218 protein-coding genes, 2 tRNA genes and 1 riboswitch (1 of these 221 only partly in view) are annotated in these 224,215 nt (G+C 67.2%); of the genes, 140 read left to right on the plus strand and 80 right to left on the minus strand.

Translation table 11 applies throughout. The features are described 5' to 3' along the window. The 6 genes from F3H87_RS03050 to F3H87_RS03075 all read right to left on the minus strand — a co-directional run. Positions 1-79, minus strand: partial view of a phage holin family protein gene (locus F3H87_RS03050; protein WP_149786507.1) — the 5' end (the start) only. 335 nt of this gene lie to the left of the window's left edge; only the first 79 of its 414 coding nucleotides appear in the window; its start codon is at positions 77-79; its stop codon lies beyond the left edge, outside the window. Then, positions 76-372 (minus strand): DUF883 family protein, encoded by a 297-nt coding sequence (locus F3H87_RS03055; protein ID WP_149786506.1) that lies wholly within the window; start codon positions 370-372, stop codon positions 76-78. The genes F3H87_RS03050 and F3H87_RS03055 overlap by 4 nt, the downstream gene beginning before the upstream one ends. Positions 373-418: 46 nt before the next feature. Continuing rightward, positions 419-592: a DUF1328 domain-containing protein gene (locus tag F3H87_RS03060; protein ID WP_149786505.1), complete on the minus strand. Its 174-nt coding sequence runs from the start codon at positions 590-592 to the stop codon at positions 419-421. Between the two features lie 110 nt (positions 593-702). Next, positions 703-2,877 (minus strand): RNA degradosome polyphosphate kinase, encoded by a 2,175-nt coding sequence (locus F3H87_RS03065; RefSeq protein WP_149786504.1) that lies wholly within the window; start codon positions 2,875-2,877, stop codon positions 703-705. An 86-nt stretch (positions 2,878-2,963) separates the two neighbouring features. Next, positions 2,964-3,641 carry a P-loop NTPase family protein gene (locus tag F3H87_RS03070; RefSeq protein ID WP_149786503.1) on the minus strand — a complete coding sequence of 226 codons (678 nt, stop codon included), beginning with the start codon at positions 3,639-3,641 and terminating at the stop codon, positions 2,964-2,966. Next, positions 3,641-4,699 (minus strand): AI-2E family transporter, encoded by a 1,059-nt coding sequence (locus F3H87_RS03075; protein WP_149786502.1) that lies wholly within the window; start codon positions 4,697-4,699, stop codon positions 3,641-3,643. The genes F3H87_RS03070 and F3H87_RS03075 overlap by 1 nt, the downstream gene beginning before the upstream one ends. Positions 4,700-4,962: 263 nt before the next feature. Here F3H87_RS03075 and proS point away from each other — a divergent pair, with 263 nt between their 5' ends. The 5 genes from proS to F3H87_RS03100 all read left to right on the plus strand — a co-directional run bounded on the left by proS (position 4,963) and on the right by F3H87_RS03100 (position 9,628). Then, positions 4,963-6,315 (plus strand): proline--tRNA ligase, encoded by a 1,353-nt coding sequence (proS, locus tag F3H87_RS03080; RefSeq protein ID WP_149786501.1) that lies wholly within the window; start codon positions 4,963-4,965, stop codon positions 6,313-6,315. Positions 6,316-6,606: 291 nt separating this feature from the next. Next, on the plus strand, positions 6,607-7,110 hold the full coding sequence (locus F3H87_RS03085; RefSeq protein WP_149786500.1) for a DUF2937 family protein: 504 nt from the start codon (positions 6,607-6,609) through the stop codon (positions 7,108-7,110). A gap of 160 nt (positions 7,111-7,270) precedes the next feature. Next, positions 7,271-7,543 carry a hypothetical protein gene (locus F3H87_RS03090; protein ID WP_149786499.1) on the plus strand — a complete coding sequence of 91 codons (273 nt, stop codon included), beginning with the start codon at positions 7,271-7,273 and terminating at the stop codon, positions 7,541-7,543. 158 nt (positions 7,544-7,701) lie between these two features. Further along, entirely contained in the window at positions 7,702-8,952 is a 1,251-nt protein-coding gene (locus F3H87_RS03095; protein ID WP_149787112.1) for a lipoprotein-releasing ABC transporter permease subunit, read from the plus strand. Continuing rightward, entirely contained in the window at positions 8,945-9,628 is a 684-nt protein-coding gene (locus F3H87_RS03100; protein WP_149786498.1) for an ABC transporter ATP-binding protein, read from the plus strand. Before F3H87_RS03095 ends, F3H87_RS03100 begins: the two co-directional genes overlap by 8 nt. Before the next feature lie 4 nt (positions 9,629-9,632). Here F3H87_RS03100 and F3H87_RS03105 read toward each other — a convergent pair whose 3' ends face one another. Further along, positions 9,633-10,076 carry a DMT family transporter gene (locus F3H87_RS03105; RefSeq protein ID WP_149786497.1) on the minus strand — a complete coding sequence of 148 codons (444 nt, stop codon included), beginning with the start codon at positions 10,074-10,076 and terminating at the stop codon, positions 9,633-9,635. Positions 10,077-10,088: 12 nt separating this feature from the next. Continuing rightward, positions 10,089-10,502 (minus strand): PaaI family thioesterase, encoded by a 414-nt coding sequence (locus F3H87_RS03110; protein ID WP_149786496.1) that lies wholly within the window; start codon positions 10,500-10,502, stop codon positions 10,089-10,091. A 61-nt stretch (positions 10,503-10,563) separates the two neighbouring features. On the opposite strand from F3H87_RS03110, the gene F3H87_RS03115 reads away from it, so the two are divergent. The 3 genes from F3H87_RS03115 to F3H87_RS03125 are packed head-to-tail and all read left to right on the plus strand — an operon-like array spanning position 10,564 to position 11,872. Then, positions 10,564-11,058 (plus strand): c-type cytochrome, encoded by a 495-nt coding sequence (locus F3H87_RS03115; protein WP_149786495.1) that lies wholly within the window; start codon positions 10,564-10,566, stop codon positions 11,056-11,058. Continuing rightward, complete coding sequence (locus tag F3H87_RS03120; protein WP_149786494.1) at positions 11,055-11,447, plus strand: c-type cytochrome; 393 nt, start codon at positions 11,055-11,057, stop codon at positions 11,445-11,447. The genes F3H87_RS03115 and F3H87_RS03120 overlap by 4 nt, the downstream gene beginning before the upstream one ends. Before the next feature lie 23 nt (positions 11,448-11,470). Then, a complete protein-coding gene (locus F3H87_RS03125; protein WP_149786493.1) occupies positions 11,471-11,872 on the plus strand; it encodes a c-type cytochrome in 402 nt (133 codons plus the stop codon). Here the strand turns inward: F3H87_RS03125 and F3H87_RS03130 are convergent. The 4 genes from F3H87_RS03130 to F3H87_RS03145 form a co-directional block, all read right to left on the minus strand. Beyond that, complete coding sequence (locus F3H87_RS03130) at positions 11,869-12,498, minus strand: hypothetical protein (protein WP_317511020.1); 630 nt, start codon at positions 12,496-12,498, stop codon at positions 11,869-11,871. The genes F3H87_RS03125 and F3H87_RS03130 overlap by 4 nt on opposite strands. A 119-nt stretch (positions 12,499-12,617) precedes the next feature. Further along, positions 12,618-13,439 carry a hypothetical protein gene (locus tag F3H87_RS03135; protein ID WP_149786491.1) on the minus strand — a complete coding sequence of 274 codons (822 nt, stop codon included), beginning with the start codon at positions 13,437-13,439 and terminating at the stop codon, positions 12,618-12,620. A 79-nt stretch (positions 13,440-13,518) separates the two neighbouring features. Next, positions 13,519-15,474, minus strand: coding sequence for a DNA topoisomerase IV subunit B (parE, locus tag F3H87_RS03140; protein WP_149786490.1), 1,956 nt, complete (start codon positions 15,472-15,474; stop codon positions 13,519-13,521). Between the two features lie 80 nt (positions 15,475-15,554). Further along, complete coding sequence (locus F3H87_RS03145) at positions 15,555-16,430, minus strand: alpha/beta fold hydrolase (protein WP_149786489.1); 876 nt, start codon at positions 16,428-16,430, stop codon at positions 15,555-15,557. 174 nt (positions 16,431-16,604) lie between these two features. On the opposite strand from F3H87_RS03145, the gene ppk2 reads away from it, so the two are divergent. The 10 genes from ppk2 (at position 16,605) to F3H87_RS03195 (ending at position 28,200) form a co-directional block, all read left to right on the plus strand. After that, positions 16,605-17,606: a polyphosphate kinase 2 gene (gene ppk2 / locus F3H87_RS03150; protein WP_149786488.1), complete on the plus strand. Its 1,002-nt coding sequence runs from the start codon at positions 16,605-16,607 to the stop codon at positions 17,604-17,606. An 89-nt stretch (positions 17,607-17,695) separates the two neighbouring features. After that, complete coding sequence (locus F3H87_RS03155) at positions 17,696-18,322, plus strand: DUF1007 family protein (protein ID WP_223227947.1); 627 nt, start codon at positions 17,696-17,698, stop codon at positions 18,320-18,322. After that, positions 18,313-19,224, plus strand: coding sequence for a nickel/cobalt transporter (locus F3H87_RS03160; protein WP_149786487.1), 912 nt, complete (start codon positions 18,313-18,315; stop codon positions 19,222-19,224). Before F3H87_RS03155 ends, F3H87_RS03160 begins: the two co-directional genes overlap by 10 nt. A gap of 67 nt (positions 19,225-19,291) precedes the next feature. Continuing rightward, positions 19,292-20,875: a gamma-glutamyltransferase gene (locus tag F3H87_RS03165; protein WP_149786486.1), complete on the plus strand. Its 1,584-nt coding sequence runs from the start codon at positions 19,292-19,294 to the stop codon at positions 20,873-20,875. Continuing rightward, positions 20,872-22,263 (plus strand): M20 family metallopeptidase, encoded by a 1,392-nt coding sequence (locus F3H87_RS03170; protein ID WP_149786485.1) that lies wholly within the window; start codon positions 20,872-20,874, stop codon positions 22,261-22,263. Before F3H87_RS03165 ends, F3H87_RS03170 begins: the two co-directional genes overlap by 4 nt. Positions 22,264-22,435: 172 nt before the next feature. Continuing rightward, positions 22,436-23,413: a response regulator gene (locus F3H87_RS03175; RefSeq protein WP_149786484.1), complete on the plus strand. Its 978-nt coding sequence runs from the start codon at positions 22,436-22,438 to the stop codon at positions 23,411-23,413. Continuing rightward, positions 23,400-23,783 (plus strand): Hpt domain-containing protein, encoded by a 384-nt coding sequence (locus tag F3H87_RS03180; RefSeq protein ID WP_149786483.1) that lies wholly within the window; start codon positions 23,400-23,402, stop codon positions 23,781-23,783. The genes F3H87_RS03175 and F3H87_RS03180 overlap by 14 nt, the downstream gene beginning before the upstream one ends. 88 nt (positions 23,784-23,871) lie before the next feature. Continuing rightward, the gene (locus F3H87_RS03185) at positions 23,872-25,902 is read left to right on the plus strand and encodes an ATP-binding protein (protein WP_188129128.1); all 2,031 of its coding nucleotides are present in this window, start codon (positions 23,872-23,874) and stop codon (positions 25,900-25,902) included. Between the two features lie 157 nt (positions 25,903-26,059). After that, positions 26,060-27,799, plus strand: coding sequence for an ATP-binding protein (locus F3H87_RS03190; protein ID WP_149786481.1), 1,740 nt, complete (start codon positions 26,060-26,062; stop codon positions 27,797-27,799). A 20-nt stretch (positions 27,800-27,819) separates the two neighbouring features. After that, entirely contained in the window at positions 27,820-28,200 is a 381-nt protein-coding gene (locus F3H87_RS03195; protein WP_149786480.1) for a response regulator, read from the plus strand. Positions 28,201-28,442: 242 nt separating this feature from the next. Here the strand turns inward: F3H87_RS03195 and F3H87_RS03200 are convergent, their stop codons facing one another. Together F3H87_RS03200 and F3H87_RS03205 are read right to left on the minus strand one after the other, a co-directional pair. Then, complete coding sequence (locus F3H87_RS03200) at positions 28,443-29,849, minus strand: sensor histidine kinase (protein ID WP_149786479.1); 1,407 nt, start codon at positions 29,847-29,849, stop codon at positions 28,443-28,445. 297 nt (positions 29,850-30,146) lie between these two features. Next, complete coding sequence (locus F3H87_RS03205; RefSeq protein WP_188129127.1) at positions 30,147-31,175, minus strand: LytTR family DNA-binding domain-containing protein; 1,029 nt, start codon at positions 31,173-31,175, stop codon at positions 30,147-30,149. Positions 31,176-31,741: 566 nt separating this feature from the next. On the opposite strand from F3H87_RS03205, the gene F3H87_RS22065 reads away from it, so the two are divergent. From F3H87_RS22065 to F3H87_RS03220, 3 genes are all read left to right on the plus strand, one after another. Continuing rightward, a complete protein-coding gene (locus tag F3H87_RS22065; protein WP_149786477.1) occupies positions 31,742-37,510 on the plus strand; it encodes a Hint domain-containing protein in 5,769 nt (1,922 codons plus the stop codon). Positions 37,511-37,569: 59 nt separating this feature from the next. Beyond that, positions 37,570-38,019, plus strand: coding sequence for a Hint domain-containing protein (locus F3H87_RS03215; protein ID WP_149786476.1), 450 nt, complete (start codon positions 37,570-37,572; stop codon positions 38,017-38,019). A 189-nt stretch (positions 38,020-38,208) separates the two neighbouring features. Then, entirely contained in the window at positions 38,209-38,652 is a 444-nt protein-coding gene (locus tag F3H87_RS03220; protein WP_149786475.1) for a hypothetical protein, read from the plus strand. Between the two features lie 230 nt (positions 38,653-38,882). Here the strand turns inward: F3H87_RS03220 and F3H87_RS03225 are convergent. Then, positions 38,883-38,956 (minus strand) — tRNA-Cys (locus F3H87_RS03225). 155 nt (positions 38,957-39,111) lie between these two features. Here F3H87_RS03225 and F3H87_RS03230 point away from each other — a divergent pair. The 3 genes from F3H87_RS03230 to F3H87_RS03240 all read left to right on the plus strand — a co-directional run bounded on the left by F3H87_RS03230 (position 39,112) and on the right by F3H87_RS03240 (position 42,224). Next, a complete protein-coding gene (locus F3H87_RS03230) occupies positions 39,112-39,765 on the plus strand; it encodes a protein-L-isoaspartate O-methyltransferase family protein (RefSeq protein WP_149786474.1) in 654 nt (217 codons plus the stop codon). A gap of 30 nt (positions 39,766-39,795) precedes the next feature. Continuing rightward, on the plus strand, positions 39,796-41,214 hold the full coding sequence (locus tag F3H87_RS03235; RefSeq protein ID WP_149786473.1) for a TolC family outer membrane protein: 1,419 nt from the start codon (positions 39,796-39,798) through the stop codon (positions 41,212-41,214). Between the two features lie 74 nt (positions 41,215-41,288). Continuing rightward, complete coding sequence (locus F3H87_RS03240) at positions 41,289-42,224, plus strand: prolipoprotein diacylglyceryl transferase (RefSeq protein ID WP_149786472.1); 936 nt, start codon at positions 41,289-41,291, stop codon at positions 42,222-42,224. Positions 42,225-42,227: 3 nt separating this feature from the next. Here F3H87_RS03240 and F3H87_RS03245 read toward each other — a convergent pair whose 3' ends face one another. Next, positions 42,228-43,676, minus strand: a complete 1,449-nt coding sequence (locus tag F3H87_RS03245) for a cobyric acid synthase (RefSeq protein WP_149786471.1) — start codon at positions 43,674-43,676, stop codon at positions 42,228-42,230. 79 nt (positions 43,677-43,755) lie between these two features. Beyond that, positions 43,756-44,079, minus strand: coding sequence for a DUF6280 family protein (locus F3H87_RS03250; protein WP_149786470.1), 324 nt, complete (start codon positions 44,077-44,079; stop codon positions 43,756-43,758). A gap of 216 nt (positions 44,080-44,295) precedes the next feature. Here F3H87_RS03250 and efp point away from each other — a divergent pair, with 216 nt between their 5' ends. Together efp and F3H87_RS03260 are read left to right on the plus strand one after the other, a co-directional pair. Then, complete coding sequence (gene efp, locus F3H87_RS03255) at positions 44,296-44,859, plus strand: elongation factor P (RefSeq protein ID WP_149786469.1); 564 nt, start codon at positions 44,296-44,298, stop codon at positions 44,857-44,859. Between the two features lie 95 nt (positions 44,860-44,954). Next, entirely contained in the window at positions 44,955-45,461 is a 507-nt protein-coding gene (locus tag F3H87_RS03260; protein WP_149786468.1) for a GNAT family N-acetyltransferase, read from the plus strand. Here F3H87_RS03260 and F3H87_RS03265 read toward each other — a convergent pair. Then, the gene (locus F3H87_RS03265; RefSeq protein WP_149786467.1) at positions 45,416-46,216 is read right to left on the minus strand and encodes a fructosamine kinase family protein; all 801 of its coding nucleotides are present in this window, start codon (positions 46,214-46,216) and stop codon (positions 45,416-45,418) included. The two genes, F3H87_RS03260 and F3H87_RS03265, sit on opposite strands and share 46 nt — an antisense overlap. Continuing rightward, positions 46,213-46,941 (minus strand): CAF17-like 4Fe-4S cluster assembly/insertion protein YgfZ, encoded by a 729-nt coding sequence (gene ygfZ, locus F3H87_RS03270; RefSeq protein ID WP_149786466.1) that lies wholly within the window; start codon positions 46,939-46,941, stop codon positions 46,213-46,215. The genes F3H87_RS03265 and ygfZ overlap by 4 nt, the downstream gene beginning before the upstream one ends. Positions 46,942-47,073: 132 nt before the next feature. Here ygfZ and F3H87_RS03275 point away from each other — a divergent pair, with 132 nt between their 5' ends. Continuing rightward, a complete protein-coding gene (locus tag F3H87_RS03275; RefSeq protein WP_149786465.1) occupies positions 47,074-48,276 on the plus strand; it encodes a pyridoxal-phosphate-dependent aminotransferase family protein in 1,203 nt (400 codons plus the stop codon). Between the two features lie 14 nt (positions 48,277-48,290). On the opposite strand, the gene F3H87_RS03280 is transcribed toward F3H87_RS03275, so the two are convergent. Further along, a complete protein-coding gene (locus tag F3H87_RS03280; RefSeq protein ID WP_149786464.1) occupies positions 48,291-48,485 on the minus strand; it encodes a hypothetical protein in 195 nt (64 codons plus the stop codon). 72 nt (positions 48,486-48,557) lie between these two features. After that, a complete protein-coding gene (locus tag F3H87_RS03285) occupies positions 48,558-49,670 on the minus strand; it encodes a pyridoxal phosphate-dependent aminotransferase (protein WP_149786463.1) in 1,113 nt (370 codons plus the stop codon). 117 nt (positions 49,671-49,787) lie between these two features. Here F3H87_RS03285 and F3H87_RS03290 point away from each other — a divergent pair, with 117 nt between their 5' ends. Next, positions 49,788-50,573, plus strand: a complete 786-nt coding sequence (locus tag F3H87_RS03290) for a crotonase/enoyl-CoA hydratase family protein (RefSeq protein WP_149786462.1) — start codon at positions 49,788-49,790, stop codon at positions 50,571-50,573. A 171-nt stretch (positions 50,574-50,744) separates the two neighbouring features. On the opposite strand, the gene F3H87_RS03295 is transcribed toward F3H87_RS03290, so the two are convergent. Together F3H87_RS03295 and F3H87_RS03300 are read right to left on the minus strand one after the other, a co-directional pair. Further along, entirely contained in the window at positions 50,745-53,834 is a 3,090-nt protein-coding gene (locus F3H87_RS03295) for a valine--tRNA ligase (RefSeq protein WP_149786461.1), read from the minus strand. A gap of 78 nt (positions 53,835-53,912) precedes the next feature. Continuing rightward, positions 53,913-55,289 (minus strand): FAD-binding oxidoreductase, encoded by a 1,377-nt coding sequence (locus F3H87_RS03300; protein ID WP_149786460.1) that lies wholly within the window; start codon positions 55,287-55,289, stop codon positions 53,913-53,915. A gap of 72 nt (positions 55,290-55,361) precedes the next feature. On the opposite strand from F3H87_RS03300, the gene F3H87_RS03305 reads away from it, so the two are divergent. After that, positions 55,362-57,032 (plus strand): chloride channel protein, encoded by a 1,671-nt coding sequence (locus F3H87_RS03305; RefSeq protein WP_149786459.1) that lies wholly within the window; start codon positions 55,362-55,364, stop codon positions 57,030-57,032. Positions 57,033-57,064: 32 nt separating this feature from the next. Here F3H87_RS03305 and F3H87_RS03310 read toward each other — a convergent pair whose 3' ends face one another. From F3H87_RS03310 to cobS, 5 genes are all read right to left on the minus strand, one after another. Beyond that, entirely contained in the window at positions 57,065-57,409 is a 345-nt protein-coding gene (locus tag F3H87_RS03310) for a DUF427 domain-containing protein (protein ID WP_149786458.1), read from the minus strand. 69 nt (positions 57,410-57,478) lie between these two features. Beyond that, positions 57,479-59,278 (minus strand): aminopeptidase P family protein, encoded by a 1,800-nt coding sequence (locus F3H87_RS03315; protein WP_149786457.1) that lies wholly within the window; start codon positions 59,276-59,278, stop codon positions 57,479-57,481. Positions 59,279-59,428: 150 nt separating this feature from the next. Beyond that, positions 59,429-61,303, minus strand: a complete 1,875-nt coding sequence (gene cobT, locus F3H87_RS03320; RefSeq protein ID WP_149787110.1) for a cobaltochelatase subunit CobT — start codon at positions 61,301-61,303, stop codon at positions 59,429-59,431. A 66-nt stretch (positions 61,304-61,369) separates the two neighbouring features. Further along, entirely contained in the window at positions 61,370-61,684 is a 315-nt protein-coding gene (locus F3H87_RS03325; RefSeq protein ID WP_149786456.1) for a hypothetical protein, read from the minus strand. 59 nt (positions 61,685-61,743) lie between these two features. Next, a complete protein-coding gene (cobS, locus tag F3H87_RS03330) occupies positions 61,744-62,730 on the minus strand; it encodes a cobaltochelatase subunit CobS (RefSeq protein WP_149786455.1) in 987 nt (328 codons plus the stop codon). Positions 62,731-62,877: 147 nt separating this feature from the next. Between cobS and F3H87_RS03335 the strand changes: the two genes are divergently transcribed. The 4 genes from F3H87_RS03335 (at position 62,878) to msrB (ending at position 65,374) form a co-directional block, all read left to right on the plus strand. Beyond that, on the plus strand, positions 62,878-63,417 hold the full coding sequence (locus F3H87_RS03335; protein ID WP_149786454.1) for a sigma-70 family RNA polymerase sigma factor: 540 nt from the start codon (positions 62,878-62,880) through the stop codon (positions 63,415-63,417). Further along, complete coding sequence (locus F3H87_RS03340; RefSeq protein ID WP_149786453.1) at positions 63,414-64,094, plus strand: anti-sigma factor; 681 nt, start codon at positions 63,414-63,416, stop codon at positions 64,092-64,094. The genes F3H87_RS03335 and F3H87_RS03340 overlap by 4 nt, the downstream gene beginning before the upstream one ends. Before the next feature lie 96 nt (positions 64,095-64,190). After that, positions 64,191-64,742, plus strand: a complete 552-nt coding sequence (locus tag F3H87_RS03345; protein WP_149786452.1) for a fasciclin domain-containing protein — start codon at positions 64,191-64,193, stop codon at positions 64,740-64,742. A gap of 170 nt (positions 64,743-64,912) precedes the next feature. After that, positions 64,913-65,374 (plus strand): peptide-methionine (R)-S-oxide reductase MsrB, encoded by a 462-nt coding sequence (gene msrB, locus F3H87_RS03350; RefSeq protein ID WP_149786451.1) that lies wholly within the window; start codon positions 64,913-64,915, stop codon positions 65,372-65,374. Positions 65,375-65,652: 278 nt separating this feature from the next. Here msrB and F3H87_RS03355 read toward each other — a convergent pair whose 3' ends face one another. The 5 genes from F3H87_RS03355 to F3H87_RS03375 form a co-directional block, all read right to left on the minus strand. Continuing rightward, on the minus strand, positions 65,653-66,282 hold the full coding sequence (locus F3H87_RS03355; RefSeq protein WP_149786450.1) for a J domain-containing protein: 630 nt from the start codon (positions 66,280-66,282) through the stop codon (positions 65,653-65,655). 81 nt (positions 66,283-66,363) lie between these two features. Further along, positions 66,364-66,744 carry a DUF4177 domain-containing protein gene (locus tag F3H87_RS21925; protein WP_223227948.1) on the minus strand — a complete coding sequence of 127 codons (381 nt, stop codon included), beginning with the start codon at positions 66,742-66,744 and terminating at the stop codon, positions 66,364-66,366. A gap of 91 nt (positions 66,745-66,835) precedes the next feature. Beyond that, a complete protein-coding gene (locus F3H87_RS03365; protein ID WP_223227949.1) occupies positions 66,836-67,306 on the minus strand; it encodes a thioesterase family protein in 471 nt (156 codons plus the stop codon). 22 nt (positions 67,307-67,328) lie between these two features. Continuing rightward, complete coding sequence (locus F3H87_RS03370) at positions 67,329-68,351, minus strand: alkane 1-monooxygenase (protein ID WP_149786449.1); 1,023 nt, start codon at positions 68,349-68,351, stop codon at positions 67,329-67,331. Between the two features lie 120 nt (positions 68,352-68,471). Continuing rightward, on the minus strand, positions 68,472-68,864 hold the full coding sequence (locus tag F3H87_RS03375; RefSeq protein ID WP_149786448.1) for a hypothetical protein: 393 nt from the start codon (positions 68,862-68,864) through the stop codon (positions 68,472-68,474). Between the two features lie 128 nt (positions 68,865-68,992). Between F3H87_RS03375 and F3H87_RS03380 the strand changes: the two genes are divergently transcribed. The 5 genes from F3H87_RS03380 to F3H87_RS03400 all read left to right on the plus strand — a co-directional run bounded on the left by F3H87_RS03380 (position 68,993) and on the right by F3H87_RS03400 (position 73,143). Further along, complete coding sequence (locus F3H87_RS03380; RefSeq protein ID WP_149786447.1) at positions 68,993-69,607, plus strand: lysoplasmalogenase; 615 nt, start codon at positions 68,993-68,995, stop codon at positions 69,605-69,607. Positions 69,608-69,669: 62 nt separating this feature from the next. Continuing rightward, entirely contained in the window at positions 69,670-71,097 is a 1,428-nt protein-coding gene (ftsY, locus tag F3H87_RS03385; RefSeq protein WP_149786446.1) for a signal recognition particle-docking protein FtsY, read from the plus strand. A gap of 92 nt (positions 71,098-71,189) precedes the next feature. Beyond that, positions 71,190-71,621: a hypothetical protein gene (locus F3H87_RS03390; protein ID WP_149786445.1), complete on the plus strand. Its 432-nt coding sequence runs from the start codon at positions 71,190-71,192 to the stop codon at positions 71,619-71,621. Next, positions 71,618-72,520: an EamA family transporter gene (locus F3H87_RS03395; protein ID WP_149786444.1), complete on the plus strand. Its 903-nt coding sequence runs from the start codon at positions 71,618-71,620 to the stop codon at positions 72,518-72,520. Before F3H87_RS03390 ends, F3H87_RS03395 begins: the two co-directional genes overlap by 4 nt. A 17-nt stretch (positions 72,521-72,537) precedes the next feature. Further along, the gene (locus tag F3H87_RS03400) at positions 72,538-73,143 is read left to right on the plus strand and encodes an inner membrane-spanning protein YciB (protein WP_149786443.1); all 606 of its coding nucleotides are present in this window, start codon (positions 72,538-72,540) and stop codon (positions 73,141-73,143) included. Positions 73,144-73,208: 65 nt separating this feature from the next. Here the strand turns inward: F3H87_RS03400 and F3H87_RS03405 are convergent, their stop codons facing one another. Further along, positions 73,209-74,063 carry a LysR family transcriptional regulator gene (locus tag F3H87_RS03405; protein WP_149786442.1) on the minus strand — a complete coding sequence of 285 codons (855 nt, stop codon included), beginning with the start codon at positions 74,061-74,063 and terminating at the stop codon, positions 73,209-73,211. Between the two features lie 124 nt (positions 74,064-74,187). Between F3H87_RS03405 and F3H87_RS03410 the strand changes: the two genes are divergently transcribed. After that, a complete protein-coding gene (locus F3H87_RS03410) occupies positions 74,188-75,177 on the plus strand; it encodes a permease (protein WP_223227950.1) in 990 nt (329 codons plus the stop codon). Between the two features lie 124 nt (positions 75,178-75,301). Here the strand turns inward: F3H87_RS03410 and F3H87_RS03415 are convergent, their stop codons facing one another. Both F3H87_RS03415 and F3H87_RS03420 read right to left on the minus strand, forming a co-directional pair. After that, entirely contained in the window at positions 75,302-76,003 is a 702-nt protein-coding gene (locus F3H87_RS03415; RefSeq protein ID WP_149786440.1) for a glutathione S-transferase N-terminal domain-containing protein, read from the minus strand. Between the two features lie 22 nt (positions 76,004-76,025). Further along, positions 76,026-76,934 (minus strand): alpha/beta hydrolase, encoded by a 909-nt coding sequence (locus tag F3H87_RS03420; RefSeq protein WP_149786439.1) that lies wholly within the window; start codon positions 76,932-76,934, stop codon positions 76,026-76,028. Between the two features lie 109 nt (positions 76,935-77,043). After that, positions 77,044-77,121: riboswitch (SAM riboswitch) on the plus strand. 62 nt (positions 77,122-77,183) lie between these two features. Here F3H87_RS03420 and metZ point away from each other — a divergent pair. The 5 genes from metZ to F3H87_RS03445 all read left to right on the plus strand — a co-directional run bounded on the left by metZ (position 77,184) and on the right by F3H87_RS03445 (position 82,127). After that, positions 77,184-78,365: an O-succinylhomoserine sulfhydrylase gene (gene metZ / locus F3H87_RS03425; RefSeq protein ID WP_149786438.1), complete on the plus strand. Its 1,182-nt coding sequence runs from the start codon at positions 77,184-77,186 to the stop codon at positions 78,363-78,365. 116 nt (positions 78,366-78,481) lie between these two features. Then, positions 78,482-79,585 (plus strand): GTP cyclohydrolase FolE2, encoded by a 1,104-nt coding sequence (gene folE2, locus F3H87_RS03430; protein WP_149786437.1) that lies wholly within the window; start codon positions 78,482-78,484, stop codon positions 79,583-79,585. 188 nt (positions 79,586-79,773) lie between these two features. After that, positions 79,774-80,244 (plus strand): hypothetical protein, encoded by a 471-nt coding sequence (locus F3H87_RS03435; RefSeq protein WP_149786436.1) that lies wholly within the window; start codon positions 79,774-79,776, stop codon positions 80,242-80,244. A 118-nt stretch (positions 80,245-80,362) separates the two neighbouring features. Then, positions 80,363-80,578: a hypothetical protein gene (locus tag F3H87_RS03440; protein ID WP_149786435.1), complete on the plus strand. Its 216-nt coding sequence runs from the start codon at positions 80,363-80,365 to the stop codon at positions 80,576-80,578. 100 nt (positions 80,579-80,678) lie between these two features. After that, positions 80,679-82,127, plus strand: a complete 1,449-nt coding sequence (locus F3H87_RS03445; protein WP_149786434.1) for a TrkH family potassium uptake protein — start codon at positions 80,679-80,681, stop codon at positions 82,125-82,127. A 9-nt stretch (positions 82,128-82,136) separates the two neighbouring features. Here F3H87_RS03445 and metG read toward each other — a convergent pair whose 3' ends face one another. The 3 genes from metG to F3H87_RS03460 form a co-directional block, all read right to left on the minus strand. Continuing rightward, positions 82,137-83,846, minus strand: coding sequence for a methionine--tRNA ligase (gene metG / locus F3H87_RS03450; protein WP_149786433.1), 1,710 nt, complete (start codon positions 83,844-83,846; stop codon positions 82,137-82,139). Between the two features lie 95 nt (positions 83,847-83,941). After that, the gene (locus F3H87_RS03455) at positions 83,942-85,165 is read right to left on the minus strand and encodes an MFS transporter (RefSeq protein WP_149786432.1); all 1,224 of its coding nucleotides are present in this window, start codon (positions 85,163-85,165) and stop codon (positions 83,942-83,944) included. Between the two features lie 338 nt (positions 85,166-85,503). Continuing rightward, positions 85,504-86,100 carry an ImuA family protein gene (locus F3H87_RS03460; protein ID WP_223227951.1) on the minus strand — a complete coding sequence of 199 codons (597 nt, stop codon included), beginning with the start codon at positions 86,098-86,100 and terminating at the stop codon, positions 85,504-85,506. A 112-nt stretch (positions 86,101-86,212) separates the two neighbouring features. Between F3H87_RS03460 and F3H87_RS03465 the strand changes: the two genes are divergently transcribed. The 4 genes from F3H87_RS03465 to F3H87_RS03480 all read left to right on the plus strand — a co-directional run bounded on the left by F3H87_RS03465 (position 86,213) and on the right by F3H87_RS03480 (position 90,243). Continuing rightward, on the plus strand, positions 86,213-87,262 hold the full coding sequence (locus F3H87_RS03465; protein ID WP_149786431.1) for an aldo/keto reductase: 1,050 nt from the start codon (positions 86,213-86,215) through the stop codon (positions 87,260-87,262). A 73-nt stretch (positions 87,263-87,335) separates the two neighbouring features. Then, positions 87,336-88,250 (plus strand): BKACE family enzyme, encoded by a 915-nt coding sequence (locus tag F3H87_RS03470; RefSeq protein ID WP_149786430.1) that lies wholly within the window; start codon positions 87,336-87,338, stop codon positions 88,248-88,250. Beyond that, a complete protein-coding gene (locus F3H87_RS03475) occupies positions 88,247-88,771 on the plus strand; it encodes a lipocalin family protein (RefSeq protein ID WP_149786429.1) in 525 nt (174 codons plus the stop codon). The genes F3H87_RS03470 and F3H87_RS03475 overlap by 4 nt, the downstream gene beginning before the upstream one ends. Beyond that, complete coding sequence (locus tag F3H87_RS03480) at positions 88,768-90,243, plus strand: carnitine 3-dehydrogenase (RefSeq protein WP_149786428.1); 1,476 nt, start codon at positions 88,768-88,770, stop codon at positions 90,241-90,243. Before F3H87_RS03475 ends, F3H87_RS03480 begins: the two co-directional genes overlap by 4 nt. Before the next feature lie 9 nt (positions 90,244-90,252). On the opposite strand, the gene F3H87_RS03485 is transcribed toward F3H87_RS03480, so the two are convergent. After that, complete coding sequence (locus tag F3H87_RS03485; protein ID WP_149786427.1) at positions 90,253-91,113, minus strand: helix-turn-helix domain-containing protein; 861 nt, start codon at positions 91,111-91,113, stop codon at positions 90,253-90,255. A gap of 109 nt (positions 91,114-91,222) precedes the next feature. Here F3H87_RS03485 and F3H87_RS03490 point away from each other — a divergent pair, with 109 nt between their 5' ends. Genes F3H87_RS03490 through F3H87_RS03500 form a run of 3 tightly spaced genes read left to right on the plus strand, consistent with a single transcriptional unit; the run spans position 91,223 to position 93,250 of the window. Beyond that, positions 91,223-91,429: a DUF2061 domain-containing protein gene (locus F3H87_RS03490; protein WP_149786426.1), complete on the plus strand. Its 207-nt coding sequence runs from the start codon at positions 91,223-91,225 to the stop codon at positions 91,427-91,429. Further along, entirely contained in the window at positions 91,422-92,327 is a 906-nt protein-coding gene (locus F3H87_RS03495) for a fatty acid desaturase (RefSeq protein ID WP_149786425.1), read from the plus strand. The genes F3H87_RS03490 and F3H87_RS03495 overlap by 8 nt, the downstream gene beginning before the upstream one ends. Before the next feature lie 20 nt (positions 92,328-92,347). Next, positions 92,348-93,250, plus strand: coding sequence for a DMT family transporter (locus F3H87_RS03500; RefSeq protein ID WP_149786424.1), 903 nt, complete (start codon positions 92,348-92,350; stop codon positions 93,248-93,250). A 57-nt stretch (positions 93,251-93,307) separates the two neighbouring features. On the opposite strand, the gene F3H87_RS03505 is transcribed toward F3H87_RS03500, so the two are convergent. Further along, positions 93,308-94,018: an NUDIX hydrolase gene (locus F3H87_RS03505; protein WP_149786423.1), complete on the minus strand. Its 711-nt coding sequence runs from the start codon at positions 94,016-94,018 to the stop codon at positions 93,308-93,310. Between the two features lie 25 nt (positions 94,019-94,043). Next, positions 94,044-94,436 (minus strand): DUF983 domain-containing protein, encoded by a 393-nt coding sequence (locus tag F3H87_RS03510; RefSeq protein ID WP_149786422.1) that lies wholly within the window; start codon positions 94,434-94,436, stop codon positions 94,044-94,046. A 220-nt stretch (positions 94,437-94,656) separates the two neighbouring features. On the opposite strand from F3H87_RS03510, the gene F3H87_RS03515 reads away from it, so the two are divergent. From F3H87_RS03515 to F3H87_RS03530, 4 genes are all read left to right on the plus strand, one after another. After that, positions 94,657-95,169: an EF-hand domain-containing protein gene (locus tag F3H87_RS03515; protein WP_188129125.1), complete on the plus strand. Its 513-nt coding sequence runs from the start codon at positions 94,657-94,659 to the stop codon at positions 95,167-95,169. A gap of 75 nt (positions 95,170-95,244) precedes the next feature. Continuing rightward, positions 95,245-95,835, plus strand: a complete 591-nt coding sequence (locus F3H87_RS03520; protein ID WP_149786420.1) for an RNA polymerase sigma factor — start codon at positions 95,245-95,247, stop codon at positions 95,833-95,835. After that, positions 95,822-96,193: a hypothetical protein gene (locus F3H87_RS03525; RefSeq protein WP_149786419.1), complete on the plus strand. Its 372-nt coding sequence runs from the start codon at positions 95,822-95,824 to the stop codon at positions 96,191-96,193. Before F3H87_RS03520 ends, F3H87_RS03525 begins: the two co-directional genes overlap by 14 nt. Positions 96,194-96,196: 3 nt before the next feature. Next, positions 96,197-96,727, plus strand: a complete 531-nt coding sequence (locus tag F3H87_RS03530) for a periplasmic heavy metal sensor (protein ID WP_149786418.1) — start codon at positions 96,197-96,199, stop codon at positions 96,725-96,727. A gap of 4 nt (positions 96,728-96,731) precedes the next feature. Here F3H87_RS03530 and F3H87_RS03535 read toward each other — a convergent pair whose 3' ends face one another. Continuing rightward, on the minus strand, positions 96,732-98,117 hold the full coding sequence (locus F3H87_RS03535) for a diguanylate cyclase (protein ID WP_149786417.1): 1,386 nt from the start codon (positions 98,115-98,117) through the stop codon (positions 96,732-96,734). Between the two features lie 83 nt (positions 98,118-98,200). Here F3H87_RS03535 and F3H87_RS03540 point away from each other — a divergent pair, with 83 nt between their 5' ends. After that, positions 98,201-98,485 carry a DUF3572 domain-containing protein gene (locus F3H87_RS03540; RefSeq protein ID WP_149786416.1) on the plus strand — a complete coding sequence of 95 codons (285 nt, stop codon included), beginning with the start codon at positions 98,201-98,203 and terminating at the stop codon, positions 98,483-98,485. Here the strand turns inward: F3H87_RS03540 and F3H87_RS03545 are convergent, their stop codons facing one another. Continuing rightward, complete coding sequence (locus F3H87_RS03545; protein WP_149786415.1) at positions 98,486-98,941, minus strand: MarR family winged helix-turn-helix transcriptional regulator; 456 nt, start codon at positions 98,939-98,941, stop codon at positions 98,486-98,488. 102 nt (positions 98,942-99,043) lie between these two features. Between F3H87_RS03545 and F3H87_RS03550 the strand changes: the two genes are divergently transcribed. The 4 genes from F3H87_RS03550 to F3H87_RS03565 all read left to right on the plus strand — a co-directional run bounded on the left by F3H87_RS03550 (position 99,044) and on the right by F3H87_RS03565 (position 103,056). Then, the gene (locus F3H87_RS03550; RefSeq protein ID WP_149786414.1) at positions 99,044-99,733 is read left to right on the plus strand and encodes an HAD family hydrolase; all 690 of its coding nucleotides are present in this window, start codon (positions 99,044-99,046) and stop codon (positions 99,731-99,733) included. A gap of 106 nt (positions 99,734-99,839) precedes the next feature. Next, complete coding sequence (locus F3H87_RS03555) at positions 99,840-101,405, plus strand: trimethylamine methyltransferase family protein (RefSeq protein ID WP_149786413.1); 1,566 nt, start codon at positions 99,840-99,842, stop codon at positions 101,403-101,405. A 92-nt stretch (positions 101,406-101,497) separates the two neighbouring features. Further along, positions 101,498-102,085: a heme NO-binding domain-containing protein gene (locus F3H87_RS03560; RefSeq protein WP_149786412.1), complete on the plus strand. Its 588-nt coding sequence runs from the start codon at positions 101,498-101,500 to the stop codon at positions 102,083-102,085. Further along, positions 102,082-103,056, plus strand: a complete 975-nt coding sequence (locus tag F3H87_RS03565) for a GGDEF domain-containing protein (protein ID WP_149786411.1) — start codon at positions 102,082-102,084, stop codon at positions 103,054-103,056. Before F3H87_RS03560 ends, F3H87_RS03565 begins: the two co-directional genes overlap by 4 nt. 120 nt (positions 103,057-103,176) lie before the next feature. Here F3H87_RS03565 and F3H87_RS03570 read toward each other — a convergent pair. From F3H87_RS03570 to F3H87_RS03590, 5 genes are all read right to left on the minus strand, one after another. Further along, positions 103,177-103,251: transfer RNA gene (locus tag F3H87_RS03570), tRNA-Glu, on the minus strand. Between the two features lie 97 nt (positions 103,252-103,348). Beyond that, the gene (gene recJ, locus F3H87_RS03575) at positions 103,349-105,094 is read right to left on the minus strand and encodes a single-stranded-DNA-specific exonuclease RecJ (RefSeq protein WP_149786410.1); all 1,746 of its coding nucleotides are present in this window, start codon (positions 105,092-105,094) and stop codon (positions 103,349-103,351) included. Between the two features lie 7 nt (positions 105,095-105,101). Further along, the gene (glpX, locus tag F3H87_RS03580) at positions 105,102-106,067 is read right to left on the minus strand and encodes a class II fructose-bisphosphatase (protein ID WP_149786409.1); all 966 of its coding nucleotides are present in this window, start codon (positions 106,065-106,067) and stop codon (positions 105,102-105,104) included. A gap of 25 nt (positions 106,068-106,092) precedes the next feature. After that, on the minus strand, positions 106,093-107,379 hold the full coding sequence (locus F3H87_RS03585; RefSeq protein ID WP_149786408.1) for a homoserine dehydrogenase: 1,287 nt from the start codon (positions 107,377-107,379) through the stop codon (positions 106,093-106,095). Positions 107,380-107,489: 110 nt separating this feature from the next. Beyond that, positions 107,490-107,789, minus strand: a complete 300-nt coding sequence (locus tag F3H87_RS03590) for a hypothetical protein (RefSeq protein ID WP_223227952.1) — start codon at positions 107,787-107,789, stop codon at positions 107,490-107,492. Positions 107,790-107,890: 101 nt separating this feature from the next. Between F3H87_RS03590 and F3H87_RS03595 the strand changes: the two genes are divergently transcribed. After that, positions 107,891-108,478, plus strand: a complete 588-nt coding sequence (locus F3H87_RS03595; protein WP_149786407.1) for a TetR/AcrR family transcriptional regulator — start codon at positions 107,891-107,893, stop codon at positions 108,476-108,478. 285 nt (positions 108,479-108,763) lie between these two features. Continuing rightward, positions 108,764-109,237, plus strand: a complete 474-nt coding sequence (locus tag F3H87_RS03600; protein ID WP_149786406.1) for a hypothetical protein — start codon at positions 108,764-108,766, stop codon at positions 109,235-109,237. Here F3H87_RS03600 and F3H87_RS03605 read toward each other — a convergent pair. Genes F3H87_RS03605 through F3H87_RS03615 form a run of 3 tightly spaced genes read right to left on the minus strand, consistent with a single transcriptional unit; the run spans position 109,234 to position 111,766 of the window. Then, on the minus strand, positions 109,234-109,791 hold the full coding sequence (locus F3H87_RS03605) for a TadE/TadG family type IV pilus assembly protein (protein ID WP_149786405.1): 558 nt from the start codon (positions 109,789-109,791) through the stop codon (positions 109,234-109,236). The genes F3H87_RS03600 and F3H87_RS03605 overlap by 4 nt on opposite strands. A gap of 5 nt (positions 109,792-109,796) precedes the next feature. After that, on the minus strand, positions 109,797-110,333 hold the full coding sequence (locus F3H87_RS03610; RefSeq protein WP_149786404.1) for a TadE/TadG family type IV pilus assembly protein: 537 nt from the start codon (positions 110,331-110,333) through the stop codon (positions 109,797-109,799). After that, complete coding sequence (locus F3H87_RS03615; protein ID WP_149786403.1) at positions 110,330-111,766, minus strand: TadE/TadG family type IV pilus assembly protein; 1,437 nt, start codon at positions 111,764-111,766, stop codon at positions 110,330-110,332. The genes F3H87_RS03610 and F3H87_RS03615 overlap by 4 nt, the downstream gene beginning before the upstream one ends. Positions 111,767-112,091: 325 nt before the next feature. On the opposite strand from F3H87_RS03615, the gene F3H87_RS03620 reads away from it, so the two are divergent. The 8 genes from F3H87_RS03620 to rpoD all read left to right on the plus strand — a co-directional run bounded on the left by F3H87_RS03620 (position 112,092) and on the right by rpoD (position 123,258). After that, positions 112,092-113,519, plus strand: coding sequence for a Glu/Leu/Phe/Val family dehydrogenase (locus F3H87_RS03620; RefSeq protein ID WP_149786402.1), 1,428 nt, complete (start codon positions 112,092-112,094; stop codon positions 113,517-113,519). 178 nt (positions 113,520-113,697) lie between these two features. After that, on the plus strand, positions 113,698-114,951 hold the full coding sequence (locus F3H87_RS03625) for a sarcosine oxidase subunit beta family protein (protein ID WP_149786401.1): 1,254 nt from the start codon (positions 113,698-113,700) through the stop codon (positions 114,949-114,951). A gap of 82 nt (positions 114,952-115,033) precedes the next feature. Then, the gene (locus F3H87_RS03630; protein WP_149786400.1) at positions 115,034-115,306 is read left to right on the plus strand and encodes a sarcosine oxidase subunit delta; all 273 of its coding nucleotides are present in this window, start codon (positions 115,034-115,036) and stop codon (positions 115,304-115,306) included. Next, complete coding sequence (locus F3H87_RS03635) at positions 115,303-118,233, plus strand: sarcosine oxidase subunit alpha family protein (RefSeq protein WP_149786399.1); 2,931 nt, start codon at positions 115,303-115,305, stop codon at positions 118,231-118,233. Before F3H87_RS03630 ends, F3H87_RS03635 begins: the two co-directional genes overlap by 4 nt. Next, entirely contained in the window at positions 118,226-118,771 is a 546-nt protein-coding gene (locus F3H87_RS03640; protein WP_149786398.1) for a sarcosine oxidase subunit gamma, read from the plus strand. Before F3H87_RS03635 ends, F3H87_RS03640 begins: the two co-directional genes overlap by 8 nt. A gap of 70 nt (positions 118,772-118,841) precedes the next feature. After that, positions 118,842-119,156 carry a hypothetical protein gene (locus F3H87_RS03645; protein ID WP_149786397.1) on the plus strand — a complete coding sequence of 105 codons (315 nt, stop codon included), beginning with the start codon at positions 118,842-118,844 and terminating at the stop codon, positions 119,154-119,156. A gap of 55 nt (positions 119,157-119,211) precedes the next feature. Beyond that, positions 119,212-121,152 (plus strand): DNA primase, encoded by a 1,941-nt coding sequence (dnaG, locus tag F3H87_RS03650; RefSeq protein ID WP_149786396.1) that lies wholly within the window; start codon positions 119,212-119,214, stop codon positions 121,150-121,152. A 123-nt stretch (positions 121,153-121,275) separates the two neighbouring features. Continuing rightward, entirely contained in the window at positions 121,276-123,258 is a 1,983-nt protein-coding gene (rpoD, locus tag F3H87_RS03655; protein ID WP_149786395.1) for an RNA polymerase sigma factor RpoD, read from the plus strand. Positions 123,259-123,544: 286 nt separating this feature from the next. Here the strand turns inward: rpoD and F3H87_RS03660 are convergent, their stop codons facing one another. After that, a complete protein-coding gene (locus F3H87_RS03660; protein WP_149786394.1) occupies positions 123,545-123,811 on the minus strand; it encodes a PepSY domain-containing protein in 267 nt (88 codons plus the stop codon). 142 nt (positions 123,812-123,953) lie between these two features. Here F3H87_RS03660 and F3H87_RS03665 point away from each other — a divergent pair, with 142 nt between their 5' ends. From F3H87_RS03665 to ribD, 5 genes are all read left to right on the plus strand, one after another. After that, positions 123,954-124,553, plus strand: coding sequence for a hypothetical protein (locus F3H87_RS03665; RefSeq protein WP_149786393.1), 600 nt, complete (start codon positions 123,954-123,956; stop codon positions 124,551-124,553). Positions 124,554-124,605: 52 nt separating this feature from the next. Further along, the gene (locus F3H87_RS03670; protein WP_149786392.1) at positions 124,606-125,019 is read left to right on the plus strand and encodes a hypothetical protein; all 414 of its coding nucleotides are present in this window, start codon (positions 124,606-124,608) and stop codon (positions 125,017-125,019) included. Positions 125,020-125,046: 27 nt separating this feature from the next. Then, positions 125,047-125,451: a secondary thiamine-phosphate synthase enzyme YjbQ gene (locus tag F3H87_RS03675; RefSeq protein WP_149786391.1), complete on the plus strand. Its 405-nt coding sequence runs from the start codon at positions 125,047-125,049 to the stop codon at positions 125,449-125,451. A gap of 135 nt (positions 125,452-125,586) precedes the next feature. Then, the gene (nrdR, locus tag F3H87_RS03680; RefSeq protein WP_149786390.1) at positions 125,587-126,054 is read left to right on the plus strand and encodes a transcriptional regulator NrdR; all 468 of its coding nucleotides are present in this window, start codon (positions 125,587-125,589) and stop codon (positions 126,052-126,054) included. Positions 126,055-126,077: 23 nt separating this feature from the next. Beyond that, a complete protein-coding gene (gene ribD, locus F3H87_RS03685) occupies positions 126,078-127,157 on the plus strand; it encodes a bifunctional diaminohydroxyphosphoribosylaminopyrimidine deaminase/5-amino-6-(5-phosphoribosylamino)uracil reductase RibD (protein WP_149787106.1) in 1,080 nt (359 codons plus the stop codon). Between the two features lie 6 nt (positions 127,158-127,163). On the opposite strand, the gene F3H87_RS03690 is transcribed toward ribD, so the two are convergent. The 4 genes from F3H87_RS03690 to F3H87_RS03705 form a co-directional block, all read right to left on the minus strand. Further along, complete coding sequence (locus tag F3H87_RS03690) at positions 127,164-127,715, minus strand: HdeD family acid-resistance protein (RefSeq protein ID WP_149786389.1); 552 nt, start codon at positions 127,713-127,715, stop codon at positions 127,164-127,166. A gap of 363 nt (positions 127,716-128,078) precedes the next feature. Next, entirely contained in the window at positions 128,079-130,154 is a 2,076-nt protein-coding gene (locus F3H87_RS03695; RefSeq protein ID WP_394852147.1) for a capsular polysaccharide biosynthesis protein, read from the minus strand. Continuing rightward, on the minus strand, positions 130,123-131,262 hold the full coding sequence (locus F3H87_RS03700; RefSeq protein WP_149786388.1) for a polysaccharide biosynthesis/export family protein: 1,140 nt from the start codon (positions 131,260-131,262) through the stop codon (positions 130,123-130,125). The genes F3H87_RS03695 and F3H87_RS03700 overlap by 32 nt, the downstream gene beginning before the upstream one ends. A gap of 169 nt (positions 131,263-131,431) precedes the next feature. After that, positions 131,432-132,724: a capsule biosynthesis protein gene (locus tag F3H87_RS03705; RefSeq protein ID WP_149786387.1), complete on the minus strand. Its 1,293-nt coding sequence runs from the start codon at positions 132,722-132,724 to the stop codon at positions 131,432-131,434. Positions 132,725-132,863: 139 nt separating this feature from the next. Between F3H87_RS03705 and F3H87_RS03710 the strand changes: the two genes are divergently transcribed. Further along, on the plus strand, positions 132,864-133,451 hold the full coding sequence (locus F3H87_RS03710) for a riboflavin synthase (protein ID WP_149786386.1): 588 nt from the start codon (positions 132,864-132,866) through the stop codon (positions 133,449-133,451). 95 nt (positions 133,452-133,546) lie between these two features. Here the strand turns inward: F3H87_RS03710 and F3H87_RS03715 are convergent, their stop codons facing one another. Continuing rightward, positions 133,547-134,920 carry an L-serine ammonia-lyase gene (locus F3H87_RS03715; RefSeq protein WP_149786385.1) on the minus strand — a complete coding sequence of 458 codons (1,374 nt, stop codon included), beginning with the start codon at positions 134,918-134,920 and terminating at the stop codon, positions 133,547-133,549. A 378-nt stretch (positions 134,921-135,298) separates the two neighbouring features. On the opposite strand from F3H87_RS03715, the gene rpiA reads away from it, so the two are divergent. From rpiA to F3H87_RS03765, 10 genes are all read left to right on the plus strand, one after another. Beyond that, complete coding sequence (gene rpiA / locus F3H87_RS03720) at positions 135,299-136,087, plus strand: ribose-5-phosphate isomerase RpiA (RefSeq protein WP_149786384.1); 789 nt, start codon at positions 135,299-135,301, stop codon at positions 136,085-136,087. A gap of 85 nt (positions 136,088-136,172) precedes the next feature. Further along, positions 136,173-137,408 (plus strand): sulfite oxidase, encoded by a 1,236-nt coding sequence (locus F3H87_RS03725; RefSeq protein WP_149786383.1) that lies wholly within the window; start codon positions 136,173-136,175, stop codon positions 137,406-137,408. Between the two features lie 5 nt (positions 137,409-137,413). Continuing rightward, positions 137,414-137,758, plus strand: coding sequence for an aldehyde dehydrogenase (locus F3H87_RS03730; RefSeq protein WP_149786382.1), 345 nt, complete (start codon positions 137,414-137,416; stop codon positions 137,756-137,758). Positions 137,759-137,876: 118 nt separating this feature from the next. Continuing rightward, entirely contained in the window at positions 137,877-139,232 is a 1,356-nt protein-coding gene (gene gor, locus F3H87_RS03735; RefSeq protein WP_149786381.1) for a glutathione-disulfide reductase, read from the plus strand. Between the two features lie 69 nt (positions 139,233-139,301). Next, on the plus strand, positions 139,302-140,450 hold the full coding sequence (hflK, locus tag F3H87_RS03740) for an FtsH protease activity modulator HflK (protein ID WP_149786380.1): 1,149 nt from the start codon (positions 139,302-139,304) through the stop codon (positions 140,448-140,450). Beyond that, positions 140,450-141,490 carry a protease modulator HflC gene (gene hflC, locus F3H87_RS03745; protein ID WP_149786379.1) on the plus strand — a complete coding sequence of 347 codons (1,041 nt, stop codon included), beginning with the start codon at positions 140,450-140,452 and terminating at the stop codon, positions 141,488-141,490. Before hflK ends, hflC begins: the two co-directional genes overlap by 1 nt. After that, complete coding sequence (locus tag F3H87_RS03750) at positions 141,487-141,684, plus strand: DUF2065 domain-containing protein (RefSeq protein WP_149786378.1); 198 nt, start codon at positions 141,487-141,489, stop codon at positions 141,682-141,684. Before hflC ends, F3H87_RS03750 begins: the two co-directional genes overlap by 4 nt. A gap of 188 nt (positions 141,685-141,872) precedes the next feature. Next, positions 141,873-143,300 (plus strand): Do family serine endopeptidase, encoded by a 1,428-nt coding sequence (locus F3H87_RS03755; RefSeq protein ID WP_149787104.1) that lies wholly within the window; start codon positions 141,873-141,875, stop codon positions 143,298-143,300. A gap of 117 nt (positions 143,301-143,417) precedes the next feature. Continuing rightward, positions 143,418-144,629, plus strand: coding sequence for a GTP-binding protein (locus F3H87_RS03760; RefSeq protein ID WP_149786377.1), 1,212 nt, complete (start codon positions 143,418-143,420; stop codon positions 144,627-144,629). Continuing rightward, positions 144,626-144,922 carry a DUF6525 family protein gene (locus F3H87_RS03765; RefSeq protein ID WP_223227953.1) on the plus strand — a complete coding sequence of 99 codons (297 nt, stop codon included), beginning with the start codon at positions 144,626-144,628 and terminating at the stop codon, positions 144,920-144,922. Before F3H87_RS03760 ends, F3H87_RS03765 begins: the two co-directional genes overlap by 4 nt. On the opposite strand, the gene F3H87_RS03770 is transcribed toward F3H87_RS03765, so the two are convergent. Then, on the minus strand, positions 144,874-145,512 hold the full coding sequence (locus F3H87_RS03770) for a transglycosylase SLT domain-containing protein (RefSeq protein ID WP_149786376.1): 639 nt from the start codon (positions 145,510-145,512) through the stop codon (positions 144,874-144,876). The genes F3H87_RS03765 and F3H87_RS03770 overlap by 49 nt on opposite strands. Here F3H87_RS03770 and F3H87_RS21755 point away from each other — a divergent pair. From F3H87_RS21755 to gatB, 3 genes are all read left to right on the plus strand, one after another. Then, on the plus strand, positions 145,511-145,663 hold the full coding sequence (locus F3H87_RS21755) for a hypothetical protein (RefSeq protein ID WP_188129124.1): 153 nt from the start codon (positions 145,511-145,513) through the stop codon (positions 145,661-145,663). The genes F3H87_RS03770 and F3H87_RS21755 overlap by 2 nt on opposite strands. Continuing rightward, positions 145,660-146,940 carry a hypothetical protein gene (locus F3H87_RS03775; protein WP_149786375.1) on the plus strand — a complete coding sequence of 427 codons (1,281 nt, stop codon included), beginning with the start codon at positions 145,660-145,662 and terminating at the stop codon, positions 146,938-146,940. Before F3H87_RS21755 ends, F3H87_RS03775 begins: the two co-directional genes overlap by 4 nt. Positions 146,941-147,012: 72 nt before the next feature. After that, entirely contained in the window at positions 147,013-148,524 is a 1,512-nt protein-coding gene (gatB, locus tag F3H87_RS03780; protein ID WP_149786374.1) for an Asp-tRNA(Asn)/Glu-tRNA(Gln) amidotransferase subunit GatB, read from the plus strand. A gap of 13 nt (positions 148,525-148,537) precedes the next feature. Here gatB and xseA read toward each other — a convergent pair whose 3' ends face one another. Then, on the minus strand, positions 148,538-150,091 hold the full coding sequence (gene xseA, locus F3H87_RS03785) for an exodeoxyribonuclease VII large subunit (protein WP_149786373.1): 1,554 nt from the start codon (positions 150,089-150,091) through the stop codon (positions 148,538-148,540). 71 nt (positions 150,092-150,162) lie between these two features. On the opposite strand from xseA, the gene purD reads away from it, so the two are divergent. Next, on the plus strand, positions 150,163-151,428 hold the full coding sequence (purD, locus tag F3H87_RS03790) for a phosphoribosylamine--glycine ligase (protein ID WP_149786372.1): 1,266 nt from the start codon (positions 150,163-150,165) through the stop codon (positions 151,426-151,428). A gap of 118 nt (positions 151,429-151,546) precedes the next feature. Beyond that, on the plus strand, positions 151,547-152,092 hold the full coding sequence (locus F3H87_RS03795; protein ID WP_149786371.1) for a hypothetical protein: 546 nt from the start codon (positions 151,547-151,549) through the stop codon (positions 152,090-152,092). Positions 152,093-152,098: 6 nt separating this feature from the next. Here F3H87_RS03795 and F3H87_RS03800 read toward each other — a convergent pair whose 3' ends face one another. Next, positions 152,099-152,818: an FG-GAP repeat domain-containing protein gene (locus F3H87_RS03800; protein WP_149786370.1), complete on the minus strand. Its 720-nt coding sequence runs from the start codon at positions 152,816-152,818 to the stop codon at positions 152,099-152,101. A 4-nt stretch (positions 152,819-152,822) separates the two neighbouring features. Continuing rightward, the gene (locus F3H87_RS03805) at positions 152,823-153,146 is read right to left on the minus strand and encodes a 2Fe-2S iron-sulfur cluster-binding protein (protein WP_149786369.1); all 324 of its coding nucleotides are present in this window, start codon (positions 153,144-153,146) and stop codon (positions 152,823-152,825) included. Positions 153,147-153,265: 119 nt separating this feature from the next. On the opposite strand from F3H87_RS03805, the gene F3H87_RS03810 reads away from it, so the two are divergent. Together F3H87_RS03810 and F3H87_RS03815 are read left to right on the plus strand one after the other, a co-directional pair. After that, positions 153,266-153,673 (plus strand): OB-fold nucleic acid binding domain-containing protein, encoded by a 408-nt coding sequence (locus F3H87_RS03810; protein ID WP_149786368.1) that lies wholly within the window; start codon positions 153,266-153,268, stop codon positions 153,671-153,673. A 45-nt stretch (positions 153,674-153,718) separates the two neighbouring features. After that, positions 153,719-154,246 carry a peptidoglycan-binding domain-containing protein gene (locus F3H87_RS03815; protein ID WP_149786367.1) on the plus strand — a complete coding sequence of 176 codons (528 nt, stop codon included), beginning with the start codon at positions 153,719-153,721 and terminating at the stop codon, positions 154,244-154,246. 241 nt (positions 154,247-154,487) lie between these two features. Here the strand turns inward: F3H87_RS03815 and F3H87_RS03820 are convergent, their stop codons facing one another. Together F3H87_RS03820 and pepN are read right to left on the minus strand one after the other, a co-directional pair. Then, positions 154,488-154,916 (minus strand): hypothetical protein, encoded by a 429-nt coding sequence (locus tag F3H87_RS03820; protein ID WP_149786366.1) that lies wholly within the window; start codon positions 154,914-154,916, stop codon positions 154,488-154,490. Positions 154,917-154,987: 71 nt separating this feature from the next. Beyond that, positions 154,988-157,537 carry an aminopeptidase N gene (pepN, locus tag F3H87_RS03825; protein WP_149786365.1) on the minus strand — a complete coding sequence of 850 codons (2,550 nt, stop codon included), beginning with the start codon at positions 157,535-157,537 and terminating at the stop codon, positions 154,988-154,990. Positions 157,538-157,776: 239 nt separating this feature from the next. On the opposite strand from pepN, the gene F3H87_RS03830 reads away from it, so the two are divergent. The 4 genes from F3H87_RS03830 (at position 157,777) to F3H87_RS03845 (ending at position 161,936) form a co-directional block, all read left to right on the plus strand. Beyond that, on the plus strand, positions 157,777-159,921 hold the full coding sequence (locus F3H87_RS03830) for a malate synthase G (RefSeq protein WP_149786364.1): 2,145 nt from the start codon (positions 157,777-157,779) through the stop codon (positions 159,919-159,921). Positions 159,922-159,991: 70 nt separating this feature from the next. Beyond that, positions 159,992-160,423: a GlcG/HbpS family heme-binding protein gene (locus F3H87_RS03835; RefSeq protein WP_149786363.1), complete on the plus strand. Its 432-nt coding sequence runs from the start codon at positions 159,992-159,994 to the stop codon at positions 160,421-160,423. 115 nt (positions 160,424-160,538) lie between these two features. After that, the gene (locus tag F3H87_RS03840; RefSeq protein ID WP_149786362.1) at positions 160,539-161,315 is read left to right on the plus strand and encodes a gamma-glutamyl-gamma-aminobutyrate hydrolase family protein; all 777 of its coding nucleotides are present in this window, start codon (positions 160,539-160,541) and stop codon (positions 161,313-161,315) included. A 90-nt stretch (positions 161,316-161,405) separates the two neighbouring features. Further along, positions 161,406-161,936, plus strand: a complete 531-nt coding sequence (locus F3H87_RS03845; RefSeq protein WP_149786361.1) for a flavodoxin domain-containing protein — start codon at positions 161,406-161,408, stop codon at positions 161,934-161,936. Here the strand turns inward: F3H87_RS03845 and F3H87_RS22070 are convergent. From F3H87_RS22070 to F3H87_RS03860, 3 genes are all read right to left on the minus strand, one after another. Continuing rightward, positions 161,924-165,127, minus strand: a complete 3,204-nt coding sequence (locus F3H87_RS22070) for a Hint domain-containing protein (protein WP_149786360.1) — start codon at positions 165,125-165,127, stop codon at positions 161,924-161,926. The genes F3H87_RS03845 and F3H87_RS22070 overlap by 13 nt on opposite strands. A 201-nt stretch (positions 165,128-165,328) precedes the next feature. Continuing rightward, positions 165,329-167,566, minus strand: coding sequence for a xanthine dehydrogenase family protein molybdopterin-binding subunit (locus F3H87_RS03855; RefSeq protein WP_149786359.1), 2,238 nt, complete (start codon positions 167,564-167,566; stop codon positions 165,329-165,331). Positions 167,567-167,570: 4 nt separating this feature from the next. After that, complete coding sequence (locus F3H87_RS03860) at positions 167,571-168,032, minus strand: (2Fe-2S)-binding protein (protein WP_149786358.1); 462 nt, start codon at positions 168,030-168,032, stop codon at positions 167,571-167,573. 95 nt (positions 168,033-168,127) lie between these two features. Here F3H87_RS03860 and F3H87_RS03865 point away from each other — a divergent pair, with 95 nt between their 5' ends. Continuing rightward, entirely contained in the window at positions 168,128-168,736 is a 609-nt protein-coding gene (locus F3H87_RS03865; protein ID WP_149786357.1) for a TetR/AcrR family transcriptional regulator, read from the plus strand. 78 nt (positions 168,737-168,814) lie between these two features. Here the strand turns inward: F3H87_RS03865 and kynA are convergent, their stop codons facing one another. From kynA to F3H87_RS03880, 3 genes are all read right to left on the minus strand, one after another. After that, positions 168,815-169,648, minus strand: coding sequence for a tryptophan 2,3-dioxygenase (gene kynA / locus F3H87_RS03870; protein ID WP_149786356.1), 834 nt, complete (start codon positions 169,646-169,648; stop codon positions 168,815-168,817). Between the two features lie 146 nt (positions 169,649-169,794). Then, on the minus strand, positions 169,795-170,988 hold the full coding sequence (gene kynU / locus F3H87_RS03875; protein ID WP_149786355.1) for a kynureninase: 1,194 nt from the start codon (positions 170,986-170,988) through the stop codon (positions 169,795-169,797). 317 nt (positions 170,989-171,305) lie between these two features. Continuing rightward, on the minus strand, positions 171,306-172,067 hold the full coding sequence (locus F3H87_RS03880; RefSeq protein ID WP_149786354.1) for an SDR family NAD(P)-dependent oxidoreductase: 762 nt from the start codon (positions 172,065-172,067) through the stop codon (positions 171,306-171,308). Between the two features lie 156 nt (positions 172,068-172,223). On the opposite strand from F3H87_RS03880, the gene F3H87_RS03885 reads away from it, so the two are divergent. The 6 genes from F3H87_RS03885 (at position 172,224) to F3H87_RS03910 (ending at position 178,772) form a co-directional block, all read left to right on the plus strand. Continuing rightward, entirely contained in the window at positions 172,224-173,177 is a 954-nt protein-coding gene (locus F3H87_RS03885) for an MBL fold metallo-hydrolase (protein WP_223227954.1), read from the plus strand. Between the two features lie 25 nt (positions 173,178-173,202). Next, the gene (locus F3H87_RS03890; protein WP_149786353.1) at positions 173,203-173,661 is read left to right on the plus strand and encodes a methyltransferase family protein; all 459 of its coding nucleotides are present in this window, start codon (positions 173,203-173,205) and stop codon (positions 173,659-173,661) included. Between the two features lie 126 nt (positions 173,662-173,787). Next, positions 173,788-175,359 (plus strand): Re/Si-specific NAD(P)(+) transhydrogenase subunit alpha, encoded by a 1,572-nt coding sequence (locus tag F3H87_RS03895; RefSeq protein WP_149786352.1) that lies wholly within the window; start codon positions 173,788-173,790, stop codon positions 175,357-175,359. A gap of 18 nt (positions 175,360-175,377) precedes the next feature. After that, positions 175,378-176,853 (plus strand): NAD(P)(+) transhydrogenase (Re/Si-specific) subunit beta, encoded by a 1,476-nt coding sequence (locus F3H87_RS03900; RefSeq protein WP_149786351.1) that lies wholly within the window; start codon positions 175,378-175,380, stop codon positions 176,851-176,853. Between the two features lie 113 nt (positions 176,854-176,966). Further along, positions 176,967-177,380 carry a PaaI family thioesterase gene (locus tag F3H87_RS03905; RefSeq protein ID WP_149786350.1) on the plus strand — a complete coding sequence of 138 codons (414 nt, stop codon included), beginning with the start codon at positions 176,967-176,969 and terminating at the stop codon, positions 177,378-177,380. A gap of 111 nt (positions 177,381-177,491) precedes the next feature. Further along, positions 177,492-178,772, plus strand: coding sequence for a DUF3422 family protein (locus F3H87_RS03910; protein ID WP_149786349.1), 1,281 nt, complete (start codon positions 177,492-177,494; stop codon positions 178,770-178,772). Here F3H87_RS03910 and F3H87_RS03915 read toward each other — a convergent pair. From F3H87_RS03915 to F3H87_RS03930, 4 genes are all read right to left on the minus strand, one after another. Then, positions 178,708-179,766 carry a YeeE/YedE family protein gene (locus F3H87_RS03915; RefSeq protein WP_149786348.1) on the minus strand — a complete coding sequence of 353 codons (1,059 nt, stop codon included), beginning with the start codon at positions 179,764-179,766 and terminating at the stop codon, positions 178,708-178,710. The two genes, F3H87_RS03910 and F3H87_RS03915, sit on opposite strands and share 65 nt — an antisense overlap. Positions 179,767-179,977: 211 nt before the next feature. Continuing rightward, positions 179,978-180,958, minus strand: coding sequence for an ABC transporter permease (locus tag F3H87_RS03920; RefSeq protein WP_149786347.1), 981 nt, complete (start codon positions 180,956-180,958; stop codon positions 179,978-179,980). Next, positions 180,951-181,988: an ABC transporter permease gene (locus F3H87_RS03925; RefSeq protein ID WP_149786346.1), complete on the minus strand. Its 1,038-nt coding sequence runs from the start codon at positions 181,986-181,988 to the stop codon at positions 180,951-180,953. Before F3H87_RS03925 ends, F3H87_RS03920 begins: the two co-directional genes overlap by 8 nt. A gap of 83 nt (positions 181,989-182,071) precedes the next feature. Then, positions 182,072-183,775 carry a peptide ABC transporter substrate-binding protein gene (locus F3H87_RS03930; RefSeq protein WP_149786345.1) on the minus strand — a complete coding sequence of 568 codons (1,704 nt, stop codon included), beginning with the start codon at positions 183,773-183,775 and terminating at the stop codon, positions 182,072-182,074. Positions 183,776-184,069: 294 nt separating this feature from the next. On the opposite strand from F3H87_RS03930, the gene F3H87_RS03935 reads away from it, so the two are divergent. The 5 genes from F3H87_RS03935 (at position 184,070) to F3H87_RS03955 (ending at position 190,882) form a co-directional block, all read left to right on the plus strand. Further along, a complete protein-coding gene (locus F3H87_RS03935; RefSeq protein ID WP_149786344.1) occupies positions 184,070-185,890 on the plus strand; it encodes an ABC transporter ATP-binding protein in 1,821 nt (606 codons plus the stop codon). A gap of 1 nt (position 185,891) precedes the next feature. Then, on the plus strand, positions 185,892-187,049 hold the full coding sequence (gene argE / locus F3H87_RS03940) for an acetylornithine deacetylase (RefSeq protein WP_149786343.1): 1,158 nt from the start codon (positions 185,892-185,894) through the stop codon (positions 187,047-187,049). Continuing rightward, the gene (locus F3H87_RS03945) at positions 187,046-188,395 is read left to right on the plus strand and encodes an NAD(P)/FAD-dependent oxidoreductase (protein WP_149786342.1); all 1,350 of its coding nucleotides are present in this window, start codon (positions 187,046-187,048) and stop codon (positions 188,393-188,395) included. The genes argE and F3H87_RS03945 overlap by 4 nt, the downstream gene beginning before the upstream one ends. A gap of 75 nt (positions 188,396-188,470) precedes the next feature. Then, positions 188,471-189,643, plus strand: coding sequence for a M20 aminoacylase family protein (locus F3H87_RS03950; protein WP_149786341.1), 1,173 nt, complete (start codon positions 188,471-188,473; stop codon positions 189,641-189,643). Between the two features lie 75 nt (positions 189,644-189,718). Further along, positions 189,719-190,882, plus strand: a complete 1,164-nt coding sequence (locus F3H87_RS03955) for a M20 aminoacylase family protein (RefSeq protein ID WP_149786340.1) — start codon at positions 189,719-189,721, stop codon at positions 190,880-190,882. A gap of 3 nt (positions 190,883-190,885) precedes the next feature. Here F3H87_RS03955 and F3H87_RS03960 read toward each other — a convergent pair whose 3' ends face one another. From F3H87_RS03960 to moaA, 3 genes are read right to left on the minus strand one after another with little or no spacing between them, the layout of a single operon-like run. Beyond that, positions 190,886-191,944 carry a glycosyltransferase family 4 protein gene (locus F3H87_RS03960; RefSeq protein WP_149786339.1) on the minus strand — a complete coding sequence of 353 codons (1,059 nt, stop codon included), beginning with the start codon at positions 191,942-191,944 and terminating at the stop codon, positions 190,886-190,888. Between the two features lie 13 nt (positions 191,945-191,957). Beyond that, positions 191,958-193,232, minus strand: a complete 1,275-nt coding sequence (locus F3H87_RS03965; protein WP_149786338.1) for a 3-deoxy-D-manno-octulosonic acid transferase — start codon at positions 193,230-193,232, stop codon at positions 191,958-191,960. Further along, complete coding sequence (moaA, locus tag F3H87_RS03970) at positions 193,229-194,239, minus strand: GTP 3',8-cyclase MoaA (protein ID WP_149786337.1); 1,011 nt, start codon at positions 194,237-194,239, stop codon at positions 193,229-193,231. The genes F3H87_RS03965 and moaA overlap by 4 nt, the downstream gene beginning before the upstream one ends. Positions 194,240-194,321: 82 nt before the next feature. Here moaA and F3H87_RS03975 point away from each other — a divergent pair, with 82 nt between their 5' ends. Next, a complete protein-coding gene (locus F3H87_RS03975; RefSeq protein WP_317511038.1) occupies positions 194,322-194,807 on the plus strand; it encodes a hypothetical protein in 486 nt (161 codons plus the stop codon). A 7-nt stretch (positions 194,808-194,814) separates the two neighbouring features. Here the strand turns inward: F3H87_RS03975 and F3H87_RS03980 are convergent, their stop codons facing one another. From F3H87_RS03980 to glmU, 3 genes are read right to left on the minus strand one after another with little or no spacing between them, the layout of a single operon-like run. Beyond that, the gene (locus F3H87_RS03980) at positions 194,815-195,492 is read right to left on the minus strand and encodes a DNA alkylation repair protein (protein WP_149786336.1); all 678 of its coding nucleotides are present in this window, start codon (positions 195,490-195,492) and stop codon (positions 194,815-194,817) included. After that, a complete protein-coding gene (gene glmS, locus F3H87_RS03985; RefSeq protein ID WP_149786335.1) occupies positions 195,489-197,312 on the minus strand; it encodes a glutamine--fructose-6-phosphate transaminase (isomerizing) in 1,824 nt (607 codons plus the stop codon). Before glmS ends, F3H87_RS03980 begins: the two co-directional genes overlap by 4 nt. Next, positions 197,312-198,667, minus strand: a complete 1,356-nt coding sequence (glmU, locus tag F3H87_RS03990) for a bifunctional UDP-N-acetylglucosamine diphosphorylase/glucosamine-1-phosphate N-acetyltransferase GlmU (protein ID WP_149786334.1) — start codon at positions 198,665-198,667, stop codon at positions 197,312-197,314. Before glmU ends, glmS begins: the two co-directional genes overlap by 1 nt. Positions 198,668-198,799: 132 nt before the next feature. Between glmU and F3H87_RS03995 the strand changes: the two genes are divergently transcribed. From F3H87_RS03995 to F3H87_RS04140, 30 genes are all read left to right on the plus strand, one after another. Beyond that, positions 198,800-199,465: an HAD-IA family hydrolase gene (locus tag F3H87_RS03995; protein WP_149786333.1), complete on the plus strand. Its 666-nt coding sequence runs from the start codon at positions 198,800-198,802 to the stop codon at positions 199,463-199,465. A gap of 137 nt (positions 199,466-199,602) precedes the next feature. Further along, entirely contained in the window at positions 199,603-200,796 is a 1,194-nt protein-coding gene (locus F3H87_RS04000; RefSeq protein ID WP_149787101.1) for a DegT/DnrJ/EryC1/StrS family aminotransferase, read from the plus strand. A gap of 180 nt (positions 200,797-200,976) precedes the next feature. Beyond that, positions 200,977-202,140, plus strand: a complete 1,164-nt coding sequence (locus tag F3H87_RS04005) for an isovaleryl-CoA dehydrogenase (protein WP_149786332.1) — start codon at positions 200,977-200,979, stop codon at positions 202,138-202,140. Between the two features lie 25 nt (positions 202,141-202,165). Beyond that, complete coding sequence (locus F3H87_RS04010) at positions 202,166-202,468, plus strand: hypothetical protein (RefSeq protein WP_149786331.1); 303 nt, start codon at positions 202,166-202,168, stop codon at positions 202,466-202,468. Next, positions 202,462-204,024, plus strand: a complete 1,563-nt coding sequence (locus F3H87_RS04015; RefSeq protein WP_149786330.1) for an AMP-binding protein — start codon at positions 202,462-202,464, stop codon at positions 204,022-204,024. The genes F3H87_RS04010 and F3H87_RS04015 overlap by 7 nt, the downstream gene beginning before the upstream one ends. A 58-nt stretch (positions 204,025-204,082) precedes the next feature. Then, a complete protein-coding gene (locus F3H87_RS04020) occupies positions 204,083-205,687 on the plus strand; it encodes a carboxyl transferase domain-containing protein (RefSeq protein ID WP_149786329.1) in 1,605 nt (534 codons plus the stop codon). Positions 205,688-205,804: 117 nt separating this feature from the next. After that, complete coding sequence (locus F3H87_RS04025; protein WP_149786328.1) at positions 205,805-206,224, plus strand: ASCH domain-containing protein; 420 nt, start codon at positions 205,805-205,807, stop codon at positions 206,222-206,224. A gap of 30 nt (positions 206,225-206,254) precedes the next feature. Then, positions 206,255-208,207, plus strand: coding sequence for an acetyl/propionyl/methylcrotonyl-CoA carboxylase subunit alpha (locus tag F3H87_RS04030; RefSeq protein WP_149786327.1), 1,953 nt, complete (start codon positions 206,255-206,257; stop codon positions 208,205-208,207). Then, positions 208,204-208,866: a glutathione S-transferase family protein gene (locus tag F3H87_RS04035; protein ID WP_149786326.1), complete on the plus strand. Its 663-nt coding sequence runs from the start codon at positions 208,204-208,206 to the stop codon at positions 208,864-208,866. The genes F3H87_RS04030 and F3H87_RS04035 overlap by 4 nt, the downstream gene beginning before the upstream one ends. Next, positions 208,863-209,513 carry a glutathione S-transferase family protein gene (locus tag F3H87_RS04040; RefSeq protein WP_149786325.1) on the plus strand — a complete coding sequence of 217 codons (651 nt, stop codon included), beginning with the start codon at positions 208,863-208,865 and terminating at the stop codon, positions 209,511-209,513. Before F3H87_RS04035 ends, F3H87_RS04040 begins: the two co-directional genes overlap by 4 nt. Next, the gene (locus tag F3H87_RS04045) at positions 209,506-210,360 is read left to right on the plus strand and encodes a hydroxymethylglutaryl-CoA lyase (RefSeq protein WP_149786324.1); all 855 of its coding nucleotides are present in this window, start codon (positions 209,506-209,508) and stop codon (positions 210,358-210,360) included. The genes F3H87_RS04040 and F3H87_RS04045 overlap by 8 nt, the downstream gene beginning before the upstream one ends. Positions 210,361-210,388: 28 nt before the next feature. Beyond that, positions 210,389-211,171, plus strand: a complete 783-nt coding sequence (locus F3H87_RS04050; protein ID WP_149786323.1) for a crotonase/enoyl-CoA hydratase family protein — start codon at positions 210,389-210,391, stop codon at positions 211,169-211,171. A gap of 375 nt (positions 211,172-211,546) precedes the next feature. Continuing rightward, positions 211,547-211,912 (plus strand): NADH-quinone oxidoreductase subunit A, encoded by a 366-nt coding sequence (locus F3H87_RS04055; protein WP_149786322.1) that lies wholly within the window; start codon positions 211,547-211,549, stop codon positions 211,910-211,912. Further along, positions 211,903-212,520, plus strand: coding sequence for a NuoB/complex I 20 kDa subunit family protein (locus F3H87_RS04060; RefSeq protein ID WP_149786321.1), 618 nt, complete (start codon positions 211,903-211,905; stop codon positions 212,518-212,520). The genes F3H87_RS04055 and F3H87_RS04060 overlap by 10 nt, the downstream gene beginning before the upstream one ends. Continuing rightward, positions 212,517-213,128 (plus strand): NADH-quinone oxidoreductase subunit C, encoded by a 612-nt coding sequence (locus F3H87_RS04065; protein ID WP_149786320.1) that lies wholly within the window; start codon positions 212,517-212,519, stop codon positions 213,126-213,128. The genes F3H87_RS04060 and F3H87_RS04065 overlap by 4 nt, the downstream gene beginning before the upstream one ends. Next, complete coding sequence (locus tag F3H87_RS04070; RefSeq protein WP_223227955.1) at positions 213,125-213,328, plus strand: hypothetical protein; 204 nt, start codon at positions 213,125-213,127, stop codon at positions 213,326-213,328. The genes F3H87_RS04065 and F3H87_RS04070 overlap by 4 nt, the downstream gene beginning before the upstream one ends. After that, entirely contained in the window at positions 213,328-214,548 is a 1,221-nt protein-coding gene (locus F3H87_RS04075; RefSeq protein WP_149787099.1) for an NADH-quinone oxidoreductase subunit D, read from the plus strand. Before F3H87_RS04070 ends, F3H87_RS04075 begins: the two co-directional genes overlap by 1 nt. Before the next feature lie 160 nt (positions 214,549-214,708). Next, a complete protein-coding gene (locus tag F3H87_RS04080; protein ID WP_149786319.1) occupies positions 214,709-214,987 on the plus strand; it encodes a hypothetical protein in 279 nt (92 codons plus the stop codon). Next, a complete protein-coding gene (locus F3H87_RS04085; RefSeq protein WP_149786318.1) occupies positions 214,987-216,162 on the plus strand; it encodes an NADH-quinone oxidoreductase subunit E in 1,176 nt (391 codons plus the stop codon). The genes F3H87_RS04080 and F3H87_RS04085 overlap by 1 nt, the downstream gene beginning before the upstream one ends. A gap of 32 nt (positions 216,163-216,194) precedes the next feature. Then, the gene (locus F3H87_RS04090) at positions 216,195-216,827 is read left to right on the plus strand and encodes a hypothetical protein (protein WP_149786317.1); all 633 of its coding nucleotides are present in this window, start codon (positions 216,195-216,197) and stop codon (positions 216,825-216,827) included. A 12-nt stretch (positions 216,828-216,839) separates the two neighbouring features. Then, entirely contained in the window at positions 216,840-217,061 is a 222-nt protein-coding gene (locus tag F3H87_RS04095; protein ID WP_149786316.1) for a DUF5337 domain-containing protein, read from the plus strand. A gap of 4 nt (positions 217,062-217,065) precedes the next feature. Next, positions 217,066-218,364, plus strand: a complete 1,299-nt coding sequence (gene nuoF, locus F3H87_RS04100; protein WP_149786315.1) for an NADH-quinone oxidoreductase subunit NuoF — start codon at positions 217,066-217,068, stop codon at positions 218,362-218,364. 13 nt (positions 218,365-218,377) lie between these two features. Continuing rightward, complete coding sequence (locus tag F3H87_RS04105) at positions 218,378-218,716, plus strand: hypothetical protein (RefSeq protein ID WP_149786314.1); 339 nt, start codon at positions 218,378-218,380, stop codon at positions 218,714-218,716. A gap of 103 nt (positions 218,717-218,819) precedes the next feature. Continuing rightward, positions 218,820-219,221, plus strand: a complete 402-nt coding sequence (locus tag F3H87_RS04110; RefSeq protein WP_149786313.1) for a DUF5333 domain-containing protein — start codon at positions 218,820-218,822, stop codon at positions 219,219-219,221. 6 nt (positions 219,222-219,227) lie between these two features. Beyond that, positions 219,228-221,210, plus strand: coding sequence for an NADH-quinone oxidoreductase subunit NuoG (nuoG, locus tag F3H87_RS04115; RefSeq protein ID WP_149786312.1), 1,983 nt, complete (start codon positions 219,228-219,230; stop codon positions 221,208-221,210). Next, entirely contained in the window at positions 221,210-221,620 is a 411-nt protein-coding gene (locus tag F3H87_RS04120) for a hypothetical protein (protein WP_149786311.1), read from the plus strand. The genes nuoG and F3H87_RS04120 overlap by 1 nt, the downstream gene beginning before the upstream one ends. Before the next feature lie 8 nt (positions 221,621-221,628). Continuing rightward, positions 221,629-222,660, plus strand: a complete 1,032-nt coding sequence (nuoH, locus tag F3H87_RS04125; protein ID WP_149786310.1) for an NADH-quinone oxidoreductase subunit NuoH — start codon at positions 221,629-221,631, stop codon at positions 222,658-222,660. Positions 222,661-222,672: 12 nt separating this feature from the next. Then, on the plus strand, positions 222,673-223,167 hold the full coding sequence (nuoI, locus tag F3H87_RS04130) for an NADH-quinone oxidoreductase subunit NuoI (RefSeq protein WP_149786309.1): 495 nt from the start codon (positions 222,673-222,675) through the stop codon (positions 223,165-223,167). After that, positions 223,164-223,571 (plus strand): carboxymuconolactone decarboxylase family protein, encoded by a 408-nt coding sequence (locus tag F3H87_RS04135; protein WP_149786308.1) that lies wholly within the window; start codon positions 223,164-223,166, stop codon positions 223,569-223,571. Before nuoI ends, F3H87_RS04135 begins: the two co-directional genes overlap by 4 nt. Then, positions 223,568-224,176 carry an NADH-quinone oxidoreductase subunit J gene (locus tag F3H87_RS04140; protein ID WP_149786307.1) on the plus strand — a complete coding sequence of 203 codons (609 nt, stop codon included), beginning with the start codon at positions 223,568-223,570 and terminating at the stop codon, positions 224,174-224,176. The genes F3H87_RS04135 and F3H87_RS04140 overlap by 4 nt, the downstream gene beginning before the upstream one ends. The last annotated feature ends 39 nt before the right edge of the window (positions 224,177-224,215 follow it).

The following is a 224,215-nucleotide window of genomic DNA, read 5'->3' on the forward strand; positions in this document are numbered from 1 at the left end:
CGGCGCGGCGGGCTTTCGCCTCGGCCTGTCGCTCGGCCAGGCGCAGGGCCTGGCCGGCGAGCTTTGCAAGGGGGATCATTTGCGGCCCAGAAGCCCGGCAAGGATGAACCCCGCGCCAAAGGCGATGGCGGTCGCGGCCAGCGGGTTGGCGCGGATCTGATCCTCGGTCGCGGCGCGGGCGCGCTGGCCCTGCCGGACCGCGCTGTCATAGGCGGCGCGGGCCTCGTCGGACAGGCTTTCCAGCCCGGCCTGCGCCTGCGCGACCCGGTCATGGCCGATTTCGCGGGCGCGATCCCCGGCCAGTTTCGCCAGCGTTTCGATGTCCTTGCGGGCAAGGGCCAGCTGGTCTTCGAGTTCCTGTTGCTTGGTCATCTCTTATCCCTCCGTTCGGTATTGCGAATATCAGACGGTCCGGTGCTCAGACCGGGGGTTTGCCTCGTACTGCGCGCGCGATCATGGCGACCAGGAAGAGGATGATGAAAACGTAAAAGATGATCTTGGCGATCCCGGCCGAGGCCGCGGCGATCCCGCCGAAACCCAGCACACCGGCGATCAGTGCGATAACCAGAAAAGTAAGTGCCCAACCCAACATATCTTGACCTCCTTGTTCAATTTGGTCGAGCCGTTGAATATACGCTGGATTTGATCATACTCCAACCGATCGGCGGAATCCCGCGAATTCCGAAGGGTGGGCGCGGGGCCTTAGTCCTCGGTATGTGTCAGTTTCGGAACGTCTTTCGCGCCCGCCGAGCCGCGCCCGGACAGGGACGGGTTTTCCATGAAGAACCGGTGCGCGGAAAAGGCGAACCGCCCCTCGGGCACATCGACGCGATGAAATTTGCCGTCGGGCGACATCGTCCAGCTTTGCGCCACGTCGGCCAGATTCGCGGCCATGATCTGGCTGACGATCTGCGCCTTGACGGTGGGGTTCTCGATATCCACCAGCGTTTCGACCCGGCGGTTGAGGTTGCGGCCCATCCAGTCGGCGGACGAGATGAACACCCGCGCCTGTTTCGAGGGCAGCCCGTGGCCGTTGCCGAAGCAGATGATGCGGGAATGTTCCAGGAACCGGCCGATGATGGATTTCACCCGGATATTTTCCGACATGCCCTTGATACCGGGGCGCAGCCCGCAGATGCCGCGGATCACGCAGTCGATCCTTACCCCGGCGCGGCTGGCCTCGTAGAGTGCGTCGATCATGCCGGGCTCGATCAGCGAGTTCATCTTGATCCAGATCTGCGCGGGCTTTCCGGCGCGGGCGTGCTCGGCCTCGGCGGCGATCATTTCCAGCATCTTCGGCTTCAGGCTGTGCGGGCTGATCGACAGGTTTTCCAGCCCCTCGGGCATGGCATAGCCCGAGAGGTAGTTGAACACCTTGGTCGCATCGCGCCCCAGCGCCGCGTCGCAGGTGAAAAAGGACAGGTCGGTATAAATCTTCGCGGTGATCGGGTGATAGTTGCCGGTGCCGTAATGGGTATAGGTCACCAGCTTGTCGCCCTCGCGCCGGACCACGGTGGAAATCTTGGCGTGGGTCTTCCAGTCGACGAAGCCATAGACCACATGCGCGCCCGCGCGTTCCAGCCGCCGCGACTGGCGGATATTGGCGGCCTCGTCGAAACGGGCCTTGAGCTCGACCAGCGCGGTGACGGATTTGCCGTCCTCGGCGGCCTCGCACAGCGCCTCGACGATGGGGGAGTTGCGCGAGGTGCGGTAGAGCGTCTGCTTGATCGCCACCACGTCGGGGTCGCGCGCGGCCTGTTGCAGGAACCGCACCACCATGTCGAAGGTTTCATAGGGGTGGTGCAGCAGCATGTCCTTTTGCCGGATCGCGGCGAACATGTCGCCGTCGAAATCCTGCACCCGTTCGGGCACGCGCGGGGTGAAGGGCGGCCACAGAAGGTCGGGGCGGGCGTCGAGCACCAGTTCCCTGACGTCGGCGATGCCGATCATGCCGTGCACCTCGACCACCTCGTCGGGTTCCACGTGCAGTTCTTCCATGATGACGGCGGTCAGCGCCTCGGGGGCGCCGGCGGAGATCTTCATGCGCACCACCTCGCCCCGGCGGCGGCGTTTCAGCGCGACCTCGAATTCGCGCACGAGGTCTTCGGCCTCTTCCTCGACCTCGAGATCGCTGTCGCGCAGCACGCGGAAGGCGCAGTGCCCCTTGAGCGTGTAGCCCGGAAACAGGCTGTCGAGATGCAGCAGAAGCACCTCTTCGAGCGGCAGGAAGCGGTGCGCGCCCTCGTCCGAGGGCAGCGCCACGAAGCGGTCGATCTGGTGCGGGATCGGCAACAGCGCCTGCAACGCGCGCTTGTCGCTTTTGCGCTGAAGCTGCAGCGCCAGGCTGAACCCGGTGTTGGGAATGAAGGGGAAGGGATGCGCGGGGTCGATCGCCAGCGGCGACAGCACCGGAAAGACATTGATCAGGAAGTGATCGGCCAGATAGGCGCGATCCGCGGCGGTCAGGTCGCCGGGTTCCAGCAGGACGATGTTTTCGGCGGTCAGTTCGCGGCGCAGCTCGCCGAAGATGCGCTGCTGCGATTCCATCAGGTTGCGCGCGTCCTCGTTGATCAGGACAAGCTGTTCGGCGGGCGTCAGCCCGTCGGCGGCGGGGGTGGTGTTGCCGGCATGGGCCAGTTCGCGCAGGCCCGCCACGCGCACGGTGTAGAATTCATCGAGATTGGTGGCCGAGATCGACAGGAACCGCACCCGTTCCAGCAGCGGCACGCGGGGATTCTCGGCCTCTTCCAGAACGCGCCAGTTGAAGCCCAGCCAGCTGAGTTCGCGGTTGTAGAACCGCCCCGGCCCGGACTGGTCCAGGTCGGGCATGTCGACGGCGGGCGGGAAGGGGGCGTTGAGGAAATCGGCGGTGGTCATGAGGACGGTATCGGTCCTTTCTGTGACGGGATTATGAAGGCGCTGCTCTGCCGGACAGGGTGCGCGCAAGCGCGGGATTTGTCCAGCTACGGCGTGTCGATCCGGGCCAGAACGTCGCGCGCCAGCGCCATGCTGATCCGGCGCTTCCCGGCCAGCGCGGCGCGGTCCATTTCGGCCACCACGGCACGGGCGGTGGCGAAGTCGCGCGTCATGTGCCTGAGCAGGTGGTTGAGCGCGTCGGGCGTGGGGTTGATCTGCCGGTCGGCAAAGAGTTTCAGCAGCACCGCGCCCAGCAGCCTGTCGTCCGGCGGGCTGAGCGTGGCGGCCTGCGTGCCCTGCATCCGGCTTTGCAGGTCGGGCAGGGTCAGGCCCCAGTGCTGCGGCTGGGCCGCGGCTGTGACCAGCAGGCTGTGCCCCTCGGCCAGAACGAGGTTGTGCAGGTGGAACAGCGCCTCTTCCGAAGCGGGGTCGCCGGCGATGCGGTCGGCATCCTCGACGGCGACGGGGGTTTGCGCCAGCGCGGGGATATCGGCACCGGCCAGGTCGGCGGCGGCGACGATCCGGGCGCCGCTGTCAGCGGCCCAGACATGGGCCAGGTGGGTCTTGCCGGCCCCGGCCGGGCCGGTCAGCAGCAGCTTGCGCGCGGGCCAGGTCCGCCAGCCTTCGATCATCGCCACGGCCATGGCGTTGGCGGGCGAGACGAAAAAATCCTCGCGCCCCAGTGCGGTGCGCACCGGAAGATCGAAACCCAGCTGCTCGGCCATCACTTTTCCGACAGCCCGCGATAGAGGCGGCTGTCCTTGTATTGCGAGATGACGAATCGGGTCACCACCCCCAGCGCCGCCGCCACCGGGACGGCGACCAGCATTCCGACGAAACCGAACAGCGTGCCGAAGACCGCCAGCGCGAAGATCAGCCAGACCGGGTGCAGCCCGACCGAGTCGCCCACCAGCTTGGGCGTCAGGATATTGCCCTCGACCACCTGGCCCAGCACGAAGATGCCGGTGATCAGCCCCAGCGACAGCCAGTCGCCCCAGAACTGGAACAGGCCCAGCCCGATGGCCAGCGCCCCGCCCACCAGCGCGCCGACATAGGGGATGAAGGTGATCAGCCCCGCGACGAAGCCCACGACCAGCCCGAATTGCAGCCCCACCAGCATCAGCGCGATGGCGTAATAGGTGCCGAGGATCAGGCAGACCGTGCCCATGCCGCGGATGAAGCTGGCGATCACGTCGTCGATCTCGCCCGCAAGGCGGCGGATCACCGGGGCGTGGTCGCGCGGCAGCAGGTCGTCGACGCGGGCCAACATGTTGTCCCAGTCATAGAGCAGGTAGAAGGCCACCACCGGCACGATCACGAAGAGCATGATCACGTTGATGACCGACGCGGCCGAGCTGAGCACCGAGTTCAGCAGCTCGCCGCCGCGACTCTGGATGGTTTCGCCGACGCCGACCAGCGATTTGCGCAGGATGGAACCCTCGTCCACCAGTTCGGGGAAGCGGCTGGTCAGGAATTCCTGCAGGTCGCGGAAAAGCTGCGGCGCGGTGTCGAACAGGTTGACCGTCTGTTCAACCAGCGTCGGGATGACCAGGAGCGCCAGCAGGATGAAGACCAGCAGCGCGCCCAGCGTGATCAGCGCCGTGGCCAGCGCCCGGCTGGCGCCCATGCGCTCCAGCCGGTCGGCCACGGGGTCGAGGAAATAGGCCACCGCCCCACCCAGCACGAAGGGCAGGATCACGTCGCCCAGAAACCACAGCGCCAGCACGAAGACGGCCGCCGCGATGCCCCAGTATTTCAGCTGATCCCTGACCGGGAGTGCCATTTCCGCGTCTCCGCAAAACCGTTCCGTCCTATGTCACCCGGCGCGGGATGAGTTTCAAGGGGGAAGGGGGTGTGGGCTGCCGGGGCCCTTCTGCGGCATTCGAAGGATGCCCCCAACCCGGACCAGCCGCGCAAGCGGCCCGGGCATCGCACGGCCGCCCCCTTTGCACACCACCTGCCCGGCGGGGCGGCCCGCGCGCCGCCCCTTGTCTGGCCCCAATGGCTCGGCTAGGAACAACCGACCCTGAATGCACGAGGACATCCATGCGCCTGAGCCGCTATTTCCTGCCCGTTCTGAAAGAAACGCCCGCCGAGGCGCAGATCGTCAGCCACCGCTACATGCTGCGCGCCGGCATGATCAAGCAGGCCAGCGCCGGGATCTATTCCTGGCTGCCGCTGGGCTTCAGGGTGCTGCGCAAGATCGAGAATATCGTGCACGAGGAGCAGATCCGCGCGGGCCATATCCCGATGCTGATGCCGACGTTGCAATCGGCCGACCTGTGGCGCGAAAGCGGGCGCTACGACGATTACGGCGAGGAAATGCTGCGCATCACCGACCGGCACGACCGCGACATGCTGTATGGTCCGACGAACGAGGAACTGATCACCGATATCTTCCGCAGCCACGTGTCGTCCTACCGCGACCTGCCGCTGACGCTGTATCATATCCAGTGGAAATTCCGCGACGAGATCCGCCCGCGTTTCGGCGTGATGCGGGGGCGTGAGTTCCTGATGAAGGACGGCTACAATTTCGACCTGACGAAAGAGGATGCGCTGCACGCCTATAACCGTCACCTGGTCAGCTACCTGCGCACCTATGAGCGGATGGGGCTGCAGGCGATCCCGATGCGCGCCGACAGCGGCCCGATCGGCGGCGACGACACGCATGAATTCCTGGTGCTGGCCGACACGGGCGAATCCGAGGTGTTCTATGACAGCCAGATCACCGAGCTGAAATTCGGCGACCGCGAGATCGACTATGACGACCGCGCCCAGTGCCAGGCGGTGCTGGAGGAGTTCACCAGCCGCTATGCCCGCACCGACGAAACGCATGACGAAGCGGTGTTCAACCAGATCCCCGAGGATCGCCGCCGCGTCGCGCGCGGCATCGAGGTCGGGCAGATCTTCTATTTCGGGACCAAGTATTCCGAGCCGATGGGCGCCACCGTGCAGGGGCCGGACGGCAAGGCGGTTCCGGTGCATATGGGCAGCCACGGCATCGGCGTGTCGCGCCTTGTGGGTGCGATCATCGAGGCCAGCCATGACGAGCGCGGCATCATCTGGCCCGAGGGCGTGACGCCCTTCCATGTCGGCCTGGTGAACCTGAAAACCGGCGATGCCGAGGCCGATGCCGCCTGCGAGGCCATCTATGCCGCGCTGGTGGGCAAGGGGCTGGAGCCGCTTTACGACGACACCGACGAGCGCGCGGGCGGCAAGTTCGCCACGATGGACCTGATCGGGCTGCCCTGGCGCATCACCGTGGGGCCGCGCGGGCTGAAGAACGGGGTGGTCGAGCTGACCAGCCGCCGCACCGGCGAGTCCGAGGAAATGAGCCCCGAGGCGGCGGTGGAACGCGTGGCGCAGATCTATGCGCCGCATATGGTGCGCGGGATCTGAGGGGACGGGGGCGATAGCACCCCGCCCGGAACAGCCGCGCAGCGGCCCGGGCATCGCACGGCCGCCCCCCGGCCGGGCGATTGGCTGCCGCAAGTGCCAAGGTTTGAGGTAGGAAGTGTCTGCACGATAAACTGCCATGCCACGAGCGTCGGATCGCCCGACCGCGGCCGTGCGATGCCCTCTGTCGCGGGCCCCACTCGACCCCCGTTCACGCGCCCGGCGGCCTGCGATGGACAGCCGCGCCGCATCTGCCCTAGACTGCCCGCAAAACAAACGGCCAGAGGCAGGCAGATGATCCGGGCATTGATCCTGGCGGGCGGCGTCGCCGGAGCGGCGGGGCTGTCGCAGTTCCCTGAATATTCCCAGCAATATAACCAGCGCCTTGCCGGCGCGGTGGACGAACTGGCGCGCGTGGTCGCGGATTTCGACGCCTCGGCCACGGCCGCCGGGCTGAGCCGCGAGGCGGCGCTGGCGCAGATGACCGGCACGCCCTTCCTCGAGCAGCGCCGCGCCGACATGGCGCGCACCTTCGGCCGCCACGCGCGGCTATCCGCCGACCTTGCGGTGCTGCGGGGCGCGGGGCCGTTCACGCGCGCCTGGCACGCCACGCGGCTGACCGATCCGCAGATCGCGGCGCGCGCCTGGGGCGATTTCCGGCCGGCGCTGCCGCTCGACCTGGCGGGGCTGGTCTTTGCCGGGCTCGGGCTGGTGCTGGGATCGGGCCTGGCCGCCGGGGGTATCGGGCTGCTGCGCTGGCCGTTCCGGCGGCGTGCCCGGTCCGCCGCAGGATTGTAGCGAATCGGGTAAGGTATTGTTTCGCAAGCCGCTCTTGCGCGCGGGGGCGGGTTTCTGAGAAATTATGGCGAAAGAAAGGCGCGGTGGTGGGGCAGTCTGCCTGCGTCTGGGCCTGGCCGGCAAATCCCTTGTGCCGGCCCCTGAAAGGACTGGTGCGCAGATGTTATTTGCCCATTGCGACGAACCCGAAGCGGCGCTTTCCGATGCGCTCCATGTTTCGGAAAACCTGAACGGGCGGGTCGTGATTCCCAATTGCGATACCGGGTTCGGCACGGTGGTCGTGATGCATCACGCCACCTGCCGCCGGATGCCGGACGTGTCCTATGCGCATACCGATGACGGCGACCTGCGCCTCTGCCTGCCCGAGGGCGAGGTGGTGCTGCTGGGCCTGCGCGACCCGTCGCAGGTGTGCATGGTGCTGCGCGGGCACTGACGGCACGGTCAAATCGACGTCACTCCGCCTGCGGCGGGGCGGCACGGCTTGACCCTGCCCTGCGAAATTCGCACTGTCGCGCAACACATCACAAGGGATACACCCCCGTGCCGCAGCCGCGCCTTTCGCAGACCGCGCCGTTTTCCGCCTTTGAATGGATGATCGCCTGGCGCTACCTGCGCGCAAGGCGGGCCGAGGGCGGTGTCAGCGTGATGACATGGATCAGCCTGATCGGCATCACGCTTGCCGTATTCGCGCTGATCGCCACGCTGGCCGTGCGCTCGGGCTTTCGGGCGGAATTCGTCGATACGATCCTGGGCGCGAATGCCCATGTCACCGTCTACAGCCTGGGCGCCGTGGACCAGCAGACCGGGGCGATCGACCGCACATTGCCGGATTACGCCGAGATGGCGGGGCGCGTGGCCGGGGTGCCCGGCGTCACGCGGGTGGCGCCGCTGATCAAGGGGCAGGTGATGGCCAATGCCCGCGACCGCAACGCCGGCGTCGAGGTGTTCGGCATTGCGCCCGACGATCTGCGGGCGATCCCGCGTATCGGGCAGGGCGATGCGCATGAGGGCGACATCGCGGATTTCGCGGGTGGCATTGCCATCGGCTCGGGCGTGGCGCGGGAACTGGGGGTGGGCATCGGCGACCGGGTCCGCATCATCAGCCCCAACGGCGTGAAGACCCCCTTCGGCACCAAGCCGCGGGTCAATGCCTATCCGGTGACCTATATCTTTACCGCCGGGCGCTGGGATATCGACCGCACCCGCGTCTACATGCCGTTCGACGAGGCGCAGCTGTTCTTCAACCGAGAGGGCGTCGCCGACGAGCTGGAGGTGATGGTGGAAAACCCCGACCAGGTCGACCGGCTGGCGCTGCCGCTGCTGGCCGCCGCGGGGGAGCGTGCGCAGCTCTGGACGTGGCGCGATGCCTCGGGCGGATTCCTGAGCGCGCTGGAGATCGAGGACCGGGTGATGTTCGTGATCCTGTCGATCCTGGTGCTGATCGCCACGATGAACATCGTTTCGGGGCTGATCATGCTGGTCAAGAACAAGGGCCGCGATATCGGCATCCTGCGCACGATGGGGCTGACCGAGGGATCGGTGCTGCGGGTGTTCTTCATCTGCGGGGCCTTTACCGGGATCATCGGCACGGCGATGGGGGTGGTGCTGGGGTGCCTCTTCGCGATCTATATCGACCCGATATTCGCCTTCGTGAACGGGCTGTCGGGGGGCAATGCCTGGGACCCGGCGATTCGCGGCATCTATTACCTGCCCGCGAAACTGGAACTGGCCGATGTGCTGAGCGCGGTGGCGCTGTCGCTGGGGCTGTCCTTTGTCGTCACGATCTTTCCGGCCCGGCGCGCGGCGCGGATGAACCCGGTGGAGGCGCTGCGTTATGAGTGATCCGGTGCTGGCGCTGGCGGGCGTCACCAAGACCTATAACAAGGGCAAACCCGGCGCCGTCGAGGTGCTGCGCGGGGTCGACCTGGCGGTGGCGCGCGGCGAGGTGGTGGCGCTGGTGGCGCCCTCGGGGGCGGGGAAATCGACGCTTTTGCACATCGCCGGGCTGCTGGACACGCCCGATGCCGGTTCGGTCAGGATCGGCGGGGACGAAATGGTGGGCCTGTCGGACCGCCGCCGCACCATCGTGCGCCGCAACGACGTGGGGTTCGTCTATCAGTTCCACCACCTGCTGCCCGAGTTCACGGCGCAGGAAAACATCGTGCTGCCGCAACTGGCCTGCGGCGTGCCGAAGCCCGAGGCGCAGATCCGCGCGCTGGACCTGATGGCGCGCGTGGGGGTGGCCGAACGCGCCGGTCACCGCCCCGCCGAGATGTCGGGGGGCGAACAGCAGCGCGTGGCGTTCTGCCGGGCGCTGGCGAACGAGCCACGGCTGTTGCTGGCGGACGAGCCGACCGGCAACCTGGACCCCGAAACCTCGGATACCGTGTTCGCCGCGCTGATGGACCTCGTGCGGTCCACCGGCATGTCGGCGCTGATCGCCACGCATAACATGGCGCTGGCCGCCCGGATGGACCGGGTGCTGCGGCTGGACAAGGGCGTGCTGGCCGGGGCGTGATGCGTCAGACCTTTTGCGTCAGGAACACGCCCGCCGCCATCAGCGCGATACCACCGAGCCGCAGGGCGCTGACGGGCGTGATGCGGGCCCCGAACAGGCCGAAATGGTCGATCAGCGCGGCGCTGATCAACTGCCCCAGCAGCACGAAGAACACCGCGTTGCCGATGCCGAAATGCGGCGCGATGAAGGTGATCGACAGGATGTAGAAGGCCACCAGCAGCCCCGCCAGCATCAGGTGGCGCGGGGCGCTGGCCAGCGCCAGGATCGGGCGCGGCCCGTGCAGCATCAGCACCACGAGACTGCCCGCCAGCGCCACGCAGAACAGCACCACGGCCGCCGCGACGGGCGATCCCAGCCGCACGCCAAGTTGCGCGTTGAGTGCTGCGAGAACCGGGATGCCGATCCCGGCGGCGAGCATGGTAAGGGCATAGAAATGAGTGGGTTGCATGGCTAAGCTCACTTATGGCTTGAAGAAGGTGGCGGTGGCCTGGGCGATCAGCTTGTCGTCGGGTTCGGCCAGCAGGTCGGCCCGTGCAAAGATCAGTGCCTTGCCGGCGCGCACCACCTGCGCCTCGCAGCGCACGCGGGTTCCGGTGCCGGGGCGCAGGAACTGGGTGTCGAGATTCGTCGTGGCCACCGGCACCAGCTCGTTCAGGTGGGCGAAGCAGGCAAAGACCATGCTGGTATCGGCCAGCGTCGCCAGCGCCTGGCCGCTGACGATACCGCCGAGGCGCGCGATATCGTCGGTGATCGGGATCGACAGCGTGGCGTGGCCGCCCCGCTCCATCGCGTCGATGCGGATATCCAGCGCGCGCACCCAGGGCGCGAAGCCGGATGTCAGGATGGTTTCGGCCTCGGTTACGGTAATGGTCATGGTGCTTGTCCCTCGTTCGCGGTTTGGCGCAGAATGACGCGGCGGGCGGGGCTTGTCACCCATGATCCAGATCAAGGCGGCGACGGGGGCGGGCTGCGACAATCCGCACCCGTGCAGGACGAAGGAGGCGGAGCGGATGCGCCGCGCGATACCCCCGATATGCGCCGCGCTGGCGCTGGCCGGTTGCATGGCCGAACCGCCGGGCCGGGCACCCGGCGCAGAAAGTTTCGCCGGCCTGTGCAGCAGTTGCCACGGCGCGGGCGGGCGCGGCGACGGGCCGGTGGCTGGCGACCTGCCGGTGCCGCCGGCGGACCTGACCACGCTGGCCGCGCGCAATAGCGGTGTGTTCCCGCGCGATGCGGTGATCGCGCAGGTCTATGGGTATCCCGGGCGCTATCACGCCGGGATCATGCCGGAATTCGGCCCGCTTTTCGGCGGCGCGACCGTGACGCTGACCGCTGCCGACGGTGCGCAGGTCGAAACGCCGCGCGCGCTTGTGCAACTGGTGGACTACGTGCAGAGCCTGCAACGGCCCCGAACAGGAGACCCGGGATGAAATACCTTGCCACTCTCGCCCTTGTGCTGGGGCCGCTTGCGGCGCAGGCGCAGGATGCCGCCGAAGGGGCGGTCATCTACATGCAGCGTTGCGCCACCTGCCATGGCGCCGGGGGGCAGGGCGACGGGCCGATGGCCCCGGTGCTGCTGGTGCAGCCCAAGGACCTGACGCTGCTATCTGCCGGAAACGACGGCGAATTTCCCCTGCTGCGGGTCATACAGCGCATCGACGGGCGCGACCCGCTGGTCAGCCACGGCAGCGACATGCCGGTTTATGGCGAGCTGTTCGAGGGCGACGATACCGCGCTGAAACTGCCCTCGGGGCAGCCGGTGCTGACCAGCCGCACCATTGCGGATCTGGTGATCTTCCTGCAGGCTGTCCAGAAATAGAGCAGGCAGAAGGAAACGACAGGATGCGGATGATCGCAGCAATGGTTCTGGGCGGCGCGGCGCTGGCGGCCTGCGCGGTGACCGACATGCCCGAACCCGACGAGGGCCGCGCGCTTTTCACTGAAAACTGCGCGATGTGCCACGGCCCGGCCGGACGCGGCGACGGTGAGCTTGCCGCCGGGCTGGACCCGGCGCCGCCCGACCTGACGACGATTGCCGCGCGCAACGAGGGCGCGTTCCCGCGCGCGCATGTGCTGTCGGTGATCGACGGCTATACCAGGATGGACCCGGCCGAGGACATGCCGGAATTCGGTCTGCTGCTGCGCGGGCCGACGGTGCCGGTGGACGTGGGCGACGGGCAGTTCACCCCGGTGCCGCGGCCGCTGGCGGCGCTGATGGTCTATCTGGAATCGATCCAGCGTTAACGGCAGATCCCGCGGGTCTGCGCGCCGGGCCAGGGCAGGATCACCTGCGGCCGGCCGATTGCCGCGTCCAGGTTGCCCACGGGCATTTCCGCGCCGATCATCGCGCGCAGCCGGCCGGTGCGCGGGGCCTGCGGGTCGAGCAGGCGGCAGCAGACATATTCCTCGACGATGGCGCCCTGCTGCTCGTAGCCGTGATCGAGAAAGCGCGTCCGCGTGTCCAGCTCGAAAAGATAGGGATCGGGATTGCCCGCATGTTCGCCCATGCCCTTGAGCGGGTGATATCCGGTGCGCCCGCGATTTTGCCATTGCCAGACATGCACCATCTCATGCGCCATCAGCATGGCGTTCAGCAGGTCGATCCGCTCGGGGAAATCCGCCATGAAATCATCGCGGTAAAGGTCGCGGCGATAGAAGGCCCGGTTGAAGGCCACCGCCGCGCCGGGCGAGACGGTGACGGTCTCGCCGCCCGGCGGGGGAAAGATACGCTCCATGCAGGTCAGGCGCGGGCGCACCGGGCGCCGATAGGTGAAGGCCCCGGCGATCAGGCCGTTGTGAAACCGCACGCGCGCGGGGTCGACCTGGCCGCCATGGATGGCGCGGGCAAAGGCGATCTCGTTTTCCGTCATCGGCCGCCCGCAGGCGGCGAGGAAAAGGAGGGCGGAGAGGATCAGGGCGCGCATGGGGGAAGAGTTGACCGGCGCTGCGGCAAGATCAAGTGTGCAGGTGGGGGGTCGACCTGCCGCAATCAGGCTGGCTCGTCCCTGATCTCGAACAGATCCGGGCCGATGATTTGCTTCGCCAGGGCGCGCTTGCGCGAGAATTCGGGAAAGTCGTCCTTGACGTCCTGCAACGTTTCGCAAAGCCAGAGCAGCGTCCCGCCGCCGAGGTCGTCGACGGACAGGCCCTGCCCCTGCAACGAGGAAACGGTATCGGGCGACAGGAAGCCGGGCGGGAAATAGTTTATCGCGCCGAGATTGTATCGCTTCTGATCCCAGAGAGCGCCGAAACTGCCCAGTTTGAATGTTCTCCAAGCATCTTTTTGGAGCATTTCAGGAGTGCGGGTGCCATTACGCACCTCTTCTATCGTCAGGGTATAGCTGGTATCGACCGCTAATTCCTCGGGTCCGAACATATGCAGGTATGCCTGGTCGGGCGTATATAGCAGGCACCATTCCCGAAAGAGCGACAAGAAATCGATATCCGGCCTGAAGTTCGATGACAGGTGCACCCAGGAGGGAAGTGTCGACCCCTTTTGATTAACCCATGTCTGGCCGAAAGTCCCTTCGGCCTGCAAGGGTTTCCAGCGCCGCCAGAAGAGGTCAGACAGCGCTTCGGTTGGCACCCCCTCGCCCTGTCCGGCCCCCGGGCCAGAGGCCCAGAGCGGCCTGAGGTCTTGCACCATCGCGCAGGGCAGTTTCTTGCGCAGATCGGTGTCATCCAGACCTACCCGGTCCGGGCGCAACCGGGGATCGCCCGCGTAGAGTATGCCAAGCGCCTTTTCACCAAATTCCCAGCTATGGGTCGGTATCGCCGAGGTCAGTACCAGGCAGACTTTCGATTTGCGCATTTGTCGTCACCATTGAATAAACCGGACTGCGGGGCGCCCGGCGCAACCTTTTACATATCAGCGGGTTTCCAGGCCCCCGTCAAACATCCAGCTCCTCGACGAACCTTGCGTTCTCCTGGATGTACTGGAACCGCAGTTCCGGCTTTTTCCCCATCAGCCGTTCCACCAGGTCGCCGGTTTCGCCGGGTTCGTCCTCGTCTATGGTGACGCGGATCAGCTTGCGGGTTTTCGGGTCCATCGTGGTTTCCTTCAGGTCCTTGGCGTCCATCTCGCCCAGGCCCTTGAACCGCTGCACGTCGATCTTGCCCTTGCCGCCCAGCCCCCTGGCCAGCCATTCCTCTTTCGCGGCGTCGTCCGAGACATACATCCGCCGCGCCCCCTGCGTCAGCCGGTAGAGCGGCGGGCAGGCGAGGTAGAGGTGCCCGGTGTCGATCATCGGGCGCATCTGGGTAAAGAAGAACGTCATCAGCAGCGAGGCGATATGCGCGCCGTCCACGTCGGCGTCGGTCATGATGATGATCTTGTCGTAACGCAGGTCGTCGACATTGAATTTCGTGCCCAGCCCGACCCCCAGCGCCTGCGTGAGGTCGCTGATCTCGGCATTGGTGCCCAGTTTCGAGCTGGCCGCGCCCAGCACGTTCAGGATCTTGCCGCGCAGGGGCAGCAGCGCCTGCATCTTGCGGTCGCGCGCCATCTTGGCCGAGCCGCCCGCGCTGTCGCCCTCGACGATGAACAGCTCGGTTCCCTCGCGGGAGGTGGCGGAGCAATCGACCAGCTTGCCGGGCAGGCGCAGCTTCTTGGTGGCCGATTTGCGCTGGGTTTCCTTTTCCTGCCTGCGCCGCAGCCGTTCCTCGGCCCGCAGCACGAGGAAATCGAGGATCGCGCCAGCCGATTTGGTATCGGCCGCCAGCCAGTTGTCGAAATGGTCGCGCACCGAGTTCTCGACCATGCGCTGCGCCTCGACCGTGGCCAGCCGGTCCTTGGTCTGGCCGACGAATTCGGGGTCGCGGATAAAGCACGAGACCAGCGCGCCGGCGCCGGTCGTCAGGTCCTCGCGCGTGACCTGCTGGGCCTTCTTGTTGCCCACCAGTTCGCCATAGGCCTTGATGCCTTTCAGGATCGCCGCCCAGAACCCGGCCTCGTGCGTGCCGCCCTCGGGCGTGGGGACGGTGTTGCAGTAGGACTGGATGAACCCGTCGCGCGCGGGCGTCCAGTTGATCGCCCATTCGACCTTGCCCGGCGCGTTGAATTTCCCGAACGAGACCGAGCCGGCAAAGGGCGCGTCGGCATAGGTGCTGGCGCCGCCCATCGCCTCGGACAGGTAGTCGGCCAGCCCGCCGGGGAAATGGAATTTCGCCTCGCGCGGGGTTTCGCCGTCGTCGATCGCCGATTTCCAGCGGATTTCGACGCCCGAGAACAGGTAGGCCTTGGAGCGCGCCATCTTGAACAGCCGCGCGGGTTTCAGTTTCAGCGCGCCGAATATCTCGGGGTCGGGGTGGAAGGTCACGGCGGTGCCGCGCCGGTTGGGGGCGGCGCCGATCCGTTCCAGCCGGCCCTGCGGGATGCCGCGCGAGAACTCCATCGCGTAGAGCTCCTTGTTGCGCGCCACCTCGACCCGCAGGTGATCGGACAGCGCGTTGACCACCGAAGAGCCGACGCCGTGCAGGCCGCCCGAGGTTTCGTAATTGTCGCCCGAGAACTTGCCGCCGGCGTTCAGCGTGCAGAAGATGATTTCCAGCGCCGATTTCGACGGGTCCTTGGGATGCGGGTCGATCGGGATGCCGCGGCCGTTGTCGCGCACCGAGACATGGCCGTTCTCGTGCAGCTCGACCTCGATCCAGGTGGCGTGGCCGGCCACCGCCTCGTCCATCGAGTTGTCGATGATCTCGGCCACCATGTGATGCAGGGCGCGGTCGTCCTTGCCGCCGATATACATGCCGGGGCGCAGGCGGACATGTTCCATATCCTCGAGCACCTGGATCGAGGCGGCATCGTAATCGGAGGAACCTGCAGGGGTAAGGAGGTCGTCGGCCATGTGGTGCGCTGCTCTCTTTTGATTGGTTGGCGCGTATTATGGCAGAGGCCGCCGCGCGGGGAAAGTGGGGGACCGCGGGTTCAGGCGCGTTCGATCCAGTCGCGGATCAGGCTGGCGACACGGGCCGGTTGCTGGTGGTGCAGCCAGTGGTCGGCATTCGCCACGGTGATGCGGGTCAGGTCGGCGCAATACGCCTCCAGCCCCTCGGTCGCCTCGGGCAGCAGGGCGGTGTCGTTCTTGCCCCAGATCAGCAGGTGCGGCATCGGCACGCGCAGCCTGTCACGGGGCAGGGCGGGCAGGCCGGTGGCGGGCCGGTCCGGTTCGGGCACCACCAGCGGCGAGGCGCGATACCAGTTGAGCATCCCGGTCATCCGGCCCGGGCGGGCCCATTCGGCCTTGTAGGCGGCCAGCCGGTCGCCGGACAGCCACGCCATGTCCATCTGCGCGGCGAACAGCGATTGCAGCCGGGCGAAGCCGTTGGCGGCAAGGATGTCCTCGGCCCCCTCGGCGCGCAGCCAGGGGATGTATTGCGAGGCCGCGGTTTGCGCGCCGCCCTTGGCCAGCGCATCCTGGAACGGTGCGGGATGCACGCCGTTCATGACGATCAGGCGCGATACGAGATGCGGGTGCGCCATCGCCAGCCCATAGGCCACCGCAGCGCCCCAGTCGTGCCCGAGCACGATCACCGGAGCGCCGATCCGGTCGATCAGCGTGGCCATGTCGCCCACCAGCTTGCCGGTGGCATAGTCGCGCACCTCCTGCGGGGCCCAGCTCTGGCCGAAGCCGCGCTGGTCGGGCGCGATGAGGCGAACCCCCTTCAGGTGTTCCGCCAGGTCGGCCCAGGCCCCGCCGTATTCGGGAAACCCGTGCAGGGCGAGGATCGCGGGCGCATCCGGCGGCCCCCATTCCCGCAGGTGAAAGCCGTGGCCGTTCAGGTCGATCCGGCGTTCCTGCATGACATTCCCCCTGTTCGTGCCGGTTTCCCGGCGTTTGCGCCTTTCCCCATCCTGACCGGGACTCGGCATGGCGCGCAAGCCCGGCAGGCCGGTGCCTTTCGTGGCTTTTGACAGGGATCAAGGCGCGGTGGCGCGCGCGGGTTTAAAATTACACAAGTTAAAAAGGAGACTTGTATGACCGTAGCCCAGCCCCAGCCCAAGCCGCAGCCCGAAAAGGCCAGTTCCAAGGCCGCGCCCGCCACGCCCGAGCCTGCCGTGGCAGAAGAGACCGGGGTGAAGGCCGCCGAAACGGTCGGGCACAAGCCGCCACGCCGCCGCTGGCCCTCGCCCGAGGAGGTGCGCCGCGCCTTCGAAAGCGGGGAATACCCCTATACCGAAAAGATGTCGCGCCGCGCCTACGAGGCGCAGAAGGCCAGGGTGCAGGCGGAATTGCTGAAGGTGCAGCTCTGGACGCAGGAGACGGGGCAGAAATTCGTGCTGCTGTTCGAAGGCCGCGACGCGGCGGGCAAGGGCGGCACGATCAAGCGGTTCACCGAACACCTGAACCCGCGCACCGCGCGTGTCGTCGCGCTGAACAAGCCCACCGAGGAAGAGCGCGGCCAGTGGTATTTCCAGCGATATATCGACCATCTGCCGACGGCGGGCGAGATGGTTCTGTATGACCGGAGCTGGTACAACCGCGCGGGCGTCGAGCGCGTGATGGGGTTCTGCGAGCCTAACGACTATCTCGAATTCATGCGCCAGACGCCCGAGTTGGAGCGGATGCTGGTGCGCTCGGGCATCCAGCTTTACAAATACTGGTTCTCGGTCACGCAGGACGAGCAGCGCGCCCGCTTCAAAAGCCGCGAGACCGATCCGCTGAAACAGTGGAAACTCAGCCCGATCGACAAGGCGAGCCTGGACAAGTGGGACGACTATACCGAGGCGAAGGAGGCGATGTTCTTTTACACCGACACCGCCGATGCGCCCTGGACCATCGTCAAGTCGAACGACAAGAAACGCGCGCGGCTGAACTGCATGCTGCATTTCCTGTCGACCATCGACTATCCGGGCAAGGATCTGAAAGTGGCCCATGCGCCCGACCCGCTGATCGTGGGGCAGGCGGGGCATGTGATCCACCGCGCCGATCACATCCTGGGCGCCGCGCTGCATCCCGATCAGCGCAAGGCGCGCTGAGCCTTGGGGCGGGCGGCAATCCGCCGCCCGCGCCGCGCCTGTCCTTTTGTCGCTTTGCGGCGGGGCGGGAATGCGGCTAATTCCAGTGCATGACCGGCTTTTTCCAGACCGCCGCGATGCTGGCCGCCGTGGCCGTGCCGACCATCGGCGCGGCGCATCCGCATGTCTTCGTCGATACCGCGCTGCATGTTATGACCGACGATGCCGGCCATATCACCGGGGTCGAGGTGCATTGGAGCTATGACGAGCTTTACAGCCTGCTGGTGCTTGAGGACATGGAGCTTGACGGGGATTACGACGGCAAGCTGACCGAGGCCGAGTTGCAGGCGCTTGACGGGTTCGACCTGCAATGGATCGAGGGGTTCGAGGGCGATCTTTATGTCCGCAACGGCGCGGCGCCGGCAACGCTGGGCGCACCGCAGGGGCGCGGCACCAGTTTCGAGAACGGCAAGATCACCTCGCGCCATTTCCGCGCCATCGAGGGCGGCGGGGCCGAGCTGATCCTGCGGGCCTATGACCCGACATTCTATACCGCCTACGACCTGACCGGCGGGGTGCACGCGCCCGGCACGTGCGAGGTGCGGATCGACCGGCCCGACATGGACGCGGCCTATGCCGCGGTGGACGAGGCGCTGAAGGACATGCCGCCCGATCCCGACGATTACCCCGAGGTGGGCGATCTTTTCGCCGATACGGTGCGGGTGACATGCGAATAGCGGGTCTTGTCCTGCTGGCGGGGATCGCGGCGTTGGCGATCTGGCTGTGGCCGATGGGCGGCATGGACGACCTGTCGCGCTGGGCGGCCGAGGGGCAGCGCGACGTGCAGAACGCGATGGCGGGGCTGCTGCGGCGCCTGCGCGGGGGCGATCCGGCGGCGCTGGGCGGGTTGCTGGGGCTCTGTTTCGCCTACGGGTTCTTCCACGCGGCGGGGCCGGGGCATGGCAAGCTGCTGATCGGCGGCTATGGCGTGGGGCGGCGGGTGCCGCTGATGCGGCTTTCGGTGCTGGCGGTGGCGTCGAGCCTGGGGCAGGCGGCCAGCGCCATCGCCATGGTCTATGCCGGGGTGCTGGTGCTGGACCTGACGCGCGCCCAGATGGTCGACACCGCCGAGAGGGTGCTGGCGCCCGCCAGCTATGGCATGGTGGCGCTGGTGGGGCTGTGGCTGCTGTTTCGCGGTGCTCGACGGATCTGGCGTGAACGGGCGGTGCCCCATGCGCATCACGACCATGCGCATGACCACGATCACGGCCATGGCTGTGGCTGCGGCCACAGCCACGGGCCCACGCCCGAGCAGGCGGCCGGGGTGCATTCGCTGCGCGATGCGCTGGTGCTGGTGGGCGCGGTGGCGGTGCGGCCCTGCACCGGGGCACTGTTCGTGCTGATCCTGACATGGCAGATGGATATCCGCATGGCGGGCATCCTCGGGGCCCTTGCGATGGGGCTGGGCACCGCCAGCGTGACGGTGGCGGTGGCGATCCTGTCGGTGATCCTGCGCGAGGGCACGCTGATGCAGCTTGGCGGCGGGGCGCGCAGCCTGCGCGCGCTGTCGCTGATCGAAATCGCCGCCGGCGCGGTGGTGGCGGTGGTGGCCATCCAGCTGGCGCTTGCGGCGATCTGACAGCGGCTTGCCAATCCTTGCGGCTTCGTCCGATAGTCGGGGCGACGCATTGAAGGAGTCCCCCGCCGTGACCTCAGCCCTGTCGCGCACGCAGCGCATTTCCAAGACCGTGATCGAAACCGAAGGCGGCGTCGTCGCCGCGCAGAACGCGCTGGCCGCGCGGGCGGGGGCCGAGGTGCTGGCCGCCGGCGGCGATGCGGTGGATGCCGCCGTGGCCACCTCTTTCGTGCTGGGGGTGGTCGAGCCGTGGATGAGCGGCCCGGCGGGCGGCGGCGCGATGATGCTGTGGCGGGCCGAGGGCGAAGAGGCCATCGCGCTCAATCACGGGATGCGCGCGCCCGCCGCGCTGGACCCGGCCGATTACCCGCTGTCGGGCGAGGGCGTGTCGGGCGACCTGTTTCCGTGGGAACGGGTGGTGGACGACCGCAACGTGCAGGGCGCCACGGCGGTGGCCGTGCCGGGGGTGGTGGACGGGCTGGGCAAGGCCCATGCGCGCTGGGGCCGGGTGCCCTGGGCCGAACTGCTGGCGCCCGCCATCGCGCAGGCGAAGCAGGGGATGCAGGTCGACTGGTTCGCGGCGCTGTGCATCGCCTCGGCCACGCGGGAGCTGGCGCAGGACGCCGACGCCGCCGCGCTGTTTTTGCAGGACGGGCAATGGCCCACCATCGGCGCCTGGACGGCGCTGAGCGAAACCCGGCTGGACCAGTCGCGCATGGCCGACAGCCTGGAGCAGATTGCGCGCGACGGGGCGCGGGCGCTTTACGATGGCGATCTCGGCGCGGCGATGGCCGCCGACATGCAGGCCAAGGGCGGCAGCCTGTCCCATGACGACCTGCGCGCCTATGCGGCCGGGTTTCATCCGGCGCTGAGCTTTGCCTATCGTGACGCAACGATCCACGCGGTGCCGGGGCTGACGGCGGGGCCGACCCTGCAACATGCGCTGGGCGTGGCGGCGCAGACCCCGCTGGGCGATGCGCCGGACGGGGCCGCGTTCGGGGCCTATGCGCGCGGGCTGGCCGCGGCCTATGCCGACCGGCTGGGCAAAATGGGCGACGATGGCGAAAGCCCGCTTGCGCCGGGATCGACCACGCATTTCTCGGTCGTGGACCGGCAGGGCAACATGGTGGCGCAGACGCAGACGCTGCTGTCGATCTTCGGGGCGCGGGTGGTGTCGCCCTCGACCGGGTTCCTGATGAATAACGGGATCATGTGGTTCGACCCGGTGCCGGGGCGGCCCAATTCGCTGGGTCCGGGCAAACGCTGCCTGATGAATGTCTGCCCCGCGATCGGGGCGGCGGCGGATGGCACGCGCTTTGCCATCGGTGCCAGCGGCGGGCGCAAGATCGTGTCGGCGGTGGCGCAGCTTGCCGGGTTCGTCGCCGATTTCGGCATGGATATCGGCGCGGCGTTCCATCATCCGCGCATCGACGTGTCGGGCGGTGCGGTGGTGGTGGCCGACGAAACCCTGCCGGCGGATGTGATCGCCGCGCTCGGGGCCGAACACGAGGTGCGGACCGCGCGGCGCTCGGTCTTTCCCTATGCCTTTGCCTGCCCGGCGGGGGTGATGCGGCGCGATGGGCGCAATTCGGGCTGCACCGAGATCATGTCGCCCTGGGGCGATGCCGTGTCCGAGGACGAGGTGCGCGCATGACCCGCGCCGCCGCCATCGACGCCGCCGCCGTCTATTTCGACGACGGGCGGTTCCGGTCGGACCTTGCCGCGCTGGTGGCCTTTCCCACCGAAAGCCAGAACCCCGATGCCGCGCCCGAACTGCGCCGCTACCTGGATCAGACGATGCTGCCGCGCCTGACCGCGCTGGGATTTGCCTGCGAGATATTCGACAACCCGGTGCCGGGCGGTGCGCCGCTGCTGCTGGGTGAGCGGATCGAGGAGGCGGCGCTGCCCACGATCCTGACCTACGGGCATGGCGACACGGTGCGCGGGCAGGAGGGGATGTGGCGCGACGGGCTGCACCCCTTTACCCTGACCGAAGAGGGCGAGCGTCTGTACGGGCGGGGGGCGGCGGACAACAAGGGCCAGCACCTGATCAACATCGCCGCGCTGGAACAGGTGCTGGCGGTGCGCGGCAGGCTGGGATTCAACGTCAGGATCGTGCTGGAAATGGCCGAGGAAACCGGGTCGACCGGGCTGGGTGAGTTTTTCCGGCAGCACAGGGATCGGCTGGCGGCGGATGTGCTGATCGCCTCGGACGGGCCGCGATTGCAGCCGGACACGCCGACCATGTTCATGGGGTCGCGCGGCGGCGTCAATTTCGACCTTGTGGTGGACCTGCGCGAGGGCGCGCATCATTCGGGCAACTGGGGCGGGTTACTGGCCGATCCGGCGATGATCCTGGCGCAGGCGCTGTCGGTCATCACCGACAGGCGCGGGCAACTCCTGATCCCCGAATGGCGGCCCGACAGCCTGACCCCAATGGTGCGCGCGGCGCTGGACGGCTTGCCGATCGAGGGCGGGGCGGACGGCCCGCAGATCGACCCCGACTGGGGCGAGGAAAGCCTGACGCCGGGCGAACGCGCCTATGGCTGGAACAGTTTCGCGATACTCGCGATGAAAAGCGGCGTGCCCGAGGCGCCGGTCAACGCGATCTCGGCCCATGCGCGGGCGACCTGCCAGTTGCGTTTCGTCGTGGGCACAGATGCGCAGGCGATCCTGCCCGCGCTGCGTAGGCACCTGGATGCGCACGGGTTCCAGCGTGTGCGGATCGACGCCGAAGGCCAGACCCATTTCGCCGCCACGCGGCTGGACCCGGATCACCCCTGGGTGCGGTTCGTGCGCGACTCGCTGGTGCAGACCGCCGGCAAGCCGCCGCATGTGCTGCCCAATCTTGCCGGGTCGCTGCCCAACGATACTTTTGCCGATATCCTTGGCCTGCCAACGGTCTGGGTGCCGCATTCCTATCGCGGCTGTTCGCAGCACGCGCCGGACGAGCATGTGCTGAAACCGGTCTGCCGCGACGCGCTGCGGCTGATGGCAGGGCTGTTCTGGGATATCGGCACCGGGCAGGGCGTGCCGGACTGAGCCCCGGCCCGCGACCTTCGATTGTTGCGGGGGCGTGGATAATTCGCCGAAAGAGGGTAAATTACCCTAAAATGCCATATTCTTGCCCCAGTTGAAATCCATACCTTAACGAAAGGACGGAAATGTCCGCCGCTCCCGACACCGGGACAGGATTGAGTTGAGGCAAGAAAATATGAAGATTCTGATAGTTGACGACGACTCCCTGTTTCTTGAGCTTGCCGCGAACATGCTCAAGTCGCTGGGATATCGTCAGCTTCATTCCGCGCTCAGCGCCGAGGATGCGCTGGTGCAGATCGACAAGGCCTCGCCGGCGTTCGATTGCTTCCTGCTCGATATCCAGATGCCGGGCATGGACGGGATCGAGCTGTGCCGCCGCATCCGGTCCTGCGAGGCGTATCGGCACACGCCCATCGTGATGCTGACCGCGATGACGGAAAAGCACTATATCGACGGGGCGTTCCAGGCCGGGGCAAGCGATTACATCACCAAGCCGGTCGAGCGGATCGAGGTCAAGGCGCGGATGCGCAATGTCGAGGCGCTGCTGTCCGAACGCAACCATACCGGGCTGGTGTCGCAGCAGCTGCGCAATGCCGAGATCAGTTTCGGCAGGGCGGTGCGCTTCGAAGACCCGGTGCTGCTGAACGATGCGTCCTGGGTCCTGCCGTTCTCCAGCCTGGAAAACTACTTGCTGCGGCTGGGAAACATGCGGCTGTTCAACACCACGGCCTATGGTTTCCACATCGAGAACGCGGCAGATATCCATGCGCAGGCCTCGGGGCTGGAATTCATCGACATGCTGACCGACGTGTCGCGGGCGATCCGCGATGCGCTGGGATCGTTCCCAAGCTTCCTGTCCTATGCGGGATACGGCGATTTCTGCGCCGTCGTGCCCAAGCTGGCGCGGTTCGACCGGTCGTTCCTGCAGCTTCAGATCAACGACGCGCTCGAACTGGCCGCCGACATGAGCGAGGAACAAAGCTGGCCGGTGCCCAAGGTCAGGATGGGCGCGGGGCAGGGCAGCAAGCTGCTGTCGTTCCGCGACCCGACCGAGATGTTGCACGGGGCGATCACCAAGGCGCGCCGCGGCGGCGAGCGTGAATTCGAAGGGTTCACGCGCTGGCACATGAAGGTTGCCGATGAACACCGCTGAGGCCCCCGATCCCGCGCGGGCGCTGGATCTTGCGATCGACGGGTTGCGGGCCAAGTTCCTGCGCGACCTCGACGAACGGATATTCACCTTCGAAGAGGCCATGGCGCGGCTGCGCGCGGGTCGTGACGGCGCCGAGGCGATGCGGCATATCCACAGGCTGGCGCACAGGCAGGCGGGCATTGCCCCCTCGCTGGGGTTTCCCCGCATCGGCGAGCTGTCCCGCGAGGTCGAAACCGGCATCGCCGCGGCGCTGGCCGCGCCGGAGGATGCGCACAAGCAGCGCGTATGGCGCGCGTCGCTGGAATTGCTTGTCGACGAGATGGAGCGCCACCTGCCCGAGATCGACGATGCCCCTGACGCATCCGAATAAGCCCAAGCGCCCGCAGGGGTTGTAAGTGTCGCATACCGCCGCGATGTCGACTACAAATCAACCGGGCAGAAACGAAACGGGCATCTCCATGCAGACGTTTATCTTGAAGCGATGGTGCGCCATCGCGGTAGGTGTCGTCATATCGGTTGCCGGTCTTGTTCTTGCGGTGCAGCTCGAAAAGCGCGTGGTCGCCGTCCATCGCAACTTCGAGGCCGGGATCGCGCGGGAACAGGCTTTTTATGTTGCGAGTGAAATTCAGCGGACACTTGCCTTTCACAAGATGCTTGCGGATTCCATCGCAAGCGCGGTCATAATCGACCCCTCGCTGGGCCAGGACAAGTTCGAGGCCCTGGTCGCCCCGTTCTTTCGGACCAGCCCGGGTATCCTGAATATCGGCCTGGCCAAGGGCAGCACGGTGCGCTTCGTCTATCCGTTCGAGGACAACAAGAACGTCATCGGGCTGGATTACCTCAGAACCCCGTCGCAGGTCGGCTCGTTCATGCGCGTGCGCGACACGCGGCAGCCCGATTTCGCCGGGCCTGTCTATCTCATGCAGGGCGGGCGCGGCTATATCCAGCGCGTCCCGGTCTACCTGCCCTCGGACAGCGGCGAGGACCGGTTCTGGGGCATCGTGTCGGTCGTTACCGGCGAGGAGGAACTGATCCGCCTGACGATGCAAAGCGTTCACGAGGATAATGGCGCCATCGTCACCGCCCTGCCACGGGGCAGCGGCCCGGCGCGGTTCCTGTGGGGGGATGCGGGGGTGCTGGACAAGGAGCCGGTTTCGCAGACCGTCAATGTCAACGGCGCGCAATGGCGGGTTTCCATCGCGCCGACCGGCGGCTGGGAGGGCAGCACCACCGCGTCGCGGATGACGTTCCTGCTGACCCTGGCCGCCACGGCGCTTTTGCTGGTCTTCATCTTCTGGGCGCGGCACCTGTTTCTGGCCAAGAAACGGTCGTGGGAGCAGCTGGCCGAGGCGATCGAGGTCATCGACGACGGGTTTGCCCTGTACGATCCCGACGACCGGCTGGTTACCTTCAACTCGCGCTTCAGCTCCTACTACAATACCTCGTCGGACCTGATCCGCGTCGGAAGCCGCTTCGAGGATATCGTTCGGGGCAGCGTGGCGAACGGCCAGTACCGGGAGGCCGAGGGCCGCGAGGAGGAATGGATCGCCGAACGCCTTGCGCGTCACAGGACCCCGCAGGGGTCGTTCGAGCAGCTTCTGGATGACGGGCGCTGGCTGAAGGTGTCCGAGGCGAAGATGCCCGACGGCAGCACCGTGGGGTTCCGCGTGGATATCACCGAGTTGAAGAAGGCGCTGGAAGCGGCCGAAAAGGCCAACAGCGTCAAGAGCGAGTTCCTGAACACGGTCAGCCACGAGATCCGCACCCCGCTGTCGGCGATCATCGGGTTTTCGACGATGATCCAGAACGTCAAGGTCATGCCGGAATACGGCGCGCTGGTCGCCGCCCTGAAGGACAAGAGGATGGGCGTCGACAAGCGCCTTGCCGCGCTGAAGGATGTCGAGGTTCTGATCCAGCGGCTGTCGCGCCGGATCGACGCCAACGGCAAGCAGTTGCTGAACGTGATCAACGACATCCTGTACTGGAACCGCTCGGAGCGGCTGGAGGAGACCGGCGATTTCCAGCCCGTCGCCGTCGACGAGATCGCGCGCGCCGTGGCCGGGCAGCTGTCGGGCGTGGCCGACGAAAAGGGCATCGACCTGGTGGTCGACTGCGCAGGCGCAGAGGTGGCGGGCGACGCGGTGCGGCTGAAGCAGATGATTCTCAACCTCGTGGGGAACGCGCTGAAATTCACCGAACAGGGGGTCGTGCGCCTGTCCGTGAGGCAGCGGGAGGATACGGTCGAAATCGAGGTGAGCGATACCGGATGCGGCATCCCGCCCGAGAGTTTCGGAAAGATATTCGACTCGTTCACGCAGCTCGACAGCGGGCTGACGCGGCGCTTTGGCGGGTTGGGGCTGGGCCTGACCATTTCGCGCGATATCGCCGAAAAACACGGCGGAAACATCACCGTAACCAGCGAGCCGGGCGTCGGCAGTACCTTCCTTGTCACGCTGCCCGCGGGCACGCATGATGCAGCCGGGGATTGAGCCATGTCGGGACCGGATCGTTGTGCCGTAGACAAGTGCCGGACATTGATCATATTGTTTACACGATCGGGCCCTTTCTTGGGCCCATTCGTGCGTCATCTTCCAGTTCCAGTGAAATGCATCGGAAGAACCGGCAGGTCGGAAGAGCAGGTAGGATATGTTGGACAAGTGTGTGGTCTCTAGGTCGCTGGCGATACTCATCGGATTTCTGGCGCTTGCGCTGACATCCTTTGCGGTCGCAACCTATTTCCTGGCGCCGGGCGTTGCGGAAAACCCGGCATTGCAGGCCTTTCTTGCCCGACAGCTTAGTACCAGCATCGCCATCGCCGTGGTGGTCAGCGCCGTGGCCTACCTGCTGTGGACCGCGCAGTTCAGGCGGCTGCAGGGACGCCAGCAAAAGATACTGAACCTCCAGCATGACGTGATGGCAAAGCAGATGGAGGCGCTGTCGTCGCAGGCCGCCACATGTATCCTGGACCCCTCGGGCCGGGTCGAGGCGGCAAGCGACGGTTTCGTCGACATGCTGGGCACCTCGGCCGGGGCGCTGCTTGGCCAGCCGCTGGTCGAGGCGGTGCCCTGCCTGCAGGACAGCCGGCTGCACCGGATGCTGAGCGAGGCGCGCGAACACGGCCGTTTCGTCAGCGGCGAGGTGTCGGGATATCCCACGGACCGCCCGGGGCGGATGGTCGTGCATGTCACGGTGATCCCGCAATTCGACCGCGAGGGCGCGTTCAGCCAGATCCTTCTGGTGCTGGCGGACAAGACGCAGGAGAAGATGTCCGAGACCGACCGCTTCCTCGGGCTGATGCTCGAAGAGCTGCAGGAGGAAATCTATGTCTACGAGGCCGGAACGCTTGCCATCCGCTACATGAACCAGTCCGCGCGCCAGCGCCTTGGCTGGTCGCCGGCCGAGGCGCGCGCGCGCAAGATTTCGGACACGGTGCCGAATTTCGACATGAGGGCGCTGGAAAAGCACATCGGGCCGCTGGTCGAGCAGCGGCAGAACGCCGTGACCATCGAGGTCAGCAATGCCGGTGACTCGGTCGAGATCGTCACCCGCAAGATGACCGGCACCGACGGGGTGGACCTGTTCGTGTCCAGCCTGCGCGACCTGTCCCACCGGCACGAGATCGAGGCGGCCAAGCTGCAGACCGTGTCGATGGTCAGCCACGAGCTGCGCTCGCCGCTGGCGTCGATCAAGGGGTCGCTGTCGCTGCTGAAATCGGGCTCGCTGGGCGAGATACCGGCGCCGGTGGAAAAGGTGCTCGATATCGCCGACCGCAACAGCGACCGGCTGCTGGTGATCGTGAACGACATCCTGGATTTCGAGAAGATCCGCTCGGGCACCGTGGATTTCTCGACCGCCGATACCGGGCTGCACGACCTCCTGCACGAGGCGGTGGACGTGAACCAGCCCTATGCCGACCGCCATGGCGTCACGCTGCGGGTTGCGCCCGTTCCCGCCGACGCCCGGGTCGAGGTGAGCCAGGACCGCATCATGCAGGTGCTGACCAACCTTCTGTCGAACGCGATCAAGTTTTCCGATCCCGGCGATACCGTGCTGGTCTGCGCCGAAGGGGAAGGCGGCAATTGGCGGATTTCGGTCACCGATACCGGGCCGGGGATGCCCGAACAGGCGATCGCCGATATCGGCAAGCCGTTCCACCAGCAGGTTCCGGTGGACGGCCGCAAGCGCGAGGGCACCGGGCTGGGCCTGACCATCGTCAAGCAGATCCTCGGCCATCACGGCACCAAGCTGGCGGTGGAAAGCACCGTCGGAACGGGCTCGACCTTTTCCTTCGCGCTGCCGGCCGCGATGCCCTCTGCCGACGGGGCCGCGTATGACGGCCTGGACGGCACGGGCGATACACCACCGCCCACAGCAATCTATTCATAACCAGGCAGGGAGACCGCAACGTGCAGCTTGAACGTATCCTTCACGTGGATGACGACGAGGATATCCGAACCATCGTCCAGATCGCTCTGGAAACGATCGGCCAGTTCGAGTTGCGCCAGTGCAGCGACGGTCAGTCGGCGGTCGCGGAGGCGCAGGATTTCGGGCCGCAACTGCTGCTGCTCGACGTGATGATGCCCGAGATGAGCGGCCAGGAAGTGCGCGTGGCGATCGGCGACCTGCCGGGCATGGACAAGGTGGAAACGGTTTTCGTGACCGCCAAGGCCGAGGACGATTTCGCCCGCGAACTGCGCGCGCAGGGTGCGCTGGCGGTCATCACCAAGCCGTTCGATCCCATGACCCTGGCCGACCAGCTGCGCACGATCTGGCAAAAGGCCCAGTGATCCGGCCCGGCGGGGGAGGGGGTTACCTGCCATACGTGTTCTCGTGATACGGGAAGGGCGGGATCATCCCACCCGGACCAGCCGCGCAGCGGCCCGGGCGATTGGCGTCCGTAACCTCTCTGATCCGAGGGAAGACGTGGCGGCACCGTAAACTGCCAGACACAACTGTCGGATGCCCCTTCCGCCCGTAGCGTTGTTTTGATTGCTCACAAGGCGATCGCAGCACCACAGCCGCCCGCCTCTCAGGCGGCGGGCCGCATCGCGTTCCCGGCGGGGGCACTGTGCCTGCCGGTGACCTCGTCAAGCTCGACGAAGAATGTCGTGCCCTTGCCGAGCTTGCTGTCGAAGCCGATCCTGCCGCCATGCGCCTCGACGATCCGCGCGGCGATATGCATCCCCAGCCCCAGCCCCTCGGCCTTGCGGTGGTCGGAGGAATCGAGCTGCTGGAACGCCGAGAACACCTTGTCCTTTTCCTCGTCCGGGATGCCGATACCTTCGTCCCGGATCGAGAAACAGCCCCGCGATCCGTTCCTGTGCACCGAAACCGTCACCGTCTGGTTCGGGTCCGAGAACTTGACGGCATTCGACAGGATATTGGTCACCACCTGTTTCAGCCGGTTCTTGTCGGCCGAAATGATCACGTCCTCGTCGACATCGGCAAAGCGGATACCGATCGAGCGCCGTTCCGCGACGGCCTGCATTTCGTCGACGGCTTCCGACACGACCTGGTCGAGCCGGAGGTCGGCGAAGGCAAAGGACATCTTGCCGTCGCCCATCTTCTGCAGATCCAGCAGGTCCTGGATAAGCAATGTCAGCCGCGCGCTGTTGCGGTGCGCGACCTCGAGGATCTTGCGAAAGCTCTCGGGCACCGGGCCGGCGATGCCGCCGACGATCAGGTCCAGCGATCCCTTGATCGAGGTCAGCGGCGTGCGCAGTTCATGGCTGACGATGGACAGGAACTCGGACTTGGCGCGCGCGGCGCTCTTGGCCTTTTCGTGCTCGCGCTCCAGCACCTTCAGCTGGTTGATCTTCTCGTTGTAGAAGGACAGGAAATGCCGGGCGCATTCGATGATGAAGCTGAGCACGAAGATCGTCGTGAAAAGCTGTATCCACATCTCCGAGCTGACCTGGTCGGCCAGCACGATGTCGCGCGCCGCGATCACGATGATCGACACCAGGTAGATCGCCAGGCGCAGGAACAGGATCGGCACGAACTGGTAGTTGTTCATGCAGGCAAAGATCGCGGCGGCGATCAGCACGAAGATCGGCATGAAATGCGATGTCGGTCCCTGGAGAACGGCGATAGTGATGCAGAAGAAGCTGATGACGCACGCGCTTATGATCGTGCTGAGAAACAGGTTGCGCCGGACCGAGCTCAGGGCGCGCCGGTCGAAGGTCTCGGTTTTCAGGGCGATCGTGAAAACCCGCTGGTCGTAGAATTCCGACAGCCAGATCAGCAGGTAGCACAGCATCGTGATCTTCCAGTCGTAGAAGATCGAGGCGAGCAGCGCGATTGCGGAATAGCTGGTGAACCGTTGCCAGAACAGTTTTCGCCCGATGCAGGCATAGTCGTTCAGCCGTCGCTTGAAATCGTCATGCGCGGCGGGATCGTGCCCGCTGGCATCCTTGGCAATCCGTTCGGCGTGCATATCGTTTCGGCCCGTGGCTGGTTGGGGAATGCACTCGTTAAAAACAAACTTAACCAGTTCTACGCGCAGGGGTTGTTGTTCCAAAGCCGAAATCTGGTCATTTCTGGGGAAAAACCCGGGCGGGTCGGAAGCGGATAGGCTTTAGGTTGAATTTATCTGTGATTGATATCGGATGGCGTGAGTTGCGCCCTCGGACGGGGCGTGTACCGGGTGGGGGGCGGACCTTGACCTGCGCCCCGTGGTGCGCAATCCCGCCTCGCAGGAAAACGCGGCGGGAAGCCTCGGTTGCATAGCCTCTCAGTCCGCTGGCAAAGCCATGAGGGCTGCTTCCAGCTGTTTCCTGCGCGCCCGCGGGACCGTCACGGTTTCTCCGTTCCACAGTGTCACGAGGGTCCGGCTATCGGGCAGGCGCCTGCGCCCTGCGATCGCGTCATAACTCAACCAGTAGGAGCGATGAACCTGGATGCCCACCTCGTCGGGCAACTGGCTGATTGCGTCGGAAAAGCGGAACCGCAAGAGGTGTACGCCGGTGGTTGTGGTGATGCGTACATAGTGTTCTTCGGCGCGGATCATGCGAAGGGCCTCGAACCGGAAGCTTTCCGAACCGACCACCAGCTCCGTGCGCCGGGCACTGGTCGTCTGTTCACGAGATTCCTTTCCGGGCCGACCGGATGTTTCGGTGACCGTGGCCGGCGCGGCGGAACGTTTGCCGGCGGAGGCAGTTGTGCCATCGGCGGGAACGATGGTTGGCCTGACCGTTTCCTCCACCGGGATGATGTGTAATCGCTCGTCCCCGCTCTGCAGGTGGTTGAGCCGCGCCTGGGCCAGCAACGTCTTTCCGCGCCGGGTCGTGGGGAAGACGAAAGCCGAAAAAAGGATCTCGAAACTCAGGAATACCAGGTAGTTGGTGGCGATCAGTCGTCCAAGATCGGAATTCGAAAGCCATTCGGCTCCCCAAACCCAGAATGCGAAGGGCCGGCATGTCATCTCCATCGTGACCACCGAGGTCAGCAGTATCACCGGAACCGGGGCCACCAACCAGTCGATCCGGCGGGACAGTATCACGAACAGGGACAGGTAGCTTCCCAGTGCTATTATCAGGACCGTGATGGCAAACAGGACGCATGTGGCTATCGCCCACCATTCCAGGCCCGTCAGGTGATCGGAAGGATAGAGATATCCAAAGACCGCCCCCGCAATCAGGTAAAAGACGATTGACTGGGCGTCCGTCAGGACAGACCAGATGTCCCGGACGCTTCCCTGTATCTTTGTTCCGTTGATGAGCACGATCGGCATCGCAACCGATGTGCCGGGAATCGTTTTCATGATCTCACCACTCGTCGGGTTTGCCGGAGCTTCAGACACGCTCCGTTGCGTTATTTCATGCATGTCGTTTGCGCCAATACTTCAGGATGCCATGCACCCGGAAGGGTTGATTCATGAATTGACAGCCTTCCCGCCACGCAAGAAGCGCCATTTCATGACAATGAACGGCATTTCACTTCGTTTTCGTTAGCAAGGTTTCTGATTTCTGCGGCGTTCCTCGGAATTCTGCGCATTGTCGCGTATTTCACGTTTAGCGAACTGTCGTTTCCGCGAGTTCGTGGCGGTCGTTGTGAAGTTAATGACAATTTCCCCAGCCGGTCCGCCAATTCGGGACAACACGCCTTTCCCGTGAAGAGACCGCAACGCATCTGTCGACGCGGGGGTGACGATGACCCTGGGCTGCAACCGTGCGGTCCGGGGGCAATCGACATGTAATTGGTGATGGTAATGAAAATGCGTGGAAACTGTATCTTAAGAGGCTGCCCGGATCATGTGATCGCAGGAATGAACCTGGCGAATGCCGGACGCGCCAGCGCGCACGCTCTTCTGGCAGAGGGGTGCCTTCAATGACTGCGACAACCGTAAACGTCTTCTATATCGGCACACGTCCGATCCTCGACACCACGCAGGGCAATGGCATCATGGAAGGTGCCGACGCGCTTCTGGGCCATTACGATATCGGCACCGATGCGGTCTATCACGACCTGGGGGTGCAGCACGATCCGCGCGTGGTCGACGGGCTTCTTGCCACCAACGACTATGGCGCCAGCGCCCTGAACCCCGACGGGCTGTATGACGAGGGTTTCAACAACACCCCCTCGGGCGGCTTCAGCGAAGTCGACAGCCAGCAGCTGTTCTACGGAACGGTGAGCTACCGCGATATCGACGGCACGATCAAGACGATGACGAATGTGCCGTTCAACGTGTACCAGCTGGAAAACGGCGACACGTTCATCGCACCCACGGCCGAGATCGTCAGCACCACTTCGGGCCTGACCAGCGATACGGGCCAGTTCATCGCCAGCGTGCTGAGCGGCCGTGACCTGATCAGCATCGACCTCGATTCGATGAGCGATGCCGCCATCGGCCATGACAACCTGATGTATGATTTCGAGTCGGTTGAGGACCAGGTCCAGACCTTCTATCTTGGCAACAAGACGATCCTCGACGCCACGCAGGGCAATGGCATCATGGAAGATGCCGGTTCGTTGCTGGGCAGCTACGATGCCACCAACGGCGCGGTTGGCGACGGGCAGTTCACGTTGCATACGCTTTATACACGCCACGATCCGGTGGTGAACGATGGCCTTCTGGCCACCAACGATTACGGCGCGGGTGCGGCCTATCCCGACGGCTATTATGACGAGGGCTTTTCGAACGCCGTGTCCCCCGGCCAGAACGGCAGCACCTTCAGCGAGCTCGACAGCCAGCAGCTGTTCTGGGGCGATGTCTATTACCTCGACGCCGATGGCAACGAGCAGGTGATGGAAAATGTCGCGCTCAACGTGTACCAGCTTGAAAACGGTGATGTTCACGCGGTTCCGACGCGCGAAATCGTCGATGGCTACGGAAGATTCCCGGATGCCAACGACTACACGCCCTCGATCCTGGACGGGCTGAACGTCTCGCGCATCGAACTGACCTCGATGCGGGACAACGCGATCGGTCATGACAACCTGCTCTACGATTCCGAGTCGATCGGTGACGCCATCTCGCAAACCACCGTTGGGGTGAACTCGGACGGCATCGTGACCGGCACCGAAGGCGACGATTTTATGGGGATCGGCTATACCGATGCCGATGGTGACGAGATAGATGGCGGCGAGTGCTCCTCCGCCGGGACCGGTGCCGCCGTGAGCGGCAGCACCGTGAACGTCTTCTTCGTCGGCAATATGTCGAACCTCGACACCACGCAGGGCAATGGTGTCATGGAAGGCGCCAGCGGGCTGCTGGGCCACTACGAGGTTGGCAGCGATCTGACCTACCACGACCTGACCGTTGTGCAGGATACGCGCGCAGTCGACTATCTGCTGGCGACCAACGATTACGGCGCAAGTTCGATCCATCCTGACGGGCTGTACCTGGACGGCTTTGCCAATACCGTTACAGGCGGCTTCAGCCAGCTCGACAGCCAGCAGATATTCTACGGCGACGTGACCTATCGGGATATCGACGGCACGATCAAGGTGATGGAAAAGGTTCCGCTGAACCTCTATCAGCTTGAGAACGGCGATGTGTACATGGCACCGAGCGGCGATCTGGCAGCCGATCCGGGTGTGCTCACCCCCAGCGTGCTGAGCGGGCGCGAGATCCTGAGCGTCGACCTGAACTCGCCCGTTAATGTCGGTCAGGACAGCCTGATCTACAGCTACGAGTCCGTGCACGACCAGGTGCAAACCTTCTATCTCGGCAACCACGCCAATCTCGACACCACGCAGGGCAACCTGACGATGGAGGGGGCTTCGTCGCTGCTTGGCGGCTACGACGGCACCACGGCGGGCCTGCCCGGAGCGGGTGAATTTACGCTCCATACGCTCCAGGTGCATCAGGACGCCAAGGCAAACGATGCCCTGATGGCGACCAACGATTACGGTGCCAGCGCGCTTCACCCCGATGGTTTCTATCAGGATGGTTTCTCCAACACCCCGACTGCGGGGCAGGCCGGTACGAACTACAGCCAGATCGACAGCCACCAGTTCTATCGCGGCGACGTCTACTACACGGATGCGGACGGCAACGAACAGGTGATGCATGACGTCGCCCTGCATGTCTATCAGCTTGAAAACGGCGACGTGTTCGCCGTGCCCACCGGCGAAATCCGGAGCGGCGACGGCACTCAGTCCGACGCCAGCGCACTGACCCCGTCGGTGCTGGCGGGGCTGAACATCTCGCGCATCGAGCTGACCATGATGGTAGCCGATCCTACGCCCGACAACCTGATGTACGATTGGGAGTCGATTGGCGATGGTTCCTCCACGGCCGCAATTTCGGGTGGCGGTACAGACGGCGATGCGACCGATCTGAGCTGCCTCAACGATGTAATCGAGGCCGGGGCGGGCAATGACACCGTGCAGGCCGGCGTGGGCGACGATACCGTCGATGGCGGCACTGGCGACGATCTGCTTTATGGTGACCTCGGCGACGACGTCCTTGTCGGCGGCGAAGGCGCGGACACGCTGATCGGCGGCGCAGGGGCCGATGTGCTGGACGGCGGCGCGGGCGACGACGTTATCGCCGTGGGCGGGTCGGACATGGCAAGCGGCGGCACGGGCGACGACCGTTTTGTGCTGGACCCGACCGAGACGGGCATCAATGTCAGCCTCGATGGCGGCAGCGATGCGACCGACGGGCACCCTGACGACGACGCCAACGGCGATGCGGGCGACATCCTCGACCTGAGGACCGCCGCCAACGACCTGGCGCTGACGCTTGGTGCCGATGGCGAAAGCGGCACGGTCAACGGCATCGATGCCGACGCAGACACCGATATCAGCTTTGCCGAGATCGAGAATGTCGTGCTCGGCGCAGGCGATGACACGGTTGATGCAACGGTCGCCACAGTCGGCGTGAACGTCGACGCAGGCGCTGGCGACGATACGTTGCTCGGCGGCGCGGGTGACGACACGCTTGCAGGCGGCGATGGCGCGGACCTGATCGCAGGCGGTGCGGGCGACGATGCGCTCGACGTGGGCGCGAATGACGGTGTGACCGATATGGTCGTCCTGGCTGATGGCGACGGCGACGATACCGTCAGCGGCTTTGAAGGCCCGACCGACAATGGCGACGGCACCTTTGCCGGCCTCGACCAGCTCGACGTTTCGGACCTGACCGATGTCGATGGCAACCCGGTCGACAGCAACGATGTGGTCGTTGGGGACGATGGCAACGGCAATGCCGTGCTGTCCTTCCCGAACGGCGAGAGCATCACGCTTGAGGGCATCGATCCGGCGATTGCGGACGATCCGGCCTATCTCGAGGCGCTCGGCATTCCGACGGGCAGCGATGGGACCGTCGATGGCACCGCTGGCAATGACGACATGGCCCCCGGCTACACCGATGCAGATGGCGACGTGATCGACGGTGCCGATGGTCTCGACGACATCATCGAGGCGGGCAATGGCAACGACACCGTCAACGCCGGCCTGGGCGACGATACCGTCGATGGCGGCAGCGGTAACGACGAGCTTTCCGGCAATGCCGGCAACGACATCCTGGCTGGCAACGAAGGCAACGACACGCTTTCAGGCGGTGACGGCAACGACAGCCTGCTCGGTGGTGATGGCAGCGACGAGCTTTCGGGCGATCTGGGGGCGGACACGCTCGACGGGGGCGCGGGTGACGACGACCTGGTGCTTGGCACAGGCGATGTTGCCTATGGCGGCACGGGCGACGATGCCTTCTACCTGTATGACGATCAGGGCACGGGCGGCACAGCAACTGTTGTCGGCGGCGAAGGTGGCGAAGATTTCACCGACCCCACCAATGGCGGCGATGGCGACGTGCTGGAGCTTGGCTGGAACGGCGACGACCCTGTCACCGACGATCTGACCGTCACCTTCACCGGCGACGAGGCCGGCACCGTGACCGGCGGCGCGACGGACGTCATCTTCTCGGAAATCGAGATTGTCGTGACCGGCGATGGCGATGACACCATCGATGGCGCGGCCTCGGACACACCGATGGAAGTCTATGCCGGAGGCGGCGATGACAGCGTCACCGGCGGTTCGGATGACGACATCCTGGACGGCGGCGACGGCGCTGACACCCTGTTGGGCGGCCTCGGAGACGACACTCTCGATGGCGGCGACGGTAACGACACCATCTATGGCAGCGACGGCAACGACTCCGTCGATGGCGGTGAAGGTGACGATTATATCAACACCCGCATCTCGCCCGGCCTGGGCGTGCCGGACAGTGGCCTCGACCATCCGACCAACCCGGCGCTGAGCTACCCGGCCGACACCGACCCGGATAACGACCGCGACTTCGTCGACGGCGGCGCAGGTAATGACACCATCCTGACCGGCGACGACAACGACACGATCCGGGGCGGGCTGGGCAACGACTGGATCGACGCCGGTTTTGACACCGATATCGTCGATGGTGGCTCTGGTGACGATACGCTGTTCGGCAACGAGGGTGCCGATACCATCCATGGCGGCGATGGCCACGACGAGATCTGGGGTGGTCTGGGGCCTTCCAACCCCGATTACGCGGCTTCCGAACTTTTCGAGCTCTCCGACGACATCGACCCGGACCCCGACAACAACCGCGACCTGCTGCATGGCGGCGACGGCGACGATACGATCCACGGCGGCGACGATGCCGATACGCTCCATGGCGATGCGGGCAACGACCTGCTTGACGGCGGGATCGACGACGACCAGCTTTACGGTGGCGATGGCGACGATACGCTGATCGGCGGTGCGGGCAGCGATACGCTGACCGGCGGTGCCGGGGCGGACAGCTTTGTCGTGGATGGGGCGGACCTGATCGCCGATTTCGATGCCGCTACCGGTATCGGCGACGACGATCCTTCCAACAACGACCTCGTGGACCTGTCGGCCTTCTACAACGACACCACGCTTGCCGCCTGGAACGCGGCCAATCCGGGCCAGCAATATGCCAGTCCGCTGGCCTGGCTGCGGGCCGATCAGACCGACGGGGTACTGGATGCCGCCGATGGTTTGCTGATCGAGAATGGCGGAGTGGCAGTTGCTGCCGATGCGCTGAATGCCGAGAACACGATGGTGGTCTGCTTCACTGTGGGCACCCGTATCGCAACGCTGCATGGCGAGGTGGCGATCGAGGCATTGCAGGCTGGCGACTTGGTGCTGACGATGGATCACGGCTATCAGCCTGTGCGCTGGATCGGTTCCACGCGTGTCCGCGCGGTCGGCAATCTTGCTCCGATCCTGTTCCGCAAGGGCGCCCTGAACAACGTGCGGGACCTGATGGTTTCGCCCCAGCATTGCATGTTCCTGTCGGGAGCCTATGCGGAACTGGCCTTCGGCGAACACGAGGTGCTGGCACCTGCGAAGCACCTGGTCAACGATCACAGCGTGATCCGGGTCGAAGGCGGCGAGGTGGAGTATTTCCACATCCTCTTCGACACGCACGAAATCGTCTTTGCCGAAGGGTGCCCGTCAGAGAGTTTCCACCCCGGACAAGCCGGACTCAACGCGCTGGGCGAGGCGGCGCGACAGGAAATCTTCGCTTTGTTCCCGCAACTCGCCGATGGCGATTTCGACGGGTTCGGCGACAGCGGCCGCATGGTGCTGAAAGCACATGAGGCGCAGCTCGCCGCGGCGGTCGGTCATCTCGGCCGGATGTGATCCGTAGCGAGTAAGGGCCGCCCGTCCCGAGGCGGGCGGCCGATTTTGGGAAAAGCAGAATGCTTGTGGAAGATTCCAGAATTCGTATCAACGCCGATGGCGAAGAGAGGCTGGTGCAGGAGCTTTCCATTGCCGATCGCATCGTCAATCCGATCACCGGCGGCTATGACGAAATCAGCGACATACTTCAGCGCGTGGTTTCCCGAACGGATCCGCGCCGGGTCCGGCTTGAGCCGGTGCTGATCGAGAAAGGCCAGCTGTTTTCGGGACGTCCGCGGCAGGATCTGGCGCTGTCGCCCGAGCAGGTGGTGCTGATGACAGACCTGAAACGGACCAGGGGCAGGCCCGCCGTCCTGTCCTGCTATCCGGCAAAGGATATCTCACATAATCGACTGATGCCGGGGCGCGATATCACCTATTTCGCAATTTTCTTCGATATTCGCAGGTTTATCGAAGTCAGCGGTGTGCACATCCGCGCCTATACGCTGGAGGATCTCTGCGATGCCTGACCCGGAAAACACGGTGCGAGCGATGGTGCGGCTTCCCGATGAAGCTCGCGGTCGGCATCGGGTGTGTCCTTTACCGCGTCCGAACGAGGATGCCGGCCTGTGCCTGTGCCTGTGTCATGCGGCGCGGGGCATGGCGGGGACGAAACGCCGCCGTCCAAGGCTGGCTCGGAACAGCAGGGGAGCGGTCAAATGAGCAGGAGAAATGATGTTTCAGAAGCGCCTGCGCGGGTCATGCCTCGCCGCGTGGTGCCACGTGAAAAGGCACCCATCGCGCCGGTGGCACAGCGGAAACTGCATGTCGTTCAGGGCGGGCCGGTATCTGCGGGACCGGTGGTCGATGACCCGGCTCCCGGCAGCAATCGAAAAGCCATCCATGCTTTCCCCGAACTGGCCCCGCTGGAAGCGGAGTCGGAAACCCTGTCCGACGGGGCTCCGCTGGCCGCCTACCTTCTGACCGCAGTGATCTGCGGAACCGTGGGCGGTGTGACCGGGTTGATCCTGTTCGGGACGATATGGGAGGTGGCGCTTGCCTATCTCGCGGCAGGCTCAGCAGGTCTTGTGACCCTTGCGCTGTTCTTGCTTTGCCGCCGGCGGAGCAATGCGCCCGAAGCGGGCCGCAACCGGTTGTTCTAACAGTATACTCAAGGGGCGGGACAGGATCAGGCCCGCCCATCGGATCCGCGCCGGGTTTCCGTATTCGTGGTCGCGGTGCCCAAGGGGTGCCCGGAGGGTCCGTGAAGCGCGGATTCGTGCTGCCGGGCGAGGCCCGGCAAAGCGGCCGGATCAGAACGGAAACGAAACAAGACTGTGCGGCAGCCTCTTTATCAGCCTCGCTATGACCCGTCTAAGTTATTGAAAACAAATGGAGGCGAGTACCGGAATCGAACCGGTGTACACGGATTTGCAATCCGCTGCGTCACCACTCCGCCAACTCGCCTTACCGTGTGGTGATCGGTGAGGTATCGGATTGTCCGCAGCCATGCAAGAGGGTTTGGCGGGCCGTCGCGGCCAAATGCCCCGTGCATTCCCGTTGCCGCCACCGCGCGGATGTGACAAAACGATCCCCGAAGCTGAACGAACGGGTTTAGTCACATGACCGATTTCGCCACCCGTCGCACCATCATGGTCGACACCCAGATCCGCCCCAACGATGTCACCAAGTTTCCCGTGATCGACGCCATGCTGGCCGTCCCGCGCGAGGATTTCGTGCCCGCCGACAGGCGCGAGACCGCCTATATCGGCGAGAATGTCGATCTCGGCCATGGCCGCGTGGTGCTCGAGCCGCGGACGCTGGCCAAGATGCTGGACGTGCTCGACATCCAGTCCGACGAGCTGGTGCTCGATATCGGGGCTGGGTTCGGCTATTCCTCGGCGGTGATCTCGCGGCTCGCCGAAGCGGTCGTCGCGGTCGAGCAGGACGAGGCCCTGGCCGCCGAGGCGCAGACCGCGCTGTCCGAGGCCGAGGCCGACAACGTGATCGTGCACCGGGGGCCGCTTGCCAACGGCGCCGCGCAGCATGGCCCTTACGACGTGATCGTGCTGCAGGGCGCGGTGGCGCATCTGCCGCGGGCGATCACCGACCAGCTCAAGGATGGCGGCCGGATCGCGTGCCTGTTCGACGAGGGGCCGCTGGGCGTCGTGCGCATCGGCTACAAGGTGGACGGCGTGGTGACGTGGCGCCACGCGTTCAACGCGAGCGCGCCGGTGCTGCCGGGATTCGAACGCCACGCGGCCTTTGCGCTGTAACGGTGCCATAACGACAGGGAACAGCAGGACATGAGCATGATGGGCCGGATCAGGACGGGAACGATCGCCGGGGTCGCGGGGCTTTGCCTTGCGATTGCCGCACCGGTGGCGGCACGGGCGGAATCGCTGGCCGATGCCATGGCGGATGCCTATCGCAACAGCGGGCTTCTGGAGCAGAACCGCGCCGTGCTGCGCGCCGCGGACGAGGACGTGGCGATCGCCGTGTCCAGCCTGCGGCCGGTGGTGCGCTGGGTGGGCGACGTGACGCGCCGCTTCGGCGAAAGCGGCACCGGCGGGCTGCCGGCCCGCAGCATCGGAGAGAGCACCGCAAGCCTGGGGCTCAGCGCCGACCTGCTGCTCTGGGACGGCGGGCGCACCCGGATGGATCTCGACATCGCCAAGGAAAGCGTGCTGGCGGTGCGCCAGGCGCTGATCGGCGTGGAACAGAACGTGCTGCTGGCCGCGGTTCAGGCCTTCATGGACGTGCGCAGCAGCTACGAGATCGTCACGCTGCGCCGCAACAACATCCGCGTCATCACCGAGGAACTGCGCGCCGCGCGCGACCGGTTCGAGGTGGGCGAGGTGACGCGCACCGACGTGGCGCTGGCGCAGGCGCGTCTGGCGCAGGCCCGCAGCAACCTGGCCCAGGCCGAGGGCGACCTGGCCATCGCCATCGAATCCTTCCGTGCCGCCGTGGGCCGGGCGCCGGGCAACCTGACCCCGCCGCCGGTGATGCGGATGCCCGCCGGCAGCGTCGATGCCGCCAAATCCGTGGCGCTGCGCAACCATCCCGATCTGCGCCGGCTGCAATTCGAGGTCACCGCGACCGAGCTGGGCGTGCGCAAGGCGCGCGCGGCCACCAATCCGCAGGTGACGCTGCGCGGCCAGATCGGCGTGACCGAAACCTTCGATTCGCCCGATTTCTCGGAGACCGGCTCGATCGGGATCGAGGCGGGCGGCGTCATCTACCAGGGCGGCCAGCTTCGCGCGCTGACGCGCAAGGCGATGGCCCAGCGTGACGCCAAGCGGGCCGAGCTGCTGGCCACCCAGCGCGTCGTCGCACAGAATGTCGGCACCGCCTTTGCCCGCGTGCAGGTGGCGCAGGCCGCGCTGGGCGCGGTGGACGAGCAGATCCGCGCCGCGCGCGTGGCCTTTCGCGGCGTCCGCGAAGAGGCGGCGCTGGGTGCGCGCACCACGCTGGACGTGCTGAACGCCGAACAGGAACTGCTGGACGCGCAGGCCAACCGCATCACGGCGGCGTCGAGCGAATACACCGCCTATTACGGGCTGTTGTCGGCGATGGGGCAGCTGACCGTCTCGGATCTCAGGCTGAACGTGCCGCAATACGATCCCACGGCCTATTACAACATGGTCAAGGACGCCCCGAGCGCGATCAGCGAACAGGGCCGCCAGCTGGACCGGGTGCTGCAGAGGCTGGGGAAACAGTAAATTTCGTCGCATCTGTTGTGCGATAGCTGAGCCGGGGGTAAACTCGCGGCCAGAGCAGGAATGGTGGCGCAGGCATGTCCGATCCCTTGAAGAGTGCAGATATCGAGGATGTCCTGTCCTCAATCCGGCGGCTGGTGTCCGAGGATTCGCGCGCAAGGCCCGAAACTCCGCCCAGGCCGCAGGGGGACCGGCTGGTGCTGACGCCGGCGCTGCGCGTGCCCGAATCCCGCCCGGATATCGCGCCGGGCGACGAGGTGTCCGACGACCTGCCCGAGGCGGAAACCGGCGAGCCCGATCCCGGCGATGGCGAAACTCCGCCGTCCGGCGACCTGCCCGAGCATGAGCCGCAACTGGCCGACGATATCGCCGAACCGGACGATGACGTGACGGATGCCGTGGACGCACCGCAAGAGGCCGAATGCGGCGTTCGTGAGCCGGAGGACGAAGACCTGGCCGAGGCGCCCGACGAGGCGCAGGTTCAGGCCGCGCAGGCGGCGATCGATTCGATGGTCGAACAGGCGGTCCGCGATGCCACCGCCGAGGCCCTGGCAGATCACGATCAGGATACGCCGGAGGAACCGGCGATGGCCTGGGAAGATCACGACGCGGAAAAACCGGACCCCGAGGATACCGCACAGACGGACGAAAGTGCGGAAGATACCGCGCCCGAAGCGACCGATCCGGCCGAGGCCCCGTCCGACGACACGCAGGATGCTGCCGGGCCGCAGGGCTGGGGCGGCACGCTTTACGAGGCCGCGGCGCGCTCCGGGGCGGAAACCGAAGAACCGGCCGCCGCCGCGTTCAAGTCGCAACGGCACGACCCGGCCCCGGATTTCGATTTCCTGGCCAGTGACGATGCCGTTCTGGACGAAGAAGCGCTGCGCGAACTGGTGGCCGATATCGTCCGGCAGGAATTGCAGGGCGCGCTGGGCGAACGCATCACCCGCAACGTGCGCAAGCTGGTCCGGCGCGAGATTCACCGCGCCCTTTCGGCGCAGGATTTCGACTGACCGTCAGATTTCGGCCGCCATCGCCAGCAGCGCGTCGATATCCAGATGCGTTTCCAGGTGGGCGGCCAGTGCGTCCAGCGTCTCTTCCACCCCGTCCTCGTAGGCCAGTCCCGACACCGCGCCCAGCCGCGCAAGATAGGCGGCGCGAAACCCGTCATCGCTGAACAGCCCGTGCAGGTAGCTGCCCATCACCCGGCCCGAGGCGCTGGCCGCGCCCTCGCTCCGGCCGCCGATGTCCAGCCAGCCCCTTGCGCGGTCGGCGCCCTCGGTGCGGCCCAGGTGGATTTCGTAACCCGACACGCGGTCGCCGGTCGGGCGATAGGTGGCCTGCACCAGCGACAGGCGCTTTTCGGGGCCAAGCGTGGTGCGCACATCCAGATGGCCCAGCCCGGCCACGCGTCCCGGCGCCCCCTCGATCCCGTCCGGGTCGGCGATTTCCGTGCCCAGCATCTGGTAGCCGCCGCACAGGCCCAGCACATGCCCGCCGCGCCGGATATGGGCGGCAAGGTCCACGTCCCAGCCCGCCTTGCGAAACGCCGCGAGGTCCGCGACGGTCGCCTTCGATCCGGGCAGCAGCACCAGCGCCGCGTCGCCGGGCAGGGGGCGGCCCGGCTCGATGATGTCGACGCTGACGCCCGGTTCGGCGGCCAGCGGGTCGAGATCGTCGAAATTGGCGATCCGGGGCAGGCGCGGCACCGCGATCCTGATCCCGTCACCGGGGCGCGAGGCGATGTCCAGCACATCCTCGGCCGGCAGCCGCCAGGCCTCCGTGAACCACGGCACGACGCCCAGCGACGGCCAGCCGGTCGCCCGTTCGATCACCGGCAGCCCGCCGTCGAACAGCCGCACGTCGCCGCGAAAGCGGTTGATGGCAAAGCCGCGGATCATCGCCCGGTCGCCCGCATCCAGCACCGCGTGGGTGCCGACGATCTGCGCGATTACCCCGCCACGGTCGATATCGCCGACCAGCACCACCGGCACCCCGGCGGCGCGGGCAAAGCCCATATTGGCGATGTCGCGGGCGCGCAGGTTCACCTCGGCCGGGCTGCCGGCGCCTTCGACCAGCACGATATCGGCGCGCGCCGCCAGGCGCTGAAAGCTTTCCAGCACGCGGGGCATCAGCCGGTCGCGCATCGCGCCGTAATCGCGCGCCTCGACCGGGGCCATCCGCCGGCCCTGTACGACCACCTGCGCGCCGGTTTCGGTTTCGGGTTTCAGCAGCACGGGGTTCATGTCGGTATGCGGCGCCACGCCCGCGGCGCGCGCCTGCAAGGCCTGGGCACGGCCGATCTCGCCACCGTCTTCGGTGACGGCGGCATTGTTCGACATGTTCTGCGGCTTGAAGGGCAGGGGCGACAGGCCACGGTGCAGCAGGGCGCGGGCCAGCCCCGCCACCAGCAGCGACTTGCCCACGTTCGACCCGGTGCCCTGAATCATGATCGCGCGTGCCATGGCCCTTCCTATCCCCGTGCGGCGCAAAGAAAAAGCGCGCCGCAAGGGCGCGCTTCTTTCCAGCGGGTTGCGCTGCGGATCAGGCGGCTTCGGCCTGTTGCGCGGCGGCGTTGCGACGCTCGCTTTCCTCGCGCGAAAGGGCAACCGAGGTGCGCACACCGCGGCCCACGAATTCCATCAGCCCCTTCACCACCCGTTCGTTCGGGTCGATCCCGGCACAGGACAGCACCTCGCGCCCGTCGCGCGAACGGGCCCAGCGGGCGATCTGCTCGGGGCCGTTGCCGTATTTCTTGTCATCGGCGATGGCATCGTCGAGCGCGGCCAACACAACGGCCGCAAACAGTTTGCGTGCACGGTTTCCCTGTTCATTGTTGAAAGCCGTACCGTCAACGAAATCTTTCATGTTTCGTCCTTGTTTTTATAGGTCTTGCAATTCTGGCGTGGCGTCCCTTTTGGCAGATCGCACGCGATTCGGATAGGGCACATATGCATGACTGCCATGCGATATCTGCATATCTTCTGCGCCCCCGATACGAGATTTCGTTGTCTTGCCAGCAGGCGCAGCCCCAGATATAGGTGCTGCCGAAACTCATTCAACCTTTCGTCAAGGTTTTGCCATATGCCCAAGATCAACGGAAACGAGATACGCCCCGGCAACGTGCTGGAGCATAATGGCGGGCTTTGGGCCGCTGTTAAGGTCGATCATGTAAAGCCCGGAAAAGGCGGCGCTTTCGCCCAGGTCGAGCTGCGCAACCTGCGCAACGGCTCGAAGCTGAACGAACGCTTCCGCAGCGCCGACAAGGTCGAGCGCGTGCGGCTGGAACAAAAGGACATGCAGTTCCTGTACGAGGATTCCGGCCAGCTGGTGTTCATGGATACCGAAACCTACGACCAGGTGCAGCTCGACGCCGAGATCCTCGGCGAGCGCCGCCCGTTCCTGCAGGACGGCATGACCATCCTGGTCGAGTTCTACGAATCCGAGGCGCTGAACGCGACCCTGCCGCAGAAGGTGACCTGCACGATCGAGGAAACCGAACCGGTGGTGAAGGGCCAGACCGCGGCCAACAGCTTCAAGCCCGCGCTGCTGGACAACGGCGTGCGCGTGTCGGTGCCGCCCTTCGTCGGGCCCGGCGAAAAGATCGTCGTGAACACCGAAACCATGGAATATTCCGAGCGCGCCTGACCTCGGGGCCCGCGCGCACATACCCCCGTAACCAGCCGGGGGTGCGATATCACACTAGAAACAAGGCCTCCGGCGCAAGCCAGGAGGCCTTTTTGATGATCGACACAGCCACGGACGCGGATATTCCCGCGCTGGCCGACATGCTGCGCGGGCTGAACGCGCTCCATGCGGCGCATGTGCCCCACAGGTTTCACGCCGATGCCGGCACGGCGGCGCTGCAGGCGCATCTGCGTGCGCAAATGAGGCAGGGCGCGCGGGGCCTTGTCTACCGCTTGCAGGGGGTGCCGCGCGGCTACCTGATGTGGCGCTGGCGCCCGGCGGGCGATCCGGCGTTGGAACGGCCCGGACGGATCGCGGTGATGGAGCATATTTATGTCGAGCCGAATTTCCGCCGTCACGGCATGGGCCGCCGCCTGATCGCGCGGTTCGAGGGGGAAATCGCGCGGTCCGGGGCAACGGGTTGGGTGGCGCTGGTGCACCGCTTCAACACGCGGTCGGCGGCGCTGATGCGCGGCGCCGGGGCCGAGGCGGCGGTCGACATCTTCGAAAAACGGCTTCACACCCCGCAGGCGTCCAGCAGCCCCGCGACCATCCCGCGATAGCCGCTTCCGAACAGCCGCAGGTGCACCAGCGCGGGCCACAGCGCGTAGACCGGGCGCCGCGCCTGCCAGCCGGGGGACAGCGCGCCATAGGCGGCGTCGAAATCGGGGTGGGGCCGGCCGAACAGGGTCAGCATGGCCAGGTCCACCTCGGCGTCGCCATGGTAACAGGCGGGGTCGATCAGCCATGCCCTTGGGCCGGAGAACAGGACGTTCCCGGCCCAGAGATCGCCATGCAGCAAGGCCGGGGCAGGGCGGCGCGGCAGGCGGTCGGGCAGGCGGGCGGCCAGTGCAGTAACCCGCCGGGCAAGCTGCGCGTCGCGCGGCAACAGGGCGAGCAGGCGGTTCCCGGCCCAGAAGGCGGGCCAGTCGTCGCCTTGGGTGTTGTGGATGGGGACAGACCCGAAGGCATAATCCTCGGGCCAGCCATAATGCGTGCCGGTGCTGTCATGCAGCGCCCGGAGCGCGTGGCCCAGATCGGCCCAGCCCGCCGGGTTGGGCGGGGTTTCGTCCAGCCATTCCAGCGCCAGCAGGTCGCCGCCCGCCGCCAGAACACCGGGCACCGGCGCGCCTGCCGCCGCCATCGCGCGCAGCATCGCGGCCTCGCGGGTCACGAACCGGCCGCGCTTGACCGCCGCGCGGGCGCCATCGGCCAGGGTGACGCCGAACACCTCGGACAGGTCGCCGCCATGCAGGGCGCGCAATCCGCGCAGGGGCTGGCCCAGCAGGGTGGCGATATGGCCCTCAAGCGCCGTCAAACCGGGGAAATCGTGGCCTCGCCCGCCTGCATCCCCTCGCGCATCCGGTCGAAGCGCAGATAGGCGATGGCCCGGTCGCCCGACCGGGTGAACAGCGTGCCCGCCGGTTTGCCGTCCACCGTGATCGCGGTGCCGACCGGGGCCTCACCCTCGATCGCGACGGTTGTCAGGCCCTTTTTCAGCTCGGTCTTGTGCTTCATCCGGGCGGTCACCTCTTGCCCCACGTAACAGCCCTTGCGGAAATCGACGCCGTTCAGTCGCGCGAAACCGGATTCGAGGATATAGCTGTCGGGCGTCAGCTCGATCCCCGATTCGGGGATGCAATGGGCCACGCGGATCGCGTCGAAATCGCTGCCGTCATCGCCGCCCTCGTCGCCATAAAGCCGCCAGCCCAGATCGGCATGGCGGGGATCGGGCCATGCGCCCTCGGGCGCGGGGCCGGTGCCGCGCCGGACCTGCAGGCCGGTTTCGGCGATCTCGACATCGGCGCGCAGTTTATACATGGACAGGCGCGGGATCAGCCCGGCGGCAAGGCCCGCATCGACATCCAGCAAAACGCCCTCGCCGTCCGGCACCAGGAAGAAATCGGCCAGGTACTTGCCCTGCGGCGTCAGCATCGCGGCATAGACCGGCCCATGGTCCAGCCCGGCCACCTCGTTCGTCACAAGCCCCTGCAGGAACTCGCGGGCATCTTTTCCGGTGATCCTGAAAATCTTTCGCGCCATTGCCTGTCCTTTCGTCCTTGCCCTTTCCAGATATACCGTTTGCCGGGTTGTGCAACAGGGGGGCGGCGGGGTGGCTTGACGCCGGGCGGCGCGGCGGTAGGGTCGTCTGGCCGAACCAGACAGGGCGCTGCCATGACGCTTTCCCACGGACGTGAATATCTTGCCATTCCAGGGCCTTCGGTGATGCCCGACCGCGTGCTGCGCGCGATGAACCGCGCCGCGCCCAACATATACGAAGGCGACCTGATCGACATGGTCGCCGCCATGATCCCCGACCTGCGCCGCGTGGCGCGCACCGCGCATCATGTCGCGATCTATATCGGCAACGGCCACGCCGCGTGGGAGGCCGCGCTGGCCAACGTGGCCGGCCCCGGCGATACCGTGCTGGTGCCGGCGACGGGGCGGTTCGGGCATGGCTGGGCCGACATGGCGCAGGGGCTGGGCGTGGAAACCGATATCGTGGATTTCGGCAAGTCCACGCCGCTCGATCCCGCGCGGGTGGAGCAGGCGCTGCGCGCCGACACGGCAGGCCGGATCAGGGCGGTGCTGGTGACGCATGTGGATACCTCAAGCTCGGTCCGCAACGACGTGGCGGGGGTGCGCGCGGCCATCGACGCGGCGGGGCATCCGGCGCTGTTGATGGTGGATTGCATCGCCTCGCTGGCCTGCGACCGGTTCGAGATGGACGCATGGGGCGTCGACGTGATGGTGGCGGGCAGCCAGAAGGGGCTGATGGTGCCGCCGGGGCTGGGTTTCGTGTTCTTCAGCCCGAAGGCCGCCGCGCGACGTGCGGAAATGGAGCGCGTCAGCCGCTACTGGGACTGGACGCCGCGCGCCAACCCGGAACAGTTCTACCAGTATTGGGGCGGCACCGCGCCCACCCATCACCTGTTCGGCCTGCGCGAGGCGCTGGACATGATCCACCAGGAGGGGCTGGAGGCCGTCTGGGCCCGCCATGCCGCGCTGGCCCGTGCGATCTGGGCCGCCTGCGCGGCATGGGGTCAGGACGGGCCGCTGGCGCTGAACGTGGCCGACCCGGCGCACCGCTCGCACGCGGTCACGGCGCTGCGCATCGGCGCGCCCTATGGCTCGGACCTGCGCCGCTGGGTGCAGGACAAGGCGGGCGTGACGCTGGGCATCGGGCTGGGCATGGCCGAGCCGGGCGATCCCGCCTGGCACGGGTTTTTCCGCATCGGCCATATGGGGCATGTGAATGCGCATATGGTCATGGGCGCGCTGGGGGCGATCGACGCAGGGCTCAAGGCGCTGGAGATACCGCACGGGGTGGGCGCGCTCGAGGCTGCAAGCGGGGTTCTGGCGCAGGCGGCCGGATAGGGCCGCGCCGGGGATCAGCCGCTGCGCGCCCGGGCCACGCGGCCGATCAGCGCGTTCAGCCCGAACGCGACCAGCGCCACCACGGCGAAACCGAACAGCGCCCAGAGCAGCGCAAAGACCCAAAGCAGGTTCACGAACCCCATCACCAGGGCTGCGTTGGTGAAATCCGGGGCCTTTTTCAGGCGATGGTTCAGCCGGTGGTCGCGCATGGCGGATCGCTCCTTGCCCGGATAGCGTAACCGCTGCCCGGCAAAAAGCGAGTTAACTTTGTTGCGATAGGCTTAACCCTGCCGGGCGGCGTCCAGCGCCGGGCCGAACTCGGCCTCGAGGATATCGAGATCGGCATCGCGGCCGCAACTGATGCGCACGCAACGGTTCAGCGGCGCGACCCCGGGCATGCGGATGAACACGCCGCGCGCGTTCAGTTCCTGCAGGAAGCGTTGTGCCAGCGCCCCGTCGCCGCCCATGTCGACCGCCACGAAATTGGTGGCCGAGGGCAGGCAGGACAGCCCGTGCGCCTGCGCGATGGCAGCGATGCGGTTGCGGGCATGGGCCACGTCCTCGCGCACCTGCGCGGTATAGGCGCGGTCGTGCAGCGCGGCCAGCGCCCCGTCCTGCGCGGCGCGGTTCATGCCGAAATGGTTGCGGATCCTGTCGAAGGCCCCGATCAGTTCGGGCGCGCCGATGGCATAGCCCACGCGCGCACCCGCCATGCCGTGTATCTTGGAAAAGGTCCGCATACGGATCACGCGCGGGTCGTCGGCGTCGATCCGCGGCGCGGTGCCTTCGGGGGCGAATTCGATATAAGCCTCGTCCAGCACGAACAGCGTGCCCTCGGGCAGATGCGCATCGATCGCGCGCCGCAGCGTGTCGCCATCGTGCCAGGTGCCCATCGGGTTGTCGGGATTGGCGAGATAGGCCAGTTTCGCCCCGACCCCGGCCGCCTTTTCGAACACCGATACCGGATCTTCGTGATCGGCGACATAAGGCACCTTGTGCAGCGTGCCGCCGAACCCCGCGACGTGGTAGTTGAAGGTGGGATAGGCCCCGTCCGACGTGACCACGTGATCGCCCTGCGTCACCGTCAGCCGCACGAGATAGCCCAGCAGCCCGTCGATCCCTTCGCCCACGATCACGTTCTCGGGGCGCACGCCGTTTTCGGCGGCCAGCGCGGCGCGCAACTCGTGGCTGCTGGAATCGCCGTATTTCCAGATATCGCGCGCCGCACGCTCCATCGCCGCGATGGCGTTGGGCGAGGGGCCGAACACGCTTTCGTTGGCGCCCAGCCGGGCGCGGAACGGGCGGCCGTTCTGGCGTTCCTGGGTTTCGGGCCCCACGAAGGGCACGGTCGAGGGCAAGCTGTCTGCCAGCGGGGTCAGTCTGAATCCGGTCATGGCTGCAGATAACGCGACGCGCGCGCGCTGGGCAAGCGGCTTTGCGACGCAAGGGCAGGCTTGTCCCGCGCGGTGCGATCGGGTGAACTCGGACCCGGATAGCACAGGGAGGAACCGATGCCCCGCGTCACCACCGAGATCACCGACCATATCGCCCATGTCACGCTGACCCGTGGCGACAAGATGAACGCCGTCGACCCGGATATGGCCGAGGCCATCGTCGAAGCGGGCACCGCGCTGATCGGCAACGACGACATCCGCGCCGTCGTCCTGTCGGGCGAGGGGCGGGGCTTCTGCGCCGGGCTGGACGTGGCCAGCTTTGCCAAATTCGCAGCCGAAGACCCGCATGAAAGGATCATGCCGCGCACCCATGGCGACAGCAACTTCATGCAGGAGGTCACGATGGTCTGGCGCAAGGTGCCGGTGCCGGTGATCGCCGCGCTGCATGGCGTGGCCTTCGGCGCGGGGTTCCAGCTGGCGCTGGGGGCCGATATCCGCATCGCGCATCCCGACACGAAGCTGGCGATCATGGAGGCGAAATGGGGCCTCGTGCCCGACATGGGCGGCATGGTGATCCTGCCGCAGCTGGTGCGGTCCGACATCCTGCGCCGCATGACCTACACGGCCGAGCCGGTGCAGGCCGCGCAGGGTGTCGACTGGGGGCTGGTGACCGAGCTGTCCGACGATCCGCTGGCCGCCGCCCGCGCGCTGGCGCAGGCGATCGCGGGCAAGTCGCCCTCGGGCACCCGCGCGGCCAAGCGCCTGATCGCCGTGGCGGAAAGCGGCGCGGACGAGAAAGCCGTGCTTTACGAGGAAAGCCGCGAACAGGCCGACCTGATCGGCAAGCCGCACCAGATGGAGATCATCGCCGCCAACATGGCAGGCCGCGCGCCGAAATTCTGACCTGCGCCCGGTTCGGGGGCAGAACCGCCTCCGGCGGGAGTATTTCGGGAACGATGAAGGGCGGGGCGCCGCCGCGGTTTCCTCTCTCTGGCGATATCCTCGGGGGGTGAATTGGGCCGAAGGCCCGGGAGGGGGGGCAGACCGCCCCCCCCTTTCCCGCGTCGGGGCCGGTCAGTCCAGTTCGGCCAGCCGCGCGACGGCGGCCTTGATCCGGGTCTCTTCGTCCTCTTTCTGCGCCACGAGGTCGCGGGTTTCGATCACCACCTCTTCGGGGGCGCTTTCGACGAATTTCGGGTTGTTCAGGCGCCCGCGCAGCCCGCCCAGTTCCTTGGCAAGCTTGGCAAGCGTCTTTTCCAGCCGCGCCTTTTCCTCGGCCACGTCGATGATGCCGGCCAGCGGCAGGCCGAAGGTACCCCCCTCCATCGCGATGGTGGCGGTGCCCTTGGGGAAGCTTTCGACCTCGTCCAGGCTTTCGATCCGGGCCAGCCGTTTGGCCAGCACCTCGTTGCGGGTCCAGGCGGCGCGGTTGTCGTCGCCCAGCCCGGTGACCAGCAGCGGCACGTAGGCGCCCGCCGGCACATGCATCTGCGCACGGACCGAGCGGACCTCTTCGATGAGTCCGATGACCCAGCCCATTTCCCGATCCGCCGCCGGATCGGCAAGGTCTGCGCCATAGGTGGGCCAGTCGGCATGGACCAGCATCTTGGGCCTTGTGCCGGTCTGGCCCCACAGTTCCTCGGTGATGTAGGGCATGATCGGATGCAGGAAGATCATGCACTGGTCCAGCACCCAGGCCATGACCTGCCGGGTTTCCTCGCGCTCGGGCGCGTTTTCGTCCAGCAGCGGCTTGGAGAATTCCACGTACCAGTCGCAGACCCGGCCCCAGACAAAGGCGTAAAGCGCGTTGGCCGCGTCGTTGAAGCGGTATTCGGCCAGCGCCTGATCCACGGTTTCGCGCACGCGGGCGGTTTCGCCGATGATCCAGCGGTTGACGGTCGCGCTGGCCGCGGGCGGGGCGGATTGCGTTTCATGGCCGTCCCAGCAGCCGTTCATCTCGGCAAAGCGGCAGGCGTTCCACAGTTTCGTGCCGAAATTGCGGTAGCCCTTGATCCGGTCCTTCGACAGTTTCAGAACGCCCCCCAGCGCCGCCATCTGCGCCATGGTGAAACGCAGCGCGTCGGCGCCGAATTCGTCCACGATATCAAGGGGGTCGATCACGTTCCCCCTGGTCTTGGACATTTTCTGCCCCTTCTCGTCGCGGACGAGCTGGTGCAGGTAGACGGTGTGGAACGGGATTTCGTTCACCACGGCCAGCTGCATCATCATCATCCGCGCGACCCAGAAGAACAGGATGTCGAAGCCGGTCACCAGCACGTCGGTGGGGAAATATTTGCGCAGTTCCGGCGTATCCTCGGGCCAGCCCAGCGTGCCGATGGGCCAGAGGCCGGAAGAGAACCAGGTATCCAGCACGTCGGGATCGCGGAACATCGGGATTTCCTGCGGATAGTCGAACTGGCGGATGGCGCCTTCGTCGGCGGTATCGGCGTGCGCGATACGGTTTTGCAGCACGGCGACGGCCTCCTGCGCGTCGGCGACGATGCGGATATCGGTGCCGTCCGCGAACCGGCTGCGCGCGATCTCGATCGCCTCGGCCTCGGTCGCGGCACAAATGGGCAGCCAGTCCTCTTCACCCGGCAGATACCACACCGGGATCTGGTGACCCCACCAGAGCTGGCGGGAAATGCACCAGGGCTCGATATTCTCAAGCCAGTGGTAATAGGTCTTTTCGCCCGAGTCCGGCAGGATCTTCGTGCGTCCGTCGCGCACCGCGTCCAGCGCCGGGCCGACGACCTTTTCGGCATCGACGAACCACTGGTCGGTCAGCATCGGTTCGATCACCACCTGGCTGCGGTCGCCGAAGGGCTGCATGATCTTCTTTTCCTCGACCAGCGGCACGAGGTTCTGATCCTCGGTGCGCATCTCGCCGCCCTCAGAGGGTTCGACCGGCGATGTGACCGCCGCCTTGCCCAGCCGCGGGTCGGTGGCCTCGGTCATCACGGCAAGGCCTTCGTGGGTGATCTCCTGGATCACGCGCTTGCGGGCCTCGAACCGGTCGAGCCCGCGCAGGTGATCGGGCACCAGGTTCAGCGCGTCGGTTTCCGCCTCGGTCAGCCTGCGTTCGCCGCGCGCCACGGCCTGCGCGATTTCGGCCGCCTCGGCATAGGGGGCGCCGTCGGCGCGCATGTGGCCGCGCGTGTCCATCAGGCGATAGCAGGGGATGCCCCCGCGCTTGGCCACGCCGTAATCGTTGAAATCATGCGCGCCGGTGATCTTGACCGCGCCCGAGCCGAAATCGGGGTCGGGATAGTCGTCGGTGATGATCGGGATCAGGCGGCGATGTTCCTTGGGGCCAACCGGGATTTCGCACAGTTTCCCGACGATTGGCGCGTAACGCTCATCCTTCGGGTGAACGGCGACGGCACCGTCGCCCAGCATGGTTTCCGGCCGGGTGGTGGCGATCGAGATATAGTCGCGCTCTTCCTCGAACAGCACGTTGCCGTCCTCGTCGCGCTCCACATAGGTGTAGGTCGCACCGCCCGCCAGCGGGTATTTGAAATGCCACATGTGGCCATCGGTCTCAATATTCTCGACCTCGAGATCGGAAATGGCGGTTTCGAAATGCGGGTCCCAGTTGACCAGCCGCTTGCCGCGATAGATCAGGCCCTTTTCGTACATGTCGACGAAAACCTTGATCACCGCGTCATGGAAATCGGGCGAGTTTTCATGCCCCGTGCGCGGGTCGCCCGGTGCGCCCGCCATGGTGAAGGCGTTGCGGTCCCAGTCGCAGGAACAGCCCAGCCGCTGCAACTGCTTGACGATGGTGCCACCGTATTGCCCCTTCCATTCCCAGACTTTGGCCAGGAAATCCTCGCGCGGCATGTCGGTGCGGCGCAGGTTGCTTTCGGCCATCAGCTGCTTTTCCACCTGCAGCTGGGTGGCGATGCCGGCATGGTCCTGGCCGGGCTGCCACAGCGTGTCGAAACCGCGCATCCGGTGCCAGCGGATCAGGATGTCCTGAAGCGTGTTGTTGAAGGCATGGCCCACATGCAGCGCGCCCGTCACGTTGGGCGGCGGGATCATGACGGTGAATGTCTCGTCACGGCTGGCATTGGCGCCGGCGCGGAAGGCGCCCGTTGTCATCCACGTTTCGTAGAGCCGCGGTTCGGCCTCGGCGGCGTCAAAGGTCTTGTCCATGCCCATCGGGTCGTCTCTTTCCTCATGCGGGGGTCTTGCCCGGTCACTTAGCGAATGTGCGGGCAAAGGGAAAGGCCGGGCGCCTCAGTTGCGCGGCGGCACCAGCTTGCCGGGGTTCAGGATGTTCTGCGGATCGAGTGCGGCCTTCAGCGCGCCCATCACCTGCCAGCCATCGCCGTGCTCGGCCTGCATATAGGCCTGCTTGCCGATGCCGACCCCGTGTTCGCCGGTGCAGGTGCCGCCCATCGCCAGCGCGCGTTCGGCCATGCGGTGCGACAGCGCCTTCACGGCGTCCAGCTCCGCCCCGTCATCGGGGTCGAACAGCAGGATGGCGTGGAAATTGCCGTCGCCCACATGGCCCAGGATCGGGCCGGTGACGGGGCTGGCGGCGATGTCGGCGGCGGTGTCCTCGACCGCCTGCGCCAACCGCGAGATCGGCACGCAGATATCGGTGACCAGCGCGCGCTTGCCCGGCGCGCTGGCCAGCGTCGACCAGTGCGCGCGGTGGCGCATGTCCCACAGTTTCGTGCGGTCCTCGGGGCGGGCGGCCCAGTCGAACCCGGTCGCGCCGTGTTCGGCCACGATCGCGCCGAACATTTCGGCCTGTTCGCGCACGCCCGCCTCCGAGCCGTGGAATTCCACCATCAGGTGCGGGGTTTCGGGCATCGCCGCGCCGCTTGCCGCGTTGAAGATGCGCGCCATCGCGGCATCGACGAATTCGATCCGCGCCATCGGAATGCCCATCTGGATCGTCTCGATCACCGCCTGCACCGCGCCATGCATGTCGGGAAAGCCGCAAACGGCGGCGGTGATCGCCTCGGGCTGGCCCCGCAGCCGCAGGGTCAGTTCCGTCACAAGGCCCAGCGTGCCCTCGGAGCCGACCATCAGCCCGGTCAGGTCATAGCCTGCGCTGGATTTGCGCGCCCGCGTGCCGGTGCGGATCACCCGCCCGTCGGCCAGCACCACCTGCATCCCCAGGACATTGTCGCGCATCGTGCCATAGCGCACCGCGGTGGTGCCGCTGGCCCGCGTCATCGCCATTCCCCCGAGCGAGGCATTGGCGCCCGGATCGACCGGAAAGAACAGCCCCGTGGCGCGCAGTTCGGTATTCAGCGCCTCGCGGGTGCAGCCGGGTTGCACGCGCACGTCCATATCCTCGGCGTTGATGTCCAGCACCTTGTCCATCTCGCGGAAATCCACCACGACGCCGCCGGAAAACGCCTGCGCCTGCCCTTCGAGCGAGCTGCCCGCGCCCCAGCCGGTGACCGGGCAGCCGTGTTCGGCGCAGATTTTCACCAGCGCCGCCACCTCGTCGGTATCGCGCGGATAGGCCACCGCATCGGGCCGGGCCAGCGGATAATAGGTCTCGGATGCGGCGTGCAGGTCCAGATCGGGCTTGGACCGGCTCAGCCGTTGTCCTAACAATTGCGCAAGCGCATCGAGCGCGGCGGCGATGGTCATCGGGGAACTCCGTTCCTGGGGGTATTCGCGCGCCACACTAGGGCAGGGGGCGACAGGGGGAAAGAGCGGGCCATGCGGCAAATCCTGTCAGAGATATGGGGCGAGCTGTTCCAGGCGTCGAAAAACGGCTGGCGGCTTTTGCGTGTGCAGGGGCCGTCGAAGTTCCAGTTCTGGCTGATCGCCCTGCTGATCGGTGTCGGCGCGGGCTTTGCCGCGCTGTTCTTCCGCAAGGGGATCGAGGCGCTGCAGATCGCGCTTTACGGCACCGACGATCCCGCCATGCTGCACAGCTTTGCCGAGACGCTGCCGTGGTACTGGATCGTGCTGATCCCGGTGGCCGGCGGGCTGGTGGTGGGGCTGATCCTAAATTACTTCACCCCCGATGGCCGGGTGCGCACCGTCGCCGACGTGATCGAGGGCGCGGCGATGCAGAACGGCCGGGTCGAGCTGCGGGCCGGGGTCGGTTCGGCGCTGGCCTCGCTCATCACGCTCAGCTCGGGCGGGTCGTCGGGCCGCGAAGGGCCGGTGGTGCACATGGCCGGCGTAATCTCAAGCTGGGTAAGCGAGCGCATCCACGCCGACGGGATCACCGGGCGCGACCTGCTGGGCTGCGCGGTGGCGGCGGCGGTTTCGGCCAGCTTCAACGCGCCCATCGCCGGTGCGCTTTTCGCGCTCGAGGTGGTGCTGCGGCATTTCGCGGTCCATGCCTTTGCGCCCATCGTCATCGCCTCGGTCGCGGGCACCGTCATCAACCGGCTGGAATTCGGCGGCGTGACCGAGTTCAGCCTGCCCCAGTCGGGCACGTTGCAATTCTACCAGGAACTGCCCGCCTTCCTGCTGCTGGGGCTGGTCTGCGGCGCGGTGGCGGTGCTGCTGATGCGGGCGATCTTTTTCGCCGAGGATATCGGCGACGCCCTGCAGCGGCGCACCGGCCTGCCGCGCTGGCTGCGGCCGGGCATCGCGGGGCTGCTGCTTGGGGTGATCGCCATCGCCTTTCCGCATATCATCGGCGTCGGGTACGAGACCACCTCGGACGCGCTGACCGGCCAGCTTTTGTGGCACGAGGCGGTGGTTTTCGCGGTGCTGAAATGCGTGGCGGTGGCGATCACCATCGCGGGTCGTATGGGCGGCGGGATGTTCTCGCCCTCGCTGATGGTGGGGGCGCTGACCGGGCTGGCCTTCGGCCTGATCGCCACGGGGGTGTTTCCCGACGTGTCGGGCAGCCACACGCTTTATGCGCTGGCGGGCATGGGGGCGGTGGCGGCGGCGGTGCTGGGCGCGCCGATTTCCACCACGCTGATCGTGTTCGAACTGACCGGCGACTGGCAGACCGGGCTGGCGGTGATGGTGGCGGTGTCGATCTCGACCGCCATCGCCTCGCGGCTGGTGGACCGCTCGTTCTTCCTGACGCAGTTGGAACGGCGCGGCGTGCACCTGGCGGCGGGGCCACAGGCCTACCTGCTGGCGATGTTCCGGGCCGGCACCCTGATGCGCAAGCCCGAAGACCCCGGCGCCGCCAGCGAGGCGACCTGCCTCGAGATGATCGAGGACGGGATATCGGTGGATTTCAACGCCACGCTGGAACACGCGATGCCGCTGTTCGAACGCGCGGGCGTGCCCTATCTGCCGGTGACGACCACGGAGGAGGGCGAGCCCCGCCTGCTGGGCGCGCTGTTCCATGTCGACGCGCTCAAGACCTTCAACAGGGCGCTGGCCGCCACGGCGGCCGAGGAGCATTCGTGAGGCCCCGGAATGTCAGGCGCCGGGGCTGATCCCTAAAGCTGCTCAACCGCCACCGTGTCGCTTTTGTAAAAGGCCAGGTGATCCTTGATCCGGGCCGCGTCCGTCTTGGGGTCTTCATAGCTCCAGGCGGCATTTTCCAGCGTCGTGCTTTTCGTGACGATGGAATAATAGGCCGCGTCGCCCTTTTTCGGGCAATGGGTGCTGTGATCGGTCCGGTCCAGGAACGCCATGGCGATATCGTCGCGGGGGAAATAGATCACCGGGGGCATGTCGCCCTCGTGCAGTTCCAGCGCATTGGCGGATTCGCCCAGAACCGCACCGCCCGCGCGCACCACCCATGTGCCTTCCGCCCTGGTGATCGTGATATCGCTTGCCATCGGTTCATCCCCCTCCGAGTGTGTTATCGCTTTTTCTGGCGGCCTTGCGTGACGGTTTCATGTCATCCGTCAGATCGGCGCCGTCGCGTCGATCAACCATAGTCGCGCCGCCTCGGACAGGCGAGGCGCGATCTTGTCGCGGCAGGCCGCGTGGTAAGCATTCAGCCAATCGCGCTCTTCATCGCTCAAAAGCCCGGTCAACACAAGACGGCGGTCTATCGGCACATAGGTCAGCGTTTCGAAATCGAGCATCGGGCGCGGGTCGGCGCCGGGCAGGTCGGGCGCCTCCTGCACAGCGATCAGGTTTTCCAGCCGGATGCCGAAGGCGCCCTCGCGGTAATATCCCGGCTCGTTCGACAGGATCATGCCGGGCAGCAGCGGCACCTCGGACACCCGGCTGAGCCGCTGCGGCCCTTCGTGCACGCAGAGGTAGACGCCGACGCCATGCCCGGTGCCGTGGTTGAAATCCTGCCCCGCCACCCACAGCGGATAGCGCGCGATGGCATCGAGGTCGCGCCCCGCCAGCCCGCGCGGGAAACGCAGGCGCGACATGGCGACCATGCCCTTCAGCACGCGGGTGAAGCAGGTTTTCTCCTCATCCCCCACAGCACCCACGGGCAGCGTGCGGGTGATGTCGGTGGTGCCGTCCAGGTATTGCCCGCCGGAATCCACCACGATCAGTTGCCCCTCGTCCAGTCGGGCATTGGTGTCTTCGGTCACGCGGTAATGCATGATCGCGCCGTGCGGGCCGGTGCCGGCGATGGTGTCGAAGCTGATGTCCAGCAGCGCATTGGTGGCGCGGCGATATCCTTCCAGCGCGGTGGCCACGTCGATTTCGGTGATCGTGCCGGGGGGCTGCGCGTCGAACCAGCACAGGAATTCGCACATCGCGGCGGCGTCGCGCAGATGCGCCTCGCGGGTGGCGGCGATCTCGGCGCGGGTCTTGGTGGCCTTGGGCAGGATGCACGGGTCCTGGTCCGCGACATGGGGCACGTCCGCCTCGTCGAGCTGTTGCAGCACCCAGACCGGCGCGCTGTCGTGATCCACCCGCACCGGCCCGGTGAGCGAGCGCAGCGCGGCGGCAAAGGCCTGCGGCGGGCGGACCGTCACCGCATCGCCCAGATGCGCGCGCAGGGTATCGTCCACCTTGGCGGCATCGGCAAACAGCGTGCAATGCCCGCTGTCATGCAGGATGGCAAAACCGTGGGGGATCGGGTTGCGGGGGATGTCGCTGCCGCGGATGTTCAGCAGCCAGGCCAGCGAATCCGGCAGCGTGATCACCGCCGATTCCTGCCCCTGGTTGCGCAGCTGCGCGCCCAGCCGGGTCAGCTTGTCGCCATGCGCCTCGCCCGCCAGTTCGACCGGATAGGGCGTGATCGCGCCGCCGGGCGGCGCGGGCTGGTCGGGCCAGATGCGGTCGACAAGGTTGGGGCAGGGGGCCAGCGCGATCTGCGTGCCCGCCAGCCCGGCCTCGATCCTTGCGATTTCGGCGGGCGTGTGCAGCCACGGGTCGAACCCCACCCTGCCCGCGTCGAGATGCTGGCGCAGCCAGGGCGCGGGCTGGGTTTCGGGCCAGTCGACCGGGGTGAAATGATCGAGGTCGACCTGGTGTTTTACCTGCGTGCGATAGCGCCCGTCGACGAACACCCCCGCCACATCCGCAAGCGCGATGCAGAACCCGGCCGAGCCGGTAAAGCCGGTCAGGAAGGACAGGCGGTCGTCATGCGGGGCGACATATTCGCCCTGATGCGCATCGGCGCGGGGCACCAGGAAGCCCGCCAGCCCTTCGGCGCGCATCGCCGCGCGCAGCTGCGCCAGCCGCGCGGGGCCGTGCTCGGGGGTGGCGGTGGTTTCGAAACTCTGGAACATGGGGCCTCCGGAATATGCGTTGGGGCGTATTCAGCCGGGATTGCGTGGCCGGCGCAAGGGGCAAGCCTGCCCGTTGGCCTGCGTGTCAGGGCGCGGGAGCGAGGGGCGCTGCCCCTCGCGCTCCCCGGGATATTTGCAGAGAGAGGAAACTCAGCCTGCGCGCCTGATGCCGAGGAACCGGGCGCGGGCGCGCGGGTCCTTGTCGAACAGCGCGGCCAGCTGTTCGGTCATCGCGCCGGCCAGTTGGTCGACATCGGTGATCGTTACCGCGTGCTGGTAATAGCGCGTCACGTCATGGCCGATGCCGATGGCGATCAGTTCCACCATCTTGCGGCGTTCGACCATGTCGATCACGTCGCGCAGGTGCTTTTCCAGGTAATTGGCGGGGTTGACCGACAGGGTGCTGTCGTCGACCGGCGCGCCGTCCGAAATCACCATCAGGATCTTGCGCGCCTCCTGCCGGCGGGCCATGCGGCGATGCGCCCATTCCAGCGCCTCGCCGTCGATATTTTCCTTGAGCAGCCCCTCTTTCATCATCAGCCCGAGGTTGGGGCGCACCCGGCGCCAGGGCGCGTCGGCGGATTTGTAGATGATGTGGCGCAGGTCGTTCAGGCGGCCGGGCTGTTGCGGACGGCCCTCGGCCAGCCATTTCTCGCGGCTTTGCCCGCCCTTCCAGGCGCGGGTGGTGAAGCCGAGGATTTCCACCTTGACGTCGCAGCGTTCCAGCGTGCGCGCCAGCACGTCGGCGCAGATCGCCGCGATGGAAATCGGCCGGCCCCGCATCGAGCCGGAATTGTCCAGCAGCAGCGTCACCACCGTGTCGCGGAACTCGGTATCCTTTTCCACCTTGAAACTCAGCGGCGTGGTGGGGTTGGCGACAACGCGGGCAAGGCGGCCGGCATCGAGGATGCCTTCCTCCATGTCGAACAGCCAGGACCGGTTCTGCTGCGCCTGGAGCCGGCGCTGCAGCTTGTTGGCCAGCCGCCCCACGGCGCCCTTCAGCGGATCGAGCTGCTGGTCGAGATAGGCGCGCAGCCGTTCCAGCTCGGCCGGTTCGGCCAGTTCCTCGGCGGGGATTTCCTCGTCGAAATCGGTGGTATAGGCGGCATAGTTCGGGTCGGCATCCGACAGCGGCGCGGGCGGGGGCGGCTCCAGCGGGGCCTCGCCCTCGGGCAGCTCGGTTTCCTCGCTCATCTCCTCGTCGGCGAGATCGTCCATGCTGACCTGCGCCTCGGAGCTGTCCTGCTGCTCGTCCTGGCTCTGCTCGGGCGAGGCTTCGGCATCGTCGTCCTGCTCGTCGTCCTGGCCGGAGCTGTCGGGCTGTTCCTCTTCCTCGGCGCTTTCGTCGGCCTCGTCCTGATCCTCGTCGGGCTGGTCGGGATCGTCGCCCAGCTGGTCGCCATAGCCCAGATCCTCGATCACCTTGCGGGCCAGCCGGGCAAAGGCGGTCTGGTCGTTCAGGATCGCGTTCAGATCGTCCAGCGTGCCGCCGGCCTGGCCCTCGATATGGCCGCGCCACAGGTCCATCACGTTCTGCGCGGCCGCCGGCAGGTCGCGCCCGGTCGCAAGGTGCCGCACGAGGTAGCCCGCCGCCGTGGCCAGCGGCGCATCGGCAGCCTGGGTGATCTGGTCATAGCCCAGCCGCTGCGCCTCATGCGCGATCTTGGCGTCGATATTGCCGGCGGTGCCGGGCATGTCGCGCGCGCCCATCGCCTCGCAGCGGGCGGTTTCCATCGCCTCGTAGATATCGCGCGCCATGTCGCCGGGGGGGCGGTATTTCGCGTGTAGCCCGTCGTCGTGATAGCGGCGATGCATCGCCAGCGCGTCCGCCGTGCCGCGCGCCAGCAGCACCTCGTCGCGGGTCATCCGGCGGCTGATCTGCGGCAGGCGCATCTGGTCGCCCGACAGCCCCGAGGGGTCGACCGAATAGCTGACATTCAGATCGGTATCGTCGGCCATGACCTTGGTGGCCTCGGCCAGCGCCTTCTTGAAGGGATCTGCGGGGTTGTCGTCGTTACGCGCCATAGCCACAGGTTTCGCCCCCTGCGCGCCGATTGGCAAGGGGCAAAATCGTCCTGCCGGGGGTGGCGCTCAGCGTCCGGGTGCAAGCAGCGCGTCGCAGCGTTCGGCGATGCGCGAGAAGAGATCGGTGCTTTGCCGGTCGCCGTCGACGAGCCCGCGATAGAGCAGCCGGTACCCGCCGACGCGGTCCCGTGCCACCGTTCCGGCCAGCGCCGCGAACTCTGCCGCCAGCGCCGCGGCGTCGTCGGGCGGCACGTCAAAGCCGGGCATGGCGCGCTGTTCCGCCGCGACCGCGCGCCAGAAGGCGGCGCATTCGGCGGCGGTTTCGGCCCGGGCGGCCTGCGGGGCCGCCAGTATGAGGGCGATCAGGCCGGGCCCGAGCACAAGGCGGAGGCAGCGGGCGGCGATGCCGGGCCGCGACGCGATTGCCCCGCCGCGCCGCATCACCCGAGGCTGAGGCTGGCCGCGCTTTCGGGCAGTTCCTCGTCAAAGCAGCGCTGGTAGAACTCGGCCACGGTCTGCCGCTCCAGTTCGTCGCATTTGTTGAGGAAGGACAGCCGGAACGCATAGCCCATATTGCGGAAGATCTCGGCGTTCTGGGCCCAGTTGATCACCGTGCGCGGGCTCATCACCGTGGACAGGTCGCCATTCATGAAGGCGGTGCGCGTCAGGTTGGCGATGGTGACCATGTGGCCCACGGTCTTGCGTCCGGCTTCGGTGTTGTAATGCGGGTTCTTGGCCAGGACGATGGCGCATTCGGCGTCATGCGACAGGTAGTTCAGCGTCGCCACCAGCGACCAGCGGTCCATCTGGGCCTGGTTGATCTGCTGCGTGCCGTGATAGAGGCCCGTGGTGTCGCCCAGCCCCACCGTGTTGGCGGTGGCGAACAGGCGGAAATAGGGGTTGGGCGTGATGATCTCGTTCTGGTCCAGCAGGGTCAGCTTGCCGTCATGCTCCAGCACGCGCTGGATCACGAACATCACGTCGGCGCGGCCGGCGTCGTATTCGTCGAACACGATGGCGGTGGGGTTGCGCAGGGCCCAGGGCAGGATGCCCTCGTGGAACTCGGTGACCTGCTTGCCGTCCTTCAGCTTGATCGCGTCCTTGCCGATCAGGTCGATCCGGCTGATATGGCTGTCGAGGTTGACGCGCACGCAGGGCCAGTTCAGCCGCGCGGCGACCTGTTCGATATGGGTCGATTTCCCGGTGCCGTGATAGCCCTGGATCATCACCCGGCGGTTGCGCGCGAACCCGGCGAGGATCGCCAGCGTGGTATCGGGGTCGAACTTGTAGGTCGTGTCGATATCGGGCACGCGATCCGTGCGGTCGGCAAAGCCCCTGACCGTCATGTCCGTGTCGATGCCGAATACATCGCGGACCGAGATATCGTCGGTGGGTTTCGCGTTCATGTCCATGCTGCCATCCGCCATGTCGTGCTTCCTTCTTCGTCCGGGCGCTGCCGTCCATCCGGGTTCCGTGCTGCACCATATAGCGTGCAAGCGCAAGGGCAAGGCGGCCGGGGCTTGCCTTTTGCGCTTGGGGTGACATCTCTACGGATCAGGGCAGCCGGGGACAGCATGACCGACCGAAATCACATCGAGGCGCTGATCGCCCGCACGGCCCTTGGCGACCGGCCGGCATTCGGCGCGCTTTACGATGCGACCTCGGCGAAACTTTTCGGGGTATTGCTGCGTGTCTTGAACAACCGCGACGCGGCCGAGGACGCCTTGCAGGAGGTATTCGAAAAGATCTGGCGCAATGCCGGGCGATACCAGGTCAACGGGCTGAGCCCGATGACATGGCTGATCACCATCGCGCGCAACCACGCCATCGACCGGCTGCGCCGGCAACGGGCCACCGATCCGCTGGATGCGGTGCCCGAACCGGCCGATACCGCGCCGGGCCCCGAGGCGCAGGCGATTGCCCGCTCCGAGGCGGGGCGGCTGGCCGCCTGCTTCGACGAGCTTGAGGCGGATCATGCGGATGCGGTGCGCCGTGCCTATCTTGGCGGCGAAACCTATGCCGAGCTGGCCGCGCGTTTCGCGGTGCCGCTCAACACCATGCGGACGCGGCTGCGCCGCAGCCTGATGAAACTGAAGGATTGCCTGACGCGATGACCGACCGCGACGACATACCGCCCCCCGACGGGGGGGATGACGCGCTGGCGGCGGAATACGTGCTGGGCCTGCTCGGGGCGGACGAGGCGCGCCGCTTCGAGGATCGTCTGTCGCACGAGCCCGACCTGCGCGCGGCCTATGCACGCTGGGCCGGGCATTTCGCCGCGCTGACCGATGATATCGCCCCGGTAGAGCCACCCGCGCACCTGCGCAGGCGCATCCTCGGCATTGCCCCGCGCGCGCCGGTCTGGCGTCGCGGCTGGGCCTGGGCCGCGGGCGTCGCGGCGGTGGCGTTGCTGGTCTGGATCAATTTCGGCGCGCCGGTCATGCGTGATGACGGCCCCGAACTGCTGGCCGAGATCGCGGCCGAGGATCGCGCGCTGGTGCTGTCAGCGGCCTATGATGCCGACAGCGCGGAGCTGGTGCTCGACCGGCAGTCCGGGCAGGCCGCGCCGGGCCGCGTGCTGGAGCTGTGGCTGATCGCGGGCGATGCCGCGCCGGTATCGCTGGGCGTGCTGCCCGACGATCCCCGCGCGCAGATCGCGGTGCCGCAGGCGCTGCGCGACGGGCTGGCCGAAGGCGCGATCCTGGCGGTGTCGGACGAGCCGCCCGGCGGATCGCCCACCGGCCAGCCCACCGGCGCGGTTCTGGCCGTGGGCGCGATCACGTCCTCGTGATCGCGAAGCTGAAACTCTTTCAGATCTCCTGCGTGGCTTCGGGTCGATCGGGGCAAACGGCCCCGGCGCCTGAAACCAGAACGACAGGAGATGAAGATGACCACGAAACGTTTTACCGCCACGCTGACCGCACTGACACTGGTCGGCACCGCTGCGCTGGCAGGCAACCCGATGGTGGGCGGCGCGGCGATGTTCGCCGACAGGACCATCGTCGAAAACGCCGTCAACTCGGCCGATCACGAAACGCTGGTTGCGGCGGTGCAGGCCGCGGGGCTGGTCGAGACCCTGTCCGGCAAGGGGCCGTTCACCGTTTTCGCGCCCACGGACGCGGCCTTTGCCATGTTGCAGGACGGCACGGTGGAAACGCTGCTCAAGCCGGAAAACAAGGCCATGCTGCAAAAGGTGCTGACCTGCCACGTGGTATCGGCCGACGCGATGTCGATGGCGATCAAGGGCATGGTCGACGACGATGGCGGCATGCACCCGGTGCCGACCGTGGGCGGCTGCACGCTGCAGGCCAGCTATAGCGGCGACACCATCATGCTGAAGGACGAACGCGGCCGCACCGCCACGGTGACGATTGCCGATGTCGAACAGTCGAACGGGGTCATTCATGTGATCGACACGGTGCTTCTGCCGGCGATGTAAGGGGCCGGACCGGGGCCGGGATGCGCGGCAAGTCCCCACGCAATTGCGCGTGTGCATTCCCGGCGCGTGAGTGTTCCGGTCGGCAAACCCTCACATGAATGTGCACGGTCCGCGTTTGATTTGGCGCGGGCCGTGCAGCTATCCTTTCCCAACCGCAAAGGAGAAAAGCTATGGATCGCCGCCACTTTCTCGCCCTGTCCGGCCTGCTGGCCTTTACCGGGCGGGCCCGTGCGGCCGAAGGCAGTTTCGAGGTCACGCGCAGCGATGCGGAGTGGCAGGAGATGCTGACGCCGCAGCAATACAAGGTGATGCGCCGCGAGGCGACCGAGCCGCCGGGCTCCTCCCCGCTCGACAAGCTTTACGATCCGGGCATGTATCACTGCCGGGGCTGCGATCTTGCCTTGTATTCCAGCAAGCACAAATACGACAGCGGCACCGGCTGGCCGAGCTTCTGGAAGGCGCAGGCGAACGCGATCGGCACCAGGCGGGATTTCAAGCTGATCTATCCGCGCACCGAATGCCATTGCCGCCGCTGCGGGTCACACCTGGGTCATATCTTCAATGACGGGCCGCAGCCGACGGGCAAGCGGCATTGCCTGAACGGGGTCAGCCTGGTGTTCCGGCCGGCGTGACCGGGCAGGGCTTTGCCGTGGTTCGGGGGGAACCCCGCCCGGAACGGCCGCGCAGCGGCCCGGGCATCGCACGGCCGCCCCCCCCCCGGCCGGGCGATTGGCTGCAGCAAGTGCCACGGTCCGAGGGAGGATGTGGCTGCACGATAAACTGCCAGCCACAACCGTTGGATCGCCCGACCGCGGCCATGCGATGCCCTCTGTTGCGATGATTGGGAAGGGGAGCGCCCTCCAAAGACAAACCCCTGACCCGGCAGGGCAAACGCCCCGACCGTCGCCCCCTACTTGAAGTTCCGGCTGTCCTTGATCTGGTCCCAGGCCCAGACGACCTCCTGCAGCTGTTCCTCCTGGCTGCGGTCGCCGCCGTTCATGTCCGGGTGCAGCACCTTGATCAGCGCCTTGTAGGCCTTGCGCACCTCGGTCTTGCTCCAGTGGTCGCGCGCTTCAAGGATCTCGATCGCCTTGCGCTCGGTCGGCGGCAGCTTGCGGGTGTGCCCGTCGCCATTGCTGCGGCCGGGGTTGCGGGTGGCGTTCTGGCCCAGCACCTGGTGCGGGTCCTCGATGCCCAGCCGCGCCCAGGCGCGCGCCTCGGGGTCGCCCAGCGGCTTGGTCTCACGCTCCCAGACCTTGTCCTTGGAGCGTTGCGCGTTCATCTCGGCCTCGGTGGTGCCTTCGAAGAAGTTCCATTTCAGATTGTATTCGCGCACATGGTCCTTGCAGAACCAGTAATAGTCATCCAGCACGTCCGGCGCCTTGGGCGCGCGGAACTTGCCGGGCTCGGTGCAGCCCGGATGTTCACAGAGCCGCTGCGAGGTTTCGAACTCGCCCGACATGCCCCGACGTCCGCGCGGGTTCTTCTTCTTGGCCGACTTGACCGACATGTCGAACCCGAAGGGGTCTGATTTGTCCATGGCATCACCTTATTCGACTCGGACCGCAGAGTTTAGTTACTGTCCCGCAGGATGGAAGGGGGAGGCGCGAAATTGTGAGCCTCAGGCCCGCGTGCGGTCGGCCTCGGCCTCGTCCGACCATTCCTTTTCGGGCACCGTGCCGATTGCCGCGCCGTTTCCGGCCCCGGGTGCCTCGGCCTCGTCCCCGGTCAGATCCTCCAGCAGCTCGGGCTGGAACTCCGAAAGATCGCCCGCGCGCGGCCGCCGGAACACCAGCACCGAACGGAACACCGTCTGCGTCGAGGTCAGCCCCTGGCGTTCCTCGCTGGGCAGGGTTTCCGAGCGCAGGAATTCCCACCCGTCGCCGCCCAGATCGTTCATGACCTGCTGGACGGCAAGGGAAAACCGTGCCTCCGCCCCCTTGACCCCGCGCGCCTTGCGGCCCTTTCGGGGGGCCGGGATCACCTTGTATTCGTAAAGCATCGAAACCTTCCTGTGCCGCGTGACCGCGGGACACTATCAAGCCGCGCGCGAAAGGGGAAGGCGGGATTGGCCGCGGACGGGTGCGCGACGCTTATTTCCGCCGGATGCCGATTGCGCGGCCCGCCCGTTCGGGGCGTGGCAGGCTGCGGTGGCTTTCGTAAAGCGCGGCCACCCTTTCATGCGTGTCCGGGGGCATCGGTGCGACGCGCGGGCCGGTCATGTCGATATGCAGCGCCAGCGCCTCGGCGGTGGCGGCCAGCCAGCCGTCCTCGTGGTAAAGTTCCTGGTAGTAGTGAAAGCGTTTCTCGTCGAAATCGAGCATCTGGAAGGTGGCATAGGTTCTGTGCCCCTCGTGCAGCTCGCGCACGTAGCAGACGTGGAACTCGGCGGTATAGGTGGTCATCGAACGCGCGCGGATATAGTCGGGGCCGAATCCCATCAGCGAATAGGCCTCGTCGGCGCAGCGGTCGAACAGCACGTTGTAATAGGCCATGTTCATGTGGCCGTTATAGTCGATCCATTCCGGCACCACCGTCATCGGCGAGGATTTGAAAGGCATCATATCTGTCTGTCTCCTTGGGAAATTACGGTTGCCATGCCGCCAGCGGGCGGGCCATGACGCGCCGCCACAGAGGCGGCACCAGCGCGATCGCGCCCATGACCGGCACCGGATGCGGCAGGGTCGGCATCTCGCCGGTCAGGTCGAGCGCGGGAAAGGCAATGGCGGGGTGGGTGTGGTGGTGCGAGTGGCGCGGCGCGTTCAGCATCATCGCCGAGGACCAGAATTCCGGCCCGTTCCAGCTGTGTTGCGGGCCGACCGGCTCGGGCCTGCCATCGGGGCCAATGCGCCGGCGCAGCCCGTAGTGCTGCAGGTAATCCGACAGCAGGATCTGCAATTGCGCATATCCCGCGATGCCCAGCCAGGCGGCAACGCCCCAGCCGCCCGCGATGCCGAAGGCCAGCAGCAGGCAGGCCGCCGCGCCCGCCAGGTAGCCCGCGTAAGGGTGCGTCCACGCGGCGGGCGGGGTTTTCGCCCGTGCCCGCAGGGCGGTTTCGGCCCGCCACCCCGCGCGGAACGATCCCGCCCAGGCGCGCGGCGCGAAACGCCAGAACCCCATGCCCGCGGGCGCCGAGCTGGGATCGGCATCGGTGCCCACATGGACGTGGTGCACCCGCAGATGCGACGAGGCGTGATGCCCGAACAGCAGCGCCACGTAGATCGCCCGCCCCAGCAGCCGCATCCAGCGCGCGGGGCGGTGGATCAGCTCATGCGCATTGGGATGCCCGACCTGCCCGAAGAACAGGCCGAACCCGGCCAGCAGCCCCAGCCGGTGCGGCAGGTCGTGCCCCGACGCGCCGCCCACGGCCCAGACCGCCAGCGCCATCAGCGGCAGATGCATGAGCCCCAGCCCGACCGCCAGCGCGGTGCCGGCGGGAAACTCGGAGTTGCGCCCGCGCCGCACAGCGGCACGGCGCACCAGCCGGTCGATCGCCCATGTCAGCAGGGTGAGGCACAGCAGCGCCGCCCAGACCCACCAGCCGCCCCATATCGCACCGGCGATCAGCAGCAGCGCGGGCAGCAGCGTGGCGATATCGAAGAACAGCATGGGCATCCCGGCGATTGGTTCGCCAGAGACTTAGCGCAGCCGCCGCCGCCGCACCATACCCCGGACGGCATCGCCGGGGGCAGCGGTCCGGTTGAGTATTTGAGGAACGATGAAGCGGGTTTACACGCCGACCTCGGGCCCGGGGCAGGCCAGCGGTTCGGAGCTGCGCCCGACCTCGTAAAGCTCGCTGCCCTCCGGGTCGCTTTCGAACCGCGCGGTCAGCCCGCCGGGGCCGCTGAAGAAGCTCCAGCATTGCGGGTCGGGGTTGTCCTCGTAGACGAAACAGATCTGGCCGCTTTCCTCCCACCAGACGCCGTCCTTGCACTCCCCGTCGAGGAAGGACCAGCGCACGCGGCGGTTGGGCAGGTATTCCTCGGCGCCGTAGGGCGTGCCGCTTTCGGCATAGGTGAAGGTGTGGCCGCGGGTCAGCGCGTCGAACTCGGCCGCGCCGAGCGGGGTCTGCGCGCGGGCGGCCAGCGGCAGAAGGGCGAGGATCAGGATAAGCTGTCTCATGCCGGGCAGAGTGCCGCAAATCGCCCCGCCGCGCCAGTCACGCCAGCGCGAGCGGCAGGGGGGCGCCACGTCAGGCTTGCCCGCCGGGCGCGGGGCGCGCAGCCTGTGGCGCAAACGGGAGGGGTGTCATGGGTCTGATCCTTGTTGTTGCCGGCGCGGCGCTGTCCGCGCTCTACCTCGTGCGGTATTGCCGGGCGGGCGAAAGCTGGGCGAAGACGGCGGTAAAAACCGGCAGCCTGGGGTTTCCGATGCTGGCGCTGTGGCCGATGGGCTGGCCGGGGCTGTTCGTGGTCGGGCTGGCGGCCTGCGTGGCGGGCGATTTCCTGCTGTCGCGGCCGGGCGACGGCGCGCTGAAGGCCGGGATCGGCGCTTTCGCGCTGGGCCATCTGCTGTATATCGCCGCGATGGCGGGGCAGGGGCCGCTGGTGCCGGGCTATGTTCTGCCCGCCGCGCTGCTGGCGCTTGCGCTGTCCACCGAATATTGGCTTGCGCCCCATACCGGCGGGCTGCGCTGGCCGGTGCGTATCTATGTGGCCATCATCGTGGCGATGGGGATCGTGGCGGCGCTGACAGGGCGGGGCTGGCTGATCGCGGGATCGCTGGTATTCATCGCCTCGGACCTGATCCTGTCGCTGCAGCTTTTCGGGCGGCTGGGCGGCGTGCCCGCGCGGGTGGCGCCTTTTGCGATCTGGGGGCTGTATATCGCCGCGCAAGTGCTGCTGGCGGTGGGCTTCGCGCCCTGAGGGGTCTTTCAAAACCGCCGGTGAAGGGCTAGGTCAGGACAAACGCTCAAGGATCGCTGCCCATGTCGCTGTTCGGCAAACTCAAGGATCGCCTGTTCAAATCCTCCTCGAAGCTCGAAGAGGGGCTGGATGCCATCGTCAGCGATGGCGGCACCGTGGACGATGTCACGCCCGAGCCGGAGCCTGTGCCGGAACCCGAGCCCGCACCTGAAACAGAACCGCAGCCCGACCCCGAGCCGCAGCCGGACCCGGCGCCGCGCGAACTGCCCGACGCACCGGAAGAGGCGCCGCAACCCGCGCCACCGGACGAAACGCCGGAACCGCCGCGCGAAACCCCCGATACCCCGCCCGAGGAACTGCCCGAGCCGGAGCATCCGCCAGCCCCGGACGAAACCCCGGCCCCCGCGCCCGAACAGCCCGAACCGGCGCCGCAGGAACTGCCCGAGCCGCCCCGCGAAACCCCCGCCGACGCGCCGCAGGAACTGCCGCCGATGCCGGTGGAATACCCCGACGACACCCCGCCCGAGGTGATGACGGCGGCGATCCCCGACACCCTGCCGGATACCGGTGCGGAGCGGCAGAAGCCGGGCTTCCTGGGTCGGCTGCTGGGGCGCGGCGCGGACAGGAAACAGGTCGTGCGCCGGGTGCTGGACGACGAGATGCTGGAACAGCTGGAGGAGTTGCTGATCGCCTCGGACATGGGGGTGGATACCGCGCTGCGCGTTACCGCGAACATGGCCGAGGGCCGTTTCGGCAAGCGGCTGTCCACCGACGAGATCAAGCAGATCCTGGCCGACGAGATCGCCCGCGTGCTGGACCCCGTCGCCCGCCCGATGCCGCTTTATCCGAAAAAGCCGCAGGTGGTGCTGGTGGTCGGCGTGAACGGCTCGGGCAAGACCACGACGATCGGCAAGCTGGCCAGCCAGTTCAAGGCCGCGGGCAAGCAGGTGGTGATCGCCGCGGGCGACACGTTCCGCGCCGCCGCAGTCGAGCAGTTGCAGGTCTGGGGCGACCGCGCGGGGGTGCCAGTGCTGACTGCGCCCGAGGGGTCGGACCCCGCCAGCCTGGCCTTCGACGCGATGACGAAGGCCGAGGCCGAGGGCGCCGACCTGCTGCTGATCGACACCGCGGGGCGGTTGCAGAACCGCAAGGACCTGATGGAGGAGCTGGCCAAGATCGTCCGCGTCATCCGCAAGAAAGACCCCGAAGCGCCCCACAACACGCTGCTGGTGCTGGATGCCACGACCGGGCAGAACGCGCTGAGCCAGGTGCAGACCTTCCGCGAACTGGCCGATGTCTCGGGCCTTGTCATGACCAAGCTCGACGGCACCGCCAAGGGCGGCGTGCTGGTGGCGCTGGCCGACCGCTTCGGCCTGCCGATCCATGCCATCGGCGTGGGCGAACAGATCGATGACCTTGCCCCGTTCGACCCGGCCGAATTCGCCGCCGCCCTGACCGGGCTGGAGCGTCAGGCGCCGCGTCCGGCTTGACCTTGCCCTGCCATCGGGTGTTTGTCTGCCCCCTGTCGTCCGGGGCCGAGTCGGCCCCGCGCCAATCCCGTTCGATCCAATGGAGTGCCCCTTTGCCCGTTCCCACCACGATGCCGGAAATCCGCCGCACCACCGAGATCATGGCCGAACCCGACGGGCTGGCCGCCTTGCTCGACGCCGGCAGGATCGACCCCGCGGGCGACGAGGGCTGGCCCGAGGAACGCCACCTTCTGGGCGAATGCGTGCTGCTCGACGGCGAGCGGGCGGTGGGATTCGGCCGGCTGATCTGGGACGCCCATACCGACGACCTGCCGCGCGTGATCGACCTGGCCTTCGCGCCGGGGTTCCGCGCGCCGTTCTTCGTCGACACGCTGGAGCAGGAACTGATCGCCGAATATGCCACCGAGGCCGAGGGCGGCGAGGTCGTGCGCGGCCATGACGGGCGGCTGATCGACATCACCCGCGCCGCCGTGACCGAGGGCCGGCACCTTGCCGCCCACGGCCAGCGGCGCCCCCGCGCATGAGCGACTGGCTCGCCGCGATCGAGGGCACCGAGGCCGGCCACCAGCTTGCCATGGTCCTTGCCCTCGTGGCGGCGGTGTTGCACGCAGGCTTCGGCGCGCTGCAGAAGGGGCGGCACGACCCGTGGCTGGCGCGCGGGTCGATCGACCTGTTCTACGGGCTGATCGCCGCGCCGGTCGCGCTGTTCGTCGTGCCCTGGCCCGAGCCGCATATGTGGCCGATCTTTGCCGGCGCCTTCGTGATCCACACCGCCTACAAGTTCCTGCAGGCGATGGCCTATGCGCGCGGCGCGTTCACCGTGGTCTACCCGGTGGTGCGCGGCACCGGGCCGCTGTTCACCGTGATCGGCGCCTATTTCCTGTTCGGCGAGACATTCACCCCGGCGCAATGGCTGGGGGTGGGGGTGCTGCTGGCCGGGATCTACGGGCTGGCCATCTACAACCTGCGTTACCTGGTCGATGCGCGCGACACGCTGGTGCCGGCGCTGGGGCTGGCGGTGGTGACGGGGCTGTTCGTGGCGCTCTATACCACCTACGACGCCTATGGCATCCGCGCCACGACCAACCCCTTCACCTTCATTTTCTGGTTTTTCTTCATAGATGGATGGGCGATGCCGGTGCTGGCGGCGCTGCGCTGGCGGTCGATGGACAGGCGCCCGGACATGGGGCCGCTGGCCCTGCGCGGGCTGATCGGGGCGATCATCGCCTTCGGCTCTTTCGGGTCGGTGATGATGGCCACGCGGCTCGACAAGGTGGGCGAGGCGGCGGTGCTGCGCGAAACCTCGACCGTCTTCGCCGCGCTGATCGGCTGGCTGATCCTGAAGGAAACCGTGGGCCCGCGGCGCATCGCCCTGATGGCGTTGATTGCGGCGGGCGCCGTGATAGTTGAATTTGGCGGATAAGGAAAAAGGAGGGCCGGATGGCTGCGCGTGAGATCAACCCGATGCTGAAATCGGCGCTGGAACTGGGCCCGGTCCTGGCGTTCTTCGTGGCCTATCTCTGGCTCAAGGACGAGGTGTTCACTATTGGCGGGCGTGAATATTCCGGCTTCATCCTGGTGACCGCCGGGTTCATCCCGCTGATGATCGTGACCACCGGCCTGCTGTGGAAGCTGACCGGCAAGCTGTCCAGGATGCAGGCGGTGACGCTGGTGCTGGTTGTCGTCTTCGGCGGGCTGTCGGTCTGGCTGAACGACGACCGGTTCTTCAAGATGAAGCCGACGATCATCTACCTGATCTTCGCCGGGCTGCTGGGGTTCGGGCTGTTGCGCGGGCAGAGCTATCTGCAGCATGTCATGGACGAGATGATGCCGCTGGCGCCCGAAGGCTGGATGAAGCTGACCCGCCGGCTGTGCCTGTTCTTCTTCGGGCTGGCGGTCCTGAACGAGGTGATCTGGCGCAGCATGAGCACCGAATCCTGGGTCTGGTTCAAGACATTCGGCCTGACCGCGGCGGTGTTCCTGTTCTTCATCTTCCAGGGCGACATCTTCCGCAAATACGGCGAACAGGAACAGGAAGGCGAATAACGCCCGGCTTGCCCGCACCCGTTCCGCTGATAACGGCCGGGTGATCGGACGATCCCGGATAACCGTCAGCCTGCCCCGAACGCCCTGCGGATCGCCGTTCTCATCGCGTGGATCGGTGGCGTGGTGGCGCCGGGGCGCACCCCCAGCACCAGGTTGGAAACCGGCATGTCGCCGAATCCCTCCTCCGGTGCGAGCCGTCGCAAATCCTCGGTCATGCCTGATGCGCCCAGCAATCCGATCGCGATGCCGGCTTCGATCGCGGCGGCGACACCCGAAACGCTCTGACTGGAATAGACGATACGGAAAGGCCGCCCCGCCGCCGCCAGAGCGTCCAGGGCCGCGTCACGCCACCAGCAATCCCGATCGAAAAGGGCAACGGGCAATGGATCGCGGGACAGAAGATCGTGATGGCGCGAGACCATCCAGCAGGTTCGTTCCTCCTGCAGAATATCCGCGCCCGGCCCGGGGGTTGCCACTTCGAAGATTGCAATGTCCAGTGCGCCCGACGCAAGCGCATCGGGAAACCCCGCGCTGAGGGCGCAGGTGACATCGAGATCGACAAGCGGATGGGATTGCGCGAACCCGGCCACGATCCGGGACAGCCGGTCTTTTGTCTGGTCGTCGGGAATGCCGAGGCGCAGCTTGCCATGCAGGTCGTCCGACGTCAGCTCGCGCAGCGTCGCGTCCAGCTTTCGGGTAATGTCGCGCGCGACCGGCAACAGGCGTTCGCCCGCCTCCGTCAAGACAACCCCGCGCCCATGCCTGTCGAAGACGGGCCGGCCCAGGATGTCCTCCAGTTTCCGAACCTGAAGGCTGACGGCGGATTGCGACCGGTAAACCCGCGCGGCCCCTTCGGTGACGCTGCCGGCCTCGGCGACTGCCAGAAATGTGCGCAACAGGTCGCTACTCAGGTGATCCATTCGAAAACCTCATGCCTGCGACCTGAATAACCCGTTTTACGGATACCTGGCCAGCCCCCATACTTGCGTCACCGATCCGAAAAGGTGCGCGATGTCCGATCAAAGCCAGAATGGAACCCACCAAATGACCAGACCGGCCCTGCTTTTGGGGCTTCTGGTGCTGATCGCTGTCGGAGCGGTGATATGGCCCGGCGAGATGTGGCCCATGGCACGGTTCGTGATCTTCGGTCTTGTCTCTGTCGCGCCGCTCGTCGTTCCGGGCATCGTTCTGGCCGCGTGGATCATGGCCAGTGGGGCGGACGCCCATATCGCAAGGGTTTTAGAGGGAAGGGCGGCCCATGCGATCATCGGGGCGGCCGCGGTCGGGGCGATCACCCCGGTCTGCGGCGTCACGGTTCTGCCGCTGATGGCCGGATTGCTGGCGGCCGGGATTCCACTGGCACCCGTCATGGCCTTTTGGCTGTCGTCCCCGATCACCGGTCCGGCGATGCTGGCGGCGACGGCGGCAACCCTCGGGTTCGGGTTCGCGGCAGGCAAGACGGTTGCCGCGTTCGGTCTCGGGATCTGGGGTGGGGCGGTCACGTCGATCTTTGCGAAACAAGGCTGGGCGACGGCGTCCCTGCGCCATAACGGGATCGTCGGGACGCTGTCGAAGGGCAGTTGCAGAGCCCCGTTGTCATTCGATGCACGGGTCTGGAACGACACGGGGCGGCGAGCGATCTTCAGGCAGAATGTCCTTTCCACCGCGCGGCTGATCCTGATGTGCCTTATCCCCGCCTTCGCGGCGGAATACGCCCTGAACACAGCCCTGCAGCCCGAGGCCCTGTCGGCCTATGTGGGCGACGACGTGCGGTGGGCCATTCCGTTCGCAGTCTTCGTCGGCGCGCCCGCCTATCTCGACGGATACGCGGCGCTGCCCCTGACGCGCGGACTGATGGACCACGGCATGTCGCCAGGGGCTGCAATGGCCTTCCTCGTTTCAGGGGGCGTGGTCAGCATATGGGGGGCAATGGCGATCTTTCCCGTGCTCAGGCTGAAACCCTTTCTCCTGTATCTCGCGCTGGCGGTTTCGGGATCGCTGATCGCGGGTTACATTTTCGATTGGATTGCATGATCGCTGCGGGATTGGCCGGGACTTTCCGTTTCCAGTTATTGACGAAAGCGCCGCACACGGCAAAAGGGACTTCAAACTGCCCTTGGCTGCGGGCCGTGCAAATGGAACATCCCTCCGCCGCGTTTCACCTGCGGAACAGTACCGACTGCGCCTGCCTGTCATGGGGCGCCCCGTCGCGCAGCTCGGCGGCCAGTGCGCGGCCGCGCAGCACCGCGGGGCGCGCGCCCATCTCTTCCAGCCAGCGGGCCATGTGGGGCTTGTCGTCCAGGGTTTGCTGCTGGCCCTCCCACAGCGATGCCCAGCCCCAGATCGCCATGTCGGCGATGGAGCAGAAATCGCCCGCGACAAAGGCGTGTTTTTCCAGTTGCCGGTCCAGCACGCCGTAAAGCCGCGCGACCTCGTTGCGGTAACGGTCCCTGGCGTAGGGCAGGTCCTGGGGCGGGTCCATCTGCGGGGCGTATTTCAGGAAATGATGCGCCTGTCCCGCCATCGGGCCCAGCCCGCCCATCTGCCACATCAGCCATTGATCCACGGCGATGCGATCGCGCTCGGTATCGCCATAGAAACGGCCCGTCTTGCGCGCCAGGTATTGCAGGATCGCCCCGGATTCGAAGATCGCCACCGGCTTGCCATCGGGCCCTTGCGGATCGACGATGGCCGGCATCCGGTTGTTCGGTGAGATCTTCAGAAACGCGGGGTCGAACTGGTCGCCCCTGCGGATGTCGATCAGGTGCAGATTATAGGGCAGGCCCATCTCTTCCAGCGCGATGGACACTTTCCAGCCGTTCGGCGTGGGCCAGAAATACAGGTCGATCGGGTCTTGCATGGGGCCTCCTGCGCGGTCGCGCTCAGGATGACGCATTTCGGGCGAAGGGCAAGGGCAGCGTCACGCGCGGCGGGTCAAGCAACCGTGACCAGCGCGGCTGCGGGGCCTTTGGCAACAGCCTTTGCAAGTGTGCAAGGGGCAGAGTGTCCGGCTCGGACAGGAACGCACGGTAAAGGTCGAACACGCCGGGGCGCAGATAGGCCGACCAGTGGCAGATGCGCGCGCGGGGCGGGGCGATGGCATATCCCCGGCCGGCCAGAACCGCCAGCGTCCGCGGATCGTCGATCTGCAGGGTCAGCGTGTTGGCCTGTCCGGGCAGGCCGTGGCCGATCACCCGGTCGCCGGGCACCGGAGGGGTCACCAGACGCTCGAGCAGGAAATCGAACAGGTCGTTCTCGCGGCTGGTGACGTTGATCAGCTCCACCCGCCGCCCCGCCCGGGTGTCGAGCGCCGCCGCCGCGCTGGCGGCGAACTCCGCCCCCGTCAGCAGGATCGCGCGGGACAGCGCGCCCTCGGGCAGGTGGCGCAGGGCCGACAGCACCACCCGCGCGCCCAGCGAATGCGCGATGGCGTGGACGGGGCGGTGCGGTGCGGTTTCGCGGATCGCCGCGATCACGCGGGCCAGTGCGACGCCCGCGATGCCGGCCTGCGCCCATGCCTGCCAGATCGTGCCGCGCGCGGGCCAGCCGAAAGCCACCGCCGCCGTGCCGTCCTGCCCAGCCCCCAGCAGGCGCGGCCAGCTGACCGCCTTGCGGCAGGCAACCTCGTCCTCGGACAGGATATGGCGGTGCGGGCAATGCTGCGGATGTCCCGGCTGGAACTTGTAGCCATGGGTCATGATCAGGACCGGCCCCCGGCCGCCCGCCAGAGGGCCGAGATCGGGCAGATCGTCCTGCCCCGAAACCTGCGCGTTGATCCGTAGAAGCGTCATGCCCGCCACCCACAAGATGTTGTGGACGGGCATAGGCGTGCCCTGCGACAGCGATGTGACGGTTTGGTCACCGCCGCGTGACGGTTGACGCGCGCGCGCACCGGGCGTAAACGCATCCCGTGGCGATTTGTTACCGGATTGCGGGCCACGTTAAAGATGCCGCTAAAGAGGTCAGACGCAAAGGGCCCCCTTTCGCTTGACCGCGACCGGGGGTTTTTTCATGGGGTGCGATACCCCGGAGGATGCGCGATGAACGACGATTGGAACGCCCGCACGAAACTGGTCCATGGCGGCACCCGCCGCAGCCAGTATAACGAGGTGAGCGAGGCGATTTTCCTGACACAGGGCTTTGTCTACGACAGCGCCGAACAGGCCGAGGCGCGGTTCGTGCAGGCGGGGCCGGATGAATTCATCTATGCCCGCTACGGCAATCCGACCGTCGCGATGTTCGAGGATCGCATCGCCGCGCTGGAAGGGGCAGAGGATGCCTTTGCCACCGCCAGCGGCATGGCCGCCGTCAGCGGCGCGCTGACCGCGATGCTGAAGGCGGGCGATCATGTGGTCGCATCGCGCGCGCTGTTCGGTTCCTGCCTTTATATCCTTGAGGAGATCCTGCCCCGCTACGGCGTCGAGGTGACGCTGGTCGATGGCGCCGACCTTGACCAGTGGCGCGCGGCGGTGCGCCCGGACACGCGCGTCTGTTTCTTCGAGTCGGTTTCGAACCCCACGCTGGAGGTCATTGATATCGCAGGGGTTTCGGAAATTGCGCACGGCGTCGGCGCCGTCGTGGTCGTGGACAACGTGTTCGCCACGCCGGTCTGGTCCCGCGCGCTGGAGCAGGGTGCCGATGTCGTTGTCTATTCCGCCACCAAGCATATCGACGGGCAAGGCCGCGCGCTGGGCGGCGTGATCCTCGGCACGCGCGACTATATCCGCAAGACGGTCGAACCCTACATGAAGCACACCGGCGGTTCGATGTCGCCCTTTACCGCGTGGATCATGCTCAAGGGGCTTGAAACGATGGACCTGCGCGTGCGCGCGCAGACCGCCACCGCGCAGGCGCTGGCCGAGGCGCTGGAAGGCGACGACCGGCTGGCGCGGGTGATCTTTCCCGGCCTGTCCGCGCATCCGCAGCACGATCTGGCCATGGCGCAGATGGGCGCGGGCGGCACGGTTCTGTCGCTCGACCTGAAGGGCGGGCAGGCGGCGGCGTTCCGGTTCCTCAACGCGTTGCGCATCGTGGTGATCTCGAACAACCTGGGCGACGCGAAATCCATCGCCACGCACCCGGCCACCACCACGCACCAGCGCCTGCCGGACGATCAGAAGGCGCAGCTTGGCATCACGCCGGGGCTGGTGCGGCTGTCCTGCGGGATCGAGGATACCGGCGACCTGATCGCCGATATTCGCGCCGCGCTGGACGCGATCTGACCCGGGGGGAGAAGTGATCCGGGGTGTCGTTTCTATCGTAACGATCTTCGAAATTGGAAATATCCCGGGCCATACCCTAAATTAGGATGGCGAGGACATAGCGGAGGGGCCGCGCCATGAATATTCACACGCCTGAGATCGACCGCCAGCCGGACCGCGAGGACGCGCGCGAGGCGCTGATGCGCCTGCGCCGGTGGGCCGAAGGGGCCAGCGTCGAGGAAATCGCCGATCTCGACCCGGCGATCGCACGGCTTTTGCCGGGGGCGGGGGCATCGGATTACCCCGCGCTCAGCCGCGAATACCCCGAAGGTTTTTCTGTCGACAGCGCCTACAAGGCGTCGCTGCCCGACATGCAGAACGGCCCCGCCAGCCTGATCCGCGGCGAGAAACAGCAGATCCAGCATGTCGGCATCAGCAATTTCCGCCTGCCGATCCAGTATCATACCCGCGACAATGGCGACCTGACGCTGGAAACCAGCGTGACCGGCACCGTCAGCCTTGAGGCCGACAAGAAGGGCATCAACATGTCCCGGATCATGCGGTCATTCTACAAGCACGCGGAAAAGACCTTTTCCTTCGAGGTGATCGAGGCCGCGCTCGACGATTACATGAGCGATCTGGAAAGCTTCGACGCGCGTATCCAGATGCGGTTTTCCTACCCCGTGCGGGTGCCCTCGCTGCGGTCGGGGCTGGCGGGATACCAGTATTACGACATCGCGCTGGAACTGGTCGAAAGCGCGGGCGTGCGAAAAAAGATCATCCATCTCGATTACGTCTATTCCTCGACCTGCCCGTGCTCGCTGGAACTCAGCGAACACGCGCGCATGACGCGGGGGCAACTGGCCACGCCGCATTCGCAGCGGTCGGTCGCGCGCATCTCGGTCGAGCTGGCCCCCGGCGGCGATTGCCTGTGGTTCGAGGATCTGATCGATATGGCACGCGCCGCGGTGCCGACCGAAACCCAGGTGGTCGTCAAGCGCGAGGACGAACAGGCCTTTGCCGAGCTGAACGCCGCCAACCCGATCTTCGTCGAGGATGCCGCGCGGCTGTTTTGCGAACGGCTCAAGCGCGACGGGCGGGTGGGCGATTTCCGCGTCATCGCCAGCCACCAGGAAAGCCTGCACAGCCACGATGCCGTCAGCGTGCTGACCGAGGGCGCCACATTCGCCGCCGAAAGCCTTGATCCAAGGCTTTTCGCCTCGCTTTTCCACGTCGGCTGAGGGCTGCGCGCGAAATGGGCAGCCGCGCCCGGGGCTGCTGAAATACTTGGCAAACCGATCACATTTGCGGGCCGCTCCCACCGGGGCGGCCCGGTTTCTTGCCGACCTGTGCCAGGCTTGCGGGCAGGTGTCGCGCGGCTGTTACGCTGCGCGCGCATGATCGTGTCCAAAACCCGAGGAGAGTCAGGATGAGTGCCGTTCCCCTTCCCGTCAAGGTCAGCTGGTATGCCTATCACTTCGCCGCCAGCACGTTCGAGGCGCAGATGCGGATGACCCATGCGTGCTGGATGGCGATGATGCAGGCGCACCCGCTGGCCCCGCACGGGCTGGCCGAGGTCAGGAAGGCGGCCACCGGCCCGGATGCGGCCCCGGCGCCGGGTCCGGCCAAACCGCGCCGCGCGGCCCGCCCGAAACCGGCACAGGCCAAGCCCGCGAAACCCGCGCGCAAACCGGCGAAACCCCGGCCGGCGCAGAAACCGGCCCCCGCGGCCCGGGTCGCCGCGCCGCAACCCGCCGCGGCGCCAGAACCGGCCGCCACCGTGGCCAGGGCGCCCGAACCCGCCGCCAAAGCGGCGGAACCGCCGAAATCCGGGCAAAAGCGCAAGACCCGCGCGCCCTCGGCCCCGCCGCCGATGCCCAAGGGGACAGGCGAGGGCTAGGCAGCCTTGCATCGCCTGCAAGGCGGGTATTCCCGGTTATCGGTGGTAAGGTCAGCTATAGTGACCTATCTTGCGTGTCAGGGAGGGAACCGAAATCTGAACAGGAAAGGTTCCGACAATGGCAACTCTGACCACGAACACCTCCGAAAAACGCTCTTTTCTGGCCGCGTTCGGCGCAGCCATCATGACATGGTTCGAACGCTATGCCGAGGCGCAGTCGCGCCGCGCCCGTATCGTGGCGCTCGAGGCGAAGACCGACGAGGAGCTGGCCGCAATGGGCCTGCGCCGCGATCGCATCGTGCATCACGTTTTCCGCGACCTCTACTACGTCTGACCGCGAAGGGCGGGGCTGGCGTTCCCTCCGCCGGCCCCGCCGACAGGATGCGCATCGTGCCGCTTGACAGCGCGGCCCGCTGCCGCCAAGCCTGCGATCCATGTTGGACCCGCGCCCCGTCGGATATGTGATCGGCCTGCTTGTCGCCGTCCTTGGCCTGATGATGCTTCCGCCGATGCTGGTGGACATCGCCGAGGGGCGCGAGCATTGGCCGGTTTTCTTCGAAAGCGCGGTCCTTACCTTCCTGACCGGCGGGCTGGTGGCGATGGCCTGCCAGAACACCCGGCACCAGGAAATCACGATCCGGCAGGGCTTTCTGCTGACCGTGGGCACATGGGTGGCGTTGCCGGCCTTTGCCGCGCTGCCCTTCATGCTGGGCGAAACCGACGCGCGTTTCGTCGATGCGCTGTTCGAGGCGATGTCGGGCCTGACCACCACCGGCACCACGGTATTTTCCGGGCTCGACGAACTGCCCAAGGGCATCCTGCTGTGGCGCGGCATCCTGCAATGGCTGGGCGGGCTGGGGATCATCATCGTCGCCATGCTGTTCCTGCCCATCATGCGGGTGGGGGGGATGCAATTCTTCAAAAGCGAAAGCTTCGACACGCTGGGCAAGGTGATGCCGCGCGCCATCGACATCTCGAAGGCGCTGCTGGCGACTTACCTCGCGCTGACGCTGCTTTGCGTCTTTTCCTATGCCGCGCTGGGCATGGACCTGTTCGAGGCCACGGTGCACGCCATGACGACGGTTTCGACCGGCGGATTCTCGACCACCGATGCCTCGTTCAGCGCCTATGGCGGGCCGATCCACTATGTCTCGGTGCTGTTCATGTTCCTGGCCTCGGTGCCCTTCGTGCGGCTGATGCTGATCGGCTCGGGGCAGGTGCGCCCGCTGCTCAGGGATTTCCAGGTGCGGGCCTATGCCGCGATGATCCTTGCCTCGGTCGTGCTGATCTTTGCCATTCGCGTGCTGCAGGGCGAACCCTTCGACGAGAATCATTTCCGCCATATAGCCTTCAACGTGATGTCGATCTTTTCCGGCACCGGCTATGGCGATGGCGACGTGACGCTGTGGGGCGCCGCGCCGGTGGTGGTGCTTCTGACGGTGGGTGCGGTCGGCGGCTGCACCGGCTCGACCGGCTGCTCGCTCAAGGTGTTCCGCTACCTGGTGCTGTTCAAGGCGCTGGCCGCGCAGCTCCGCCTGATCGGCAGCCCGCACCGCGTCGTGTCGATCCGCCTCGGCGGCCGCCCGATCGAGCGTGACGTGATCGAATCCGTCATGCTGATCTTTACCATGTTCATCCTGACCTACGGGATCATGTCGGTGGCGCTGGCGCTGACCGGGCTGCCCTTCATGGAGGCCACGACCGGCGCCTGGACCGCGATCTTCAATATCGGCCCCGCCTTCGGCGAACTGGTCGAGGACAGCGGCGCGCTCGGCGCCTTTCCCGACACGGCCAAGTATATCATGACCTTCGGCATGTTGCTGGGCCGGCTGGAAATCGTCGTGGTCTACGTGCTGTTCACCGCGACCTTCTGGCGGGGCTAGGGCGCCCCGTCAGTCCCGCGTGCCGGCAAACCGCTGCTGCCAGTCCTCGCGGCTGTCATCGGCGATCTTGGCGAACAGGTTGTCCGGCACGGCAAAGCCATGTCCCGCAGGCATCCGCTCCAGCGCCTGCGCGATGTCGCCGGGCCAGTCGGCGTCCAGCGTCATCGCCTCCAGCATGGTCCTGGCCGTGAACGGGATGAACGGCGCCGACAGCGCGGCGTAAAGCGGGATCAGGTTCAGCGCGAACCGGATCTGCGCCGCCGCGCGCGCCGGGTCTTCCTTGAACGTCGCCCAGGGCGCGGCCTCTTGCAGGTATTCGTTGCCCGCCACCCAGATCGCGCGCAATTCACCGGCCGATTTGCGCACCTCCATCGCCTCCATATGCCCCTCGTAGGCGCGGATGCGGGTGGTCAGCTCGTCGATCACGGATTTTTCCTGCGCGCCCCATGCGCCGCCCTCCGGCACGACCTCGCCGAATTTCGAGCGGCAGAACTTGGTCACGCGGCTGACGAAATTGCCCAGCACATCGGCCAGGTCCTTGTTCACCGAGGCCTGGAAGTTCTCCCACGTGAATTCCGCGTCCGAGGATTCGGGCGCATGGGACAACAGCCACCAGCGCCAGTAATCCGCCGGCAGGATCTCCAGCGCCTGATCCATGAACACGCCGCGCCCGCGCGAGGTGGAAAACTGCCCGCCATCGTAGTTCAGGTAGTTGAAGCTCTTGATGTAATCCACCAGCTTCCACGGCTCGCCCGAGCCGAGGATCGTCGCCGGAAAGCTCAGCGTGTGGAAGGGCACGTTATCCTTGCCCATGAACTGGGTATAGGTCACGTCCCCGGCCCCCGCGTCGGTGCGCCACCAGCGCGCCCAGTCACCCCCCTTGCCCGCGTTCACCCATTCCTGCGCGCAGGCGATATATTCGATCGGTGCGTCGAACCAGACATAGAACACCTTGCCCTCCATGCCGGGCCAGTCCTTGTCGCCGCGTTTGACCGGAATGCCCCAGTCCAGGTCGCGGGTGATGCCGCGATCCTGCAAGCCGTCGCCGTCGTTCAGCCATTTCTTCGCGATCGAGGTGGTCAGGACCGGCCAGTCGGTTTTGGAGTCGATCCATGCCTCCAGCTCGTCCTTCATCTGGCTCTGGCACAGGTACAGGTGCTTGGTTTCGCGCATTTCCAGGTCGGTGGAGCCCGAGATCGTGGAATGCGGGTTGATCAGGTCGACGGGGTCAAGCTGCTTGGTGCAGTTGTCGCACTGGTCGCCGCGCGCGCTTTCGAAGCCGCAATTGGGGCAGGTGCCCTCGATATAGCGGTCGGGCAGGAAACGGCCGTCGGCGCGCGAATACATCTGGGTTTCGCTGACCTCGCGGATCAGCCCGTTCTCATACAGTTTCGCGGCGAAATGCTGGGTCAGCCGGTGGTTTTCCGGGCTCGACGAGCGGCCGAAATGATCGAAGGACAGACCGAACCCCTCGGCGATGCGGGCCTGCACCTGGTGCATCTCGGCGCAATATTCCGGCACCGGCTTGCCGGCCTTGGCGGCGGCCAGTTCCGCCGGCGTGCCGTGTTCGTCGGTGGCACAGAGGAACAGCACCTCGTGCCCGCGCCCGCGCTGGTAGCGTGCGAACAGGTCGGCGGGAAGCTGGCTGCCGACCAGGTTGCCCAGATGCTTGATCCCGTTGATGTAGGGGATGGCCGAGGTGATGAGATGCCGTGCCATGTCCATGCCTTTTTTGCGCGTCTTGGGCCCCCTTTAACGCAGCTTGCGGGCAGGGGCCAGTGGGGTCGGGCGCGCGGGCCGGGCCTGCGCCCGCTTCACGGCTCCTCGCGGTCGCGCCGGGTCAGCCAGCCGATCAGGAACGAGGTGCGCGGCGCATAGACATAGCGCGTGCGCCGCCCCGAGGCGGGCCGCGCGCGCATCCGCACCAGCCCGAACACCACCAGCACCGCATGGCCCACCGCGATCATCACGAACATCGCCGGCGGACCGAAAGCCTCGATCAGCCACGAGGCCACCAGCGGCGCGGCGATCGCCCCCAGCGCGTAATGGAACATCAGCGCCGCCGACAGCTCGACCCGTTCGGAGGTTTCGGCGAAATCATGGGCATGGGCGGCGGCCACCGAATAGATCGGGAAGGTGGTCAGCCCGAACAGCCCCGCCGTCAGCAGCACCTGCGTGGTGGTCAGGTCGCGCGTCAGTGCGGTCAGCGTGCAACTGCAGATCGCCGCCACCGACAGCCAGATCAGCACGAGGCGGCGGTCATACTTGTCGGCCAGCCAGCCCACGGGGTATTGCGCCAGCGCGCCGCCGGCCACGAACGCGGCCAGGAACCACGCGATCTGGTCGGTTTCCAGCCCCACGCCGGTGCCGTAGACCGGCCCCACCATGCGGAACGAGGCGCTGGACAGCGCCGCCACGATCACCCCCGCCGCCGCCAGCGGCGAGCGCGTGACCGCCAGCATCGGGCGCAGGCGCGGCGCATCCGGCGTTTCGGGCTGGGCGGTCCTGGTCAGCGTCAGCGGCAGCAGTGCCGCGCAGCAGACCAGCGCCAGCAGGTTGTAGGACACGTAAGAGGCGGGCTCCAGCACCGAGATCACAAGCTGCGCCATCAGCGATGCGCCCATATCGGCCACGCGGTAGGTGCCCATCGCGCGGCCGCGCGTCTCGTTCGTGACCTTGGCCTGCAACCACGCCTCGATCACCGTGTAACATCCCGCCACGCACAGCCCCGAGGCCACCCGCATCGCCGCCCAGGCCAGCGGGTCGATCACCAGCATATGCGCCAGCAGCCCGATCGCGCCGGTGGCGGTAAAGGCCGCGAAGGCGCGGCTGTGGCCCACCGACCCCATCAGCCGGGGCGCCCACCAGCAGCCGACGAAGAACCCCAGGAAATGCGCCGACCCCAGCAGGCCGATCTCGGCGGTGGTGAAATCCAGCACCAGCCCCGACAACGCGTCGAGCGGCCCAACGCCGCCGGTGGAAAGCTGTAGCAGGACGACCGACAGGAACAGGGCCGCGAAGGAGATGATCATACGCATGTCGCCGGGCAGCATCGCAGGCCGGGCCGCGAGCGCAAGCAGGTTGCCGACAGGCGATGTCGCTTTCGGGCAGGGCGGGGGTGAAGGGGGCTGTCGCGCGGTTTTGCGGTGAAACCGCGCGGTGACATGTGAAGGTCGCGCCAGCCCGGAACAGCCGCGCAGCGGCCCGGGCATCGCACGGCCGCCCCCCGGCCGGGCGATTGGTTGCCGTAAGCACTCCGATTTGAGGGAGGATGTGGCGGCAAGATAAAGTGCCAGTCACAAATGTCGGATCGCCCGACCGCGGCCATGCGATGCCCTTCTGTTGCGAAACACCCGAATAGCAGAAAAGCCCCCGCTTACCCCTCCGGTCCCGCCGGCACGAGGTCGCGCTTGCCGTCCCGTTCGTGCAACACCCAGCTTCGCGGCGGCAGGGCGCGGGCGCGGCGGCGTTCCAGCCGCCAGCGCCGGTCCTCGCCCTCATGCGCGGGGGCCATGTGCCAGCGGCTTTCCACCCCCGGTGCGCCGCCATCGCCCGGTGTCAGGATCAGGCCCAGCGGCGCTTGTGCTGCGGCCCCTGCCGCCAGGTGCAGCCGCCGCACCGGGGTCAGGCCGGGCAGCTCCGGCAACTCGGCCACCACCAGCGGCACCGCGCCGCTGCGCAGCGCCTCTTCCATGCACCACAGGATGTCGTCGGGGCGTTTCGGGGCGGCGAACAGGAGCCGCCCCGGATCGGCCCATCGCACCATGCCGCAGGGATTGACGCCCTCGCCCGGCCAGGCCGGTGCGATCCACAGGACCGGCCCTTCGAGCGCGCCCGCGATCCACAGCGCGCAGCTGTGCCGGGCGGGGCCGCAAAGCTCGTGCAGGCGGCCGGCCGCCAGCGCCACGGGCGGCGCGGGCGCGACGACGGGCGCGGCACGGCGAGGCCGGCGTGAAAGGGCATGAACGGTCATGGGGACGAGTATATATGTTCGCTGAATGTTCTCAATATCCCGCGCTGGCCCGGCTGGCAATTTCCGCTGGCCGGGCTAGTGTGCCCCGGACGGACAAAAAGGGACGGACAGGATGAAGAAGAACCCGCTGGGCCGCACCGGCCTGATGGTGAGCGAACTGTGCCTCGGCACGATGACATTCGGCACGCAGACCGACAGGGCCACCGCCCATGCCCAGATCGACCGCGCGCTTGGCGCGGGCATCAATTTCATCGACACCGCCGAGATGTACCCGGTCAACCCGGTCTCGCCCGAAACCGTGGGCCGCACCGAGGAGATCATCGGCGACTGGATCGCTGCCAACCAGGGCCGGCGCGGCGATTTCGTGCTGGCCACCAAGCATCCGGGCGAGGGCTCGGCCATCCGGCCCGGCGGCACGCCGATGATTTCGTCGCAGACGATCCCGCAGGCGGTCGAGGGCTCGCTGAAGCGGCTGAAGACGGATGTGATCGACCTCTACCAGTTTCACTGGCCCAATCGCGGCTCTTACCAGTTTCGCCGGAACTGGAGTTACGACCCTTCGGGGCAGGACCGCGCCGATACGATCGCGCATATGGAGGATGCGCTGGGCGCGCTGGCGCGCGAGGTGGACAAGGGCAATATCCGCCATTTCGGCCTGTCGAACGAATCCGCCTGGGGCACGACCATGTGGGCCTGCGTGGCCGACCGCACGGGCGGGCCGCGTCCGGCCTCGATCCAGAACGAATATTCGCTGCTCTGCCGGTTGTTCGACACCGACCTGGCCGAGGTGGCGGTGAACGAGGATGTGGGATTGCTGGCCTTTTCGCCGCTGGGCGCGGGGTTCCTGACCGGAAAATACCAGGGCGGCGCGGTGCCCGACGCCTCGCGCATGGCGCTGAACCCGGAAATGGGCGGACGGAAATCGGCACGTGTTTTCAAGGCCGTGCAAGCCTACCTTGACCTGGCGCATGAACATGGCGTCGACCCGGTGCACATGGCGCTGGCCTGGGCGGTGCGGCGGCCCTTCATGACCTCGGTGATCTTCGGCGCGACCACGCTGGCGCAGCTCGATCACGTGCTGGCGGGCGCGGGGATGGAATTGGGCGACGATCTGCCGGGCGCCATAGACGAGGTGCATCGCGCCCATCCGATGCCCTATTGACCCCCTTTCCCCGGGCGGCGATTTCGGCCAACACTGTGCCATGCCCCTGCGGGCCAACCGGCGGAGGATGCCCATGCCCCTATCCATGAACCGCGAGGTGTTCGTGACCTGCGCCGTCACCGGCTCGGGCGCGACGCAGGACCGGTCGCGCCACGTGCCGCGCAGCCCGGCCGAGATCGCGGCCAGCGCCATCGACGCGGCGCGCGCGGGTGCGGCCATCGTGCATTGCCATGTGCGCGACCCCGACACCGGGGCACCGTCGCGGCGGCTGGACCTGTACCGCGAGGTGACGGACCGCATCCGCGAGGCCGAGGTGGACGTGGTGCTGAACCTGACCGCGGGGATGGGCGGCGACATCGTTTTCGGCAGCCCCGAGGCGCCGTTCCCGCTGAACGCGGATGCCACCGACATGATCGGCGCGGCCGAGCGGGTGGAGCATGTAAAGCAATGCCTGCCGGAAATCTGCACGCTGGATTGCGGCACGATGAATTTCGCCGAGGCCGATTACGTCATGACCAACACGCCCGGCATGTTGCAGGTGATGGGGCGGATGATGACGGCGCTGGGCGTCAGGCCCGAGATCGAGGCCTTCGACACCGGGCATTTGTGGTACGCGAAACAGCTTGTGGCCGACGGGGTGCTGGACGCCCCCGCGCTGGTGCAGCTGTGCATGGGGGTGCCCTGGGGCGCGCCGGATGACCTCAATACCTTCATGGCGATGGTGAACAACGTGCCCGACGACTGGACCTTTTCGGCCTTTTCGCTGGGGCGCAACCAGATGGCCTATGTCGCTGCCGCCGTTCTGGCGGGCGGCAATGTGCGCGTGGGGCTGGAGGACAACCTGTGGCTGGATCGCGGCGTGCTGGCCAGCAATGCGCAACTGGTCGAGCGCGCGGTCACGATCGTCGAGACCATGGGCGCGCGGGTGATCGGCCCCGCCGAGGTGCGTGCAAAACTGGGCTTGCAGAAACGGGCCCCGGCGGCATGAGGACCGCGCGCGATCATGGGGGCGCTGCCCCCGCCGCGCCGCTGGCGCGACCCCCCCGGAGTATTTCGGGCAAGATGAAGGGGCTGGTGGCGCTGGGCGCGATGGCGGCGCTTGCGGCCTGCCAGGGCACGCCGGGGGTGGTGTACCGCGATGTGAGCGCGCCGATCTCGTCGCAGGTGGACGTGACGGCCGCGCGGCTGGCCGGCGACTGGCGGGTGCGTGTGGCGCCCGCGCAGGGGCCGGTGGCGGCGGGCGATGCGCTGCGGCTGTCCGAAAGCGCGCTGTCGCTCGACGGGCCGGGGCGGTTCGAGGTGGTGGCGGGGCCGCTGGAGGGGCTGGTGCTTTGGGTGCTGTGGCTGGATGCCGATAACCGCACCGCCGCGATCGGCGGGCCGGACGGGCAGTTCGGCTGGATCATGGACCGCGCGGCGGAGGGCGGAGAGGACCGCATTCGCGCCGCGCGCGAGATCATGGCATGGCAGGGATACGACATGGCACGGATGACAGAGCCGGACGGATGAGCGGCAGGGCGGCAATCATCGGCGGCGGTGTGATCGGCGGCGGCTGGGCCGCGCGGTTCCTGCTGAACGGCTGGGACGTGGCGGTGTTCGACCCCGACCCCGAGGCCGCGCGCAAGCTGGACGAGGTGCTGGAAAACGCGCGCCGCGCGCTGCCCGGGCTGGGCGACGTGGCGCTGCCGCAGGAGGGGCGGCTGCGTTTCGCCACCACCATCGCCGAGGCGGTGGCGGGTGCCGGTTGGATACAGGAAAGCGTGCCCGAGCGGCTGGAGCTGAAGCACCGGGTCTATGCCGAGATGGCCGGGCATGTGCGGGACGATGCGGTGATCGGCTCGTCCACCTCGGGGTTCAGGCCGTCGGAATTGCAGGCGGGGCAGGCGCTGGCGGGGCAGATCGTGGTGGCGCATCCGTTCAACCCCGTCTACCTGCTGCCGCTGGTCGAGGTGGTGGGATCGCCGGCCAACGGTGCGGATGTCGTCGCACGGGCCTGCGGGCGGCTGACGGCGCTGGGGATGAGGCCGCTGCATGTCCGGGCCGAGATCGACGCGCATATCGCCGACCGCCTGCTCGAGGCGGTCTGGCGCGAGGCGCTGTGGCTGGTGACGGACGGGATCGCCACCACGGAAGAGATCGACGACGCGATCCGCTTTGGCTTTGGCCTGCGCTGGGCGCAGATGGGGCTGTTCGAAACCTACCGGATCGCCGGGGGCGAGGCGGGGATGCGCCATTTCATCGGCCAGTTCGGGCCCTGCCTGCACTGGCCCTGGACGAAGCTGACGGATGTGCCCGAGCTGACCGACGAGTTGATCGACCGGATCGCCGAGCAGTCCGACGCGCAATCGGGCGCGCATTCGATCCGCGACCTGGAACGCATCCGCGACGCCAACCTTGTCGGCATGATGCGGGCGCTGGCGCAAACGGGCTGGGGCGCGGGCGCGGTGCAGACCGCCCATGACGCGGCGCGCGCCGCCGCTGCGGGGCTGGTGGACCGGGTGGACGACCTGGCCGATCCCGCGCAGCCGGTGCTGACGCTGACCCGCACCGTGCCGCTGGACTGGATCGACTATAACGGCCACATGACCGAGGCGCGCTATCTCGATGCCTTCGCGCAGGCGACCGACCGGCTGATGCGGATGGTGGGCTGCGATGCCGAATATATCGCGGGCGGCGGCAGTTTCTTTACCGCCGAAAGCCATGTCCGGCACCTGGACGAGGTGCGCGCGGGCGCGCCCATCACCGTGCATACGCGGGTTCTGGAGGGGGCGGGCAAGAAGATGCACCTGTGGCACGAGATGCGCTCGGGCGGGCGATTGCTGGCCACGGGCGAGCATATGCTGCTGCATGTCGATCTTGCCACCCGCCGCGCCGCGCCGCCCGCGCCGCATGTGGCCGCGGCGCTGGCGCGGCTGGCCGATGCCCATGCCGCCTTGCCGCCGCCCGAGGGCATGGGCCGCGCGGTGGGGGCGCCGCGGTGAGGGCGGCGGTCAGGCTATCCCGTCGCGCAGGCGATGCAGGTGGCCGGGCAGGTCGCGGGCGCTGATCGAGGATTCGCGCACCAGCTGGTCGAAATGCGCGACAAACCCCTGCACCCGCGCCGAATCGCGGAAGGCCAGGTAGTTGCGCCCGACATAGAGCACCGCCAGCAGCGGCCCGAACACCGTGAGCGGCGCGGAATAAAGCCGGCGGGCGTCGAACAGGTAGATCCGCATCCGGGGATAGAACTGGTCGTAAAGCGCAAGGATACGGTCTATCTGGTCGCGCCGCAGGTCGGCGGGCAGGCCGCGGTAATAGCCCTCGCCGGCGGCGAAACTGTCGAGCTCGTAGAGCGGCATGGCGATTTCATAGTCGGAATAGGCGCCGCGCATCCAGGCCAGCCGGTCCTCGGAGGCGCCGATGGCCTGCTCGGCGGTGCGGCCCGGGTGGGGGCTGTATTCCCATTCCAGCATGGGGCGGGTTTTCAGGATATCGGGCAGGGCGGCGGGAACGTGGCGGATCTTGTAGCCCACCGCCTCGCGGTGCCAGTCGAATATCTGCTGGTCGACCAGCGCGCGCGGCGCCTCGGTCACGGTCAGCGAGTTGGCCAGCAGGTCGGCCGCGCTTTCGGGCCGGTCCGAGAGCGACAGCAGCCAGTCCGACGACACCCCCAGCGCGGCGGCGCATTCGCCCACCACCTGCGCGTTGGGCAGCCGCGCGCCATCGCCCCTGAGCAGTTGCGAAATGGTCGAGCGGTCGACCCCGATGGCGCGGGCCAGCGCGCTTTGGGTGGTGCCGCCGCGCTCCATCGCCTGCGCCAGCCGGGCGCGAAAGGTCTCGGCGCGGGCGCGTTTGTCGATCTTTATCACCATACTGTGAAAAATTGCATCATCGGGAATTTTTGTGAACCATATTCGGAATTTTATGCCCGACCGATCCCGCATACCACCGAAGACAGCATCAACGAGAAACGGAGGGTATATGGACACGCGGACGCGCACCGTGGTGAAGGCGGTGATCTGGCAGCTTCTGGGTCTTGTGACGACGGGCCTTGTGGGGGTCGTCCTGACAGGGTCGGTGGCCCTGGGCGGGGCGATGGCCCTTGTCAGCACGGGGATCGGTTTCGTCGTCTACCTGGTCTATGAACGGGTCTGGGCCGCGATTTCATGGGGGCGGCGCCATGTCTGACCTGCGCCATGCCGACCGCGTGGAATGGCCGACGCTGGCGCTGCTGGGCCTGTGCTATGCGCTTTGGGGGCTGGGCACCCTATGGGCCGCGTCATGGTGGCTGCCGGCGGGGATGATGCTGGTGGCGCTGTCGGCGGCGCTGCATTCCTCGCTCTGCCACGAGGCGCTGCATGGCCATCCGTTCCGGCAGACCTGGCTGAACGAGGCGCTGGTGTTTCCCGCGCTCGGCCTGCTGGTGCCCTACCGGCGCTTTCGGGACACGCACCTGGCCCATCACCATGACGAGATCCTGACCGACCCCTATGACGACCCGGAAACGAACTACCTCGATCCCGTTGTCTGGTCGCGGCTGCGGGGCTGGCAGCGGGCGGTCCTGCGGGCGAACAACACGCTGCTGGGGCGCATGGTGCTGGGGCCGCTGGTGGGGCAGGCGGCGTTCGTGGCGGGCGACTGGCGGCTGATCCGCGCCGGGGCGCCGGGCGTGCTGGCGGCGTGGCTGTGGCATCTGCCGGCGGTGGCGCTGGTGCTGGCCTGGGTGCTGGCGGTCGGGCGGATGCCGGTCTGGGCCTTCCTGCTGGCGACCTATGCGGCGCAGTCGATCCTGAAGATCCGCACCTTCCTTGAGCATCGCGCGCATGAGCGCGCCCGCGCCCGCACCGTCATCATCGAGGATCGCGGCCCGCTGGCGCTGATCTTTCTCAACAACAACCTGCATGTGGTCCATCACATGCATCCGCGGGTGGCGTGGTACAAGCTGCCCGCGCTCTACCGGCGGCACCGCGATCACTATCTGCGCCGCAACCAGTCCTATGTCTATCGCTCCTATACCGAGATATTCCGGCGCTACCTTGTCCGGGCGAAAGACCCGGTGCCACATCCGGTCTGGCGCCCGCGGTAAAACCGGGGCAGAAGGGGCGGATGGAAACATGGGTCTGGTTCACGTTCTGCGCCGCTGCCTTCCAGACGGTGCGGTTCATGCTGCAAAAGCAGCTTTCCGCGGTCGCGCTGTCGGCGGCGGGGGCGACATTCGCGCGCTTCGTCTACAGCGCGCCGCTGGTGTTGCTGCTGGTGCCGCTCTACCTGTGGGCCACCGCGCAGGCATTGCCGGGGCTGGGCGCGGGTTTCTGGGCCTATGCGCTGACCGGCGGACTGGCGCAGATCCTGGCCACGGTCCTGGTGGTGATGTTGTTCAAGCGGCGCAATTTCGCGGTGGGTATCACCTTCAAGAAGACCGAGGTGGTGCAGACCGCGCTGGTCGGGCTGGTCGTGCTGGGCGAAGGGGTGAGCCTGGGCGCGCTGGGGGCGATCGTACTGGGGCTGTTCGGGGTGCTGATGCTGTCGGACATGCCCGAGATCGACGGCAACTGGCGGCGGCGGGTGATGAACCCCTCGGCCGGGCTGGGGCTGCTGTCGGGCGTGCTGTTCGCGGTGTCGGGCGTGACCTATCGCGGCGCGACGCTGGAAGTGGCCAGCGACGATCCGGGGCTGCGCGCGCTGGTGACGCTGGGGGCGGTGGCCACGGCGCAGATGCTGGCGATGGGCCTGTGGCTGTTCTGGCGCGAGCCGGGGCAGGTCGGGCGCGTGCTGGCCGCGCACAAGATGGCGAAATGGATCGGGCTGAGCTCGATGGCGGGCAGCCTGTGCTGGTTCGTCGCCTTCACCCTGCAGAACGCGGCCTATGTGCACGCGGTCGGGCAGGTGGAGCTGGTGTTTTCGCTGATGGTGTCGGTTCTCGTCTTCGGCGAACGGCCGACGGGCAAGGAAATGGCGGGGATCATCCTTGTGACCGGCAGCGTGCTGGGGCTGATCCTGCTGGTCTGAGCGGGCGGCCGGGCGATGCCCGGGCCGCTGCGCGGCTGTTCCGGGCGGGCACCTCCGTCAGCCGTGCTTGCGCCCGGACATCGGGCCAATGCCACCCAGCCGCAGGAACAGGCTTTCCTCTTCGGTATTGCGGAAGAAGGGCACGCTTTGCGGCGGCTCGGGGTCATGGGCGCGCGCGGCGACCTCGGCCAGCACCACCTCGGTGATGAAGGGCAGGTCGAAGCGGCGCACCTCGGGCAGCGGTATCCATTGCAGGTGCGAAAGCTCGTCGCAGGCGGCCGAGAAATCGTCGAGGTCGCTGGCCACCTCGTCGGCGTCGATCAGGAAGAACCGTGCGTCGAACCGGCGCGGGCGGCCCGGCGGGGTGATGGCGCGAAAGACGAATTGCAGCGGATGCGCCGCGGGCAGGTGGCCGGTTTCGGCGAATCCCGTCCAGTCGGGGGGCACGTCGCCCGGCCAGTTGCCGGCCTGCCCGAGAACCAGGCCGGTTTCCTCCCACAGCTCGCGGATCGCGGCGGCCGACAGCGCGTGGATCAGCCCGGGGTCGGCATCCTCGGCCAGCCGCATGCGGCAGACATCCGGCATCGCGCTGGCCAGCGGCACGGCGGCATCCTCGGGGTCGACCGCGCCGCCGGGAAACACGAACTTGTTGGGCATGAAGGCGGCGGCCGATCCGCGCTGCCCCATCAGCACATGCGGATCGTCAAAGCGGTTGCGCAGCACGATCACGGTCGCTGCGTTGCGGATGGCGGTCTTGTCGATTGTCATGGCGCTCCCCTCGGAGGGGCGTGTTTCAGCCGGGTTTTGCGAACCCGTGCATGTATCGGGACCACTGGAACCCGATCATCGCCCCTTTCAACCTGGGCAGAAGGTAAAGCGAGAGCGCGACACATCCAATAGCGAAAATGGTGAACAGCACCAGCGGCTCGGGGCGGAACTGAACGAAGACGATATGCAGAAGCGGCGCCATGATATGGCCGACGATCAGGATCGTCAGGTAGGCGGGCCCGTCATCGGCGCGGTGGTGGAACAGTTCCTGCTTGCAGACCGGGCAGCTGTCGCGGACGCTCAGATACCCCTTCAGCAGCGGGCCGCTGCCGCAATTGGGGCATTTCCGCCGCCAGCCTTTCCATACCGCGGGCCATGTCTCCCGCTCTGCTTCCATCACGGATCTTTGGTCAAACATCCTGTTCCCCTTGTTCGCACGGCGCCAAGAATGGGGGTTTGGCGCCGATATCGGAAGAGGGCGCGGTGTCATTGCGGCGCGATGTCGCAAAGAAAACCGCCGTTCACGGATGCGTGAGGGCGGAAAATGGCGCGACGGAAAGGCAGGGCTGCCCCGTTTGAGCCTGCAGAACCGGGTGGAACACCTGCCCGGTCGGCAAGAAACCAAACGGAGAGACGCAATGAAACCTGCAGTTCTTATTCCCGCTCTGAGCGCCCTGATCGTTGCCGGCACCGTGGCCGGGGCAAGCCCGATGGGCGGCATGGGCCGCGAGCAGGGCCCGCGCTTCGATTTCGAGGCACTGGACACCGATGGCGACGGCAAGCTGACCCGCGCCGAGATCGAGGCAAGCCCGAAGGAACGCTTTGCCGAGACCGACACCGACGGCGACGGTGCGCTGAGCGCCGAGGAAATGTCGGCCGCCGCACAGGCCCGCGCCGCCGAACGGGCCGCCGAGCGTCATGCGCGGCTGCTGGCCTGGCGCGATGCCGATGGCGACGGCAAGCTGAGCTTTGACGAAATGGGCGGCGCTCGGATGCTGCGGATGCTGGAACGCGCCGATGCCGATGGCGACGGCGCCGTGAGCAAGGAAGAAATGGCGCAGATGCGTGACAAGATGCGCAAGCACCACTTCGGCAAGCGCGACCGTCACGGGCGCGGCGACCGCGACGGTTTCCGTCAGAAGCGCGACTGATCGCGCCCTGTCGGGGCCGGGCGATGCGCGGCCCCGATTGTGCTTTGCATGGTTGCGGGGTAGGCCGGACAGGTGATGACAATGCCGCTTGATGCCATGGACGATGTGCCGGACGAGGCCCTGCTGACGCTTTTCGCCAATGGCGAGGGGGCGGCGGCACGGGCGCTGACGCTGCGCATGACGCCGCGGGTCATGGCCCATGCCTATCGCCTGCTGGGCGACCGGGACGAGGCCGAGGACGTGGCGCAGGAGGCGATGATGCGGCTGTGGCGCATCGCGCCCGACTGGCGGCAGGGCGAGGCCAGGGTGACCACCTGGCTTTACCGCGTGGTGGCCAACCTGTGCACCGACCGGCTGCGGCGGCGGCGCGGGGTCGATATCGACTCGGTGCCCGAACCGCAGGACGATGCGCCCGGGGCCGATCAGGCGCTGCTGCAAAAGGCCCGTGCCGACGCGCTGCAGGCGGCGCTGGGGCAATTGCCCGACCGGCAGCGGCAGGCGGTGGTGTTGCGGCATATCGAGGGGTTATCCAACCCCGAGATCGCCGCGATCATGGAGATTGGCGTGGAAGCGGTGGAATCGCTGACCGCGCGTGGAAAACGGGCGCTGACCGACCTGTTGTCGGGGCGGCGCGCAGAACTGGGGTTTGACGATGGCTGGGACTGACAGGAACGATACCCGTCTTGAGACGCTGTTCGAGGCGGCGCGCGGCGCGGCCCCCAAGCCGTCGGCGGATCTGCTGGCGCGGGTGCTGGCGGATGCCGAGGCGGTGCAGGCGGCGGCGGCTCCGGTGCCGAGGAAATCCGCACCGCGGCTGCGGTGGCGGCAATTCGTGGATGCGATCGGCGGCTGGCCGGCGATGGCCGGGCTGGTCAGCGCCGGTGTCGCCGGGCTGTGGCTGGGGATCAGCCCGCCCGCCGCGCTGGACGATCTGGGCATTGCCGGGGCCGGCACGGACGAGGCGGTGCTTGTCGGCATGTTGCCGGGGGTCGAACTGGCCCTGCTGGCGCTGGAGGAGGGGTGAGCCATGGCTGATACGAAAACCACACGACCGCCGCGGATGAAGCCCTGGTTGCGGGTGCTGCTGTTCGCCTCGCTGGCGCTGAACCTGGCTTTTGCCGGTATCGTCGCCGGGACGGCCTTTCGCCATGGCGGCCCCGACCGCGATCGCAGCCCGCGCACCGACCGGGTCGGCGTGGCCTATATCCGCGCGCTGAGCAAGGATGACCGCCGCGCGATCCGCGATGCGATCCGGGCCGAACTGCCCGACCGCGAAACGCTGCGCAGCGAGATGCGCGCAAGCCTCGACGCGATCCTGCAAACGCTGCGCGCCGATCCGTTCGATCCCGCGACACTGGCCGCGCAGTTCGAGGCGCAGTTCCTGATCGGTGCCGATATCCAGGGCACCGCGCGGTCGCTGATGCTGGAGCGTGTCGCCGCGATGACCCCGGAGGAACGCCGCGCCTTTGCCGACCGGCTGGAGGAAGAGCTGGCGCGCGCCGCCCAGCGGGGCGGCAAGCGCGGCGAGGGCCATTCGCACGGTCACGACGGGTCGTGAAACGCTAGGCGGCCGATTGCGCCGCCAGCGTCACCATGTTGCGCCCGCCGGTCTTGGCGCTGTAAAGCGCCCGGTCCGCCTGCGCCAGAAGCGCCTCGGCACCCCGGCCGCCGCCGCGCGGGCCGCTCATGGCGAGGCCCACGCTGATCGTCTGGCGGATCGGCGCAGGGCATCCGGCGATCCGCAGCGGCGTTTGCCGGACCGCAAGGCACAGTGCGCGGGCCGCGCCCTTGGCCCCGGGGCAGGACCGGCGCGGCATGGCGATCAGGAACTCCTCGCCGCCGATCCGCGCCAGAAGGTCGCCGGGCCGCACCGCGCCGCGCAGCCGTTGCGCCACCTGTTGCAGCACCGCGTCGCCGACCGCGTGGCCGAAGCGGTCGTTCACCGATTTGAAATGGTCGAGATCGGCAATCATCACCGCCAGGCTTTCGTTGCGCGCGCGGGCCTCCTGCGCCATGCGGTCCAGTTGCGGCAGCGCGTAGCGGCGGTTGTGCAGTCCGGTCAGCGCATCGGTGACCGCCGCGCGCAGCCCGTCATGGACCGTGTCGCGCAGCCGGTCGGCCCGGCGCTTGCCTGCGATCAGTCGGCCGATCCGCAGATCGAACTCCGCCGCCGCCGAGGTGGTTGCCATGGCGTCGCTGGCACCGTGATCCAGCGCCCCGGCGATCATCCCGTCATCCGGCGCGGGCAAAAGCGCCATGATCGCAAGGGTGCGGGTTTCGGGCCGCGCGCGCAGCCCCGCGATCAGCTGCAGCGCCGGATCGGCGGGTTGGCCGGTCAGCAGCACGATCCCCAGGTCCAGCCCCCCGGCGGTGCAGTCGGCGCGGACAAGCCCCGGCCCGTCGATCAGGCCGATTCGATGGGGCAGCCGGCCGGACAGCGCGGCGCACAGCGCCTGCGCCCGCGCATTGTCTTCGCCGGTCACGGCGATGCGGCCCGGCCCGTGGAAGCTGTGCGCCGGTTCCGACAGGCCAAGCGCGCGGCTGCTGCCCTCGCGCAGGCGCAGCTCTTCCAGCCCTTCGCTGGCGCGCAGCAGGCAGCGTATCCGCGACAGCAGCAGGGTTTCGTTGACCGGGCGTTCCAGCACCACATCCGCCCCGGCCTCCAGCGCGTCGATCCGCCAGCGGGTGTCGAGCGTGCGCGCGATCATCACGATCGGCAGGCTGCCCGCCGGGTGGCGGGCCCGGATGCGGCGGCACAGCGCGATCCCGCCCATGTCGGGCAGATCGGCGGCGATCACCGCCAGCGCGGCGCCGGTATCGGCAAGGCAATCGAGCGCCTCCTGCCCGGTGGCCGCCTGCGCCACGTCGTGGAACGCCGCGGACAGCCGGACACGCAGGACGATACGGTTGGTGGACAGGGGGTCGACGATCAGAACACGGCCAGGCATGGCAAAGACCCGCAGCTTGCATTTCCTACGCGCTCAGTCTTTATGAACAGAGGTTAAGAAAACCTTTCCGGGATCGTTCAAACTTGTCCTACACGCGAGATGCCGCCGAAACCCTTGCCCTGACGGCCCTTGGCTGGCTGGCCGCGCATGACGACCTGTTGCCGGTTTTCATGGGCGCGACCGGGATCGGCGAATCCGACCTGCGGCAAAACGCGGCGAACCCCGATTTCCTGGGCGGCGTGCTGGATTTCCTGATGATGGACGATGCCTGGATCATGCGGTTCTGCGACGATACCGGCACCCCCTACGACGCCCCGGCACAGGCGCGCGCGGCGCTGCCGGGCGGGGCGCAGATGCACTGGACCTGATCAGAGCGCCTTGAGCGCGGCGCCGTCCGGCCCGCGCAGCTTGGCCAGAAGCCGCTTCAGCTCCTCTTCTTCGCCGGCGTCGAGCTGCCCGGCCAGGATCGTGGCGTTTTCGCGCGCAACCGGCGTGGCGGCGCGGATCGCGGCGCAGCCCTTGCCGGTCAGTTCCACCCGGCGCGTGCGCTTGTCCTCGGTGCCGGAGGACCGCGCCAGCAGCCCGTCATCCTCCATGTGGCGCAGGGCGCGGCTGGTGGCGGTGCGGTCGATGCCGACGAAACCGGCGATGTCCGAGGGCTGGCTCAGCCCCTCGTTGCCCACGGCCAGCAGGATGCACCAGGTGGTGCGGGTCAGGCCCAGCATGCGCAACTGTTCGTCCAGCCGCCGCTCCTGCAGGCGGGCGGCGATGGACAGGTGATAGCCGAGCGATTTGTGCAGCCGGTAGGGTCTGGTGTCGTTCATGCCGCCAAAAGGGCGCGAAGCGGCCGCGAAAGTCAAGCTGGGGGCTTGCCGCCGGGGCCGCGGGCGCACAGATTGGCGGCAGCAAAACGGGGTGGGGCGGGCATGGATATCGCAGGCATTCTTTTCGACAAGGACGGCACGCTGTTCGATTTCGGGGCAACCTGGAACGGCTGGGCGGCATCGGTGATTGCGGAGCTGTCCGGCGGGGATGCGGCACGCGCGCAGGCGCTGGCCGATGCGGCGCGGTTCGACCTCGCGGCGCAGGTATTCCACCCCGACAGCCCGGTGATCGCCGGCACCAACCGCGAGGCGGCGGAATGCCTGGCCAGCGCGCTGCCGGGCCGCAGCGTGGCCGGGATCGAGGCGCTGCTGACCGAGAAGGCCGCGATGGCCCCGCTGGCCCCGGCGGTGCCGCTCGATCCGTTCCTGGCCGGGCTGGCGGCGCGCGGGCTGCGACTGGGCGTGATGACGAACGACACCGAACATACCGCGCACGCGCATCTGGGCGCGGCGGGGGTGGCGGGGCATTTCCACTTCGTCGCCGGGTTCGACAGCGGCTATGGCGCCAAGCCCGCGCCCGATCCCCTGCTGGCCTTCGCGCGGGCGATGGAACTGGCGCCGGACCGCGTGGTGATGGTGGGCGACAGCGCCCATGACCTGATCGCGGGCCGGGCCGCGGGGATGCGTTGCGTTGGCGTGCTGACCGGCATGGCGCAGGCGCATGAGCTGGCGCCGCTGGCCGACGCGGTGCTGCCCGATATCGGCCATCTGCCGCGCTGGCTTGGCCATTGAACGCCGCTTTTCTGTCTGAAACCGACTGAATCCGTCGCGTTCCGGCAGGATCGCGCCCTGCCTGCATGATCTGCTGAGCGCACAGGCCAGGACAGGAGTGCAGGGCATGGCGGACGGCGCGAAATCGGCACGCAGGAAACGTGGCGGCGGACGGGCGGGCAACGCCGCAAGGCGCGGCACGGCGGTGATCGAGCAAAGCCCCTGGCGCATCCCCGTCAACACCGACCGCCCCACCGAACCGCTGAGCGCCGAGGGGGTGCAGGCGATCCACGACGCGGCGATGGTGATCCTCGAAGATATCGGGATCGAGTTCCTCAATGCCGAGGCGCTGGAGGTGCTGCGCGAGGCCGGATGCACCATCGACGGGCAGAACGTGCGCATGGGCCGCGATTTCGTGATGGAGATGGTGGCGAAGGCGCCGGCCGAGTTTACCATCACCCCGCGCAACCCCGACCACACGATCCCCATCGGTGGCAAGAACATCCTGTTCGGCAATGTCTCGTCCCCGCCGAATTACTGGGACATGGAACTGGGCCGCAAGCTGCCCGGCACCCGCGAGATGTGCCGCAACCTGCTGAAGCTGACGCAGCATTTCAACTGCATCCATTTCGCCGGCGGCTACCCGGTGGAGCCGGTGGATATCCACGCCAGCGTGCGCCATCTCGACGTGCTCTATGACAAGCTGACGCTGACCGACAAGGCGATGCACGCCTACAGCCTGGGCCGCGAGCGCGTCGAGGACGTGATGGAGATGGTGCGCATCGCCGGCGGGCTGAGCCACGAGGAATTCGAGGCCACGCCGCGGATGTATACCAACATCAACTCGACCTCGCCGCTGAAACATGACGAGCCGATGCTGGACGGCTGGATGCGCCTGGCGCGGCGTGGGCAGGGGCTGGTGGTGACGCCCTTTACGCTGGCGGGCGCGATGGCGCCGGTGACGATGGCGGGCGCGGTCGCGCAATCGCTGGCCGAGGCACTGTGCGCCATCGCGCTGGCGCAGTATATCCGCCCCGGCGTGCCCTGCGTGATCGGCACCTTCACCTCGAACGTGGACATGAAATCGGGCGCGCCGGCCTTCGGCACGCCGGAATACATGCGCGCCACGCAGATGACCGGGCAGATGGCGCGGTTCTACGGTCTGCCGCTGCGCTCGTCGGGGGTGTGCGCGGCCAACGTGCCGGACGGGCAGGCGATGTGGGAAACCTCGAACAGCCTGTGGGCGGCGGTGCAGTCGGGCACCAACATGGTCTATCACGCCGCCGGCTGGCTGGAGGGCGGGCTGATCGCCAGCCCCGAGAAATTCGTCATGGATTGCGAACTGCTCCAGCAGATCCAGCGCTACATGGAACCCGAGATCACCGACACCTCGCCCGAGGCGCTGGCGGTCGACGCGATCCGCGAGGTCGGCGCGGGCGGCCATTTCTTCGGCATCCAGCACACGCAGGACCGCTATACCACCGCCTTCTACCAGCCCTTCCTGTCGGACTGGCGCAATTTCGAGGCGTGGGAGGCCGCCGGCGCGGTCTGGACGCCCGAACGCGCGCACCGCCTTTACAAGGAGATCGTCGGAAGCTTCGAGGCCCCCCCGATGGACGCCGCGATCCGCGACGAACTGGCCGATTTCGTGGCCCGCCGCAAGGCCGAGGGCGGCGCCCCCACCGATTTCTGAGCGGGCGGAAAACGTCGTGAATTGAACATATTGACCGCATCTTAACCCCCCGTGCCTAGCCTGCCTCCCGGGTTTTCGGGAAAGGAGCGGGAATGCACGGTCTGATCAATCGCGCCATCGAATGTTTCGTGCGCGACACCTATGGCGATGCGCGCTGGTCCGAAACCGTGCGCGCGGCGGATCTGGATACCGACCGCTTCGAAGCGATGCTGCGCTATGACATGCAGGTGACGGAGCGGGTGCTGGACGCCGCCGCCGGGACGCTGGGCAAGCCCCGTGACGACGTGCTCGAGGATATCGGCACCTACCTGGTGTCGCACCCCAATACCGAGGCGCTGCGCCGGCTGCTGCGGTTCGGCGGGGTCGGTTTCGTGGATTTCCTGCACTCGTTGAACGAGCTGCCCGACCGCGCGCGGCTGGCGGTGGACGATCTGAACCTGCCCGCGCTGGACCTGCGCGATCATGGCGCGCATCGGTTCAGCCTGACGCTGCACACGGAACTGAGGGGGTTCGGCCATGTCATGATCGGCGTGCTGCGCGCCATGGCCGACGATTACGGCGCGCTGGTGACGCTTGACCACAAGGGCGCGCGCGGCCCGGTGGAAGAGATCGGCATCGCGCTGGTGGAGCCCGATTTCGCCCGCGGGCGCAGCTTCGACCTCGGGGCGCGCGCGCGATGACCGCGGCGCTGGCCAAGCTGGGCGCGGTGCTGGATGTGCTCTGCCCGATGCATGTGATCCTGTCGGGCAGCGGGCATGTGCGCCATACCGGCGCGACGCTGCAAAAGCTCTGCCCCGGCCGGCGGCTGACCGGCATGGCGGTGTTCGACCTGTTCGAGATCCGCCGCCCGCGCGACCTGCGGACGATGGATGACCTGCGCCGCGCCGCCGGCAGCAAGTTGCACCTGCAGCTGCGCGATCCGCCGCGCACGGCCTTCAAGGGGGTCGTGGCACCCTGGGGCGACGGGGCGGTGATCAACCTGTCCTTCGGCATCGCCATCCTGGACGCGGTGCGCGACCATGCCCTGACCAGCGCCGATTTCGCCGCCACCGACATGACCGTCGAAATGCTCTACCTGGTCGAGGCGAAATCCGCCGCGATGGAGGCCGGCCGCAAGCTGAACCAGCGCCTTGAAGGGGCAAGGATCGCCGCCGAGGAACAGGCCTTTACCGACACGCTGACCGGGCTCAAGAATCGCCGCGCATTGGATCACGTGCTGCGCCGGACCGGGCGTGCGGGCAGGCCGTTCGCGCTGCTGCATCTCGATCTCGATTACTTCAAGGCGGTGAACGACACGCTGGGCCACCCCGCGGGTGATCACGTGCTGCAACGGGTCGCCGCCATCCTTGTCGAAGAGACGCGCGAGAAAGACACCGTCGCCCGCACCGGCGGCGACGAGTTCGTGCTGGTGCTGCAGGGGCCCGCCGATCCCGGCAGGGTGGCGCGCATCGCCTGCCGGATCATCGCCCGGCTGGAACAGCCGATCCCTTATGACGGGCGGGTCTGCCGCATCTCGGGCAGCATCGGCATCAGCCTGTCGGGCAGCTACGACAGCCCCGACCCCGGCCGGATGATGGCCGACGCCGACCTTGCACTCTATACCTCGAAACGCCAGGGCCGCGCGCGGCATACGATCTTCGTGCCCCCGTAGGGCGGGGCGCTATTGCCCGCCAAAGGGCGCCCCGGGACGCGGATGGCATCACAGCGGGCCCGGTCCGGCCAGCAGGCCCGTGGAACGGTGTTGCGTCGGTGACGTGATGTTCGGAAGAAGTGGCAGCCCGTAGGGGAATCGAACCCCTCTTTCCAGGTTGAAAACCTGGCGTCCTAACCGATAGACGAACGGGCCACGCTTGGCGTGGGCGGTGTTTAAGAAATGCCGCCGGGCAGCGCAAGGGGTAAAATCGTGCCCGCGTGCAAAATTTTCGGGTGGCTTTCGCGGGCGGTCAGTCGCGGGCCGGGGCGGCGTCTTCGAGGCGCAGTTGCGCGCTGCGGCGGCCGCCCCATTCGTTGATCTCGACCCGCCCCGCCAGGTGGAACCGCGCGCCGCCATGCCCCTCCAGCGCGGGGCCCAGCGGCCCGTCGAAGGCGCCGAAGCAGATCGCGTCCAGCACCGGGCCGGTCGCGTCGCCGAAGCTGAGCTTCAGATGCCCCGAGCCGACGCGCTTGGCGAAGCGAATCCCCATGTCGGGAAAGGCGTGGCGCGGGGCGGGGGCGCCGGCGCCGTAGGGGCCTGCCGCTTCCAACTGGTCGACAAGGTCGGGCGTGGCGGCGCCGGGCATCAGCATCCCGTCAAGCCGCAGGTCGGCCGGCCCGGCCTGGCCCGCGCCCTGTTTCGCCAGCAGTTCGGCCAGCCGCGCCATTGCCGGTTCCAGCCGCGCGCGATCCACCGTCAGGCCGGCGGCCATCCTGTGCCCGCCGCCCTTGATCAGCAGCCCCTCGGACGCAAGGCGCTGGATCGCGGCGCCGAGATCGACGCCGCTGACCGAGCGGCCCGACCCCTTGCCCTCGTCCCCGTCGAAGCCGATGACGATGGCGGGGCGGTTGGTGGCCTCTTTCAGGCGGCTGGCGACGATGCCGACGACGCCGGGGTGCCAGCCTTCGCCCGCGGCCCAGACCAGCGGCGCGTCCAGCCCGCGCGCTTCGGCCTGGGCCAGCGCGGCGTCGCGCACCGCGGCCTCGATCTCGCGCCGCTCGGTGTTGAGGTGATCCAGCCGTTCGGCCATCGCCTGTGCCTCGTGCGGGTCGGCGCAGGCCAGCAGCCGCGCGCCCAGGTCGGCCGCGCCGATGCGCCCGCCGGCATTGACACGCGGCCCCAGCAGGAAACCCAGGTGATAGGCGCGCGGCGCGCTGTCCATCCGCGCCACGTCGGCCAGCGCCACGAGGCCGGGGCGTTCGCGCCGGGCCATCACCCGCAACCCCTGACGCACCAGCGCGCGGTTCACCCCGATCAGCGGCGCCACATCAGCCACCGTGGCCAGCGCCACGAGGTCCAGCAGCCCCATCAGGTCGGGGCCCGGCGTGCCCTCCGCGCGCATCCGGCGGTTCGCCTCGACCAGCATCAGGAACACCACCGAGGCGGCGCAGAGATGGGCGAGGTCGCCGCTTTCGTCCTGCCGGTTGGGGTTCACCACGGCCAGCGCGTCGGGCAGGGTCTCGCCGCCGAGGTGGTGGTCGAGGATCACCACATCCGCGCCTTGCGCGGCGGCGATCGCGTCGTGGCTGAGTGTGCCGCAATCGACACAGACGATCAGGTCATGCCCTTCGGCCAGCATCCGCATGGCCGGTTCGTTGGGGCCATAGCCCTCGTCGATGCGGTCGGGAACATAAAGCGTGGCCGACAGTCCGAGGGCGCGCAGCCACCAGATCAGCAGCGCGGCGGAACTGCCGCCATCGACATCGTAATCGGCGAAGATCGCAATGCGCTGCCGGTCGCGCACGGCCTGCAGGAACCGTGCGGCAGCCTTTTCCATGTCGCGCAAACCGCGCGGATCGGGCAGCAGATCGCGCAGTTGCGGCTCAAGAAAGCCCTGCGCATCCCCGGGCGCCACGCCGCGCCGGGCCAGCGTCAGGCACAGCGGCAGCGGCAGGCCGGTCTGCTGGGCCATCGCCTCGGCCAGGCGTTCGACCTCGGCGCCGGGGCCGACCCAGCGCCGCCCGGTCAGCGAGGTTTCGACGCCAAGGAAGGACATGCGCGGCCTATTCGACCGGGGTGCGATAGATCATCCGGCGGACCGACCCGGTGCGCGAGCGCATCAGGATGGTTTCGGTCTCGACAAAACCGGGGCTGCGCTTGATTCCCGACACGATCGAGCCGTCGGTGACACCGGTCGCGGCAAAGATCACGTCGGCGGTCACCAGTTCGTCGCGGGAATAGACGCGGTCCAGATCGGTGATCCCGGCCTTGGCGGCGCGGGCCTTTTCGTCGTCGTTGCGGAACACCAGCCGGCCGAAGAACTGCCCGCCCATGCATTTCAGGGCCGAGGCCGCCAGAACGCCCTCGGGCGCGCCGCCGGTGCCCATATACATGTCGATGCCGGTTTTTTCGGCCTCGGCGCAGTGGATCACGCCGGCCACGTCGCCATCGGTGATCAGCTTGATCGCCGCACCGGTCGAGCGGACCTCGGCGATCATGTCCTGATGACGGGGGCGTTCCAGGATGCAGACAGTGATGTCGGAAGGTTTGCACTTGCGCGCCTTTGCCAGCGCCTCGACCCGTTCCTTGGGCGACATGTCCAGGCTGACCACGTTCTCGGGATAGCCCGGCCCGATGGCCAGCTTGTCCATATAGGTGTCGGGCGCGTGCAGCAGGGTGCCGCGCGGGGCCATGGCGATCACGGTCAGCGCGTTGGGCATCGCCTTGGCGGTCAGCGTCGTGCCCTCCAGCGGGTCGAGCGCGATATCGACCGCCGGGCCGGTGCCGGTGCCGACCTCTTCGCCGATGTAAAGCATGGGCGCCTCGTCGCGTTCGCCTTCGCCGATCACCACCACGCCCGCGATATCCAGCAGGTTCAGCTGGTCGCGCATGGCGTTCACGGCGGCCTGGTCGGCGGCTTTCTCGTCGCCGCGGCCCACCAGCGCGGCACTGGCGATGGCGGCCTGCTCGGCCACGCGGGCAAGGCCCAGCGAAAGCATGCGGTCCTGGAATTCGGCCTTGTCGGTCATAATAAACTCTCCCTCGCGCGTCCCGTCAGACGCTTTCGATGCGCAGCGCGACCGGGGCTTCGGTCACGACGCCTGTTTCATCCATCGCCGCCAGCGCCTGATCCAGCGCGCCGCGGGTCGTCTTGTGCGTGACGATCAGCACCGGGGCCTGGTCGTCCGCGTGATCGTATTGCCGCATCCGGTTGATCGAGATGCCGGCATCGCCCAGAACCGTGGCGATCTTGGCCAGCGCGCCGGGTTTGTCATGCAGCGCCATGCGCAGGTAATAGGGGGCGGGCACCGCGGCCGAGGCGCGCGGCGCGGTGGCCAGCGTGGCGGCGGGCTGGCCGAAGACGGGCAGGCGCAGCCCGCGCGCGATATCGCAGATATCGCCCATCACCGCGCTGGCGGTCGGGCCTTCGCCCGCGCCCGCGCCGCGCAGCACGATCTGGCCCACGTCCGAGCCTTCGATCACCACCATGTTGGTGCCGCCCTCGAGCTGGCCCAGCGGCGACTGCGCGGGCACAAGGCAGGGTGCCATGCGCTGTTCCAGCCCGCGGCCCGTCATCTGCGTCACGCCCAGCAGCTTGATGCGATAGCCCATGTCGGCGGCGTGGCGGATATCGGCAAGGGTGACCTTTTCGATGCCCTCGATCTCGACCCCGTCGAAATCGACCCGCGTGCCGAAGGCCAGCGCCGACAGGATCGCCAGCTTGTGCGCCGCGTCTATGCCGCCCACGTCCAGTTGCGGATCGGCCTCGAGATAGCCGAGCGCGTTGGCCTCGTCGAACAGCGCGTTATAGCCCTGTCCGGTATGTTCCATCCGCGTCAGGATATAGTTGCAGGTGCCGTTCATCACGCCCATGACACGGGTGATCTCGTTCCCGGCCAGCCCTTCGCCCAGCGATTTTATGACGGGAATGCCGCCCGCCACCGCCGCCTCGTAGCGCAGGGCGCGGCCGTGATCCTCGGCCAGGCCGGCCAGAAGCTGGCCGTGGACCGCCAGCATCGCCTTGTTGGCGGTCACCACGTCCTTGCCGGCGGCCAGCGCCGCCTCGGTCGCGGCCTTGGCCGGGCCGTCCGATCCGCCCATCAGTTCCACGAACACGTCCACATCGTCGCGGGTGGCCAGGGCGACGGGGTCGTCCTCCCACGCGTAGGACGAGATGTTCACGCCGCGATCCTTGTCGCGGGTGCGCGCCGACACGGCCGAGATCGCGATCTCGCGCCCGCAGCGGTTCTGCAGCAGCCTGGCGTGCTGGCGGACCATTCTGACCACGCCGATACCGACGGTGCCGAGACCGGCAATGCCTAGGCGCAAGGGGGTGCTCATCGGGGCCTCCGTCGGTTCGTTATCACTGGATCAGGGGCGATGTATCGGGATTGCCGGGGCCTTGCAACGCGGCAATTGGCTTTTTCGGCGGGGGCCATGCCGGGGCGCGCTCAGCGGGTCACACCTGCCGCCATCCGGGCGCGGGTGTCGTCGCCGATGACGTCGCCGCGCATTGCCGCCGCGCGGGCGCGCAGGCCGGCGGCGCGGGCATCGAGCCGGGATTCGGTATCCCCGGTGATCTGGTCGTCCTTTGCCCGTCCCAGAAGGGGATCGAGCGGCACCAGCGCCGGATAGGGCGTCCGGGGGTCGATATCGGCGGTGCGCGCGTCAAGCTCGGGGAACTGGGTGCAGGCCGCCAGCCCGAGGGTGGCGAGAACGGCAAGGAGCAGGGCGCGGCAAGGATGGGGCAAATCTGGCCTCTTCGGGATCTGTGCCCCCGTCATGCCCTTTGCGCGTGGCCAAGGCAAGCCGGGGCTTTTTTCTGAACGGATGTTCAGTTAAACAGGTGGGCATGGCTCGTACCGCTGGCTCCCATTCCGAAACCACAGGCCCCCGCGTGCAGGAGGCCGCCCTGCGGCTGTTCGCGCAGCACGGGTTCGCCGCGGTGTCGATGCGTCAGATCGCGGCCGAGGTGGGCGTGCAGGCGGGCGCGCTTTACAATTACACGCCGGACAAGCAAAGCCTGCTGTTCGACCTGATGTGCGGCCATATGGATGCGCTGCTGGCGGAACGCGCGGCGCGCGGCGCCGGGGGCGATGCGCTGGCGCGGCTTGAGGAATTCACGCGCTTTCACATCCGGTTCCACCTGGCGCGGCCCGACGCGGTGTTCGTGTCCTACATGGAGCTGCGCAACCTCAGCCCCGGGAATTTCGAGGTGGTCGAGGGGCTGCGCCGCACCTACGAGGACGAGCTTGAGGGGATTTTGCGCGATGGCATGGCGGCGGGGCTGTTCGACGTGGCCGACACCAAGGTCGCCACGCTGGCCGTCATTGCCATGCTGACCGGGGTCACCACCTGGTATCGCGAGGCCGGGCGGCTGAGCGTGACCGAGGTCGAAACGATCTACTGGAACATGGTGCGCAAGGCGGTATCGGCCTGAGCGCCGGTCAGGCGCCCGACCACCGGCGCCCCGGCTTAACGCGCTTGCCGAAATCGCGGCTGACCGGGCAGGCATCGGCGCATTTGGTGCATTTGGCGCAGAATGCGGCCACGCCCGGCCGGCGCCGACAGGTATGTCGCAATCGGGCTTTCCTGCATCGGGTGACCCGGCATGATGTCATGGACGATGCCCGACGCCAGGCCAGGGGCGCGGGCTTGTCCATTGCGGGGCGTTGACCCCGGCGCCGGGCTGCGGCAAAGCGGGGGCAGGCGTGGAGGACAGGCGATGAGCGACGATATTCTGGCCCGGATCGAGGTGTCGGCGCTGCTGCGCTGGATCGGCCTGGGCGCATTGCTGGCGGTGGGCGGGCTGCTGGTGTGGATGGCGCTGGCCGGGCCGGACATTGCCGCGCCGTGGCGCGTGCTGCTGCTGGCGCTGGCCGGGCTGGCCCTGGCGCTGGGCGCGCGGATGCACGGCGCCACCGCCGTCGGGCTGGAACTGACGCCCGAGGTGCTGCGCGACGGCACCGGCCTTGTGCTGGCGCGCGTCGACGAGATCGAGGCGGTCGAGCGCGGTGCTTTTGCCTTCAAGCCGTCCAAGGGCTTCCTGCTGCGCCTGAAGGCGAAAAAGCCCCGGGCATGGATGCCGGGGCTCTGGTGGCGCTGGGGGCGCCGTGTGGGTGTGGGCGGCGTCACGCCCGGCCACCAGACGAAAGCGATGGCCGAGGCGATCCAGATGCTGCTGCAGGAGCGCGGTTAGGCGCTGTCCTTCCACAGAAGCTGCGGCGCGAAACGCGGCCGGGTGAACACGAAGTTGTACAGATCCTGCTCCTCGATCCCGACTTTGAACGGCGGGTAGAAGCGCGCCCAGGTCTCGACCACGATCAGGCGTTCGTTGTTTTGCATGACCGGCAGCCTGTCGGCCATGTTACTCACCTGTGTGCTGGTCAGCTCTGGCACGCCGCCGCGGCTTTTGGACCAGTCGCGCTCGTACCTGTTCCGGCTCTCGTTCCAGCGCACGACGGTGACGCGCAGCTTGGATGCCGAGCGCGAGCGCGTCATCAGGTCGAAAAGCTCGTGGGTCGAGGACAGGTAGTCATTGGTCACGTAGTTGGTTTCGCGCGACAGCAGGTCGCCGATCGTGTAGGCGGCCTTGACGTTCAGGCTGGCCTGCCGGTAGCCGTCGAAAAACGCGTAGCAGGCCACGGTCATCCAGACGACCAGGGGCGCGGCGATCACCGCCTCCACGGTGATGGTGCCGCGGCTGTCGTCACGAAAGTTGCGCAGGGTTGCGACAAGACGATTAAGCAACATGATCGTTACCTCGGTTCCTGGACGAAGGCCGTCGTGGCGGTGACCGCCGCATAGCCGGCATTGTCCTTGCTGAGTTCCTTGCCGACCCCGGTCAGCGGGAAGAAAGGTTTGAACTTGGCGCAGGCGCGCAGGATCATCAGCTGGTTGTCCATCCCGTGAGAGAAGGCCCGCACCGGGCGCACCTCTTCGGACTGGTCGGTGCAGTCGGGAACCTCCGGCAGCGGCACGAAATTCTTGGGGTCGACCTGGACCATCTCGAGCCGCAGATTGTTCCTGCAATCGGGCACCATCGCGGCACGGTCGCAGATCAGGTTCTTGATATCGTTATGCTGCGGCGCGGTGCCGGTGCCCAGGCGGATATCGCGGACGGTCATGTCCATCGCGCGCTCGAGCGTGGTCTGGCGCACCGAGATGATGGATATCTCGACCGCGGCCAGCAGCAGAAAGATGAACAGCGGGAACCAGATGACGAACTCGATCGTCGAGTTCCCGCCCTCGTCCCGGTGAAACCGGGCGAGGCGGTGCGGCAGAAGCGGTGTCATTGGATCAGCCTCAACTGGTTGATCTGGCGCGCGATCGCTTCGAACGCGTCCTGGATCTCGATGCCTTCCACCCGGAAGAAGTGGCTGGGCGAGGAGGCGCAATCGCGCATCACGTCGGCGCCGTGGTCGTCCACCTCGAAGCCGATGGCCCAGATCACGATGCCACGCTCCTTGGCCGCCTCGCAGATGTTCTCGGTCAGCGTGTCGCCGATCCCGGCATCGTATTTCTGGTAGTACCACGAGCTGCGCTGGTACGAGCTGACATAGCGGTAGAGGTAGTACCAGAAATTGTACCGGTTCCAGTCCTCGATCTCGCCCGCGGAATCGTACCTGCGGTCGGCAATGCGGTTGGATCGGTCGTTCTTGCCGTCCGTCATCAGGATCACGGTTTTCAGCGTCTCGATATCGTCATAGGCGGCCGGACGCGCCGAGAAGACGGGATCTGCCTTGCCCTTGCCGATCATGCCGTTCACCAGGTTCCGTGCACTGGGATCGAGCAGCGCCACGCCCCATTTCATGCCAAGGAAGATCGACGTACCCGCACGCGGGCGGAAGTCGCGTACCTGTTCTTTCAGCTTCGTCGCGTTCCGGCTGAAGGTGGTGATCGTTTCATAGTCGTAGCGCGGGCAAACCGTGTCGGTCAGGCTGTTGTTGCGACCGTCATAGTTCCACTGGAAGTGCTGCATCTGGTCGAACCGATAGCTCTGGTTCAGGGATGCCTGGCTGAAATGGCTGTCCGGGATCTCGATGCAGTGCGAATAATTGTGCTGGCGTCTGGTATAAAGCAGGTCGAACAGGTCGCGGCCGGCATTCACATGCTCCGAATAGGGCACGAGCGAGATCGACACGTCCTCGTTGCTGTCGCCGCGCAGGACGGTGTCGATGAAGGTGTTGGCCGCGGTCTCCAGGTTGGACATCTTGTTGTTGTTGGCCATCGAGCCCGAAATATCGAGCACCATGGACACCTCGACCTTGGCGATCCGTTCCTCGGCGGCGCCGACGGCCGGGGCGGTCAGCGTCGTGATTCCCGCCAGGTGCATCAGCGTGGTGTTCAGCGTGACCTCGGCCTCGGCATAGACGTTGCGGAAGTTCAGACCCTCGTTATGGGTCACATTCGTCAGGTAATCGCCCATACCCGCCTTGGCGAAGTAATCGGCGACCACATCTTCGGGGTCGAGCGTCTGGTCGAGATCGGCCGCCGCCAGGACCGCGCGGTCGAGCGTGGCCTGAAGCTGGGTTCGCACCATTTCATGACGCATCAGGTCGACGCCGATCCCGCCGAGCAACAGCATCGTCAGGATCATGAAGATCGAGAATACGGTGATCGCGCCGCCCTCGTCACGACGGAACAGCCGGAAGAAATCCATGGCGTAACGGGTGGAACGGCGCTTTTCTGCCGAGCCGGGGCCCGTCACTTCGTGTCCGTTTACCATCTCAAATACCTCTCTAGACCACATCACCGAATCGGACTCCGAGCGGATTCCTGCCGGTTCGGGCTACACCCATGGATAGGATGTGTGGCTGAATTAGGGTCTTAAATGTGGCGAGAATCGAGCATTGTCGCCGCGACCTGGCGAATGCTTTTTTCCTCTCGAAAACTTGTGCCCCTATGGAAACAGACGGACAATCGGTTTCCGTTTCGCTTTGAAAAAATGGACGTTGCCGCGTCATGCGTTAAGCTGCCCGCAGGTGTCCGTGTGTCAAGAGTGCAAAAGCATCGCCGCGGGGATGCCCGTAACAGCCAGGGAGGAGCAAGATATGATTCAGGCCGAGCCGAGTTTCCGCGAAAGCGTCGATCTCATGTTCAACCGTGCGGTCGCGCTGATGGACCTTCCCCCGGGGCTGGAGGAAAAGATCCGCGTCTGCAACGCCACCTATACCGTGCGTTTCGGGGTGCGGCTGCGCGGGCAGGTGCATACCTTCACCGGCTACCGATCGGTCCATTCCGAACATATGGAGCCGGTCAAGGGCGGTATCCGCTACGCCCCCGAGGTCAACCAGGACGAGGTCGAGGCGCTGGCCGCGCTGATGACCTACAAATGCGCGCTGGTCGAGGCGCCGTTCGGCGGCTCCAAGGGCGGGCTGTGCATCAATCCGCGCGATTTCGAGGAGCATGAGCTGGAACAGATCACCCGGCGCTTCGCCTATGAGCTGGCCAAGCGCGACCTGATCCACCCGGCCCAGAACGTGCCCGCCCCCGACATGGGCACGGGCGAGCGCGAGATGGCCTGGATCGCGGACCAGTATGCGCGAATGAATACCACCGACATCAACGCGCGCGCCTGCGTGACCGGCAAGCCGCCCAATGCCGGCGGCATCGCCGGCCGGGTCGAGGCGACGGGGCGGGGCGTGCAATACGCGCTGCGCGAATTCTTCCGCCACCCCGACGACGTGAAGGTGGCGAAGCTCAAGGGCACGCTCGACGGCAAGCGGATCATCGTCCAGGGGCTTGGCAACGTGGGCTATCACGCCGCGAAATTCCTGTCGGAGGAAGACGGTGCGCTGATCACCGGGATCATCGAGCGCGACGGGGCGCTGTTCAACCCCAAGGGGATCAACGTGCAGGAGGTGCGCAACTGGATCACCCGCCATGGCGGGGTGACGGGGTTTCCCGACGCCACCCACAGCGCCGAGGGCGCTGCGGTTCTGGAGGAGGAATGCGATATCCTGATCCCGGCCGCCCTCGAAGGGGTGATCTCGATCGAGAATGCCGCGCGAATCCGCGCGCCGCTGATCATCGAGGCGGCGAACGGCCCGATCACCGCCGGCGCCGACCAGATCCTGCGGGAAAAGGGCACGGTTGTGATCCCCGACCTGTACGCCAATGCCGGCGGTGTGACCGTCAGCTATTTCGAATGGGTCAAGAACCTGTCCCATATCCGCTTCGGCCGGCTGCAGCGCCGCCAGGAAGAGGCGCGTCACCAGCTGGTCGTGGACGAGCTGGAGCGGCTGGATCGCTACCTTGGCGATGCGTGGTCGATGACGCCGGATTTCAAGCAGAAATACCTGCGCGGCGCCGATGAGCTGGAACTGGTGCGCTCGGGGCTCGACGACACGATGCGCACCGCCTACCAGTCGATGTCCGAGATGTGGCACAGCCGCGACGACGTGACCGACCTGCGCACCGCGGGGTTCATCGTGGCGATCGACCGGGTGGCCAGCAGCTATCGCGCCAAGGGCATCTGACGCGCCGGCCACCGGCCGGACCGCCGGGGCGCCGCCTGTGCCCCGGCGGGCGGAAACCGCCGCAATCGGTCGCAGACAGAACAGTTCCTGTCGAAAAGCGGGGGGGAGGGGGCGTATCGCCATTGCTACTGTGGCCCCGACTTGGTTCATTCGGACCCAAGCCTGACAGGAGAGTCTCATGCGATTTTCGGGCCTGCGCGTCCTGACAGAGGGGCTGACCGGCAACAGGGGATGGCGTCCGCACTGGCGCGATCCCGATCCGCGGCCCGAATACGATATCGTCATCATCGGCGGTGGCGGGCACGGGCTGTCCACCGCCTATTACCTTGCGCGCGAGCATGGGCTGAGCAACATCGCGGTGCTGGAAAAGGGCTATATCGGCGGCGGCAATGTCGGGCGCAACACAACCATCGTGCGCGCCAATTATGGCCTGCCCGGCAATTCCGAATTCTACAGCCATTCCCTGAAGCTGTGGGAGGGGCTGGAGCAGGAGCTGAACTACAACGTGATGATGAGCCAGCGCGGCGTGCTGAACCTGTGCCATTCCGACGGCCAGCGCGACGCCTTCGCGCGGCGGGCCAACGCGATGGTCAACCAGGGCGACGACGCGATCCTGCTGGATCGCGCGGGCGTGCGCAGGCTGGTGCCTTACCTCGATTTCGACAATATCCGCTTTCCGATCTACGGCGGGCTCTACCACCCGCGCGGCGGCACCGCGCGCCATGACGCGGTGGCCTGGGGCTATGCCCGCGGCGCCGACGGTCGCGGCGTCGACATCGTGCAGAATTGCGAGGTCACCGGCATCGACATCGACAATGGCCGCGTGACGGGGGTGCAGACCTCGCGCGGGGCGATCCGGGCGAAGAAGGTGGGCATCGTGGTGGCGGGCCGCTCGGGCCAGGTGGCGGCGATGGCGGGGATGCGCCTGCCGGTCGAAAGCCACATCCTGCAGGCCTTTGTCACCGAGGGGCTGAAGCCGGTGATCGACCACGTTGTGACCTTCGGCATGGGGCATTTCTATATCAGCCAGTCCGACAAGGGCGGGCTGGTCTTTGGCGGCGACCTGGATTTCTATGCCTCCTACGCGCAGCGCGGCAACCTGCCGATGCAGGAACACGTAATGGAGGCCGCGATGACGCTGATGCCGGTGATCGGCAAGGCGCGGGTGCTGCGATCCTGGGGCGGCATCATGGACATGTCGCCCGACGGCTCGCCCATCATCGACCGGACGCATATCGACGGGCTCTACCTCAATTGCGGCTGGTGCTATGGCGGGTTCAAGGCGGTGCCGGCCTCGGGCAACTGCTTTGCCCATCTCATCGCGCAGGATCGCCCGCACCCGGCCGCCACGCGGTTCCGGCTGGACCGGTTCCGCACCGGCGTCGGGCTGATGGACGAAGAGGGCACCGGCGCCCAGCACAACCTGCACTGAGGCGCGGCGGGCAGATGGCGGATTTGAGTATTTCTGGCAAGATGAAGCAGGGGGTGCGGCAGGCGATCCCCGGGGGGACAGCATGAGGATTCCGTGCCCGATTTGCGGCAGCCGCGATATCCGCGAATTCGACTACATGGGCCACGCGCAGGCGCTGGACCGGCCCGACCCCGGGGCCGGGGCGCAGGCGTGGGACGATTACCTGCACAACCGCGACAACCCGGCGGGGCCGACGCGTGACCTATGGTTTCACGGCATGGGCTGCGGCGCGTGGCTGGTGGTGGAACGCGACACCGTCAGCCACGAGGTGACAGGCGCGACGCTGGCCCGCGACGTGAAGGGGGGCGCGGCATGAGGCTGGACAAACCCGGGCAGATCGACCGCACGCAGCCGCTGTCCTTTACCTTCGACGGGCGCGAATACAGTGGGTTCGCTGGCGATACGCTGGCCTCGGCGCTGATTGCCAGCAATGTGCGCGTGGTCGGGCGGTCGTTCAAGTATCACCGCCCGCGGGGTGTGTTCACCGCCGGGTCGGAAGAACCCAACGCGCTGGTCACGATCGGGCAGGGGGCGGCGGCCGAGCCGAACCTGCGCGCCACCACCTCCGAGCTGTGCGAGGGGCTGGTCGCGCGGTCGCAGAACCGCTGGCCGAGCCTCGACTACGACCTGCTGGCGCTCAATGACCTGTTCGCGCCCTTCCTCGGGGCGGGGTTCTACTACAAGACCTTCATGTGGCCTGCGAAGCTGTGGGAGCGGCTCTATGAGCCGTTCATCCGCCGCGCCGCCGGGCTGGGCGCGCTGTCGGGGGCGCCGAACGCGGATCATTACGAAAAGGCCTATGCCCATTGCGACCTGCTGGTGATCGGGGCGGGGCCTGCGGGGCTGATGGCGGCGCTGGCGGCGGGGCGCGCGGGGCTGGATGTGATCCTGGCGGACGAGGATGTGCGCACCGGCGGGCGACTCAATGCCGAGAGGATCGAGGTCGATGGCCGGCCCGGCGCGGACTGGGCCGAAACGGTAACGGACGAGTTGCGCGGCATGGGCAATGTGCGGATCATGACGCGCACCACCGTGACCGGCGCCTATGACGGCGGCACCTATGGCGCGCTGGAACGGCTGTCGCCCGAGGTGGCGGCCCGCACCGGCGCGCCGCGCGAGTGTTTCTGGCGCATCGCCACGCGCCGGGCGATCCTGGCCGCCGGGGCGCTGGAACGCCCGGTGGCGTTCCGCAACAACGATCGCCCCGGCGTGATGATGGCGGGCGCGCTGCGCGCCTATGTCAACCGCTGGGCGGTCAGCCCCGGCAAGACAGTCACCGTTTTCGGCAATACCGACGATGCGCATCGCACGGCGGCCGACCTGCTGGCGGCGGGCGTGCATGTGGCGGCGCTGATCGACGCGCGCCCCGAGGCCGGCACCGACCTGCCGGTGCGGTTCTATGCCGGTGCGCAGGTGGTGAACGCGCATGGGCGCGGCGGGCTTGAGGCGATTTCCATCGCCACCTTGTCAGGGATCGACAAGGTGCAGACCGATTGCCTGGCGATGTCGGGGGGCTGGAACCCGACGCTGCACCTGACCTGCCACATGAACGGCCGGCCCGACTGGTCGCCCGCGCTGGCCGCTTTCGTGTCGCGCGACGGCGCGGTGCCGGGGCTGCTGACCGCCGGGGCCTGCCGGGGGGATTTTTCCACACACGGCTGCCTTGCGGGCGGGCTGGCGGCGGCGAAGGCCGTGCTGAAAGACCTGGGCAAGCGCGCCCGCGCCACCGACCTGCCGGTGGCCGAGGACGCGCCTTACCGCATCAGCCCGCTTTGGGCGGTGCCTGGCAAGGGGCGGGCGTGGCTGGATTTCCAGAACGACGTGACGGTCAAGGACGTGAAGCTGGCCGCGACCGAGAATTACAGCTCGGTCGAGCATATGAAACGCTATACCACGCAGGGCATGGCGCCGGACCAGGGCAAGAACTCGAACGTCAACGCGCTGGCGGTGCTGGCCGACGCCACCGGGCGCGGCATCCCCGAAACCGGCACCACCACCTATCGCCCGCCCTATGTGCCGGTGCCGATCGCGGCCCTCGGCGCGGGGGCGCAGGGGGCGGGGTTCGCGCCGCAACGGTTCACCACCTCGCATGATCTGAGCGTGGAGATGGGCGCGCCGATGGTCGAGGCCGGGCTGTGGTATCGCCCCGGCTGGTTCCCGCGCGAGGGGGAAAAGACGTGGCGGCAATCCTGCGACCGCGAGGTCGGCATGGTGCGCGAGGCGGTGGGCGTCTGCGATGTCTCGACCCTGGGCAAGATCGACGTGCAGGGGCCGGATGCGCCGGCCTTTCTCGACCTGCTTTATACCAACATGTTCTCGACCCTGAAGGTCGGGCGCGCGCGCTATGGGCTGATGCTGCGCGAGGACGGGCATGTGATGGATGACGGCACCACCGCGCGGCTGGGCGCGCATCACTACCTGATGACAACCACCACCGCCGCCGCGGGGCAGGTGATGAAGCACATGGAATTCGTGCATCAATGCCTGGCGCCGCAGATGGATGTGAGCTTTATCTCGGTCACCGAGCAATGGGCGCAGTTCGCCGTGGCCGGGCCGAAATCGCGCGACCTGCTGAACGGTATCCTCGACGATCCGGTTGACGGTGACAGCTTTCCCTTCATGGCCTGCGGCGCGGTGTCGGTGATGGGGGTCGCGGGGCGGCTGTTCCGCATCTCGTTCAGCGGCGAACACGCCTATGAGGTGGCGGTGCCCGCGCGCTATGGCGACAGCCTGTTCCGGCTGCTGGTGGACCGCGCCGGGGAGCTGGGCGGCGGCGCCTACGGGATGGAGGCGCTGAACGTGTTGCGGATCGAAAAGGGGTTCATCACCCATGCCGAGATTCATGGCCGCACCACCGCCTTCGATATCGGGATGGAGCGGATGGTGAGCGCGAAAAAGGACTGCATCGGCAAGGCGATGGCCGCGCGGCCCGGCCTGTCCGGCCCGGATCGTGAGCAGCTTGTGGGGCTGGTGCCCACCGGCGCGGTGAAAAAGCTGACCGCCGGGGCGCATCTGTTCGACGCAGGCGCCGAGGCGGTGCGTAAGAACGATCAGGGCTATATCACCTCGGCCGCGTTCTCGCCCACGCTGGGGCATTTCATGGCGCTCGGGTTTCTGAAGGACGGCCGCGCGCGCCATGGCGAGGAAATCCGCATGGTCGATCACGTCCGCCAGATCGAGGCGCGGTGCAGGGTGGTCGACCCGGTGTTCTTCGACCCCGAAGGAGGGCGTGCCCGTGGCTGAACTTGTCGCCAGAACCCCCTGCGCGGGGCTGTTGCCGATCGCCGGGGGCGGGGTGCGCGTGACCGAGGTCGATCCCGGCCCGATGACGGCGATTGCGCCGTTCCGGGGCAAGGAAAAGACGCTGGCCGGGGCGCTGAAACGGGCGCATGGCGTGGGCTGGCCCGCGCCGGGGCAAAGCGAGGCCAGCGGCGATCTGCGCATCCTGTGGTTCGGCCATTCCCACGCGCTGCTGACCGGCGTGGCGCCGAAACCGACGCTGGCCAACCACGCGGCGCTGACCGATCAGGGCGACGCCTGGGCGGTGGTGCAGGTCGAGGGCGCGGGCACGCGCGACGTGCTGGCGCGGCTGACGCCGCTGGACCTGCGCGACGGGGCATTCCCCGTGGGCGCCTGCGCGCGCAGCGAAGTGCAGCATATGCAGGCCGCGATCCTGCGGGTGGCGGGGGATGCATATCGGGTCATGGTGTTCCGCTCGATGGCGCGCACGCTGGTGCATGATCTGCAGGTTGCGATGCGAGGTGTCGCGGCGCGGGGCTGACCCCTTGGGGCTTGCACCGCTTTGCGGCACCTGCCATCACGTCGGGCAAGCCACTGACAGGGGGATCACGATGAAACGCATTCTGCTGGCCGCCACTTTGCTGGGTGCAGGCGCGGGCCTTGCCCAGGCGGAAACCGCCGGGGAACGCGCCGCGCGTTGTGCCGCGCAGTCGGAAATCGTGCGCCAGGCCGTCACCCTGCGCGCCGAGGGCAAGCGCGAAAACCGCGCGATCCGCACGATCACCCGCGACCGCGCCGATCTGGACACCCCGTATACCGAGGCGATCTCGCCCCTGATCGGCTGGGTCTACACCCTGAATGACGCGCAGCTCGAAGGCGATGTCGCGGGCGAGTTCCGCACCGCCTGCGACGGCTACAAACCCTGACCGGGCAACGCGGCGCGGCTGGACAAATCACCCCGCAAGGCCGATATTCAGGGGCATGAGCCTGCCCCCCGGATTCCTGGACGAACTGCGCAGCCGCACCTCTCTTTCGCAGGTGGTGGGGCGCAAGGTGATTTGGGACAACCGCAAGTCCAACCAGGGCAAGGGCGACATGTGGGCGCCATGCCCGTTCCACCAGGAAAAAACCGCCTCGTTCCACGTGGATGACCGCAAAGGGTTCTATTACTGCTTCGGCTGCCACGCCAAGGGCGACGCGATTTCCTTTGTGTGCGAAACCGAGAACGTGGATTTCATGGAGGCGGTCGAGATCCTTGCGCGCGAGGCCGGGATGACCATGCCCGCGCGCGATCCGCAGGCGGCGCAAAAGGCCGACCGGCGCGGCGAACTGGCCGGGATCATGGAACAGGCGGTGAATTTCTTTCGCCTGTCGCTGGCACAGCAGGCGGCGGCGGGCGCGCGCGACTACCTCGCGCGGCGCGGGCTGGACGGGGCGGCGCAGGACCGGTTCGAACTGGGATACGCGCCCGAGGGCAACGCGCTTTTCGCGCACCTGACGGGCAAGGGGATCGACCCGCAAAAGATCATCGACGCAGGTCTGGCCGCGCGGCCCGACGACGGCCGCGCGCCCTATGACCGGTTCCGCGGGCGGATCACCTTTCCGATCCGCGATCCGCGCGGGCGCTGCATCTCGTTCGGCGGGCGGGCGATGGACCCCAACGCGCGGGCCAAGTACCTGAACGGCCCCGAGACCGAGCTGTTCGACAAGGGCCGCAACCTCTACTGGCACGGCCCCGCGCGCGAGGCCGCCGGCAAGGGCCAGCCGCTGATCGTGGCCGAGGGCTATATGGACGTGATCGCGCTGGTGCAGGCCGGGTTCGGCGCCACCGTGGCACCGCTGGGCACGGCGGTGACCGAGGACCAGCTGCGCCTGCTGTGGCGCATCGCGGACGAGCCTGTGATCGCGCTGGATGGCGACAAGGCCGGGCTGCGCGCGGCGCACCGGGTGATCGACCTGGCGCTGCCGATGCTGGAGGCCGGGAAATCCCTGCGCTTCGTCATCCTGCCCGAGGGGCAGGACCCCGACGACCTGATCCGCGCCAGCGGGGCAGGGGCGATGCAGAAGCTGCTGGATCAGGCGCTGCCGATGGTGCAACTGCTCTGGAGCCGCGAGACCGAGGGACAGGTCTTCGACAGCCCCGAACGGCGGGCCGCGCTGGACAAGGCGCTGCGCGACAAGATCCTGACGATCCGCGACCCGTCGATCCGCAGCCATTACGGGCAGGCGATCAAGGATATGCGCTGGCACCTGTTCAACCCGCGCAGGACGGGGTTCCAGGGCGGCGGCGGGCAGGCGCGCAGGTGGCAGGCGCCCGGCACGCCGCAGGCCAGCACCAAATCCTCGCTTCTGGCGGCCTCCGACGACCGCGTGCAGGAACATCTGCGCGAGGCGGTGATCCTGGCCGCGCTGATCTGCACGCCCGACCTGATCGAAGAGGTCGGGCACCAGCTTGAGCGGATGGAATGCCGCGATCCCGACCATGACGCGATGCGCGCCGCGCTGCTGGAATTGCACGCCGGCGGGGACGCCCGCGCGGTCGTCGCGGACCGGGTGGGCGCCGAGGCCCTTGAAAACCTGATGCGGATACCCCACGTCACGATCTGTCCGGCCGTGCGCCGGCCCGGCGACGTGGAACAGGCGCGGCTGACCCTGGCCGAGGCATTCGGAAAACTGGCCGCGCTGCGCGGTCTGGATGCCGAAATCGCCGAAGCCGAAGAGGAACTGTCGGGCATGGCGGACGAGGCGGTCACATGGCGCCTGCGCGAAGCGGCCGAGGCGCGCAACCGCGCCCTGCGCAGCCAGCAAGAGGACAAGGCGACCTATGAAAAGGGACCGAACGGGCTTTTGATCGACCGGGATGAGCGAAGCGCATTTGACGCGCTTCTGAACAAGATCACCTATACCAAACCGCGCAGGTAGTGGTTTTGGTGAGGAATAGGTAAAGAAAACAGGGTAAACGGTGCACGAATCACCGACAACGCGTTAATGATTCGGTTCAAGCGAATCACCCCGACGCCCCGATGCACCTTGCAGGAGCTTTGAATGGCAGCCAAAGACGCCGACGACACCCAGCAGGAAGAAACCGAAGCCGAAGTCTCGCTCGACATGAGCCAGACCCAGGTGAAGAAGATGATCGCCGAGGCGCGCGAGCGCGGCTACATCACCTACGACCAGCTCAATCAGGTGCTGCCGCCCGAACAGGTCAGCTCCGAGCAGATCGAGGACGTGATGTCGATGCTGTCCGAAATGGGCATCAACATCATCGAGGAGGAAGAGGCCGAGGAGGAAGAGAACAAATCGACCGCCGTGGTCGAAACCTCGTCCAGCCGCGATGTCACGCTGTCCTCGGGCGGCGCCGAGAAACTCGACCGTACCGACGACCCGGTGCGCATGTACCTGCGCGAGATGGGCAGCGTCGAACTGCTCAGCCGCGAGGGCGAGATCGCCATCGCCAAGCGGATCGAGGCCGGGCGCAACACGATGATCGCGGGGCTTTGCGAAAGCCCGCTGACCTTTCAGGCGATCACGATCTGGCGCGACGAACTGCTGTCCGAGGACATCCTGCTGCGCGACGTGATCGACCTTGAGGCGACGTTCGGCAACCAGCTGGATGGCGAGGGCGAGGAACCCGTGGTCGAGGCCGCGAACGTGTCCACCGCGCCCACCGACAAGAAAAAGGAAGACGAGCCCGAACTGGATGCCGACGGCAATCCCATTGCCAAAGAGGCAGACGAGGACGAGGACGATCAGGCCAACATGTCGCTGGCCGCGATGGAGGCCGCGCTGAAGCCGCGCGTGCTGGAAACGCTCGACCGGATCGCCGACGATTACGCGCGCCTGTCGGAAATGCAGGACAGCCGGATTTCGGCCACGCTGAACGAGGATTCCAGCTTTACCGACAAGGACGAGGCGACCTATCAGGCGCTGCGCTCGGAAATCGTGCTGCTGGTGAACGAGCTGCACCTGCACAACAACCGGATCGAGGCGCTGATCGACCAGCTTTACGGCATCAACCGCCGGGTGATGTCGATCGACAGCGCGATGGTCAAGCTGGCCGACCAGGCCCGTATCAACCGGCGTGAATTCATCGACGAATACCGGGGCCGCGAGCTTGACCCGACCTGGCTCGACGACATGTCGGAAAAGACCGGCCGCGGCTGGAAGATGCTGATGGAGCGCTCGACCGGCAAGATCGAGGAACTGCGCGCCGACATGGCCCAGGTGGGGCAGTATGTGGGTCTTGATATCAGCGAGTTCCGCCGCATCGTCCAGCAGGTCCAGAAGGGCGAGAAAGAGGCGCGCCAGGCCAAGAAGGAAATGGTCGAGGCGAACCTGCGGCTGGTGATCTCGATCGCCAAGAAATACACCAATCGCGGGCTGCAATTCCTCGATCTCATTCAGGAAGGCAATATCGGCCTGATGAAGGCGGTGGACAAGTTCGAATACCGCCGCGGCTACAAGTTCAGCACTTACGCGACCTGGTGGATCAGGCAGGCGATCACGCGCTCCATCGCCGATCAGGCCCGCACCATCCGTATCCCGGTGCACATGATCGAAACGATCAACAAGCTGGTGCGCACCGGCCGCCAGATGCTGCACGAGATCGGCCGCGAGCCGACGCCCGAGGAACTGGCCGAAAAGCTGCAGATGCCGCTGGAAAAGGTCCGCAAGGTGATGAAGATCGCCAAGGAGCCGATTTCGCTGGAAACGCCCATCGGCGACGAGGAAGACAGCCAGCTCGGCGATTTCATCGAGGACAAGAACGCCGTCCTGCCGCTGGATTCGGCCATTCAGGAAAACCTCAAGGAAACCACCACGCGGGTTCTGGCCAGCCTTACCCCGCGCGAGGAGCGGGTGCTGCGGATGCGGTTCGGCATCGGCATGAACACCGACCACACGCTTGAGGAAGTGGGCCAGCAGTTCAGCGTGACGCGTGAACGTATCCGCCAGATCGAGGCCAAGGCGCTGCGCAAGCTCAAGCACCCTTCGCGGTCGCGCAAGCTGCGGTCGTTCCTGGATCAGTAATCAGGAAGGCGCCCCGCGGGGCGCCTTTTTTGTGATGCGGGGGGTGTGCTGTTGTTGCCGTTGGAGCGGTCCACCCCGCCCGGAACAGCCGCGCAAGCGGCCCGGGCATCGCACGGCCGCCCCCCGGCCGGGCGATTGGCTGCCGCAAGTGCCACGGTTTGAGGTGGGAGGTGGCTGGACGATAAAGTGGCAGCCACAAAGGTTGGATCGCCCGGCCGCGGCCGTGCGATGCCCTCTGTCGAAAACTGCCCGGACCTGTCGGACCCCCCCGACCCCCGGGCCGCCATCAATCCGGTTTCGTGCTGATGATCGTCAGATCCTTGTCCAGCTTCAGCTCGTATTCCCGGTTATCGGCCCCGCGCGCATCGTCGACTTCCCAGTAATTGTCGTCGTCCCACTCGATCTCGTCCCAGGCGGTATAGCCGGCGGCGCGCAGCACCTCTTCGATGGCGGCGCGTTCCTGCGCGTTGGCGGGGCGATCGTCGGCCCAGGCGGCAACGGGCGCGGCCATCATGGCCCCGGTCAGGGCAACAACCAAAAGCTTCATACTCATCTCCTTTTCCTTGCGACACGTCCGTTATCTAATCGCGCCGGGCGGGTTTTCAACGAAACCGGCCCGGTCCGGCCACAGAGCCGCCATATTCCTTTCAGAATCAACCGCTAAGCATTCCCCTGTTGTGGTGCGAGGTGTGTGAATGAGTATTCTCGTTATGACGATCACCGGCGGCGACGGCCTGTCATGGCTGTGCGCCCGGGCCGGGATCGGCTGTCCCCCGCTGCGGGATGCGATGCTGCCGCTTCTCGGATCGGTCCTGTTGCTGCTGCTTGTCGCGGCGGCTATCCGCGCCTGGTGCCGGTCGCACGCGCGGCATGGCGCGTCGGGGCTGTGGTTGCGCATTCATCGCGCCGCCGAACGCAGGGGCACGGCCGACCCCGCCTGTCGCCGCAGCCACGTGGAACAGGTCGCGCAGGGCGTCGCCGCGTGCCATACGGTCTTTGGCGAAACCGGCCTGCCGCGCGTGGTCGAGGCCGGGGACACCGCGCCGCTGATGCAGATCGCGGCGGTCGCCTCGGTCATCGGGCTGCCGATGGTGGCGGACCTGGCGAACCGCGCGCTCGGCCTGATCGAACGGCGGCAGGCGGGCCGGCCGGTCACGCCCGCGGTCAGGCTGCTCGAGGCCGAGTTCGCACAGATGGGCGGGCTGGCCTGTTTCGCCGATGCCGCGAACGCCCATATCCGGGCCGAGCTTGCCCGCGGCGCCGGGCGGCAGGGTGACGCGCTCACCCAAACGTGAGGCGCGGGCCACCGTCCCGCGTTATAGTCTGGGCGGAAAGGAGATCCCCCTGATGCGCCACGTCGTTCTTGCCCTTGCCCTAGCGGCCGCCACCCCGGCGGCCTCCGCGGATTTCGTCGCCCTGAACGGCCATCGCGTGAACGCGCTGCAGGGCGCCGCCACGTTCGAGGTGATCGGCCGCCCCGGGTCGGGCCCGCAGCAATATTTCTGCGCCGCCGCCGATTACGCCCGCCAGGTGCTGAACGCCCCGGCCAACAAGCGGCTGTCGATCCTGCGCGGCCGTGGCCCCAGCCAGACGCAGCCGGGCCGCCGGGCCGTGGCCTTCATTCTCGACGACGGCGCGGGCCGCCGCCCGGGGCAGGGGATGAATTTCGGCCTGTCGGTGACCGAGCCGGGTTTCAACGTGTCCGTCGGCATGGCGCGCAACAGCTTTTGCTACGACGACGATCCGCTCTGGCTGTACTGACGCGCGGACGGGGGCGACAAGGGGGCGATGCAGACCAGTTTCGAAATCACCACCGATGGCCCCGGCCTTTACGAATTCACCCGCGACGTGGCGGGTTGGGTGCGGGGCGAGGGGCTGCTGACGCTGATGATCCGGCACACGTCGGCCAGCCTGCTGATCCAGGAAAACGCCGATCCCGGGGTGCGCACCGACCTGCGCCATTTCTTCGACCGGCTGGTGCCCCCCGCGACCGACCCGTCGATGGCCTACCTGACCCATACATACGAGGGCCCCGACGACATGCCCGCCCATATCAAGGCGGCGCTGCTGCCGGTCAGCCTGCAGATCCCGGTGCGGGACGGGCGGATGCGGCTGGGCACCTGGCAGGGGATCTACCTGTTCGAACACCGCACCGCCCCGCATCGCCGGCAGGTGGCCGCGCATCTGGGCTAAGCGGGCGGTTTTGCTCTATGTTGCGGTCTCAATTCCCCTCTACCCAAACCCTAGAGGGTGGCCTATAGTACCTGTGGATAAGTGGGGGCACACCCACGATCCCGAGGCTGAGACAGAGAAATAAGGGGGACGGCGATGCGCTGCCCGTTTTGCGGAAATATCGACACGCAGGTCAAGGATTCACGGCCCGCGGAGGATCACGTTTCGATCCGGCGGCGGCGGTTCTGCCCGGCCTGCGGCGGGCGGTTCACCACCTATGAACGGGTGCAGCTGCGCGACCTTGTGGTCATCAAGTCGAACGGCCGGCGCGAGGATTTCGACCGTGACAAGCTGGAACGCTCGATCCGCATCGCCCTGCAGAAACGCCCGGTCGAGCCCGAGCGCATCGACCAGATGATCTCGGGCATCGTGCGGCGGCTGGAAAGCCTGGGCGAAACCGACATCCCGTCCAAGACCATCGGTGAAATCGTGATGGAGACGCTGGCCCGGATCGACACCGTCGCCTATGTGCGTTTCGCCAGCGTTTACAAGAACTTCCAGGCCGCGGACGATTTCGACAAATTCGTATCGGAACTCCGCCCGGACGTGGCCCCGGAAGAGTGACCGAAGCCCTCGACGCCCGGTACATGGCGCTGGCGCTGGCGCTGGGGCGGCGCGGGCAGGGCAATGCCTGGCCGAACCCGGCGGTGGGCTGTGTCATCGTGCAGGGGAACCGGATCGTCGGGCGCGGCTGGACCGCGCCGGGCGGGCGCCCCCATGCCGAGCCGCAGGCGCTGGCGCAGGCGGGCGCACTGGCGCGTGGCGCCACGGCCTATGTCACGCTGGAACCCTGTTCCCATCACGGGCAGACCCCGCCCTGCGCCGAAACGCTGATCGCGGCGGGCGTGGCGCGTGTCGTGGTGGCGGTCGAGGATAACGACCCCCGCGTCGCGGGGCGCGGGCTGCGGATGCTGCGCGATGCCGGCATCGCGGTCGATACCGGCGTTCTGGCCGATCGGGCGGCGCAGGATCTGGGCGGCTTCCGCCTGACCCGCGCCGAGGGACGGCCATGGGTGACGCTGAAACTCGCCAGCAGCTTCGACGGGCGGATCGCCACGGCCACCGGCGAAAGCCAGTGGATCACCGGGCCGGGCGCGCGCCGTGTCGTCCACGCGATGCGGCTGGGCCATGACGCGGTGATGGTGGGGGCGGGCACGGCGCGCGCCGACGATCCGTCGCTGACCGTGCGCGACATGGGCGCCGCGCGCCAGCCGGTGCGCGTGGTGGTGTCGCGCAGGCTGGATTTGCCGCTGGGCTCGACGCTGGCACGTACGGCGGGCGAGGTGCCGCTGTGGCTGTGCCACGGCCCCGACGCCGATGCACCGCTGGCCGAGGCGTGGGACGGCATCGGCGCGAAACGGCTGGAATGCGCGCTGGCGGGCGGGCAGCTCGATCCCGCCTCGGTGCTGCGGGCATTGGCCGATGCCGGGCTGACGCGGGTGTTCTGCGAAGGTGGCGGCGCACTGGCGGCTTCGCTCTTGTCCGCCGGGCTGGTGGACGAGCTGGTGGGCTTTACCGCAGGCGCGGTGATCGGGGCCGAGGGCCGCCCCGCCGTTGGCGTCATGGGGCTGGAGCGGCTGGCCGGCGCGCCGCGCTTTGCGCTGGTCGAAACGCGCGCGGTGGAGGGCGACGTGCTGCACCGCTGGCAGCGGGTTGCGGCGGGGTAGGTCCGCTCAGATCGCCGATTTCAGCTTTCTCAGGCGGAGCGCCAGAACGATCATCACCACGCCGATCAGCAGGGCGAAGACCCCGATCAGCCAGGCGATGCTCAGCAGCCCCGCCGCCGGAACCAGCGCCAGCAGGACGCCCCAGATCACCAGCAGGACGCCGCTCAGGGCCAAGGCCCATTCGCCCTCGATCTCGTGCCTCAGCCGGATCGCGGCGACGATGCGGAAGATGCCCGCGAGCACGCCCCAGATCGCCATCCAGATCACGAAGGCCACGGCCATCGCCTCGGGCCAGAACAGGGCCATCAGGCCGATCAGGATCGAGAGCAGCCCGTCGAGCGCCCAGGCCCACCAGCGGTCGTCCGAGGATTTGCGCTGAAACGCGACGATGGTGGCCATCACCCCGTCAAAAAGTGCATAGGCGCCGAAGATCAGCAGCAATGCGTAAACCGTCAGGCCGGGCCAGATCAGCGCCATCAGCCCGAAAAGGATCGCGGCGATCCCGCGCAGAAGCGGCACCCACCAGTTGTCGGTCATGACGCGCAGTAGATTTTCCATTGCTCTCTCCGGTTTTCAGGGAACATGCCAGTGCGGGTATGGTAGCGAAAGAATATCTCTGTCCGGTGGGTGCCGGGCCGGGGGGCCGCGCGATCGCTGGCCGCTCGTGACATTTTTGCCGCATCGGGCGGGGGCGCCGGTTGAACGCTGCGTCCCGCCCGGAACAGCCGCGAAGCGGCCCGGGCATCGCACGGCCGCCCCCCGGCCGGGCGATTGGCTGCCGTCTGCACTCCGTTTCGAGGGAGGAAGTGGCTGCGCGATAAATTGCCATCCACAAGCGTCGGATCGCCCGACCGCGGCCGTGCGCTGCCCTTCTGTTGCGAGCTGCCCGAACGGCAGAAAGTCCACGCGCCCGGCGCAACACTATCGCCGCCACAGATGCGCCTGGCTGGCGAGCATCCCCTGAAGTTTCGACAGCAGCCGCAGCGGCACGCCCGGCGCGGGCAGGCGGCCGTCCTCCAGCCGGGTGGCGATCACCTCCACCGGGCAGGGTTGCCCCGTCACCGGATCGCGGTAGCGCGGATAGTCGATCAGCGCGGCGTGGACCAGCCCTTCCGGCGTCGGGCGCGCGCTGCGCCGTGGCAGGGCCGGGCCCAGGTGCCGCGTCAGCCCCCAGCCCGCGTAGAACGGCGCGCCCAGCGTCACCACCTTCACCCCGCGCAGCAACGCCTCGAACCCCAGAAGCGATGTCATGGTCCAGACCTCGTCCACATGCGGCAGGATGGCCGCCGGATCGCTCAGGTCCAGCACCCGGTCGGCCAGCCCCACCAGGTCGACCGGCGCGATATTGCCCTTGCGCAACCCCGCCTCGACATCCGGGTGCGGCTTGTAAAGGATCACCGCGTCGGGGTTCGCCGCGCGCGCGGCCTGCAGCAACGCGCGGTTGGTCGCAACCGTGCCCGTGCCCGTGCGGATCGAGGCGTCGTCCTCGACCTGGCCGGGCACGAGGATCAGCCGCCCCTCGGGCAGGTCGGGATGCGCGCCCCCGAGGTTGTATTTCGACAGCCCGCCTTCGGTGATCCGCCGGATCAGCGCGCGGGCGCGGTCCGCCTGGTCGGGGTGCAGCTCGGCGCGGGTGGCGATCAGGCGTTCCAGCCGGCTTTCGCGGGTCGGGTCGTAATAGATGCCCAGATCGTCACAGACCAGCGACAGCGGCGGCACCAGCCTTGCGCCCAGCCCGCGTGAGCGCAGGAATCCGTCCTCGACCCGCACGGCGTCGTCCTCGGGGTCCGCCTGCGCAGCCCAGACCATGCGCCGGGCGCGCGATTTCGCGGCCAGACCGCGCGCTTTTGCCGGGGTGTCGGCGAAACGCACGCCCTTGGCCGCGCCGAAGAAGCCCTGGATCGCGCCGCGTTTCCACAGCCGCATCCCCTGCGCCACCCAGCCGTGGCGATCCTCGCGCCAGGCGCGGGCCTGCGCGTCGAGGATGTCGATCACCTGTTCCAGCGCGCACAGCCGGTCGTGGAACGGGTCGTACCAGACCGGGTAGAGCATCATCGCCCCGGCGAAAAGCTGCGCCCGTGTCAGGCTGCGGTTGCGCCGGGGGATGGTGTGCAGATCCTCGGTCAGGCCCCAGCCGGCATAGAAGGGGCGGCCGAAAACATGCGGGCGGTGGCCGGCCAGGATCGCTTCGAACCCCAGTTGCGACGACACGGTGTAGACCGCGATGGCGCCCTCCAGCAGGGCCCAGGGGCTGACCGGGTCGGTCAGCAGCGCGGTGCGGTCGTCCAGTTCGCCGGGCCCGAAATAACCGCCGCGATGACCGGCCATGGTTTCGGGATGCGTCTTGATCACGATACGCGCGCCGGGGTGGTCGTCGCGGGCGTGAAACAGCATTTCCCGAAAGGAATTGGCATCGGCCATGCCATGCGTGACCGAGGCATCGCTGCGCGTCTGGTCGATCACCAGCACATAGCCCGGATCGGGCAGGGGGGCTGTGGGGTCGGTGGCGGAATACTTGCTCAGATGCGCCTCTTGCAGCCGGGCGATGGCGCCGCGTGCGCGGGCCAGCAAGGCCGCGTCGTCCAGCGGTTCTTCGGCCAGTATCCGCTCCAGGTCCGAGCGCTGCGCCGGGTCGAAATGCATCCCGCCATGGTCGATCACCAGCCCCAGCGGCGGCTCGCCCGAGCGTCCCGGAAAGAGCGAGCGCAGGAACGCGTCCTCGACCCGCACCAGCGCGGCGCCGCTGGCCTGTGCCGCCGCCTCGCCGCGCCGGGCGTAGGGCGAATGCCCCCAGACCCCCACCAGGTCGTCGGGGCCGGGTTTGCCGATGGTCGGCCGGTAACCCGCCAGTTGCAGGATTCGCCGCACCCGGCGCTGGGTCAGAAACCCGGCGTTGAAATGGAAAAGCCGCCGGGGATCGTCCCCGGCGGCCCTGGGGGCATGGGCCTGCCCGTGCATGGTCCGGTCAGCCGCCGCTGCCGAGGTCACCCAGCGCATTGGCCGATGTGAGCGAGCCGGTCAGCGCCGAAATGGCCTTGTTCCACTGGTTGAACGGCGCCTCGGTGACGTAAAGCGTATCGTCGTCGCGGATCACGAAATCGCGCGCCATGAACATGCCGTTGGGCTGGGTCAGGTCCAGCACGTAGACCAGCCGCTGCGCGCCCTGCAGGTCGTTGCGGCCCAGCACGCGGTTGGCGATTTCGGCGGGTTCGTTGCGCATCACGAAAACCCCGGTGGGATCGGCGGCGGTGGCCCGCAGGCCGCCGACCTGCGCGATCGCCTCGATCGCGCTCAGCGTCTGGGTTTCGAAGGGCACGCGCGATTGGGTGCCGGTGGCGCCGAGCGCGGTGAAGGCGCGGGTATCCTCCTCGACCAGGATACGGTCGTCGGCGCGCAGGGCGATGTCGAAATCGGGGTATTTGTACAGATCCTGCAACCACACCTTCGAGCGCGTTCCGTTGCGGATCACGGTGATCTGGGCGATCTCGGGCTCGATGGTCACGCCGCCGGCGCGCGCCAGCATGGCCGACAGCGTGCGGGTGGGACGCTCGATGGCGTAAACGCCCTGTCCGCCCACTGCGCCCACGATGCTGACGGTCGAGCCGTCGCCGGCCAGGCGGCGCACCTCGACCTGCGGCTCGGGTGTCTGTTCCTCAAGCCGGGCGGTGATGACGCGGCGCAGCGCCTCGGGTGTGTTGCCCGCGGCGCGGATGCGGCCCGCATAGGGCACGAAGATGAAACCGGAGCCGTCGACCTGCACCTCTTCCAGCGCGGTGGCGTTGACGCCCTCGCCGGCCAGCAGCCCGTCATCGACGTTTTCCCAGATCGTCAGGCCCAGCGTGTCGCCGGGGCGGATCGTGTCGGACCCCAGCACGCCGGCATTCCTGAAATCGTCGGTAAAGCCCAGGGCGGGCACCACGGCGGTGGCGCGGGTGACACGGTCGTTCACCGACACCACGAAGGCGTCGCCTTCGCGCAGGACCGAGCCCGCGAATATCTCGCGCTTGTTCGGCCCGACCCGGGGCAACAATCCGCAGGACGACACAACAGATGCCACGACAACAAGGGCGACAAACCTCGCCCGGCGGGATGTTTGGGGTTTCACTGCTCGGTCTCCTCGACCCGTTATTTTTGTCTGCCTCGGTATTTTTCGGCAAGCCTATCCCATGCCTTGCAAAAAATCCAGCGCCGCGCATGTCGTGAGGCGCGGGGTGCGCGGTGTGTTGCAAGGCGGTCGCGCCGCGCCAATCGCACGTCATGCGTGTATTCGGCGGTCAGGTCACCACGCGAAGCTGCTGGCGCGGTGCGGCCGTGCCGGATTTCAGCGCGTCATACGGGTCTTCGGCGGCCAGCATCATGTCGACCACATGGCGCAAAAGCTGCCGCCGCCCGCGCGCCGAGTAGAACCCGCCGGGCACCTGGCTGGTTTCCAGAAGGTAGCGCCGGTAATCGCCATAGGCCTTGCGATCCGGGCGTTTCGGCTGGGCGAAGAACCGGTCCAGCGGTTGCGTGCAGACGAATTCCGGCTTGGCATAGACCGCCTTGCCAAAGACCTTGAGCGGGATGCCGCGCCACAGCACCTGCTGGGCGGCGGTAGAGTTCACCGTCACCGCCGAACGCGCCTCGTTCAGAAGCTCGGCCAGCTTGCCGCCGCGCACGTAATGCACGCGGCCGGCGACACCGGCCCCTGCCGCCAGCCGACGGATTTCGGCGCGCAGCGGCACCCGCCCGTCTTCGAGCGGGTGGGCCTTGATGACAAGGTGATGGTGGCCGGGCGCGCCCTCGGCGAAACCGCGGATCACAGGGTCGAGAAACTCGGTCATCGTGGAAAACGGCGAATGCATACGGAACGAGCTGTCATGTTCCAGTTGCAACAGCGCCAGGTGATAGGGAAAGCCGCCGTTGCGGATGCGCCGCGTGGCGATGCGCCGTTCCAGGCTGTGGGCGGGCATCAGCAGCAACCGGCGCAGGTAAAGCTGGAATTCCTTGGTCACCGGCAGCGCGCGATGGGGGCGGAAATTGCGATAGCCGCCGTTCCGAAACATCACGAACCAGTGGTAGAGCGCGCCGTAAAGGATGTGGTGGCGCATGTCGCCCCAATGGGCGGGGGGCACCGGCGTGTCCATGTCGGATTGCGCCAGCGCCTGGCGCATTGCCGCGACGCTCATCCCCATCAGCCGCGAATGCCCGTTCGATCCGTTGCGTTCGTAGGTGACCCAAAAGGGCCGCAGGTACCCTTCCTCGAAGACATGGACGGTCAGGCCGGATGCGCGGGCGCGGGCGATCGCCTCGGCATGGATAAAGCGGGTGTCGCCGTAGAGCACGATATCCGTCACCCGCTTTTCCGCCACCAGCGCGTCGAAGCGTGCGGGCCAGTCGGCGGCGTCGCCGCGATAGGGGATGTAGCTGCCGGCATCGAACCAGAACGCCCGGTCGCCCGCGTTGAAGCCCACGCGCCAGACCTCGGCCCCGGTCAGGCGCAGCATCTTGCCAAGGCGATGGAAAAACGGGCCGTGCGGCCCCTGCAGGAACAGGAACACCCGGCTGTCCGGCGCTGTTGCGGTCATTGTCGTTACCCGTACTCTTACACTCTCACACCTGCTGTCATAGCGCGGAGTTCCGGCAATAATAAGGCGAAATCGACAGCCGCTTGCCTTGGCCGCCGCGCGCGGCTAGGTCAGGGGCATCACCTTTGGGAGGCTGACCATGTTCACGGGCATCATCACCGATATCGGACGCATCGCAAGGCTGGAGCGGCGCGGCGACCTGCGGGCGCGGATCGAAACGCGCTATGACATGGCCCGTACCGACCTGGGCGCCTCGATCGCCTGCGACGGGGTGTGCCTGACGGTGGTCGAAAAGGGACCGGGCTGGTTCGACGTGGATATCAGCGCCGAAAGCGTGTCGAAAACCGCCATCGGCGACTGGGCCGAGGGGCGGCGGGTGAACCTGGAGCGCGCGCTCAAGGTGGGTGACGAACTGGGCGGGCATATCGTGTCGGGCCATGTGGACGGCGTGGCCGAACTGGTGGATATCCGCGACGAGGGCGACAGCACGCGCCTGACCTTCCGCGCGCCCGGGGCGCTGGCGCGGTTCATCGCGCCGAAAGGGTCGGTGGCGCTGAACGGCACCTCGCTGACGGTGAACGAGGTCGATGGCTGCGATTTCGGGGTGAATATCATCCCCCACACCAAGGAGGTCACGACCTGGGGCGATGTGGCCGTGGGCGACCGGATCAACCTGGAGATCGACACGCTGGCGCGCTATGTCGCGCGGCTGGCCGAATTTTCCTGACATCTGCCGACTATCGCCGCCGAGCGGCGGCGGGTTGAGGGGCGCTGCCCCTCAAACTCCCCGGAATATTTCCAGAGAGAGGAAACAGCGGGCCATCAGCAATTGGGGATGTTGACCGCCAGCCCGCCGAGCGAGGTTTCCTTGTATTTCTCGTGCATGTCGGCGCCGACCTGGCGCATGGTTTCGATGGCCGCGTCCAGCGGGACGAAATGCTGCCCGTCGCCGCGCAGCGCGAGCGAGGCGGCCGAGACCGCCTTGATCGCGCCCAGGCCGTTGCGTTCGATGCAGGGCACCTGCACCAGCCCTTTGACCGGGTCGCAGGTCATGCCGAGGTGGTGTTCCAGCGCGATTTCCGCCGCGTTTTCGATCTGTTCCGGTGTGCCGCCCAGCACGGCACAGAGCCCCGCCGCGGCCATCGCCGAGGCGCTGCCGACCTCGGCCTGGCACCCGGCCTCGGCGCCCGAGATCGAGGCGTTGTATTTCACCAAACCGCCGATGGCGGCGGCGGTCAGCAGGAATTCGTCCAGCCGCGCGGCGCTGGCGCCCGGCACGTGATCGAGCCAGTAGCGGATGACCGCGGGCACCACGCCCGCCGCGCCGTTGGTGGGGGCGGTGACGACCTGGCCGCCGGCGGCGTTTTCCTCGTTCACGGCCATGGCGTAGGTGCTCATCCAGTCGTTGATGACATGGGGCGCGGTCAGGTTCATGCCGCGTTCGGCCAGCAGCTTTTCGTGGATCGCCTTTGCCCGGCGGCGCACGTTCAGCCCGCCGGGCAGGGTGCCGTCATGGGCCAGCCCGCGCTCGATACAGTCGTTCATGACCTCCCAGATGCGGGCGATGCCGCGATCCAGCCGGTCGGCGCCGATGCGGCTGACCTCGTTGGCGCGCTTCATCTGCGCCACGGTCTTGCCCGAGCTGGCGGCCATGGCCAGCATCTCGGCCGCGGATTTGAACGGGTAGGGCACCGGCGGGCCGTCATCGGTATCCTTGCCGGCGGCCAGTTCCGCCCCGGTCATGACGAAGCCGCCGCCGATGGAGTAATAGGTTTCGCGCAGGATCACGTCGCCCTGCGCGTCGGTGGCCATCAGGATCATGCCGTTGGCATGGCCGGGCAGGGCGGGGCCGTAATCGAAGACCAGGTCGGTTTCGGGATCGAAATGCAACGGCCCGAGGCCCGGCGCCTCGATCCGGGCGGTGGCGCGAATCTGCGCCAGCGTGTCCTCGGCGGCATCCGCGTCGTAGCTGTCGGGCGAGAACCCCGCCAGCCCGAGGATGGTGGCGCGGTCGGTGGCATGGCCCACCCCGGTGAAGGCCAGGCTGCCATGCAGCGAGCCGCGCAGCCCGTGCGCGGTGAAGGGCGCGGCGCGCAGCGCGTCGAGGAACCGCGCCGCCGCCACCATCGGCCCCATCGTGTGCGACGAGGACGGGCCGACGCCCACCTTGAAGAGATCGAGAACCGACAGGAACATCGTCAGAGCCTTTCGCGCAGTCTGGCCGAGGATGGTGCAAGGACGGCGCCGGGGCCAGCGTGAAAGCGACGGATTGCCCCGCGCTACCGCCATCGTGCCGGGATTAACCGGGCGTTAGGAAAGATTTGAAACAAAGTGCGAACACTGCCGACTGCCGGAGATACCCGATGCGCTGGAACCTTTTTCTGCTGATCCTTCTGATCGGACAGGGGGCAATTGCCGTGACGGGCATCCCCCTTGCCGGGCCGGCGCCGGCGCAGCAGGTCGCGCTGCGATAGCGGGTGCCGCGCCGGGCGGGGCGCGCGACCCCGAAATTGCCCCTCGCCTGTGCCGGGCATCTCACCTATAAGGCCCCTGATCCAGATTCAGGGGGCCGCCATGACCGGAGAACTGTCACCCATCGACAAGGCCAAGTTCGTCGCCGCGAAACGCGCGGTGGATTTCGTCGAGGACGGGATGCGCGTGGGGCTGGGCACCGGCAGCACCGCGGCCTGGATGGTGCGCTGCCTGGGCGAGATGGTGCGCGAGGACGGGCTGAAGATCCGCGGCGTGCCCACATCGACGCGCACCGCGGCGCTGGCGCGCGAGATGGGCATCGAGGTCATCAGCCTGGACGAGGCGCGCTGGCTGGACCTGACGATCGACGGCGCCGACGAGTTCGACGGCGAGCTGAACCTGATCAAGGGCGGCGGCGGCGCGCTGCTGCAGGAAAAGATCGTCGCCACCGCCAGCGACCAGATGATCGTGATCGCCGATATCGGCAAGGAGGTCGAGACGCTGGGCGCCTTCCCGCTGCCGGTCGAGGTGATCCCCTTCGGCTGGCAGACCACCAGGGCACTGGTCGAGGAAATGCTGATCTCGATGGACGTGCTGGGGCGCAACGTGACGCTGCGGATGAACGGCGACGCGCCTTTCGTCACCGACGAGGGGAACCATATCCTCGATCTGCATCTCAACCGGATCGGCAATGCGCGGCAGTTGTCGATGGTGCTGAACCAGGTGCCGGGCGTTGTCGAGAACGGGCTGTTCATCGACATCTGCGACGTGGTGATCGTGGGCTATGGCGACGGGCGCGTGGAAACCCGCGACATCAACGAGGGCACGGTGCAGACCGACCGGCTGGATTTCGTCGAAAGCGAAAACCTGTTCGCCGACCTGGACGACTGATCGCAGGCCACGCCGCTTTTTCGGAACCGAACGGCGCTGAAAACGTTTCTCCTGTTTCGACTGGCAACAGGGAGAAACAGGACTCATGGAACATCGTGGAATAACCGCTGCAGGCGACCTGCCGGAAGACCCGGGCCGCCGTGGCTTTCTCGGGGCGTCCGGTCTTGGGCTTGCCGGGCGCGTGCTGGGGCTTGGCGTGCCGCTTCAGATGACCGCGACCCGCGCGTTGTCGCAGGGCGACGGGCTGGACGGCAAGGACAGGCTGGAGGTTCTGAACGACCGGCCGATCAATGCCCAGACGCCGGCGCATCTGCTGGATGGCCCGATCACGCCGACCAACAGGCATTTCGTGCGCAACAACGGGATCGTGCCCGACGATACCGCGGCCGAGGGCTGGACCCTGACGGTCGACGGGCTGGTGGATCAGCCGGTGGAGATGAGCATCGACGATCTGCGCGAGAATTTCGAGGTCGTGACGATGGCGCTGGCGCTGGAATGCGGCGGCAACGGGCGGGCGTTTTTCGATCCGCCGGCATCGGGCAACCAGTGGACCTATGGCGCGGTCGCGTGTTCGGAATGGACGGGGGTGCGCCTGCGTGACGTGCTCGAGGCGGCAGGCGTTCAGGATGGCGTGGTCTATACCGGCCATTACGGCGCCGACATGCACCTGTCGGGCGACCCGGACCGGTCGCCGTTGTCGCGGGGGCTGCCGATCGAGAAGGCGATGACCGACAACGTGCTTATCGCGTTCGAGATGAACGGCGAAGCGCTGCACCCGCTGAACGGCGCGCCGCTGCGGCTGGTGGTGCCGGGCTGGCCGGGCTCGTGTTCGCAGAAATGGCTGACGCGGATCGAACTGCTGGATCACAAGCATGACGGCACCAAGATGGAGGCGCCGTCCTACAGCGTGCCGCGCTACCCGGTCGCGCCGGGAACCGAGGTGCCGCTGGAGGATTTCGAGACCATCCACGCGATGCCGGTGAAATCGCTGATCACCCACCCGCAGGACGGTGCCGATGTCGGCACCGAGTTCGAGGTGCGCGGTCATGCCTGGGCCGGCGACCGCACCGTGCAGCGGATGGAGGTGTCGTCGGATTACGGCGAAAGCTGGCAGCAGGCCGAGCTGGACGAACCGCTGAACGACGGTGCCTGGCAGAACTGGCGCACGACCGTCACCGTGCCGCAGGCCGGTTATTACGAGATCTGGGCGCGGGCGACCGACAGCGAAGGGGTCATGCAGCCCTTTGCGATCGGGTGGAACCCCAAGGGGTATCTCAACAACTCGTTCCACAAGGTGGCGTTGCAGGCGGGGTCGGCGTGATCGGCATGGGCTGGAAAGGACGGCTCGCGGTGGCGGCGCTGGCCGCCGCCCTGCCATGGATAGCCTCCGCACAGGACGAGGGCGCGCATGACGACACCGCGGCGGATGTCGGGGATGTCGGCGCGCTCTACCCGGCGGAAGGCGCCGACGTGACCTATGCCTATTGCGCAAGCTGCCATTCCGAGATGCTGGTGGCGCAGCAGGGGCAGACCCGCAAGGGCTGGGAGGACCTGTTTCAGTGGATGGTCGAAAAGCAGGGGATGGCGCCGATCCCCGAAGAGGACCGCGAGATCATCCTCGATTACCTGTCCGAACACTACAATACCGACCGGCCGCATTTCCCGCGCTGAGCGCCGGATGTGACCGGCCGGCCCGGGCGGGTTGCGGCGCCAAGTTTACCCGCCTCCTCTCTGGTCATCGGCCTTGCCTTGTGAAATACCCGTTCCCGGTGCAATCGAGGGATGGCAGATGAGTTTCGACTACGATCTATTCGTCATCGGCGGCGGCTCGGGCGGGGTGCGCGCCGCGCGGGTGGCGGCACAGGCCGGGGCAAAGGTCGCGCTGGCCGAAGAGGACCGGTATGGCGGCACCTGCGTGCAGCGTGGGTGTGTGCCCAAGAAGCTGATGGTCTTTGCCAGCGAATATCCCGGCCATGTCGAGGATGCCAAGGCCTATGGCTGGGATGCGCAGATCGGCGACTTCTGCTGGGATGCGTTCCGCTCGAAGCTGCATGCCGAGCTGGACCGGCTTGAAGGCGTTTATCGCAACATCCTTGGCAATAACGGCGTGGAAACCTTCGACGCGCGGGCAAGGCTGGCCGATGCGCACACGGTCGAGCTGTCCGATGGCAGCCGGAAGACGGCAAAGCATATCCTGCTGGCGATGGGCGGCTGGCCGGTGCTGCCCGAGATAAAGGGCGCCGACCTGGGCATCACCTCGAACGAGGTGTTTCACCTCGACGAACTGCCCGAGACCATGCTGATCCTCGGCGGCGGCTATATCGCCTGCGAATTCGCCTGCATCCTGAACGGGCTGGGCGTGAAGGTGACGCAATATTATCGCGGTGCGCAGATCCTGCGCGGTTTCGACGAGGAAGCGCGCGGTCTTGTGGCCGAGGAAATGCAGCAGAACGGTATCGACCTGCACCTGGGCACCAACATCCTCGAGATGGCCGAGGATGGCGGCAAGATCCGGGTCAAGGCCACCAACGGCACCGAGCGTCATTTCGACAAGGTGATGTTCGCCACCGGGCGCCGCCCCAACACCGCCGGCATGGGGCTGGAGGATCTTGGCGTTAAGCTGGGCCGCAACGGCGAGGTGCTGGTGGACGAATACAGCCAGACCAGCATCCCCTCAATCTATGCGGTTGGGGACGTGACCGACCGGATGAACCTGACGCCGGTGGCGATCCGCGAGGGCATGGCCTTTGTCGAGACCGTGTTCAACGGTAACCCGACGCCGGTGGATCACGCGCTGGTCCCGACCGCGATCTTTACCCAGCCCGAGATGGGCACCGTGGGGCTGAGCGAGGAAGAGGCGCGCGATCAAGGGCCGATCGAGGTCTATGCCACCTCGTTCAAACCGATGCGCGAATCCTTTGCCGGGCGGGCGCAGCGCGTGCTGATGAAGCTGGTGGTCTGCGCCGATACGCGGCGCGTTCTGGGCTGCCATATCGTTGCACCCGGCGCGGGGGAAATGATCCAGCTGGCCGGGATCGCGGTCAGGATGGGCGCCACCAAGGAGGATTTCGACCGCACCGTGGCGGTGCACCCGACCATGTCCGAGGAAATCGTCACCATGCGCGAGCCGGTCCGAACCGCTTGAAATCCGGCGCGGACTGCACAGGTTATGAGCAACAGTAAAGAATACCACCACAAAGGGGAACTCAGGTAGATGGCTGGACATTCTGGCGGCCCATGGGGCGGCGGCGGAAACAGGGGCGGCGGCGATGATGGCCGCCGCGGGCAGAACGGGGGTGGCGGACGCCGCCCCGAAGACGGTGGGCCCCAGATCCCCGAAATCGACGAGCTGATGAAGAAAGGCCAGGAACAGCTGCGCGTGCTGATGGGCGGGCGCGGCGGTGGCGGCGACGGCTCGGGCGGCGGGCAGGGCGGGCCGAATTTCGGCCGCGGCACCTGGGTGATCGGCGGGCTGGCCGCCGTGGCGCTCTGGGCGTTTTCCAGCTTTTACACCGTCAAACCCGAGGAACAGTCGGTGGAGCTGTTCCTGGGTGCCTATTCCTCGATCGGCAATCCGGGTCTGAATTTCGCACCCTGGCCGCTGGTCACCTACGAGGTGGTCAACGTCACCTCGGAGCGGACCGAGAATATCGGCCTGCGCCGTGGCAACAACAATGACGGGCTGATGCTGACCACCGACGCCAATATCGTGGACATCGATTTCCAGGTGGTGTGGAACATCAGCGATCCGGCCAAGCTGCTGTTCAACATCCGCGACCCGCAGCTGACCGTTCAGGCGGTGTCGGAATCGGTCATGCGCGAGATCATCGCCGCCACCAACCTGGCGCCGATCCTGAACCGCGACCGGGGCCTGATCGCCGATACCGCGCTGCAGAACATCCAGGAGACGCTGGACGAATACGAAAGCGGCATCAACATCGTGCGGGTGAACCTCGACAAGGCCGACCCGCCCTCGGCGGTGATCGACGCCTTCCGCGAGGTGCAGGCCGCCGAGCAGGAACGTGACAGGCTGCAGCGTCAGGCCGACGCCTATGCCAACCGGGTGCTGGCCGAGGCGCGCGGTCAAAGCGCGCAGATCCTCGAAGAGGCCGAGGGCTATCGCGCCCGCGTCGTCAACGAGGCCATCGGTGAGGCCAGCCGCTTCGTCGCCGTGGCGCAGGAATTCAACGCCGCGCCCGAAGTGACGCAGCGCCGCCTGTACCTTGAGGCGATGGAGCGCACGCTGGGCAGTGTCGACAAGATCCTGCTCGACAACGAAACCGGCGAGGGCGGCAGCGGCGTCGTGCCCTACCTGCCGCTGAACGAGCTGCGTCGCGGCAACACCACCGGAGGGTCGAACTGATGCGCAAATCCGCTTTCATTCTTCCGGCGATCGTGGTGCTGATCGCCGTCGCCTTTTCGTCGCTGTTCATCGTGGACGAGCGTGAAAAGGCGCTTGTCCTGCAATTCGGCCAGATCAAGCAGGTGCGGGAATCCCCCGGCCTCGGCTTCAAGATCCCGCTGATCCAGGAGGTCGTGAAATACGACGACCGCATCCTGTCGCTCGATACCGACACGATCGAGGTGACGCCCTCGGACGACCGCCGGCTGGTGGTCGACGCCTTCGCGCGCTATCGCATCCGCGATGTCGTGCAGTTCCGGCAGGCCGTGGGCGTGGGTGGCATCCGCGCCGCCGAGGACCGGCTGTCGTCGATCCTGAACGCGCAGATCCGTGAGGTTCTGGGCGCCGACCAGGTGACGTCGGACACGATCCTGTCGGACCAGCGCCGCGACCTGGCCGTGCGTATCCGCGCGCAGGCCCGCGCGGCCGCCGAAAGCCTGGGGCTCGAGGTGGTGGACGTGCGGCTGAAGCAGACCAACCTGCCGCAGCAGAACCTCGAGGCGACATTCGCCCGGATGCGTGCCGAGCGTGAACGCGAGGCCGCCGACGAGATTGCCCGCGGTAACGAGGCCGCGCAGCGCGTGCGCGCCGCCGCCGACCGGACCGTGGTGGAAACCGTCAGCCAGGCAGAACGCGAGGCCGAGATACGCCGCGGTGAGGCCGATGCCGAACGCAACCGGATCTTCGCGCAGGCCTTTGGCGGGAACCCCGAGTTCTTCAAGTTCTACCGCTCGCTGTCCGCGTTCGAACGCAGCCTGAACAGCGCGACCTCGACCGTCGTCCTGACGCCGGGCAGCGATTTCATCTCGGCGATGTTCGACGCGGTGCGCGCCGACGGCCTGCTGGCCGAAGAGGCGGGCACGCTCAGCCCCGAGGAGCTGCGCGAGCTGGCACCGCAAAGCAAGGTGTCCGATGACCTGCCCGAAGAGGCGCGCGAGCAGATCGAGCGCAGCAACGAGGAAATCCAGCAGCGCAGCGCGCCGGACGAAGAAACGCAATGATCGAAACCGTGTTTCTGGCCCTCGGGCTGGTTCTGATCGTCGAGGGGCTGGCCTATGCGCTGGCCCCTTCGCTTGTCGAGCAGATGCTGGAAATGCTGCGGATGCTGCCCGAGGCGACACGGCGCCATGTCGGGCTGCTGGCGATCGCGCTGGGCGTGGTGCTGGTCTGGGTGGCCAGGGCGCTGGGCGCATAGGCGGGCTCACGCGGGCGTCACGGCCTGTCACGCGGGTTTGACGCCATGCGACAGCCCTTTGTGTTGCAACTTTGCCGCCCTACATGGAAAGTGATCGCAATGGAAACAGGTAACCCAGAGGAGATACTGGCGTGACCACGCAAGTCCTTTCACACAATCAACGCAGTTTCGCCGCGCCGCTCCGTGCCATGTGGCTGACGCTGCTGGCCGTGCTGCTGATGCTGGCGCAAGCCCTTGCAGCGCAGGCGCGGATACCCGAAAGCTTTGCCGACCTGGCCGACAAGGTCAGCCCGGCGGTGGTGAACATCACCACCTCGACCATGGTCGCCGCGCGCGGCGGGCCCAACCCGATCGTCCCCGAGGGCAGCCCGTTCGAGGATTTCTTTCGCGAGTTCCGGGATCGCCAGGGCGATGGCGACCGGCCGCGCCGGACCTCGGCGCTGGGCTCGGGCTTCGTGATCTCGGAGGACGGCTATATCGTCACGAACAATCACGTGATCGAAAGCGCCGACGAAATCCTGATCGAGTTCTTTCCCGGCGACGGCCAGCCGCCGACCGAACTGCCCGCCGAGGTGGTGGGCACCGATCCCAATACCGATATCGCGCTGCTGAAGGTCACCACCGACCAGCCGTTGAAATATGTCAGCTTCGGCAACAGCGACACGATGCGCGTGGGCGACTGGGTGATGGCGATGGGCAACCCGCTGGGGCAGGGCTTTTCGGTCTCGGCCGGGATCGTCTCGGCCCGCAACCGGGCGCTGCGTGGTTCATACGACGATTACATCCAGACCGACGCCGCGATCAACCGGGGCAACTCGGGCGGGCCGCTCTTCAACATGGAGGGCGAGGTGATCGGCGTGAACACCGCGATCCTCAGCCCCAATGGCGGCTCGATCGGGATCGGGTTCTCGATGGCGTCGAACGTGGTGACGCGGGTGGTGGACCAGTTGCAGCAATACGGCGAGACGCGCCGCGGCTGGCTGGGCGTGCGCATCCAGGACGTGACACCCGACATGGTCGACGCGATCGAGGGGCTGGACACCGCGCGCGGCGCGATGGTGACCGACGTGCCCGACGGGCCGGCAAAGGATGCGGGCATCCTGCAGGGCGACGTGATCCTGAGCTTCGACGGCACCGATGTCGAGGACACCCGCAGGCTGGTGCGCAAGGTCGGCAGCACCGAGATCGGCAAGACGGTGCGCGTGGTGGTGCTGCGCGACGGCCAGACCGAGACGCTGCGGGTGACGCTGGGCCGCCGCGAAGAGGCCGAGGGCGCCATGCCCGCCGCACAGCCGGCCGACCCCGAGGAACCCGCCAGGGTCGAGATGCTGGGCCTGACGCTGGCGCCGGTGACCGACGCGCTGCGCGACGAGCTGGACCTTGGCGCGCAGGTGTCGGGGCTGGTGGTGATGGACGTGGACGAAAGCACCGAGGCCTACGAAAAGGGCCTGCGCGCGGGCGACGTCATCACCGAGGCCGGGCAGGAAAAGCTGGAAAGCGTCAGCGACCTGCAGGACCGGGTGGATGCCGCGAAGGATGCCGGGCGCCGGTCGCTGCTGCTGCTGGTGCGCCGGGCAGGCGATCCGCGCTTCGTCGCCCTGTCGCTGGACGACTGAGCCGGACCACAAGGCCAATCGAAAGGGCGCCCCTTGCGGCGCCCTTTTTTCGTGATGTGCCGCTTGTCTGTCCAGTAGTATGTGATGTAATAACATTACATATAGAAGGAGGCCATCATGATACATCCCGACACCCGCTTGCCCGTCACCGTCCTTTCGGGGTTTCTCGGCGCGGGGAAAACCACGCTCTTGACCGATATCCTGAACAACCGCGCCGGGCTGCGCGTCGCGGTGATCGTCAACGACATGTCCGAGATCAATATCGACGCCGATCTCTTGCGGGCCGGCACGGAGCTGAGCCACACCGACGAAACCCTGGTCGAGATGTCGAACGGCTGCATCTGCTGCACCCTGCGCGAGGACCTGCTGACCGAGGTGCGCGCGCTGGCCGAGCAGGGCCGGTTCGACCACCTGCTGATCGAATCGAGCGGCATATCCGAGCCGCTGCCGGTGGCCACCACCTTCGAGTTCCGCGACGAGGCGGGGGACAGCCTGTCGGACGTGGCACGGCTGGATACGATGGTGACGGTGGTCGACGCGGCGAACCTGCTGGGCGATTTTGCCAGCCACGATTTCCTTGCCGACCGGGGCGAGGTCGCGGGCGAGGGCGACGAGCGCACGCTGGTGCACCTGCTGACCGACCAGATCGAGTTTGCCGACGTGGTGGTGCTGAACAAGGTCTCGGTGGCCGACCCGCACAAGCGCGACGCCGCGCGCAAGATCGTTCGCGCGCTCAACCCCGATGCGCGGCTGATCGAAACCGATTTCGGGCGGGTCGCGCCGTCGGATATCCTGGGCACCGGGCTGTTCGATTTCGACCGCGCGCACGATCACCCGATGTGGGCGAAAGAGCTTTACGGGTTCGCCGACCATATCCCCGAAACCGAGGAATACGGCGTCAGCCATTTCACCTATCGCGCGCGGGCGCCGTTCGATCCGGCGCGCATTTTCCGGGTGCTGAACGGCCCGCTGCCGGGGGTGATCCGCGCCAAGGGCCATTTCTGGATCGCCAGCCGCCCGGACTGGGTGGCCGGGTTCAGCCTGGCGGGCGCGCTCAGCTCGGTCGCGCCGCTGGGCACCTGGTGGGCCAGCGTTCCGCGCGACCGATGGCCCGATGCGCCGCAGGCGCGGGCCTACCTGACCCAGCACTGGGCCGAGCCCTGGGGCGACCGGCGGCAGGAACTGGTGTTCATCGGCGCGGGGCTGGACAAGGCGGCGATCACCGCGGCGCTGGACGATTGCCTGATGCCGGTGGACGAGGGCGGGCTGGACCCGGCCTGGGCCGATCTGCCCGATCCGTTTCCCGCCTGGCGCCGGCCAGCCGCATGAGCGGCAACCTCGGGCGGACCGGCCTGCGCCGCCGCGCCCGCGCCTGCGCCCCGATGCGGGAATTCGACCGGCTGCCCGGCCCGCTCCGGCGCTGGCTGGCGCAGGCGGCGCTGCCATGGAGCCCGCGATCGGCCCGGCGCATATACGAGCGTGAGCTGCGGCGCTGCGGCGATGCAGGCCGCGCCATCGCGCGATTGTCGCTGATCGAGGCGCAGACCCTTGCGGGCGCCGTGCCCGGCGCGGATCAGAACGGCCGCAGCCGGGGGCGGGTGGCCGACAGCGGCTTGCAATAGCTCTGCGCGCGCAGCCAGCGCGCCATTTCGTCCCGTTTGGCCGAGGACCGCATCGGCCCCCAGTCGGCGGCCACGCCGCGCCAGCGCCCCTCCTGCAGGGCGATGGCGCGGTCGCGCGGCACCGTCACCGCCATGATGCGCAGCGCACAGCTCAGGTTGGCGGGGCCGTGTTTCAGCGCCTCGCCGTTATGCGCCCGGCAGCCATAGCCGCGCGCGGTTGAGGGCAGGATCTGCAACAGCCCGAACCATTGCCCGCCGCCGCCCACCGCCGCCGGTTTCCACGTGCTTTCGTATTTGGCCAGTGCCGACAGAAACCCGACCCAGAACTGCGCGCGCCGGGCGGCGTCGGCATCGGTGTAGGCGGGGCACCAGTCGGCGATGTCGCGCGGCACCGTGCGGGTCAGCGCCGCGCCGTGCCCCCTGAGCGCCGAGAGCGCCGCCCGCGTCCAGATCGGCGAATCGCTCCGGTGCTCCCACCGGGTGCGGGGAAGATCGCCGTCGCGCGCGGGCGGGCGCGGCAGATCGCCGATCGGCTGGGCCAGCGCCATCACCGGGAAAAGCATCAGGAACAGAAGGCTTGAAAACCGCATGGCGGCGATCCTGCCCCGGCCGCGCGACCGGCGCAATATCGCCGGTTCTGCTTTCTGCCGCGCTTTTTCCAGCAAACTCCACGAGGGTGCCACGATTGCGCCCGAAACGCAGGCTTTCCTGCCTTCAGTCTTCGCCTCAGGATTGTCATGACCGACTCGCTCAGATTCCCCATTGCCCGCATCGGAACCCGCCTCAAGGCGTTGCCGAAAAAGCTGCCGGGACTGGGATATTGGGGAAAAACAAGCGATGAAAGCCTGGCCAGGCGTTATGCGCGGGGCCTGTCGATCCCGGTCCGCGACGACACCGTGGAGGAGAGCGAGGGCGCCCGGCTGCGCGCGCGCGGCTGCTTCATGGCGCGACAGGAGATGTGGGACGTCCTGGGCGCGGAAATCCGCCGACACGACCGCGCGCGCCACAGCACGCCGGGCGGCACCGCGCTGGCCGACCTGCTGAGCTATGGCGCGCGTTCGGACGTGGTGCTGCCGGTGGAAACGGCGTTGTCCGATCCCGGCCTGATGTCCGCCCATGCCCCGCGCGAGGGGATGGCCGCGTTCGAGGAGGTGCTGAAAGAGCATCCCGGCGATTACGGCGTCGCGCTGGTGGTGGCGCAGGCCCATGTCGATATCGGCTGGGCGTGGCGCGGGCAGGGCTGGATCTCGGAAGTGCCGGAAAAGCACTGGGAGGCGTTTCACACCCATTTCGACCGCGCGGGGGATATCCTCGACAGCTTCGACGCCTTTGCCGAGGACAGCCCGGCGCTGGCGGCGATGCGCTGCGCGCTGCTGGCCGCGACCCCGGCGCCCAAGACCCGCGTGGCCGACGATTACGAGGATCTGATCGACCTCGACCCCGGCAACCCGCGCCACATGCGCGGGCTTGGCAACCACCTGCTGCCGCGCTGGTTCGGCTCCTACGAACAGCTCGAGCTTGAGGCGCGGCGCAGCGCGGCGCGCACCGGCGATGTCTGGGGGGCGGGGGCCTATACCTGGGTCTATCTCGATGCGCTGTCGGTCGATCCCGGCGCCTTCCGGCATCTCGAGGTTCCGTTCTTCCTGGACGGGATGCGCGATATCCTGACCCGGCGGGGCGATCAGCATTACGCCAACCAGATGGCGGCGTTCTGCGCGGTGACGCTGCAGCAGCCGCGCTATGACCGGCCGGACATCGCCGCGGCGCTGCGCGATCTGCGCGGGGCGCTGGACTGGATCCTGCGCGATCACCTGACCGAGCTGCACCCGCTGGTCTGGGGCGTGGCCGCGAAGGGCACGCAGCATGGCGGCGGCTCGCTGCCCCGGGACGAGGTGGCGCGGCTGGGCCATGACTGCGCGCTGGCGCGGATCGGGCGGCATTTCGACGCCGAACTGCGCCGGGGCAAGCGGGTGGTGTTCGACCGCACCGGCCCGCACCTGGAGCCGGCGGACGGCTAGCCTTGGCCCTTGCCCCGGTCGCGGCGCTGTCCTAGAACCGCGGCGATCGTTGCAAACAAGGGGGCGCAACCCATGCTCGACCTGACTTACGAGACGCCGAAACCCAAGGTGATCGCCGGGGCCAAGCACGATTGGGAACTGGTGATCGGCATGGAGGTGCACGCGCAGGTCGCGTCGAACGCCAAGCTGTTTTCCGGCGCCTCGACCACCTTCGGGGCCGAACCCAATTCCAACGTGTCCTTCGTGGACGCAGCGATGCCGGGAATGCTGCCGGTGATCAACGAATTCTGCGTGGCGCAGGCGGTGCGCACCGGGCTGGGGCTGAAGGCCGCGATCAACCTGTGGTCGGCCTTCGACCGCAAGAACTACTTTTACCCCGACCTGCCGCAGGGCTACCAGATCAGCCAGCTTTACCATCCTATCGTGGGCGAGGGCGAGATACTGGTCGATATGGGCCCGGGCGTCGCGCGACTGGTGCGGATCGAACGCATCCACCTGGAACAGGACGCGGGCAAGTCTATCCACGACATGGACCCGAACATGTCCTTCGTGGACCTGAACCGCACCGGCGTCGCGCTGATGGAGATCGTCAGCCGCCCCGATATCCGCGGCCCGGAAGAGGCCGCCGCCTATGTCACCAAGCTGCGCCAGATCCTGCGCTATCTCGGCACCTGCGACGGCAACATGCAGAACGGCAACCTGCGCGCCGACGTGAACGTGTCGGTCTGCCGCCCGGGCGCTTACGAACGCTATCAGGACACACAGGATTTCAGCCATCTGGGCACGCGCTGCGAGATCAAGAACATGAACTCGATGCGGTTTATCCAGCAGGCCATCGACTACGAGGCCCGCCGCCAGATCGCGATCCTGGAAGCGGGCGGCGAGATCGTGCAGGAAACCCGGCTTTACGATCCCGACAAGGGCGAAACACGCTCGATGCGCTCCAAGGAAGAGGCGCATGATTACCGCTATTTCCCCGATCCCGACCTGCTGCCGCTGGAGATCGAGCAGGCATGGGTGGACGAGATCGCGGCCAGCCTGCCGGAACTGCCGGATGCGAAAAAGGCGCGGTTCGTCACCGAACTGGGGCTGAGCGAATACGACGCGGGCGTGCTGACCGCCGAGGTTGCCAATGCCGATTACTTCGAAAAGGTGGCCGGGGGCCGCGATGGCAAGATGGCGGCCAACTGGGTCATCAACGAGCTGTTCGGCCGGCTGAAAAAGGACGACGCCGACATCACCGCCAGCCCGGTTTCGCCCGCGCAACTGGGCGGCATCATCGACCTGATCGCCAGGGGCGATATCTCGGGCAAGATCGCCAAGGACCTGTTCGAGATCGTCTATACCGAGGGCGGCGACCCGGCGGAAATCGTCGAGACACGCGGCATGAAACAGGTGACCGACACCGGCGCCATCGAGGCGGCGGTCGACCAGATCATCGCCGAGAACCCCGCGCAGGTCGAAAAGGCGCAGGCCAACCCGAAACTGGCGGGCTGGTTCGTGGGGCAGGTGATGAAGGCCACCGGCGGCAAGGCCAACCCCAAGGCCGTGAACGACATCGTCCAGCAGAAACTGGGGCTGTGACCGCCTGACAGGATCAGAACAGGCTGCCCTGTCCGGGCGGCTTGTCCTTCGGTTTCGGCGCGGGCCTGGCGGGTTTGCCGCCGCCCGCTGTCATGCGCCCATCGGCGAATTCGATTTCCAGCACCTGCGCGGTTTGCGCGGCCTTGGCGGTCGTCACCACCGCCCCGTCGCCGCGCACCACCGCATAACCACGCCCCAGCGTCGCCTTGTAGCCCAGCGTTTCGCGCAGCCGGTCCAGCGCGTCGATCTGCTTGCGCCAGTCGTCGGTCTGCGCCTGCCCGGCCTTGGACAGGCGGCGCGACAGGTCGGCCAGCCGGTCGCGTTGCAGCGCGGCGTTGCGCCGGATCGGCGCGATGCTCAGCCGGTCGGTGCGCCGCCCCAGCGCCTCGCGCTTGCGCTCGACCGCGGCGGACAGCCCGCCGGCCAGACGTGGGGCACTGGCGGCAAGGCGGCGCTGTTGTTCGGCCAGTTGCCGCGACAAAAGCGACGGGCGCAGGCTGCCCGATACCTCGGACAATTGCACGCGGCGGCGCTGCACCATGCCGGTCAGCGCCAGCGGCAGCCTGTCGGCGGCGCGGTCGAGCCGCTGGCGCGGGCCGTCCAGCAACGTGTCGGGCTGGGGCAGGGCGCGCGACAGGTCGCGCAGGCGCTGGCCGCGCAGCCCGACCGCCTGCGTCAGCGCGCGCGACAGCCGCGCGCCCTGGTTGTCGGCCCAGGCCAGCAGTTCCAGCCGCACCGGCACCGCCAGTTCCGCCGCCGCCGTGGGTGTCGGCGCGCGCTTGTCGGACACATAGTCGATCAGCGTGGTGTCGGTTTCGTGCCCCACGGCGGAAATCAGCGGGATATCCGAGGCCGCCGCCGCGCGGGCCACGATTTCCTCGTTGAAGCCCCACAGATCCTCGATGCTGCCGCCGCCGCGTGCCACGATCAGCAGGTCGGGCTGGGGCAGCGCGCCGCCCGGCGTCAGCGCGTTGAACCCGGCGATCGCGCGGGCGACCTCGGGGGCGCAGCGCTCGCCCTGCACGGCCACGGGCCAGATCAGCACCTTGCGCGGAAAGCGGTCGCGCAGCCGGTGCAGGATGTCGCGGATCACCGCCCCCGAGGGCGAGGTGACGACGCCGATGATCTCGGGCAGGTAGGGTAGCGGTTTCTTGCGCTCCGGCGCGAACAGCCCCTCGGCCTCGAGCGCCTTCTTGCGCTTTTCCAGCATCGCCATCAGCGCGCCCATGCCGGCGGGCTTGATATCCTCGATCACGATCTGATAGCGCGACTGCCCGCCGAAGGTGGTCATGCGGCCGGTGGCCACCACCTCCATCCCTTCCTCGGGCTGGACCGACAGGCGCGCGGCGACGCCCTTCCAGATCACGCCGTTCAGAACCGATTTGTCGTCCTTCAGGTCAAGGTAGATATGGCCGGATCGCGGGCGGCTGACGCGGCCCACCTCGCCACGGATGCGGACATGGGCGAACTCGCCCTCGATCACGCGCTTGATCGCGTTCGAAATCTCGGTGACCGAGAATTCGGGCTCGTTCATGCCGGGAAGGGGGTCGTCGATCAGGTCGGACATCTCGCCTCGCTTGCCTCTGCCTTCGGGCCAGCTTAGAACGCCGCGCAGACAAGGCCAAGACGGAGAGCGCCATGAATATCCTGATCCTCGGTGGCGGTGGCCGCGAACACGCCCTGGCCTGGGCCGTGCTGCAGAACCCCAAATGCGACCGGCTGGTGGTCGCACCGGGCAATGCCGGGATCGCGAAGATGGCGGAATGCGCCAGCCTCGATATCGAGGACGGCGCCGAGGTGGTGAATTTCTGCGAGGCCGAGGCAATCGATTTCGTCATCGTCGGCCCCGAGGCGCCGCTGGCCGCGGGCGTGGCCGACCGGTTGCGCGATGCCGGGCTGCTGGTTTTCGGCCCCTCGAAAGAGGCGGCGCGGCTGGAAGCCTCGAAAAGCTATACCAAGGAAATCTGCGATGCCGCCGGGGCGCCCACCGCCGGTTACGCGCATTTCACCGATGCCGGGGCGGCGCGCGATTACATCCGCCGGCAGGGCGCGCCCATCGTGGTCAAGGCCGACGGGCTGGCCGCGGGCAAGGGCGTGATCGTGGCCGAAACCGTGGATCAGGCGCTGGAAGCGGTCGACGACATGTTCGGCGGCGAATTCGGCGCGGCCGGCGCCGAGGTGGTGATCGAGGAATTCATGGAGGGCGAAGAGGCGTCCTATTTCATCCTGTGCGACGGCAGGAACGTGCTGCCCATCGGCACCGCGCAGGACCACAAGCGCGTGGGCGAGGGCGATACCGGCCCCAATACCGGCGGCATGGGCGCCTATTCGCCCGCGCCGGTGCTGACCGATGCCATCGCGCAAAAGGCGATGGATGAGATTATCAAGCCCACGGTCGCCGAAATGGCCCGGCGCGGCACGCCTTACCAGGGGGTGCTTTATGCCGGGCTGATGATCAAGGATGGCCAGCCGCGATTGGTGGAATACAACGTGCGCTTCGGCGACCCGGAATGCCAGGTGCTGATGATGCGGCTGGGCGCGCAGACGCTGGACCTGATGCAGGCCGCGGCCGAGGGGCGGCTGGATCAGGCCCGCGTGAACTGGGCCGACGATCACGCGATGACGGTGGTCATGGCGGCCAAGGGCTATCCCGGCACCTATGAGAAGGGCAGCGCCATTCGCGGGCTCAACGCCCTGCCGGAAACCAGCAGCCGCATCGTGTTCCATGCTGGCACGTCGGAAAAGGACGGGCAGATCGTGGCCAGCGGCGGGCGCGTCCTGAACGTGACGGCGCGCGGCGCGACCCTGCAGGAGGCCGCGACGCGGGTCTACGAGATGGTCGATGCAATCGACTGGCCCGAAGGATTCTGCCGCCGCGACATCGGCTGGCGCGCGTTGAAATAGAACGAAAAACAACCAAAGGGAGAGTTTTTTCAGAACTTTCCCGTTATTGGCCAAAGGTTTGGCGCGCGGCGATCCTGTTGCTACCCTCCGTGGCGGAGCGAGGGGTCGGGAGGCCCGGATGCAGGATGACACAATCGCATGTGCCGGGGCACGCCTGACCGGGCGCTACCTGTCGGGGCGTGACCGGGGCGGCGGGCTGTGGACGGTCGATCTCGGGCAGGTCACCGGCGCGGTCTATTCCGAACAGCGGGGATTGTCGCGGGTGCGCCTTGCGCTGCGGCTGCAAACCCCGGAGGGCTGGCGCGAGGTGGCCATCGAGGCGCCGCGCCAGCGCATGTCGCAGGCCCGCGACGTGCTGGAACATCGCGCGCTGGCTGCCCGGGTGGCCGAACTGCTGGCCGATCTGAGCCCCGGATTCCGCATCGCGTACCGCGTCGCCTTCGTGCCGGACAGGCTGTTGCGGCTGGTGGGGCTGGGGGTCGTGGCGGCGATGGCGATCCTGGGCTTTGCCCTGCCCGGTGCCATGCTGCCGCTTGGCGGGGCGGTGGTTTTCGCGGCGGCGGGGCTGGGCCTGCTGGCCTGGTACCGGGCGCGCAGGCGCGTCTCGGATGTCAGCGCGGCAGCCTTGCCCGGTATCCTGACCGCCATGGGCCGGCGCGAATAGGGCCGGTCAGTCGCAGCCAAGCGCCGCGTCAAGGCTGCCGGGGCCGGTATAGGGGCCGGTGGCGCGGCTTGCCAGCCGCCCGTTGCGATAGGTCGTGACCATGACGCGGTGCCAGTCGCCATCGGCCGTCACCATCTCGGGGCCCTGACCGCAGTCGCGGATGCCGCCGGGGATGAAATCCCACCCGATCCGGTGATTGCTCAGCCCGTCCAGATCGGCCAGGTGGGTCAGCCCGCCGTTTTCATAGCGCCAGACGCGCAGCCGCCGGGTCAGGTGCGGGCGGTCGATATAGGCGATCTCGATCCTGCCGTCGCCATCCAGATCGGCCGCACCGATGGGCGCGAGCCAGCGGTTCGGCTGCCCGATATGCGGCGTGGCGGCCAGCCTGGCGGGCGTGCCGTCGGCCCCCAGCCCGTAGATGGCCAGTTGCGCGCCCTGCGCCGGATCGGTTTCGATCACCACCACCTCGGGCCTGCCGTCGCCGGTCACGTCCCACAGGCGGGGGGCGATATCCTCGAAAACGCGGGTGCCTGGACGGAACCGGATTTCGTAACTGCGCCGGTCCGACAGCCGCAGCGTCATGCCGGAATATTCGATCCCGTCCCCCAGGATGCCGTGGGCGTAATGCGTGACCGGGCCGGTGAACCGCGCGCCGGTGATGTCGCGGGCAAGGGCCGGGCCTGACGCGATCAGGACGCAACACAGCCCCGCCCAGGCGGCGCGCATCGGTTCAGATCTGTTTTTCGGGCATGGTCACGACCAGGCCGTCCAGCGCATCGCTCACCTTGAGCTGGCAGGTCAGGCGCGAGCGTTCGGGATCGGGCTCGTAGGCGAAATCCAGCATGTCCTCTTCCATGTCGTCGCGGGGGGGCAGCTTGTCCACCCATTCGGGCGCGACATAGACATGGCAGGTCGAACAGGCGCAGGCGCCGCCGCAATCGGCCTCGATACCGGGGATGTTGTTGTCGCGGGCGCCTTCCATGACGGTCATGCCGTTGGGAACCTCGACGACGTGCTCGGTGCCGTTATGCTCGATATAGGTAATCCTGGCCATCTGGGTGCTCTCCCCTCGTGCGATTTCGCTGCCTTTCCTAGCCAAGCGATTCAGGGCGTGCCAGCCCATTCTGCCCGCCATGCGCTGCGGGCTTGCAAGAATCCGTGAATGTTCTAGTTATGTTCCCTGTGTCGTATCGCCCCGATAACCATCCCCCGCAGGACTGGCCGCGCCCGCCCAGGGCGCTGGTCGCCGCGCGGCTGCCCGAGCCGCCATCGGGTGCGCGGGTGACGGTGGCGGGGCTGGTCATCCTGCGCCAGCGTCCCGGCACCGCGAAGGGCGTGATCTTCCTGACGCTCGAGGATGAAACCGGCGTGGTCAACGTGATCGTCTGGCGCAAGATCTTCGAACGGTTCCGCCGCGCGGTGATTGCCGGGCGGCTGCTGCGGGTGACCGGGCAGCTGCAGCGCGAGGCGGGGGTGACCCATGTCATCGCCGACGGGATCGAGGATATCTCGGCGCTGCTCGACACGCTGCTCGATGGCGGGGCGGAGGCCGCGCTTTCTTTGCCGGGGGAAACCGGGTAACCTGCGCCAAAGCCCGGCGACAGAGGCGACGAGCAGATGTTCACGATGACCCGACCCGCCATCGCGGCGGCGCTTTTCCTGGCGCTCGGGGCCTGTCAGGCCCAGGCGCCCCTCGGTGCGGGCGAGCCCGGGGTCACGCGGCTGTTCCAGCCCGCCCCGCCGGGCGCGGCGCCGGGCACCTGCTGGGGCAAGACCGAAACCCCCGCGGTGATCGAAACGGTAACCGAACAGGTGCTGGTGCAGCCCGCCGAGGTGCTGGCCGACGGATCGGTCACCGCGCCGCCGGTCTATCGAACGGAAACCCGGCAGATGATCGTGGAGGAACGGCGCGAGACATGGTTCGAAACGCCTTGCGAGGATGTTCTGACGGTCGAGTTCGTGCAAAGCCTGCAACGCGCGCTGGCGGCGCGGGGGCTTTATGGCGGCCCGCTCACCGGCGAGATGGACGCCCGCACCCGCCATGCCGTGCGCCGGTTCCAGGCGCCGGGGGGGCTGGATTCGGGCATCCTGTCGCTGGACACGGCGCGCAGGCTGGGGCTGGTGGCGATCGAACGGCCCGCTGAGGCGGGGTGAGTCTGCCCGAAGGCCCGGTCAACATTTCAGGCTGAGCGCAACAGAGGGCATCGCAGGGCCGCGGTCGGGCGATCCGACATTTGTGGCTGGCATTTTATCGCGCCGCCACTTCCTCCCTCGAAGCGGAGTGCCTGCGGCAGCCAATCGCCCGGCCGGGGGGCGGCCGTGCGATGCCCGGGCCGCTTCGCGGCTGTTCCGGGCGGGGTGCATCGTTCAAACGGTGGTTTCGCGGCAACCGCCCTCAGCCCAGCAGCGAGAACGGATGGCGTTCGACCCGAACGCCCTGTGCCTGCAACGCCGCCTCGAACCGGTCATGCGGGGGCAGCACGTCATGGGGCAGGCGGATCTTGCGGCCATCCGTCAGCACCAGCGTGACGCGCATCGACAGATCGAGCCGGCGGTCGAAACGCACCTTTTCGATCAGCGCCAGCGGCACGCGGTCGGCCCCGAGGATGCCCTGCCAGTCAAGCGCCCGGTCGTCGAGGGTCAGGCGGCTTTCGGGGTTGCGCCAGACCTCCCACGCCAGCGGCAGGGTGAACAGCCACAGGAACAGCACGATCCAGACCGCCGCGTTCAGGGCCGCCAGCATCCCCAGCAGCACCGCCCAGACCAGCGCCAGCGCGACAAGGTTGCGGCGCGACCGGCCGGTGCGGCGAAAGGCAAGGCTCATCGCCCGCCCGCCGGGATCGCGCCGTTACCGAGGGGGCTGCCGGCCCTGCGCATGGTCCTTCTCCCTTTCGTTCAGCCCAGTATGCGGGTGACCATCTCGGTCGTGTCGCGCGACAGGTCCGGCGTGGCGAGGATACGCTCCAGCGCCGCCCTGGCATGGGCCTGCCGGGTGGCGTCATAGCGCGCCCATGTCTCGAACGCGGTGCACATGCGCGCGGTGGTCTGCGGGTTCACCGGATCGAGCGCCACAAGCTGGTCTGCCAGCAGCGCATAGCCCGCGCCCGAGGCATGGTGGAACCCCGCCGAATTGCCCGCCAGCGCGCCCAGGACCGAGCGGAAGCGGTTGGGGTTTCTGATCGTGAAATCAGGGTGTTGCGTCAGGTCTTTCGTGCGCGGTGCGGCATCCTGCGGGGCGGCGTTCTGGATCTGGATGGCGAACCATTTGTCGATCACCAGCCGGTCGTGTTTCCACTGGTCGTAGAACCGCGCCACCGCCGCATCGCCCTTGCCCGCCGAAATCAGCGCCGAAAGCGCGGCAAGCTGCTGGGTCATGTTGTCGGCGCCGTCGAACTGGCGCTGCGCCAGCGCGCCGCCATCCAGCCGGTTGATGATGCCAAGCGCGGCATTGGCCAGCCGCCGGGCGGCGGCCTGTTCGGCCGAGGGCCGGTAGGGATCGGTGACCTGGTACTGCGCGTAAAGCCGCGTCGCGGTGTCCTGAAACGCCTCGGCGCGGGCCTGTTTCAGGGTCTCGGTCGCCTCCCATATGGCCTGCGGATCGGGCACCGCGCCGGCGTCGTGGATCAGTTGCGCCAGCTCGTCCTGCGGCGGCAGGCCAAGCGCGAGGGCGCGGAAGGCCGGGTCTTGCGTGTCGTCGCGGATCAGCCGGTGCAGCGCATCGAGATAGGCGCTGTCGGGCGCGTCGCCCTGCCGGATCATGCGCAACAGCGTGTCCAGAACCAGGTCGCGCCCCGCCTGCCAGCGGTTGAACGGGTCGGTGTCGTTGGCCAGCAGGAAGGCGCGCGTGGCGTTGTCGGTCTTGTGTTCAAGGATCACCGGGGCCGAGAAATCGCGCAGGATCGACGGGGTGGGCCGCGATGCGAGCCCGTCGAAGGCAAAGCTCTGCTCGGCCTGCGTCATTTCCAGAACCGTGGTCGGCACCACCTCGTCGCCATTGGGGTTCAGCAGCCCCACGGCGATGGGAATGACCCGCGGATCCTTCTGCGGCTGGCCAGGGGTGGGGGGCGTTTCCTGTTTGAACGTAAGGGTATAGGTGCCGTTGCTGAAGTCGTCCGAGATACTCAGCCGGGGCGTGCCGGCCTGTTCGTACCAGCGTTTGAACTGGGTCAGGTCGCGGCCGGTGGCGTCCTCGAACACCTTGAGCCAGTCCTCGATCGTGGCGGCATCGCCATCGTGGCGCTGGAAATAAAGGTCCAGCGCCTTGTAATACTCGTCATGCCCGAACAGCGTCTTCAACATCCCGATCAGCTCGGCGCCCTTTTCATAGACGGTGGCGGTATAGAAATTGTTGATCTCGACAAAACTGTCGGGCCGCACCGGGTGCGCCAGCGGGCCGTTATCCTCGCGGAACTGGCGCCCGCGCAGCATGATCGCGTCCTCGATCCGCTTGACCGGCGCGCTGCGCATGTCGGCGGTGAACTGGGCATCGCGGAACACCGTCAGCCCCTCTTTCAGGCAAAGCTGGAACCAGTCGCGGCAGGTGATGCGGTTGCCGGTCCAGTTGTGGAAATACTCATGCGCGATGATCGCCTCGATCCGTTCGAAATTGGCGTCGGTGCTGGTTTCGGGGCTGGCCAGCACGCAGGACGAGTTGAAGATGTTCAGCCCCTTGTTCTCCATCGCGCCCATGTTGAAATCGTCCACCGCGACGATGTTGAACACGTCCAGATCGTATTCGCGGCCATAGGTTTCCTCGTCCCACGTCATCGACTTTTTCAGCGCCTCCATGCCGAAGGCGCATTTATCCTCGTCGCCGGGGCGGACCCAGATGTTCAGTTCGACCTCGCGGCCGGATTTCGTGGTGAAACGGTCGGGGTGGTTGACCAGATCGCCCGCCACCAACGCGAACAGGTAGGCGGGTTTGGGCCAGGGATCGTGCCATTCGGCCCAGCCATCGCCCCGCCCGGCGGGGTTGCCGTTCGACAGCATGATCTTTTCCCTGCCCTCGATACGCACGGTAAAGGGCGCCATCACGTCGGGACGGTCGGGGTAATAGGTGATCTTGCGAAACCCCTCGGCCTCGCACTGGGTGCAATACATGCCGTTCGACATGTAAAGCCCCTCCAGCGCGGTGTTGGCGGCGGGGGCGATCTCAACCTCGGCCTCCCAGGTAAAGGGGCGGTCGGGCACGGCGCAGGTCAGGCCCTGTGCGCTCAGCTCGGGCGTGACCTCCTGCCCGTCGATGGCGGCGCGGATCAGGGTCAGGTTCTCGCCATGCAGAAAGAACGTATCCGATTGCGACGCGGGGTTAGGTCTGAACTCTATTTTGCTGATAACGCGGGTTTTTTCCGGATCCAGCCGAAAGGTCAGCGTGACCGGGCCGACAAGGAAGGCCGGCGGCGTGTAATCGGCAAGATAGATGGTCTGGGGAGAGGCGTCTTTCATCGCGGGCGCTCCGATAGCGGAAATCACGGGGTTCGCCCGCGACGTTAGAGCGATGGCGGCGCGGCTTCAATGGTCGGGCTGCTGCGGGCGATCTGACGGAAAATTCGGAAACTGCGCCTTATTGTTCGGTTTTTCCTGAAAGACATGCGGAAAAATTGGTAAAAAAGTCTTACCACCTCTGTTGCCTATAGGAAACTTCTGCCCTAATCCTGAAAACCAACCGGTCAATGGAGGGGTTCATGACGGCACGGATCGACAAGCACGGCCTGCAGGTGGCCGAGGAACTGGCGGCATTCATCGACGACCGCGCGCTGCCCGGAACGGGCGTGACGGCCGATGCCTTCTGGAAGGGGCTGTCGGATATCGCGCATACGCAGGGGCCGAAGAACCGCGCGCTTTTGCAGAAACGCGAGGATTTGCAGGCCAAAATCGACGCCTGGCACCGCGAACGCAACGCCGCGCCGCACGATGCCGATGCCTATCGCGCCTTCCTGGAAGAGATCGGATACCTGGTGCCCGAGGGCGGCGATTTCGAGATCGACACCGCCAATACCGACCCCGAGATCGCACGCGTGCCCGGCCCGCAGCTGGTGGTGCCGATCACCAATGCGCGTTTCGCGCTGAACGCGGCGAATGCGCGCTGGGGCAGCCTTTACGATTGTTTCTATGGCACCGACGTGATGGGCACGCCGATCCCCACCGGCGGCTACGACAAGGGCCGCGGCGCGCGCGTGGTGGCCAAGGCAAGGGTATTCCTGGACGAGGCGTTTCCCATCGCCGGTGGCAGCCACGCCGACGCGCGGCGGTATCATGTCGAGGGCGGGCAGGTGCTGGTCGATGACATGCCGCTGGCCGATCCGGCGAAATTCGCGGGCTACCGGGGCCACCCCAAGGCGCCCGACGCGGTGCTGCTGGTCAATCACGGGCTGCATGTGGAACTGGTCTTCGACCGCACCCACCCGATCGGCAGCCGCGACCGGGCGGGCCTTGCCGATGTGCGGATGGAAAGCGCCATGTCTGCGATCATGGATTGCGAGGATTCGGTCGCCTGCGTCGATGCCGCTGACAAGGTGGGCGCCTATGGCAACTGGCTGGGGCTGATGAAAGGCGACCTTGAGGACAGCTTTGAAAAGGGCGGGTGCCGGATGACCCGCCGGCTGGCCGGCGACCGGACCTATACCGCGCCCGACGGCAAGGGCGAGGTCATGCTTAAGGGCCGCGCGCTGATGCTGGTGCGCAACGTGGGCCACCTGATGACCAACCCCGCGATCCTGACCCGCGACGGCGACGAGATATACGAGGGGCTGATGGACGCGATGGTGACCACGCTGATCGCCATGCACGACCTTGCCCGCGAGGGCGGCAATTCGGTCACCGGCTCGGTCTACGTGGTCAAGCCCAAGATGCACGGGCCCGAAGAGGTGGCTTTCGCCGTCGAAAGTTTCGACATGGTCGAGGACGCGCTGGGCCTGCCGCGCAACACCGTGAAGCTGGGCATCATGGACGAGGAGCGCCGCACCAGCGCGAATCTCAAGGAATGTATCCGCGCCGCGAAATCCCGCGTGTGCTTCATCAATACCGGATTTCTCGACCGTACCGGCGACGAAATCCACACCTCGATGGAGGCGGGGCCGTTCAGCCGCAAGGATTTCATCAAGCGCAAGCCGTGGATCGGCGCCTATGAAAACCTGAACGTGGATATCGGGCTGGAATGCGGGCTGCAGGGTCGCGCGCAGATCGGCAAGGGCATGTGGGCGAAACCCGACGCGATGGCCGAGATGCTGGACCAGAAGATCGAGCACCCCAGGGCCGGGGCCAACTGCGCCTGGGTGCCGTCGCCCACCGCCGCCACGCTGCACGCGCTGCATTACCACAAGGTCGATGTCTTCGCCGTGCAGGACGGGATCAGGGCCGGGGGCCGCCGCGCGCATCTGGATACGCTGCTGGATATCCCCGTCGCCAGCTACCGCAAATGGACCGACGCCCAGATCATGCGCGAGGTCGAGAACAACGCGCAGGGTATCCTTGGCTACGTGGTGCGCTGGATCGACCAAGGCATCGGCTGCTCCAAGGTGCCCGACATCAACGACGTGGGATTGATGGAGGATCGCGCGACCTGCCGCATCAGCTCGCAGCATATCGCCAACTGGCTGCATCACGGCGTGGTCAGCCGCGATCAGGCCATGGCCGCCATGCAAAAGATGGCCCGCGTGGTGGACGAGCAGAACGCCGGCGATCCGGCCTATCGCCCGATGGCGCCCGGTTTCGACGGGATCGCCTTTCAGGCGGCCTGCGACCTGGTGTTCGAAGGCAGGGTGCAGCCCTCGGGCTATACCGAGCCGGTGCTGCATCGCCGCCGGCTGGAGTTGAAAGCGGCGGTATAGGCGGGCAGGGTGGTTTCGGGGGGCGCTGCCCCCCGGACCCCCCGGAATATTTCCAGAGAGAGGAAGACAGATGGCCGGAATTTCCCTGCGCAAGGCGCGCACCATCATCCGCAAGGCGCTGGAACACGGCCGGGCCGAGGGGATGAAGCCGCTCAGCGCCGTCGTGCTGGACGATGGCGGCAATCCCATCGCGTTCGAGCGTGGCGACGGCGCCAGCCCGGGGCGGTATGGCATCGCGCATGGCAAGGCCTATGGCGCGGTGATGCTGGGCATGGGCGGACGTGCACAGCGCGACCGGGCCGAGGCGCAGGCCTATTTCATGGCCGCCGCCAACGGTGTCTATGGCGGCGCGGTGGTGCCGGTGCCGGGCGGCGTCATCCTGCGCGATGCGCGGGGCCGTATGCTGGGCGCGGTGGGCGTGACCGGCGACAGTTCGGAAAACGACGAGGCCGCGGCGCTGGCCGGTATCGCGGCGGCGGGCGGGCTGACGGCCGAACCCTGAGCGCCCGTTTTTCGGGCGTGCAGGGCGCATGTGCGCGGGCGCAGGCGTGCGGGGGGTGTTTTCCTGATCCCTTGCGCGTTATATCTGGGGCCCGAAGGCAACGAACAGGCCCAACATGACTCGTCCCGTCGTCGGTATTATCGGCAACTCGCATCTCATCAATGACAGCTACCCGACCCATGCGGGCGGCACCATGAACTCCGAGGCGGTGGCCTGCGTGTCCGGCTGCATCCCGATGATCGTGCCCGCCGATCCGCGTTTCATGTCGGTGGACGAGCTGATGGACTGCTGCGACGGCTTCCTGCTGACCGGCGGGCGGCCCAATGTCCACCCCGAGGAATACGGCCACGAGGCGACCGAGGCGCATGGCGAATTCGACCGTGCGCGCGACGCGATCACCCTGCCGCTGGTGCGCGCCTGCGTCGAGCGCGGGCAGCCGTTTTTCGGCATCTGCCGCGGCTTCCAGGAGGTGAACGTGGCGATGGGCGGCTCGCTGCATCCCGAGATTCGCGACATCCCCGGCCGCCTGAACCACCGGATGCCCCCCGATGGCACCATCGAAGAGAAATTCGCGCTGCGCCACAAGGTGAGTTTCACCGAGGATGGCGTGTTCCACCGTCTTCTGGGCGCAAGCGAGGTGATGACCAACACGCTGCACGGGCAGGGCATCCTGACACCGGGGCACCGTATCGTGATCGAGGGCCATGCCCCCGACGACACGCCCGAGGCGATCTATGTCAGGGATGCGCCGGGTTTCACCCTGTCGGTGCAGTGGCACCCGGAATGGGATGCCGCCAACGACCCGGTGTCGCGTCCGCTGTTCACCGCCTTCGGCGATGCCGTCAGGGCCTGGGCGCAGGCGCGCCGGCCGCAGATCCTGAAATCCGCCTGACAGTCGCGGCTTCCATGACCTGACGCAAGGCGCGCGCCGATCCGGCGTGGCAGGGCAGGCGCGTCTTTCGACCGGGAAAAGGAGGCCGTCATGGACATTCTGATCGCCTATGCCACGACCGAGGGCCAGACCGGAAAGATCGCCCGGTTCTGTGCCGACCGGCTTGCCGCGCAGGGGCACGAACCGCATCTGCTGCATGTCGAACATGGCGGCGAGGACATGCCCGATTGCGCCGCGGCGATCCTGGCCGCGTCGGTTCATATCGGCAAGTATCAGGCGGCGCTGGAAAGTTTCGCGTTGCGCCATGCGCCGCGACTGAACGCGCGGCCGACGCTGCTGCTGGCGGTGTCGCTGGCGGCGGCGGGCGAGGATGCCGACGAATGGCAGGATCTGGCCCGCATCGCCGAGGGGTTCCAGGCGCGCACCGGCTGGCGCGCGGGGCAGGTGGCACAGGTGGCGGGCGCGTTCCGGTTCAGCCAGTACGATTTCTTCCGCCGGCTGGCGATGCGCTGGATCGCCCACCAGAAGGGGCAGCAGGTCGATCCGCAGGGCGAGCGCGAATATACCGACTGGGCGGCACTGGGCGCGCTGGTCGACGAATTCGCCGCTCAGGCCGCCTGAAGGATGCGGCTTTCAAACCCCTTCAGGCAAAGCCGCGCGGTATCGCCATAGCTGCCGGGATTGCTGCGCAGGGCGGGGAACAGGGTAAACAGCTCTTCGCGCGCGGCGTCGCTGATCGCGCTCAGCCCCATTTCGCCGGGGTGGAAGGTCTCGGCCAGCGCGCCATCGGCAAAGACCAGTTCGTGCCGGTCCAGCAGGATGTGGAAATACTCGATCTCGCCGCATTCCGCCCGCGTGATCGTGGTGCCGTTGACCATGTGCTTGGCGCTCAGCAGCACCTCGGGGCTGTTGAAGTAAAGCGCCGCCACATGCGAGCGCAGCAGCATCCGGTGCTGAGGGGACACCAGCAGGTCGCGCGCATTGCCGACCGCGCCGGGGGCAAAGCGGATCGGCGCGAAATTGCCCCGGCCCGGCACCAGCCGCGATGCGGCCCAGCGGATCGGCCGGGGGCCGTTGTCGCGGGTCACGACCATGTCGCCCTCTTTCAGCCACTCGACCGGGCGCGGGCCCTGCGGCGTCAGGATGCGGGTGCCGCGGGCAAAGCAGATGATCACCTCTTCGAGGTTCGAGAAGTTGACGACCGTCCCGTCGTAAAGCGTCGCGGTGCCCGCCAGCGCGTCGGGGTCGGTCGAGCTGTAGGTGATGTCGTCCCAGTCCAGCAGGCCGCCAAAGTCGATCCGGTCGCCGCCCGGTTCGTCGCTTTCGCCACCGTCGATGGTGATCGTGCCGCCGCCCAGGTTGGATGGGTCCAGCACGAAAAGATCGTCGCCCGCGCCGCCATGGATCGTGTCGCCCTGGCCGACCAGTATGGTGTCGTTCCCGTGGCCGCCATAGACCAGGTCGGCACCGTCGCCGCCGTCGATGTAATCGTGGCCGTCGCCGATCACCAGGTCGCTTGTCGCCAGGTCTTCGGCGGTGCCGCCGGGTGGGGTGACGCGCGCCGACAGCTCTTCGCCGCCCGCGTTTTCCCAGTAGCGGACTTCGATCGTGTAGGCTGTGCCGGCTTCGAGCTGCACCTCGCCCCAGCGCGTCGTGGCGCTCTGGTGGTAGTCGTTGTTCAGGAACGGCCCGGTGCCGCCGCCCTGCGTGGTAAAGGTCAGCGGATTGCCCTGCGCGTCGAGGATGCGGATGGTCGATCCGTCGTCCGAGGTGGTTTCGAACCGATAGGTGCCATCGTCCGGCGCAAGCAGGGTCGAGGTATAGATCACCCCGAAATCGCTGGGATCGCCCTGTCCGGTGGCCGCCTGCCCGACGCTGGCCACATCCAGCGTGTCGGTGGTTCCGCTGCCGGCCAGCGTGCCGGTTTCGATGGCGAAGGCCTGGCCGTTGGATGAGTCGAAATCGCGGGTATAGACCTCGTAGGCCCAGCGCCCGCCCGATGCGGCGCCGTCGCCATGGATCACGTCGTCGCCCGCGCCGCCATACAGGCTGTCATTGCCCGCCCCGCCATCCAGCGTGTCCGCGCCGTCGCCGCCGAGGATCGAATCGTCGCCCTCTTCGCCATAAAGCAGGTCGGCCCCGCCGCGCCCGTCCAGGATGTCGTCGCCCGCGCCGCCGTAGAACTCGTTGGTCCAGTCGGCGCCTTCGCCGTCATAACCCGACAGCGTGTCGTCCCAGTCCGACCCGATGATGCCGTCGACACCCCCGAAGCCGGTGTCGCCCGTCGCGTCCCCGCCCGAGGCGGTGCCGGTGGCAAGGTCGATATTCACCCCGGCGGAGGAGGTCGAGTAATCGACGAAATCCATGCCCCCGCCGGCGGACAGGTCGTCGGCCCCGGCGCCACCGGCCAGGGTGTCGTTTCCCTCTCCGCCGATCAGCGTGTCGTTCCCGGCCCCGCCCGACAGGCTGTCGGCGCCGTCGCCGCCGTCGATCAGGTCGTCGTCGTCGCCGCCCTCCAGCGTGTCGTCGCCGCCCCGGCCATAGATCACGTCGTCGCCCGCGCCGCCCACGATCGAATCGCCCGCGCCGTCATCGACCTCGATGGCATAGTTGGCGTCGATCCGGTCGGCCGCCATCAGCGCCGCGTCGTTGGTCACCGCGTTCAGCGAAATCGACTGGATCGGCGCGCTGGTCAGCAGGATGTTGTCGGCGTTGTTCGACATTTCCGGCAGCAGAAACACCTCGCCGGTGGTGGTCTGCATGATCACCGCGTCGAAGATGCCCGAACTGCCGTCGGTGAAATACACGGTGGCGTCGTACACCTGCAAAGAGTCGACATTGTAGGTGACACCGTTGATCGTCAGGTTTTCCGGCGTGCCGTAATTGTCGTTATCCTCGATCGCGTCGTTGCCGCTGGTGTCGAATGTCTCCATCTCGGCCAGCGCGGCATAGAGCGGTTCGCTGGCCGAGCCGTAGCTGCCCACGAGATCGGAGGCATCCTCGGATGCGCTATTGGATTCGTTCGGGTCGATATCGGCGAATGTTCCCAGGCTGATCACGGTAAAGGTGTTGTCGACCGTGCCAGTGCCGCCGATATCGGTGCTGCCATCGGTGCCGCCGTCCAGCGTGTCGTTGCCGTCGCCGCCGATGATCGTATCGCTGCCCAGCCCGCCAAGGACCGAATCGTCGCCCGCCCCGGCATCGACCAGATCGTCGCCGCCACCGGCGTCGACCACGTCGTTCATCCCGTCCGCGCCGGTGCCAAGGCCGCTGTTGACCCGGTTGCCGTCGGAATCGACATAAGAGGCGTCAATCGTGTCGTCGCCCAGCGTTCCGTCGACCAGGTTCTCGGGCGCGACGTAGTCGGTGGAGTCGAATGCGATATCCCCGGCCTGGACGTTGGGGTTGCTGTCGTATGCCACCACCTCGTAGCTGCGCCCGGCGATCAGGGGCTGTTCCGAGATCAGGTAGTCACCCGCCGCGGCACCGTTTTCGACATCGAAGGCAGCGACTTCGAATTCCTCGCCGGTGACGGTGTCGCGCAGGGTCCAGACCGCCTCGGCATCGACATTGCTGCCGGTCGAGGTCGCGCCACCGATCGTCACGTTGGCGGTCGCGCTTTCGCCGCCGGCGTCGTCATCGTCCAGCGTCAGCCCCTGTATGCCGCTTTCGGGGTCGGAGATATCGGCGATCCCTTCGGGATGCGCCGGACCGTTCCAGGTAAAGGTGCTGGGACGCCATTGGGAACTGACCCGGGTCGGCAGATTCCCGATCGGGTTATAGTCGTAGAACCGTATCGTGTAGTTCGCCATGTCCTGCCCGTCTTGACGCGTCCTGCGTCAGGTTCTCTTGCCGGTCCTGCCCGTGGTCGCGCGGTTCTGCGCGTTTCGTCGGGCAAAGCACTATCGGCAGGCTGCGGCGGCGGTAGGTTGGAATTGTGAAAAAATTGAGGACAATCCCGAAAGATTGCCCCCTGATTGTTCCCGGCGCGTCTGTGCGGTTCGTGCCGCCCGTCAGAGCAGCAGGTCAAAGCTTTTCGACAGCGGCAATTCGCGTGCGCGGGTGCCGGTCAGGTCGAACAGCGCGTTGGCCAGTGCCGGGGCGGCGGGCGGCGTGCCCGGTTCGCCCGCGCCACCAAGACGCGGATTGTTTTCAAGCAGTTGCACCGAAAATCTGGGCGTGTTGTGCATCCGCAGCGCGTCGAAATCGGGAAAGTTCATCTGCTCGGCCTCGCCATCGGCAAAGGTGATTTCCTCGCTCACCGCCGCCGACAGGCCGTAGATGCAGCCGCCGATCATCTGCGCCTCTGTTATGCCGGGGTCCAGCACGGTGCCCAGATCCGCCGCGATCCAGACGCGGGATATGCGGATCGTGCCATCCTCGTCCACCACCTCGACCACCTGCGCGACGGGTGTGCCGAAGCTGTAGGAAAACGCCACGCCGCGCCCGGTATTGGCGGGTTTGGCATCGCCCCAGCCCGACATGTCGCGCACCGCCTCGAGCACGCCGGCGCCGGCGGGGTATTCGTCGCGCATCAGGTCCAGCCGGAACGCCAGCGGATCGGCGCCCGCTTCATGGGCCATCTCGTCCATGAAGCAATCCTGGAAGAAGGCGTTGAACGACGCGCCGACCGAGCGCCAGAACCCCACGGGCACATCCAGATCGGCCAGATAGCCGCGCACCCGGTGGTTGGGGATCGCGTAGGGCGCGTTGAACAGCCCGTCCACATGGCCCTTGTCCGGCCCGCCGGGCGCAAAGCCCAGCCACCGGTTCATCGCCTGTTGCGAGGTCGATTGCCCCGAAACCCGCGCATCCAGCAGCACCGCGCGGCCATCGCGCACCGCGCCGCGCATCCGGGCGATGGCGCCGGGGCGGTAGAAATCGTGGCGCATGTCCTCTTGGCGGCTCCAGGTCAGTTGCACGGGCGTGCCCGGCATCGCCACAGCGACCTGCGTGGCGTAGACCGAGAAATCCATCTCGCCCCGCCGGCCGAACCCGCCGCCGAGGAAGGGGGTGATCACCTCGACCTGCGCAGGGTCCAGCCCGGCGGCGCGGGCGCAATGGTCGCGGGTGAAGACCGGCGCCTGGTTGCCCGACCAGACGGTCAGCGTGTCGCCGGTGTAAAGCGCGGTGGCGTTCATCGGCTCCATCGTCGCGTGGGCAAGGTAAGGCACGGAATAATCGGCGGAAACCTCGGTCGCGCCATCGGGCAGCGTGTCGGCGTCGCCATCGTTGCGCAGGGTCGAATTGGCGTTCCCGTCGAAGGCGGCGGCGATCCGGCCGAAGATCGCGGCGGTGTCGGCGGGGTAGGGCGCGTCCTCCCATTCCACCTCGATCGCGTCGACCGCCTGCTGCGCCAGCCAGGTGTTGCGCGCCACCACCGCCACGCCATTGCCCAGATCGACGATCCTTTCCACGCCGGGCATCGTTTCGGCGGCACTGGCGTCGAAGCTGCGCATTCCGGCGCGTTTGGGGTTGATGCGCAGGGCCGCGAATGTCAGCCCTTCGGGCCGGGTGTCGATGCCGAACCCGGCGGTGCCGGTGGCCTTGGCCACCATGTCGAGCCGGGGCATGGATTTGCCCAGGTATTTCCATTGCGACGGGTCGCGCAATTCCGGCGCGCGCAGATCGGCCTTGGCGGCCTCGGCGGCCAGGTCGGTATAGGGGATGGCGGTGCCGTCGGGGGAGATGACCTGCCCGTTTTCGGTGCGCAACCGCGCGGTTTCGACGCCCAACCGCGCGGCGGCGGCGGATTTCAGCGCCTCGCGCGCGGTGGCGCCCGCGACGCGCAGACGTTCGAACCCGTCCTTCATCGCGCTCGATCCGCCGGTGACCTGCATCTTCATCACCTTGCCCACGCGGCCGATATATTCCGCCAGCGCGTGCATGAAGTCCGACTGGTCGTAACCCTTGCCGGGGACGACCTCGTGCAGCAGGGCGCTGTTGTAATAGGCCGCCGCCGGGGGGCCGTGCATCACGCGGACATCCTGCCAGGCGATATCCAGTTCTTCGGCGATCAGGGCGGCCAGCGTGGTCTGCGTGCCTTGCCCCATTTCGGCGCGCGGGGTGATCAGCGTGACGCCATCGCCGGTGACCAGCACGAAAGGGGTCAGCGCCGCCTCGCCCGCACCGGGGCTCAGCGGGTTGGGGGCCGGGCGGCCCACGTACCACGCGCCGAAGGCCGCGCCGCCGACGATGGCGGCCGACCCGATAAGGAAGGTGCGGCGGGCGATTTTTCCGATGCTTGCCATTGGCTTAACCCTCCATCTTGGCGGCGGCGGCGTGGATCGCGGCGCGGATACGCGGGTAGGTGCCGCAGCGGCACAGGTTGCCCTGCATCGCGTCGTCGATCTCGGCGTCGGTGGGGGTGGGGCTTTGCGCCAGCAGGCTGGCGGCCTGCATGATCTGGCCCGACTGGCAATAGCCGCATTGCGCGACCTGATGTTCGACCCATGCCTCTTGCAGCGCGGACATCGCATCGGGCGTGCCCAGCCCCTCGATCGTCGTCACCTCGCCCCAGACATCGCCAAGCGCCACCTGGCAGGAGCGCACGGCCTCGCCGTCGATATGCACGGTGCAGGCGCCGCAGGACGCGACGCCGCAGCCGAATTTCGTGCCGGTCAGCCCGATCTCGTCGCGTAGCACCCACAGCAGGGGCACGTCCCCGGGCAGGTCCACGTCATGGGACGCGCCGTTGACGGTCAGGGGGATGGCCATGGTCGACTCCTCGCTTTCAATGCTTTGTGACAAAATGGTTTTAAAATGTCAGTATGTCAATTGACAATTTTCGTACAATCTGTCATCTGCGCGTAATGACATTGGAAACGCCCGAAAACCTGTCGATCGACCCGCGCCAGAAAGCGATCCTTGGCGCGGCGTTCGAGGCGTTCCGCCAATACGGGTTCCGCCGCACGGCGATGGAGGATATCGCGCGCGGGGCGGGAATGTCGCGCGCCGCGCTGTATCTGCATTACCGCAACAAGGAAGACATATTCCGGTCCCTGGCCGCTTATTATTACCAGACCGCCGAACAGGCGATCCGGGCCGAGCTGCGGCCCGGCCGCCCGATGGCCGAGGCCTTGCCCGCGGCGTTCCGGGCGCAGGCAGGTGAATTGTTCGAGGCGCTTCTGACCTCGCCGCACGGGGACGAGTTGCTGGATACGAAATATGCCAATGCGGCGGATGTGGCCGAAGCGGGCGAGGCACGGTTGGCGGAAATCTATGCCGACTGGCTGACGGGCGAGGCGACGGCGGGCCGCTGTGACCTGTCGCCTTATGGCGGGGATGCGCGGGCGGTCGTCGCGACGATCCTGGCGGGGCTGCACGGGATGAAGGCGGGCCAGCCGTCCTATGCCGACTACCGCGCCCGCGCCGACCGGCTGGGCGCGATGTTCGGCCGCGCGCTGGCGGTGGGCGGCTGACCAAAAGGGGGCGCTGCCCCCTCGGCCTGCGGCCTCACCCCCGGAGGTATTTGGGGCAAGATGAAGCCGCAGGGGGACTTAGAGGTCGGTGCGCAGGTGCCAGAGTTCGGGGAACAGCTCGACCTCAAGCATACGTTTGAGATAGCTGACCCCGCCGGTGCCGCCGGTGCCGCGCTTGAAGCCGATCACGCGTTCCACCGTGGTGACGTGGTTGAAGCGCCAGCGGCGGAAATAATCCTCGAAATCCACCAGTTTCTCGGCCAGCTCGTACAGCTCCCAGTGCTGGCGCGGGTTGCGGTAGACCTGCGTCCAGGCGTCGGCGACTGCCGGGTCGGGCGCCCAGGGGCGCGACAGGTCGCGGTTGAGCACGGCATCGGGCAGCGGGATCGTGGCGTCGAGCAGGCGCAGCGCCACGTCGTAGAGCGAGGGTTGCGCCAGTTCGTCCTGCAGCATCCGCACGATTTCGGGACGGTGTTCGTGCGGGCGCAGCATCGCCTTGTTGCGGTTGCCCAGCATGAATTCGATCTGGCGGTACTGGTAGGACTGGAACCCCGAGCTTTGCCCCAGCGCGTCGCGGAAGGCGGTGTAATCGCTGGGCGTCATGGTGCGCAGCACGTCCCACGCGTTGTTGAGCTGTTCGAAGATCCGCGCCACCCGCGCCAGCATCTTGAAGGCGGGGCGGGTTTCGCCGGCGGCCAGCGTGCGGCGTGCGGCGGCGATTTCGTGGATCGCCAGCTTCATCCACAATTCGGATGTCTGGTGCTGGATGATGAACAGCATCTCGTCATGGGTATCGGTCCAGGTCTTCTGGGCCGACAGGATGTGGTCGAGATCGAGGTAATCGCCGTAGGACATGCGCCCGTCGAATTCCATCTGGGCGCCCTCGGCGGAGGGATCGTATGCGTCTGACATGTGTCTGGGTCTCCTGAACTGAATGGTAGCGCGGGCGGGGCGCGCGCGTCACCTGTTCAGGCAGGATATGGCGGCCAGCCGCCGCCACAGCGCCACCCAGCCCGCGGGCTGGCATAGCGGCAGGTGTTGTGTGCGCAGGGGGTGCATCAGGTCACCCGGGCGCGGGTCTTGTATTCGGGGCGATCCCACAGGCCGTTCTGCATCACGTCGGCGACGATCGCCACGGCGGCATCGACATCGCCCTCGTCGATATAGAGCGGGGTGAAGCCGAAGCGCATGATGTCGGGGGCGCGGAAATCGCCGATCACGCCGCGGGCGATCAGCGCCTGCATCGCGGCATAGCCTTCGGTAAAGCGGAAGGACACCTGGCTGCCGCGCAGGGCATGGTCGCGCGGGGTGGCGAGATCGAGCATCGGGCAGGCGGATTCGACGCCTGCGATGAAGCGGTCGGTCAGGGCCAGCGATTGCGCGCGGATCGCGCCCATGTCGGTCATGTCCCAGATGTCCAGCGCGGATTCGAGCGCGGCCAGCGCCAGCACCGGGGGCGTGCCCACGCGCATCCGTTCGATGCCGGGGCCGGGGCGGTAGCTGGGTTCGAACGCGAAGGGCGCGTCATGGCCGAGCCAGCCCGACAGCGCCGGCAGCGCGGCATCGGCATGGCGCGGGTTGACGTAGATGAAGGCCGGCGATCCCGGCCCGCCATTGAGGTATTTATAGGTGCAGCCCACCGCGAAATCCGCGTTCGCGCGCTTCAGGTCCACCGGGGTTGCCCCGGCGGTATGGGCCAGATCCCAGACGGTTACGACGCCATGCTCATGTGCCTTAGCGGTCAGCGCCGCCATGTCGTGCATCCGGCCGGTGCGGTAATCGACCTCGGTGATCATCGTCACGGCGATCTCGTCGGTGATGTTGTCGGCGACCTCTTCGGGGGCGACGACGCGCAGCTCATACCCCCGGTCCAGAAAACCGATCAGTCCCTCGGCCATGTAGAGATCGGACGGGAAGTTGCCACTGTCCGACAGGATCACGCGGCGGTCGGGATTCATGGCGATGGCCGAAGCCAGCGCCTGGTAGACCTTGATCGACAGCGTGTCGCCCATCACCACATGGCCCGGCTCGGCCCCGATCAGGCGGGCGATGCGGTCGCCGACGCGGGTGGGTTGTTCCATCCAGCCGGCCTTGTTCCAGCCGGTGATCAGCATCTCGCCCCATTCGTCCTGCATGGTGCGGGCCATGCGCTGCTGCGCGTGGCGGGGCAGCGGGCCCAGCGAATTGCCGTCGAGATAGATCACGCCGTCCGGCAGGTGGAACCGGGCCTTGGTGGCGGAGAAATCGGTCATGGGGGCCTCCGGCGAAATTTATTTTATGCTTGAAGCATCTGCGGGATGCCTAACCCCTTTGCCGGTGTGTGTCCAGAAAAATCCGGGTGTGGGGAGGTTTCCCTCCACGTATGAACGCCGCGCCAGCCCGGAACAGCCGCGCAGCGGCCCGGGCATCGCACGGCCGCCCCCCGGCCGGGCGATTGGCTGCCGCAAGCATTCCGCTTTGAGGGAGGGCGTGGCTGCGCGATAAAGTGGCAGCTACAGAGGTAGGATCGCCCGACCGCGGCCATGCGATGCCCTTCTGTTGCGCCCGCCGACCCGAACCCGCCCGACAGCTACCGCCCGACGACCTGCCCGCCGGCGATCATGATCTCCTGTCCGTTCACGCTTTCCGATCCGGGCCGGCACAGCCACAGCGCGGCGGCGGCGACCTCTTCGGGGGCGATCAGGCGGTTGTGGCGGTTCGATTCGACCATGATCTGTTTCGCGGCGTCGGCGCTGATGCCGGCGCGGTCCCTGATGGCGTCGACGTTGCGGGTGATGATGTCGGTATCGACATAGCCCGGGCAGATCGAGTTGAAGGTATAGGGCTCGCCCAGGAAATCCTCGGCCAGGCTGCGCATCATGCCGACCACGCCATGTTTCGAGGCGGAATAGGCGCCACCGCCCGGCAGCCCGCGCACACCCGCGATGGAACTGACCGCCAGAACCCGGCCCCAGCCGGTGCCCAGCATCGAGCGCATCCCCTCGCGCACGGTCCAGAACACGCCGTCGAGATTGGTGGCCATGATCCTGCGCCACAGTTCGGTGTCGGTCTTGTGCAGCTTGCGGCCCTCCGCGATGCCGGCATTGGCGACGATGATCTGCAGCGGCCCGCGCGCATCCACCGCCGTGTCGATCACGTCGCGCACCTGCGCCTCGTCGGTCACGTCCATGGCGATGCCGTGCAGCCCGCCACCCGCGACCTTGTCCAGCACCTCCTGCCGGCGGCCGGTGATGGTGACCTGCGCGCCCTCGTCGGCCAGCGCCCGCGCGATGGCCAGCCCGATGCCGGTGCCGCCGCCGGTGACGAGCGCGTGTTTTCCCTCGATGCTCATGCCGTGATCCTCCCTCGGTGTCCGCGCCAGACTAGCGGTTCGCACGGGGCTGGCAAGCCGCGCCGTTGCGTCGCCGGTATGCGCCTGCACACCATCGCCTTTACTTTGGTATTCATATCTGTGAATTTGTGCGTAACGACCTGCAGGGAGGAGATCATGGTGCGTTTCACGACAAGTTTTGCAGCCCTTGCGCTGGGTGCCGGCATGGCGCTGGCGCATGAGGATATCGCCGACAAGTATCCGCAGTCCGAGCTTTACAACAAGCCGGTAGAGTTCATTCCGAATGTCTGGTCCGCGATCGGCGCGACCGCGCCGCCGACCTATGAAAACGCGGGCCATAACAACAACCTGAGCTTCGTGATCACCGGCGACGGGGTGGTGGTGATCAATGGCGGCGCGTCCTACCGCCTGGCGCGGGCGCTGCATGACGAGATCAGGCAGATCACCGACCAGCCGGTAAAGCTGGTGATCAACGAGAACGGACAGGGCCACGCGATCCTGGGCAATTCCTACTGGGCCGGGCAGGGGGTCGATATCCTGGCGCATGAGGATGCCATTCACGAGGTGAAGGAAAACGGCGATTTCATCCTGCAGGGAATGCAGGGCTATAACCGGGACAAGGCCGAGGGCACCACGGTCGTTCCCGCCAATATCAGTTTCTCCGACCGCCACGATTTCCAGATGGGCGACGTGACGTTCGAGGTGCTGCACCTTGGCCCCGCGCACGGGCCGGGCGATACGCAGGTCTGGATTCCGCAATGGTCGGTGGTGATCGCGGGCGATATCGCGTTTCATGAGCGGATGCCGCCGATCTTTGCCGATACCTGCACAAGCTGCTGGATCGAAACCTTCGAAGGGCCGTTCACCGATCTGGGCGCAACCTACGTGATACCGGGCCACGGGCATCCCACCAACATGGGTACCGTCACCATCGGCACGGTTGATTACCTGCGCGACCTGCGCGAAAAGATCGGTGCGCATATCGACGAGGGTGGCGACCTGGCCGGCGCCTATTACGTCGATCAGGCGAAATGGGAATACATGGACACGTTCGAGGAACTGGCCACCAAGAATGCCGGCCGCGTCTTCGAAGAGATGGAGTGGGAATGACCGACCGCCGGGCGGGGCCGCGCCGATGCGGATAAGCCGCTGGATCGACCTGCCGCCGGTCTGGTTGCTGGCGGCGCTTGCGCTGGCCTGGGTTCAGGCCAGCCGGTTCCCGATGGGGCTGAGCCTGGGCGGCCCGGTCACCGATTTCCTGGGCGGCATCCTGGCGGGGGGCGGTATCGTGATGATGCTGCTGGCCGCCTACGAGATGCGCCGCCAGCACACCACCATCATCCCCCACCGCGAGGCCGCCCGCCTGGTCACCAGCGGCATCTACCGCCGCACGCGCAACCCGATCTACCTGGGCGACGTGCTGGTTCTGGCGGGGATGATCCTGCGCTGGGACGCGGTTCTTTCGCTGCCGCTGATCCCGATTTTCGTCTGGATTATCGAGCGAAGATTCATCATACCCGAAGAGAACCGCCTGCGGCGTAAATTTCGGGCAGATTTTGCCCGCTACGCCCAGAAAACGCGGCGTTGGGTTTGACAATCCGCGACATTTTGGCAATCGAAGGCATCGGGAATCTTTGCAAATGTTGCGCAAAGAAATTACACAGCAGGGCCGCCCCATGCGGGTGGCCAAATCGTATCTGCCGAGAAAGGGGATGGACAGGTGAAAATCGGAACGCCAAAGGAAGTGTACGAGGGTGAGGCGCGCGTCGCCATGACCCCGGACTCGGCCCAGGCTTTGCAGAAGCTGGGTTACGAATGCGCGATCGAGACCGGGGCCGGCGCGCTGGCCGGGTTCACGGACGCCGCCTATGAAGAGGCCGGCGTCGAGGTGATCAAGACCCCCGCCGCCCTGTGGAAGGACTGCGATATCGTCGCCAAGGTCCGCCAGCCCAACGACACCGAGATGAAGCGCCTGCGCAAGGGTCAGACGCTGATTTCCTTCTTCAACCCCGCCGGTAACGAGGCCGGGCTGGAAGCGGCGAAGAAAAAGGGCGCCAACGTCATCGCCATGGAAATGGTGCCGCGCATCAGCCGCGCGCAGAAGATGGACGCGCTGTCGTCGATGGCCAATATCGCGGGTTACCGCGCGGTGATCGAGGCGGGCAACAACTATGGCCGTTTCTTCACCGGGCAGATCACCGCCGCGGGCAAGGTGCCGCCGGCCAAGGTGCTGGTGGTGGGTGCCGGCGTGGCGGGCCTGGCCGCGATCGGCGCGGCGACCAGCCTTGGCGCGATCACCTATGCGTTCGACGTGCGCCCCGAAGTGGCCGAACAGGTTGAATCGATGGGGGCGGAGTTCGTCTATCTCGATTTCGAAGAGGAACAGCAGGACGGCGCGGCAACCGGCGGCTATGCCAGCGTGTCCTCGCCTGAGTTCCGCGAGGCGCAGCTTGCCAAGTTCCGCGAACTGGCGCCCGAGATGGATATCGTCATCACCACCGCGCTGATCCCCAACCGCGAAGCGCCCGAGCTCTGGACCGAGGACATGGTCGCCGCGATGAAGCGCGGCTCGGTCATCGTGGACCTTGCGGCGGAAAAGGGCGGCAACTGCAAGCTGACCGTGGCGGACGAAAAGATCGTCACCGACAACGGCGTGACGATCATCGGCTATACCGATTTCCCCAGCCGGATGGCCTCGCAGGCGTCGTCGCTTTACGCCACCAACATCCGCCACATGATGACCGACCTGACGCCCGAAAAGGACGGCCAGATCAATCACAACATGGAGGATGACGTGATCCGCGGCGCGACCGTGACCTACGATCACGAAATCACCTGGCCGCCGCCGCCGCCCAAGGTGCAGGCCATCGCGGCACAGAAAAAGGAAAAGCCGAAGGACCTGACGCCGGAAGAGAAAAAGGCGCAGGAAATGGCGGCCTTCAAGGCGCAGACCAAGAACCAGGTCAGCCTGCTGGTGATCGGTGCGGTGCTGATGCTGATCGTGGGGGCCTTTGCCCCGGCCAGCTTCATGCAGCATTTCATCGTCTTCGTGCTGGCGGTCTTTGTCGGGTTCCAGGTGATCTGGAACGTGTCGCATTCGCTGCACACGCCGCTGATGGCCGTGACCAACGCCATTTCCGGCATCATCATCCTGGGCGCCCTGTTGCAGATCGGCTCGGGCAACTGGCTGGTGGTCGTATTGGCCAGCATCTCGGTGCTGATCGCCTCGATCAACATCGTCGGCGGTTTCATGGTCACGCGGCGCATGCTGGCCATGTTCCAGAAATCGTAACGGAAGGGGACAGTAAGAATGGCTATCGGAATCGTGTCTGCCGCCTATATCGCGGCATCTGTTCTCTTCATCCTGTCGCTGGGCGGCCTGTCGGGCCAGGAAAGCGCCAAGCGCGCGGTCTGGTACGGGATCGTCGGCATGGCGCTCGCGGTGCTGGCCACCGTGTTCGGCCCCGGCATCGGCAACTACCTGATCCTTCTGGTGATGATCGCCATCGGCGCCTATCTGGGCCAGATGGTGGCGGGCAAGGTCGAGATGACCGAAATGCCCCAGCTTGTCGCCGCGCTGCACAGCTTCGTGGGTCTGGCGGCCGTCTTCATCGGCTTCAACGCGCAGATCGAGATGGGGCGCGTCGCCGCGATCATGGCCGATGTGCCGGCCAGCCTGAACGCCACCGGGATCGAGACCTGGCTGCACGATCAGGGCATCCAGGGTTTCGCGCTGAAGGTCGCGCACAAGACCGCGGTCGAGATCAGTATCCTCAAGGTCGAGGTGTTCCTTGGCGTGTTCATCGGCGCGGTGACCTTTACCGGCTCGGTCGTGGCCTTCGGCAAGCTGGCGGGCAAGGTCACGTCGGCGGCGAAAAAGCTGCCCGGCGGGCACGCGCTGAACGCCGGGTCGGCGATCATCAGCTTCATCCTGCTGATCATGTACATGAACGGCGCGGGCGGCTGGACGCTGGTGGTGATGTCGCTTTTTGCATTCTTCATCGGCTATCACCTGATCATGGGGATCGGCGGCGCCGACATGCCCGTGGTGGTGTCGATGCTGAACAGCTATTCCGGCTGGGCGGCGGCGGCCATCGGCTTCAGCCTGGGCAACGACCTGCTGATCGTGACCGGGGCGCTGGTGGGCTCGTCGGGGGCGATCCTGTCCTACATCATGTGCAAGGCGATGAACCGCTCGTTCATCAGCGTGATCCTCGGCGGCTTCGGCGGCACGAGCGGCCCCGCGATGGAGGTCGAGGGCGAGCAGATCGCCATCGACGCCGACGGCGTGGCCGCGGCGCTGGACGAGGCCGACAGCGTGGTCATCGTGCCGGGCTATGGCATGGCGGTGGCACAGGCGCAGCAGGCGGTCAGCGAACTGACCCGGCGGCTGCGCGCCAAGGGCAAGGAGGTGCGTTTCGCCATCCACCCCGTCGCCGGCCGCCTGCCCGGGCACATGAACGTGCTGCTGGCCGAGGCCAAGGTGCCCTATGACATCGTGCTGGAGATGGACGAGATCAACGACGATTTCCCCGATACCGACGTGGCGATCGTCATCGGTTCGAACGACATCGTGAACCCGGCCGCGCAGGACGATCCCAACAGCCCCATCGCCGGGATGCCGGTGCTGGAGGTCTGGAAGGCCAAGCAGGTCTTCGTGTCCAAGCGCGGGCAGGGCACCGGCTATTCCGGCATCGAGAACCCGCTGTTCTACAAGGAGAACACGCGCATGTTCTACGGTGACGCCAAGCAGAGCCTTGAGACACTGCTGCAAAAGATCAGCTGAGGCCGCAGCGGCCCCATGCATGGCCCCCGCCCGGTTCGCGCCGGGCGGGGGTTTTTCGTTGCGACGCGACGTTTGCTTTGACCGGCGCCGCTGGCGGCGGGCAGGCTGGTGCCATGGCACAGGTCGACCGCGCGCTTCTTGACGAGATCCTGTCCCGGCAGCCCTTCAGCCGGGCGCTGGGCGCGCGGATCGTCCATGCCGAAACCGGCCGCGTCGATTTCCGGCTGGACCTGCGCCCCGATCACCGGCAGCAGCACGGTTTCGCCCATGGCGGCGTGATCGCGACGCTGGCCGACAATGCCCTGTCCTTCGCGGCGGGCACGGTCATCGGCGACCTGGTGACGGTGGAATTCAAGCTGAACTACCTGCGCCCGGGTGTGGGCGAGGCGCTGATCGCGCGCGGTTTCGTGGTATCGCACAGCACCCGGCAGGCGGTGTGCCGCGCCGACATCTGTGCGATCTCGGACGGGGATGAGACCCTGATCGCCGCCGCGCAGGGCACGCTGGCGGCGCGCGCGCCTGCGTGACAATTAGGCAAGTATGCCATGGTATTCCGCCAAGTCGTTGGAAACGATACGATTTCCCGTTTATAACACGGCATATCCGGCCCGCCTGCCGGCCAATTCAGGAGCTGTCATATGGCCCCCATTGCCGATCATCCGCTGCGCTACCAGCTGGCCAACGAGTTGCACGCGCGCCCGTTCCCGTCGATCCCGACCCCGTCGACCGCGGTGTATCTGGCGGTCAAGCAACCCGAGGGCGCGGCGGGGCGTGATCGCGCGGCCGACATGGCGCATCTGCTGGCGCTGCTCGACCGCTATGGCGCCCCGCACCCGCAGCCCGGCGCGACGCATTACTCCGGCAGGCTGGGCCGTTTCCAGCTGAAATGGGAAAGCCACACCGAGTTCGTGACCTACACCGCCTTCATCGACGGGCTGTCCTCGCGGCCGTTCGATCCGGCGGATTTCGAGGTCTTTCCCCCCGACTGGCTGGACCGGGTTCCCGGCGTGCGCATGACCTCGGCGCTGATCCGGGTCGGGACGTGGAACGACAAGGACAAGGTAAGCGGCGCGCTGAACGACTGGTTCGTGCCCGAAAGCCTGGCGGTCAGCCGCGTGCTGGACGATGCCGCGGTGATCGCGGGCGATTTCCGCATCGACGCGGCGGGGCACCAGCGGTTCGCGGTGTTCGTGGCCCCCGGCACCGGCGACCGGCGGGTGGGGCGCATGGTGCAGCGCCTGTGCGAGATCGAGACCTACAAGACCATGTCGATGCTGGGCTTTTCCGAGGTCAAGGCGATGTCGCCGCGGATGACCGATATCGACGACCGCCTGACCGATCTGATGGATGAGATGACCGACAACGCCACGCCTGCCGAGGATACGCTGGGCAAGCTGCTTCAGGTGTCGGCCGAGCTGGAAACCATGGCGGCGCGCGCCTCGTTCCGGTTCGGGGCGACAGGCGCCTACGAGGCGATCGTGCACCAGCGGATCGAAGTGCTGCGCGAGCAGCGGTTCGACGGGCGGCAGACCTTCAGCGAGTTCATGATGCGCCGCTACGATCCGGCGATGCGCACGGTGAAATCGGCGCAGGGGCGGCTGGCGGCGATGTCGGAACGGGCGATCCGCGCGGGCGACCTGCTGCGCACGCGGGTCGACGTGGAACGCAGCGCCCAGAACCAGGCGCTGCTGGAAAGCATGAACACCCGCGCCGACATGCAGCTGAAACTGCAACGCACGGTCGAGGGGCTGTCGGTGGTGGCGATCAGCTACTACGCGGTGTCGCTGGCGGGCTATGCGCTTTATCCCCTTGCCGGGGTTCTGGACCTCAGCAAGGGAAGCCTGATCGCGGCGATCACTCTGCCGGTAGTGCTGCTTGTGTGGTGGCTGATCCGGCGGCTCCAGCGGTCGCTGCATTAAGCGCCGCGCGGGTGATCCAGCCACCGGCGGCAATCGCGGCAATGGCCAGGATCGCGGCCAGCGACAGGGTGGGGATGCCCGACAGGCCAGCGCCCACGGTGCAGCCGCCCGCCAGAACGCCGCCCACACCCATCAGCGCGGCACCGGCCATGTAGCGGCCGGTCTGGCGCGGGCTGTCGAAGCTTTGCCATGTGAACTGCCCGCGGATCAGCGCGGCGGCCAGCGCACCCAGCACCACGCCGCCGATCAGCCCGAGGCCAAAGCCCGGCGCCACGGCGGTCGAGGCGACGGCGTAGAACAGCGTCTCGGTCGCGGGCGAGGTGAAGCTGAGGCTTTCCATCGCAATCGGCTCGAACTCGTCATAAAGGACAAAGCCGGTGCCGACCCATGCCAGCGGCACCAGCGCGCCCAGCAGCGCGGCCAGCGCCAGCGTGCCCGCGCGGTTGCCCGAACGCAGCGCGAAACCGATGGCGGCCAGCGCGATCACGACCGCCCAGACCAGCCCCGCGCCGGGCAGGGCGGGGGCCACGTCCAGCGTGACGCTGCCCAGCCCGGTGCGCACCGGCGCCAGCACGCCCTTGAGCGTGGCATGCGCCACCACCGCGAACACCACCAGCACCAGCGCCGCGCGCAGGTTGCCGGTGCCGCTGAGAACCGTCAGCCGCGAAATGCAGCCGCGCGTCAGGATCATGCCCGCGCCGAACATCAGCCCGCCCACGACGATGGCCAGCACCGGCAGGCCCTGCGCCATGAAGCGGTGATCGGCGAACCCGATCCAGCCCTGCGCCACGGCGGCCTGCGTGCCCAGCACCGCCACCGCCAGCGCGGTCAGCCAGACGCCGGCGGCCTGTTTGCGGTCCTCGCCGTCGATCATGCGGCGGAAACAGAAGCGGGTGATCTGCGCCAGCGCGCCGAAGGCGAGCCCCAGCAAAAGGGCGAACCACACCGCCGCCTGCGGGGCGGTCAGCGTGTCAAATCCCAGTGTTTCGAACATGTCCTGTCTCCGCGTCAGATTTGGAACGATAGTCCAGATGAAGCGAAAAACCTGCCGGATCAAGCATAAGGAGGGGCAGGACGGCCGGGCCATGGCAGGACGGTTTCCCGATACGGGGCGAGGGGCGGAACCGTCGTTCCGCCGGTTCGGTCCATGCCGAAAGAAAGGGCCCGCCGAAGTGGCGGGCCCTGACCTTGCGTTCTTTTTCGGCTCAGCGCCCGCGAATCCGCGGATCGAGCGCGTCGCGCAGCCCGTCGCCCAGGTAATTCACGCTGAGCACGGTCACCGAGATCATGATTCCCGGCAGCATCACGCGCTCGGGAAACTCCTGCATCCGGGGCACCGCGTCGGCCAGCATCTTGCCCCAGGTCGGGAAATCCGACGGGAACCCGACGCCAAGGAAGGACAGCGCGCTTTCGGTGATGATCGCGGTGGCCAGCCCCAGCGTGGCCGACACCATGATCGGCGACAGCACGTTGGGCAGCAGGTGGCGAAAGATGATGTTCCGCGCCGTGGTGCCCGAAGCGCGGGCGGCCAGCACGAATTCGCGTTCCTTCAGCGCCAGGATGTCGCCCCGCACGATCCGCGCGGTCTGCATCCAGCTTGTCACGCCGATCACCCCGACGATCAGGATGAACATCCCGGTCTCGGGGCCGAAATTGGCGCGCAGGGGCTGGCGGAACAGCGTCACCGCCACCAGCATCAGCGGCAGGATCGGCAGGCTGAGCACCAGGTCGGTAAAGCGCATGAGCGGCCCGTCGAGGCGGCGGAAAAAACCCGCCAGGACGCCGATGGTGGTGCCGATCAGCATGGTCAGCAGCATCGCCGCCCAGCCCACCGCCATCGAGGCGCGCCCGCCCGCGAGGATCTGCGCCAGGTGGTCGCGGCCCAGGTTGTCGGTGCCCAGCGGATGCGCCCAGTCGACCTTGGCCGCGCTGTCCCAGATCGCGGAAAAGATCGGGCGGATGTCCTTGTTGCGGATATCCAGCTTTTTCGGGTCGAGCTGCCAGATCAGCTCGCCGAACAGCACGGCCAGCGTCACGAACAGCAGGAACCCGCCGCCCAGCATCGCGCCCTTGTGATGTTTGAGCTGGTCCCAGACGTCGCGCCACTGGCTGCGCGGCGGGCGCAGCGGCGCGGTGTCCTGAAGGGCGGCGATCGGGGTGATCTTGTCGGGCGTCGGATCAGTCATAGCGGATCCTCGGGTCCAGCACGCCGTAAAGCAGGTCGGCGATCAGGTTGAACAGAACGATCAGCACGGCGAAGATGAAGGTCAGCGTCTGCACCATCGGCAGGTCGTTGGCGAAGAGCGCGGTGATCAGAAGCTGGCCGATCCCGTTTACCGAGAACACCACCTCGGTGATGATCGCACCGCCGAAGATGCCGGGCACCCCCAGCGCGATCACGGTGATCACCGGGATCATCGAGTTGCGCAGCACGTGGATCATCACCACCACCGCCTCGCTCAGGCCCTTGGCGCGGGCGGTGCGCACGTAATCCTGGTTGAGGTTGTCCAGCACCGAGGCGCGCATGAAGCGGCTGATCTGCGCGGTGGTCTGCAAGGCCAGCACCATCACCGGCATGATCATCTGCCGCAGCTGGTAGACGAAGCTGTCCCAGTCGTTCACCACGTGGGTTGTGTCGTAGATGAAGGGGAACCAGCCCAGCTGGACCGAGAAGATCACGATCAGCAGCGGCCCGGTGAAAAAGGGCGGGATGGAAAAGCCGATCATCGTGACGAAGGTGCCGGCCTGGTCGAAGATCGAATATTGCCGGTAGGCCGAGTAGATGCCGATCGGGATGGCGATCAGGATGCCCACCACATAGGCCATGCCCACCACCCACAGCGTCTGCGGCAGGCGCTGCACGACGATATCCATCACCGGCGAGCGGGTCTGCCACGAGATGACGCGCAGCTCGCCCTGGTAAAGCGCGGTGTCCGGCAGCCAGCCCAGCAGCCAGCTTTCGCGCGTCAGCCAGTCGATGAACACCTTGGGTTCGATCCAGAAGACCTGCACCAGCCATTTCAGGAACTGGACATGCAGCGGCTGGCCGAGGCCCAGGGCCTCGCGCATCTTTTCCTTGACTTCGGGGGGGACGGTCAGCGGCACCTGCGCCATCGGATCGCCCGGGGCCAGTTGCAGCAACAGGAAGATCACCAACGCGATGATCAGCAGGGTCGGGATCGACAGAACCAGCCTGCGGATGGTGAAGGTCAACATGCGGGTAAGCCCCGTTTATGCGTTATGGGTTGGGGACGGTGGCCCCGCGGAAAAACCCGCGGGGCCGCGCGCGCAATGCGGGGTCAGTCGATCCGATGCCAGTCGGCGACGTTCCACAATTCGCTGTCCCAGGTGTTCAGGACCACACCGCCCAGGGTCACCGAACGGGCCGAGACCCGGCCACGGTCGACCAGCGGCAGGATCATGTAGCCGTCGTTGATGATCATGGCCTGAAGCTTCTTCACCAGTTCCGCGCGTTCGTTCAGATCGCCGGTCCGGCCAAGCTCGGCCACCATCTCGTCATACTCGGGCACGCAGATGCGGCTGATGTTCTCGCCCTGCCACTGGCTTTCGGGGCGCGGGGCCTTGCCGCAGGTCTGCGCGGCCATGTACGCCTCGGGGTCGGTGCCGTCGAAGTTGTTGGCATACATCTGCACGTCGGCATAGAACTTCTGGAAGGTGTCCGGGCTGCCCGGATCGCCGCCGAAGAACACCGAGGCGTTGACGTTGCGCAGCTCGGTTTCGATGCCGATCTCGCTCCACCACTGCTTGATGAGCGCCTGGAAGTCCTGGCGCACGGCGTTGGTCGAGGTCTGGTAGAGGATCGACAGTTTCACGCCGTCCTTGTCGCGCACGCCGTCACCGTCGCTGTCGACCCAGCCGGCCTCGTCCAGCAGCGCCTTGGCGCCCTCGATGTCCTGCTCGTGGCACGAGGTGTCGCCCGATTCATAGATCGCCGGGGCGGGCACCAGGTCACAGGTCGGGCGGCCCGCCTGGCCATAGCCGACCTCGGTCAGCAGCACGCGGTCGATGGCCATCGACAGCGCCTGGCGCACCGCCGGATCGCTCAGGAACGGGTGCGGATGCTTCGCGGTCGAGCGTTCGCCCTCGGGCAGGCTCGGGTCGGCATTGGTCATGTTCAGCATGATCCGTTCGACCAGCGTGCCGAAACCGATCTCGAGCACGCCCTTGCCGGCCGCTTCCATCTTGGCCAGCACGTCGGGGGCAAGCTGCAGGTTCCAGGCATAGTCGAACTCGCCGGTTTCAAGAACCGCGCGGCCCGCGCCGGTGGCATCGCCGCCGCCCTTGAAGGTCACGGTCGCAAAGGCGGGCTTGTTCGGGTCACGATAGTGCGGGTTGGCCGACATCTGGATCACGTCGTTCGGCTTGAACTCGTCCACCACGAAGGGGCCGGTGCCGATCGGGCCGAAATTCGCCTCGGTGCATTCGGGCGCCTTGGGGCCCAGGCATTCGGCGAACTGTGCCTTCTGGATGATCGGCGATTGCGCCCCCATGAACGGGCCGTAGGGGAACGGCTTGGGCTCGTTGAAGGTGACCTTGACGGTCAGCTCGTCCAGCGCCTCGACCGATTGCACGCCTTCGAACTTGGCAAGCTGCGCGCAGCCGCCTTCGGGGTGCATGCAGTATTCGGCGGTGAACACCACGTCCTCGGAGGTCACCGGCGTGCCGTCGGACCACAGCAGGCCCTCTTTCAGCTTCCAGGTGATCGAGGTCAGGTCCTCGGACACGCCGCCATTCTCGACGGTCGGGATTTCCGCGGCCAGGTAGGGCACCAGGTTGCCCTTTTCGTCGTAGCGGCCGAGCGGCTCGATGATCATCGACGAGGATTCGAGATCCTTCGTCCCGCCCGAGAGATAGGGCGTCAGGATCGAGGGCGCCTGCCAGTACAGGATGCTCAGCTCGCCATCCTCGCCGCGTTCGGCAAAGGCGGCGGGGGCCATGGCGAATGCCGCGGCCGCGCCCATCAACAGGGTTGTCAGTTTCATCTTTTTCTCCTTGCTGGACACGTGACGTGCCTCGTTATCGCTCCCGCGGTGCGGACGGGATTTTGGCTTCGTCTTTATTCCGAGGAAGAGGACGAGACACCAGTAGTCCAATCCCCTGCCGGACATATCCGGTCAACCACGGCTGGCCCCATCTGAAAACAGGTTGCCGCCAAAATGCAAGACTTCTGTGCGTGGCTTGACGTGGCGGACCCCGGATGTGCTTACGGTTTGACTTTGGCGGCGCGCTGTCTGTAGCGTTCGGGGCAAAATGCACAACAACACAGGGTGGACGCGATGCTGGATCAGCCGATCGCCAGAATCGAGAACCTTCGCGTGGAATTCCAGACCAAGGACGGCCCCGTGCTGGGGGTCGAGGACGTGTCGTTCTCGGTCAATCCCGGTGAAACGGTGTGCATCGTGGGGGAATCGGGTTCGGGCAAGTCGGTGTCGAGCCTGTCGCTGATGCGGCTGGTGGAGTTCGGCGGCGGCGAGATCGCCGGCGGCCGGCTGCTGTTCGACCGCAAGGACGGGGGCGAGATCGACCTGGTAAAAACCGACCAGTCGCTGATGCGCACCATCCGCGGCAACGAGATCGGCATGATCTTCCAGGAGCCGATGACCGCGCTGAACCCGGTCTTCACCGTGGGCCGCCAGCTGACCGAGGGGCTGCGCCTGCATCGCGGGCTGAGCAAGCAGCAGGCCCGCGCGCGGGCGCTGGAGCTGCTCCGGCAGGTGCGTATCCCCGAACCCGAACGCCGGTTGCAGCAATACCCGCACGAGCTGTCGGGCGGGATGCGCCAGCGCGTCGTCATCGCCATGGCGCTGGCCTGCGAGCCGCGCCTGCTGATCGCGGATGAGCCCACCACCGCGCTGGACGTGACGATCCAGGCGGAAATCCTGGCGCTGATGGACCGGCTCAAGCGCGAAACCGGCACCGCGGTGATGTTCATCACCCATGACATGGCGGTGGTGGCGCAGATGGCCGACCGCGTGGTGGTCATGTTCCGCGGCAACAAGGTCGAGGAAGGCACGGTCGAAGAGATATTCGAGACCCCGCAGCACGACTATACCAAGGCGCTGCTGGCTGCCGTGCCCAAGCTGGGCGAGATGCGCGGAAAAGCCGCGCCCGAACCGATGCGCCTGCTGGGGGTGGAAACCCACGACACCGGCCCGATCCTGGGCAGCGACGAGCCGCTGCTGAAGGTGCGCAACCTGACCACGCGCTTTGCGGTCAAGGCCGGGTTCTTTCGCCGCACCGTCGCCAATGTGCACGCGGTCGAGGACGTATCCTTTACCCTCAACAAGGGGCGCACCCTGTCGCTGGTGGGCGAATCCGGCTGCGGCAAATCCACCGCCGGCCGCTCGATCCTGCGGCTGGTCGAGCCGCAGGCGGGCCATGTGGAACTGGGGGGCGTCGATGTCATGGCGCTGGATACCGACGGGCTGCGCCGCGCGCGCGCCGATATGCAGATGGTGTTCCAGGACCCCTTCGCCAGCCTCAACCCGCAGATGCAGCTTCTGGACCAGGTCGCCGAGCCCCTGCGCAATTACGGCCGGACCAACCGGCGCGAGTTGCACGACCGGGTGGCGGCGCTGTTCGACCGGGTGGAACTGCCGCGCAGCTTCATGCGGCGCTATCCGCACGAATTGTCGGGCGGGCAGCGGCAGCGCGTGGCCATCGCGCGGGCGCTGGCGCTGAACCCCAAGCTGATCGTCGCGGACGAAGCGGTATCGGCGCTGGACGTGTCGGTGCAGGCGCAGGTGCTGAACCTGATGATGGAACTGCAGGCCGAGCTTGGCCTGTCCTATGTCTTCATCAGCCACGACATGGCCGTGGTCGAGCGCGTCAGCCACGATGTCGGCGTGATGTATCTGGGCCGCATCGTCGAGCTTGGCCCAAGGCAGGCCGTGTTCGAGGACCCGCAGCACCCCTATACCCAGGCGCTGATGAAGGCGGTGCCCATCGCCGACCCGCGCCGCCGCAAATCCGAGCGCGACCTGAATTTCAAACCGATCCCGTCGCCGATCCATCCGGTGGGCTACACCCCCGCACCCTCCGAGTATAACGAGGTCAGCCCCGGCCATTTCGTCCTGACCACCGACAGCGGGTACTGACATGGCAGACCGGCTTTCCCCGCTGGACCTGATGACCAAGCTCATCAGCTTTCCCACCGTCAGCCGCGACAGCAACCTGCCGCTGGTGGATTGGGTCGAGGATTATCTGGACAGCCACGGCATCGCCGCGCACCGCTTCTATAACGAGGAACGGGACAAGGCGGCGATCTTTGCCCATGTCGGCCCCGGGATCGAGGGCGGCGTCGTGCTGTCGGGCCATACCGACGTGGTGCCCGTCGATGGCCAGCCCTGGGCATCGGACCCGTGGACGGTGGTGGAACGCGACGGCAAGTATTTCGGCCGCGGCACCTGCGACATGAAGGGGTTTGACGCGCTGTCGCTCTGGGCGCTGGTCGAGGCGAAATACCGCGATATTTCCCGCCCGCTGCAGATCGCGCTGAGCTTCGACGAAGAGGTGGGCTGCACTGGCGCGCCCCCGATGATCGAGCGCATCCTGCAAACCCTGCCAAGGGCCAGCGCGGTGATCGTGGGCGAGCCGTCGATGATGCAGGCGGTGACCGGCCACAAGGGCGGGCAGGGCTTCTGGGTGGATGTCCGGGGGTTCGAGGTGCACAGCTCGATCGCCTATCGCGGCGTTTCGGCCATCATGGAGGCGGCCAAGATCATCAACTGGGCCAACGAGGTGAATGCCGAAGAGGCTGCAAAGACACCCGATGCGATGGCCACGCTGTTCGACCCGCCCTATACCACGCTCCATACCGGCCTGATCGAGGGCGGCACTGCCGCCAACATCACCGCCAAGCATTGCGGGTTCGACCTGGGGTTCCGCGCGGTGCCCGGCGACGACACCGGCGCCTGGCGCCGCCGCGTGCTCGACAGGATCGCCGAGGTCGAGGCCGGGATGAAGGCGGTGCACCCGGATGCCGGGATCGACGTCACCCCGCGCTTCGGCGTGCCGGGCCTGAAACCCGAGCAGCAGGGCGAGGCCGAGGCGCTGGTGCGCGCCATCACCGGCGACAACGCCACCCACGTCGTCAGCTACGGCACCGAGGCCGGGCAGTTCCAGGAACGCGGCTATTCGGCTGTGGTCTGCGGGCCGGGCGATATCGCGCAGGCGCACCAGCCCGACGAGTTCATCACCGTGGAACAGTTCAATGCCGGCCACGACTTCATGCGCAACCTGCTGGAGCGTTTGTGAGCGGGCTGCCCTTTTCCCTGTCCAACCCGCCGGAACATTGCGCCCCGCTGCCGCAGGCGGCCGATTGCGTGGTGATCGGTGGCGGCATCATCGGCATCACCGCCGCACTGTATCTGGCCCGCAAGGGGCAGCGCGTCGTCGTGCTGGAAAAGGGCCGGGTCGGGGCCGAGCAATCGGGCCGCAACTGGGGCTGGATTCGCACGCAGGGGCGCGATCTGGCCGAGATTCCGATTGCGCTTGAGGCGCGCGGGCTGTGGCGCGCGCTGGACCGGGAGTGCGGCGGGCGGCTGGGCGTGGCGGCGGTCGGGGTCAGCTACCTTGCCGATGATCCGTCCGAGATGGGCCGCTATGCCGCCTGGCTGGAGGATGCGCGGGGGCATGAGGGGCTCGACAGCCGGCTGGTCGACCGGGCGGGGCTGGCGGGGATCGTGCCGGGGCTCAAGGGCGACTGGGTCGGCGCGCTGCACACGCCCGGCGACATGGTGGGTGAGCCCTGGGTCGCGGTGCCGGAAATCGCCCGGCTGGCCGCGTCCGAAGGCGTGGCGATCCGCGAAGACTGCGCCGTGCGCTGCCTCGACCTGGCGCGGGGCCAGGTGGCCGGCGTGATGACCGAGGCCGGCCGCATCGCCGCGCCGCGCGTGGTGCTGGCGGGCGGCGCGTGGTCGGCGCTGTTCCTGCGCAACCACGGCGCATGGCTGCCGCAACTCTCGGTGCGTTCGACCGTGGCGGCGACCGGGCCCTGCCCGGAGGCATTCGCGGGCGCGGCCATAGACGGCCGCGTCGCCCTGCGCCGCCGCGCCGATGGCGGTTATTCGCTGGCGCCGGCGACGATGTCCGAGTTTTTCATCGGCCCCGATGCGTTCCGCGCCTTTCGCGCGTTCCTGCCGGTGCTGCGGCAGGGCGGTTTCCCGGTGTCGTTCCGGGGGCTGGCGCGCAAGGGCTATCCCGATGGCTGGCGCACGCCACGGCGCTGGCGCCCGGACGAGGAAACACCCTTCGAACGGATGCGCATCCTCGATCCCGCGCCCGAACCGGGCCGGGTGCGCCGCGCCCATGCGGCGTTTCGCGAACGCTGCCCCGGCGCGGGCGATCCCCCGGTCAGCGCCGCCTGGGCCGGCATGATCGACACCATGCCCGACGTGGTGCCGGTGGTCGATCATTGCGCGGAATTGCCGGGGCTGGTGGTGGCCACGGGCATGTGCGGCCACGGTTTCGGCATCGGCCCCGGGTTCGGCCGCATCGTGGCGGATCTCGTGACCGGCGACGATCCCGGCCATGACATGCATCGGTTCCGCTGGGGGCGCTTTTCGGACGGGTCGCCGATCCGTCCGGGCCCCGACCTGTAATCCGCGCCCGCTTGCGGTGCCCGCAGCCATGGGGCAGGGTTGCGGTATGTGAAACGAAAAGCAGGAGTTGCAGGGATGCCCATCAAGAACCGCCTGGCCGAAATGCATGACGAGATCACCGCCTGGCGGCACGATCTGCACGAGCACCCCGAGATCCTGTTCGACACCCACCGCACCGCCTCCGTCGTGGCCGACAAGCTGCGCGCCTTCGGCTGCGACGAGGTGGTGGAAGGTATCGGGCGCACCGGCGTGGTGGGCGTGATCCGCGGCCGCAAGACCGGCTCGGGCAAGGTGATCGGGCTGCGCGCCGACATGGACGCCCTGCCGATGGACGAGATCACCGGCCTGCCTTACGCCAGCAAGACCCCCGGCGCGATGCACGCCTGCGGCCATGACGGGCACACCGCCATGCTGCTGGGCGCCGCGCAATACATGGCCGAGACCCGCAATTTCGACGGCACCGTGGTGGTGATCTTCCAGCCCGCCGAAGAGGGCGGCGGCGGCGGCCTGGAAATGGTGCAGGACGGCATGATGGACCGGTTCGGCGTGCAGGAGGTCTATGGCCTGCACAACATGCCGGGCCTGCCGGTGGGGCAGTTCGCGATCCGTCCCGGCCCGCAGATGGCCTCGGCCGATGAGTTCGTGATCACGCTGAACGGCCGGGGCGGGCACGCCGCCGTCCCGCACGAGGCGATCGACCTGGTGCTGGTGGGCAGCCAGATCGTCGTGGCGCTGAACGGGATCGTGTCGCGCAATGTCGACCCGGTGAAGAACGCGGTGCTGACGGTGGCCACCTTCCTGACCGAAAGCGACACCCAGAACGTGATCAGCCAGACGGTAAAACTGCGCGGCACGGTGCGCTGTTTCGACGCCGATGTGCGCGACCTGGTCGAAGAGCGGCTGACCGCGTTGGCCACCGGCATCGCCGCCAGCCACGGTGCTACCGCCGATGTGGATTACATGCGCGGCTACCCGCCCACGGTGAACCACGAGGATCAGGCCCTTTTCGCCGCCGATTGCGCCGATGCGGTCGCGGGCGCCGACAAGGTCGACCGCAACACCGCGCCGGTCATGCCGGCCGAGGATTTCGCCTATATGCTCGAAGCGCGGCCGGGCGCCTATATCTTCCTCGGCAACGGCGATACCCCGATGTGCCACCATCCTGCCTATGATTTCGCCGACGAGGCCATTCCGCTGGGCTGCAGCTGGTTTGCCGAGCTGGTCGAACGCCGGATGCCGGTGACGTGACGGCGCGGCGCTGGACATTCCCGCGCCACCCCCACACGATGCGGCGAAAACACGACGACAGGAGAGTCAACGGACATGCCGATCAAGAACCGCTTAGCAGAACTGCACGATGAAATCACCGGATGGCGACGGGATCTGCACGAACATCCCGAGATCCTGTTCGACACCCACCGCACCAGCGCGGTCGTGGCCGAGAAGCTGACGGAATTCGGCTGCGACGAGGTGGTGACCGGCATCGGCAAGACCGGCGTGGTCGGCGTCATCAGGGGCAAGGCGAACGGCTCGGGCAAGGTGATCGGGCTGCGCGCCGACATGGACGCGCTGCCGATCCACGAACAGACCGGCCTGCCTTATGCCTCGAAAACCGATGGCGCGATGCATGCCTGCGGCCATGACGGGCACACCGCCATGCTGCTGGGCGCGGCGAAATACCTGGCCGAGACCCGCAATTTCGACGGCACCGTGGTGGTGATCTTCCAGCCCGCCGAAGAGGGCGGCGGCGGTGGCCGCGAGATGTGCAACGACGGCATGATGGATCGCTGGAACATCCAGGAGGTATACGGGATGCACAACTGGCCCGGCCGCCCGGTGGGCAGCTTCGCCATCCGTCCGGGCCCCTTCTTTGCCGCCACCGACCTGATCGAGATCGAGTGCGAGGGCAAGGGCGGTCACGCCGCCAAGCCGCAGGAAACCGTGGATACCACGCTGATGGCCGCGCATCTGGTGACCGCGCTGCAATCCATCGTCAGCCGCAATGCCGACCCGGTGGGCAATATCGTGGTGTCGGTCACCTCGTTCGAAACCTCGTCCAAAGCGTTCAACGTGATCCCGCAGCGGGTGTCGATCAAGGGCACCGTGCGCACGCTGTCGAACGAATTGCGCGACCTCGCCGAAACCCGGATGCAGGCGATCTGCGACGGCGTGGCGGCCACGTTCGGCGGGACGATCAGGCTGGACTATTTCCGCAACTACCCGGTGATGGTGAACCATGACGAGCAAACTGCCTTTGCCGCCGAGGTGGCGAAATCGGTATCGGGCGATTGCGACGAGGCGCCGCTGGTCATGGGCGGCGAGGATTTCGCCTTCATGCTCGAAGAACGGCCCGGCGCCTATATCCTTGTCGGCAATGGCGACACCGCGATGGTGCACCACCCGGAATACAATTTCGACGACGAGGCGATCCCGGCGGGCTGTTCGTGGTGGGCCGAGCTGGTCGAAAAGCGGATGCCGGCGGCCTGAACCTCAGCCCCGCTGCGCCAGCAATGAGCGGTAGATCGCGGTGATCGCGGCGGCCTCCTGCGCGATGCGGAAATGATCCAGCACGTGCCGGCGGGCCGCCTGCGACCACACGGCCAGCCGCGCGGGATCGTCCAGGATCGCGTTGGCGGCGGCCACCATCGCATCCACGTCGCCCGCAGCGATCAGCGTGCCGGTCTGCCCGCCCGCGACCAGCTCTTCGAACGCGCCGACGCGGGTGGCGATCACCGGCACGGCGCAGGCCATCGCCTCGAGCGGGGTCAGCCCGAAGCCTTCCCAGCGTTGCGGCGCGATGTAAAGATCCAGCGCCTGGTACCAGCGCGCCATCTCCCAGACCGGCACCTCGGGCAGGAACAGCAGCCGGCCGGACAGGCCGGCGGCGGCGGCGCGGTCCTTCAGCCCCTGTTCGAACGCCTGGTGTTTCTCGGTGGCGCGGCCCATCACGATGGCGGTGGCCTGCGGGTGATCGGCCAGCACGCGCAGCATCGCGTCGACGAACACGTCGGTGCCCTTCTGCGCGCGGATGCGGCCATAACAGCCGATGACCGGGCCGGTTTCGGGTAGGCCCAGATCGCGGCGCAGCGCGGGCTTGTCCGCGGCCGGGCAAAAGCTGTCGGTGTCGATGCCGTGGCGGATCACCGTCGCCTCGCGCTCAAGATATCCGGCGGTCTTGTCCGAGGTGGCGATCACCGCGTCCATCTGCCGGATCAGCCATTTCGTCAGCGCGGTGTGGTGGCGCTGTGAGGCCGAGGTAAAGACCAGCTTCAGCCGCTTGCCCAGCAGGTATTTCAGGCCCAGCCCGGCCAGCATCTCGATATTGCGTCGCGCGTGCCAGACCCGCGCGCCCGACGGCCCGCTGCGCGACATGAAGGGCAGGCGCGACAGCGGGATCTGCGGCATGTCGGCGGGCAGTTCCGGGCCGGTGGTGGCGATGGCGATGTCGCGCGCCTGCAACGGCACCAGCCGGATCACTGTCGCGGTGACGCCGGACAGGCGTTTCTTGAAATTCGGGGCGATGACGTCGATCTGCGCGGGGTCGGTCATGGGGCGGCCTTTGTTACCGGTCCGATGTCAGGGCGTCTGCCAGTTGCCTGACCAGATCGTCAAGGGCCTGTGACTGGTTTCCGGCAAAGGCGCGGGCGGCGGCACGCTCGTCGGCCAGCAGGCCGGGATCGGCCAGAAGCCGCGCCACGGTCGCGGCCAGCGCGTCGGCATCCGCCACCTCGGTCGCGCCCCCGGCCGCAGTGAAATCGGCATAGGCATTGGTGAAATTCGCATACAGCGGCCCGTGGATCACCGCCGCGCCGGCATGGGCGGGCTCATAGGGGTTGTGCCCGCCCACCGGCGTGAACGACCCGCACAGGCACACGATAGGCGCCAGCGCATACCACAGCCCGGTTTCGCCGAACGTGTCGGCCAGGTAGACCGCGCCGCCCGGTGCCTCGCCCCGGCTGCGGCGGGTGGTGGCAAGGCCCGCGTCGCGCAGCATCGCCTCGATCCCGTCGGCGCGTTCGGGATGGCGCGGCACGAGGATCAGCAGCAGGTCGGGATGATCCGCCAGCAGCGCGCGATGCGCCTGCGCCACGATCTCGTCCTCGCCGGGATGGGTCGAACTGGCAACCCAGAGGGGGCGGGTGCCGATGGCGTTGCGCAGCCGCTCCAGCCCGGCCCGGTCGACGGGCAGGGGGCCGGCCACCGCCTTGAGGTTCACACCGGCGCAGGCCTGCGTCAGCCCGAGGGCATGGAAATGACCGGCGGTGCGCCGGTCCTGGCAATGGATCATCGAGACCCCGCCCAGCAGGAACCGCGCGGTGCCCGGCACGCGCTGCCAGTTGCGCGCCGTGCCGTCGGAAATCCGCGCGTTCAGCAGCGCCATCGGGATGCCGCGCGCGCGCAGCATCCGCAGCATGTTGGGCCAAAGCTCGCTTTCGATGAACACTGCCGCGTCGGGCCGCCAATGCGCCATGAACCGCCGCAGCGCCGGGCGCCCGTCGATCGGCGCGAACTGGTGGCGCGTGCGCGGCGGCAGCCGGTCGGCGACGATGGCGGCCGAGGATGCGGTGCCCGAGGTCAGCAGGAAGGACCAGCCCGGATGCGCCTGCCCGAGCGCCCGGATCAGCGGCAGCGCCGACAGGCTTTCGCCGACGCTGGCGGCGTGCAGCCAGACCAGCCGGCCATCGGGCCGTTCGGCGGTGGCGCGGCCCAGCCTTTCGCCGGTGCGCGCCTCCAGCCCGGCGGTGCGCAGCTTGCCGGCCTCGCGCCGGGCGAACAGGGGATAGAGAAGCGCGGACAGACCGGAATAAAGCCGCACCGGCAGGGGCGCGCCGCTCATCCGCCGGTGTGGCTCATGTGGCGGCTGACGCGCCCGTCCACGGTTTGCCGGGAATAGTCGAAATCATGGCCCTCGGGCTTGCGCATGATGGCGGCGCGAATGGCCGTTTCAAGGGCGGCGTCGCTGTCGGGATGGGCGCGCAGCGGCGCGCGCAGGTCGGCCATGTCCTCTTGCCCCAGGCACATGTAGAGCTGCCCGGTGCAGGTCAGGCGCACGCGGTTGCAGCTTTCGCAGAAATTATGCGTGAGCGGCGTGATGAAACCGATCTTCTGCCCGGTTTCTTCCAGGCGGACATACCGGGCGGGGCCGCCGCTGCGTTCGGCCAGGTCGGTCAGCGTGTAGTGTTCGGCCAGCGTGGCGCGCAGATCCTTGAGCGGCCAGTATTGGTCCAGCCGGTCCTCGTTGCCGATATCGCCCATCGGCATGACCTCGATCCAGGTCAGGTCCATGTCGCGCGAGGCCGCCCATTCCGTCATCGACAGCAACTCGTCCTCGTTGACGCCCTTCAGCGCCACCGCATTGATCTTGACCCGCAGCCCCGCCTTTTGCGCCGCGTCGATCCCGCGCAGCACCTGCGGCAACCGGCCCCAGCGGGTGATCTCGGCGAATTTCGCCTCGTCCAGCGTGTCCATCGACACGTTCACCCGCCGCACGCCCGCGGCATAAAGATCGTCGGCGAAACGGTCGAGCTGGCTGGCGTTCGTGGTCAGCGTCAGCTCTTTCAGCGCGCCCGAGTCGAGATGCCGTGTCATGCTGTCGAAAAACGACATGATCCCACGCCGCACCAGCGGCTCGCCGCCGGTGATGCGCAGCTTTTCCACGCCCAGCCGGATGAAAGTCGAACACATGCGATCCAGTTCTTCCAGCGTCAGAAGATCCTTCTTAGGCAGGAAGGTCATGTTTTCCGACATGCAATAGACACAGCGGAAATCGCAGCGGTCGGTCACCGAGACGCGCAGATAGGTGATGGCGCGTGCGAACGGGTCTATGAGCGGGGCGTCGGTCATGGTGGGGAACCTAGGCGCGGACCTCCGCCGGGGCAAGGGGATTGCATTGCGGGCGGGGGGATATGCGCGTAACATTTTGCCCATGATGAAGCGATTTCCCGGATTGTTGATCGTGCCGCTTCTGGCCGGTTGCGCGCTGTTGCCCGGCCGCGATCCGGCCCAGGCCGTTTCGGTGCGGCCCGGCGACGGGCAGGTGCATCCCGTGGCGCGGCCTGAAACGGGGGGCCGCCGCCCGCCCGCGGGCGCCCGCACCGCCGACGCGCTGGACACCACCACGGAAGAGGAACGCCAGGCCGCCGCCGCCCCGGCCGCACCCGGCGGGCGCGACCTCGGCGTGACCATCGCCGCGCTGGGCGATCCGGCACGGCCCGGTTTCTGGCTGGAAACGCCGCTTGTCGCCACGCCCGGCACCGGCCGGGTGGAATACCAGGGCAAAACCGCGCAGGTGCAGCTGATCCCGATAGAAGGCGCCGCGACGGCGGGCAGCCGGCTGTCGCTGGCCGCGATGCGGCTGGTCGGCGCGCCGCTGGCCGGCCTGCCGGAGATTCGCGTCTTTGCAGGCGGTTAACGCGCGGTCACAGGTATTTCTCGGCTTCCTTGCGGGCAAACCGTTTCATCTGCCGCCCGTTTTCCGCCATGAAGGCGCGCACGCGGTCGGGGTCGTGTTTCGACAGTTCGCGCAGCCACCATGCCACCGATTTCTGGATGAACCATTCCGGGTCGCGCACGTAACCGGCGGCCCAGCCCAGCACCCGCTCGCGGATCGCGGTTTCGGTCTCGTCGGGGTGGTTCTGCTTGGTGAAGGGCAGGGTGATCACCATCGCCGCGCGGCGGGTCCAGTGGCTGTCCGATGTCGTCCAGCCTTCGACCTCATCGATGCGCGCGGGATCGGCCACCAGCCGTTTCTGCCCCGCCATCATGGCGTGGTCGGCGATGGCCCAGCTGTCGAAATCGGGCACCCATGACACGATCAGCGCCCATGCGGCGCTGTCGTCGGGGCGCAGGCGGGCCTGCGTCAGCAGCTTGGCGGCGGCAAGCCGCGCCTCGAAAATATCGGTCTGCCACAGCGCATCGGCCAGCGCCACGCGGGCGGGCACGTCCATGCCCTGCCGCCAGCCCTTCGTGATGTCGTTCAGCGCCGGGTTGGGCACGCCCAGGTAGGGGCGCGGCAGCTTGTGATACTGCGCCATGCCCTCGGCCCGGCCGGGTTCGGCGGCGGCGCGCAGTTCGGCCAGTGCGTCCCCGGGCGTCATTCCACGGTCACCGATTTCGCCAGGTTGCGCGGCTGGTCCACATCGGTGCCCTTGGCGATGGCGGTGTGATAGGCCAGTTGCTGCGCCGGGATGGCATAGAGGATCGGCGCCAGGTCGTCGGCAACGGTGGGCATCACCAGCGTGTGGGTGACGCCGTCGCCGGCCTCGGCCAGCCCGGCCTCGTCGGTGACCAGCGTGACCTTGCCGCCGCGCGCCATCACCTCCTGCATGTTCGACACGGTCTTGTCGAACAGCGCATCGCGCGGGGCCATTACCACCACCGGCATACGCTTGTCGATCAGGGCGATGGGGCCGTGTTTGAGTTCTCCCGATGCATAAGCTTCGGCGTGTATGTAGCTGATTTCCTTTAGTTTCAGAGCGCCTTCCATTGCAAGCGGATACATCAGGCCGCGTCCCAGAAACAGGATGTCGTCGGCCTCGGCCAGCTTGCGCGCGACCTTTTTCGCGCTGCGATCCTGCGCCAGCGCGTGATTGAGGATGCCGGGCAGGCTGCGCAGTGCGCTCAGCCGGTCGGCCAGCGCATCCGCATCCAGGTGCCCACGCTGCCGCGCCGCCTTGAGCGCCAGAAGGTAAAGCACCGTCAACTGGCAGGTGAACGCCTTGGTCGAGGCGACGCCCACCTCGACCCCGGCCAGGATCGGCAGCGCCGTGCCGCTTTCCCGCGCGATCGAGCTTTCGGGGACGTTCACCACCGACACCACATGCGCGGCCTTGTCGGCGCAATAGCGCAGAGCGGCCAGCGTGTCGGCGGTTTCGCCCGACTGGCTGACGAACAGCGCCACCGTGCCATCCGCGACCGGCGGCTCACGGTAGCGGAATTCGCTGGCGATATCGACCTCGACCGGCAGACGCGCGATGCGTTCGAACCAGTATTTCGCGGTGACGCAGGCGAAATAGGCGGTGCCGCAGGCCACCAGCACCAGCCGGTCGACCCCGGCGAAATCGGGCATCGTGTCGGGCAGGGCGATGTCGCGGCCATCGGCGGTCAGGTAATGGCTCAGCGCCTCGCCGATCACATGGGGTTGTTCGGCGATTTCCTTGGCCATGAAATGCCTGTGCCCGCCCTTGTCGACGCGGGTGGCGTCGATGCGGATGGTTTTCACCGGGCGGTTGGCAAGAGTGTTGTTCTCGTCGCGGATTTCCACGCCCGCGCGGGTGACGACGGCCCAGTCGCCCTCTTCCAGATAGGTGATGCGGTCGGTCAGCGGGGCCAGCGCGATCGCGTCCGAGCCCACGAACATCTCGCCATCGCCGTGGCCGATGGCCAGCGGGCTGCCCTTGCGCGCGGCGATCAGCAGGTCGTCCTGCCCGTCGAACAGGAACACCAGCGCGAACGCCCCCTCCAGCCGGGCGATGGTCTTGCCGGCGGCCGTAACCGGGTCGTCGCCCCGATCCATGTGATGCGCGGCCAGCAGGGCGATGGTTTCGGTGTCGGTTTCGGTTTCCGCCTTGTAGCCGAGCTCGGCCAGTTCGGCGCGCAATTCGCGGAAATTCTCGATGATGCCGTTATGCACCACGGCCACGCCGTTCACGCGATGCGGGTGGGCGTTGCCCACCGTCGGCGCGCCGTGGGTGGCCCAGCGGGTGTGGCCGATCCCGGCCTTGCCGGCCAGCGGTTCATGCACCAGCAGGTCGCTGAGGTTGACCAGCTTGCCCACCGCGCGGCGGCGGTCCAGCCGGCCCGCGTTCACCGTGGCGATCCCGGCGCTGTCATAGCCGCGATATTCCAGCCGCCGCAGCGCCTCGACCAGCGTCGGGGCAACCTCGTGCGTGCCCAGGATTCCGACGATACCGCACATTATGCCTCTCCCTTGTCGCGTCTGGCCTTTTTGGCCTTGAGCATTTCGAACAGCTTGTGCGCCATGCCGGGCTTGTTCACCTGTTCGGCGCGCGCCAGCGCCAGCGCCGCATCCCCGACATCGCGGGTGATGACCGAGCCCGAGCCCGTCATCGCGCCCGCGCCCACCCGCACCGGGGCCACCAGCATCGTGTTCGACCCGATGAAGGCGCCTGCGCCGATCTCGGTGCGGTGCTTCATCACGCCGTCATAGTTGCAGGTGATCGTGCCCGCGCCGATATTGCTGCCCGCGCCCACATGGGCGTCGCCGATATAGGACAGGTGATTGGCCTTGGCGCCCTCGTCCAGGATGGCGTTCTTGACCTCGACGAAATTGCCGATGCGCACGTCCTCGGCCAGTTCCGCGCCGGGACGCAGCCGGGCGTAGGGGCCGACAACCGCGCCGCGGCTGACATGGCAGCCCTCGAGATGCGAAAAGGCGCGGATCGCCGCGCCGCTTTCGACCGTCACGCCGGTGCCGAAAAAGACGTTCGGTTCGATCACGCTGTCGCGGCCGATCACGGTGTCATGGGCGAAATGGACGGTGTCGGGGGCGATCAGCGTCACGCCGTCCTCAAGTGCAGCGGCGCGGGCGCGGGCCTGAAAGGCGGCCTCGGCCCCGGCCAGTTCGGCGCGGCTGTTGATGCCCATGGTCTCGGCCTCGTCGCAGGTGACGGCGGTGGCGCTCAGCCCGCGGGCGCGGGCCAGGCCCACCACGTCGGTCAGGTAATACTCGCCGCTGGCATTGTCGTTACCCACCCCGGCAACCAGATCGAACAGCGTGGCGCGATCCGCCATGATAACACCGGAATTGCAAAGAGTTATGGCGCGTTCCTGATCCGTGGCGTCCTTGAACTCGACAATCCGTTCCAGCCTGTCACCCGCCATCACCAGCCGGCCGTAGCGGCCCGGATCGGCGGCCTGGAACCCGAGCACGACGATATCGTGCTGCGCGCGCGCCTGTTGCATGGCTTCCAGCGTTTCGGGCCGGATGAAGGGCGTGTCGCCATAAAGCACGATCACGTCGCCGTCGAACCCGTCCAGCGCCTCGCGCGCCATGCCGACGGCGTGGGCGGTGCCTTTCTGCTCTTCCTGCAGCACGATCCGCGCGGTTTCGTCCCAGGACCGCGCGGTTTCGCCCACCGCCCCGGCGCCGTGGCCCGCGACGACGATCGTCTGCGCCGGGTCCAGCCCGGCCCCGGATTTCAGTGCGTGGATCAGCAGCGGCGCCCCGGCGACCGGGTGCAGCACCTTGGGCAGGTCCGAATTCATGCGCGTCCCCATGCCGGCGGCAAGGACGATCAGGGCCGTGGTCATATGCAAACTCGTTCGTTATATGTCTGCGCCGTTATACGGGCTTGCCGTGATGGCGCAAGCGGGGGCGGCATCACTTGAGATTGCCGATTGTGACAGGGGTTTGCGGTTTTCCGCCACATGACAGGAGATGCCATGCGCACGGTGATTTTCGACCTGGACGGGACGCTGGCCGATACCAGCGGCGACCTGATCGCGGCGGCCAACCATTGTTTCCGCGACATGGGGCTGGGCGACGTGCTGGACCCGGTGGGCGATGCCGTCACCGCCTTTCACGGCGGGCGGGCGATGCTGACGCTGGGGCTGACCCGCGTCGCGCACGCGGATGTGGCCGGGCAGATCGAACGGTATTACCCCGTTCTGCTGGATGCCTATGGCGGGGCCATCGACCTGCATACAACGCTTTATCCCGGCGCGATGGAGGCGGTGGCGGCGCTGCGCGACGCGGGCTATGCGGTTGGCGTGTGCACCAACAAGCCCGAGGGGCTGGCGCAGACGCTGCTGACGCGGCTGGGGGTGCGCGATGCCTTTGCCTCGCTCGTGGGGGCCGATACCCTGCCGGTGCGCAAGCCCGACCCCGAACCGTTCCGCGAGGCGGTGCGCCGTGCCGGGGGCGATCCGGCGCGGGCCTGCCTGATCGGCGACACCGATACCGACCGCGAAACCGCACGCGCCGCCGGGGTGCCATCGGTCCTTGTCACCTTCGGCCCGGCGGGGAAAAGCGTGGCGGACCTGCTGCCCGAGGCGCTGATCGGGCATTTCGACGAGCTGCCCGGCGTGGTGCGGCGGCTGATCGGTTAAAGGGGCTGCGCCGGACCCCGTGGCGGGCCGGGCGCGGCCTTGTCTGTTGCAGAAAGGCCGGACCGGACGTTCACGACATGCGAAATGTCGCTTGGCGACATTGACGGGTGGGCGGGCTTGGCGCATCTGTTATGGCTATGACCGAGATATTCGCCGGCAGTTTCACCCAGCAGGAACCGATCCCCGACGAGGCGATCGAGGCGGCGCTGCGCGTCATGCGCTCGGGCCGGCTGCACCGCTACAATGTGGCCGAGGGCGATCCGGGCGAGGTGGCGCTGCTTGAGCAGGAATTCGCGGCGGCGATGGGGGCGAAATACTGCCTTGCCGTGGCCTCGGGCGGGTATGCGCTGGCCTGCGCGCTGCGTGCCGTGGGGGTGCGGCCCGGCGACAAGGTGCTGACCAACGCCTTTACCCTGGCCCCGGTGCCCGGCGCGATCGCAAGCGTTGGCGCGGTGCCGGTCTTTGTCGGCGTGACCGAGGGGCTGGTGATCGACCTCGACGACCTGGCGGCAAAGGCGGACGAGGCCGATGTGCTGATGCTGAGCCACATGCGCGGGCACCTTGCCGACATGGACCGGCTGATGGCGATCTGCGATACCGCCGGTATCCGGGTGATCGAGGATTGCGCGCATACGATGGGCGCGCGCTGGCGCGGGCGGCTGTCGGGCACGGACGGGGTGATCGGCTGCTATTCGACGCAGACCTACAAACACCTCAATTCCGGCGAGGGCGGGTTCCTGATCACGGACGATTCCGGGGTGATGGCGCGGGCGGTGATGCTGTCGGGGTCGTACATGCTCTATGATCGCCACCTTGCCGCGCCGGATGCGCAGGCGTTCGAGGCGGTCCGCTATGACACGCCCAATATCTCGGGGCGGATGGACCACCTGCGCGCGGCGATCCTGCGCCCGCAACTGCGGCGGCTGGCCGAACAGTGCGATCGCTGGAACGCGCGGTACCGCGCCGTCGAAGAGGGCCTGCGCGGCACCCCCGGCCTGAGCGTGGTGGAGCGCCCGGCAGAGGAATATTTCGTGGGCTCGTCGATCCAGTTTCTACTGCTGGACTGGGCGGGCGAGCGCGTGCAGGAGGCGATCCGCCGCTGCGCCGCGCGGGGGGTGGAGCTGAAATGGTTCGGCGGTGCCGAGCCGCAGGGCTTTACCAGCCGCTATGACAGCTGGCGCTATGCGCCGTCCGAGCCGATGCCGGCCACCGACCGGGTGCTGCGCGGTATCGTCGACATGCGCCTGCCGCTGACATTCAGCATAGAGGATTGCCGCCTGATCGCGCGTATCATCCGTGCTGAGGTGGGCGCGGTCTGGCAGGCCGGCTGATCCCGGTTTCGGATCGGCTGCGCGATCCGACCGGCTGGGGGCGCTGCCCCCAGACCCCCGGAGTTTCTGGGCAAGATGAAGCAAGGGACGTTTCCACGGCATTGCAGGGCGCTTGACCCGACTCGGGTTTTCGTGCCATTTAATGAACAAGTGTTCAATAAACCCTTGGGAGGGGGCCTCATGTTCAATGCAACGATGAAGTTCGATCTGGGCGAGGATGTGAACGCGCTGCGCGAAACCGTGCATCGCTGGGCGCAGGAGCGGATCAAGCCGCTGGCGGCGCAGATCGACCAGAGCAACGAGTTCCCCGCCGCGCTGTGGCGCGAGATGGGCGAGATGGGCCTGCTGGGCATCACCGTGGACGAGGAATACGGCGGCGCGGGCATGTCCTACCTGGCGCATACCATCGCGGTGGAAGAGGTGGCGCGGGCCTCGGCCTCGGTCAGCCTGTCCTATGGCGCGCATTCGAACCTCTGCGTGAACCAGATCAAGCTGAACGGCAACGAGGAGCAGAAGAAGAAATACCTGCCCGGCCTGATCTCGGGCGAGCATGTCGGCGCGCTGGCGATGTCGGAACCCTCGGCCGGGTCCGACGTGGTGTCGATGAAGCTGCGCGCGGACAAGCGCAACGGCTATTACGTGCTGAACGGGTCGAAATACTGGATCACCAACGGGCCGGATGCCGATACGCTGGTGGTCTATGCCAAGACCGACCCCGAGGCGGGGGCGAAGGGCATGACCGCCTTCATCATCGAAAAGGGGTTCAAGGGTTTCACCCAGGGCCCGCATTTCGACAAGATGGGGATGCGCGGATCGAATACCGGCGAGCTGATCTTCGAGGATTGCGAGGTGCCGTTCGAGAACGTGCTGGGCGAAGAGGGCCGGGGCGTCGCGGTGCTGATGTCGGGGCTGGATTACGAGCGCGTGGTGCTGTCGGGGATCGGCACCGGGATCATGGCCGCCTGCCTGGACGAGGTCATGCCCTACATGGTCGAGCGCAAGCAGTTCGGCCAGCCGATCGGGAATTTCCAGCTGATGCAGGGCAAGATCGCCGATATGTACACGGCGATGAACAGCGCGCGGGCCTATGTCTACGAGGTGGCCAAGAGCTGCGACCGGGGCGAGGTGACGCGGCAGGACGCGGCGGCCTGCGTGCTTTATGCCAGCGAGGTGGCGATGAGCGTGGCGCACCAGGCGGTGCAGGCCTTCGGCGGTGCGGGCTTCCTGAACGACAGCGCGGTCAGCCGCATCTTCCGCGACGCCAAGCTGATGGAGATCGGCGCGGGCACCAGCGAGATTCGCCGGATGCTGGTTGGGCGCGAGCTGATGGCGTCGATGCAGTGATGCCGGGGCGACCGGCACAAGGGGCATGACCCCCGGTCTGCGCATATGGGCCCCGGTGGCCGCGCTTGTCGCGCTGGCGGCGGTCATGGGTTACCTTCTGGGCACGCGCAGCGCCGCGCCGGACGAGGCCGGGGTAATCGCGCGGATGGCCGCGCTCTATGCCGAAGAGGGCGGCCGGGCCAGCGATTGCGCGGCGCGGCCGGCGGCCTCGGACGGGCTGTGGCTGGTGGTGCGCTGCGCCTGCGCGGGTGCCGCGCGTGAATATTTCGTGGACGATTTCGGCCGGCTGGCCCATCGCCGCGCCGAGGGAGAGATACAGACATGCTGACGCCGGCCCCCGATTACGACACGCTTCGTGCAGGGTTTCGCTGGGATCTGCCCGGCGGGCTGAACATGGCGCACCAGGTTTGCGACGGCTGGGCGGTGCGCGACCCCGGCCGCATCGCCCTGATCGACGTGACCGACGGCGTGCGCCGCGAGCTGAGCTATGGCGAGCTGTGGCACCTGTCGCGGCGTGTCGAGAACGCGCTGATCGAGCGCGGGGTGCTGCGCGGCGACCGCGTGGGCGTGTTGCTGAGCCAGTCGTTCCTGTGTGCCGCCACCCATATCGCGGCCTGGCGGATCGGCGCGATCTCGGTGCCGCTGTTCAAGCTGTTTCGCCACGACGCCCTGGTCACCCGGCTGCAGGACAGCGGCGCGGGCGTCGTCGTCACCGATGACGAGGGCGCGGGGATGGTGGCGGGGATGGGGCTGGCGGTGCTGCGCCAGGCCGACCTGCCGGACAGCGCGCAGGCCAGCGGCGGCGTCGACACCGCGCCCGACGATCCGGCGGTCCTGATCTATACCAGCGGCACGACCGGTTCGCCCAAGGGGGCGCTGCACGGCCACCGGGTGCTGACGGGGCACCTGCCGGGCGTCGAGATGAGCCACGATTTCCTGGGCCAGCCGGGCGATTGCCTGTGGACCCCGGCCGACTGGGCCTGGATCGGCGGGCTGTTCGACGTGCTGATGCCGGGGCTGGCGCTGGGCGTGCCGGTGGTGGCGGCGCGGATGGACAAGTTCACCCCGCGCGGCGCGGCGCGGATCGTCGAACAGGGCGGGGTGCGCAACGTGTTCTTCCCGCCCACCGCGCTGCGAATGCTCAAAGCCGCCGATCAGGCGGTGCCGGGGCTGCGCTCGGTCGCGTCGGGGGGCGAGCCGCTGGGCGCCGAGATGCTGGACTGGGGGCGGCGGGCCTTTGGCCTGACGATCAACGAATTCTACGGCCAGACCGAGTGCAACATGGTCGCCACCTCCTGCGGCGCGCTGTTCGATCCGCGGCCCGGTGCGATCGGGCGCGTAGTGCCGGGGCACGATGTCGCGGTGATCGACGCGGCGGGCAGCGTGACCGATGGCGAGGGCGATATCGCCGTGCGCGCGGGCAGCCCCGCGATGCTGCTGGAATACTGGCGCAAGCCGGACGAGACGCGCGACAAGTTTCGCGGGCAATGGATGGTGACCGGCGATCGCGGCGTGATCGAGGACGGGTTCATCCGCTTCGTCGGGCGCGAGGATGACGTGATCACCAGTTCCGGTTACCGCATCGGCCCGGCCGAGATCGAGGATTGCCTGCTGACCCATCCGGCGGTGGCCACCGTGGGCGTGGTCGGCAAGCCCGACCCGATGCGCACCGAGATCGTCAAGGCCTATGTCGTGCTGAAGGACGGCCAAGACGCCGGAGAGGCGATGGCGGCAGAGCTTCAGGCATGGGTCAAGGAGCGTCTCGCAAGCTATTCCTATCCAAGGGAAATCGGCTTTCTCGACGCGCTGCCGATGACCGTGACGGGCAAGGTAATCCGCAAGGAGCTGAAGGCCCGTGCCACTGCCGAGGCGGCAGCGCCATGACCGGGCGCGGGGCCGGGCCGATCGCGCGTCCATTTTTCTTTCACCGGGTGGAGACCTCATGAAACTGCAATCCCAAGCCATCCCGTCCTCGGACCAGTTCCAGACCAACCGCGCCGGCCATCTGGAGGCGCTGCGCGTGGTCGAGGAAGCCGCCGCGCTGGCCGCGGCGGGCGGCGGCGCGAAATCGCGCGACCGCCATGTCAGCCGGGGCAAGATGCTGCCGCGCGAACGGGTGGCGAACCTGCTCGACCCCGGCGCGCCCTTCCTTGAGATCGGCGCGACCGCCGCGCATGGCATGTATGACGGCGCCGCGCCCTGCGCCGGCGTGATCGCGGGGATCGGCCGGGTGTCGGGGCATGAGTGCATGATCGTGTGCAACGACGCCACGGTGAAGGGCGGCACCTATTACCCGATGACCGTCAAGAAACACCTGCGCGCGCAGGAGATCGCCGAGCAGAACCATCTGCCCTGCATCTACCTGGTCGACTCGGGCGGTGCGAACCTGCCGCAGCAGGACGAGGTGTTCCCCGACCGCGACCATTTCGGGCGCATCTTCTTCAACCAGGCCAACATGAGCGCCAAAGGCATCCCGCAGATCGCGGTGGTGATGGGCTCGTGCACAGCGGGCGGCGCCTATGTGCCGGCGATGTCGGACGTGACCATCATCGTCAAGGAGCAGGGCACGATCTTCCTGGCCGGGCCACCGCTGGTCAAGGCCGCGACGGGCGAGGTGGTGACGGCCGAGGACCTGGGCGGCGGCGACGTGCACACGCGCCTGTCGGGCGTGGCCGATTACCTGGCCGAGGATGACGGGCACGCGCTGGCGCTGGCGCGGCGCGCGGTCAGCCACCTGAACCGCACGAAACCGGCGGGCGTCCAGTGGCAATCGCCCGAGGAGCCCGCCTATGACCCCGACGAGATCCTGGGCGTGGTGCCGGCCGACCTGCGCACCCCCTACGACATCCGCGAGGTGATCGCGCGGGTGGTCGACGGCTCGCGGTTCGACGAGTTCAAGCCGCGCTTCGGCGAAACGCTGGTCTGCGGGTTTGCCCATGTGAAGGGTTGCCCGGTGGGGATCGTGGCGAATAACGGCGTGCTGTTCTCGGAATCCGCGGTGAAGGGCGCGCATTTCGTCGAACTGTGCAGTCAGCGCCGTATCCCGCTGGTTTTCCTGCAGAATATCACCGGCTTCATGGTCGGGCGGAAATACGAGAACGAAGGCATCGCGCGCCACGGCGCCAAGATGGTGACGGCGGTGGCCACCACGCAGGTGCCCAAGATCACCATGCTGGTGGGCGGCTCGTTCGGGGCGGGCAATTACGGCATGGCGGGGCGGGCCTATTCCCCTCGTTTCCTGTGGACGTGGCCGAACAGCCGTATCAGCGTGATGGGCGGCGAACAGGCGGCGGGCGTGCTGGCCACGGTGAAACGCGACGGGATCGAACGCGCGGGCGGCAGCTGGTCGGCCGAGGAAGAGGCCGAGTTCAAGCGCCCCACCATCGAGATGTTCGAGGAGCAGAGCCACCCGCTCTATGCCAGCGCGCGGCTTTGGGACGACGGCGTCGTCGACCCGCGCAAGACGCGCGACGTGCTGGCGCTGTCGCTGTCGGCCACGCTGTGCGCGCCGATCGCCGAGACGAAATTCGGCGTGTTCCGTATGTGACCGGGCGATGACGGGGCGATACGCATATCAGGCCAGCCCATGCCCGGTGTGGCGAGGGCGGCGGGGGCGGGACGCCTCCGGCGGGAGTATTTGCGGAACGATGAAGGGTGGGGGCCGATGACCGACCCGTTGGCGGCTGTCCTGGCGCGGTATCCCGGTGCGGTGTCCTTTCGCTATGGCGACAGCGCCGCGCTGAACGCCGAGATACTGGCGCTGGTGCGCGCGGGGACAAAGACAATGACGTGCGACGCCCTGGCCGCGTTCGAAGCGCGCGGCGAGGCGTTGCCGGAAACGGGGCGCATCGATATCGCGCTCGACTGGGAGGGCGCACCGGCGCTGGCGGTCGAAACGGTGAAGGTCGAGCGCATCCGCTTCGACCGGATGGACGAAGGACGCATCCCGCCGCAGGGTGAGTTTCGCGATCTGGCGCACTGGCGCGCGGGGTACGAGGCGTATCTGACCCGCGCGGGCCATTTCGCGCCCGATGCTATGATGGTGGTCGAGACATTTCGCGTGGTCGAGGATTTCGGGAAATGAGAATGAAGACGTATGACGATGGAGAGACGGATGTTTGACACGATCCTGATTGCCAACCGGGGCGAGATCGCCTGCCGGGTGGCGCAGACGGCGCGGGCGATGGGGGTGCGCGTGGTGGCCGTCTATTCCGATGCGGATGCGGCGGCGGCCCATGTGGCGGCGGCGGATGTGGCGGTGCATATCGGCGGCTCGGCCCCGGCCGACAGCTACCTGCGCGGCGATGCGATCATCGCGGCGGCGCAGGCCACCGGCGCGCAGGCGATCCATCCCGGTTACGGGTTCCTGTCGGAAAACCCCGATTTCGTCGACGCGGTCGTGGCGGCGGGGCTGACCTTCATCGGCCCGTCGGCCGAGGCGATCCGCAAGATGGGCCTCAAGGACGCGGCCAAGGCGCTGATGGAAGAGGCGGGCGTGCCGGTCGTGCCGGGCTATCACGGGTCGAACCAGGACCCCGAACACCTGTCGGGCGCGGCGGATACCATCGGCTATCCGGTGCTGATCAAGGCGGTCGCGGGCGGTGGCGGCAAGGGGATGCGGCTGGTCGAGCGGCCGCAGGATTTCATCGAGGCGCTGGAAAGCGCGCAGGGCGAGGCGCGCACCGCCTTCGGCAACCCCGACGTGCTGATCGAGAAATACATCCAGAAACCGCGCCATATCGAGGTGCAGGTCTTTGGCGACGGCAGCCGCGCGGTGCATTTGTTCGAGCGCGACTGTTCGCTCCAGCGGCGCCACCAGAAGGTGATCGAGGAGGCGCCCGCGCCCGGCATGACGGACGGGATGCGCGCCGCGATGGGGCAGGCCGCCGTGCGCGCGGCCGAGGCGATCGGCTATGCCGGGGCCGGCACGGTGGAATTCATCGTCGACGGCAGCCGCGGCCTGCGCACCGACGGGTTCTGGTTCATGGAGATGAACACCCGCCTGCAGGTGGAGCACCCGGTGACCGAGGCGATCACCGGCATCGACCTTGTGGAATGGCAGTTGCGCGTCGCCGCGGGCGAGCCGCTGCCCGCGCGGCAGGAGGACCTGGCGATAGACGGCCATGCCTTTGAGGCGCGGCTTTACGCCGAGGACGTGCCCAAGGGGTTCCTGCCCGCGACCGGCACGCTGGCGCATCTGGAATTTCCGCAAGGCGCGCGGTCGGACAGCGGGGTGCGCAGGGGCGATACGATCAGCCCGTTCTACGACCCGATGATCGCCAAGATCATCACCCACGGGCCCACCCGCGACGTGGCGCTGTCGCGGATGCGGGCGGCGCTGGCGGATACGCAGGTGGCGGGCACGGTGACGAATCTCGGCTTCCTGTCGGCGCTCTGCGCGCACAAGGGCTTTGCCGCGGGCGAGGTCGATACCGGGCTGATCGCGCGCGACCTGGATGCGCTGGTGCAGGTGCCGGCGCCCGGCCCGGCCGATTGGGCGCAGGCGGCGCTGGTGGCGCTGGGGCTTGACGGCGATCTGCCGGACGATGCCGGGTTCAGCCTGTGGGCGCCGATGCTGCGCAGCGTCACCCTGCGGTTCGGCGAGGACGAGCAGGCGGTGCGCGTCGCGCTGCGCGACGCGGACAGCGCCCTTGTGACAGTGGGCGATACCGAACTGGCCGCGCGGCGCGGCGTCGGCGGCTGGGTCTTTGACGGGGTGTCGGCGGCGCCCGCGGTGCGCAACGGCGATCTGGTGACGCTGTTCCGCGATGCGGGGCTTGGCTTTCACGTGATCGACCCGCTGGACCGCGCGGCAGCGGCAGGGGCGGGCGGCAACCTGATCGAGGCGCCGATGCCGGGGCTGGTCAAGGCGGTCTTTGCCAGGGCCGGGCAGGCGGTCAGCGCGGGCGACCGGTTGGCGGTGCTGGAGGCGATGAAGATGGAACATTCGCTGCTGGCGGCGCGCGACGGTATCGTGGCCGAACTGCTGGTCGAGGCGGGTGCGCAGGTCGAGGCGGGTGCGGCGCTGATCCGGCTGGAGGACGAGGAGGAGGACGCGGCGGCGTGACGGAGGCGGGCGATCTGACCCTGATCGGATTTCACGACAGCGTCTATACCTGGGCGGTGCGCTGGGCGCTGGCCGAGACGGGTCTGCCTGCACGCAGCGAAGAGGTGGACCCGTTCACCCCCGATGGGGCCGCGGCCCTGCGCGGGGTGCATCCTTTCGGGCTGGTGCCGGTGTTGCGGCATGGCGATTTCACCCTTTATGAAACGCCGGCGATCCTGCGCTATCTCGACCGGCTGCAGGCCGGGGCCGACCTGACGCCGGCCGCTCCGCGCGCCGGGGCGCGGATGGCGCAGGTGATGTCTGTGGTGACCACGCAGGTTTACTGGCCGCTGGTCCGGCAGGTGTTCTCCAACGGGTATTACCTGCCGCGCGCGGGGCAGGACGCGGACCGGGCGGCGCTGGAGGCGGGGCTGTCGCGCGCGCCGCTGGTGCTGGACGCGCTGGAGCAGGTCGCGGGCGAGGGGCTGGTGCTGACCGGGCAGGGCCTGACGCTGGCCGACCTGATGCTGGCGCCGATGCTGGCCTATTTCAACGCGGTGCCCGATGCCGCGCGGCTGACGGGGCAGCGCACGGCGCTGAGCGCATGGCTTGACCGGATCGCCGCCCGCCCCGGTTTCATCGCCACGATGCCGCCCTGCCTGGCGGAGGGGGGCGCATGATCACGCTGCACCATGTGCCGCAAAGCCGCTCGATGCGGGTGCTGTGGCTGCTGGGCGAGCTTGAGGTTGAGTTCGCCGTCGCCCCGCATGCGCCGGACCGGTCCCTGCGCGATCCGGCCTTCCTGTCGCTGTCGCCGGCGGGCCGCGTGCCCGCGCTGGAGATCGAGGGCGAGCGGATGTTCGGGGCCACGGCGATCATCGAATACCTGTGCGAGAAATTCCCCGAACGCGGGCTTGGCCGCGCGCCGCGCGATCCCGACCGGATGACCTGGCTGGTCTGGCTGCATTTCGCCGATACGGTGACGGGCTGCGTGGACATCCTGCGGCGGGCTTATGCGGTGGGCCAGACGCAGATGATGCGGGACGAACTGGCACGGCTGGCCCTGTGCTATGACGCGATCGAGGGGCGGCTGTCGACCCCGGTGGAAAACCGCGACTACCTGCTGACCAGCGGCTTTTCCGCCTGCGATATCGCGGTGGGGCAGGCCGTCTACATGGCGCGGCATTTCCTTGCGACGGATGACCGCCCCGAGCTGACCGCCTGGTACGCCCGCATCACCGGGCGCGACAGTTTCGCGGCAGCACTGCCCGCGCCGGATGCGGTACGGATGTTTTCACAGGAATTCTACGAGGTGCCCAATGGCTGACTATGTCGAAATTTTCGAAGTGGGCCCGCGCGACGGGTTGCAGAACGAAAAGCGCCAGATCCCGACCGCCGACAAGATCGCGCTGGTCGATTGCCTGAGCGCGGCCGGGTTCCGGCGGATCGAGGTGGCAAGCTTCGTCAGCCCGAAATGGGTGCCGCAGATGGCCGACAGCGCCGAGGTGCTGGCCGGGATCGCGCGGGCGGACGGCGTTTCCTACGCGGCGCTGACGCCCAACATGCAGGGGCTGGAGCGCGCCATCGCCGCGCGTGCCGACGAGGTGGCGATATTCGGCGCGGCCTCGGAAGGGTTCTCCAAGGCCAATATCAACGCCACGATCGAGGAAAGCCTTGCGCGCTTCGCCCCCGTGGCCGAGGCGGCGAAGGCGGCGGGGCTGCCGGTGCGGGGCTATATCTCCTGCGTGACGGACTGCCCCTTCGACGGGCCGACGCCGCCGGAAAAGGTGGCCGAGGTGGCCGCAAGGCTGGATGCGATGGGCTGCTACGAGATCAGCCTGGGCGACACGATCGGGCAGGGCAGGCCGGAAACCATCGCCGCGATGCTGGACGCGGTGCTGGAGGTGGTGCCGGCCAGCCGCCTGGCCGGACATTACCATGACACGAGCGGCCGGGCGCTGGCCAATATCGAGGTGTCGCTGGACAAGGGCCTGCGCGTTTTCGACGCCGCCGTGGGGGGCTTGGGCGGTTGCCCCTATGCGCCGGGGGCCGAGGGCAACGTGGCCACCGAGGCGGTGCATGACCGGCTGGTGGCGCTTGGCTTCGACACCGGGCTGGACCGCGAGGTGCTGTCGCGCGGGGCGGATATGGCGCGGGCGATGCGCGGCGCGTAAGCCGCAGGGATGAAACGGAGGGATTTCGGTGGAACAGCTTATCACGATCGAGCGCGACACGCGCGGGGTGGCGCATCTGTGGATGGATCGCGCGGACAAGCATAACGCGCTGTCGGGCGGGATGATCGCCCAGATGACGGCGGCGGCGGCGGAGCTGGCCGCCGACGACAGCGTGCGCGTGGTGGTGCTGGCAGCGCGCGGGCGGACGTTTTGCGCCGGTGGCGACCTGGCCTGGATGCAGGCGCAGATGGCCGCCACGCCCGGGGAACGCGGCGAGGAGGCGGGCAAGCTGGCCTGGATGCTGCAGGCGCTGAACACGCTGCCCAAGCCGCTGATCGGGCGGGTGCAGGGCAATGCCTTCGGCGGCGGGCTGGGCATGGCCAGCGTCTGCGATGTCTGCATCGGCACGCCGGATGTGCAGATGGCGCTGACCGAAACGCGGCTGGGCCTGATCCCGGCCACCATCGGCCCCTATGTCTGCGCCCGGATGGGCGAGGCCAAGGCGCGGCGCGTGTTCATGTCGGGCCGCCGCTTCGTCGCCGAAGAGGCGGTGGAACTGGGCCTGCTGGCCCGGGTCGTGCAGCCCGAGGATCTGGACGCGGCCATCGAGGCCGAGGTCGTGCCCTACCTGTCCTGCGCGCCGGGTGCTGTGGCGCGGGCCAAGGCGCTGCTGCGCCGCCTGGGCCCGGTGATCGACGAGGACACCATCCGCCACACCGTCGGCGAACTGGTCGCCTGCTGGGAAGGCGACGAGGCGCCCGAGGGGATCGGCGCGTTTTTCGACAAGCGCAAACCCGGCTGGATGGCCTGAGCCGGGGCCGGGGTACGCCGCGCGGGCGAGTCGGATTCCGGGGCTTTGCCGCAGCGCGTGCCGCGCGCGCCGATGCGACAGAACCGCCCGGCCTGCTGCCGGGCGGGCCGGGGGCGGGGACGGCCCGCGACTCGCGCGGTGCTGCACTGCCGAAAAAATACGCGCAATCCGTGGGAAAAATCCCTGCCGGGATGGGTCCGGCGGCGCGGATACGGCCGGTGTGCGGCTGTATACAAAGGCAAATCCGCAATAGTTTCAGATTTTTGAATGTGATCCCCTCTCGGTTGACCCTGCCATGGGGCAGGAGTAAACCCGCGCCTGAGACACTGTCGCCAGCAGGACGCACGCCATCGCGTGTCTGAAAGGAGCCGTTCCGTGGAAGAGATGCTGCGGGAATACCTTCCCATCCTCATTTTCCTTGGGCTTGCCATCGTTATCGGTCTTGTCCTGATCCTTGCCGCCATCGTTCTGGCGGTACGCAACCCCGATCCCGAAAAGGTCAGCGCCTACGAATGCGGGTTCAACGCGTTCGACGATGCGCGGATGAAATTCGACGTGCGGTTCTACCTCGTGTCGATCCTGTTCATCATCTTCGACCTGGAGATTGCGATGCTGTTTCCCTGGGCGGTGGCGTTCAAGGATGTCAGCATGGTCGGCTTCTGGTCGATGATGGTGTTCCTGGGCGTGCTGACCATCGGCTTTGCCTACGAGTGGAAGAAGGGGGCGCTGGAATGGGAGTGAGCGACGACAAACCGCTTGTCACCGACGTGCAGGGCGACGGCCTGCAGGACGCCCGCGTGAAATCGGGGCCTTCTGCCCTGTCGCCCTATGGTGCCTATGCGGCGGGCGGCGACAAGGAGGTTGCCACCCAGGCGCTGAACCGCGAATTGCAGGACAAGGGGTTCCTGCTGACCGCGTCCGAGGACCTGGTCAACTGGGCGCGCACCGGGTCGCTGCACTGGATGACCTTCGGCCTCGCCTGCTGCGCGGTCGAGATGATGCACACCTCGATGCCGCGCTACGATGCCGAACGGTTCGGCATCGCGCCGCGCGCCAGCCCGCGCCAGTCGGACGTGATGATCGTGGCCGGCACGCTGACCAACAAGATGGCCCCGGCTTTGCGCAAGGTCTATGACCAGATGCCCGAACCGCGCTACGTGGTCTCGATGGGCTCCTGCGCCAACGGCGGCGGGTATTATCACTACAGCTACAGCGTGGTGCGCGGCTGCGACCGGATCGTGCCGGTCGACATCTACGTGCCGGGCTGCCCGCCGACGGCCGAGGCGCTGCTCTACGGCATCCTGCAACTGGCCCGCAAAATCCGCCGCACGGGGACGATCGTACGATGACCGAGGCACTGACCGAACTGGCCACCCATATCGAACTGAAGCGGCCCGACTGCGTGCTTGGCTGGCGGATCGAAAACGGCGAGCTGACCATGGACGTGGCGCTGGCCAATATCGCCGGGCTGGTCGAGTTCCTGAAAAACGACCCGACCTGCAAGTTCTCGACCCTGGTGGACATCACCGCCGTGGACTGGCCCGAGCGGGCCAAGCGGTTCGACGTGGTCTATCACTTCCTGTCGATGTACCAGAACCACCGCATCCGCCTGAAGGTGGCGCTGCGCGAGGACGAGACGGTGCCGTCGGTCACCGCCACGCATCCCAGCGCCGACTGGTTCGAGCGCGAGGTGTTCGACATGTTCGGCATCCTGTTCACCGGCCATCCCGACCTGCGCCGCATCCTGACCGATTACGGCTTTCGCGGCCATCCGCTGCGCAAGGATTTCCCGACCACCGGCTATACCGAGGTGCGCTATGACGAGGCGCTGAAACGCGTCGTCTATGAGCCGGTGAAGCTGGTGCAGGAATATCGCCAGTTCGATTTCATGAGCCCGTGGGAGGGTGCCGAATACATCCTTCCCGGCGACGAAAAAGGTGAGGAGGCCAAGGGATGATGGGTGGTTATGGCATGGGCGGCGGCGGCTTCTTGTTCTTCATCATCATGGCCGCGCTGGTGGTGGTGCCGTTCTGGCGGCTGCTGGCGCGGTTCGCCATTCCGAACTGGGTGGCGATCTTTGCCGTGATCCCGCTGGTCGCGCTGGTCCTGCTCTGGGTCATCGCGTTCAAGGACAAGATCGACGGAGGCACCGCATGATGGACGGCTCCAAAGGTTTCGAAGACGCCCAGACGGGCGAGCAGAAGATCCGCAATTTCAACATCAATTTCGGCCCGCAGCACCCGGCCGCGCATGGCGTGCTGCGCATGGTGATGGAGCTGGACGGCGAGATCGTGGAACGCTGCGATCCGCATATCGGCCTGCTGCATCGCGGCACCGAAAAGCTGATGGAAAGCCGGACCTACCTGCAGAACCTGCCCTATTTCGACCGGCTGGATTACGTCGGCACGATGAACCAGGAACATGCCTGGGTTCTGGCCATCGAAAAGCTGACCGGGGTCGAGGTGCCGCGCCGCGCGTCGCTGATCCGGGTGCTGTATTGCGAGATCGGGCGCATCCTGAACCACCTGCTGAACGTGACCACGCAGGCGATGGACGTGGGTGCGCTGACCCCGCCGCTCTGGGGCTTCGAAGAGCGTGAGAAGCTGATGATCTTTTACGAGCGGGCCTGCGGCGCGCGCCTGCACGCGGCCTATTTCCGGCCCGGCGGTGTGCACCAGGATCTGCCGCCCGAACTGATCGACGATATCGACGCCTGGGCCGAGGTGTTCCCGAAGGTGCTGGACGATATCTCCGAACTGCTGACGGAAAACCGCATCTTCAAGCAGCGCAACGTCGATATCGGCGTGGTGACCGAGGAGGATATCCAGAACTATGCCTTCTCGGGGGTGATGGTGCGCGGCTCGGGGCTGGCGTGGGATTTGCGCCGCGCGCAGCCCTATGAATGCTACGACGAGTTCGAGTTCCAGATCCCCGTGGGCACCAAGGGCGATTGCTATGACCGCTACCTGTGCCGGATGGAAGAGATGCGCCAGTCGGCCCATATCATCCGCCAGGCCTGCGACAAGCTGCGGATGCCGGAAAACCAGGGCGATATTCTGGCGCGCGGCAAGATCACCCCGCCCAAGCGCGGCGAGATGAAACGCTCGATGGAGGCGCTGATCCATCACTTCAAGCTTTATACCGAGGGCTTCCACGTCCCCGAGGGCGAGATTTACGCCGCGGTCGAGGCGCCCAAGGGCGAATTCGGCGTCTACCTCGTGGCCGACGGGTCGAACCGGCCCTACCGCGCCAAGATCCGCGCGCCGGGCTATCCGCATCTGCAGGCGATGGATCATATCTGCCGCGGGCACCTGCTGGCCGATGCCTCGGCGATCCTCGGCTCGCTCGATGTCGTGTTCGGGGAGATTGACCGGTAATGACGCTGGTTTCGGTGGTCATAGTCCTGTGTGTCGCGGGGGCTGCGTTTTCCGGCCTGCTGGCCGCGCCGGCGTCCCGTGGCCGCGTTCGGCAGCATGGTCCTGCCGCCGGTGCCGTCAGCGGCATCGCCGCATTCGTCCAGTTCAAGGGAGGGGCCGCATGACCCGTCACTTCGCCGTCCTGGCAACGCTCGGCCTGCTGGCCGCCTGCGCGATTCCCCCGCAGGGCGTCAGCGCGCAGAATATCGCCGAGTTCGACGCCGCCGTGGCGTCGGTCGGCTGCAGGCTGATGACGGAATCCGATTACCTCCCGGTCGAGCTGCAGACGGGGCTGACCCGCGAGCAGGTGCTCGATATCGCAAAATACAAGCTCGCCGCGGACCAGGCCGAAAGCCTGGAAGAGGGCGGGATCGTTCTGACCACCGGAGCCTGTGCCTGATGTTGCGTCGTCTTTACCACGAACAGCCGGAAAGCTTTGCCTTCACGCCCGAAAACCGGAAATGGGCCGAGGCGCAGATCACCAAATACCCCGAAGGCCGCCAGGCCAGCGCGATCATCCCGCTGCTGTGGCGCGCGCAGGAGCAGGAGGGCTGGCTGAGCCGCCCGGCGATCGAGGCGGTGGCCGACATGCTGGGCATGGCGCATATCCGCGCGCTCGAGGTGGCGACCTTCTATTTCATGTTCCAGCTTCAGCCGGTCGGATCGGTCGCGCATATCCAGGTCTGCGGCACCACGTCCTGCATGATCTGCGGCGCCGAGGACCTGATCGCGGTGTGCCGCGAAAAGATCGCCGCCAACCCGCATGAGCTGTCGGCGGATGGCAAGCTGAGCTGGGAAGAGGTCGAATGCCTGGGCGCCTGCGCCAACGCCCCGATGGCCCAGATCGGCAAGGATTATTACGAGGATCTGACCGCCGAGAAATTCGGCCAGATCATCGAGGAACTGCGCGCCGGCCGCGTGCCGGTGCCGGGGCCGCAGAACGGGCGCTATGCGTCCGAGCCGCTGTCGGGGCTGACCAGCCTCAAGGAGTTCGACAGCGGCCGCACCCAGTATAACGCCAGCGCGCAGCGCGCGGTGGACCTGGGCGATACGGTCAAGCGCATCGACGGCACCGAGGTGCCGATCCTGACGCCGTGGCTGTCGAAGACACCGGGCAAGGCGCCGGCGGGCAAGGGCACCGGCGCCGATACGGCCGACCGCTCGAACGGGCATACCGCCGACGAAACCGGCATCCAGAAGCAGGAAGCCCCGGCCCGGACCAAGGCCAAGCCCGTCGCCCGGGCCAAGGCCGCCCCGGCGCCGAAACCTTCGGAGGATGCGCCCGCAGGCAAGAAGCCCGAGGCGCTGCCGGCGGCGCGCGAGGGCGGGCCGGACGATCTCAAGCGGATCAAGGGCGTTGGGCCCAAGCTCGAGGCGCTGCTGCATCGGCTTGGATTCTATCATTTCGACCAGATTGCGAACTGGACCGCGGACGAGGTGGCCTGGGTCGATCAGAACCTCGAAGGGTTCCGGGGCCGGGTCAGCCGCGACGGCTGGGTCGCGCAGGCCAGGACGCTGGCGGCAGGGGGCGAGACGGAATTCTCGACCCGTGTTAAGAAGGGGGACGTCTACTGAGACGCGAACCTTTATGAACGGGGAGAGGTGAGATGAGCAACGGGGCGATCGGGTATACCTGCCGGCAGAAAACATGGGCTCTGGCCGCGGTGCTGGCCGTGCTGGTGCTGGTGCTGCTTGTCACGCTGGCGGGCTGGGGGCTGTTGCCGGCCCTGCTGGTCGCCGTGCTGCTGTGCGTTCTGCTCGGCTTCGTCCTGCCCGCGATCCTGTGCGGCAAGGCGGGGGATACGGCTGCGGCCGCGCCTGCCGCCCCCGTGGCCGAACCGGCACCCGCCGCCGCGCCTGTTGCAGCCGCTGCCCCGGCCGCCCCGGAACCGGCACCGGCAGCCGATGCGCCCGGGCATGACAAGGGCGGCGCGCAGGACGGCGCGGCCGAGGGCCGCAAGCCCGGAACGCTGAGCGGCCCGCGCGGCGGCAAGGCGGACAACCTGAAGGAAATCAAGGGCATCGGTCCGAAGCTGGAGACGATGCTGAACGGGATGGGGTTCTATCACTTCGACCAGATCGCCGGCTGGACCGCGGAGGAGGTGGCCTGGGTCGACGCCAACCTGACCGGGTTCCGGGGCCGGGTCAGCCGCGACGGTTGGGTCGCGCAGGCCGGGGTTCTGGCGGCAGGTGGTGAAACCGAGTTTTCGAAGCGCGTCGATGATGGCGACGTGTACTGACACAGGTGGGGAATGGCCGAGCCGGAACAACAGCAGGCGCGCAAGGGGCGTATCACCGCCCTTGTCATCGCGGGCACCGGCGTGTTCTGGGTTCTGGCCACCCTCATCGGGGCCGAAATGGGGTGGAGCAACCGCACGCGGGCGCTCTTTGACCTGATCGCCTTGGCCGGTTTCGTGCTGGCCATCGTGATGATCTACCAAATCTGGCGCGCGCGCCAAAACGACCAGAGGTAAGCGGATGCTGAAGGACGAAGACAGGATCTTTACCAATATCTACGGGATGCATGACCGCTCGCTCAAGGGCGCGCAGGCCCGCGGGCATTGGGACGGCACCGCCGGCATCATCGGCAAGGGCCGCGACTGGATCATCGACGAGATGAAGGCCAGCGGGCTGCGCGGACGCGGCGGCGCGGGGTTCCCGACCGGGCTGAAATGGTCGTTCATGCCCAAGGAAAGCGACGGGCGCCCGGCCTACCTGGTGGTGAATGCCGACGAATCCGAGCCCGGCACCTGCAAGGACCGCGAGATCATGCGCCACGATCCGCACACGCTGATCGAGGGTTGCCTGATCGCGTCCTTCGCGATGCAGGCGCATACCTGCTATATCTACATTCGCGGCGAATATATCCGCGAGCGTGAGGCGCTGCAGGCCGCCATCGACGAGGCGTATGACGCGGGGCTGCTGGGCAAGAACGCCGCCGGGTCGGGCTGGGATTTCGACCTGTTCCTGCATCACGGCGCGGGCGCCTATATCTGCGGCGAGGAAACCGCGCTGCTGGAAAGCCTGGAAGGCAAGAAGGGGATGCCGCGGATGAAACCGCCGTTCCCGGCGGGGGCGGGGCTTTACGGCTGTCCGACCACGGTGAACAACGTGGAATCCATCGCCGTCGTGCCGACGATCCTGCGCCGTGGGGCGTCGTGGTTCGCGGGTTTCGGGCGCCAGAACAACGCGGGCACCAAGCTGTTCGCGGTCTCGGGCCACGTCAACAACCCCTGCGTCGTCGAAGAGGCGATGTCGATCGGTTTCGAGGAACTGATCGAAAAGCATTGCGGCGGCATCCGGGGCGGGTGGGACAACCTCAAGGCGGTGATCCCGGGCGGATCGTCGGTGCCCTGCGTGCGCGGCGAAAAGATGAAGGACGCGATCATGGATTTCGATTACCTGCGGGGCGAACTGGGCTCGGGCCTGGGCACCGCGGCGGTGATCGTGATGGACAAGGACACCGACATCATCAAGGCGATCTGGCGGCTGTCGAAATTCTACAAGCACGAAAGCTGCGGCCAGTGCACGCCCTGCCGCGAAGGCACCGGCTGGATGATGCGGGTGATGGACCGCCTGGTGCGCGGTGAGGCCGAGGTGGAAGAGATCGACATGCTGTTCGACGTGACCAAGCAGGTCGAGGGGCACACGATCTGCGCGCTTGGCGATGCGGCGGCCTGGCCGATCCAGGGCCTGATCCGCAATTTCCGCGATGAGATCGAGGATCGCATCAAGGCACAGAAAACCGGCCGCATCAGCGCGGTCGCGGCAGAGTGACGGGGGCCGGGGCATGGTGACGCGCATCGTGATCCTGCTGGGATTGTCGGGGCTGGCGCTGGCCGGTTGCGGCACGCTGTCCGATGACCGGCAGACCTTTGACGGGGTCGCGTTTCGCGCGTCGCTGTCCGCCGACAAGGAGGACAAGCGCAATTTCTCGGTCGAGGTGCGGGACGCGGCGAAATCGCTGGCCGGCGCCCGCGAGGCGGGGCGTTACGAGGCGGTGCAGCATTGCATCGAGAATTTCGGCAATTCCCGCATGAGCTGGAGCCAGGGCCCCGATGTCGAGGATGCGGACCTGCAGGTTGCGGATGGCGACCTGATCCTGAAAGGACAATGCGCAGGATGGTGAAAACCGCCGCATATCAAGGGGTTGACCGGGCCGGCGCCACATGCCGCGCGCCCGTGCCCTTTGCCGTGGGCGGCCGCTGTCTGCGGGGCAAGGGGGGCGTGTCATGCAGATGATTCCCGCGCTTGCCCTTTCGGCCTCGATCGTGACGACGTCGGCCGCCGCGCTGCCGCCGCTGCGCGAGGTGTCCGAGATCGACGACAACATGCTGTGGGTGGCGCTGGCCATCGAGATCAGCGACCGCTGCGACAGCATCGCCCCCCGCACCCTGCGCGGGCTGTCCTACCTGTGGCAGCTCAGGGCGCGGGCGACCGAGCTGGGGTATTCCGACGCGGCCATCGAGGCCTATGTCGACAGCAAGGCCGAGAAGGCCCGGATGCGCGAACGGGGCAGGGCCTATGTCCGGGCGCAGGGCCTGAACCCCGAAAACGACCGTGACCTGTGCAAGCTGGGTCGCCGCGAAATCAAGCAGGGCAGCCAGATCGGCGCCTTTCTGAAAGCGAAGTGAAGAGCCATGACAGACCTCCGCAAGATCATCATCGACGGTAACGAGATCGAGGTGGAAGGGGCGATGACCCTGATCCAGGCCTGCGAGGAGGCCGGAATCGAGGTGCCGCGCTTCTGCTACCACGAACGGCTGTCGATCGCGGGCAACTGCCGCATGTGTCTGGTCGAGGTCGTGGGCGGCCCGCCCAAGCCCGCGGCTTCCTGCGCGATGCAGGTGCGCGACCTGCGCCCCGGCCCCGAGGGCCAGCCGCCGGTGGTCAAGACCAACAGCCCGATGGTCAAGAAGGCCCGCGAAGGGGTGATGGAATTCCTGCTGATCAACCACCCGCTGGATTGCCCGATCTGCGACCAGGGCGGCGAATGCGACCTTCAGGACCAGGCGATGGCCTATGGCGTCGATTTCAGCCGCTTCCGCGAGCCCAAGCGCGCGGTGGACGACCTGAACCTCGGGCCGCTTGTGGAAACTCACATGACGCGCTGCATTTCCTGCACCCGCTGCGTGCGCTTCACCACCGAGGTGGCGGGCATCACCCAGATGGGCCAGACCGGCCGGGGCGAGGATTCCGAGATCACCGCCTATCTGGGCGAGACATTGGACAGCAACCTGCAGGGCAACATCATCGACCTGTGCCCGGTGGGCGCGCTGGTCAGCAAGCCCTATGCCTTTACCGCCCGTCCGTGGGAACTGACCAAGACCGAAACCATCGACGTGATGGATGCGCTGGGGTCGAATATCCGCGTCGATACCAAGGGGCGCGAGGTCATGCGCATCCTGCCGCGCAACAATGACGGCGTGAACGAGGAATGGATTTCCGACAAGACGCGTTTCGTCTGGGACGGGCTGCGCCGGCAGCGGCTGGACCGCCCCTATATCCGCGAGAACGGCAAGCTGCGCCCGGCCACATGGCCCGAGGCGCTGGGTGTCGCGGCGGAGCGGATCGGGGCGGCGTCGAAACTGGCCGGGATCGTGGGCGATCTGGTGCCGGTCGAGGCGGCCTTCGCGCTCAAGCAACTGGTCGAGGGGCAGGGCGGTATCGTGGAATGCCGCACCGACGGGGCGCGGCTGCCCGCGGGCAACCGCTCGGGCTATGTCGGCAACGTGGCCATCGAGGATATCGACAGCGCGAAACAGATCATCCTGATCGGCACCAACCCGCGCGACGAGGCGCCGGTGCTGAACGCGCGTATCCGCAAGGCGTGGATCAAGGGCGCCGAGGTGGTCGTCGTGGGTGCGGCGGCAGACCTGACCTATGATGTGACCCATGCCGGCACCGGCCGCGCGGCGCTGTCGAAGCTGAAGCCGCAGGACGGTGCCATCGTGATCGTCGGGCAGGGCGCCCTGCGCGAGGCCGACGGCGCCGCCGTTCTGGCCGCGGCGCAGGCGCTGACCGGCCGGATGCTGGTGCTGCACACCGCCGCGTCGCGGGTGGGGGCGATGGATGTGGATGCCACCAACGCGGGCGGCATGGACGCGGTGAGCGAGGCCGACGTGATCTATAACCTCGGCGCCGACGAGGTCGAGATCGGCGAGGGCGCCTTTGTCATCTACCAGGGCAGCCATGGCGACCGGGGCGCGCATCGCGCCGACGTGATCCTGCCCGGCGCGGCCTATCCCGAGGAACAGGGCCTGTTCGTCAACACCGAGGGCCGCCCGCAACTGGCGCTGCGCGCGGGGTTCGCACCGGGCGAGGCCAAGGAAAACTGGGCCATCCTGCGCGCCCTGTCGGGCGAGCTGGACGCGACGCAGCCTTGGGACAGCCTGGCGCAGCTCCGGCAGGCGCTGGTGGCGGCGGTGCCGCACCTGGCGCAGATCGACGAGGTGCCGGAAAACGACTGGCAGCCGCTGCCCGGGGACAAGCTGGGCGATGCGGATTTCCGCAACGCGATCGGCGATTTCTACCTGACCAACCCGATCGCGCGGGCCAGCGCGCTGATGGCCGAACTCAGCGCCAATGCCAGGGCGCGCAACATGGGGCTGGCGGCCGAGTGATGCGGGCGGCCGTTGTCATATCCCCCCTCGCCGGCGCGGTGCTGGCGGGCTGCGTGGCCTCGGAGGGCGAGGGCGGTGCAATGCGCCTGGCCGCCCCCGATGGCGCGGTCTATGACGGGGTCGAGACACGGCTGCTGGATGGCGAGCTGGTGAATTTCATCGTGGCGATGCGCGGCGCGCGCGGACCCGGGGACGTGACGGCCTATGCCGAATGCGCCGCGGCGCAATACACGCTGATCCGCGGCTACGGCTTTGCGCGGCACGTGCGCACCACGGTGGATGAGACGAACGGGGCCTGGGCGGGCGATGCGGTCTATACGATCTCGCCCGCGCTGCCGAGGGGGACGCGGACCATCGACGCAGAGGTGGTTGTCGCGGCCTGCAGGGAAAACGGAATACCGACGGTGTAGAGGACAAAATGGTCGAATTCTTTACCAACACCTATCTGGGCATGTTTCTTGTCATCGTCGCGCAGATCCTTCTGGTGATCGTGCCGTTGCTGGTGGCGCTGGCATTCCTGATGTATGCCGACCGCAAGGTCTGGGCGGCGGTCATGATGCGCAGGGGGCCCAACGTGGTGGGCGCCTTCGGTCTGCTGCAGAGTTTTGCGGATTTCATCAAGTATATCGTCAAGGAGGTCGTGTTCCCCGCCGGGGCCGACCGCGCGGTATTCCTGCTGGCGCCGATGATCAGCCTCGTGATGGCGCTGATCGCCTGGGCGGTGATCCCCTTCAACGAGGGCTGGGTGCTGTCGGATATCAACGTGGCGATCCTCTATGTCTTTGCGATCTCCTCGCTTGAGGTTTACGGCGTGATCATGGGCGGCTGGGCCTCGAACTCGAAATACCCGTTCCTCGGCTCGCTGAGGTCTGCCGCGCAGATGATTTCCTATGAGGTCAGCATCGGGCTGATCATCATCGGGGTGATCATCTCGACCGGGTCGATGAACCTGTCCAACATCGTGCGCGCGCAGGGCGGTGACCTGGGCCTGTTCAACTGGTACTGGCTGCCGCATTTCCCGATGCTTTTCCTGTTCTTCATCTCGGCGCTGGCGGAAACCAACCGCCCGCCCTTCGACCTGCCCGAGGCGGAATCGGAACTGGTGGCGGGCTACCAGGTCGAATACAGTTCGACCCCGTTCTTGCTGTTCATGATCGGCGAACTGGTGGCTGTGGTGCTGATGTGCGCGCTGGTCAGCCTGCTTTTCTTCGGCGGCTGGCTGTCGCCCATTCCGGGGCTGCCCGACGGGTTCCTGTGGATGGTTCTGAAGATGCTGTTCGTCTTTTTCATCTTTGCGATGGTCAAGGCGATCACCCCGCGCTACCGCTACGACCAGCTGATGCGGCTGGGCTGGAAGGTGTTCCTGCCGATGAGCCTGTTCTGGGTCGTCTTCGTGGCCTTCGCGGCGAAATTCGAATGGTTCTGGGGCGCGTTCGCGCGCTGGAGCTGAGGGAGCTTGCAGATGACGCAGATCGACTACAAACGCGCGGTGGGGTATTTCCTGCTGACCGACTTCTTCAAGGGCTTCAGGCTGGGCCTGCGGTATTTCTTCGCCCCCAAGGTGACGATCAACTATCCGCATGAAAAGGGCCCGCTGTCGGTGCGGTTCCGGGGCGAGCACGCGCTGCGCCGCTATCCCAACGGCGAAGAGCGCTGCATCGCCTGCAAGCTGTGCGAGGCGATCTGCCCCGCGCAGGCAATCACCATCGACGCCGAACCGCGCGAGGACGGCAGCCGCCGCACCACGCGCTACGATATCGACATGACGAAATGCATCTATTGCGGCTTCTGCCAGGAGGCGTGCCCGGTGGATGCCATCGTCGAGGGGCCGAATTTCGAATTCGCCACCGAAACCCGCGAAGAGCTGTTTTACGACAAGGCCAAGTTGTTGGAGAACGGCGACCGCTGGGAGGCCGAGATCGCCCGCAACCTCGAACTGGACGCGCCTTACAGATGAGTGATGCGAAAACCCCTTTCGAGCTGATGATGGCCCAGGCACAGGAGATGGCGAAGGCCTTCAACCCTGCGCTTGAGACGTTCAGCCCCAAGGGGTTCGAAAAGCTGTGGCCGACCATGCCGAAGGACGCGATGGAGTTGTGGTTCGGCAAGGGCATCAGCAAGGAAGGGCTGGATGCCAAGACGCGGCTCTTGCTGACGCTGGCGGGGCTGACCATGCAGGGCGCGCAGGCGGATACGCCGTTCCGCATGACCGTGCGCCACGCCCGCGAGGCCGGGGCCACCAAGGATGAAATCGCCGAGACCATCGCACAGATGTCGATGTTTGCCGGCATACCCGCCATGACCCGCGCGATGGAGCTTGCGCGCGAGGTGATGGACGAAGGAAAGGACGACGAGACATGACCATTGTCGCATTGGCTTTCTACCTGTTCGCCATCTGCGCGATCGTCGGGGGGCTGTTCACCGTGATCAGCCGCAACCCGGTGCATTCGGTGCTGTGGCTGATCCTGGCCTTCCTGTCCGCGGCGGGGCTGTTCGTGCTGCTGGGGGCGGAATTCGTGGCGATGCTGCTGGTGATCGTCTACGTGGGCGCGGTGATGGTGCTGTTCCTGTTCGTGGTGATGATGCTGGATGTAGATTTCTCGGAGCTGAAGGCCGAGATGGCGAAATACATGCCGCTGGCGCTGCTGATCGGGCTGGTGTTCCTGATGCAGCTCGGCATCGCCTTCGGCGCCTGGGAAAGCGCCACGGGAGCCGAGGCCGCGCGCGCCGCGCCCGCGCCCGACGGGATCGAGAACACCGCCGCGCTGGGGCTGCTGCTGTATGACCGGTATTTCCTGATCTTCCAGCTTGCCGGGCTGATCCTGCTGGTGGCGATGATCGGGGCGATCGTGCTGACGCTGCGCCATCGCGCGGACGTCAAGCGGCAGGACGTGCTGGCGCAGATGTATCGGGACCCGGCCAAGGCGATGGAACTGCGGGACGTGAAACCGGGGCAGGGCCTCTGACGACGATATGAACCGGACCGGCGCGCCGATGGCGCCCGG

Origin of the sequence: Lutimaribacter pacificus (assembly GCF_900142185.1) — a bacterium.
In the GTDB taxonomy this organism is placed as follows: domain Bacteria; phylum Pseudomonadota; class Alphaproteobacteria; order Rhodobacterales; family Rhodobacteraceae; genus Lutimaribacter; species Lutimaribacter pacificus.

Bases quoted from the DNA above. Each gene is read 5' to 3' on its own strand.
- F3H87_RS03055 (WP_149786506.1), bottom strand. From the start codon at position 372: ATGACCAAGCAACAGGAACTCGAAGACCAGCTGGCCCTTGCCCGCAAG.
- F3H87_RS03060 (WP_149786505.1), bottom strand. From the start codon at position 592: ATGTTGGGTTGGGCACTTACTTTTCTGGTTATCGCACTGATCGCCGGT.
- F3H87_RS03065 (WP_149786504.1), bottom strand. From the start codon at position 2,877: ATGACCACCGCCGATTTCCTCAACGCCCCCTTCCCGCCCGCCGTCGAC.
- F3H87_RS03070 (WP_149786503.1), bottom strand. From the start codon at position 3,641: ATGGCCGAGCAGCTGGGTTTCGATCTTCCGGTGCGCACCGCACTGGGG.
- F3H87_RS03075 (WP_149786502.1), bottom strand. From the start codon at position 4,699: ATGGCACTCCCGGTCAGGGATCAGCTGAAATACTGGGGCATCGCGGCG.
- proS (WP_149786501.1), top strand. From the start codon at position 4,963: ATGCGCCTGAGCCGCTATTTCCTGCCCGTTCTGAAAGAAACGCCCGCC.
- F3H87_RS03085 (WP_149786500.1), top strand. From the start codon at position 6,607: ATGATCCGGGCATTGATCCTGGCGGGCGGCGTCGCCGGAGCGGCGGGG.
- F3H87_RS03090 (WP_149786499.1), top strand. From the start codon at position 7,271: ATGTTATTTGCCCATTGCGACGAACCCGAAGCGGCGCTTTCCGATGCG.
- F3H87_RS03095 (WP_149787112.1), top strand. From the start codon at position 7,702: ATGATCGCCTGGCGCTACCTGCGCGCAAGGCGGGCCGAGGGCGGTGTC.
- F3H87_RS03100 (WP_149786498.1), top strand. From the start codon at position 8,945: ATGAGTGATCCGGTGCTGGCGCTGGCGGGCGTCACCAAGACCTATAAC.
- F3H87_RS03105 (WP_149786497.1), bottom strand. From the start codon at position 10,076: ATGCAACCCACTCATTTCTATGCCCTTACCATGCTCGCCGCCGGGATC.
- F3H87_RS03110 (WP_149786496.1), bottom strand. From the start codon at position 10,502: ATGACCATTACCGTAACCGAGGCCGAAACCATCCTGACATCCGGCTTC.
- F3H87_RS03115 (WP_149786495.1), top strand. From the start codon at position 10,564: ATGATCCAGATCAAGGCGGCGACGGGGGCGGGCTGCGACAATCCGCAC.
- F3H87_RS03120 (WP_149786494.1), top strand. From the start codon at position 11,055: ATGAAATACCTTGCCACTCTCGCCCTTGTGCTGGGGCCGCTTGCGGCG.
- F3H87_RS03125 (WP_149786493.1), top strand. From the start codon at position 11,471: ATGCGGATGATCGCAGCAATGGTTCTGGGCGGCGCGGCGCTGGCGGCC.
- F3H87_RS03130 (WP_317511020.1), bottom strand. From the start codon at position 12,498: ATGACGGAAAACGAGATCGCCTTTGCCCGCGCCATCCATGGCGGCCAG.
- F3H87_RS03135 (WP_149786491.1), bottom strand. From the start codon at position 13,439: ATGCGCAAATCGAAAGTCTGCCTGGTACTGACCTCGGCGATACCGACC.
- parE (WP_149786490.1), bottom strand. From the start codon at position 15,474: ATGGCCGACGACCTCCTTACCCCTGCAGGTTCCTCCGATTACGATGCC.
- F3H87_RS03145 (WP_149786489.1), bottom strand. From the start codon at position 16,430: ATGCAGGAACGCCGGATCGACCTGAACGGCCACGGCTTTCACCTGCGG.
- ppk2 (WP_149786488.1), top strand. From the start codon at position 16,605: ATGACCGTAGCCCAGCCCCAGCCCAAGCCGCAGCCCGAAAAGGCCAGT.
- F3H87_RS03155 (WP_223227947.1), top strand. From the start codon at position 17,696: ATGACCGGCTTTTTCCAGACCGCCGCGATGCTGGCCGCCGTGGCCGTG.
- F3H87_RS03160 (WP_149786487.1), top strand. From the start codon at position 18,313: ATGCGAATAGCGGGTCTTGTCCTGCTGGCGGGGATCGCGGCGTTGGCG.
- F3H87_RS03170 (WP_149786485.1), top strand. From the start codon at position 20,872: ATGACCCGCGCCGCCGCCATCGACGCCGCCGCCGTCTATTTCGACGAC.
- F3H87_RS03175 (WP_149786484.1), top strand. From the start codon at position 22,436: ATGAAGATTCTGATAGTTGACGACGACTCCCTGTTTCTTGAGCTTGCC.
- F3H87_RS03180 (WP_149786483.1), top strand. From the start codon at position 23,400: ATGAACACCGCTGAGGCCCCCGATCCCGCGCGGGCGCTGGATCTTGCG.
- F3H87_RS03185 (WP_188129128.1), top strand. From the start codon at position 23,872: ATGCAGACGTTTATCTTGAAGCGATGGTGCGCCATCGCGGTAGGTGTC.
- F3H87_RS03190 (WP_149786481.1), top strand. From the start codon at position 26,060: ATGTTGGACAAGTGTGTGGTCTCTAGGTCGCTGGCGATACTCATCGGA.
- F3H87_RS03200 (WP_149786479.1), bottom strand. From the start codon at position 29,849: ATGCACGCCGAACGGATTGCCAAGGATGCCAGCGGGCACGATCCCGCC.
- F3H87_RS03205 (WP_188129127.1), bottom strand. From the start codon at position 31,175: ATGAAAACGATTCCCGGCACATCGGTTGCGATGCCGATCGTGCTCATC.
- F3H87_RS22065 (WP_149786477.1), top strand. From the start codon at position 31,742: ATGACTGCGACAACCGTAAACGTCTTCTATATCGGCACACGTCCGATC.
- F3H87_RS03215 (WP_149786476.1), top strand. From the start codon at position 37,570: ATGCTTGTGGAAGATTCCAGAATTCGTATCAACGCCGATGGCGAAGAG.
- F3H87_RS03220 (WP_149786475.1), top strand. From the start codon at position 38,209: ATGAGCAGGAGAAATGATGTTTCAGAAGCGCCTGCGCGGGTCATGCCT.
- F3H87_RS03230 (WP_149786474.1), top strand. From the start codon at position 39,112: ATGACCGATTTCGCCACCCGTCGCACCATCATGGTCGACACCCAGATC.
- F3H87_RS03235 (WP_149786473.1), top strand. From the start codon at position 39,796: ATGAGCATGATGGGCCGGATCAGGACGGGAACGATCGCCGGGGTCGCG.
- F3H87_RS03240 (WP_149786472.1), top strand. From the start codon at position 41,289: ATGTCCGATCCCTTGAAGAGTGCAGATATCGAGGATGTCCTGTCCTCA.
- F3H87_RS03245 (WP_149786471.1), bottom strand. From the start codon at position 43,676: ATGGCACGCGCGATCATGATTCAGGGCACCGGGTCGAACGTGGGCAAG.
- F3H87_RS03250 (WP_149786470.1), bottom strand. From the start codon at position 44,079: ATGAAAGATTTCGTTGACGGTACGGCTTTCAACAATGAACAGGGAAAC.
- efp (WP_149786469.1), top strand. From the start codon at position 44,296: ATGCCCAAGATCAACGGAAACGAGATACGCCCCGGCAACGTGCTGGAG.
- F3H87_RS03260 (WP_149786468.1), top strand. From the start codon at position 44,955: ATGATCGACACAGCCACGGACGCGGATATTCCCGCGCTGGCCGACATG.
- ygfZ (WP_149786466.1), bottom strand. From the start codon at position 46,941: ATGGCGCGAAAGATTTTCAGGATCACCGGAAAAGATGCCCGCGAGTTC.
- F3H87_RS03275 (WP_149786465.1), top strand. From the start codon at position 47,074: ATGACGCTTTCCCACGGACGTGAATATCTTGCCATTCCAGGGCCTTCG.
- F3H87_RS03280 (WP_149786464.1), bottom strand. From the start codon at position 48,485: ATGCGCGACCACCGGCTGAACCATCGCCTGAAAAAGGCCCCGGATTTC.
- F3H87_RS03285 (WP_149786463.1), bottom strand. From the start codon at position 49,670: ATGACCGGATTCAGACTGACCCCGCTGGCAGACAGCTTGCCCTCGACC.
- F3H87_RS03290 (WP_149786462.1), top strand. From the start codon at position 49,788: ATGCCCCGCGTCACCACCGAGATCACCGACCATATCGCCCATGTCACG.
- F3H87_RS03295 (WP_149786461.1), bottom strand. From the start codon at position 53,834: ATGGGCATGGACAAGACCTTTGACGCCGCCGAGGCCGAACCGCGGCTC.
- F3H87_RS03300 (WP_149786460.1), bottom strand. From the start codon at position 55,289: ATGACCATCGCCGCCGCGCTCGATGCGCTTGCGCAATTGTTAGGACAA.
- F3H87_RS03305 (WP_149786459.1), top strand. From the start codon at position 55,362: ATGCGGCAAATCCTGTCAGAGATATGGGGCGAGCTGTTCCAGGCGTCG.
- F3H87_RS03310 (WP_149786458.1), bottom strand. From the start codon at position 57,409: ATGGCAAGCGATATCACGATCACCAGGGCGGAAGGCACATGGGTGGTG.
- F3H87_RS03315 (WP_149786457.1), bottom strand. From the start codon at position 59,278: ATGTTCCAGAGTTTCGAAACCACCGCCACCCCCGAGCACGGCCCCGCG.
- cobT (WP_149787110.1), bottom strand. From the start codon at position 61,303: ATGGCGCGTAACGACGACAACCCCGCAGATCCCTTCAAGAAGGCGCTG.
- cobS (WP_149786455.1), bottom strand. From the start codon at position 62,730: ATGGCGGATGGCAGCATGGACATGAACGCGAAACCCACCGACGATATC.
- F3H87_RS03335 (WP_149786454.1), top strand. From the start codon at position 62,878: ATGACCGACCGAAATCACATCGAGGCGCTGATCGCCCGCACGGCCCTT.
- F3H87_RS03340 (WP_149786453.1), top strand. From the start codon at position 63,414: ATGACCGACCGCGACGACATACCGCCCCCCGACGGGGGGGATGACGCG.
- F3H87_RS03345 (WP_149786452.1), top strand. From the start codon at position 64,191: ATGACCACGAAACGTTTTACCGCCACGCTGACCGCACTGACACTGGTC.
- msrB (WP_149786451.1), top strand. From the start codon at position 64,913: ATGGATCGCCGCCACTTTCTCGCCCTGTCCGGCCTGCTGGCCTTTACC.
- F3H87_RS03355 (WP_149786450.1), bottom strand. From the start codon at position 66,282: ATGGACAAATCAGACCCCTTCGGGTTCGACATGTCGGTCAAGTCGGCC.
- F3H87_RS21925 (WP_223227948.1), bottom strand. From the start codon at position 66,744: ATGCTTTACGAATACAAGGTGATCCCGGCCCCCCGAAAGGGCCGCAAG.
- F3H87_RS03365 (WP_223227949.1), bottom strand. From the start codon at position 67,306: ATGATGCCTTTCAAATCCTCGCCGATGACGGTGGTGCCGGAATGGATC.
- F3H87_RS03370 (WP_149786449.1), bottom strand. From the start codon at position 68,351: ATGCTGTTCTTCGATATCGCCACGCTGCTGCCCGCGCTGCTGCTGATC.
- F3H87_RS03375 (WP_149786448.1), bottom strand. From the start codon at position 68,864: ATGAGACAGCTTATCCTGATCCTCGCCCTTCTGCCGCTGGCCGCCCGC.
- F3H87_RS03380 (WP_149786447.1), top strand. From the start codon at position 68,993: ATGGGTCTGATCCTTGTTGTTGCCGGCGCGGCGCTGTCCGCGCTCTAC.
- ftsY (WP_149786446.1), top strand. From the start codon at position 69,670: ATGTCGCTGTTCGGCAAACTCAAGGATCGCCTGTTCAAATCCTCCTCG.
- F3H87_RS03395 (WP_149786444.1), top strand. From the start codon at position 71,618: ATGAGCGACTGGCTCGCCGCGATCGAGGGCACCGAGGCCGGCCACCAG.
- F3H87_RS03400 (WP_149786443.1), top strand. From the start codon at position 72,538: ATGGCTGCGCGTGAGATCAACCCGATGCTGAAATCGGCGCTGGAACTG.
- F3H87_RS03405 (WP_149786442.1), bottom strand. From the start codon at position 74,063: ATGGATCACCTGAGTAGCGACCTGTTGCGCACATTTCTGGCAGTCGCC.
- F3H87_RS03410 (WP_223227950.1), top strand. From the start codon at position 74,188: ATGACCAGACCGGCCCTGCTTTTGGGGCTTCTGGTGCTGATCGCTGTC.
- F3H87_RS03415 (WP_149786440.1), bottom strand. From the start codon at position 76,003: ATGCAAGACCCGATCGACCTGTATTTCTGGCCCACGCCGAACGGCTGG.
- F3H87_RS03420 (WP_149786439.1), bottom strand. From the start codon at position 76,934: ATGACGCTTCTACGGATCAACGCGCAGGTTTCGGGGCAGGACGATCTG.
- metZ (WP_149786438.1), top strand. From the start codon at position 77,184: ATGAACGACGATTGGAACGCCCGCACGAAACTGGTCCATGGCGGCACC.
- folE2 (WP_149786437.1), top strand. From the start codon at position 78,482: ATGAATATTCACACGCCTGAGATCGACCGCCAGCCGGACCGCGAGGAC.
- F3H87_RS03435 (WP_149786436.1), top strand. From the start codon at position 79,774: ATGAGTGCCGTTCCCCTTCCCGTCAAGGTCAGCTGGTATGCCTATCAC.
- F3H87_RS03440 (WP_149786435.1), top strand. From the start codon at position 80,363: ATGGCAACTCTGACCACGAACACCTCCGAAAAACGCTCTTTTCTGGCC.
- F3H87_RS03445 (WP_149786434.1), top strand. From the start codon at position 80,679: ATGTTGGACCCGCGCCCCGTCGGATATGTGATCGGCCTGCTTGTCGCC.
- metG (WP_149786433.1), bottom strand. From the start codon at position 83,846: ATGGCACGGCATCTCATCACCTCGGCCATCCCCTACATCAACGGGATC.
- F3H87_RS03455 (WP_149786432.1), bottom strand. From the start codon at position 85,165: ATGCGTATGATCATCTCCTTCGCGGCCCTGTTCCTGTCGGTCGTCCTG.
- F3H87_RS03460 (WP_223227951.1), bottom strand. From the start codon at position 86,100: ATGACCGTTCATGCCCTTTCACGCCGGCCTCGCCGTGCCGCGCCCGTC.
- F3H87_RS03465 (WP_149786431.1), top strand. From the start codon at position 86,213: ATGAAGAAGAACCCGCTGGGCCGCACCGGCCTGATGGTGAGCGAACTG.
- F3H87_RS03470 (WP_149786430.1), top strand. From the start codon at position 87,336: ATGCCCCTATCCATGAACCGCGAGGTGTTCGTGACCTGCGCCGTCACC.
- F3H87_RS03475 (WP_149786429.1), top strand. From the start codon at position 88,247: ATGAGGACCGCGCGCGATCATGGGGGCGCTGCCCCCGCCGCGCCGCTG.
- F3H87_RS03480 (WP_149786428.1), top strand. From the start codon at position 88,768: ATGAGCGGCAGGGCGGCAATCATCGGCGGCGGTGTGATCGGCGGCGGC.
- F3H87_RS03485 (WP_149786427.1), bottom strand. From the start codon at position 91,113: ATGGTGATAAAGATCGACAAACGCGCCCGCGCCGAGACCTTTCGCGCC.
- F3H87_RS03490 (WP_149786426.1), top strand. From the start codon at position 91,223: ATGGACACGCGGACGCGCACCGTGGTGAAGGCGGTGATCTGGCAGCTT.
- F3H87_RS03495 (WP_149786425.1), top strand. From the start codon at position 91,422: ATGTCTGACCTGCGCCATGCCGACCGCGTGGAATGGCCGACGCTGGCG.
- F3H87_RS03500 (WP_149786424.1), top strand. From the start codon at position 92,348: ATGGAAACATGGGTCTGGTTCACGTTCTGCGCCGCTGCCTTCCAGACG.
- F3H87_RS03505 (WP_149786423.1), bottom strand. From the start codon at position 94,018: ATGACAATCGACAAGACCGCCATCCGCAACGCAGCGACCGTGATCGTG.
- F3H87_RS03510 (WP_149786422.1), bottom strand. From the start codon at position 94,436: ATGTTTGACCAAAGATCCGTGATGGAAGCAGAGCGGGAGACATGGCCC.
- F3H87_RS03515 (WP_188129125.1), top strand. From the start codon at position 94,657: ATGAAACCTGCAGTTCTTATTCCCGCTCTGAGCGCCCTGATCGTTGCC.
- F3H87_RS03520 (WP_149786420.1), top strand. From the start codon at position 95,245: ATGACAATGCCGCTTGATGCCATGGACGATGTGCCGGACGAGGCCCTG.
- F3H87_RS03525 (WP_149786419.1), top strand. From the start codon at position 95,822: ATGGCTGGGACTGACAGGAACGATACCCGTCTTGAGACGCTGTTCGAG.
- F3H87_RS03530 (WP_149786418.1), top strand. From the start codon at position 96,197: ATGGCTGATACGAAAACCACACGACCGCCGCGGATGAAGCCCTGGTTG.
- F3H87_RS03535 (WP_149786417.1), bottom strand. From the start codon at position 98,117: ATGCCTGGCCGTGTTCTGATCGTCGACCCCCTGTCCACCAACCGTATC.
- F3H87_RS03545 (WP_149786415.1), bottom strand. From the start codon at position 98,941: ATGAACGACACCAGACCCTACCGGCTGCACAAATCGCTCGGCTATCAC.
- F3H87_RS03550 (WP_149786414.1), top strand. From the start codon at position 99,044: ATGGATATCGCAGGCATTCTTTTCGACAAGGACGGCACGCTGTTCGAT.
- F3H87_RS03555 (WP_149786413.1), top strand. From the start codon at position 99,840: ATGGCGGACGGCGCGAAATCGGCACGCAGGAAACGTGGCGGCGGACGG.
- F3H87_RS03560 (WP_149786412.1), top strand. From the start codon at position 101,498: ATGCACGGTCTGATCAATCGCGCCATCGAATGTTTCGTGCGCGACACC.
- F3H87_RS03565 (WP_149786411.1), top strand. From the start codon at position 102,082: ATGACCGCGGCGCTGGCCAAGCTGGGCGCGGTGCTGGATGTGCTCTGC.
- recJ (WP_149786410.1), bottom strand. From the start codon at position 105,094: ATGTCCTTCCTTGGCGTCGAAACCTCGCTGACCGGGCGGCGCTGGGTC.
- glpX (WP_149786409.1), bottom strand. From the start codon at position 106,067: ATGACCGACAAGGCCGAATTCCAGGACCGCATGCTTTCGCTGGGCCTT.
- F3H87_RS03585 (WP_149786408.1), bottom strand. From the start codon at position 107,379: ATGAGCACCCCCTTGCGCCTAGGCATTGCCGGTCTCGGCACCGTCGGT.
- F3H87_RS03595 (WP_149786407.1), top strand. From the start codon at position 107,891: ATGGCTCGTACCGCTGGCTCCCATTCCGAAACCACAGGCCCCCGCGTG.
- F3H87_RS03600 (WP_149786406.1), top strand. From the start codon at position 108,764: ATGAGCGACGATATTCTGGCCCGGATCGAGGTGTCGGCGCTGCTGCGC.
- F3H87_RS03605 (WP_149786405.1), bottom strand. From the start codon at position 109,791: ATGTTGCTTAATCGTCTTGTCGCAACCCTGCGCAACTTTCGTGACGAC.
- F3H87_RS03610 (WP_149786404.1), bottom strand. From the start codon at position 110,333: ATGACACCGCTTCTGCCGCACCGCCTCGCCCGGTTTCACCGGGACGAG.
- F3H87_RS03615 (WP_149786403.1), bottom strand. From the start codon at position 111,766: ATGGTAAACGGACACGAAGTGACGGGCCCCGGCTCGGCAGAAAAGCGC.
- F3H87_RS03620 (WP_149786402.1), top strand. From the start codon at position 112,092: ATGATTCAGGCCGAGCCGAGTTTCCGCGAAAGCGTCGATCTCATGTTC.
- F3H87_RS03625 (WP_149786401.1), top strand. From the start codon at position 113,698: ATGCGATTTTCGGGCCTGCGCGTCCTGACAGAGGGGCTGACCGGCAAC.
- F3H87_RS03630 (WP_149786400.1), top strand. From the start codon at position 115,034: ATGAGGATTCCGTGCCCGATTTGCGGCAGCCGCGATATCCGCGAATTC.
- F3H87_RS03635 (WP_149786399.1), top strand. From the start codon at position 115,303: ATGAGGCTGGACAAACCCGGGCAGATCGACCGCACGCAGCCGCTGTCC.
- F3H87_RS03645 (WP_149786397.1), top strand. From the start codon at position 118,842: ATGAAACGCATTCTGCTGGCCGCCACTTTGCTGGGTGCAGGCGCGGGC.
- dnaG (WP_149786396.1), top strand. From the start codon at position 119,212: ATGAGCCTGCCCCCCGGATTCCTGGACGAACTGCGCAGCCGCACCTCT.
- rpoD (WP_149786395.1), top strand. From the start codon at position 121,276: ATGGCAGCCAAAGACGCCGACGACACCCAGCAGGAAGAAACCGAAGCC.
- F3H87_RS03660 (WP_149786394.1), bottom strand. From the start codon at position 123,811: ATGAGTATGAAGCTTTTGGTTGTTGCCCTGACCGGGGCCATGATGGCC.
- F3H87_RS03665 (WP_149786393.1), top strand. From the start codon at position 123,954: ATGAGTATTCTCGTTATGACGATCACCGGCGGCGACGGCCTGTCATGG.
- F3H87_RS03670 (WP_149786392.1), top strand. From the start codon at position 124,606: ATGCGCCACGTCGTTCTTGCCCTTGCCCTAGCGGCCGCCACCCCGGCG.
- F3H87_RS03675 (WP_149786391.1), top strand. From the start codon at position 125,047: ATGCAGACCAGTTTCGAAATCACCACCGATGGCCCCGGCCTTTACGAA.
- nrdR (WP_149786390.1), top strand. From the start codon at position 125,587: ATGCGCTGCCCGTTTTGCGGAAATATCGACACGCAGGTCAAGGATTCA.
- ribD (WP_149787106.1), top strand. From the start codon at position 126,078: ATGGCGCTGGCGCTGGCGCTGGGGCGGCGCGGGCAGGGCAATGCCTGG.
- F3H87_RS03690 (WP_149786389.1), bottom strand. From the start codon at position 127,715: ATGGAAAATCTACTGCGCGTCATGACCGACAACTGGTGGGTGCCGCTT.
- F3H87_RS03695 (WP_394852147.1), bottom strand. From the start codon at position 130,154: ATGCGCTGGGTGACCTCGGCAGCGGCGGCTGACCGGACCATGCACGGG.
- F3H87_RS03705 (WP_149786387.1), bottom strand. From the start codon at position 132,724: ATGACCGCAACAGCGCCGGACAGCCGGGTGTTCCTGTTCCTGCAGGGG.
- F3H87_RS03710 (WP_149786386.1), top strand. From the start codon at position 132,864: ATGTTCACGGGCATCATCACCGATATCGGACGCATCGCAAGGCTGGAG.
- F3H87_RS03715 (WP_149786385.1), bottom strand. From the start codon at position 134,920: ATGTTCCTGTCGGTTCTCGATCTCTTCAAGGTGGGCGTCGGCCCGTCC.
- rpiA (WP_149786384.1), top strand. From the start codon at position 135,299: ATGACCGGAGAACTGTCACCCATCGACAAGGCCAAGTTCGTCGCCGCG.
- F3H87_RS03725 (WP_149786383.1), top strand. From the start codon at position 136,173: ATGGAACATCGTGGAATAACCGCTGCAGGCGACCTGCCGGAAGACCCG.
- F3H87_RS03730 (WP_149786382.1), top strand. From the start codon at position 137,414: ATGGGCTGGAAAGGACGGCTCGCGGTGGCGGCGCTGGCCGCCGCCCTG.
- gor (WP_149786381.1), top strand. From the start codon at position 137,877: ATGAGTTTCGACTACGATCTATTCGTCATCGGCGGCGGCTCGGGCGGG.
- hflK (WP_149786380.1), top strand. From the start codon at position 139,302: ATGGCTGGACATTCTGGCGGCCCATGGGGCGGCGGCGGAAACAGGGGC.
- hflC (WP_149786379.1), top strand. From the start codon at position 140,450: ATGCGCAAATCCGCTTTCATTCTTCCGGCGATCGTGGTGCTGATCGCC.
- F3H87_RS03750 (WP_149786378.1), top strand. From the start codon at position 141,487: ATGATCGAAACCGTGTTTCTGGCCCTCGGGCTGGTTCTGATCGTCGAG.
- F3H87_RS03755 (WP_149787104.1), top strand. From the start codon at position 141,873: ATGTGGCTGACGCTGCTGGCCGTGCTGCTGATGCTGGCGCAAGCCCTT.
- F3H87_RS03760 (WP_149786377.1), top strand. From the start codon at position 143,418: ATGATACATCCCGACACCCGCTTGCCCGTCACCGTCCTTTCGGGGTTT.
- F3H87_RS03765 (WP_223227953.1), top strand. From the start codon at position 144,626: ATGAGCGGCAACCTCGGGCGGACCGGCCTGCGCCGCCGCGCCCGCGCC.
- F3H87_RS21755 (WP_188129124.1), top strand. From the start codon at position 145,511: ATGGCGGCGATCCTGCCCCGGCCGCGCGACCGGCGCAATATCGCCGGT.
- F3H87_RS03770 (WP_149786376.1), bottom strand. From the start codon at position 145,512: ATGCGGTTTTCAAGCCTTCTGTTCCTGATGCTTTTCCCGGTGATGGCG.
- F3H87_RS03775 (WP_149786375.1), top strand. From the start codon at position 145,660: ATGACCGACTCGCTCAGATTCCCCATTGCCCGCATCGGAACCCGCCTC.
- gatB (WP_149786374.1), top strand. From the start codon at position 147,013: ATGCTCGACCTGACTTACGAGACGCCGAAACCCAAGGTGATCGCCGGG.
- xseA (WP_149786373.1), bottom strand. From the start codon at position 150,091: ATGTCCGACCTGATCGACGACCCCCTTCCCGGCATGAACGAGCCCGAA.
- purD (WP_149786372.1), top strand. From the start codon at position 150,163: ATGAATATCCTGATCCTCGGTGGCGGTGGCCGCGAACACGCCCTGGCC.
- F3H87_RS03795 (WP_149786371.1), top strand. From the start codon at position 151,547: ATGCAGGATGACACAATCGCATGTGCCGGGGCACGCCTGACCGGGCGC.
- F3H87_RS03800 (WP_149786370.1), bottom strand. From the start codon at position 152,818: ATGCGCGCCGCCTGGGCGGGGCTGTGTTGCGTCCTGATCGCGTCAGGC.
- F3H87_RS03805 (WP_149786369.1), bottom strand. From the start codon at position 153,146: ATGGCCAGGATTACCTATATCGAGCATAACGGCACCGAGCACGTCGTC.
- F3H87_RS03810 (WP_149786368.1), top strand. From the start codon at position 153,266: ATGTTCCCTGTGTCGTATCGCCCCGATAACCATCCCCCGCAGGACTGG.
- F3H87_RS03815 (WP_149786367.1), top strand. From the start codon at position 153,719: ATGACCCGACCCGCCATCGCGGCGGCGCTTTTCCTGGCGCTCGGGGCC.
- F3H87_RS03820 (WP_149786366.1), bottom strand. From the start codon at position 154,916: ATGAGCCTTGCCTTTCGCCGCACCGGCCGGTCGCGCCGCAACCTTGTC.
- pepN (WP_149786365.1), bottom strand. From the start codon at position 157,537: ATGAAAGACGCCTCTCCCCAGACCATCTATCTTGCCGATTACACGCCG.
- F3H87_RS03830 (WP_149786364.1), top strand. From the start codon at position 157,777: ATGACGGCACGGATCGACAAGCACGGCCTGCAGGTGGCCGAGGAACTG.
- F3H87_RS03835 (WP_149786363.1), top strand. From the start codon at position 159,992: ATGGCCGGAATTTCCCTGCGCAAGGCGCGCACCATCATCCGCAAGGCG.
- F3H87_RS03840 (WP_149786362.1), top strand. From the start codon at position 160,539: ATGACTCGTCCCGTCGTCGGTATTATCGGCAACTCGCATCTCATCAAT.
- F3H87_RS03845 (WP_149786361.1), top strand. From the start codon at position 161,406: ATGGACATTCTGATCGCCTATGCCACGACCGAGGGCCAGACCGGAAAG.
- F3H87_RS22070 (WP_149786360.1), bottom strand. From the start codon at position 165,127: ATGGCGAACTACACGATACGGTTCTACGACTATAACCCGATCGGGAAT.
- F3H87_RS03855 (WP_149786359.1), bottom strand. From the start codon at position 167,566: ATGGCAAGCATCGGAAAAATCGCCCGCCGCACCTTCCTTATCGGGTCG.
- F3H87_RS03860 (WP_149786358.1), bottom strand. From the start codon at position 168,032: ATGGCCATCCCCCTGACCGTCAACGGCGCGTCCCATGACGTGGACCTG.
- F3H87_RS03865 (WP_149786357.1), top strand. From the start codon at position 168,128: ATGACATTGGAAACGCCCGAAAACCTGTCGATCGACCCGCGCCAGAAA.
- kynA (WP_149786356.1), bottom strand. From the start codon at position 169,648: ATGTCAGACGCATACGATCCCTCCGCCGAGGGCGCCCAGATGGAATTC.
- kynU (WP_149786355.1), bottom strand. From the start codon at position 170,988: ATGACCGATTTCTCCGCCACCAAGGCCCGGTTCCACCTGCCGGACGGC.
- F3H87_RS03880 (WP_149786354.1), bottom strand. From the start codon at position 172,067: ATGAGCATCGAGGGAAAACACGCGCTCGTCACCGGCGGCGGCACCGGC.
- F3H87_RS03885 (WP_223227954.1), top strand. From the start codon at position 172,224: ATGGTGCGTTTCACGACAAGTTTTGCAGCCCTTGCGCTGGGTGCCGGC.
- F3H87_RS03890 (WP_149786353.1), top strand. From the start codon at position 173,203: ATGCGGATAAGCCGCTGGATCGACCTGCCGCCGGTCTGGTTGCTGGCG.
- F3H87_RS03900 (WP_149786351.1), top strand. From the start codon at position 175,378: ATGGCTATCGGAATCGTGTCTGCCGCCTATATCGCGGCATCTGTTCTC.
- F3H87_RS03905 (WP_149786350.1), top strand. From the start codon at position 176,967: ATGGCACAGGTCGACCGCGCGCTTCTTGACGAGATCCTGTCCCGGCAG.
- F3H87_RS03910 (WP_149786349.1), top strand. From the start codon at position 177,492: ATGGCCCCCATTGCCGATCATCCGCTGCGCTACCAGCTGGCCAACGAG.
- F3H87_RS03915 (WP_149786348.1), bottom strand. From the start codon at position 179,766: ATGTTCGAAACACTGGGATTTGACACGCTGACCGCCCCGCAGGCGGCG.
- F3H87_RS03920 (WP_149786347.1), bottom strand. From the start codon at position 180,958: ATGACTGATCCGACGCCCGACAAGATCACCCCGATCGCCGCCCTTCAG.
- F3H87_RS03925 (WP_149786346.1), bottom strand. From the start codon at position 181,988: ATGTTGACCTTCACCATCCGCAGGCTGGTTCTGTCGATCCCGACCCTG.
- F3H87_RS03930 (WP_149786345.1), bottom strand. From the start codon at position 183,775: ATGAAACTGACAACCCTGTTGATGGGCGCGGCCGCGGCATTCGCCATG.
- F3H87_RS03935 (WP_149786344.1), top strand. From the start codon at position 184,070: ATGCTGGATCAGCCGATCGCCAGAATCGAGAACCTTCGCGTGGAATTC.
- argE (WP_149786343.1), top strand. From the start codon at position 185,892: ATGGCAGACCGGCTTTCCCCGCTGGACCTGATGACCAAGCTCATCAGC.
- F3H87_RS03950 (WP_149786341.1), top strand. From the start codon at position 188,471: ATGCCCATCAAGAACCGCCTGGCCGAAATGCATGACGAGATCACCGCC.
- F3H87_RS03955 (WP_149786340.1), top strand. From the start codon at position 189,719: ATGCCGATCAAGAACCGCTTAGCAGAACTGCACGATGAAATCACCGGA.
- F3H87_RS03960 (WP_149786339.1), bottom strand. From the start codon at position 191,944: ATGACCGACCCCGCGCAGATCGACGTCATCGCCCCGAATTTCAAGAAA.
- F3H87_RS03965 (WP_149786338.1), bottom strand. From the start codon at position 193,232: ATGAGCGGCGCGCCCCTGCCGGTGCGGCTTTATTCCGGTCTGTCCGCG.
- moaA (WP_149786337.1), bottom strand. From the start codon at position 194,239: ATGACCGACGCCCCGCTCATAGACCCGTTCGCACGCGCCATCACCTAT.
- F3H87_RS03975 (WP_317511038.1), top strand. From the start codon at position 194,322: ATGATGAAGCGATTTCCCGGATTGTTGATCGTGCCGCTTCTGGCCGGT.
- F3H87_RS03980 (WP_149786336.1), bottom strand. From the start codon at position 195,492: ATGACGCCCGGGGACGCACTGGCCGAACTGCGCGCCGCCGCCGAACCC.
- glmS (WP_149786335.1), bottom strand. From the start codon at position 197,312: ATGTGCGGTATCGTCGGAATCCTGGGCACGCACGAGGTTGCCCCGACG.
- glmU (WP_149786334.1), bottom strand. From the start codon at position 198,667: ATGACCACGGCCCTGATCGTCCTTGCCGCCGGCATGGGGACGCGCATG.
- F3H87_RS03995 (WP_149786333.1), top strand. From the start codon at position 198,800: ATGCGCACGGTGATTTTCGACCTGGACGGGACGCTGGCCGATACCAGC.
- F3H87_RS04000 (WP_149787101.1), top strand. From the start codon at position 199,603: ATGACCGAGATATTCGCCGGCAGTTTCACCCAGCAGGAACCGATCCCC.
- F3H87_RS04005 (WP_149786332.1), top strand. From the start codon at position 200,977: ATGTTCAATGCAACGATGAAGTTCGATCTGGGCGAGGATGTGAACGCG.
- F3H87_RS04010 (WP_149786331.1), top strand. From the start codon at position 202,166: ATGACCCCCGGTCTGCGCATATGGGCCCCGGTGGCCGCGCTTGTCGCG.
- F3H87_RS04015 (WP_149786330.1), top strand. From the start codon at position 202,462: ATGCTGACGCCGGCCCCCGATTACGACACGCTTCGTGCAGGGTTTCGC.
- F3H87_RS04020 (WP_149786329.1), top strand. From the start codon at position 204,083: ATGAAACTGCAATCCCAAGCCATCCCGTCCTCGGACCAGTTCCAGACC.
- F3H87_RS04025 (WP_149786328.1), top strand. From the start codon at position 205,805: ATGACCGACCCGTTGGCGGCTGTCCTGGCGCGGTATCCCGGTGCGGTG.
- F3H87_RS04030 (WP_149786327.1), top strand. From the start codon at position 206,255: ATGTTTGACACGATCCTGATTGCCAACCGGGGCGAGATCGCCTGCCGG.
- F3H87_RS04040 (WP_149786325.1), top strand. From the start codon at position 208,863: ATGATCACGCTGCACCATGTGCCGCAAAGCCGCTCGATGCGGGTGCTG.
- F3H87_RS04045 (WP_149786324.1), top strand. From the start codon at position 209,506: ATGGCTGACTATGTCGAAATTTTCGAAGTGGGCCCGCGCGACGGGTTG.
- F3H87_RS04060 (WP_149786321.1), top strand. From the start codon at position 211,903: ATGGGAGTGAGCGACGACAAACCGCTTGTCACCGACGTGCAGGGCGAC.
- F3H87_RS04065 (WP_149786320.1), top strand. From the start codon at position 212,517: ATGACCGAGGCACTGACCGAACTGGCCACCCATATCGAACTGAAGCGG.
- F3H87_RS04070 (WP_223227955.1), top strand. From the start codon at position 213,125: ATGATGGGTGGTTATGGCATGGGCGGCGGCGGCTTCTTGTTCTTCATC.
- F3H87_RS04075 (WP_149787099.1), top strand. From the start codon at position 213,328: ATGGACGGCTCCAAAGGTTTCGAAGACGCCCAGACGGGCGAGCAGAAG.
- F3H87_RS04080 (WP_149786319.1), top strand. From the start codon at position 214,709: ATGACCCGTCACTTCGCCGTCCTGGCAACGCTCGGCCTGCTGGCCGCC.
- F3H87_RS04085 (WP_149786318.1), top strand. From the start codon at position 214,987: ATGTTGCGTCGTCTTTACCACGAACAGCCGGAAAGCTTTGCCTTCACG.
- F3H87_RS04090 (WP_149786317.1), top strand. From the start codon at position 216,195: ATGAGCAACGGGGCGATCGGGTATACCTGCCGGCAGAAAACATGGGCT.
- F3H87_RS04095 (WP_149786316.1), top strand. From the start codon at position 216,840: ATGGCCGAGCCGGAACAACAGCAGGCGCGCAAGGGGCGTATCACCGCC.
- nuoF (WP_149786315.1), top strand. From the start codon at position 217,066: ATGCTGAAGGACGAAGACAGGATCTTTACCAATATCTACGGGATGCAT.
- F3H87_RS04105 (WP_149786314.1), top strand. From the start codon at position 218,378: ATGGTGACGCGCATCGTGATCCTGCTGGGATTGTCGGGGCTGGCGCTG.
- F3H87_RS04110 (WP_149786313.1), top strand. From the start codon at position 218,820: ATGCAGATGATTCCCGCGCTTGCCCTTTCGGCCTCGATCGTGACGACG.
- nuoG (WP_149786312.1), top strand. From the start codon at position 219,228: ATGACAGACCTCCGCAAGATCATCATCGACGGTAACGAGATCGAGGTG.
- F3H87_RS04120 (WP_149786311.1), top strand. From the start codon at position 221,210: ATGCGGGCGGCCGTTGTCATATCCCCCCTCGCCGGCGCGGTGCTGGCG.
- nuoH (WP_149786310.1), top strand. From the start codon at position 221,629: ATGGTCGAATTCTTTACCAACACCTATCTGGGCATGTTTCTTGTCATC.
- nuoI (WP_149786309.1), top strand. From the start codon at position 222,673: ATGACGCAGATCGACTACAAACGCGCGGTGGGGTATTTCCTGCTGACC.
- F3H87_RS04135 (WP_149786308.1), top strand. From the start codon at position 223,164: ATGAGTGATGCGAAAACCCCTTTCGAGCTGATGATGGCCCAGGCACAG.
- F3H87_RS04140 (WP_149786307.1), top strand. From the start codon at position 223,568: ATGACCATTGTCGCATTGGCTTTCTACCTGTTCGCCATCTGCGCGATC.